202 protein-coding genes, 1 tRNA gene and 4 pseudogenes (2 of these 207 only partly in view) are annotated in these 230,686 nt (G+C 58.4%); 104 read left to right on the top strand and 103 right to left on the bottom strand.

Annotated features, from left to right (window positions below; all coding sequences use genetic code 11):
- The 3 genes from AD669_RS04800 to AD669_RS04790 all read left to right on the top strand — a co-directional run.
- On the top strand, positions 1 to 371 hold the final stretch of the coding sequence (locus tag AD669_RS04800) for an ornithine cyclodeaminase family protein (RefSeq protein ID WP_053117325.1). Its footprint begins 574 nt before the window's first position; only the last 371 of its 945 coding nucleotides appear in the window; its start codon lies off the left edge, out of view; it ends in the stop codon at positions 369 to 371.
- Between the two features lie 160 nt (positions 372 to 531).
- On the top strand, positions 532 to 1,659 hold the full coding sequence (locus AD669_RS04795) for an FAD-binding oxidoreductase (protein ID WP_053117322.1): 1,128 nt from the start codon (positions 532 to 534) through the stop codon (positions 1,657 to 1,659).
- A 93-nt stretch (positions 1,660 to 1,752) separates the two neighbouring features.
- A complete protein-coding gene (locus tag AD669_RS04790) occupies positions 1,753 to 2,379 on the top strand; it encodes a transcriptional regulator (protein ID WP_053117320.1) in 627 nt (208 codons plus the stop codon).
- An 84-nt stretch (positions 2,380 to 2,463) separates the two neighbouring features.
- Here AD669_RS04790 and AD669_RS04785 read toward each other — a convergent pair whose 3' ends face one another.
- The 6 genes from AD669_RS04785 to AD669_RS04760 form a co-directional block, all read right to left on the bottom strand.
- Positions 2,464 to 3,240 (bottom strand): ABC transporter substrate-binding protein, encoded by a 777-nt coding sequence (locus AD669_RS04785; RefSeq protein ID WP_053117317.1) that lies wholly within the window; start codon positions 3,238 to 3,240, stop codon positions 2,464 to 2,466.
- A gap of 240 nt (positions 3,241 to 3,480) precedes the next feature.
- The gene (gene moaE / locus AD669_RS04780) at positions 3,481 to 3,933 is read right to left on the bottom strand and encodes a molybdopterin synthase catalytic subunit MoaE (protein WP_016771590.1); all 453 of its coding nucleotides are present in this window, start codon (positions 3,931 to 3,933) and stop codon (positions 3,481 to 3,483) included.
- Between the two features lie 3 nt (positions 3,934 to 3,936).
- Positions 3,937 to 4,179, bottom strand: coding sequence for a molybdopterin converting factor subunit 1 (moaD, locus tag AD669_RS04775; protein ID WP_053117314.1), 243 nt, complete (start codon positions 4,177 to 4,179; stop codon positions 3,937 to 3,939).
- Positions 4,176 to 4,649 (bottom strand): cyclic pyranopterin monophosphate synthase MoaC, encoded by a 474-nt coding sequence (moaC, locus tag AD669_RS04770; RefSeq protein WP_016985015.1) that lies wholly within the window; start codon positions 4,647 to 4,649, stop codon positions 4,176 to 4,178. Before moaC ends, moaD begins: the two co-directional genes overlap by 4 nt.
- A 232-nt stretch (positions 4,650 to 4,881) precedes the next feature.
- Positions 4,882 to 6,276 carry a PhoH family protein gene (locus AD669_RS04765; RefSeq protein WP_053117311.1) on the bottom strand — a complete coding sequence of 465 codons (1,395 nt, stop codon included), beginning with the start codon at positions 6,274 to 6,276 and terminating at the stop codon, positions 4,882 to 4,884.
- 337 nt (positions 6,277 to 6,613) lie between these two features.
- Positions 6,614 to 7,738, bottom strand: coding sequence for a polysaccharide deacetylase family protein (locus tag AD669_RS04760; RefSeq protein WP_053117309.1), 1,125 nt, complete (start codon positions 7,736 to 7,738; stop codon positions 6,614 to 6,616).
- A 320-nt stretch (positions 7,739 to 8,058) separates the two neighbouring features.
- On the opposite strand from AD669_RS04760, the gene yaaA reads away from it, so the two are divergent.
- The 13 genes from yaaA (at position 8,059) to AD669_RS04695 (ending at position 26,476) form a co-directional block, all read left to right on the top strand.
- Complete coding sequence (gene yaaA, locus AD669_RS04755; protein WP_053117306.1) at positions 8,059 to 8,838, top strand: peroxide stress protein YaaA; 780 nt, start codon at positions 8,059 to 8,061, stop codon at positions 8,836 to 8,838.
- 810 nt (positions 8,839 to 9,648) lie between these two features.
- Positions 9,649 to 10,965, top strand: coding sequence for a nucleotide sugar dehydrogenase (locus tag AD669_RS04750; protein ID WP_053117304.1), 1,317 nt, complete (start codon positions 9,649 to 9,651; stop codon positions 10,963 to 10,965).
- 241 nt (positions 10,966 to 11,206) lie between these two features.
- Positions 11,207 to 12,688, top strand: a complete 1,482-nt coding sequence (alg8, locus tag AD669_RS04745) for a mannuronan synthase (protein WP_371262356.1) — start codon at positions 11,207 to 11,209, stop codon at positions 12,686 to 12,688.
- 35 nt (positions 12,689 to 12,723) lie between these two features.
- Positions 12,724 to 13,893: an alginate biosynthesis protein Alg44 gene (locus tag AD669_RS04740; RefSeq protein WP_053117301.1), complete on the top strand. Its 1,170-nt coding sequence runs from the start codon at positions 12,724 to 12,726 to the stop codon at positions 13,891 to 13,893.
- 9 nt (positions 13,894 to 13,902) lie between these two features.
- Entirely contained in the window at positions 13,903 to 15,414 is a 1,512-nt protein-coding gene (gene algK / locus AD669_RS04735; RefSeq protein ID WP_371262355.1) for an alginate biosynthesis TPR repeat lipoprotein AlgK, read from the top strand.
- Positions 15,411 to 16,892, top strand: coding sequence for an alginate export family protein (locus tag AD669_RS04730; protein WP_008077270.1), 1,482 nt, complete (start codon positions 15,411 to 15,413; stop codon positions 16,890 to 16,892). Before algK ends, AD669_RS04730 begins: the two co-directional genes overlap by 4 nt.
- 26 nt (positions 16,893 to 16,918) lie before the next feature.
- Entirely contained in the window at positions 16,919 to 18,505 is a 1,587-nt protein-coding gene (gene algG, locus AD669_RS04725; RefSeq protein WP_053117956.1) for a mannuronan 5-epimerase AlgG, read from the top strand.
- 10 nt (positions 18,506 to 18,515) lie between these two features.
- Entirely contained in the window at positions 18,516 to 19,976 is a 1,461-nt protein-coding gene (locus AD669_RS04720; protein ID WP_053117297.1) for an alginate O-acetyltransferase, read from the top strand.
- 8 nt (positions 19,977 to 19,984) lie between these two features.
- Positions 19,985 to 21,109: a mannuronate-specific alginate lyase gene (locus AD669_RS04715; protein WP_053117295.1), complete on the top strand. Its 1,125-nt coding sequence runs from the start codon at positions 19,985 to 19,987 to the stop codon at positions 21,107 to 21,109.
- Between the two features lie 285 nt (positions 21,110 to 21,394).
- Positions 21,395 to 22,960, top strand: coding sequence for an MBOAT family protein (locus tag AD669_RS04710; RefSeq protein ID WP_053117293.1), 1,566 nt, complete (start codon positions 21,395 to 21,397; stop codon positions 22,958 to 22,960).
- A 10-nt stretch (positions 22,961 to 22,970) separates the two neighbouring features.
- Entirely contained in the window at positions 22,971 to 24,146 is a 1,176-nt protein-coding gene (locus AD669_RS04705; RefSeq protein ID WP_053117291.1) for an alginate O-acetyltransferase, read from the top strand.
- A gap of 14 nt (positions 24,147 to 24,160) precedes the next feature.
- On the top strand, positions 24,161 to 24,817 hold the full coding sequence (locus AD669_RS04700) for an alginate O-acetyltransferase AlgF (RefSeq protein ID WP_003221835.1): 657 nt from the start codon (positions 24,161 to 24,163) through the stop codon (positions 24,815 to 24,817).
- Positions 24,818 to 25,024: 207 nt separating this feature from the next.
- Complete coding sequence (locus AD669_RS04695; protein ID WP_053117288.1) at positions 25,025 to 26,476, top strand: mannose-1-phosphate guanylyltransferase/mannose-6-phosphate isomerase; 1,452 nt, start codon at positions 25,025 to 25,027, stop codon at positions 26,474 to 26,476.
- A 93-nt stretch (positions 26,477 to 26,569) separates the two neighbouring features.
- On the opposite strand, the gene AD669_RS04690 is transcribed toward AD669_RS04695, so the two are convergent.
- Positions 26,570 to 29,044 carry an RHS repeat domain-containing protein gene (locus AD669_RS04690; protein ID WP_053117287.1) on the bottom strand — a complete coding sequence of 825 codons (2,475 nt, stop codon included), beginning with the start codon at positions 29,042 to 29,044 and terminating at the stop codon, positions 26,570 to 26,572.
- 170 nt (positions 29,045 to 29,214) lie between these two features.
- On the opposite strand from AD669_RS04690, the gene AD669_RS04685 reads away from it, so the two are divergent.
- Both AD669_RS04685 and AD669_RS04680 read left to right on the top strand, forming a co-directional pair.
- Positions 29,215 to 29,679: a hypothetical protein gene (locus AD669_RS04685; RefSeq protein ID WP_053117285.1), complete on the top strand. Its 465-nt coding sequence runs from the start codon at positions 29,215 to 29,217 to the stop codon at positions 29,677 to 29,679.
- A 36-nt stretch (positions 29,680 to 29,715) separates the two neighbouring features.
- Positions 29,716 to 30,540, top strand: a complete 825-nt coding sequence (locus AD669_RS04680; RefSeq protein WP_053117284.1) for an SDR family oxidoreductase — start codon at positions 29,716 to 29,718, stop codon at positions 30,538 to 30,540.
- A 95-nt stretch (positions 30,541 to 30,635) separates the two neighbouring features.
- On the opposite strand, the gene AD669_RS04675 is transcribed toward AD669_RS04680, so the two are convergent.
- Positions 30,636 to 31,517: a LysR family transcriptional regulator gene (locus AD669_RS04675; protein ID WP_053117282.1), complete on the bottom strand. Its 882-nt coding sequence runs from the start codon at positions 31,515 to 31,517 to the stop codon at positions 30,636 to 30,638.
- 109 nt (positions 31,518 to 31,626) lie between these two features.
- Here AD669_RS04675 and AD669_RS04670 point away from each other — a divergent pair, with 109 nt between their 5' ends.
- The 3 genes from AD669_RS04670 (at position 31,627) to AD669_RS04660 (ending at position 34,856) form a co-directional block, all read left to right on the top strand.
- On the top strand, positions 31,627 to 32,997 hold the full coding sequence (locus AD669_RS04670) for an MFS transporter (protein ID WP_053117280.1): 1,371 nt from the start codon (positions 31,627 to 31,629) through the stop codon (positions 32,995 to 32,997).
- Entirely contained in the window at positions 32,994 to 33,392 is a 399-nt protein-coding gene (locus AD669_RS04665; protein ID WP_053117278.1) for a DUF4440 domain-containing protein, read from the top strand. Before AD669_RS04670 ends, AD669_RS04665 begins: the two co-directional genes overlap by 4 nt.
- 171 nt (positions 33,393 to 33,563) lie before the next feature.
- The gene (locus tag AD669_RS04660) at positions 33,564 to 34,856 is read left to right on the top strand and encodes a delta-60 repeat domain-containing protein (RefSeq protein ID WP_053117276.1); all 1,293 of its coding nucleotides are present in this window, start codon (positions 33,564 to 33,566) and stop codon (positions 34,854 to 34,856) included.
- A gap of 52 nt (positions 34,857 to 34,908) precedes the next feature.
- Here the strand turns inward: AD669_RS04660 and AD669_RS04655 are convergent, their stop codons facing one another.
- From AD669_RS04655 to AD669_RS04640, 4 genes are all read right to left on the bottom strand, one after another.
- Entirely contained in the window at positions 34,909 to 35,769 is an 861-nt protein-coding gene (locus AD669_RS04655) for an HlyD family secretion protein (RefSeq protein ID WP_053117274.1), read from the bottom strand.
- Between the two features lie 10 nt (positions 35,770 to 35,779).
- Entirely contained in the window at positions 35,780 to 35,980 is a 201-nt protein-coding gene (locus AD669_RS04650; RefSeq protein WP_007914106.1) for a DUF1656 domain-containing protein, read from the bottom strand.
- Entirely contained in the window at positions 35,970 to 38,162 is a 2,193-nt protein-coding gene (locus AD669_RS04645; RefSeq protein WP_053117273.1) for an FUSC family protein, read from the bottom strand. The genes AD669_RS04650 and AD669_RS04645 overlap by 11 nt, the downstream gene beginning before the upstream one ends.
- Before the next feature lie 238 nt (positions 38,163 to 38,400).
- The gene (locus tag AD669_RS04640) at positions 38,401 to 39,900 is read right to left on the bottom strand and encodes an efflux transporter outer membrane subunit (protein WP_053117271.1); all 1,500 of its coding nucleotides are present in this window, start codon (positions 39,898 to 39,900) and stop codon (positions 38,401 to 38,403) included.
- Between the two features lie 275 nt (positions 39,901 to 40,175).
- On the opposite strand from AD669_RS04640, the gene AD669_RS04635 reads away from it, so the two are divergent.
- The 4 genes from AD669_RS04635 (at position 40,176) to AD669_RS04620 (ending at position 44,146) form a co-directional block, all read left to right on the top strand.
- Positions 40,176 to 41,144: a LysR family transcriptional regulator gene (locus AD669_RS04635; RefSeq protein ID WP_008088899.1), complete on the top strand. Its 969-nt coding sequence runs from the start codon at positions 40,176 to 40,178 to the stop codon at positions 41,142 to 41,144.
- Positions 41,145 to 41,524: 380 nt separating this feature from the next.
- Positions 41,525 to 41,899, top strand: coding sequence for a DUF6124 family protein (locus tag AD669_RS04630; protein WP_053117269.1), 375 nt, complete (start codon positions 41,525 to 41,527; stop codon positions 41,897 to 41,899).
- 619 nt (positions 41,900 to 42,518) lie between these two features.
- Entirely contained in the window at positions 42,519 to 43,493 is a 975-nt protein-coding gene (locus tag AD669_RS04625; RefSeq protein ID WP_053117267.1) for a D-glycerate dehydrogenase, read from the top strand.
- Positions 43,494 to 43,639: 146 nt separating this feature from the next.
- The gene (locus AD669_RS04620; protein WP_053117265.1) at positions 43,640 to 44,146 is read left to right on the top strand and encodes a DUF2165 domain-containing protein; all 507 of its coding nucleotides are present in this window, start codon (positions 43,640 to 43,642) and stop codon (positions 44,144 to 44,146) included.
- Between the two features lie 19 nt (positions 44,147 to 44,165).
- On the opposite strand, the gene AD669_RS04615 is transcribed toward AD669_RS04620, so the two are convergent.
- Complete coding sequence (locus AD669_RS04615; protein WP_053117263.1) at positions 44,166 to 45,068, bottom strand: DMT family transporter; 903 nt, start codon at positions 45,066 to 45,068, stop codon at positions 44,166 to 44,168.
- A 139-nt stretch (positions 45,069 to 45,207) separates the two neighbouring features.
- On the opposite strand from AD669_RS04615, the gene AD669_RS04610 reads away from it, so the two are divergent.
- Entirely contained in the window at positions 45,208 to 46,083 is an 876-nt protein-coding gene (locus tag AD669_RS04610; RefSeq protein ID WP_053117261.1) for an AraC family transcriptional regulator, read from the top strand.
- A 216-nt stretch (positions 46,084 to 46,299) separates the two neighbouring features.
- Here the strand turns inward: AD669_RS04610 and AD669_RS04605 are convergent, their stop codons facing one another.
- The 6 genes from AD669_RS04605 to AD669_RS04580 form a co-directional block, all read right to left on the bottom strand.
- Positions 46,300 to 48,729, bottom strand: coding sequence for a TonB-dependent receptor (locus tag AD669_RS04605; protein ID WP_053117259.1), 2,430 nt, complete (start codon positions 48,727 to 48,729; stop codon positions 46,300 to 46,302).
- A gap of 198 nt (positions 48,730 to 48,927) precedes the next feature.
- On the bottom strand, positions 48,928 to 49,917 hold the full coding sequence (locus AD669_RS04600) for a FecR family protein (RefSeq protein ID WP_053117257.1): 990 nt from the start codon (positions 49,915 to 49,917) through the stop codon (positions 48,928 to 48,930).
- A complete protein-coding gene (locus AD669_RS04595; protein WP_053117255.1) occupies positions 49,914 to 50,480 on the bottom strand; it encodes an RNA polymerase sigma factor in 567 nt (188 codons plus the stop codon). The genes AD669_RS04600 and AD669_RS04595 overlap by 4 nt, the downstream gene beginning before the upstream one ends.
- Position 50,481: 1 nt before the next feature.
- Positions 50,482 to 50,808, bottom strand: a complete 327-nt coding sequence (locus AD669_RS04590) for a DUF3325 domain-containing protein (RefSeq protein WP_053117253.1) — start codon at positions 50,806 to 50,808, stop codon at positions 50,482 to 50,484.
- On the bottom strand, positions 50,808 to 52,394 hold the full coding sequence (locus AD669_RS04585; protein WP_053117251.1) for a PepSY domain-containing protein: 1,587 nt from the start codon (positions 52,392 to 52,394) through the stop codon (positions 50,808 to 50,810). Before AD669_RS04585 ends, AD669_RS04590 begins: the two co-directional genes overlap by 1 nt.
- Complete coding sequence (locus AD669_RS04580; protein WP_053117249.1) at positions 52,391 to 52,696, bottom strand: DUF3649 domain-containing protein; 306 nt, start codon at positions 52,694 to 52,696, stop codon at positions 52,391 to 52,393. Before AD669_RS04580 ends, AD669_RS04585 begins: the two co-directional genes overlap by 4 nt.
- 186 nt (positions 52,697 to 52,882) lie before the next feature.
- On the opposite strand from AD669_RS04580, the gene AD669_RS04575 reads away from it, so the two are divergent.
- From AD669_RS04575 to AD669_RS04560, 4 genes are all read left to right on the top strand, one after another.
- Positions 52,883 to 53,371, top strand: a complete 489-nt coding sequence (locus tag AD669_RS04575) for a sigma-70 family RNA polymerase sigma factor (protein ID WP_053117247.1) — start codon at positions 52,883 to 52,885, stop codon at positions 53,369 to 53,371.
- Complete coding sequence (locus AD669_RS04570) at positions 53,368 to 54,300, top strand: DUF4880 domain-containing protein (protein WP_053117244.1); 933 nt, start codon at positions 53,368 to 53,370, stop codon at positions 54,298 to 54,300. The genes AD669_RS04575 and AD669_RS04570 overlap by 4 nt, the downstream gene beginning before the upstream one ends.
- 179 nt (positions 54,301 to 54,479) lie before the next feature.
- Positions 54,480 to 56,813: a TonB-dependent Fe(3+) dicitrate receptor FecA gene (gene fecA / locus AD669_RS04565; RefSeq protein WP_053117243.1), complete on the top strand. Its 2,334-nt coding sequence runs from the start codon at positions 54,480 to 54,482 to the stop codon at positions 56,811 to 56,813.
- Positions 56,814 to 57,021: 208 nt separating this feature from the next.
- On the top strand, positions 57,022 to 57,390 hold the full coding sequence (locus AD669_RS04560) for an endonuclease domain-containing protein (RefSeq protein ID WP_053117241.1): 369 nt from the start codon (positions 57,022 to 57,024) through the stop codon (positions 57,388 to 57,390).
- A 237-nt stretch (positions 57,391 to 57,627) separates the two neighbouring features.
- Here AD669_RS04560 and AD669_RS04555 read toward each other — a convergent pair whose 3' ends face one another.
- Complete coding sequence (locus AD669_RS04555; protein WP_053117239.1) at positions 57,628 to 58,035, bottom strand: HPF/RaiA family ribosome-associated protein; 408 nt, start codon at positions 58,033 to 58,035, stop codon at positions 57,628 to 57,630.
- Between the two features lie 199 nt (positions 58,036 to 58,234).
- Positions 58,235 to 59,182, bottom strand: coding sequence for a LysR substrate-binding domain-containing protein (locus tag AD669_RS04550; protein WP_053117237.1), 948 nt, complete (start codon positions 59,180 to 59,182; stop codon positions 58,235 to 58,237).
- A gap of 135 nt (positions 59,183 to 59,317) precedes the next feature.
- Between AD669_RS04550 and AD669_RS04545 the strand changes: the two genes are divergently transcribed.
- Together AD669_RS04545 and AD669_RS04540 are read left to right on the top strand one after the other, a co-directional pair.
- Positions 59,318 to 60,694 carry an L-serine ammonia-lyase gene (locus AD669_RS04545; RefSeq protein ID WP_053117236.1) on the top strand — a complete coding sequence of 459 codons (1,377 nt, stop codon included), beginning with the start codon at positions 59,318 to 59,320 and terminating at the stop codon, positions 60,692 to 60,694.
- Positions 60,695 to 61,025: 331 nt separating this feature from the next.
- Entirely contained in the window at positions 61,026 to 61,343 is a 318-nt protein-coding gene (locus tag AD669_RS04540) for a DUF3509 domain-containing protein (protein WP_053117234.1), read from the top strand.
- Here the strand turns inward: AD669_RS04540 and AD669_RS04535 are convergent.
- On the bottom strand, positions 61,340 to 61,840 hold the full coding sequence (locus tag AD669_RS04535; RefSeq protein WP_053117232.1) for a phosphate-starvation-inducible protein PsiE: 501 nt from the start codon (positions 61,838 to 61,840) through the stop codon (positions 61,340 to 61,342). The genes AD669_RS04540 and AD669_RS04535 overlap by 4 nt on opposite strands.
- A gap of 337 nt (positions 61,841 to 62,177) precedes the next feature.
- Here AD669_RS04535 and AD669_RS04530 point away from each other — a divergent pair.
- Positions 62,178 to 62,432, top strand: a pseudogene (locus tag AD669_RS04530) (YebG family protein); the annotation flags it as partial.
- A 144-nt stretch (positions 62,433 to 62,576) separates the two neighbouring features.
- On the opposite strand, the gene AD669_RS04525 reads toward AD669_RS04530, so the two are convergent.
- Entirely contained in the window at positions 62,577 to 63,596 is a 1,020-nt protein-coding gene (locus tag AD669_RS04525) for a Glu/Leu/Phe/Val dehydrogenase dimerization domain-containing protein (RefSeq protein ID WP_053117228.1), read from the bottom strand.
- A gap of 185 nt (positions 63,597 to 63,781) precedes the next feature.
- On the opposite strand from AD669_RS04525, the gene AD669_RS04520 reads away from it, so the two are divergent.
- Positions 63,782 to 64,585, top strand: coding sequence for a transglutaminase family protein (locus AD669_RS04520; RefSeq protein ID WP_053117226.1), 804 nt, complete (start codon positions 63,782 to 63,784; stop codon positions 64,583 to 64,585).
- Between the two features lie 79 nt (positions 64,586 to 64,664).
- On the opposite strand, the gene AD669_RS04515 is transcribed toward AD669_RS04520, so the two are convergent.
- From AD669_RS04515 to hmgA, 4 genes are all read right to left on the bottom strand, one after another.
- The gene (locus AD669_RS04515) at positions 64,665 to 66,020 is read right to left on the bottom strand and encodes an aromatic acid/H+ symport family MFS transporter (protein WP_053117224.1); all 1,356 of its coding nucleotides are present in this window, start codon (positions 66,018 to 66,020) and stop codon (positions 64,665 to 64,667) included.
- Positions 66,021 to 66,285: 265 nt separating this feature from the next.
- A complete protein-coding gene (gene maiA, locus AD669_RS04510; protein WP_053117222.1) occupies positions 66,286 to 66,921 on the bottom strand; it encodes a maleylacetoacetate isomerase in 636 nt (211 codons plus the stop codon).
- A 12-nt stretch (positions 66,922 to 66,933) separates the two neighbouring features.
- On the bottom strand, positions 66,934 to 68,238 hold the full coding sequence (gene fahA, locus AD669_RS04505) for a fumarylacetoacetase (protein ID WP_053117220.1): 1,305 nt from the start codon (positions 68,236 to 68,238) through the stop codon (positions 66,934 to 66,936).
- 3 nt (positions 68,239 to 68,241) lie between these two features.
- Positions 68,242 to 69,546: a homogentisate 1,2-dioxygenase gene (gene hmgA, locus AD669_RS04500; RefSeq protein WP_053117218.1), complete on the bottom strand. Its 1,305-nt coding sequence runs from the start codon at positions 69,544 to 69,546 to the stop codon at positions 68,242 to 68,244.
- A 164-nt stretch (positions 69,547 to 69,710) separates the two neighbouring features.
- Here hmgA and AD669_RS04495 point away from each other — a divergent pair, with 164 nt between their 5' ends.
- Entirely contained in the window at positions 69,711 to 70,505 is a 795-nt protein-coding gene (locus tag AD669_RS04495) for an IclR family transcriptional regulator (RefSeq protein WP_053117216.1), read from the top strand.
- A gap of 43 nt (positions 70,506 to 70,548) precedes the next feature.
- Here AD669_RS04495 and AD669_RS04490 read toward each other — a convergent pair whose 3' ends face one another.
- The 4 genes from AD669_RS04490 to AD669_RS04475 all read right to left on the bottom strand — a co-directional run bounded on the left by AD669_RS04490 (position 70,549) and on the right by AD669_RS04475 (position 79,011).
- Positions 70,549 to 72,960, bottom strand: coding sequence for a dermonecrotic toxin domain-containing protein (locus tag AD669_RS04490; RefSeq protein WP_053117214.1), 2,412 nt, complete (start codon positions 72,958 to 72,960; stop codon positions 70,549 to 70,551).
- A 165-nt stretch (positions 72,961 to 73,125) separates the two neighbouring features.
- Complete coding sequence (locus AD669_RS04485) at positions 73,126 to 75,687, bottom strand: LuxR C-terminal-related transcriptional regulator (RefSeq protein ID WP_053117212.1); 2,562 nt, start codon at positions 75,685 to 75,687, stop codon at positions 73,126 to 73,128.
- A gap of 139 nt (positions 75,688 to 75,826) precedes the next feature.
- Complete coding sequence (locus AD669_RS04480) at positions 75,827 to 77,194, bottom strand: DUF1329 domain-containing protein (protein WP_053117210.1); 1,368 nt, start codon at positions 77,192 to 77,194, stop codon at positions 75,827 to 75,829.
- A gap of 23 nt (positions 77,195 to 77,217) precedes the next feature.
- The gene (locus AD669_RS04475) at positions 77,218 to 79,011 is read right to left on the bottom strand and encodes a DUF1302 domain-containing protein (protein ID WP_053117208.1); all 1,794 of its coding nucleotides are present in this window, start codon (positions 79,009 to 79,011) and stop codon (positions 77,218 to 77,220) included.
- A gap of 721 nt (positions 79,012 to 79,732) precedes the next feature.
- Between AD669_RS04475 and AD669_RS04470 the strand changes: the two genes are divergently transcribed.
- The gene (locus tag AD669_RS04470; protein WP_053117206.1) at positions 79,733 to 79,993 is read left to right on the top strand and encodes a hypothetical protein; all 261 of its coding nucleotides are present in this window, start codon (positions 79,733 to 79,735) and stop codon (positions 79,991 to 79,993) included.
- Between the two features lie 403 nt (positions 79,994 to 80,396).
- Positions 80,397 to 81,020: a hypothetical protein gene (locus AD669_RS28710; protein WP_256218808.1), complete on the top strand. Its 624-nt coding sequence runs from the start codon at positions 80,397 to 80,399 to the stop codon at positions 81,018 to 81,020.
- Between the two features lie 48 nt (positions 81,021 to 81,068).
- Here AD669_RS28710 and AD669_RS04460 read toward each other — a convergent pair whose 3' ends face one another.
- From AD669_RS04460 to AD669_RS04440, 5 genes are all read right to left on the bottom strand, one after another.
- Positions 81,069 to 81,980, bottom strand: a complete 912-nt coding sequence (locus AD669_RS04460) for an SDR family oxidoreductase (RefSeq protein WP_053117204.1) — start codon at positions 81,978 to 81,980, stop codon at positions 81,069 to 81,071.
- Positions 81,981 to 82,182: 202 nt separating this feature from the next.
- Positions 82,183 to 83,085 (bottom strand): alpha/beta fold hydrolase, encoded by a 903-nt coding sequence (locus AD669_RS04455; RefSeq protein ID WP_053117202.1) that lies wholly within the window; start codon positions 83,083 to 83,085, stop codon positions 82,183 to 82,185.
- A complete protein-coding gene (locus tag AD669_RS04450) occupies positions 83,085 to 83,867 on the bottom strand; it encodes a class II aldolase/adducin family protein (protein ID WP_053117200.1) in 783 nt (260 codons plus the stop codon). Before AD669_RS04450 ends, AD669_RS04455 begins: the two co-directional genes overlap by 1 nt.
- Before the next feature lie 132 nt (positions 83,868 to 83,999).
- The gene (locus AD669_RS04445) at positions 84,000 to 84,686 is read right to left on the bottom strand and encodes an LrgB family protein (protein ID WP_053117198.1); all 687 of its coding nucleotides are present in this window, start codon (positions 84,684 to 84,686) and stop codon (positions 84,000 to 84,002) included.
- The gene (locus AD669_RS04440) at positions 84,676 to 85,062 is read right to left on the bottom strand and encodes a CidA/LrgA family protein (protein ID WP_053117196.1); all 387 of its coding nucleotides are present in this window, start codon (positions 85,060 to 85,062) and stop codon (positions 84,676 to 84,678) included. Before AD669_RS04440 ends, AD669_RS04445 begins: the two co-directional genes overlap by 11 nt.
- A gap of 97 nt (positions 85,063 to 85,159) precedes the next feature.
- Between AD669_RS04440 and AD669_RS04435 the strand changes: the two genes are divergently transcribed.
- Complete coding sequence (locus AD669_RS04435; RefSeq protein ID WP_053117194.1) at positions 85,160 to 86,047, top strand: LysR family transcriptional regulator; 888 nt, start codon at positions 85,160 to 85,162, stop codon at positions 86,045 to 86,047.
- Here the strand turns inward: AD669_RS04435 and AD669_RS04430 are convergent.
- Positions 86,037 to 86,492 carry a flavodoxin gene (locus AD669_RS04430; protein WP_053117192.1) on the bottom strand — a complete coding sequence of 152 codons (456 nt, stop codon included), beginning with the start codon at positions 86,490 to 86,492 and terminating at the stop codon, positions 86,037 to 86,039. The genes AD669_RS04435 and AD669_RS04430 overlap by 11 nt on opposite strands.
- A gap of 153 nt (positions 86,493 to 86,645) precedes the next feature.
- On the opposite strand from AD669_RS04430, the gene AD669_RS04425 reads away from it, so the two are divergent.
- Together AD669_RS04425 and AD669_RS04420 are read left to right on the top strand one after the other, a co-directional pair.
- Positions 86,646 to 87,122 carry a PAS domain-containing protein gene (locus AD669_RS04425; protein ID WP_053117190.1) on the top strand — a complete coding sequence of 159 codons (477 nt, stop codon included), beginning with the start codon at positions 86,646 to 86,648 and terminating at the stop codon, positions 87,120 to 87,122.
- A 54-nt stretch (positions 87,123 to 87,176) separates the two neighbouring features.
- Positions 87,177 to 87,782 carry a hypothetical protein gene (locus AD669_RS04420; protein ID WP_053117187.1) on the top strand — a complete coding sequence of 202 codons (606 nt, stop codon included), beginning with the start codon at positions 87,177 to 87,179 and terminating at the stop codon, positions 87,780 to 87,782.
- A 3-nt stretch (positions 87,783 to 87,785) separates the two neighbouring features.
- Here AD669_RS04420 and AD669_RS04415 read toward each other — a convergent pair whose 3' ends face one another.
- Positions 87,786 to 88,745: a MerR family transcriptional regulator gene (locus AD669_RS04415; RefSeq protein ID WP_053117185.1), complete on the bottom strand. Its 960-nt coding sequence runs from the start codon at positions 88,743 to 88,745 to the stop codon at positions 87,786 to 87,788.
- Positions 88,746 to 88,955: 210 nt separating this feature from the next.
- On the opposite strand from AD669_RS04415, the gene AD669_RS04410 reads away from it, so the two are divergent.
- From AD669_RS04410 to AD669_RS04385, 6 genes are all read left to right on the top strand, one after another.
- Positions 88,956 to 89,525: an antibiotic biosynthesis monooxygenase gene (locus tag AD669_RS04410; protein ID WP_053117183.1), complete on the top strand. Its 570-nt coding sequence runs from the start codon at positions 88,956 to 88,958 to the stop codon at positions 89,523 to 89,525.
- Between the two features lie 160 nt (positions 89,526 to 89,685).
- Complete coding sequence (gene folM, locus AD669_RS04405; RefSeq protein ID WP_053117181.1) at positions 89,686 to 90,396, top strand: dihydromonapterin reductase; 711 nt, start codon at positions 89,686 to 89,688, stop codon at positions 90,394 to 90,396.
- 21 nt (positions 90,397 to 90,417) lie between these two features.
- Positions 90,418 to 90,978 carry a GTP cyclohydrolase I FolE gene (gene folE / locus AD669_RS04400; protein WP_053117179.1) on the top strand — a complete coding sequence of 187 codons (561 nt, stop codon included), beginning with the start codon at positions 90,418 to 90,420 and terminating at the stop codon, positions 90,976 to 90,978.
- Positions 90,979 to 91,350 carry a dihydroneopterin triphosphate 2'-epimerase gene (gene folX, locus AD669_RS04395; RefSeq protein ID WP_053117178.1) on the top strand — a complete coding sequence of 124 codons (372 nt, stop codon included), beginning with the start codon at positions 90,979 to 90,981 and terminating at the stop codon, positions 91,348 to 91,350.
- A gap of 98 nt (positions 91,351 to 91,448) precedes the next feature.
- Positions 91,449 to 91,745, top strand: coding sequence for a DUF1244 domain-containing protein (locus tag AD669_RS04390; protein ID WP_053117177.1), 297 nt, complete (start codon positions 91,449 to 91,451; stop codon positions 91,743 to 91,745).
- Positions 91,738 to 92,076 (top strand): HopJ type III effector protein, encoded by a 339-nt coding sequence (locus tag AD669_RS04385; protein WP_053117175.1) that lies wholly within the window; start codon positions 91,738 to 91,740, stop codon positions 92,074 to 92,076. The genes AD669_RS04390 and AD669_RS04385 overlap by 8 nt, the downstream gene beginning before the upstream one ends.
- Before the next feature lie 188 nt (positions 92,077 to 92,264).
- On the opposite strand, the gene trxB is transcribed toward AD669_RS04385, so the two are convergent.
- Positions 92,265 to 93,227: a thioredoxin-disulfide reductase gene (gene trxB, locus AD669_RS04380; RefSeq protein WP_053117174.1), complete on the bottom strand. Its 963-nt coding sequence runs from the start codon at positions 93,225 to 93,227 to the stop codon at positions 92,265 to 92,267.
- A 312-nt stretch (positions 93,228 to 93,539) separates the two neighbouring features.
- On the opposite strand from trxB, the gene cysZ reads away from it, so the two are divergent.
- The 6 genes and pseudogenes from cysZ to AD669_RS04355 all read left to right on the top strand — a co-directional run bounded on the left by cysZ (position 93,540) and on the right by AD669_RS04355 (position 99,421).
- On the top strand, positions 93,540 to 94,292 hold the full coding sequence (gene cysZ, locus AD669_RS04375) for a sulfate transporter CysZ (protein ID WP_053117172.1): 753 nt from the start codon (positions 93,540 to 93,542) through the stop codon (positions 94,290 to 94,292).
- Positions 94,293 to 94,381: 89 nt separating this feature from the next.
- Positions 94,382 to 95,671 (top strand): DUF6538 domain-containing protein, encoded by a 1,290-nt coding sequence (locus AD669_RS04370; RefSeq protein ID WP_053117170.1) that lies wholly within the window; start codon positions 94,382 to 94,384, stop codon positions 95,669 to 95,671.
- Between the two features lie 63 nt (positions 95,672 to 95,734).
- Positions 95,735 to 96,046: pseudogene (locus AD669_RS28705) on the top strand (tyrosine-type recombinase/integrase); the annotation flags it as partial.
- A gap of 712 nt (positions 96,047 to 96,758) precedes the next feature.
- Positions 96,759 to 97,400 carry an ATP-dependent Clp protease proteolytic subunit gene (locus tag AD669_RS04365; RefSeq protein WP_053117168.1) on the top strand — a complete coding sequence of 214 codons (642 nt, stop codon included), beginning with the start codon at positions 96,759 to 96,761 and terminating at the stop codon, positions 97,398 to 97,400.
- A gap of 63 nt (positions 97,401 to 97,463) precedes the next feature.
- Positions 97,464 to 98,258: a phage antirepressor KilAC domain-containing protein gene (locus AD669_RS04360; RefSeq protein ID WP_053117166.1), complete on the top strand. Its 795-nt coding sequence runs from the start codon at positions 97,464 to 97,466 to the stop codon at positions 98,256 to 98,258.
- A gap of 326 nt (positions 98,259 to 98,584) precedes the next feature.
- Positions 98,585 to 99,421 carry a hypothetical protein gene (locus tag AD669_RS04355; protein WP_177329665.1) on the top strand — a complete coding sequence of 279 codons (837 nt, stop codon included), beginning with the start codon at positions 98,585 to 98,587 and terminating at the stop codon, positions 99,419 to 99,421.
- A 636-nt stretch (positions 99,422 to 100,057) separates the two neighbouring features.
- On the opposite strand, the gene AD669_RS04350 is transcribed toward AD669_RS04355, so the two are convergent.
- Together AD669_RS04350 and AD669_RS04345 are read right to left on the bottom strand one after the other, a co-directional pair.
- Positions 100,058 to 100,429 (bottom strand): hypothetical protein, encoded by a 372-nt coding sequence (locus AD669_RS04350; protein WP_053117164.1) that lies wholly within the window; start codon positions 100,427 to 100,429, stop codon positions 100,058 to 100,060.
- Positions 100,430 to 100,463: 34 nt separating this feature from the next.
- Complete coding sequence (locus AD669_RS04345) at positions 100,464 to 100,820, bottom strand: hypothetical protein (protein WP_053117162.1); 357 nt, start codon at positions 100,818 to 100,820, stop codon at positions 100,464 to 100,466.
- Positions 100,821 to 101,016: 196 nt separating this feature from the next.
- Between AD669_RS04345 and AD669_RS04340 the strand changes: the two genes are divergently transcribed.
- The 3 genes from AD669_RS04340 to AD669_RS04330 all read left to right on the top strand — a co-directional run bounded on the left by AD669_RS04340 (position 101,017) and on the right by AD669_RS04330 (position 103,628).
- Entirely contained in the window at positions 101,017 to 101,247 is a 231-nt protein-coding gene (locus AD669_RS04340; RefSeq protein ID WP_053117160.1) for a helix-turn-helix domain-containing protein, read from the top strand.
- 351 nt (positions 101,248 to 101,598) lie between these two features.
- The gene (locus tag AD669_RS04335; RefSeq protein ID WP_053117158.1) at positions 101,599 to 102,315 is read left to right on the top strand and encodes a recombinase family protein; all 717 of its coding nucleotides are present in this window, start codon (positions 101,599 to 101,601) and stop codon (positions 102,313 to 102,315) included.
- Between the two features lie 509 nt (positions 102,316 to 102,824).
- Positions 102,825 to 103,628 (top strand): hypothetical protein, encoded by an 804-nt coding sequence (locus AD669_RS04330; RefSeq protein ID WP_053117155.1) that lies wholly within the window; start codon positions 102,825 to 102,827, stop codon positions 103,626 to 103,628.
- A 228-nt stretch (positions 103,629 to 103,856) separates the two neighbouring features.
- On the opposite strand, the gene AD669_RS04325 is transcribed toward AD669_RS04330, so the two are convergent.
- The 3 genes from AD669_RS04325 to AD669_RS04315 are packed head-to-tail and all read right to left on the bottom strand — an operon-like array spanning position 103,857 to position 106,930.
- A complete protein-coding gene (locus AD669_RS04325) occupies positions 103,857 to 104,540 on the bottom strand; it encodes an MAE_28990/MAE_18760 family HEPN-like nuclease (protein WP_053117153.1) in 684 nt (227 codons plus the stop codon).
- Positions 104,537 to 105,664 (bottom strand): DUF262 domain-containing protein, encoded by a 1,128-nt coding sequence (locus tag AD669_RS04320; protein WP_053117151.1) that lies wholly within the window; start codon positions 105,662 to 105,664, stop codon positions 104,537 to 104,539. The genes AD669_RS04325 and AD669_RS04320 overlap by 4 nt, the downstream gene beginning before the upstream one ends.
- 9 nt (positions 105,665 to 105,673) lie before the next feature.
- Positions 105,674 to 106,930 carry a hypothetical protein gene (locus AD669_RS04315; protein WP_156316126.1) on the bottom strand — a complete coding sequence of 419 codons (1,257 nt, stop codon included), beginning with the start codon at positions 106,928 to 106,930 and terminating at the stop codon, positions 105,674 to 105,676.
- A 693-nt stretch (positions 106,931 to 107,623) separates the two neighbouring features.
- On the opposite strand from AD669_RS04315, the gene AD669_RS04310 reads away from it, so the two are divergent.
- Together AD669_RS04310 and AD669_RS04305 are read left to right on the top strand one after the other, a co-directional pair.
- Positions 107,624 to 107,884, top strand: coding sequence for an EI24 domain-containing protein (locus AD669_RS04310; protein WP_371262354.1), 261 nt, complete (start codon positions 107,624 to 107,626; stop codon positions 107,882 to 107,884).
- Between the two features lie 42 nt (positions 107,885 to 107,926).
- Positions 107,927 to 109,126, top strand: coding sequence for a glycosyltransferase family 1 protein (locus AD669_RS04305; protein ID WP_053117147.1), 1,200 nt, complete (start codon positions 107,927 to 107,929; stop codon positions 109,124 to 109,126).
- A 121-nt stretch (positions 109,127 to 109,247) separates the two neighbouring features.
- Here AD669_RS04305 and AD669_RS04300 read toward each other — a convergent pair whose 3' ends face one another.
- From AD669_RS04300 to AD669_RS04290, 3 genes are all read right to left on the bottom strand, one after another.
- Positions 109,248 to 110,351 (bottom strand): NADH:flavin oxidoreductase, encoded by a 1,104-nt coding sequence (locus tag AD669_RS04300; protein ID WP_053117145.1) that lies wholly within the window; start codon positions 110,349 to 110,351, stop codon positions 109,248 to 109,250.
- Positions 110,352 to 110,546: 195 nt separating this feature from the next.
- Positions 110,547 to 111,029 (bottom strand): glutathione peroxidase, encoded by a 483-nt coding sequence (locus AD669_RS04295; protein ID WP_053117143.1) that lies wholly within the window; start codon positions 111,027 to 111,029, stop codon positions 110,547 to 110,549.
- A gap of 122 nt (positions 111,030 to 111,151) precedes the next feature.
- Complete coding sequence (locus AD669_RS04290; RefSeq protein ID WP_053117141.1) at positions 111,152 to 111,637, bottom strand: peptidylprolyl isomerase; 486 nt, start codon at positions 111,635 to 111,637, stop codon at positions 111,152 to 111,154.
- Here AD669_RS04290 and AD669_RS27910 point away from each other — a divergent pair.
- Genes AD669_RS27910 through AD669_RS04280 form a run of 3 tightly spaced genes read left to right on the top strand, consistent with a single transcriptional unit; the run spans position 111,606 to position 114,995 of the window.
- Entirely contained in the window at positions 111,606 to 111,932 is a 327-nt protein-coding gene (locus tag AD669_RS27910) for a DUF3565 domain-containing protein (RefSeq protein WP_082341397.1), read from the top strand. The genes AD669_RS04290 and AD669_RS27910 overlap by 32 nt on opposite strands.
- A gap of 60 nt (positions 111,933 to 111,992) precedes the next feature.
- Positions 111,993 to 114,092 (top strand): phosphate acetyltransferase, encoded by a 2,100-nt coding sequence (pta, locus tag AD669_RS04285; protein WP_053117139.1) that lies wholly within the window; start codon positions 111,993 to 111,995, stop codon positions 114,090 to 114,092.
- Complete coding sequence (locus tag AD669_RS04280) at positions 114,093 to 114,995, top strand: acyltransferase (protein ID WP_053117136.1); 903 nt, start codon at positions 114,093 to 114,095, stop codon at positions 114,993 to 114,995. It begins immediately after the preceding gene.
- A 178-nt stretch (positions 114,996 to 115,173) separates the two neighbouring features.
- Here AD669_RS04280 and cysN read toward each other — a convergent pair whose 3' ends face one another.
- The 3 genes from cysN to AD669_RS04265 form a co-directional block, all read right to left on the bottom strand.
- Positions 115,174 to 117,072 (bottom strand): sulfate adenylyltransferase subunit CysN, encoded by a 1,899-nt coding sequence (gene cysN / locus AD669_RS04275; protein ID WP_053117134.1) that lies wholly within the window; start codon positions 117,070 to 117,072, stop codon positions 115,174 to 115,176.
- A 9-nt stretch (positions 117,073 to 117,081) separates the two neighbouring features.
- Entirely contained in the window at positions 117,082 to 117,999 is a 918-nt protein-coding gene (cysD, locus tag AD669_RS04270; protein ID WP_008085033.1) for a sulfate adenylyltransferase subunit CysD, read from the bottom strand.
- Between the two features lie 236 nt (positions 118,000 to 118,235).
- Positions 118,236 to 118,994 (bottom strand): Nif3-like dinuclear metal center hexameric protein, encoded by a 759-nt coding sequence (locus tag AD669_RS04265; protein ID WP_053117132.1) that lies wholly within the window; start codon positions 118,992 to 118,994, stop codon positions 118,236 to 118,238.
- Between the two features lie 103 nt (positions 118,995 to 119,097).
- Between AD669_RS04265 and algW the strand changes: the two genes are divergently transcribed.
- From algW to AD669_RS04245, 4 genes are all read left to right on the top strand, one after another.
- The gene (algW, locus tag AD669_RS04260) at positions 119,098 to 120,258 is read left to right on the top strand and encodes a Do family serine endopeptidase AlgW (protein WP_053117131.1); all 1,161 of its coding nucleotides are present in this window, start codon (positions 119,098 to 119,100) and stop codon (positions 120,256 to 120,258) included.
- A 250-nt stretch (positions 120,259 to 120,508) separates the two neighbouring features.
- A complete protein-coding gene (locus AD669_RS04255; RefSeq protein WP_053117128.1) occupies positions 120,509 to 120,910 on the top strand; it encodes a hypothetical protein in 402 nt (133 codons plus the stop codon).
- Between the two features lie 223 nt (positions 120,911 to 121,133).
- On the top strand, positions 121,134 to 123,239 hold the full coding sequence (locus AD669_RS04250; protein ID WP_053117126.1) for a TonB-dependent siderophore receptor: 2,106 nt from the start codon (positions 121,134 to 121,136) through the stop codon (positions 123,237 to 123,239).
- A 12-nt stretch (positions 123,240 to 123,251) separates the two neighbouring features.
- Entirely contained in the window at positions 123,252 to 123,971 is a 720-nt protein-coding gene (locus AD669_RS04245; RefSeq protein WP_053117124.1) for a DUF4198 domain-containing protein, read from the top strand.
- A gap of 454 nt (positions 123,972 to 124,425) precedes the next feature.
- Here AD669_RS04245 and hisC read toward each other — a convergent pair whose 3' ends face one another.
- The 10 genes from hisC to AD669_RS04195 form a co-directional block, all read right to left on the bottom strand.
- Positions 124,426 to 125,478 carry a histidinol-phosphate transaminase gene (hisC, locus tag AD669_RS04240; RefSeq protein ID WP_053117122.1) on the bottom strand — a complete coding sequence of 351 codons (1,053 nt, stop codon included), beginning with the start codon at positions 125,476 to 125,478 and terminating at the stop codon, positions 124,426 to 124,428.
- 3 nt (positions 125,479 to 125,481) lie between these two features.
- Complete coding sequence (gene hisD, locus AD669_RS04235; protein ID WP_053117120.1) at positions 125,482 to 126,807, bottom strand: histidinol dehydrogenase; 1,326 nt, start codon at positions 126,805 to 126,807, stop codon at positions 125,482 to 125,484.
- Positions 126,808 to 127,184: 377 nt separating this feature from the next.
- Positions 127,185 to 127,820, bottom strand: coding sequence for an ATP phosphoribosyltransferase (hisG, locus tag AD669_RS04230; protein ID WP_053117119.1), 636 nt, complete (start codon positions 127,818 to 127,820; stop codon positions 127,185 to 127,187).
- Positions 127,821 to 127,947: 127 nt separating this feature from the next.
- On the bottom strand, positions 127,948 to 129,213 hold the full coding sequence (gene murA, locus AD669_RS04225; protein ID WP_053117117.1) for a UDP-N-acetylglucosamine 1-carboxyvinyltransferase: 1,266 nt from the start codon (positions 129,211 to 129,213) through the stop codon (positions 127,948 to 127,950).
- Positions 129,214 to 129,235: 22 nt separating this feature from the next.
- Positions 129,236 to 129,475, bottom strand: coding sequence for a BolA family protein (locus tag AD669_RS04220; RefSeq protein WP_007912386.1), 240 nt, complete (start codon positions 129,473 to 129,475; stop codon positions 129,236 to 129,238).
- Positions 129,476 to 129,590: 115 nt separating this feature from the next.
- Complete coding sequence (locus tag AD669_RS04215; protein WP_053117115.1) at positions 129,591 to 129,896, bottom strand: lipid asymmetry maintenance protein MlaB; 306 nt, start codon at positions 129,894 to 129,896, stop codon at positions 129,591 to 129,593.
- On the bottom strand, positions 129,893 to 130,540 hold the full coding sequence (locus tag AD669_RS04210) for a phospholipid-binding protein MlaC (RefSeq protein ID WP_053117113.1): 648 nt from the start codon (positions 130,538 to 130,540) through the stop codon (positions 129,893 to 129,895). Before AD669_RS04210 ends, AD669_RS04215 begins: the two co-directional genes overlap by 4 nt.
- 10 nt (positions 130,541 to 130,550) lie before the next feature.
- Positions 130,551 to 131,018, bottom strand: a complete 468-nt coding sequence (gene mlaD, locus AD669_RS04205) for an outer membrane lipid asymmetry maintenance protein MlaD (protein WP_053117111.1) — start codon at positions 131,016 to 131,018, stop codon at positions 130,551 to 130,553.
- Positions 131,018 to 131,815, bottom strand: a complete 798-nt coding sequence (gene mlaE, locus AD669_RS04200) for a lipid asymmetry maintenance ABC transporter permease subunit MlaE (RefSeq protein ID WP_053117109.1) — start codon at positions 131,813 to 131,815, stop codon at positions 131,018 to 131,020. The genes mlaD and mlaE overlap by 1 nt, the downstream gene beginning before the upstream one ends.
- Positions 131,815 to 132,624: an ATP-binding cassette domain-containing protein gene (locus AD669_RS04195; protein WP_053117107.1), complete on the bottom strand. Its 810-nt coding sequence runs from the start codon at positions 132,622 to 132,624 to the stop codon at positions 131,815 to 131,817. Before AD669_RS04195 ends, mlaE begins: the two co-directional genes overlap by 1 nt.
- A gap of 275 nt (positions 132,625 to 132,899) precedes the next feature.
- On the opposite strand from AD669_RS04195, the gene AD669_RS04190 reads away from it, so the two are divergent.
- From AD669_RS04190 to AD669_RS04145, 10 genes are all read left to right on the top strand, one after another.
- Positions 132,900 to 133,874 carry a KpsF/GutQ family sugar-phosphate isomerase gene (locus AD669_RS04190; RefSeq protein WP_053117105.1) on the top strand — a complete coding sequence of 325 codons (975 nt, stop codon included), beginning with the start codon at positions 132,900 to 132,902 and terminating at the stop codon, positions 133,872 to 133,874.
- Positions 133,874 to 134,398, top strand: coding sequence for an HAD family hydrolase (locus AD669_RS04185; protein ID WP_053117103.1), 525 nt, complete (start codon positions 133,874 to 133,876; stop codon positions 134,396 to 134,398). The genes AD669_RS04190 and AD669_RS04185 overlap by 1 nt, the downstream gene beginning before the upstream one ends.
- A gap of 8 nt (positions 134,399 to 134,406) precedes the next feature.
- Positions 134,407 to 134,979 (top strand): LPS export ABC transporter periplasmic protein LptC, encoded by a 573-nt coding sequence (gene lptC / locus AD669_RS04180; RefSeq protein ID WP_053117101.1) that lies wholly within the window; start codon positions 134,407 to 134,409, stop codon positions 134,977 to 134,979.
- Entirely contained in the window at positions 134,966 to 135,511 is a 546-nt protein-coding gene (gene lptA / locus AD669_RS04175; protein ID WP_053117099.1) for a lipopolysaccharide transport periplasmic protein LptA, read from the top strand. The genes lptC and lptA overlap by 14 nt, the downstream gene beginning before the upstream one ends.
- Positions 135,511 to 136,236, top strand: a complete 726-nt coding sequence (gene lptB, locus AD669_RS04170; protein ID WP_053117097.1) for an LPS export ABC transporter ATP-binding protein — start codon at positions 135,511 to 135,513, stop codon at positions 136,234 to 136,236. Before lptA ends, lptB begins: the two co-directional genes overlap by 1 nt.
- A 186-nt stretch (positions 136,237 to 136,422) precedes the next feature.
- A complete protein-coding gene (locus tag AD669_RS04165; RefSeq protein ID WP_053117096.1) occupies positions 136,423 to 137,913 on the top strand; it encodes an RNA polymerase factor sigma-54 in 1,491 nt (496 codons plus the stop codon).
- Between the two features lie 73 nt (positions 137,914 to 137,986).
- Positions 137,987 to 138,295, top strand: a complete 309-nt coding sequence (hpf, locus tag AD669_RS04160) for a ribosome hibernation-promoting factor, HPF/YfiA family (RefSeq protein WP_007912419.1) — start codon at positions 137,987 to 137,989, stop codon at positions 138,293 to 138,295.
- An 11-nt stretch (positions 138,296 to 138,306) separates the two neighbouring features.
- A complete protein-coding gene (ptsN, locus tag AD669_RS04155; RefSeq protein WP_053117095.1) occupies positions 138,307 to 138,771 on the top strand; it encodes a PTS IIA-like nitrogen regulatory protein PtsN in 465 nt (154 codons plus the stop codon).
- A gap of 2 nt (positions 138,772 to 138,773) precedes the next feature.
- Positions 138,774 to 139,631, top strand: a complete 858-nt coding sequence (gene rapZ, locus AD669_RS04150; protein ID WP_053117094.1) for an RNase adapter RapZ — start codon at positions 138,774 to 138,776, stop codon at positions 139,629 to 139,631.
- Positions 139,632 to 139,646: 15 nt separating this feature from the next.
- Positions 139,647 to 139,922, top strand: coding sequence for an HPr family phosphocarrier protein (locus tag AD669_RS04145; protein WP_008085079.1), 276 nt, complete (start codon positions 139,647 to 139,649; stop codon positions 139,920 to 139,922).
- Between the two features lie 94 nt (positions 139,923 to 140,016).
- Here AD669_RS04145 and AD669_RS04140 read toward each other — a convergent pair whose 3' ends face one another.
- From AD669_RS04140 to pmbA, 6 genes and pseudogenes are all read right to left on the bottom strand, one after another.
- Positions 140,017 to 140,910 carry a ZIP family metal transporter gene (locus tag AD669_RS04140; protein ID WP_053117093.1) on the bottom strand — a complete coding sequence of 298 codons (894 nt, stop codon included), beginning with the start codon at positions 140,908 to 140,910 and terminating at the stop codon, positions 140,017 to 140,019.
- Between the two features lie 30 nt (positions 140,911 to 140,940).
- On the bottom strand, positions 140,941 to 141,552 hold the full coding sequence (locus tag AD669_RS04135) for a superoxide dismutase (protein ID WP_053117092.1): 612 nt from the start codon (positions 141,550 to 141,552) through the stop codon (positions 140,941 to 140,943).
- A gap of 1 nt (position 141,553) precedes the next feature.
- Positions 141,554 to 141,994 carry a hypothetical protein gene (locus AD669_RS04130; RefSeq protein WP_016984162.1) on the bottom strand — a complete coding sequence of 147 codons (441 nt, stop codon included), beginning with the start codon at positions 141,992 to 141,994 and terminating at the stop codon, positions 141,554 to 141,556.
- A 27-nt stretch (positions 141,995 to 142,021) separates the two neighbouring features.
- Positions 142,022 to 143,398, bottom strand: a complete 1,377-nt coding sequence (locus tag AD669_RS04125; protein ID WP_053117091.1) for an aspartate ammonia-lyase — start codon at positions 143,396 to 143,398, stop codon at positions 142,022 to 142,024.
- Positions 143,379 to 143,785: pseudogene (locus AD669_RS04120) on the bottom strand (FagA protein). Before AD669_RS04120 ends, AD669_RS04125 begins: the two are co-directional and overlap by 20 nt.
- Before the next feature lie 238 nt (positions 143,786 to 144,023).
- On the bottom strand, positions 144,024 to 145,370 hold the full coding sequence (gene pmbA, locus AD669_RS04115) for a metalloprotease PmbA (protein WP_053117090.1): 1,347 nt from the start codon (positions 145,368 to 145,370) through the stop codon (positions 144,024 to 144,026).
- A 108-nt stretch (positions 145,371 to 145,478) separates the two neighbouring features.
- Here pmbA and yjgA point away from each other — a divergent pair, with 108 nt between their 5' ends.
- On the top strand, positions 145,479 to 146,003 hold the full coding sequence (gene yjgA, locus AD669_RS04110; protein ID WP_007915377.1) for a ribosome biogenesis factor YjgA: 525 nt from the start codon (positions 145,479 to 145,481) through the stop codon (positions 146,001 to 146,003).
- A gap of 90 nt (positions 146,004 to 146,093) precedes the next feature.
- On the opposite strand, the gene tldD is transcribed toward yjgA, so the two are convergent.
- The 8 genes from tldD to mreB form a co-directional block, all read right to left on the bottom strand.
- Positions 146,094 to 147,536, bottom strand: coding sequence for a metalloprotease TldD (gene tldD / locus AD669_RS04105; protein WP_008085093.1), 1,443 nt, complete (start codon positions 147,534 to 147,536; stop codon positions 146,094 to 146,096).
- Between the two features lie 4 nt (positions 147,537 to 147,540).
- Positions 147,541 to 148,401: a carbon-nitrogen hydrolase family protein gene (locus AD669_RS04100; RefSeq protein WP_053117089.1), complete on the bottom strand. Its 861-nt coding sequence runs from the start codon at positions 148,399 to 148,401 to the stop codon at positions 147,541 to 147,543.
- A 134-nt stretch (positions 148,402 to 148,535) separates the two neighbouring features.
- Positions 148,536 to 152,339: a YhdP family protein gene (locus tag AD669_RS04095; protein ID WP_053117088.1), complete on the bottom strand. Its 3,804-nt coding sequence runs from the start codon at positions 152,337 to 152,339 to the stop codon at positions 148,536 to 148,538.
- Between the two features lie 75 nt (positions 152,340 to 152,414).
- Positions 152,415 to 153,872, bottom strand: coding sequence for a ribonuclease G (gene rng, locus AD669_RS04090; protein WP_053117087.1), 1,458 nt, complete (start codon positions 153,870 to 153,872; stop codon positions 152,415 to 152,417).
- A gap of 58 nt (positions 153,873 to 153,930) precedes the next feature.
- Complete coding sequence (locus AD669_RS04085) at positions 153,931 to 154,527, bottom strand: nucleoside triphosphate pyrophosphatase (protein ID WP_053117086.1); 597 nt, start codon at positions 154,525 to 154,527, stop codon at positions 153,931 to 153,933.
- 86 nt (positions 154,528 to 154,613) lie between these two features.
- Positions 154,614 to 155,105, bottom strand: coding sequence for a rod shape-determining protein MreD (gene mreD / locus AD669_RS04080; RefSeq protein WP_053117085.1), 492 nt, complete (start codon positions 155,103 to 155,105; stop codon positions 154,614 to 154,616).
- A complete protein-coding gene (mreC, locus tag AD669_RS04075; RefSeq protein ID WP_082341383.1) occupies positions 155,105 to 156,235 on the bottom strand; it encodes a rod shape-determining protein MreC in 1,131 nt (376 codons plus the stop codon). Before mreC ends, mreD begins: the two co-directional genes overlap by 1 nt.
- Positions 156,236 to 156,378: 143 nt before the next feature.
- The gene (gene mreB, locus AD669_RS04070) at positions 156,379 to 157,416 is read right to left on the bottom strand and encodes a rod shape-determining protein MreB (RefSeq protein ID WP_002555108.1); all 1,038 of its coding nucleotides are present in this window, start codon (positions 157,414 to 157,416) and stop codon (positions 156,379 to 156,381) included.
- A gap of 212 nt (positions 157,417 to 157,628) precedes the next feature.
- Between mreB and gatC the strand changes: the two genes are divergently transcribed.
- From gatC to AD669_RS04040, 6 genes are all read left to right on the top strand, one after another.
- Positions 157,629 to 157,916, top strand: coding sequence for an Asp-tRNA(Asn)/Glu-tRNA(Gln) amidotransferase subunit GatC (gene gatC, locus AD669_RS04065; RefSeq protein ID WP_007901429.1), 288 nt, complete (start codon positions 157,629 to 157,631; stop codon positions 157,914 to 157,916).
- 16 nt (positions 157,917 to 157,932) lie between these two features.
- Positions 157,933 to 159,384: an Asp-tRNA(Asn)/Glu-tRNA(Gln) amidotransferase subunit GatA gene (gatA, locus tag AD669_RS04060; RefSeq protein WP_053117083.1), complete on the top strand. Its 1,452-nt coding sequence runs from the start codon at positions 157,933 to 157,935 to the stop codon at positions 159,382 to 159,384.
- 10 nt (positions 159,385 to 159,394) lie between these two features.
- On the top strand, positions 159,395 to 160,840 hold the full coding sequence (gatB, locus tag AD669_RS04055; RefSeq protein ID WP_008085412.1) for an Asp-tRNA(Asn)/Glu-tRNA(Gln) amidotransferase subunit GatB: 1,446 nt from the start codon (positions 159,395 to 159,397) through the stop codon (positions 160,838 to 160,840).
- Between the two features lie 149 nt (positions 160,841 to 160,989).
- Positions 160,990 to 161,361: a septal ring lytic transglycosylase RlpA family protein gene (locus AD669_RS04050; RefSeq protein WP_053117082.1), complete on the top strand. Its 372-nt coding sequence runs from the start codon at positions 160,990 to 160,992 to the stop codon at positions 161,359 to 161,361.
- Between the two features lie 46 nt (positions 161,362 to 161,407).
- On the top strand, positions 161,408 to 162,469 hold the full coding sequence (locus AD669_RS04045) for a calcium/sodium antiporter (RefSeq protein ID WP_053117081.1): 1,062 nt from the start codon (positions 161,408 to 161,410) through the stop codon (positions 162,467 to 162,469).
- Positions 162,466 to 162,846, top strand: coding sequence for a carboxymuconolactone decarboxylase family protein (locus AD669_RS04040; protein ID WP_016984177.1), 381 nt, complete (start codon positions 162,466 to 162,468; stop codon positions 162,844 to 162,846). The genes AD669_RS04045 and AD669_RS04040 overlap by 4 nt, the downstream gene beginning before the upstream one ends.
- A gap of 116 nt (positions 162,847 to 162,962) precedes the next feature.
- On the opposite strand, the gene AD669_RS04035 is transcribed toward AD669_RS04040, so the two are convergent.
- From AD669_RS04035 to kdgD, 5 genes are all read right to left on the bottom strand, one after another.
- Entirely contained in the window at positions 162,963 to 163,904 is a 942-nt protein-coding gene (locus tag AD669_RS04035; protein WP_053117080.1) for an AEC family transporter, read from the bottom strand.
- A gap of 254 nt (positions 163,905 to 164,158) precedes the next feature.
- Positions 164,159 to 165,712 (bottom strand): galactarate dehydratase, encoded by a 1,554-nt coding sequence (gene garD / locus AD669_RS04030; protein ID WP_053117079.1) that lies wholly within the window; start codon positions 165,710 to 165,712, stop codon positions 164,159 to 164,161.
- A gap of 11 nt (positions 165,713 to 165,723) precedes the next feature.
- A complete protein-coding gene (locus AD669_RS04025; RefSeq protein ID WP_053117078.1) occupies positions 165,724 to 167,085 on the bottom strand; it encodes an MFS transporter in 1,362 nt (453 codons plus the stop codon).
- Positions 167,086 to 167,341: 256 nt separating this feature from the next.
- Positions 167,342 to 168,787: an aldehyde dehydrogenase family protein gene (locus AD669_RS04020; RefSeq protein WP_053117077.1), complete on the bottom strand. Its 1,446-nt coding sequence runs from the start codon at positions 168,785 to 168,787 to the stop codon at positions 167,342 to 167,344.
- Between the two features lie 62 nt (positions 168,788 to 168,849).
- Positions 168,850 to 169,761 carry a 5-dehydro-4-deoxyglucarate dehydratase gene (gene kdgD / locus AD669_RS04015; RefSeq protein ID WP_053117076.1) on the bottom strand — a complete coding sequence of 304 codons (912 nt, stop codon included), beginning with the start codon at positions 169,759 to 169,761 and terminating at the stop codon, positions 168,850 to 168,852.
- A gap of 359 nt (positions 169,762 to 170,120) precedes the next feature.
- On the opposite strand from kdgD, the gene AD669_RS04010 reads away from it, so the two are divergent.
- Positions 170,121 to 170,423 (top strand): hypothetical protein, encoded by a 303-nt coding sequence (locus AD669_RS04010; RefSeq protein WP_256218807.1) that lies wholly within the window; start codon positions 170,121 to 170,123, stop codon positions 170,421 to 170,423.
- Between the two features lie 9 nt (positions 170,424 to 170,432).
- Here the strand turns inward: AD669_RS04010 and AD669_RS04005 are convergent, their stop codons facing one another.
- The 4 genes from AD669_RS04005 to AD669_RS03990 form a co-directional block, all read right to left on the bottom strand.
- The gene (locus AD669_RS04005) at positions 170,433 to 171,182 is read right to left on the bottom strand and encodes a FadR/GntR family transcriptional regulator (protein ID WP_177329666.1); all 750 of its coding nucleotides are present in this window, start codon (positions 171,180 to 171,182) and stop codon (positions 170,433 to 170,435) included.
- Between the two features lie 175 nt (positions 171,183 to 171,357).
- Positions 171,358 to 173,085, bottom strand: a complete 1,728-nt coding sequence (locus AD669_RS04000; RefSeq protein ID WP_053117074.1) for an ABC transporter ATP-binding protein/permease — start codon at positions 173,083 to 173,085, stop codon at positions 171,358 to 171,360.
- A 96-nt stretch (positions 173,086 to 173,181) separates the two neighbouring features.
- Entirely contained in the window at positions 173,182 to 173,742 is a 561-nt protein-coding gene (locus tag AD669_RS03995) for a response regulator transcription factor (RefSeq protein WP_003221630.1), read from the bottom strand.
- Positions 173,735 to 174,997 (bottom strand): ATP-binding protein, encoded by a 1,263-nt coding sequence (locus AD669_RS03990; protein ID WP_053117073.1) that lies wholly within the window; start codon positions 174,995 to 174,997, stop codon positions 173,735 to 173,737. Before AD669_RS03990 ends, AD669_RS03995 begins: the two co-directional genes overlap by 8 nt.
- A 415-nt stretch (positions 174,998 to 175,412) precedes the next feature.
- Here AD669_RS03990 and AD669_RS03985 point away from each other — a divergent pair, with 415 nt between their 5' ends.
- The 9 genes from AD669_RS03985 to AD669_RS03945 all read left to right on the top strand — a co-directional run bounded on the left by AD669_RS03985 (position 175,413) and on the right by AD669_RS03945 (position 187,859).
- Positions 175,413 to 176,129 carry an SIMPL domain-containing protein gene (locus AD669_RS03985; RefSeq protein WP_053117072.1) on the top strand — a complete coding sequence of 239 codons (717 nt, stop codon included), beginning with the start codon at positions 175,413 to 175,415 and terminating at the stop codon, positions 176,127 to 176,129.
- Between the two features lie 960 nt (positions 176,130 to 177,089).
- Positions 177,090 to 178,715 carry an ABC transporter substrate-binding protein gene (locus tag AD669_RS03980; RefSeq protein ID WP_053117071.1) on the top strand — a complete coding sequence of 542 codons (1,626 nt, stop codon included), beginning with the start codon at positions 177,090 to 177,092 and terminating at the stop codon, positions 178,713 to 178,715.
- A gap of 299 nt (positions 178,716 to 179,014) precedes the next feature.
- Positions 179,015 to 180,613: an ABC transporter substrate-binding protein gene (locus AD669_RS03975; protein ID WP_053117070.1), complete on the top strand. Its 1,599-nt coding sequence runs from the start codon at positions 179,015 to 179,017 to the stop codon at positions 180,611 to 180,613.
- Between the two features lie 174 nt (positions 180,614 to 180,787).
- On the top strand, positions 180,788 to 182,206 hold the full coding sequence (locus AD669_RS03970) for an OprD family porin (RefSeq protein ID WP_053117069.1): 1,419 nt from the start codon (positions 180,788 to 180,790) through the stop codon (positions 182,204 to 182,206).
- Between the two features lie 76 nt (positions 182,207 to 182,282).
- Positions 182,283 to 183,878 carry an ABC transporter substrate-binding protein gene (locus AD669_RS03965; RefSeq protein ID WP_053117068.1) on the top strand — a complete coding sequence of 532 codons (1,596 nt, stop codon included), beginning with the start codon at positions 182,283 to 182,285 and terminating at the stop codon, positions 183,876 to 183,878.
- A 73-nt stretch (positions 183,879 to 183,951) separates the two neighbouring features.
- Positions 183,952 to 184,962: an ABC transporter permease subunit gene (locus tag AD669_RS03960; protein WP_053117067.1), complete on the top strand. Its 1,011-nt coding sequence runs from the start codon at positions 183,952 to 183,954 to the stop codon at positions 184,960 to 184,962.
- A gap of 11 nt (positions 184,963 to 184,973) precedes the next feature.
- Positions 184,974 to 185,900, top strand: coding sequence for an ABC transporter permease subunit (locus AD669_RS03955; RefSeq protein ID WP_053117066.1), 927 nt, complete (start codon positions 184,974 to 184,976; stop codon positions 185,898 to 185,900).
- A gap of 10 nt (positions 185,901 to 185,910) precedes the next feature.
- Positions 185,911 to 186,879, top strand: coding sequence for an ABC transporter ATP-binding protein (locus tag AD669_RS03950; protein WP_053117065.1), 969 nt, complete (start codon positions 185,911 to 185,913; stop codon positions 186,877 to 186,879).
- The gene (locus AD669_RS03945) at positions 186,879 to 187,859 is read left to right on the top strand and encodes a peptide ABC transporter ATP-binding protein (protein ID WP_053117064.1); all 981 of its coding nucleotides are present in this window, start codon (positions 186,879 to 186,881) and stop codon (positions 187,857 to 187,859) included. Before AD669_RS03950 ends, AD669_RS03945 begins: the two co-directional genes overlap by 1 nt.
- Before the next feature lie 234 nt (positions 187,860 to 188,093).
- On the opposite strand, the gene AD669_RS03940 is transcribed toward AD669_RS03945, so the two are convergent.
- From AD669_RS03940 to AD669_RS03930, 3 genes are all read right to left on the bottom strand, one after another.
- A complete protein-coding gene (locus AD669_RS03940; protein WP_053117063.1) occupies positions 188,094 to 188,513 on the bottom strand; it encodes a hypothetical protein in 420 nt (139 codons plus the stop codon).
- 300 nt (positions 188,514 to 188,813) lie between these two features.
- Positions 188,814 to 189,074 carry a hypothetical protein gene (locus AD669_RS03935; protein ID WP_053117062.1) on the bottom strand — a complete coding sequence of 87 codons (261 nt, stop codon included), beginning with the start codon at positions 189,072 to 189,074 and terminating at the stop codon, positions 188,814 to 188,816.
- A 901-nt stretch (positions 189,075 to 189,975) separates the two neighbouring features.
- A complete protein-coding gene (locus tag AD669_RS03930; RefSeq protein WP_053117061.1) occupies positions 189,976 to 191,559 on the bottom strand; it encodes a peptide chain release factor 3 in 1,584 nt (527 codons plus the stop codon).
- Between the two features lie 329 nt (positions 191,560 to 191,888).
- Between AD669_RS03930 and AD669_RS03925 the strand changes: the two genes are divergently transcribed.
- From AD669_RS03925 to AD669_RS03910, 4 genes are read left to right on the top strand one after another with little or no spacing between them, the layout of a single operon-like run.
- On the top strand, positions 191,889 to 192,605 hold the full coding sequence (locus tag AD669_RS03925; protein WP_053117060.1) for an ABC transporter permease: 717 nt from the start codon (positions 191,889 to 191,891) through the stop codon (positions 192,603 to 192,605).
- 21 nt (positions 192,606 to 192,626) lie between these two features.
- Positions 192,627 to 193,532, top strand: coding sequence for a glycine betaine ABC transporter substrate-binding protein (locus tag AD669_RS03920; protein ID WP_053117059.1), 906 nt, complete (start codon positions 192,627 to 192,629; stop codon positions 193,530 to 193,532).
- 13 nt (positions 193,533 to 193,545) lie between these two features.
- Positions 193,546 to 194,199 (top strand): ABC transporter permease, encoded by a 654-nt coding sequence (locus tag AD669_RS03915; protein ID WP_053117058.1) that lies wholly within the window; start codon positions 193,546 to 193,548, stop codon positions 194,197 to 194,199.
- Positions 194,196 to 195,353: a betaine/proline/choline family ABC transporter ATP-binding protein gene (locus AD669_RS03910; protein ID WP_053117057.1), complete on the top strand. Its 1,158-nt coding sequence runs from the start codon at positions 194,196 to 194,198 to the stop codon at positions 195,351 to 195,353. The genes AD669_RS03915 and AD669_RS03910 overlap by 4 nt, the downstream gene beginning before the upstream one ends.
- A 46-nt stretch (positions 195,354 to 195,399) precedes the next feature.
- On the opposite strand, the gene AD669_RS03905 is transcribed toward AD669_RS03910, so the two are convergent.
- The gene (locus AD669_RS03905; RefSeq protein ID WP_177329664.1) at positions 195,400 to 196,212 is read right to left on the bottom strand and encodes a hypothetical protein; all 813 of its coding nucleotides are present in this window, start codon (positions 196,210 to 196,212) and stop codon (positions 195,400 to 195,402) included.
- A gap of 867 nt (positions 196,213 to 197,079) precedes the next feature.
- On the opposite strand from AD669_RS03905, the gene AD669_RS03900 reads away from it, so the two are divergent.
- From AD669_RS03900 to AD669_RS03890, 3 genes are all read left to right on the top strand, one after another.
- Positions 197,080 to 198,243, top strand: a complete 1,164-nt coding sequence (locus tag AD669_RS03900) for a type III PLP-dependent enzyme (protein ID WP_053117055.1) — start codon at positions 197,080 to 197,082, stop codon at positions 198,241 to 198,243.
- Between the two features lie 169 nt (positions 198,244 to 198,412).
- Positions 198,413 to 199,468, top strand: coding sequence for an alpha-xenorhabdolysin family binary toxin subunit A (locus AD669_RS03895; RefSeq protein ID WP_053117054.1), 1,056 nt, complete (start codon positions 198,413 to 198,415; stop codon positions 199,466 to 199,468).
- A gap of 32 nt (positions 199,469 to 199,500) precedes the next feature.
- Positions 199,501 to 200,499: an alpha-xenorhabdolysin family binary toxin subunit B gene (locus AD669_RS03890; protein WP_053117053.1), complete on the top strand. Its 999-nt coding sequence runs from the start codon at positions 199,501 to 199,503 to the stop codon at positions 200,497 to 200,499.
- Between the two features lie 9 nt (positions 200,500 to 200,508).
- Here the strand turns inward: AD669_RS03890 and AD669_RS03885 are convergent, their stop codons facing one another.
- On the bottom strand, positions 200,509 to 201,279 hold the full coding sequence (locus AD669_RS03885) for a tetratricopeptide repeat protein (RefSeq protein ID WP_053117052.1): 771 nt from the start codon (positions 201,277 to 201,279) through the stop codon (positions 200,509 to 200,511).
- The gene (locus tag AD669_RS03880; protein WP_053117051.1) at positions 201,276 to 201,956 is read right to left on the bottom strand and encodes a Fe2+-dependent dioxygenase; all 681 of its coding nucleotides are present in this window, start codon (positions 201,954 to 201,956) and stop codon (positions 201,276 to 201,278) included. The genes AD669_RS03885 and AD669_RS03880 overlap by 4 nt, the downstream gene beginning before the upstream one ends.
- Positions 201,957 to 202,163: 207 nt before the next feature.
- Between AD669_RS03880 and AD669_RS03875 the strand changes: the two genes are divergently transcribed.
- Both AD669_RS03875 and AD669_RS03870 read left to right on the top strand, forming a co-directional pair.
- Complete coding sequence (locus tag AD669_RS03875) at positions 202,164 to 204,482, top strand: TonB-dependent siderophore receptor (RefSeq protein ID WP_053117050.1); 2,319 nt, start codon at positions 202,164 to 202,166, stop codon at positions 204,480 to 204,482.
- Positions 204,483 to 204,717: 235 nt separating this feature from the next.
- Positions 204,718 to 207,246 carry a sulfite reductase flavoprotein subunit alpha gene (locus tag AD669_RS03870; protein ID WP_053117949.1) on the top strand — a complete coding sequence of 843 codons (2,529 nt, stop codon included), beginning with the start codon at positions 204,718 to 204,720 and terminating at the stop codon, positions 207,244 to 207,246.
- Between the two features lie 118 nt (positions 207,247 to 207,364).
- On the opposite strand, the gene AD669_RS03865 is transcribed toward AD669_RS03870, so the two are convergent.
- The 4 genes from AD669_RS03865 to ptsP all read right to left on the bottom strand — a co-directional run bounded on the left by AD669_RS03865 (position 207,365) and on the right by ptsP (position 214,629).
- Positions 207,365 to 208,906, bottom strand: a complete 1,542-nt coding sequence (locus AD669_RS03865) for an alkaline phosphatase (protein ID WP_053117049.1) — start codon at positions 208,904 to 208,906, stop codon at positions 207,365 to 207,367.
- A gap of 175 nt (positions 208,907 to 209,081) precedes the next feature.
- A complete protein-coding gene (locus AD669_RS03860) occupies positions 209,082 to 210,815 on the bottom strand; it encodes a PTS fructose-like transporter subunit IIB (RefSeq protein ID WP_053117048.1) in 1,734 nt (577 codons plus the stop codon).
- 11 nt (positions 210,816 to 210,826) lie between these two features.
- Entirely contained in the window at positions 210,827 to 211,768 is a 942-nt protein-coding gene (gene pfkB / locus AD669_RS03855; RefSeq protein WP_053117047.1) for a 1-phosphofructokinase, read from the bottom strand.
- Positions 211,768 to 214,629 carry a phosphoenolpyruvate--protein phosphotransferase gene (ptsP, locus tag AD669_RS03850; RefSeq protein WP_053117046.1) on the bottom strand — a complete coding sequence of 954 codons (2,862 nt, stop codon included), beginning with the start codon at positions 214,627 to 214,629 and terminating at the stop codon, positions 211,768 to 211,770. The genes pfkB and ptsP overlap by 1 nt, the downstream gene beginning before the upstream one ends.
- A 305-nt stretch (positions 214,630 to 214,934) precedes the next feature.
- Here ptsP and cra point away from each other — a divergent pair, with 305 nt between their 5' ends.
- Complete coding sequence (cra, locus tag AD669_RS03845) at positions 214,935 to 215,930, top strand: catabolite repressor/activator (RefSeq protein ID WP_053117045.1); 996 nt, start codon at positions 214,935 to 214,937, stop codon at positions 215,928 to 215,930.
- A gap of 3 nt (positions 215,931 to 215,933) precedes the next feature.
- On the top strand, positions 215,934 to 216,710 hold the full coding sequence (locus AD669_RS03840; protein ID WP_053117044.1) for a TatD family hydrolase: 777 nt from the start codon (positions 215,934 to 215,936) through the stop codon (positions 216,708 to 216,710).
- 187 nt (positions 216,711 to 216,897) lie between these two features.
- Here AD669_RS03840 and AD669_RS28980 read toward each other — a convergent pair whose 3' ends face one another.
- From AD669_RS28980 to AD669_RS03820, 5 genes and pseudogenes are all read right to left on the bottom strand, one after another.
- The gene (locus AD669_RS28980) at positions 216,898 to 217,602 is read right to left on the bottom strand and encodes a methyl-accepting chemotaxis protein (RefSeq protein ID WP_371262360.1); all 705 of its coding nucleotides are present in this window, start codon (positions 217,600 to 217,602) and stop codon (positions 216,898 to 216,900) included.
- Between the two features lie 153 nt (positions 217,603 to 217,755).
- Positions 217,756 to 217,959, bottom strand: a pseudogene (locus AD669_RS28975) (HAMP domain-containing protein); the annotation flags it as partial.
- Between the two features lie 1,269 nt (positions 217,960 to 219,228).
- Positions 219,229 to 220,068 carry a regulatory signaling modulator protein AmpE gene (ampE, locus tag AD669_RS03830; RefSeq protein ID WP_053117042.1) on the bottom strand — a complete coding sequence of 280 codons (840 nt, stop codon included), beginning with the start codon at positions 220,066 to 220,068 and terminating at the stop codon, positions 219,229 to 219,231.
- Positions 220,065 to 220,625: a 1,6-anhydro-N-acetylmuramyl-L-alanine amidase AmpD gene (gene ampD / locus AD669_RS03825; RefSeq protein ID WP_053117041.1), complete on the bottom strand. Its 561-nt coding sequence runs from the start codon at positions 220,623 to 220,625 to the stop codon at positions 220,065 to 220,067. Before ampD ends, ampE begins: the two co-directional genes overlap by 4 nt.
- Positions 220,626 to 220,689: 64 nt before the next feature.
- Entirely contained in the window at positions 220,690 to 222,861 is a 2,172-nt protein-coding gene (locus tag AD669_RS03820) for a DUF1631 domain-containing protein (protein WP_053117040.1), read from the bottom strand.
- Positions 222,862 to 223,247: 386 nt separating this feature from the next.
- On the opposite strand from AD669_RS03820, the gene nadC reads away from it, so the two are divergent.
- Entirely contained in the window at positions 223,248 to 224,096 is an 849-nt protein-coding gene (gene nadC, locus AD669_RS03815; RefSeq protein ID WP_053117039.1) for a carboxylating nicotinate-nucleotide diphosphorylase, read from the top strand.
- An 88-nt stretch (positions 224,097 to 224,184) separates the two neighbouring features.
- Here nadC and AD669_RS03810 read toward each other — a convergent pair whose 3' ends face one another.
- Positions 224,185 to 224,484 carry a DUF6388 family protein gene (locus AD669_RS03810; protein ID WP_053117038.1) on the bottom strand — a complete coding sequence of 100 codons (300 nt, stop codon included), beginning with the start codon at positions 224,482 to 224,484 and terminating at the stop codon, positions 224,185 to 224,187.
- Positions 224,485 to 224,740: 256 nt separating this feature from the next.
- On the opposite strand from AD669_RS03810, the gene AD669_RS03805 reads away from it, so the two are divergent.
- On the top strand, positions 224,741 to 226,840 hold the full coding sequence (locus tag AD669_RS03805) for an acyltransferase family protein (RefSeq protein ID WP_082341382.1): 2,100 nt from the start codon (positions 224,741 to 224,743) through the stop codon (positions 226,838 to 226,840).
- A gap of 37 nt (positions 226,841 to 226,877) precedes the next feature.
- On the opposite strand, the gene AD669_RS03800 is transcribed toward AD669_RS03805, so the two are convergent.
- The 4 genes from AD669_RS03800 to truB all read right to left on the bottom strand — a co-directional run.
- Positions 226,878 to 226,953, bottom strand: a tRNA-Thr gene (locus AD669_RS03800).
- Positions 226,954 to 227,111: 158 nt separating this feature from the next.
- The gene (gene pnp, locus AD669_RS03795) at positions 227,112 to 229,217 is read right to left on the bottom strand and encodes a polyribonucleotide nucleotidyltransferase (RefSeq protein WP_053117036.1); all 2,106 of its coding nucleotides are present in this window, start codon (positions 229,215 to 229,217) and stop codon (positions 227,112 to 227,114) included.
- Positions 229,218 to 229,410: 193 nt separating this feature from the next.
- Positions 229,411 to 229,680, bottom strand: a complete 270-nt coding sequence (rpsO, locus tag AD669_RS03790; protein ID WP_003177875.1) for a 30S ribosomal protein S15 — start codon at positions 229,678 to 229,680, stop codon at positions 229,411 to 229,413.
- Between the two features lie 142 nt (positions 229,681 to 229,822).
- Positions 229,823 to 230,686, bottom strand: the 3' portion of a protein-coding gene (gene truB, locus AD669_RS03785) for a tRNA pseudouridine(55) synthase TruB (protein WP_053117035.1). 54 nt of this gene lie beyond the right edge of the window; only the last 864 of its 918 coding nucleotides appear in the window; its start codon lies off the right edge, out of view; its stop codon occupies positions 229,823 to 229,825.

The following is a 230,686-nucleotide window of genomic DNA, read 5'->3' as shown; positions in this document are numbered from 1 at the left end:
AGGCTGACGTGATCATGCTCTGCACCTCGTCAGCCGGGCCGGTGATTGATCCGGCTGAGCTGAGTAAACCGGCGCTGATTACCTCGATCAGCACCAACGCCCCGCGCGCCCACGAAGTACCACCGCAGCGCCTCAACGAGATGCAAGTGTTCTGCGACTATCGTCTGACCACGCCGGGTTCGGCGGGTGAAATGCTGATTGCTGCTGAACAACATGGCTGGAGCAAGGATTTGATCGTCGGCGACCTCGCCGACCTGCTCAGCGAGAAAGTGCAGCGCCCGGATTACGATCGTCACGTGTTTTTCCGCTCAATAGGCCTGGGCCTGGAAGACATCGCCCTCGCCAATGCGCTCTACCACCTCAACAACTGACCACTGTAGGAGCTGCCGAAGGCTGCGATCTTTTGATCTGTTTTTTTAAGATCAAGATCAAAAGATCGCAGCCTTCGGCAGCTCCTACAGGGATCGCATTCTGATTGGGGAGTTGCCAATGGCAGATCCCCAGAGAGCCACGATAGCTTTGGAGTTTTTCATGAGCCAGGCAGATTTCATCATCATCGGCGGCGGGATTGCCGGCGCTTCCACCGGGTTCTGGCTGTCGCCGCAGGCTAAGGTCATCGTGCTCGAACGTGAGTCGCACCCGGCCTATCACTCCACCGGACGCTCCGCCGCACTGTTCACCGCAGCCTACGGCACACCGCAAGTCCGCGCCCTGACCCAGGCCAGCCGTGAGTTTTTCGACCATCCGCCGGCCGGTTTCTGCGAACACCCACTGCTGACCCCACGTGGCGAAATGACCGTGGACTTCACCGGTGACAACGCCGAACTCAACAACCAATACCTCAGCGCCAAAGCCACGGTGCCGGAGATGCAACTGCTCACTGCCGACGAAGCCTGCGCGCGCCTGCCAATCCTGCGTCAGGAAAAAGTCCACGGCGCGATCTACGACCCGAGCGCCAGCGACATCGACACCGATGCCCTGCATCAGGGCTACCTGCGCGGCATCCGTCGCAACCACGGCGAAGTCCATACCGACTGCGAAGTGCTCGGCCTCAGTCGCGACGCCGACGGCCTCTGGCACGTACAAACCAACGGCCAGACCTTCAGCGCGCCAGTGATCATCAACGCCGCCGGCGCCTGGGCCGACAAGATCGGTGCACTGGCCGGCGCCAAACCGCTGGGTCTGCAACCGAAACGCCGCGCCGCCTTTATCTTTGCCGGCCCCGAAGGCGTCGACATTCATCACTGGCCGATGCTGGTCAGCCTCGACGAGTCCTTCTATATGAAGCCCGACGCCGGCATGTTCCTCGGTTCGCCGGCCAACGCCGATCCGGTCGAACCTCACGACGTGCAACCCGAAGAACTGGACATTGCCATGGGCATTTACCAGATCGAAGAAGCCACCACGCTGACCATCCGCCGCCCGACCCGCACCTGGGCCGGGCTGCGCAGTTTCGTCGCCGACGGTGATTTGCTCAGCGGTTTCGATCCGCAGGTGCCGGGGCTGTTCTGGGTCGCGGCGCAGGGTGGTTACGGCATTCAGACATCGCCGGCGATGGGCCAGGCCAGCGCGGCGCTGGTTCGCGGCGAACCTTTGCCTGAACACTTGCGCAACTTCGGCCTGAGCAGCGCCATGCTCTCCCCTGCCCGCCTCGCTTGAATGCCCGTCAGGATGACTCGCTCAACGGATTGCGGCACACTCGCAGCGCCTCCTGTTCACGGGGGCGCTGACGCTGCCTGGAGCTCCACTGTCATGACCGCCCCTGAATTCGATCCGGCGCTGGATAACTTCCGCGCCATCGCCGACGCCATCGCCACGCTGTTTTTTCCGCACGCCGAAGTGGTGCTGCACGACCTGCGCACGCAGAAGGTCGATTACATCGCCAACAACCTGTCGAAACGCGAAATCGGCGACGACTCGTCTCTAGAAGACATGCTCAGCGAGGATGTCAGCGACAGGAACATTGGCCCGTACGAAAAGCTCAATTGGGACGGTCAGAAGATTCGCAGCCTGAGCAGCGTCCTGCGCGACGGCGAAGGTCTGCCGTTGGCGGTGCTGTGCATCAATCTGAATATATCGCTGTTTGAGAATGCCAAGGCGGCGCTGGATCTGTTCCTGTCGCCGAGCAAACTGATCCCGCAGCCGGATTCACTGTTTCGCGATGACTGGCAGGAACGCATCAACACCTTCCTCCACGCCTGGCTGCGCGAGCGGCAGTTGAGCCTGAATGTGCTGACCCGCGATCACAAACGTGAACTGGTGCTGGCGCTGCACGCCGAGGGCGCGTTCAAGGGCAAGAGCGCTTCGAACTATGTGGCCAATGTGCTGAACATGGGGCGGGCGACGGTGTACAAGCATTTGAAAGAGCTGAAGGGCTGAAGATCAAGAGATCGCAGCCTGCGGCAGCTCCTACAGAAGAACGCATTCCCCTGTAGGAGCTGCCGAAGGCTGCGATCTTTTCAATCAGTCGCCGTAAATGTCGGACTTGAAATACTTCTCGGAAATCTTCTGATACTCGCCACTCGCGCGAATGCCATCAATCGCGCCATTCAACTGGCTGACCAGTTCCGCATTGCCCTTGCGCACCGCAATCCCCGCGCCCTCGCCGACGTACTTCGGATCCTTCAACTCAGGCCCGACAAACGCATAGCCCTTGCCGCGCGGCATCGTCAAAAAGTCATTCAGCGGAATGGTGTCAGCGAAAATCGCATCCAGCCGCCCCGCCGCCAGATCCATGTAGATCTCTTCGTTGTTGCTGTAGCGCTTGACGTTGATGCCATTGGGCTCGAACACCTCGGTGGCGTAACGATCGGTGGTGGTCGCACGCTGAACGCCGACGTTCTTGCCTTTGAGGCTGGCGTATTGATCGTCTACCGTGGCGCCTTCTTTCATCACCAGACGCGACGAGGTGAAGTAATACTTGTGGGTGAAATCCACTGACTTCTTGCGGTCTTCGTTGATGGTCATCGACGACAACGCCATGTCGATCTTCTTCACTTTCAGCGAAGGAATCAGACCGTCGAACTCACCTTCCACCCACACGCACTTGACCTTCATCTGCGCGCACAGGGCGTTGCCGATGTCGTAGTCGAAGCCGACGATTTCGCCCTTGTCGGTTTTCGAGGCGAATGGCGGGTAAGCGGCTTCGATGCCGATGCGCAGGGTTTGCTCGGCGGCGAACACGCTGGCGCAGGACAACAGGCTGAGGGCCAGACCGGTGATGAGGGGGAGTTTCTTCATGTTCGTTCTCTCGCGGGTTGTTGTTGGTTTGGCAAGAAAGAGCTAAATCGGAGGGAGATGTTTTTTGTACTTATAAATCCATATTGGACTTATATGTATAGCCAGTCAATCGGGCAGAGAGAGAGGTTTTTGGTGTTGCAGATGACGTCATCGCGAGCAGGCTCACTCCTACAGGGGGAACGCATTCCAACTGTAGGAGTGAGCCTGCTCGCGATAGCGGATTTAAAGGCGCTAGAGGACTTACTTCTTCCAGCGATCCGCCGCGGCATGATCACTGTCCCGCCCCTCAACCCAACGTGGCCCGTCGCTGGTGTTTTCTTTCTTCCAGAACGGTGCACGGGTTTTCAGGTAGTCCATGACGAAGGCGCAGGCATCGAAGGCGGCCTGGCGATGGGCACTGGCGGCGCCGACGAACACGATCGGCTCGCCCGGCTCGAGCGCGCCGATGCGATGCAGCACCTCCAGTTTCAGCAGCGGCCAGCGCTGCTCGGCTTCGACGGCGATTTTTCCGAGGGCTTTTTCGGTCATGCCCGGATAGTGTTCGAGGAACATCCCCGCCACATCCAGCCCGTCATTGAAGTCGCGCACGTAGCCGACAAAGCTCACCACCGCGCCGACGCCGACGTTGGCCGCGTGCATCGCGTTGACTTCAGCGCCCGGGTCGAACGGCGTGGCCTGCACACGAATCGCCATGGCTCAGCCTCCGGTCACGGTGGGGAAAAACGCCACTTCGTCGCCATCGACCACCGGCTCGTCGAGCTGACAGAGGTCTTCATTGCGCGCGCACATCAGGTTCTGTTCGCTCAATACTTCAGCGCCATCCCGTTGCGCCAGCAATGCACGCACGTCGTCGACAGTGGCGAAATCGCCTTCAACCTTCAGCGAATCCACGCCCAGCGCTTCACGGTAACGGGCAAAAAACCTCACGGTCAGGTTCATGGCTGCTCCGCTTGAAAGTGCCCGCTCTTGCCGCCGACCTTCTCCAGCAGACGCACGCTTTCAATGGTCATGCCGCGATCGACGGCTTTGCACATGTCGTAGATGGTCAGGGCGGCGACGCTGGCGGCGGTCAGTGCTTCCATCTCGACGCCGGTCTGCCCGGACAGTTTGCAGCGGGCGACGATGCGCACGGTGTCTTCGCCGTCAGCGCTGAGTTCGACTTTGACGCCGGTAAGCATCAGCGGGTGGCACAGGGGAATCAGATCGCTGGTTTTCTTCGCCGCCTGAATGCCGGCAATGCGCGCCACGGCGAACACATCACCCTTGGGATGGCCGCCGCTGACAATCATCTGCAGCGTTTCGGGGAGCATGCGCACCAGCGCTTGGGCCGTCGCTTCACGGAACGTCACGGCTTTTTCGGTGACGTCGACCATGTTGGCGCGACCTTGAGAATCGAGATGAGTCAGCACGGGATTACTCCTGATCAGGAGCGGGGATTGTAAACCTGCGGGTCAAATTTCTGCGAGTCGGATTATCACGCAACCTGTGTAGGAGCTGCCGAAGGCTGCGATCTTTTGACTTTGATCTTTAAAAACAAGATCAAAAGATCGCAGCCTTCGGCAGCTCCTACATTTGGTTTTGTGTTCAGGCATAAAAAAACCGGGCGGCTTTTGGGGCCGCCCGGTTTTGGTTGTGATGCAGTTACAGATGCGTTTCGGCGTATTCAGCCAGGATCGAGCGAGGCACCCCTTGCAGGGTGATGTGCACACCGTTCGGGAAATCCTTGAAGCGTTCGGTCAGGTAGGTCAGCCCGGAGCTGGTCGCGGACAGGTAAGGGGTGTCGATCTGTGCGAGGTTGCCCAGGCACACCACTTTCGAACCGGCGCCGGCACGGGTGATGATGGTTTTCATCTGGTGCGGTGTGAGGTTCTGACATTCGTCGATCAGGATCAGGCTCTGCTGGAAGCTGCGACCACGAATGTAGTTGAGCGATTTGAACTGCAGCGGCACTTTGCTGAGGATGTAGTCGACGCTGCCATGGGTGTTTTCGTCATCCATGTGCAAGGCTTCGAGGTTGTCGGTGATGGCGCCCAGCCACGGCTCCATTTTTTCCGCTTCGGTGCCGGGCAGGAAGCCGATTTCCTGATCCAGGCCCTGCACACTGCGAGTGGCGATGATGCGACGATAACGCTTGCTGACCATGGTCTGCTCGATCGCAGCGGCCAGCGCCAGAATGGTTTTACCAGAGCCTGCCGCACCCGACAGGTTGACCAGATGAATGTCCGGGTCGAGCAGCGCGTACAGCGCCAGACTTTGATAGATGTCGCGCGGTTTCAGCCCCCACGCTTCCTGGTGCAGCAACGGTTCCTGGTGCAGGTCGAGAATCAGCAGGCGGTCTTCTTCAATCTCCTTGATCCAGCCGACGAAGCCCTGTTCATCAATGATGAACTCGTTGATGTGCACGGCCGGCAGGTTGTCGATCAGTTGTACCTGGTGCCAGGTGCGGCCGTGATCCTGACGGGTTTCGACCTTGCTCACGCGGTCCCAGAAGGAGCCGGTCATGTTGTGATAGCCGTTCGGCAGCAAGGACACGTCGTCGACCAGTTGGTCGGTGCTGTAGTCCTCGGAGGCGATACCGCAGGCACGCGCCTTGAGGCGCATGTTGATGTCTTTGGTGACCAGCACCACCGGTTTTTTCGGGTCGCGAGTGTGCAGGTCGATCAGTTGGTTGATGATTTTGTTGTCGTTCAGATGCTCGGGCAGAATCAGGTTCGATTCGGCCTGCTTGCTCATCAGAATTGACAGCAAGCCCTTCGGCCCGCCCTTGCCGCGCTGGATCGGCACACCCAGTTCGACATCTTCCGGGGACGCATCGCCCAGGGTTTTGTCGATCAGCCGGATGGCCTGACGGCATTCAGCGGCCACGCTGTGATGCCCGCTCTTGAGCTTGTCCAGCTCCTCAAGCACGGTCATCGGGATCGCGACGTGGTGTTCTTCGAAATTCAGCAGGGCGTTTGGATCGTGAATCAATACGTTGGTATCGAGTACATACAGGATTGGCTGGTTGGAGGAAGGGCTACGTCCGTGATCATCCATACTCGGTCACCTATGTCAGAGCCAGTAGACGCAATACCTGAGCGGTGCTGCGCCTCGAAGTGACTGCCGAAATCTCACCTGCGGAGATTCAAGTGACTGCAAACAAACGGGTCTTGGAAGACGCCACCTGTGTTGCAGGTTTCGGCGGTCTGTCTTCGTAATACTCCAAAACCGATGACATAAAAAAGTACTTTGACGGTTTTTTTAAGTTTATTTTGCAAAGTGACGAAAAGCCCTTGGCGGACTCCGTCGACACCGTTAGAGTCGGAAGTCCACCTGCAGCAAATTCTCTGAAAAAATCACCCCAAGCCCAATGTTTCCGGGCTTTTAGCGTTTCTCAGCGAAACGCGTCCTGACAGTCTTCCCAACCAATGCCGCTCTGCGCGGTTTGCGTGATCAGCCACGGCAACGAGGTCTTCACCGCGTCCTGTTTCATATTGAAATTGATCACCCCGTGACGCCACAACAGCATCAGGGTCAGCACCCGTTGCGCGCTCGGCGCACCCTTGAGTTTGCCGGCACCGTCCTGGGCATCGATGTCCCACAGCGCCACTTGCAGGCCCTGAGTGTTGAAGAAACTCTGTGCATCGCTGCGGCGCTGGCCGTCCGGCGGACGGAACAGCGGCACGTAGTTTTCCGGCAGTTTGTTCTTCACCAGATCGGCGCTGCGCCGCACCGAATCCTGCCAGTCCTGCCAGTGGCTGTGGGAGCGGAACTCCCAGCCCTGCACGCCGACGCACTGTCTGGAGAACTCGGTTTGCAGGCTGCTCACCGAACGATCGCTCAGGCGTGCCTGAATATCCTTGCCCAACACAAAGAACGTGCCGCTCAGATTAGCCTTGCGCAGATAGCCGGTGAGCCAGTCGGTATTGTCCGGTTGCAGATTCGCGGCGCTGTCGAAAGTCAGCAGAAACAGCCGGTCGTGCATCTCGTCGCCGTTGCGCTCGTAGTCGCCGAAACGATCGACTTCGCTGCTGGTCTGCGGAAACAGCGCGGCCTTGCGCATCAGTTCATCGAGATACTGCACATGAAAGATCCGGCTCGGCTCGGCCCACTTGGTGTAATAGCTGTCATCGCTGACGACGAATTTGGCGGCTTGCTCGCGCAGGGTCGCTAGGTCTTCGACGAGGAAGCAGAACGAGGCGTCCTGATCGCAGCTTTGCTGGGCGTAGTTGTAGTTGGCCAACAGGCGCTGCCAGAGACGCTGACGCAGGCTGTTGACCGCGTCGATATTCACCGTGCGCAGGCCGAGGCGCTGGGCCAGCGCGGTTTCGTCCAGCGCTTCGGTGCCGAGCAGGCCCCGGGCGAACATGAGGATTTCGGCGCGCGAGGCGACGTCGAACAGCGTCGGGCTGCTGAGCTGCTCCGGCCAGGTGCTGCGATCCAGCGTCGCCACATCGCCCGGCGCCGCAGCGGCACCGAAGCTCAACAGCCACGCGGTGAATAAAAGAACAATGCGCAAAGGGGCGTCTCCATAACAAAACCCGCGCGGCACTATATCGCGGGTGGATCAAAAGAAAGATCAAAAGATCGCAGCCTTCGGCAGCTCCTACCTGTGCCTCCATTGAATCATTGCGATGATCGTTCCCACGCTCTGCGTGGTAACGCCTCCCCGGACGCTCCGCGTCCAGCTCGACGGTGACGCGGAGCGTCACAGGCGGCATTCCCACGCAGAGCGTGGGAACGATCATCGCCAAGCCGTCGATCACCTATGGGCTTGATAGCTGGAGTCAACACCGACAACCCCCTAGAATCGCCCCCACGATTAAAGGAGACGACTTCATGCTGATGGTGATTTCCCCCGCCAAGACCCTCGATTACGAAACACCGCCGGCGACCCAGCGCTTCACCCAGCCGCAGTACCTCGACCATTCTCAGGAACTGATCCAGCAATTGCGCGACCTGACCCCGGCGCAGATCAGTGAGCTGATGCACGTGTCCGACAAGATCGGCGGCCTCAACGCCGCGCGTTTCGGCAGCTGGACGCCCGCGTTCACCCCGGAGAACGCCAAGCAGGCGCTGCTCGCCTTCAAGGGCGACGTCTATACCGGCCTCGACGCACAATCTTTCAGCGAAGCCAACTTCGATTACGCGCAAAAGCACCTGCGCATGCTCTCCGGCCTCTATGGCCTGCTGCGCCCGCTCGACCTGATGCAACCGTATCGCCTGGAAATGGGCACCAAACTGGCCAACGCCCGGGGCAAAGACCTGTACGCCTTCTGGGGCACTCGCATCAGCGAATGGCTCAACGAAGCGCTGGCCGATCAGGGCGACGACGTGCTGCTCAACCTCGCATCCAACGAATACTTCTCGGCCGTTAAACGCACCGCCCTGAACGCGCGGATCATCAATACCGAGTTCAAGGATCAGAAGAACGGCCAGTACAAGATCATCAGTTTCTACGCGAAGAAAGCGCGTGGCCTGATGAGCCGTTTCGTGATTCAGGAAAAGATCAACGATCCGGCCCAGCTCAAGCAGTTCGATGTGCAGGGTTATCGCTACAGCGCCGAACAATCGAAACCTGACAACCTGGTATTTCTGCGCGACCACGCCCCCGAATAAAGCATGCCTAATGCACGACTCTTTTTATAAAGAGTCGTGCAGCTCGCACGACGTCAAAAATTCCTCGCTTGATTTCGCCATTTTTATGGCGCCAGAAAAAAATCCCTGTCCTTTCTAATTTTAGTTTCACTCGACACTGATCATTTTTTTCAGTAGTGGCACGTAACTTTTTTCACGGTAGTGGCACAAAACTATCTAGCGCAATGACGCCCCTATCAATAAAGGGCGAAACGGAAAGTGCTATCAAATTGAGACCAGTGCCATCTTTGTCAATATTTCAAAAAATTTCAGATGGCGCGATGAGCGGACTGGAACTATGTCCAAATGCGTAGTTCATACCACCGGTAACGATTCTCGCCGAGTTTGTACGAGATAACTTACGTAGGACAATTAGCCATGTAACCAAGTTGTCACAGCAACTTGCCTAGATGACTAACCGGTCGCAAAGCACACTGAAGGACAGGAGATACGCAGCATTAATATCCCCTACAAGGCCAAGGCCGCGCCCCCTATAAACGTGCTCGCCTGAGCACCAAACCGCTTGATCTACGGGCCTTCCCGCCCGCCATCAAGCGCGCAAGACGAATGCACCTGAGCCTTCCAAAGGAAGATCCGCTGCATAACAGGGCAAGTCATAACTATAAGGCCTGGTTGCGCACATCTTGAGTGCACTTATTTAGACACTCGGAACTTTGTATGCCTGCACACGGCATTGTGGCGCCTGTAAGCCGCACTTTCGAGTGCACTAGTGAACGCTGAACACCATTAACTCCGGCCTTCTAAGGCCTGATATATACAGAGGTAATTGCGATGCGCATCAGCATATTTGGTTTGGGTTACGTTGGCGCAGTATGTGCCGGTTGCCTGTCTGCACGGGGCCATGACGTGGTTGGCGTCGATGTTGCCAAAGGCAAGATCGACATGATCAACGCTGGCAAATCTCCCATTGTTGAACCGGGCCTGGGCGAACTTCTGCAACAGGGTATTCAAACCGGTCGTCTGCGTGGCACGACCAACTTCGCCGAAGCGATTCGTGACACTGACCTGTCGATGATCTGCGTCGGTACGCCGAGCAAAAAGAACGGCGACCTCGAACTGAACTACATCGAAGCCGTGTGCCGCGAGATCGGTTTTGTTCTGCGTGAAAAAACCACTCGCCACACCATCGTTGTACGCAGCACCGTATTGCCGGGCACAGTTGCCAACGTAGTAATCCCGATTCTTGAAGACTGCTCCGGCAAGAAAGCTGGCATCGACTTCGGTGTTGCGGTCAACCCGGAATTCCTGCGTGAATCCACCGCCATCGCCGACTACGACCTGCCACCGATGACCGTCATCGGCGAATTCGACAAGGCTTCGGGCGACGTTCTGCAATCGCTGTACGAAGAACTAGACGCGCCGATCATCCGCAAGGACATCGCCGTCGCCGAGATGATCAAGTACACCTGCAACGTCTGGCACGCGACCAAAGTGACCTTCGCCAACGAGATCGGCAACATCGCCAAAGCGGTCGGCGTCGATGGCCGTGAAGTGATGGAAGTGGTTTGCCAGGACAAGACCCTCAACCTGTCCCAGTACTACATGCGCCCAGGCTTCGCCTTCGGCGGCTCGTGCCTGCCAAAAGACGTGCGTGCCCTGACCTACCGCGCAGGTTCCCTGGACGTCGAAGCGCCGCTGCTCAACTCGCTGATGCGCAGTAACGAATCGCAAGTGCAGAACGCCTTCGACATCGTTGAAAGCCACGACAAACGCAAAGTCGCCCTCCTCGGCCTGAGCTTCAAGGCCGGCACCGACGACCTGCGCGAAAGCCCGCTGGTCGAGCTGGCCGAGATGCTGATCGGCAAGGGTTACGACCTGAGCATCTACGACAGCAACGTCGAGTACGCCCGTGTTCACGGCGCGAACAAAGACTACATCGAGTCGAAAATCCCGCACGTATCGTCCCTGCTCAACGCGGACTTCGATTCGGTGATCGACAACTCCGACGTGATCATCCTCGGCAACCGCGACGAGAAATTCCGCGCACTGGCCCAGCAAGCACCGCACGGCAAACAGGTCATCGACCTGGTCGGCTTCATGGCCAAAGCCACCGACGCCGGTACTCGCACCGAAGGTATCTGCTGGTAAGGCAGACGTTGCCCGGCGCCGCCCTCGCGACGCCGGGCAACAGAACCCAAATGTAGGAGCTGCCGAAGGCTGCGATCTTTACCGGCAACGCTTGAGTTCCGAGTGAACCGGCAAAGATCAAAAGATCGCAGCCTTCGGCAGCTCCTACAGGGATCACCCGAATTGCGCGTGACATCGCAGTTTTTTGTAAGCCTGCCTTAACCCCATCGGGCCCGGCCCGAGATAGAGACGGATGCAGATTATGCACAGGCTAAAACACGGCCTACTTCAGGCCGCCGGTTGGCTGTTTTACCTAAGTTTGCTGATGGGCCTGGCCTTGATGCTGCCCACGTCCACGTTCGACTCCGAGTCGAAGGACTTCATTTTCCTGATTGGCGCCGTGGGTATCTGGCGCTACTCGATGGGTGCAACGCACTTTGTGCGCGGCATGATTTTTCTCTACATCGTTTATCCGCACCTGCGCCGCAAAGTGCGCAAACTGGGTAAAGCGGCGGATCCGTCGCATGTGTTTCTGATGGTCACCAGTTTCCGTATCGACGCGCTGACCACAGCGCAGGTCTACAGCTCGGTGATCCGCGAAGCCATCGACTGCGAACTGCCGACCACCGTGGTTTGCTCGATCGTGGAAATGTCCGATGAGCTGCTGGTCAAGGCGCTGTGGGCGCGGATGAATCCGCCAGAGCGTGTGAAGCTCGACTTCGTGCGCATTCCCGGCACCGGTAAACGTGATGGCCTGGCCTACGGTTTCCGCGCGATCTCCCGCCACCTGCCGGACGACCGTGCCGTGGTTGCCGTGATCGATGGCGACACCGTGCTCGGCGAAGGCACCGTGCGCAAGACCGTGCCGTGGTTCCAGCTGTTCGGCAACGTCGGCGGCCTGACCACCAACGAATTCTGCGAAGTGCGCGGCGGCTACATCATGAGCGAATGGCACAAGCTGCGTTTCGCCCAGCGCCACATCAACATGTGCTCGATGGCTCTGTCCAAACGCGTACTGACCATGACCGGGCGTATGTCGGTATTCAAAGCGTCTGTGGTGACCAACCCGGAATTCATCGCCGACGTTGAGAGCGACTCGCTGCAACACTGGCGTCTGGGCCGTTTCAAGTTTTTGACCGGCGACGACAAGTCGAGCTGGTTCAGCCTGATGCGCCTTGGCTACGACACCTTCTACGTGCCTGACGCGGCGATCAACACCGTTGAACACCCGCCGGAAAAGAGCTTCATCAAGGCCAGCCGCAAACTGATGTTCCGCTGGTACGGCAACAACCTGCGCCAGAACTCGCGAGCACTGGGCCTGGGTGTGAAACGCCTCGGCGCCTTCACCTCGGTGGTGCTGTTCGACCAGCGCGTATCGATGTGGACGTCATTGCTCGGCCTGACCGTGGCGATCATTGCCAGCTTCAAATACGGCACGGCGTTCATCCTCGTTTATCTGCTGTGGATCGGCATCACCCGCCTGATTCTGACCCTGCTGCTGTCGTGCTCCGGTCACCGCATCGGCCCGGCTTATCCCGCGATTCTTTATTACAACCAGATCGTCGGCGCGCTGGTGAAGATCTACGTGTTCTTCCGCCTCGACCAACAATCCTGGACACGCCAACCCACATCCCTGACCCGTGATCTCGCCAGCTTTCAACGTTGGTTCAACACCTGGTCGTCTCGGACCATGACCTTCTCCGCCGGCAGCATTTTTGTCGCCGTGCTGCTGATGATGGTCTGACCCGCCCCTATTGAATTAACAAGGAAATCGCCCCTATGAATACCGCCGTCAACGCCAACGTAGTGCATGAATCCGAAGCCCAGCGCCAACACGCCCGCGTGAAAATCCCGGCCAAACTGCGCTTTTTCGGCCCCGACCGGACACCGGTTGAAGCGCGGGTCATCGACCTGTCGGCCGGTGGTCTGGCGTTCAACGCCGGGCAGTTGCCGCTCAAGGCTGGCGACGTGCACAAGGCGCGTCTGCAATTCGTCATCGACAACCTCGGGCTGGCGATGGACGTGGAACTGCAGATCCGTTCTTACGACCGCCAGACCGGCCGCGTCGGTTGCCAGTTTCAGAACCTCGAGCCGCAGGACATTTCCACCCTGCGCCACTTGATCACTTCGCACCTGGCCGGCGACATCGTCAGCATGGGTGAAGTGTTGGCAACGCTGCAGCGCGACAACTTCACCAAGGCGCGCAAAGTGAAGGACGGCGGCTCCGGCATGACCCCGTTCGGTCGACTGAAAGCAGTGACCTTCAGCGCCGGTGTGTTTGTCGTTGGCCTGGTCGCGGCGGGCTTCATTTTCAAATCGGTGTACGGCATGTACTTCGTCAGCCACGCGCAGGCTGGTCTGGTCAGCGTGCCGGGGATGAACATCACCATGCCCCGCGACGGCACCGTGCAGAGCCTGATCAAGTCCGACGGCGTTGCCGCCAAAGGCGCGCCACTGGCGACCTTCAGCACCAGCATGCTCGACGTGCTCAAGGGCCATCTGGAAGAAGATCAACTGTCCCCGGCCAAGGTTGAAGAACTGTTCGGCAAACAAATGACCGGCACCCTGACTTCGCCATGCGATTGCACCGTGGCCCAGCAACTGGTGGCTGACGGTCAGTACGCGAGCAAGGGCGACGTGATCTTCCAACTGGTGCCGCGCAACACCCAGGCCACCGTTGATGCGCGCTTCTCCTATCGCCAGTTCGGCGACGTGCGTCCGGGCACTCCGGTGAGCTTCCAGATCGCCGGCGAAGACAAGACCCGCACCGGCAAGATCGTCAGCAGCACCAGCCTGAAAAGCGCCGACCTGTCCTCTGACATCCGCGTACAGATCCAGCCAGACGAGCCGCTCGACAGCAACCTCGCCGGCCGCCCTGTGGAAGTCAACAGCGACCGTGGCCCGAACCTGAACTGGCTGATCGACAAAGCCATGGCTGCCGGTCTTTAAGTCGAGGACATGCCTGTGACTACTCCACCCATCTCAAGCACACCACAAACCCTGTGGGAGCGAGCTTGCTCGCGAATGCATTCTGACATTCAGCCTCAGTGCCGACTGACACACCGCTTTCGCGAGCAAGCTCGCTCCCACATGGGTTCAGTGTGCGCATTGGCTTTGGCAGTCAGTCTCGCCGGTTGCGCCGGCCTGCCCGATCAGCGTCTGGCCAACGAAGCGCTGAAGCGTGGCGACACTGCCACCGCTGCGCAGAATTATCAGCAACTGGCCGATCTGGGTTACAGCGAGGCGCAAGTCGGCCTCGCCGATATCCAGGTCGACAGCCGCGACCCTGAGCAAATGAAACAGGCCGAAGCGACTTACCGCGCCGCCGCCAGTGTTTCGCCGCGTGCTCAGGCGCGTCTGGGCCGCTTGCTGGTGGCCAAACCGGGTTACACCGAAGCCGAGCACCACGAAGCCGAAACCCTGCTGAAAAAAGCCGCCGCCAATGGCGAAGGCAACACGTTGATCCCGCTGGCGATGCTCTACCTGCAATACCCGCACAGCTTCCCCAACATCAACGCGCAGCAGCAGATCGATCAATGGCGCAAATCCGGTTATCCGGAAGCAGGTCTGGCGCAGGTGCTGCTGTATCGCACCCAAGGCACCTACGACCAGCACCTGGATGACGTGGAAAAAATCTGCAAAGCCGCGCTCAACACCACCGACATCTGCTACGTCGAACTGGCCACGGTCTATCAGAAACGTGCCCAGCCAGAACAGCAAGCCGAGCTGATCAAACAGATGCAGGCCGGTTATGCCCGAGGCACCGTCACCGCGCAGCGCGTCGATTCCGTGGCCCGTGTACTGGCCGATTCGACCCTCGGCAAGCCCGACGAAAAAACCGCGCAGTCGCTGCTCGAGCCGATCGCTCCAGGCTACCCGGCGTCGTGGGTGACCCTCGCGCAATTGCTGTACGACTACCCGGAACTGGGTGACGTCGACCAGATGATGAAGTACCTCGACAACGGCCGCGCCGCCGACCAGCCGCGCGCCGAGCTGTTGCTGGGCAAGCTCTACTACGAAGGCAAAATGGTCCCGGCTGACGCCAAAGTTGCTGAAGAACATTTCCAGAAAGCCGTTGGCCGTGAAGTCGCCGCCGACTACTACCTCGGCCAGATCTATCGCCGTGGCTACCTCGGCAAGGTCTATCCGCAGAAGGCGCTCGACCACTTGCTGACCGCTGCGCGCAACGGCCAAAACAGCGCCGACTTCGCCATCGCGCAACTGTTCTCCCAAGGCAAGGGCACCAAGCCCGATCCGCTCAACGCCTACGTCTTCAGCCAACTGGCCAAGGCGCAAAACACCCCGCAAGCCGATGAGCTGGCGACCACCCTCGCCGCGCAATTGCCGCCCGAGCGTCTGGCCGAAGCCCAACGTCTGCTGCAACAGGAGCAAGCCAGCCGTGGCGCTCTGAACCAGAACACGCTGCAACTGCACGCCCTGCAAGAAGAAGACGGCGAGGAAAAATTATGAAGTTGAATCCATTTGTGAAGGCCGGCATTGGCCTCACTTTCGCGCTGATCTGGTCTTGCCCGACACTGGCCGCGATGACTGAAACCAAGAACTTCGGCCTCGAAGTGAAAGTCACCGGCCAGTCCGAAGACGACCGCGACCTCGGCACCGCCAGCGGCGGCGACGTCAACGGCGTCGGCCTCGACCTGCGTCCGTGGATCTACGGCGAAAGCGGCGCGTGGAGCGCCTACGCCATGGGCCAGGCCGTGACCTCGACCGACATCATCGAAACCGACACCCTGCAACAATCCGACGGTGAACAAGCCACCGACAACGGCGATCGCAAAACCAAGAAAAACTACCTGGCGATGCGCGAGTTCTGGGTCGGCTACAGCGGCCTCACGCCATACCCGGGCGAGATGCTCAAGTTCGGTCGCCAGCGCCTGCGCAATGACGACGGCCAATGGCGCGACACCAACATCGAAGCGCTGAACTGGACCTTCGACACCACCCTGTTGCGCGCCAACGCCGGTGTCGCCGAACGCTTCAGCGAATACCGCACCGACTTGAAAGAGCTGGCGCCGAAAGACAAAGATCGCCTGCACGCCTACGCCGATGCCGCTTACCAGTGGACACCGGGCCAGTGGGTCGGCATTCGTGGTCACCATACCCACGACGACGGCAAACTCGATTACGCCGAGCCGGGTGTCCCGCGCGACTCGCTGGATAAAACCGAGAACGGCGACATCAGCTGGCTCGGCCTGACCGCCGACAGCGACGCCTACAACTGGCGCAACACCAACACCGTCAACTACTGGGGCAGCATCACCGGCATGAGCGGCGACCGCGACACGGTCAACGCGCTGAATGCCGACGGCTCGCGCCCGGCACAAGCCAAGCGCAGCGATGACGTCAACGGCTGGGCCACCGACATCGGTGTACGTCTGCGCCTCGATCCGCAATGGCAAGTCGGCGGTGCCTATGCCCGCGCCAGCGCCGATTACGAGCAGAACGGTCTGGAGAGCAACCGCTCCAACTACACCGGTACGCGTTCGCGGGTTCACCGTTTCGGCGAAGCCTTCCGTGGCGAAATGAACAACATGCAGACCGCCACACTGTTCGGTTCGTGGATGGTCAACGACGAGTACGACGCCAGCCTGATCTACCACAAATTCTGGCGTGTCGACGGCAACAAGCCGGTGGGCAGCAACGGCATCAACGCCGTGGAAAACAACACCGACGACGCCACCGGCGCCATTCTTTCCAGCACCTCGCTGCCGCTTGAAGACGGCAACAAGGATCTGGGTCAGGAGATGGATCTGGTCGTCACCAAGTACTTCAAGCAAGGCCTGTTGCCCGCGGCGTTGAGCCAGTCGATCGACGAGCCTTCGGCCCTCGTGCGTTTCCGTGGCGGTGTGTTCAAACCGGGCGATGCCTACGGCAAGCAGGTTGATTCGTACATGCACCGCGCGTTCATCGACGTGATCTGGCGCTTCTGATGCAAACCGCCAAGGGAGTGCCCGACATGATCAGCACCAGGATAGGCTCACTCAGCCTGCTGGCCGGCGCGATGCTGCTGGCCAGCGCCGGCGCCTTCGCCAATGTGGAGCCGACGGCGCCACAACCGGCCAAGCCGGCCACCGTGGCCAAAGAACTGCAACAGGCCAAGACCTACACCGTCAGCAGCGCGCCGACCGACGCGCTGAATCTGGCCGCGCCAAAACTGCCCGACCTCTCCGGCTTCACCGCCGAAGCCGCTGCGGCGAAAATCGTCCGCAGCAAACCGGGCAAGATCAGCGTGCGCCGGATGATGCAGGAAGACGCGCTGAAGGACTTCATCGGCGGCGACAACAAGATGGCCGAATGGGTGGTGCGTCAGCACGGCATCCCGCAGGCGATCTTCGTCGACGACGGCTATATGAACCTCAAGGATCTGGCGCAGAAACTGCCCAAGCAGTATTTCAGCGAAACCTCGCCGGGCGTGTATTTGTCGAAGCTGCCGATCGTGGTTGGCCGTAAAGGCATCCTCGAAATCGATGGCCAGACCCAGGAATTGCGCCTGTCGCAAGAGGCCGGTTCGTTCCTGGTCAACGACGGTCAGCTGTTCGTGCGTGACACCAAGATCACTGGCTGGCGCGAGAAGGAAAACGGCCCGGCGACCTTCCGTTCGCCGAAGGAATTCCGTCCGTTCCTGCTGGCCTGGGGCGGCACCGAGACCTACATCGTCAACAGCAAGATGGCTAGCTTCGGCTACGCCAACAGTAAGTCGTACGGCGTGAGTATTTCCCAGTACACGCCGAACATGGCCAAGGTGCTCAAGCGTCCCGAACCGACTGGCTGGATCGTCGGTTCCGAGTTCTCCGACATGTGGTACGGCTTCTACTGCTACGAGACCCGCGACTTCGTGGTCAAGGGCAACACCTACAAAGACAACATCGTTTACGGCATCGACCCGCACGACCGTTCCCACGGCCTGATCATTGCCGAGAACACTGTGCACGGCACGAAGAAGAAGCACGGGATCATTATTTCCCGTGAGGTCAACGACAGCTTCATCTTCAACAACAAGAGCTTCGACAACCACCTCTCGGGCTTGGTGATCGACCGTAACAGCGTCAACAACATCATTGCCTACAACGAGATCTACAAGAACCACACCGACGGCATCACGCTCTACGAGTCCGCCGACAACCTGCTGTGGGGCAACAAGGTCATCAGCAACAAACGCCACGGCATCCGTATTCGTAACAGCGTGAACATCCGCCTCTACGAAAACGTCGCCATGGCCAACGGCCTGACCGGCGTTTACGGCCACATCAAGGATCTGAGCGACACCGACCGTGACATCAAGCTCGACCCGTTCGATGCGCAGGTGTCGCTGATCGTCGTCGGCGGTGAGCTGGCGGCCAACGGCAGCGGCCCGCTGTCGATCGATTCGCCTTTGAGTGTCGAGCTGTATCGCGTGTCGATGCTGGCGCCGACCAAATCCAGCGGCATCAGCTTCAACGGCATCCTCGGCGAGCGCCAGGATGAAATTCTCGACCTGCTGGTGCGCCAGCAGAAAGCCGTGCTGATCGACCCTGTCGAACGCCAGACCGAAATGCAGGACTGAGGATAATTTTATGCACCCACACTTGATCAAATTACTCAGCCTGTCGGCCCTGACCGTGGGCATTCTCGCGGCCAGCAACGGCGCCCGCGCCGATGAAGGCGCCGCCGCTACGCCGCCGAAGTTCAGCGCCGAACCGTGCTGCAACCTGTGCCCGGCGGCGCATGACGCGAAGAACTACACCACGCGTTATCAGCAGAACTTCACCACGCTGGTGCAGGCGCAAGGCGACTGGCTGTTCCGGACTCAGGAAGATCTGCGCACCGAGTTCAACACCACCCCGGCCGGCTACAAACGCCTGCAACAGCTGCACGATGCGTTCAAGGCCAAAGGCGTCGAGCTGGTGATTGTTTATCAGCCAACCCGTGGCCTGGTGAACCGCAACAAGCTCAACCCGCAGGAAAAAGCCGCGTTCGATTACGAGAAAGCGCTGGGCAACTACAAGACCATGCTCGGCCGTTTCGCCAAGATGGGTTACGTCGTGCCAGACCTGTCGCCGCTGACCAACGAATCGCTGCCAGACACCCTGCCCGCCCACGACTTCTATTTCCGCGGCGACCAACACTGGACGCCATACGGTGCACAGCGCACGGCGAAAATCGTCGCCGAGAAGGTCAAGCAGATCCCGGCCTTCGCCGACGTACCCAAGCGTGAATTCGAAACCAAACGCTCCGGGCGCATGGGCAAGACCGGCACCCTGCACAACATGGCCGGGCAACTGTGCGGCACCAGTTACGCGATCCAGTACATGGATCAATTCACCACCGAGCCTAAGGGCGAGGCTGGCGACGGCGACCTGTTCGGTGATTCCGGCAACCCGCAAATCACCCTCGTCGGTACGTCGCACAGCGGCAAGAACTACAACTTCGCCGGCTTCCTCGAAGAAGCCATCGGCGCCGACATTCTCAACGTCGCGTTCCCCGGCGGTGGTCTGGAAGGTTCGATGCTGCAGTACCTCGGCAGCGACGAATTCCAGAAGACCCCGCCGAAAATTCTCATCTGGGAATTCTCGCCGCTGTATCGCCTCGACCAGGAGACCATCTATCGCCAAATGATGTCCCTGCTCGACAACGGCTGCGAAGGCAAAGACGCACAGATGTCCGCGAGCACCACGCTCAAGCCGGGCGGCAAACAAGAACTGCTGGTCAACAGCAAGAACCTGAACCTGCAAAACAGCAGCCATCAGGTCGACATCCGCTTCGCCGATCCTTCGGTGAAAACCCTGCAAGCCACCCTCTGGTACATGAACGGTCGCCACGAGGACATCAAGATCGAGAAACCGGAAACCTCCGACACCGACGGTCGTTTCGCCTTTGAGTTGCGCACGGACGAAGACTGGGCCACGCAGAACCTGCTGGCGGTCGAAGTTCAGGGCCCGGAAGCGGGCACCGCGCCGCAAAAAGTCGAAGCGAAAATCTGCAAACGCAACGTATTCCCGGGCGCTGGGCAACAAACCGCTCAGGTCGGGCAATGAGGTCTGCTATGCGAAATCCGAAACTCAAAAATCTGTTGGCACCGACGCTGCTGAGCCTGGCGATGTTCGCCGGGGCGACTCAGGCCGCCGCGCCACTGCGTCCACCGCAGGGCTACTTCGCGCCTGTGGATAAATTCAAGACCGGCGACAACAGCGAAGGCTGCGATGCCATGCCGACGCCGTACACCGGGCCGCTGCAATTTCGCAGCAAATACGAAGGCTCGGACAAGGCCCGTTCAACGCTGAACGTGCAGTCGGAAAAAGCTTTCCGCGACACCACCAAAGACATCACCACGCTGGAACGCGGCACCGCCAAACGGGTAATGCAGTTCATGCGCGACGGTCGTCCGGAACAGCTCGACTGCACGCTGAACTGGCTGACCGCGTGGGCCAAGGCCGACGCGTTGATGTCGAAAGACTTCAACCACACCGGCAAGTCGATGCGCAAATGGGCGTTGGGCAGCATGGCCTCTTCGTACATTCGCCTGAAGTTCTCCGACTCGCATCCGCTGGCGCAGCATCAGCAGGAAGCGCAGGTGATCGAGGCGTGGTTCAGCAAAATGGCCGACCAGGTGGTCAGCGACTGGGACAACCTGCCGCTGGAAAAAACCAACAATCACTCGTACTGGGCCGCATGGTCGGTGATGGCGACGTCGGTCGCGACCAACCGCCGCGACCTGTTTGACTGGGCGGTGAAGGAATACAAGGTCGGCGCCAATCAAGTCGATGCTGACGGTTACCTGCCGAACGAACTCAAGCGCCAGCAACGCGCCCTCGCCTATCACAACTACGCCCTGCCGCCGCTGGCGATGATCGCCAGTTTTGCTCAGGTCAACGGGGTCGATTTGCGTCAGGAGAACAACGGTGCGCTGAAGCGTCTGGGTGATCGGGTGTTGTCGGGGGTGAAAGACCCGGATGAATTCGAGAAGAAGAACGGCAAAGAGCAGGACATGACCGACTTGAAAGAGGACATGAAATTCGCCTGGCTCGAACCGTTCTGCACGCTCTACACCTGTGCGCCGGATGTCATCGAGAAGAAGCGCGGCATGCAGCCGTTCAAAACCTTCCGCCTCGGCGGCGACCTGACCAAGGTCTACGACCCGTCCCATGAAAAGGGCAACAAAGGTTCTTGAAAGGCGAAAAGCGAAAGCCCCTCACCCTAACCCTCTCCCGGAGGGAGAGGGGACTGACCGAGGTGGCTGTGCGAGTTACGCCGAAATGAAATACCGAGTCGATCTCCTTTTCTGAAAACCATGGAGATCAGGCTCCCTCTCCCTCCGGGAGAGGGCGGGGGGTGAGGGGCGCGGTCTGACGGCCAGCTCCGACCTCAAGCAAGCACTGTGTCACCCCTCCACTACCACGGGGGGTTTGGGGGGGCTTTGGCCCTTGACTGTTGGTTCAAACATGGAGAGATCGGGATGGTATTTTCATCCAACGTGTTCCTGTTTCTGTTCTTGCCGATCTTTCTCGGCTTGTACTACTTGAGCGGGCAACGCTATCGCAATTTGCTGCTGCTGATCGCCAGCTACGTGTTCTATGCCTGGTGGCGTGTGGACTTCCTCGCGCTGTTCGCTGCCGTCACATTGTGGAACTACTGGATCGGCCTCAAAGTCGGAGCCGCTGGCGTGCGGACCAAACCGGCGCAGCGCTGGCTGTTGCTCGGTGTCGCAGTCGATTTGTGCATCCTCGGCTACTTCAAGTACGCCAACTTCGGCGTCGATAGCATCAACGCGATGATGACGTCGGTCGGTCTGTCGCCGTTCATCCTCACCCACGTGCTGCTGCCGATCGGTATCTCGTTCTACATTTTCGAGTCGATCAGCTACATCATCGACGTGTATCGCGGCGACACCCCGGCCACGCGCAACCTGATCGACTTCGCCGCCTTCGTAGCGATCTTCCCGCACTTGATTGCCGGCCCGGTGCTGCGCTTCCGCGACCTCGCCGACCAGTTCAACAACCGCACGCACACCCTCGATAAATTCTCCGAGGGCTGCACGCGGTTCATGCAGGGTTTCATCAAGAAAGTCTTCATCGCCGACACCCTCGCGGTGGTCGCCGACCATTGTTTCGCCCTGCAAAACCCGACCACCGGCGATGCCTGGCTCGGCGCACTGGCCTACACCGCGCAGCTGTATTTCGACTTCTCCGGTTACAGCGACATGGCCATCGGTCTGGGCTTGATGATGGGTTTCCGCTTCATGGAAAACTTCAAACAGCCGTACATCAGCCAGTCGATCACCGAGTTCTGGCGCCGCTGGCACATCAGCCTGTCGACCTGGCTGCGTGACTATCTGTACATCACCCTCGGCGGTAACCGTAAAGGCACGCTGATGACCTATCGCAACCTGTTCCTGACCATGCTCCTCGGTGGTCTGTGGCACGGCGCGAACATCACCTACATCGTCTGGGGCGCCTGGCACGGCATGTGGCTGGCGATTGAAAAAGCGCTGGGCCTGAACACTTCGCCACGCAGCCTCAACCCGATCCGCTGGGCGCTGACCTTCCTGCTCGTGGTCATGGGCTGGGTGATCTTCCGCGCCGAGAACCTGCACGTTGCCGGTCGCATGTACGGCGCGATGTTCAGCTTCGGCGACTGGTCGTTGTCCGAACTCAATCAGGCCAGCCTCACCGGTCTGCAAGTGGCAACTCTGGTTGTGGCGTACGTGACGCTGGCGTTCTTCGGCCTGCGCGATCTGTACACCAACCAGCCACCGGCCAAGAGCAAACCTGAAGTCAACGTTGAGGCCAACGGCCCTGCCACGGCGACTCCGGGAATGATCAAAGCCGCACCCGGCGAAAACCCGGCGAGCATCCACGAGCCTGGCTACACCGTCGGCGTCGAAGCCCAGGTGCAACCGGCCTACTGGAGCGCGGACTGGTCGCGCTACGTGATGCGCGGCTTGATCCTGCTGCTGTTCATCGCCTCGATTCTCAAACTCTCGGCGCAAAGCTTCTCGCCGTTCCTTTACTTCCAGTTCTGAGGGATCTGACATGACCCGCTCATTACGCATCTTCTACATCGCCCTGTTCCTGGTGACCCTGTTGGTCTTGGGTCTGTGGTCGGTTCGCAGCTTCTTCGGCTTCAGCACCAATGCCGATGCGACGGTGCTCAACGGTCGCTGGACCAAGGCTGTGGAAACGCACTACGACGATGAATTCCCGATCAAGCGTCTGGGCACCAACCTCTGGGCCGCGCTGGATTTCAAACTGTTCAACGAAGGTCGTCCGGGCGTGGTGCTCGGTCGCGATCAGTGGTTGTACAGCGATGAAGAATTCAACCCGATCGTCAACGAAGAGCTGAACCTGCAAGGCAACTACGCGCTGGTCGAAGGCGTGCGCCAGACCCTCAAAGAGAAAGGCGTGAAACTGGTGATGGCGATCGTGCCGGCCAAGGTTCGTCTGTACCCGGAGCATCTGGGTGAAGTGAAACCGGCGAGCATCCACGAAAATCTCTATCAGGATTTCCATGCTCGTGTAGCCGCCGACAAGATCCTCGCCCCTGACCTGCTCAAGCCGTTCCAGCAGGCCAAGCAAAGTGGTCAGCAAGTGTTCCTGCGCACCGATACGCACTGGACGCCTGAGGGCGCCGAGGTTGCAGCAAACACTTTGGCGAAAACCATCGCCGACAAGTTCCCGCTCAGCGGCGAGCCGCAGCGCTTCGTTACCACGCCAGCGGAAAAGGTCACGCACAAGGGCGATCTGCGCTTGTTCCTGCCGCTCGATCCGCTGTTTGAAAACCTGATGCCGGCGCAAGAGCCGCTGCAAAAGCGCAACACCGTCGCGGCTGGTGATCAGCCTGCCGGTGACGACGCGCTGTTCGCCAGCAATGAAGTGCCGGTGGCACTGGTCGGCACCAGCTACAGCGCCAACCCCAACTGGAACTTCGTCGGTGCCCTGAAACAAGCGCTGCACAGCGACGTGGTGAGCTACGCCGAAGACGGCCACGGCCCGATCCTGCCGATGCTCAGCTACCTGAAAAGCGATGACTTCAAGAACAGCCCGCCACAGGTGCTGATCTGGGAGTTTCCTGAACGATATCTGCCTGTGAACAACGAAATCGGCGACGCCGACCCGCAGTGGGTCGCAGAGCTTAAACAAGCCGGCGCGCGCCAACAAAACGTAGCAATCAACACTAAATCCGAGACGCCCGATCGGGCGCAAAACTGAAAGAGAGGTACACCATGACTTTCACTACTACTCCTCGTCGTCTCGCAAAACGCATTGCACTGGTTGCAGGTCTGAGCGTGCTGTCGGTTCAGGCTTTCGCCGGTGGCGACGCTGCGCTCTACGGCCCGACCGCACCGAAAGGCTCGACCTTCGTGCGTGTCTACAACGCCAGCAACGCTGAAGTCAGCGCCACCGTCGGCAGCACCAACCTGAGCGACGTTGCGCCACTGGCCAGCAGCGACTTCAGCTTCATGCCTGGCGGTGATTACAGCGCCAAAGTCGGCAGCCAGACCCTGCCGGTGAAACTCGCCGGTGACCACTACTACACCCTGGTCAACAACGCTTCCGGCGCGCCGCAACTGATCGAAGAGCCGCCGTTCAAGAACAAGCAGAAATCCCTGGTGCGCGTGCAGAACCTCAGCGACAAACCGCTGACCCTGAAGACCGCCGACGGCAAGACCGACGTGGTGCCGAACGTGGCCGCCAAGGGCCGTGGCGAACGTGAAATCAACCCGGTGAAAGTCAGCTTGGCGCTGTACGAAGGTGACAAGAAAGTTGGCGACGTAAAACCGGTCGCCCTGGAGCGCGGTGAAGCGGCGGTGCTGTACGTCACCGGCAGCGGCAGCAGCCTGTCGCCAGTCTGGGTAAAACGCCCGGTATCGACTCGCTAACCCATTTCCCGAGGAGACGCTGATCCCTGTAGGAGCTGCGGCACGCTGCGATCTTTTGACTTTGTTTATGAAGATCAAGATCAACAGATCGCAGCCTTCGGCAGCTCCTACAAGGGAATGCGGCGGCCTCTCGGTACGAGACAAAAACAAGAGTGAAACGACACAGCGTTCGTGCCTCTAACCAATCGATTTTATGGAGTAAACAATATGATTCCGGTGATCTTGTCAGGTGGTAGCGGTTCACGTCTTTGGCCGCTTTCGCGTAAGCAGTTCCCTAAGCAATTCCTCGCCCTGACCGGCGAACACACGCTGTTCCAGCAGACCCTCGAACGCCTGGTGTTCGAAGGTATGGACACCCCGATCGTGGTCTGCAACAAGGATCACCGCTTCATCGTCAACGAGCAGTTGAGCAATCGTAATCTGGGATGCCAGCGCATCCTGATGGAACCGTTCGGCCGCAACACCGCGCCGGCCGTGGCGTTGACCGCGATGATGCTGGTCAATGAAGGTCGCGACGAACTGATGCTGGTGCTGCCGGCTGACCACGTCCTCGAAGACCAGAAAGCCCTGCAACGCGCCCTCGCCCTCGCCACCGTCGCCGCTGAAAACGGCGAAATGGTGCTGTTCGGCGTACCGGCGACCAAACCGGAAACCGGTTACGGCTACATCAAATCCACTGCGGATTCGCTGCTGCCCGAAGGCGTCAGCCGCGTCTCGCACTTCGTCGAAAAACCTGACGTCAAACGCGCTACCGAGTACGTGCAGTCCGGCGGTTACTACTGGAACAGCGGCATGTTCCTGTTCCGCGCCAGCCGCTTCCTCGAAGAGCTGAAAAAGCACGATCCGGACATCTACGACACCTGCCTGCTGACCCTTGAGCGCAGCGAGCAGGATGCCGACACCGTGACGCTGGACGAAGCCACCTTCGCCTGCTGCCCGGACAACTCCATCGACTACTCCGTGATGGAAAAAACCCAGCGCGCCTGCGTGGTGCCGCTGACCGCTGGCTGGAGCGATGTCGGTTGCTGGTCGTCGCTGTGGGAAGTCAACGAGAAAGACGCCAACGGCAACGTTACCAAAGGCGACGTGGTCATCCAGGACAGCAAGAACTGCATGATCCACGGCAACGGCAAACTGGTGTCGGTGATCGGTCTGGAAAACATCGTCGTGGTCGAAACCAAAGACGCCATGATGATTGCCCACAAAGACAAGGTTCAGGGCGTCAAGCAGATGGTCAACACGCTCAACGAGCAGGGCCGCAGCGAAACCCAGAATCACTGCGAAGTCTATCGTCCGTGGGGCTCGTACGACTCGGTGGACATGGGCGGGCGTTTCCAGGTCAAGCACATCTCGGTGAAACCGGGCGCATGCCTGTCGCTGCAGATGCACCACCACCGCGCCGAACACTGGATCGTGGTCAGCGGCACCGCCGAAGTGACCTGCGATGAAAACGTGTTCCTGCTCTGCGAAAACCAGTCGACCTACATCCCGATCGCCTCGGTGCATCGCCTGCGCAACCCGGGCAAGATCCCGCTGGAAATCATCGAAGTCCAGTCGGGCTCGTACCTGGGCGAAGACGACATCGAACGCTTCGAAGACATCTACGGCCGCTCCACCCCGATCGAGCGCGGCGTGTCGGTGAAGACCATCGCGCAGTAACTGATCGGCAAAACAAGAAGCCCTCGTCCAGCCCGTTGCGTTCCCTATCCGCAGCGGGTTGGGCGGGGGCTTTTTTATTTCCAGACAGCCACTCTATTCATGATGCGCCGCAGCAACCGTGGCGCGTTTGCCACGTTTGTTGCCCATCTTCAAAGGATCCTCGGCCATCAGCGCCATCGATATGTTCGGTGGCGTCGCCGAACCGAATCCGGCGGCGAACAACTGCATCGAGAGTGCACTCGGCGCTGCGCTGGACTGTGCGGCTGTTTCGCCAATCTGATGGTTAAAACCGGTGAAAGCGGCCATCTCCGGTAACTTGCTCAACAGTGATGAGGTGTTGCTGGCAACCGGCACACTCGTTGGCAACATGTGCTGGGTGCTGCGTTGGCGGCTCTGCATCTGTGCTTGCGCATCGTAGACTTCGAGCACGCGCCCGCCGGTTTCCAGCACACTGCCCACGGCGCCGATCAACGGATGCTTGGCGTAAGACAAGGTCTTGCCAATGACCTGTGCGCCCTGAGCAATCCTTTCTCGGGTTTCTGATGACACTTGTGGCAGACCTCGAGACGATTCCTGCATTCGCAATGCCGCACTGCCTGAGGCCTGAGTGGGCAATGAAACCAATCCATCCTGATCGCGATAGAACAGTGGATTGTTGCGCATGGCCCGGTAGCGATTGGGCCCATCGACCTCTTCGCCGGGATCGGGACTGACCCAGCGTTGCAGCCACGCGGCGTAGTAACGGAAGCCAAAATAATGCAGGCCGGTGGCATCCTCCTCCTTGCCTGAGTAGCCGAGGCTTTTGTCGCTGACATCGCCGTCCTGCCACGCCGTTGCACCGAAGGCATAAAACATTTCGCGGCTGATGATTTGCCCATCGCCATCCAGTTCAAGACCGATGGAACCGACGTGATCGGTGCAGCCATAGCGGTAGCGATCCGGTCCGCCGTCACGATGCAAAACGCGCACGCTGTTGAGTCCGATCGCCACGCTGATCACCTGCAAATGCTGGTTGTTACCGCTGTGGCTGCGCAGTTCCAGCCCGGGCAGATAGCGCGTCTCGGCAATCACTGTAAGTGCCTGGGTCTGCCATTCAGTGATTTTGCGCACGCGCAAACCGGCGCCGTCATACAGGTAAGATTCGCGATCATCGAGCCCACTCTCGCGGGTAATTGGCGTGACGCGACTGAGCTGATTGCGCAGGTTCCAGTGCAGATTTCGCCCGGGCTCCAGCGCCAGCAAGTTGCCGTTGCTATCAAACGCGGCAGCGATGTCGGCTTCCGTGGGGGCCGTACCGTTGCGCCAGGACAGGCAACGATTGCTGTAGCGAGCGGCGCTGAGTTGATGACCCTGAGCTTGTCCGCCGACATGGCTCAATTGCAGGAGATTACCGCTGGCGTCGTAACGGAAGGTCTGCCGATAGTTGCCGATCGCTGCCGGATCCGCCTGGCCGCTCGCGCCGGGGCCCCGCTGAGTAACGAGCGACTCCCAGCCAGTGGCTTCGATTAACTGGTAAAGACTGTCGTAGCGAAAGTGCCTGATCGGCTCGATGCGCTGGTTGGCGAAATAGCGCACGGGGAGTGCCTTGTCTTCAATGCTCAGTACATTGCCCATCGGGTCGTACTGATAAAGCCAATGCTGCAACACCACACCAACCGCGCTCTTGGTCAGACGTTCGAGCAGTCGACCGTCCTGTGGCCGATAAAGCAACGTCGTGCTGACACCGTTGCCCGCCATTTCATATACAACCTGGCCTTCAGCGTTGTAGCGGATATCGCTGACCAACAGCTGCGCGCTGGATTGATGCTTCAACTGCAAAGCAGCGCCACGCAAACGGCCATCCACGGCCATCTCGAACGTTTGTCGATGCCCCTTGGCATCAATGAGTTCGTGCAGCGTCTCCTGTGGGGTAAAGCGCCATTGCGTGGTCGCACCAGGCCCCGGTTCGAGCAATCGCAGACAATCATCCAGCAAGGGTGGCCAGTTCGGCGCAACCGAATCCTGGGTGAAGTGGCGAGTGTTTTCAGTGCTTTGACCGTTGATCGCGAACTGTGTGAACAGCACGCAACCAGCGGGATCGAAGTGCTGGATCAGCTCGCCGAACTGATTACATTGCGCATCGCCCTCCCCCGGCCGGCCGTACACCAAGCGCTCGACACAGCGTCGGGGCTCGGCCACCGCCTCTTCGAACGTCGCCGTCGGGCGCAGACGCTGATCGTACTCATCCTCGTGCCGCGTGCCACGACTGTCCCAAGTGGACAACACATGATTGCCCAGACCACGCAGCTTGATTTGCACACCGGCATCGGTGCTGTCCGAACGCAGCACTTCACCGTTCAATGCATACACCGAAGTCAGGTTGGCCGGCGTCAGCGGATCCGTTGCTTGCAGCGCCCACAGTCGCGGATCCCATTGTTTGACGGCATGCCCGGCGACGTCGAGGGCCGTACGGTGGATACGCGTTTCAGCAGGCCGGTTTTCATCGTCGCGCCAGTAATCCACGTTGCGAATCTGCAGTCCGCGTGGATCATTCACCTCAAGCATCGATGTATGACTGTGGATGCCCATGGGTTTCGACCACGTCCTTGGTGCGTGCGGTTATCACAGCAGGCATAGTGCCGCGTGCCTACTGTCAGAAATTACAGTCCCGACCAACGGCGCAATCGACTGTTCTACGAATATCCATTGCGCCGGCCCTTCGGTAGGATGGTGCTCACGAACTCAAGGAGCGCTCCCCCATGTTCATCGGCATTTTGCTGGTCATCACCTGGCTGATCCTGTTGCTGCGCTATCCGGCCAAAGCCTTGCCGGTGTCAGTGGCAGCCGCTATCGGCCTCGGTCTGGTAGCGATGTGGGTGGTGTGGCTGGACAACCGCGAGATCAAGCAACTGGCGCGCCTCGAGTTGCGCATCAGCTACGCGCCGGAGCAATGCCCGGCCGATCGCCCGCTGCAACTGAAGATGAACAACGGCAACAGCGTGCCGCTGACCGAACTGCGCTGGCGCATTGCAGCCTACGCGCCGGGTGACACGGTCAACCTGGCCGACAACCAATACACCGCGCCGCGCTACCGTGGCCCCGGCGAATTGCAGGCCGGTTCGACATGGGAAGACTGTTTGCCATTGCCGCCACTGCGTCCCGGTTATCGCCCGCAAACACTGGAGTTCCGCGCCGAGCATTTGCAGGGTAGTTTCTCCGACTGATCCCCCTTCCCAACTTTTTTGCACAAGGAATGCGCCATGCCCGTTGCGTTGATTACCGGTTGTTCCAGCGGCATCGGCCGCGCGCTTGCCGATGCGTTTAAAACGGCGGGCTACGAAGTCTGGGCCAGTGCGCGCAAGGCTGACGATGTCGCTGCATTGAATGCGGCCGGTTTTACCGCCGTGCAACTGGATGTCAACGACGGCGCGGCGCTGGCGCAACTCGGCGAGCGAATCAATCAGCAACATGGCGGCCTCGATGTGCTGATCAACAACGCCGGTTATGGCGCGATGGGGCCGTTGCTCGACGGCGGTGTGCCGGCGATGCAACGGCAGTTCGAAACCAATGTGTTTTCCATAGTCGGCGTTACCCGCGCGTTGTTTCCGGTGCTGCGGCGGGGCAAGGGACTGGTGGTGAATATGGGCAGCGTGTCAGGGGTTTTGGTCACGCCGTTTGCCGGTGCTTACTGCGCCTCGAAAGCGGCGGTGCACGCATTGACCGATGCATTGCGCATGGAGTTGGCACCGTTCGGCATTCGTGTGATGGAAGTGCAGCCGGGGGCGATTCAGTCGAGCTTCGCCAAGAATGCCGGGCATGAGGCCGAGCAATTGATCAATGAACAATCGCCGTGGTTTCCGTTGCGTGAAGGGATCCGGGCGCGGGCCAAGGCTTCGCAGGACAAGCCGACGCCGGCTGCTGAGTTTGCCGCTGATTTGCTCAAGGCCGTGCGGCAGAGCAACCCGCCGCGCTTGATCCGCATTGGTAATGGGAGCCGGGCGTTGCCGCTGTTGGCGGCGTTGTTGCCGAAGGCGTTGCTGGAGTCGGTGTTGATGAAGCGGTTCGGGTTGGGTGGGGATCTGTAGGAGCTGCGGCACGCTGCGATCTGTTGATTTTGATGTTGATTTGAAGATAAAAAGATCGCAGCCTCGTTTCACTCGACAGCTCCTACAGGGAGTCGTTAGTTCCAGGTTTTCATGAAATCAATAAACGCCCGCACCTTCAGCGGCAAATGCCGTGTGTCCGGATACAACGCATACACCCCTTGCTGAGCAAACTGGTAATCCGCCAACAAGCGCTGCAAGCGTCCGGCGTCCAGGTCTTTCTGAATCAACCATTGCGGCAAAATCGCCACACCCTGCCCGGTCAACGCAAAGGCCCTGAGCGTCGCCGAGTTGTCCGCAACAATCGCAGTGGTTCCCGGTTTCGGCTGGTAGAAATGTTCAGCACCGTGCGGATCAGTCACCCTCATCTCCGGCACCCGCCCGTGCCCCAATGTCGGCATCGACTCCAGCACCGCCAGCATATCAACCGGCGCAAAACGCTCGACCAACCCCGGCGCCGCCACCGCAAACACTTCGAATGTCGACAACTGCACCGCTCGCAGATTGGAGTCGTGCATGCGCCCCAAACGGATCGCCATATCAAACCGTTCAGAGATCAGATCGGCATGCGTCGAAGACGTCGACAGGTGAATATTCAACTGCGGTTGCTGCTGCCGAAACACCTCCAGCGCCGGCACCACTTGCGCCAGCGCGAACTCCACCGTCGTGGTAATCCGCAACGTGCCCTTGAGCTGTGAATGTTCCGAACGCGCTTCCTCAATGGCCAGTCGCGCTTCATCCAGCGTGCGCAAACAGCGTCGATAGAAGCGTTCGCCGGCGTCGGTGAGCGCCAGTTGCCGGGTGTTGCGCGTGAGCAAGGTCACGCCCAATTCCTCTTCCAGCCGCTTGAGATTGAAGCTCACCACCGCGCGAGTCTGGCCCAATGTGTCAGCGGCAGCGGTCAACGAACCGGCCTCGACCACGGCTTTGAAGGTGTCGAATCGATCCAGACTGACCATGGCCACTGCGCTCCTTGTCAAAATAATTTTGACAAACTAGCAGCCAAACCAGCGTTTTCCTATCACCAGAAGCGCCCTACCCTGCACGTATCATCACAGGGAAGCTGCCATGGCTTATCGCTCGAAAGTCGCGCTGGTGTATCTGTTGGGGTTCGCCCTCGACTTGCTGAACATGTTCGTCGCCAGCATTGCCTACCCCGACATCGCCCAACAATTGCACGCCTCGGTGACGCAACTGGCGTGGATCACCAACGCCTACATGCTCGGGCTGACGCTGATCATTCCGCTAAGCGTGTGGCTGGCGGCACGGGTCGGCGAGCGACGGCTGATTCTCGCCTCGCTGCTGCTGTTCGGGATTGGCTCGGCGCTGGTGGCGCAAGCGGCATCGATCGAAAGCTTGATTGGCTGGCGCCTGCTGCAAGGGCTCGGTGGCGGGTTGTTGCTGCCGGTCGGTCAGGCGTTGGCGTATCGACAGTTTCCGCCGTCGCAGCGTGCGCACTTTACCGGGGTGGTTTTGTTGGTGGCGTTGATGGTGCCGGCACTGTCGCCGGCGGCGGGCGGATTGATTGTTCAGGCGTTGTCGTGGCGGTGGATTTTCTACCTCAATTTGCCGGTGGCGCTGCTCGCTATTGGCCTTGGACTGTTCTGGCTGAAAGCCGATCAGCCTTCGAGTGAACGGCCGACGCTGGATGCGCGCGGCTTGCTATTGGCGGCGACTGCGCTGAGTTTGTTGTTGATCGCCGTCAGCATGCTGAGCGAAGCCGACACCCGCATCCTCGGTCTCCTTGTCCTCGTGCTCAGCGTCCTGACCCTGTGCATTTATCTGCGTGACGGTTGGCGTAAACCCAACGCCATTCTCGACCTGCAACTGATCAAGAATCCGTCGCTGCGCCTGGCGATGCTGATCTACCTGTGCGTGCCCGGCGTGTTCACCGGCACCCACATGATCGCCGTGTTGTACCTGCACAACCTCGGCTTGGGCGCAGCGCAAATCGGGGCGTTGATGCTGCCATGGGCAGTGGGTTCGGGCGTGTCGATCATGCTCGGCAAACGCAGTTTCAATCGCCTGGGGCCGAAGCCGCTGTTGAGCGCTGGCATGCTCCTGCAATGCCTCGGTATCGTCTTGCTGATGCGCATCGAACAACCCGCCAGCACGCCGCTGATCATCGCCTACGGCCTGATGGGCCTCGGCGGCAGCCTGTGCAGCGTCACTGCGCAGACCTTGGCATTTGTCGGCATCACGCCAGAAAAAATGGGCCATTCCAGTGCGCTATGGAATATCAATCGTCAACTTGGTTTTTGCCTCGGCGCGGCGTTGCTCAGCTCCTTGTTGGGGGCTTTGGGTGGTGAGGGTTTTCGTTACTGCTTCCTCGCTGCCGCGTTGCTGACGATGCTGCCGATGGTCAGTGTTTTGCGGTTCGATTCGACGGCAGTGCTCGCGCTGCTGACTCAAACTCCCCTCAAGGAAAAATCCATATGACCGACTACAGCGAATACTTTGATGAAGTGATTCAGGCACACGAAGCCATCGAGCGATGGTTTGCCTTGGAGGAAGAAGACGCAGCGCTGGAGAGATTACTGAACAGGTTTTCAGCCGAATTCTCCATGGTTTCGCCGTTGGGCCGGGTGTTGAATTTCGAGGCCTTGAGCGCGTTGTTTCGGATGGCTGGAGGGAAGAAACCCGGGTTCAGGATTGAGCTCAGTGAACTGCGCACGATTGCGCTGCACGAACGCGGGGCGACGGTGAGTTACCGAGAGCAGCAAACCGATGCAAGCGGGTCGTATACAGATCGGCGCTCGACGGTGGTTTTTGAAAAACACCCATCCGGGCGAGTGATCTGGCGACACTTGCAGGAGACGCTCTGCCAGGGCTGAAGCCGTCGGTCGCTACCTGTTACTTCTGACAGTAGACGTATCGAGAACATCAGCCGTAGTCTTTCAGAACAAGCACCCACAGTTTCCTGCGCAGTATCGAATGAATGGTGTCGTGAATGCCTTGTACCCCACTTTGAAAACACCACATCAATCGACAACGGCGGACAACTGATGACGCTTTCACATCCCAAGGCGAACCGGTCACCCGGCACGCCAGATCCAGCATTCGGCGACGAAGACAGCATTGCCTACCTGAGTAAATTACTGGATGACGATCCAGCATTCCAAGTGCTAGCCCTGTTCATGGGACTCAGTAGTGATCTAAAAGGCAAGACGATCTTCAGTGCCTACGTGCATCACGAAGAACAGTACAAATATGTCATTGGACGCACCGACAGCGACGGCACTCTCGATCGGACGTTCGCCAACAATGGCATTTTATTGGGAAGCTTCAATTCCGGGGCGGCGTGTTCCGGCGGCAAGTTGGTGGTGCAGCAAAGCGAACCTGGACTTATCTACATGCAAGGCTGGACGGAAGGCCCTTCAGGTTGGGCTGATCTGGCGATTACGTGCGTCGATAAGCACGGTCAACCCAACCCCTCCTTTGGCAACAACGGCAGCGTTGTCATTGCAACGCCCGTGTACGAGGAACTGCTGACAAACTCCTGTACCTTGCAGATTCAGCCAGATGGCAAGCTGTTGGTCACCGCCAACTACTTACTGCGCCACAATGAGTTGCAGCTGACAACGGGCGTGGTTTTTCGTCTTCTATCAAATGGAGAACCTGACACGGGGTTCAATGGCAATGGTCGCTGGGAACTGAAAATACCTGATCCCCATGCCGCGACGGCCATCAATGGCTGCCTTTCTCAGGGTGGCAATGTGGTCATTGCAGGCCATGTCCGAACCCAGCCTGCGCACAACGTCGCGACGCTGGTACGGCTGGACAACAAAGGCGAGGTTGACAAGAGTTTTGGCGATTCGTCAGGCTTTTATTTCGTATATCTGTCCGATCACGGCTCAGTGTTCAATACCGTAATCGAAAGAGCCGACCATAGCTTGATCGCTGCGGGCGAAGCCTTTACCCGAGGTGCTCCTCACCAGTTGGGCCTGCTGGTTGCGCTGACGCCCAATGGCAGCCCCCATCTCATGTTCAACCAGGGCAAACCGCTGCTGACCCAGTTCGATGCCGAGCGTGAAAATCATTGGAGCTGTGCACTGGTACAACCCGATAACAAAATTGTGGTTGCTGCTGCTTTTTGGTGGCCATTACTTGCCCGCTTCAATGTGGACGGGAGCCTGGACACCACCTTCAACAGCACCGGCTACACCCCTGCGGACTTCACAATAAAAAGCGCGCCGGTTCAACTGGTCTCCCGTCAGGACGGGCGAATCATTGTCAGCGCCAACATCACCGGGGTTAATCCTGAGGGCATCGGCGTCATGAAATGTTTCCTCAGCTGAACCCGTCGCACCGTTGCCCCCCCGCCTACTAAAGGTGGGGGAACTCAGAGGATTACTCCACTCCCTGACTTACCACCACCGTACAGGTAATCCCCGCCGCCAACAGAACCCCCTCCGGCACCTCATCAATGTGAATCCGCACCGGCACTCGCTGGGCCAACCGCACCCAGTTAAACGTCGGATTCACATCGGCGATCAGCTCGCGGCTTTCCGGGTTGTCGCGGTCGTAGATGCCGCGCGAAATACTTTCCACGTGGCCCTTGAGCACTTCGCCGCTCATCAATTGCATATCGGCTTTATCTCCAACGCGAACGTGGGGCAGTTTGGTCTCTTCGAAGAAGCCGTAAACCCAGAACGAGTTCATGTCGACCACGGCCATTTTCGCTTCGCCGATGCGCGCGTAGTCACCGCGATGCACGTTGAGGTTGGTCACGTAACCGTCGACCGCCGCGCGCACTTCGGTGCGTTTGAGGTTGAGTTCGGCAGCTTCCAGTTGCGCCTGCGCGTGTTGGTAATCGGCGAGTGCAGCGTCAGCGATGTTGCTGGCGTCGTCGCGGTTTTCCTTGGAGATCACCAGGTTGTCGAGGTCGGCGCGGCGGTGGGCGTTGACCTTGCGCATCTCCCACGTCGACTTGCGCGAAGCGACCAGCGATTGTGCTTGTTTGACCGCGATGCGGTAATGCTCGGGGTCGATCTGCATGAGCAAATCGCCCTTCTTCACCAGTTGGTTGTCACGCACCGGCACGTCGATCACTTCGCCGGTGACGTCGGCGGCGACGTTGATGATGTCGGCACGCACGCGGCCGTCGCGGGTCCACGGCGTGTTCATGTAGTGCTCCCACAACGTGCGGCCGATCCACAGCGCCAGGGCCAGCACCAGCAGGGTCGCGAGCAGGCTGAAAAACTTTTTCATGGGGACGTTCTCAACGGTAGACAGTCAGCGCCATGGCGCCGAACAGACAGGTAAACAGACTCAGACGCAGCAGCGCCGGGTGCCAGAAAAAACGGTACAGGTCGAACCCCGACAGGAACCGATCCACCGCCCAGGCCAGTGCCGCAGCGATGAAAAACATCAGGGTCATGGTCGGCATGTACACGCCGTGGAAGGCGATTTCACGAGGCATGGGCAAGTCCTTCGGGCTTGGCGACGGCGTAGGCAGCGAGCGGTGATTGCGGGTCGAGCAAGGAGGTGCGGATGAAGTGCAGATAGCTCTTCACCCGGCGCAATGCGGAGGTATCGAAATGCGGCGCAAACGGCTCATCGGTCGCGGCGACTCGGCTGATTGCGTGATCGACAGCGATCAGTGCGCGTTCAAGATTGCTGGAGTTGGGTTGCAGAAACAGCCGCACCAACGCGCGACCCATCACGCGAATTGCTTGCCGCCACGGCTGCGATTCGGCATAGGCCGGGTGCACCGGCAAAATCGCCTGTTCCTTGCGTAACTCGATGATCGCGTGGCCGACTTCGAGCACCACGAACATCCATCGCAGCAGGTTCTTTTGCACCTTCGGCTCACCAGCGGCGAGACCGTAGGCCTGATGCAGCAAATCGCGGGTACGGCTCTCGAAACTCGAGGCCAGGCCTTTTAGTTTGCCGCTGATTGCGTAAACCACTTGGCCGCGCAGATCCTGCTCCAGACGCTTCCACAGCCAGCGACTGTTCGGCGGCAGAATAATCGCCCCCGCAGCGGCACAGACCAGCATGCCCATGACCATGGCGATGTAGTCGTTGATGAAGGTGTAGGGGTTGTAAATCGTCAGGTTGTCCGGCACCGAACCGGTGCTGAAGAAGATCAGCAAACCAAGGCCGACACCGGCGTATTGCGGCCGAGATGTGAGGAACGAACCGAGCACGATCACTGGCGCGAGCATCACGCAGAGTAATGGGAAACCGTCGATCCACGGGAAGATGAAAAACATCTCGACGAAGCCGATCAGGGCACCGAGGAAGGTGCCGCAAGCCATCTGGAAAGCCATGCGTTTCGGGTTGGGTGTGGCAGCCGAAAGGCCCACGGTGGCGGCGGCGATCAGGGTCATCGTCGCGCCACTTGGCCATGCGGTGGCGACCCAATAACTGCCGAGCACCACCAGAATGAACGAGGCGCGTATGCCTGATGCCGCAGCGGCCCACCAGTTGGTTTGCGGGGTGAACGGTTCATCCCAGCGCTCGCGTTCGTGACGGTGATCGGCGAGTGACGCGTGGGTCTGTGCATAACTGTGCAGGTCGTCGACGAAGCGATAAAGCAGTTCGTACGCGGTGTGGAAATCCAGTTGTTCGGCTTCGCTCGGATCGGTGTCTTGAAAGATCGCGCGCAAGGTTCGCACGCGTGTCGGCAAACCTTCTTTGTAGGTCGCCAGCGCTGTCGCCAAACGGCCGGCATCGGGACTGGTCAGGGCGCGGCCGCTGAAGCCGTCGAGCACTTCGGCGAGATCCTGCAGGCCCGGTCTGATCGCCGCGACCACGTGTTCTTCGCCGTTGACGCGCAGGCGTTCGAGCAATTGATGGAGGGCGTTGAAGCGTGTGGTGATGCCCATGAATTCGCTGTTCAAACGGCTCAGGCGACCGTTGCGTCGGCGCATGTGCGGGTCTTCGAATACGGTCACACTGCGCAAGCCTTCAAGGCCAACGGCTTCGGCGATGAAGCGCACGTTGCTCGCCTCGAAAGACTCGGCTTTGCTGCGTCCGCGCAGGCCATCGGTCACGAACAATGCGAACACGCCGAAGCGCTGATACAAGGCGTTGCGCATGGCGGCGCTGGCGGTTTGCGGCAGGATCGCGGCGCTGATCACGGTCGCGCAAAGGATGCCCAGCGAGATCTCCAGCACTCGCCATACGGCGGCCATGAACGCGCCGTCCGGGTGAGCCAGCGCGGGCAAACCGACCATCGCGGCGGTGTAACCGGCAAGGACAAAACCGTAGGCGCGGAAGTTGCGGCAACGCGCGGCGCCGGCCGAGCAGATGCCGACCCAGATCGCCAATGAGCCGAGAAACAATTCAGTGTTTTGCGCGAACAAGGCGATCAGCGTGACCATCATTGCCGACCCCGCGAGGGTGCCGAGGAAGCGATAGAAACTCTTGGCAAACACCTGGCCGCTCTGCGGCTGCATGACGATGAACACGGTGATCATCGCCGTGCGTGGTTGCGGCAGTTCCAGGCGCATGGCCAGCCACAGCGTGAGGAACGCGGCGAGCAACACCTTGAAAATGTAGACCCAGGTCACGCCATCGCTGCGCGCCCAGTCGAAAAATCCACGGCGCCATTCCAGGGAGTAGAGCCAGCGCAACGGTGCGGGCAAGGGAGTCATTAAATTCTGCTCAATGTTCGAGAACTGAAGAGTTTGCTACGGCGTACACAGCCCCTGTGGCGAGGGGATTTATCCCCGTTGGGCTGCGAAGCGGCCCCAAAACCTGCGACCCGATTCCCACAGTCACACCGCGTGCACTGGCTTTGCGACGGCTGCGCCGCCGAACGGGGATAAATCCCCTCGCCACAGGGTTTGGGGTCAACTCCAAAGGAGGATATTCCCAGCAGAGATTTTGGGTTCACCGCAGCAGTGCCGGGGTTTTCGGGGCCGCTGTCTGTTCAGCACTCGGTACGTCGTTGCCGGCGCCAAGACCACCACCCAACGCAGTCACCAATTCGGCATGCGCACTCAGACGCGCCGCCTGCACCTGCTGCTGCACTTGCTGTTGCTTGAACAGCAACGTCTGCGCATTGAGCACGTTGAGGTAATCGGTGAGCCCACGCTGATAAGCGATCATCGCGATGTCGTACGTTTTCTGCGCGGTCGCCACCGACTCGGCGGCAAAACCTTGCTGCTTGTCCATCGATTCGCGGCGGATCAACTGGTCGGAAATGTTCTTCAGCGCATTCACCAGCGTCTGGTTGTAATGCGCCACGGCGATGTCGTAACCGGCAGAGGCTTCACCGAGTTCGGCACGCAAACGCCCACCGTCAAAGATCGGCAGCGAGATCGCCGGGCCGACGTTGTAGTTGAGTTTCTTGCCGGTCAAAAACTCCAGCGCGCCGCCACCCGTGGCCATGTAACCGAGGCTGCCGACCAGATCGACATTGGGATAAAACCCGGCATGCGCCACATCGATTCCACGCGCCTGCGCCGCCACTTGCCAGCGACTGGCGACTACGTCCGGCCGCTGACCGAGCAATTCGGCCGGCAACGCCGACGGCAGTTTCAACTCAGCGCCAAGGGACAAAGTCGGGCGCTGCAACTGCGCGCCCTCCCCCGGCCCTTTCCCCGCCAGCGCGGCAAGTTGATTGCGACTGAGGGCGATCTCTTCATCCAGTGCATCAATTTGCCGATGGGTTTCCGGCAACGGCGTTTCGGCCTGACTGACTTCGAAATGCGTGCCGATCCCGCCGTTCAAACGCTTCTGCGCCAGATCGAGAATCTGTTGTTGCTGCGCAAGCGTCGCCGCGACGATGTCGCGCTGGGCGTAATGCAGCGACAGTTCGATGTAGGCGCGGACGATGTTGTTCTGCAATTCCAGCTGCGCCAGTCGCGCTTCGGCCGCGCTCATGTGCGCCAGATCCACCGCGCGCTCGCTGCTATTGCTTTCGCGGCCCCAGAGGTCGAGGGCGTAGCTGAAACCCAGCGCAGCGTTGTTATCCCAGGTCGTGGTGTTGGCCAGATCGCCGGGGCCGTAGAACTGATCGGTCGGCCAATTGTGGCGTTTGAGCGTCGACTCGCCATTGACCTGCAACGACTCGGCCGCTTCGGCGACACCGGCCATGGCTTTCGCCTGACGCACTCGCGCAGCGGCCATGGCCATGCTCGGGCTGCCTTGCACGGCGAGGTTGATCCAGCGATTCAGTTGCGGGTCGCCGTAGGCTTGCCACCATTGCGCGGTGGGCCAGTTGGCGTCACGGGCAGCGTGGGCGATGGCGTCGTCGGTGACCAGTGAATTGGCCTCCAACACCTTGCCCTGCGGGGCAATTCCGTCAGTTGAGATGCAGCCGCTGAGACCCAGGGTAAAAGCCAGAACACTGAGCGGCAAAAGCGCTCTGTTGATGCGACGCGGCACAGCTGCGAATTCCTGAGAGAGGGGATCGATACTTCTTCTGTAGGAGCTGCCGCAGGCTGCGATCTTTTGACCTTGATTCCCTTAAATCAAAATCAAAAGATCGCAGCCTTCGGCAGCTCCTACAGGGATCGGCGCAATTCTATGGAAGGCCCTGTGCGGCGATAAGCTGGGATTTCTGTGAATCTTTGTTACGGTTAACGAGATAATCCCTTGGTCGGGGGTCTCAGCCCCCGAAACTTCGTGTCACAATTTGCCATCTCCCTTGAGAGCACCCCATGGACACTTTGCAAAACATGCGCGCCTTCAGTTGCGTCGCCGAAGCCGGCAGCTTCACCGCCGCCGCCGTGCAACTCGACACCACCACCGCCAACGTCTCGCGCGCGGTCTCCAACCTGGAAGCCCATCTGCAAACCCGCTTGCTCAACCGCACCACCCGCCGCATCGCCTTGACCGAAGCGGGCAAGCGCTACCTGCTGCGCTGCGAACAGATCCTCGCCTACGTCGAAGAGGCCGAAGCCGAAGCCAGCGACGCCCACGCGCGCCCGGCGGGGCAGTTGAAAGTGCACACCATGACCGGCATCGGCCAGCACTTCGTCATCGACGCGATCGCCCGCTACCGCAAAACCCACCCCGACGTGACCTTCGACCTGACCCTGGCCAACCGCGTGCCGGACTTGCTCGATGAGGGCTACGACGTGTCCATCGTGCTCGCCAGCGAACTGCCAGATTCCGGTTTTGTTTCGCAGCGACTGGGCATCACCTACAGCATCGTCTGCGCCTCGCCGGCCTACGTGAAAGCCAACGGCGCCGCGCAAAAACCCAGCGACCTGCTCAACCACGCCTGCCTGCGCCTGGTCAGCCCGGTGATCCCCTTGGAAAAATGGGCGTTCGACGGCCCGGAAGGCCAGGAAGTGGTCACCATCAACAGCTCACCGTTTCTGGTGAACTCCGCCGACGCGATGAAAACCGCGATCATCAGCGGCATGGGCTTGGGTGTGCTGCCGGTGTATGCGGCAATTGAAGGCTTGCGCAACGGCACGCTGGTGCGGGTGATGCCGAACTACCGCTCGCAGGAATTGAACCTGTATGCGATCTACCCGTCGCGGCAATATCTGGATGCGAAGATCAAAACGTGGGTCGAATACCTGCGCGGGTCGTTGCCAGAAATCCTCGCCGCGCACCAAGCCGAACTGGCCGCCTACGAACTCAGCGGCACCCTCGCCGGCGCCCGAGTCGCCAACTGACCTTTAAACACACCACGCCCCTGTAGGAGCTGCCGCAGGCTGCGATCTTTTGATCTTGCCGTTTAAAAATCAAAAGATCGCAGCCTACGGCAGCTCCTACAGAACGGGAATTTCGCGGATGTTTCCGACAGGTCGCGTCGGTTGTCTGTCGGAAGTGAGGTGGATAGGCTTTGGGTGTCGCTGACGAATCAGCGACCGGGCTTGGTCGCTCGGGTTTAGAATGGCGCACTTTTCAAGCTTGCTTAATGGCGAGCCGTGCGTGGGAGAGCTTCGGCTCTGCCGGGTTTCCATTCCCTGGTCGACCAACCCGCGTACGGTTCGCCACCCTATTGCTTGGTCGCAGTGCTTGGCGAACTCCACTTCCCGAATGGAGCTTCACCATGATCAAACCAACACCGAATCCCCCCGAACTCGACGACACCACCCCCTACGAATTCCCCGGTTCAAAAAGATTCCACGAAGCCGCCGAACGCGCCCTCGACCACTACCTCAAACCCAACGCACTCACCCTGCGCTTCCACAAACCCAGCACCATGTTCCAGGTCGCCCCGGATCAAGACAACGAAAGCCTGCTGGTACACGCCTGCGAATCCCTGGCCCAAGCCAGCCTCATGACCAGCGACATCGCCGCCTACATCGAACTCCCGCAGCGAAGAACGATTCTGGCGATCCAGCAAATCATCATGCTCGCCGAACTGGCCGTGAATCGGGCGCTGGATAACCACGAAATATCCCAACCCCCAACCCACAACTGAAAAGCCCCTCACCCTAACCCTCTCCCGGAGGGAGAGGGGACTGACCGAGGTGTTTGGGATAGACACGCCGACGTGCAATACCGAGCCGAACTCACATTCTGAAAAGCCCAAAACCGGCCCCCTCTCCCTCGGGAGAGGGCTGGGGTGAGGGGCAGCCCCAACACAACAACAGCCGAACAACGCACCGCCCTTAACCACTCAAAACAATGAGCGCAAGCTCGAGTACCGCTTTTGATCTTGATCCACGAGCGACGTCGGAAGGCTGAGTGGAGGGATTGATCCGGGGGTGGGAGCGCAGCGACCGTTTGGCGCAGCCAAACACAGCGAGAGGAGGTGCAGCGAAGCAAACCGGAGGCGCTGCGCCCGGATCAATCCCGCAGCGAAGGAACCCCGAGCCCCAGCGAGCGGGCCGAACGCAGGAGCAAAGCCTTTTCGGTTACCTTTTCGGCGTTTGGAAAAGGTGACTCGCCGTAAGGGCGAAACCTCAATCCGCCATCACCAAAAAAACGGATATACACCCAAAACCCCAAGAACATGGTCGGCCCAAAGGCCGCCAAGACAACCCCAAGCCAGAAATGTTAGCGTGCTTGGTATCAAGCCCGAACAAGAGCCAACAACGATGAAAAAGACTGTCCTGGCCTTCAGCCGCATCACCCCGCCAATGATCGAACGCCTGCAACAAGAGTTCGACGTCATCGTCCCCAACCCAAAAACCGGCGACATCAACGCCCAATTCAACGAAGCCCTGCCCCACGCCCACGGTCTCATCGGCGTCGGCCGCAAACTCGGCCAGGCCCAACTCGAAACCGCGACCAAACTCGAAGTCGTCTCCAGCGTCTCCGTCGGCTACGACAACTACGACCTCGACTACTTCAACCAACGCGGCATCATGCTCACCAACACCCCCGACGTCCTCACCGAAAGCACCGCCGACCTCGCCTTCGCACTGATCATGAGCAGCGCCCGCCGCGTCGCCGAACTCGACGCCTGGACCAAGGCCGGCCAATGGCAAGCCAGCGTCGGCGCCCCGCTGTTCGGCAGCGACGTACACGGCAAAACCCTCGGCATCGTCGGCATGGGCAACATCGGCGCCGCCATCGCCCGCCGTGGCCACCTCGGCTTCAACATGCCGATCATCTACAGCGGCAACAGCCGCAAGACCGAACTCGAACAACAACTCGGCGCCCAATTTCGCAGCCTCGACCAACTGCTGGCCGAAGCCGACTTCGTCTGCCTGGTCGTGCCACTCAGCGACAAAACCCGCCACCTCATCAGCCACCGCGAACTGGCTCTGATGAAACCAAGCGCCATCCTCGTCAACATCTCCCGTGGCCCGGTGGTCGACGAACCCGCGCTGATCGAAGCTCTGCAAAACAACCGCATTCGCGGCGCCGGTCTAGACGTCTACGAAAAAGAACCGCTGGCCGAATCGCCACTGTTCCAGCTGAAAAACGCCGTGACCCTGCCGCACATTGGCTCCGCAACCAACGAAACCCGCGAAGCCATGGCCAACCGTGCCCTCGCCAACCTGCGCAGCGCCCTGCTCGGCGAACGCCCGCAGGATCTGGTCAACCCACAAGTCTGGCGCGGATAAAAAAACGGGCAAGTGCAAAACTTGCACTTGCCCGCCACAACTTGACTACACAACTTGAAATTCAACAACAGCCCTATTCACACTTCAGCGTTATAAGCTCTCGGCATTATCGAATGAACGATAAGACGCTATGGAGAGCGAAGACCTTGAACAACTTGAGCACCGAAAAACTTATCCGCTACAGCAAAGTTATCTTGATGGCCTACATCAGTTTTTTTGGCGTACTGGTGATTATTCATAACTTTTTCGACTACAACTCAAACTACGAATACGTTGCTCACATCCTGAGCATGGACACTACCGCCAACGAAAACATCAAGTATCGGTCGATCGATTCGCCTTACCTGCACCACCGGATCTTCTGGCTCATCATTACGCTGGAAGTCACCTATACCGTGCTATGCCTGATGGGTACCTATCACTTGTATCGAAAAGTGAATGACTCGGCGGAAGAGTTCCATGAGGCCAAGAAGTTTTCGATCATGGGCATTCTGGTTGCCATCTTTATTTATTACGTGTGCCTGCAAACCGTCGGCGTGGAATGGTTCGACATGGACACTTCAACAGAATGGAACGCCAAAGACTGGGCTCGGCACATTGTTGACTTCATCTTCCCGGTAATGATTTACATCACCTTGAAAGTCGAGCGCTAATCAACAGCGCTCTTTCATATCAAGCTAACTTACCGTGCGGCGGAACCAAGACTGTTTTCGGTTTACGAAACACCAACACGTTACCCAACATCACCAACACCAGCCCGACCAGCGCCGGCGCCGTCCACTGATAACCTTCGGCAAACGCCGAAACGTTAAGCGCGACCACCGGGAACAGCACCGTGCAATACGCCGCGCGCTCCGGGCCCATGCGGCCGACCAGCGTCAGGTAAGCGGTAAAGCCGATCACCGAGCCTGGGATGACCAAGTAGAGCAGCGCGCCGACATAACGCGGCGACCAGTCCATGTCGAACGGAATGCCTTTGACCAGGCACCACACCGACAGCATCGCCGCGCCATACGCCATGCCCCAGGCATTGGTGGTCAGCGGCTTGAGGCCCGCCTTCTGCTGCAGGCTCGACAGCATGTTGCCCGCCGAAAAACACAAGGTGCCGCACAACGCCAAACCGAGTCCAAACAAGGTTTGCGGACTGGCCTGATGCCCGGCCAGTTCGGGCCAGAACAACATGCCCAGACCGAACAGCCCCAGCGCCCCGCCCATCAATACATTGCGCGCGATGCGCTGCCCAAAGAACACCCGCGCATTCAACGCATTCCACAAAGTTGCGGTGGAAAACACCACCGCCACCAGACCGCTGGGGATCCACTGGCTCGCCGTCAGAAAACACATGAAGTTCACACAGAACAGGCACAAGCCCTGCGCCACGCAAATCAAATGACCGCGACGGTTCATCGGTTGCAACCGACGGCTGAGCAGCAACAACACAAACAGCACCAGCGCCGCGAGGCCAAATCGATAAACAATCGACACCGGAATCGCCACCACCCCCAACTGCCATTTCAAGGCAATCCAGGTGGTGCCCCAGATCAGCACGGTCAGCAAATACAACGACAGGTTCATGGCGCTTACTCCTCAATAGGCCTTGAGTGTCTGCCGAGGCTTGCCTTCGGCGCTTGCAGATTCTTGCGCTTTTGTCCGGCAGTGGGCTGGCAGCGCGAAGCCTACGGAGTAGGATGCAAGGCGTTGGAGAGAACCGATCATGGCCGCAATCGATAACCTGCAAGTCTTTCAAGCCCTCAACCGCTCGCCGAACGCACGCCTTGTGCACAGCGCCGAGCTCGGTGACGGCTTGTCTGCAGCTTTGTGGACCAACCACCACGACGCGCAGGAATACGAAGCGCCGAGCCATCACACGCTGTCCTGCTACATCGCTGGCGGCACCGGCACTTTCCGTCGCGGCCAGCCGGGGCAAAAAGGCGGGCCGGACAAGCTGTGCATCCTGCCCGCCGATCACGAATCGGGCTGGGTGATCAACGGTGATATTCGTTTGGCGCACCTGTATTTCAGCGCTGAACAATTTGCCCTTGGTTGCGTTACTTTGCTTGATCGTGAGCCGCGTGAGATGCAATTGCGCGAGCAGACTTTTCTTGAAGATCCGCAACAGGCACAGCGCTTTCGGCGACTGCTGACGTTGAACTGGGACGAGCCTGCCGAGCGCTTGCTGACCAGTAGCATTGCTCACGAATTGATCAGCCACACTTTGCTCAGCCAGGTTGGCGCGCGTCAGGGTTTGCGTTTGAAGGGTGGGCTGGCACCGCATCAGCGTCGGCAATTGGTGGAGTTCATCGACAGCCAGTTGGCCGAGCCGATCAGCCTTGGGCAGTTGGCCGGATTATGTGCATTGTCGGAATATCACTTTGCGCGGATGTTCCGGGTGAGCTTTGGCTTGCCGCCGCATCAATACGTGCTGGCGCGACGTCTGGATCGGGCGCGGGCGTTATTGCGCGGTACGGCGTTGCCATTGGGGGAGATTGCCCTGGCTTGCGGGTTTGCCAGTGCGAGCCACTTTACCAATCGATTCAAGCAGGTGTTGGGCGGAACGCCGGGGGAGTATCGGCAGGCGTTTTTGCGTTGAGGCCTGGTTCCCCTCACCTCAGCCCTCCCGAAACGTCGGACCGCCCAGAGGGAGAGGGAGCCGACCGAGGTGTCCGGCGTTGTACATCGACCTGTATAACCGAGTCGATTGTGGATTCGGTAAAGATCGATCACGTCGGCGAAGTTCTCCAATATTCCCCAATCAGTCCCCTCTCCCTCCGGGAGAGGGTTAGGGTGAGGGGCTCTAGATCTTGACTTAAAACTCCAACGTGCTGGACAACGAAACCTGCCGCGAATCCCCCATCGACACAAAGAACCGGCTCGCCGCCGACGTGTAGTAAGTGCGATCAAACAGGTTCTTCACATTCAGCTGAAACTTGACCATCTGCCCTTCAACCTGGGTGTCGTAAGTCGCAAACGCATCCGCCACGGTATAGCTCGGCAGATCAAAATCATTCACCGCGTTACCCGCCCGCTCACCGACATACCGCGCCCCGGCACCGACGCGCAATTGATCGCCACCGATCACGCTGCCGAAGTCATACACCGCCGACAATGAGCCGCTATTCTTCGCCACGTTTTGCAGGCGCTTGCCTTTGTAGTCCGGGTCTTCCGTGACTTCGGCATCGGTGTAGGCGTAGCTGCCGATCATGCTCCAGCGCTCGCTCAACTGACCGCTCAAATCCAGTTCCAGACCGCGCGAACGCACTTCGCCAGCGGCGCTGTAAATCGTCGTTGGGCCTTCAGCATTGGCGACCAAAACGTTGCGCTTTTTGATGTCGAACAACGCAATGTTGCCGGTGACTTGTCCTGGCAGATCGAGGCGCGCGCCCAGCTCCCACGACTTGGCTTCTTCCGGCGCGATGCTGCCGTCGAGCACGGTGCTGCTGCCGCTCAGCGGGGCGATGGTCGAGTTGGGTTTGAACGATTCGGTGTAGCTGCCGTAGAACGACAAAGCGTCGGTGTAGCGATACACCAGCCCCGCGCGCGGCACCCATTTCTGCCCGTTACTGTCGGTGTTGGCCTTGAACGGCACGCCTTTGCCGGCGTACTGGTCGTACTCCTGGAAGCGCCCGCCGGCGACCAGAATCCATTGATCGGTGAGGTGAATAGAGTCCTGCATAAAGATCGAATCGCTGCGCAGTTCATCGGTCTGCGCACTGTCGGCGGCACTGACCGTGGTGCCTTCGACTTCACGGCCATACACCGGATTGACGTAGCTGAAGGTGCTCAGGCTTTTCTGACGGATCAGGTCGGCGCGGTAGATCTTGCGGTACTCGTCATCGACGCCGAACACCAGGTCATGCTGCATGCCCAGCACATTGACTTTGCCTTCGAGGCTGGCGGTGGTGAAACGGTCGGTGCTGATCGCGTTTTGTGTGCCGTCCATGCTGCGGGTCAGCGTGCCCTTTTTGCTGTCGATGGCGGTGACGCGTACTTGGCTGGCGTCGTAGGTTTCGCGGTTCCAGCTGTAGCCGAAATGGGCTTTCCAGTCGTCGTTGAGTTCGTGGTCGGCTTCGAAGTGATAGAGATCCGAACGCCCTTCCATGTTGTTGAACGGCTCGTCGAGGCGCTCGTTGCGCGAGATATCCAGTGGATGATTGGTGCGTGGATCGATCAGCGTGCCACGGTCGAACGGCGTGAGAAATTCGCGATGCTCGTAGGCGAACAACAGCTTGGTGCTTTCGCCGAACCAGGCCAGCGACGGTGCGATCAGGGTTTGGCGGAGCGTGCCGAAATTGCGCCAGTAATCTTCGTCTTCGTGATCGAGCACCATGCGATAGGCCAGCCCGGAATCGCCCAGCGCACCGGTGCTGTCGAAAGTGCCGCCGCTCCCATTCTTGCCGTCGCCGTAGGTCGAGCCGCTCAGGGTCAGCGCGTTGTACGGCGTCAGTTCCGGCTTCTTGCTGACCATGTTGACCACGCCGCCGGGGTCTTGAATCCCGTAGAGCAACGACGCCGGGCCTTTGAGCACTTCGACGCGATCGACCGTGGCGTTCATGCCTCGGCCCTGCACGATTGGCATGCCGTCGCGCATGATCGAGCCGTTGCGGTTGTCGCCGAAGCCGCGGGTCATCACCGAGTCCTGCGTGCTGCCCAAGGTGTTGCCTTGGGTGATGCCGCTGACGTTGGCCAGTGCGTCGTCGAGATTGCGCGGCGCCTGATCGCGGATAACCTGCGCCGGGATGACGTTGACGGTCTGCGGGACTTCTTGCAGCGAGGCCGACGAGCGCATCACCGAACTGGTTTCCAGCGGCTGATAACTCAACGAATCGTCGCGCATCGAAGTGATGGTGGTGGCGCCGAGGTTCAACGCGCCTGCGGTGGGTTGCGGCTCCAGTGCCAGGGTGTGGCTGTCGGTGCGGCGGAAGCTCAGACCGGAACCCGCGAGCAACTTTTGCAGGGCCTGTTCCGCGCTCATCTGGCCGTTGACCGCCGGGGCGGTGAGGCCGTACGGCGCTTCGTCGGTGTAGACCACGCTCTGCCCGGTGACGCGGCTGAAATCGCTCAAGGCTTGCGGCAGCGGTTTGGCGGCCAGGCTGAAAGTGAATAGCTTTTGCGGCTGGCTGCTGACGGTTTCAGCGGCGCGCGCCACGCTCATCGGCAACAGCGCCAATGCCGAAAAGCTCAACGCCGACGCGCCTAACCACTGTTTGACCGAACCCGATTTTGCCCTGGACTTCATGACTCATGACCTGTGTAGAACCGCAACGGATGCGAATGACTCGCAGTTTCAGTCACTACACGGATGGGGCCTGGGTTTACCTCATCACAATTTGAAAATATTTTTTCAGATCAAAAGATCGCAGCCTTCGGCAGCTCCTACAGGGGGATCGCATTTCAATGTAGGAGCTGCCGAAGGCTGCGATCTTTTGACTTTGCCTCAACGCAAAATAATCAAATGCCCCAACACCTGATGCTGCTCAAACCCCAACACCCCCTGCAAAGAATTCAACACCGCCTGCGGATCCTTGCTCGGAAAACTGCCACTGACCTTGCGCGCCGCCAGCTCATCATTGAGCAGCACAATCCGCCCCGGATAATACCGGCGCAAATCCTCCACCACGTCCCCCAGCGTCGACTTGTAATACGTCAGCCAACCCTGCCGCCAGGCCAGTTGCGCCTCGCTGTCCACAGAATGCAGTTTTTCCGCCGTACCCTCACCATAAGTAACCTGCTGCCCAGCCGTGAGAATCTGCTGTTCGCCATCACGATCCGCCGTCACCCCGACACGCCCGGACAACACCGTCACCTGCGCGCCATGCGCTTGCAGTCGCACCTCGAATTGCGTCCCAAGCACCCGCGCCGAGCCTTTCTCGGCCTCGACCACAAACGGCTCACCAGTGTGCGTAACCGTGAAAAACCCGGCGCCACGGCGCAACTGCACATGCCGCTCACCCCGGCTGAAATCCACCGCAATCGCACTGTCAGCATCGAGGGTAACTTGCGATTGATCAGCCAACGTCACCGTGCGAATTTCCCCCGGTGCGGAAACGTAATCCGCCCCCAGATCATCAATCCAGCGCTGCGGCTGCCACCCGGTGCCGAGGCTGATCATCAACAACAGACACGCGGCCATCGCCAGCGCACCCGACCACCGCAACAGCTGCGGACGACGCGGTCGATCCATCGCATCGAGATAATCCTGCAGCGCCAAAGCGTCTTCATCGGCCAACGTTCGCGCCGGGCCTTCGCTCAACTCCCAGACCACTTGCGCCTGCGCATAAGCCTCGGCGTGGGCCGGATCGGCGCGTAGCCATTGGCTGAAGGTGAGTTGATCGCCCGCGCTTGGCCGGTCATGCAACAGGCTCAGCCAGGCGAATGCGGCCTGCTCCTGAGCCAGTGTCGGGGTGACGTAATCGGTTGGCTTCACGGTGCTTTCCCTGGCAGGCGTGGCGCGGGTTCGCGCAGGCTGGCCTTGCAGGCCTCGAGGGCGCGCATCATATGTTTTTCCACGGCACTTTGGGACAGGCCCATGGCTTTGGCGATGTCGGCGTACTTGCGACCGTGGATGCGATTGAGCAAAAAGATCTGTCGGGTGCGCTCGGGCAATGCACGCAACGCGGCTTCGACATGACGCAGATCATTGCCCGCTTCGAGCGCGGCTTGCGGCTCGCTGCCGTGGCTGTGCGGCTCATCCGGTTGCCAGCCTTCGTTGACTCGCGAGCGCGTACCTTCGCTGCGCAAATGGTCGATGGCGATGTTGCCGGCGCAACGTAAAAGATAAGTGCTGAGTTCCTCGACCTGCACCAGCGGCCGCCGCCAGAAACGCAGAAACAGATCCTGCACCAGATCCGCCGCCGTCGCCCGGCAGCCGACGCGCCGATTCACCAGCGCTTCCATCTGCGAACGCTGGGACAGAAACACCTGGAGAAAATGCGCACGCGCCCCGCGCGGTTCGTCGTCGCGGGATTCCGGAGGGAGACCGATCAACACCTCAGCACTGCGCCCATGCCGCCACCGGGCTGGCCAACAGACTCAGCCCGGCGAGCGCCAACGCCAGACGCGGGCGATACGGCATCAGCAACACCAGCGTCAATGCGCTGAGCATCAGCACGGCGAACCAGTCGACCAGGCCAAAGCTCCAGCCATTGACCGTCACCGCCGCCCATAGCGACAAACACAGCAACAACCATCCGCCGATTTTCAGCGCCTGACGACGCGAGGCCGAAGGTTTGTGGCCGAGCAATTCATCGTGATGTCGCGGCATCGACAGACACAACGCGGTGAACCCGGCATAGCACAGCAGCAGCGCCAGCAACATTAGTTCGCTCCCTGCTCAAGGGTGATCGCCCGGGTCTTTTCGCGACGAGGATTTTTCACGCTGACGGTGCCGGCGGCGCGTTGCATTTTCCATGCGGCCCACGCCAGAAACACGCCGGTGGCGAGGCAGGTCAGATCGAAACCGGCGAGCGTCCAATCGCCTTGCGTAAGGGTCGCTGCGAGATTCCACGGCGTGGTCAGCGCATTGATCACCGGCACGGCAGTAAACAGCAACGCGCCGCACGCAAGCTGCTCGACCCAGGCCTTGCGCCCCGGCCGCAACAGCGCGTGAACCACGCTCAAGCCCCAGGCGATAAAGAACGCATTCACTTCCCAATCCGCACGTCCGGCCAGACCTGTCGGCAGCAGACGATTGGCCAGGAAAAACACCGCGATCGCCGTCACCAGCCCGGCCATGCTGGCGATGTTCAGCACTTCAACCAGCCGCAGTTCGAACGGCATCACGCCGCTCTTCGCGTGTTTCAGCTGACGCTTGCCGAGCCAGATCACCAGCCCGGTGCCGATCATCGCGGTGCCGGCCAGCCCGCAAATAAAGTACAGCCAACGCAACACCGGCCCGGCGAAGTGGCCCATGTGCAAACCATAGAAAGCGCCGCCGACCGCCATGGCCATCGGCTGATTCGGTGTGCTGCCGAGCATCTGCCCGCTGACCCCGTTGAACGTCACCGCACGGCCGAAATCGTGCACCACGCCGTCGCCGGCACGCGACAGCACCACCGTCGCATTGGCGTCGCCCGGATTGTTCACCGACAGTCGCGCCGTATGGCCGCCCGACCATTGTTCGCTGGCCTTGGCCAACAGCGGTGCCATGGGCGCCAGCGCCTGCGCAATGTTGGCGCGCTCCGGGGTATTGGAGGCTGGGAATACTTCATCATAAAACTTGTTCACGTCGCTGCCGTACGACGCCAAAATGCTCGCCGGCATGACCATCGACATGAAAATCACCAGGCTGCTGTAGGTGATCATCAGGTGAAACGGCAGCACCAGCACGCCGACCGCGTTATGCCCGTCGAGCCAGGAGCGCTGGCCTTTGCGGGGGCGGAAGGTGAAGAAGTCTTTGAAGATTTTTTTGTGGGTGATGATCCCGGTGATCAGCGCGACGAACATCACCATCGCGGCGATTGTCGCCAGCCAGCGTCCCCACGGATAGGGCATTTGCAGCTGAAAGTGGAAGCGGTAGAAGAACTCGCCGCCCATGCTTTCGCGGCCCTGCACTTCGCTGCCGGTTTGCGCGTCGAGGGTTTTCGATTCGAAGCGGCCGCGTTCGCCGGGTTTGCCCGGTGACTGCTGCCAGCGCACGGTCAGGCCGGGATCACGGGCGTCGGGCAAGTCGATCAGCCAGCGCGAGGCGCCGGCGGCATGTTGTTGCAGATAATTTTGCGCCAGCGCCAGGCTCGCCTCGGCATTCAACGGTCGCGAGGGAATTTCCGGCTGCATCCAGTGAGTGGTTTCGTCATTGAAATAGGCCAGCGTGCCGGTCAGAAAAATCGCGAAGAGCAACCAGCCGAACACCAGCCCGACCCACGTGTGCAACCAAGCCATGGCCTGGCGAAAACCCTCTTTCATGCAAAGCCCAACCCGCGAGCAGCGCCGGAGATGGTCGCCAGAATCACGCTCGGCACTAGCAAACCGACCCACGCCGACCACGCCGTGCGGCAGGCAAAGCACCACAACACCGCCACCAGATAGACCAGAAACGAGACGGTCATGCCGGTCACCACGGCTTCGGCGCGGTTGAGCGGCAACCACATTGTCAGGGTGACACTGGCCAGCGCCGCGACCAGATAGCCGCCAAACACCGCCGCCAGCACCCGCGAGGTAACGGCCAGACGATAGGACATGGGAAGTGTGGCGAGTTTGGCTTTCATGTTTCGACCCTGAAACGAAAACGTCCGGCCGACAAGCCGAACAACAGTCGAGCAATATTAATGATAAATATTCTCATACGCAAAAGCATCTGATTGCCGGACACCGTCTGCGCACCCTACAATGCGAACAGTTCTTGTTCTCTAACGCACCTCTCTACCGCGTCAACAAAACGCCCGGAGCCACCGTTGTCGTCCGCCCATCCCGTCGAATCGCTCTATCAGGCCCACCACAACTGGCTGACCGGCTGGCTGCGGCGCAAACTCGGCTGCCCGGACAGCGCGGCGGATCTGGCGCAGGACACCTTCATCAAAGTGCTGACCGCTCGCGAACCGCCGGTGATCATCGAGCCGCGCGCGTTCCTCACCACCCTCGCCAAGCGCGTGTTGTTCAATCACTACCGCCGTCAGGATCTGGAGCACGCCTATCTCGACACCCTCGCGCAGATGCCGGAAATGCTCGCGCCGTCGGAAGAACATAAAGCGATCATCCTGCAAACCCTGATGGAGCTGGATGAGTTGCTCGACGGTTTGCCGCGCCAGGTCAAACGCGCGTTTTTGCTGGCGCAGGTCGATGGCCTGACTTATCCACAGATCGCCGCCGAACTCGGCATTTCTGTGGCCACGGTCAAACGTCATCTGAACAAAGCGGCGATGCGCTGCTACTTCGCCCTATGAATCGCGCGCCGGATTTTTCTTCGCAGGTCGCCGAACAGGCTGTGCACTGGCTGATGGAAATGCAGCAAGGCGTCCTGAGCCCGCGCCAGCAGATGGCGATGCAGCAATGGCTGGAGGCGCACAGCGAACATCGGCGGGCGTGGGAACACATTCAGCGGGTCAATCAGCGGTTGCGCGGTGTGTCTTCACCGCTGGCGCATGCGGCGTTGAACGGGCCGAAGTCGGGCAGTCGACGTCAGGCGCTGAAATTGTTGCTGATTCTTGGCGCCGGTTCGGCTGCGACCTGGGGAATGCGTGAGCACAATCCGCTGCCGTCGCTGCTTGCTGATTACCGCAGCCCGGTTGGTCAGCGGCGCAAGGTGGAGTTGGGTGCGGGCGATCAGTTGCACCTCAATACGGCGAGTGCGGCTGACGTGCGTGTTGATCAGCGTTTGATTCGTTTGCTTGAAGGCGAAATGCTCCTGACCGCGTCGCACGCGTTTGAAGTGCGCACGGCGCAGGGCATTCTGAAAACCCAGGGCGCGCGTCTTAATGTGCGGCAATTGGCTGATCGCACGCAGGTGGCGTTGTTTGAAGGGCGGGTCGAACTAAGCGCCGATGGGCGTGCGCCGATGCTGCTGCCGGTGGCGCGGCAACTGAGTTTTACCTCGACGTCTGTTGGTGAAGCGAAAGCGCTGGATGCCAACAGTGGAGCGTGGGTGGACGGCATGTTGGTGGCGGCACATATGCGCTTGGGGGATTTTCTCGATGAGCTCGGTCGCTATCGTCGCGGGCAGCTTAATTGCGACAGGAAGGTTGCTGATTTGTTGATCTCCGGGACGTATCCGCTCGACGACAGTGAGCGGATTCTTGATCTGCTGGAAATCAGTTTGCCGGTGAAGGTAAAGCGCTTTACCCGGTATTGGGTGACCGTTGCGGCGCGGGTGTAAGGAACAAGATCAAAAGATCGCAGCCTTCGGCAGCTCCTACAGGAGATATGCATTGCAAATGTAGGAGCTGCCGCAGGCTGCGATCTTTTGATCCTTGAAAAATAAATGAGCCGTTTTTCAGATCTGGCGTGACAGAGAAGGAAAGCCCCCTTGATTCAACCTTCTCAGGATCATCCACCATGCACCCCACCCGCCTCACGCCACTGGCCCGCAGCCTGCGCAATCTCGTCCTCGGCGCCAGCCTGAGCTTCAGCGCCCTGCCCGCCGCGATGGCGGCCGACGCCAAGGCTTACCACATCGCACCGTCGTCGCTGGAAAACGCCCTCAACCAGTTTGGCCGTGAAGCGGGTGCGCTGATTTCTTTCGGTTCACAAATCACCAGCGGCGTACAAAGCCGTGGGCTGGAAGGCAGCTATACGCCTGAGCAAGGTTTGAATGCGCTGCTCGAAGGCACCGGTCTGCAAGCACGCGCCGAAGGTAACAACGCGTTCAGCCTGCAACCGATCACCGATGCCGCGCTGGAGCTGGACACCTCGAATGTCGTCGGCGACTGGCTCGGCGATGCCGCGCAGATCAACGTCTTCGAACACCCCGGCGCGCGCGATGTGATCCGCCGCGAAGAGTTCGAACGACAAGGCGCGACTCAGGCGCGTGATGTGCTCAACCGCATCCCCGGCGTCAACGCCCCGGAAAACAACGGCACCGGCAGCCACGACATGGCGCTGAACTTCGGCATTCGCGGTTTGAATCCGCGTCTGGCCGCACGCTCGACCGTGTTGATGGACGGCATCCCGGTGCCGTTCGCCCCTTACGGCCAACCGCAGCTTTCGTTCGCGCCGATCAGCATGGGCAACATGGATGCGGTGGACGTGGTGCGCGGCGGCGGCGCGGTGCGTTACGGCCCGCAGAACGTCGGCGGCGTGGTCAACTTCGTCACCCGCGCGATTCCTGACGAGCCAACGGTCAAGGGCGGTTTCCAGACTGAGACCAGCCCTTCGTCGAGCCACGACGGCTTCAAGACCAGCGCCAACCTGCTGGCTGGCGGCACCAACGCCAACGGTCTCGGCGGCGCATTGCTCTACTCCGGCACGCGCGGCGGTGATTGGCGCGAACACAGCGACAGCGAAATCGACGACCTGATCCTCAAGGGCAAATACCAGCTCGACGAGGCCAACAGCTTCAACGCCATGGCGCAGTATTACGAAGGCAAGGCCGACATGCCCGGCGGTCTGAACGTCGCCGATTACGATGCCGATCCGTATCAGTCGACGCGCCCGAAAGACCAGTTCTGGGGCCGTCGCACCATGTTCAACTTCGGCTATCGCTATCAGGAAGATCGCCGCGAATTCACCGCCAATACTTTCTTCACCAAAACCCTGCGCAGCGGTTATCTGGATCAGGGCAGCTTCCTTTCGCTGTCGCCACGCGAGTATTGGGTACGCGGCCTGGAAACCCGTTTCGCCCAAGGCTTCGACCTCGGCCCGACCAGCCATGAAGTCGGCATCGGCTACCGCTACATCAACGAGGCCGGCCACGAACTGCGCTATCGCACGCCGATCGCCAGCAACGAATACCCGACCACCAACAGCCGCAATGACCGCGACACCCGCGGCGGCACCGAGGCCAATGCGTTCTTCGTCGATGACCGAATCGACATCGGCAAATGGACAATCACCCCGGGCGTGCGCTACGAGATGATCGACTCGCAGCAAACCAACAACCTGACTAACGTCAAATACGAGGGCGACTACAACACCGCGCTGCCGGCGCTGAACGTGCTGTATCACCTGACCGACAGTTGGAATCTGTATGCCAACACCGAAGGCTCATTCGGCAGCGTGCAATACAGCCAGATGCCCAACCGCGTGAGCAGCGGTGAAGTGAAACCGGAAAAGGCCCGCACCTGGGAGCTTGGTACTCGCTATGACAATGGCGCGTTGCGCGCGGAGATTGGTGCGTTCTTGATCAACTTCGACAATCAGTATGAAAGTAATCAGACCAACGATTCGGTGATCGCCCGGGGTGAGACCCGTCATCAGGGTATCGAGACCAGCGTCAACTACGCGCTGGATGACTTGAGCCCGGCGCTGGCGGGTTTCGATGTTTACGCGACTTACGCCTTCGTTGACGCGACCATTCGTGAAGATGGGCCGAATAAAGGTAATCGGGTGCCGTTCTCGTCAAAGCACAAGGGCACGATTGGTATGGGTTACACCGAAGGGGCGTGGAAGTTGAATCTGGACAGCAGTTTCCAGAGTGACCAGTTCGCCGATAATGCCAACACTTCGAAGGAAAGTGCGGATGGCAGTAACGGCAAGATCCCGGGTTACATGCTGTTCAGCAGCCGCGCGGGGTATGACTTTGGGCCGCAGTTGTCGAATCTGAATGTGGCGGTGGGAGTGAAGAACATTTTTAACACGCAGTACTTCACGCGCTCGTTTGATGACAACAACAAAGGCAAGTATGTGGGGGAACCGCGGACGGTTTATGTGCAGACTTCGGTAGCGTTCTGAGGATTGAAGAGCCCCTCACCCTAACCCTCTCCCGGAGGGAGAGGGGACTGACCGCGTTGTTTTGGCGTATTGCGCCGACATGCAATATCGAGCCGAACTCAAGTCTTGATACAACTAAGATCGGCCCCCTCTCCCTCTGGGAGAGGGCTGGGGTGAGGGTTCTCGGCTACAGTGAAATATCAAATCAACTTCACAAGGATCGTGAAGCATGCAAACTCGCCCCACCCTCGTCCAGTTCTCCCGCCAGTTACGCGCCCAGCAAACCGACTGCGAACTCCTGCTCTGGCAGAGATTACGCTCCCGCCAGATCGCCAATCTTAAATTCCGCCGACAGTTTCCCTGCCCGCCTTACGTGCTGGATTTTTACTGTGCTGAGCTGAAATTGGCGATTGAGCTGGACGGTGGGCAGCACTTTGAATCGTCGGGATTGATCCATGACCAGCGCCGAACTCTCTACCTGTATCAACAGGGCATTGAGGTCGTACGGTTCAGCAATCTGGAGGTACTTCAGCAGATGGATGCCGTACTGGAGCAGCTCATACGAATAGCGGCAGCTCGAAAATTGCCCTCACCCTAACCCTCTCCCGGAGGGAAGGGGACTGATTGGGGGATGCTTGCGAGTCACGCCGACCTGATTCTGCTTTACCGAATCCATAATCGACTCGGTCTTTCAGGTCGATGTACCCCGCAAGACACCTCGGTAGGCCCCCTCTCCCTCTGGGAGAGGGCTGGGGTGAGGGGCTGTCCTGCTACAAAAAAACGGGCCCGCTTCCGCAGACCCGTTCCCATCAGATTGGCTTATAGAATCAGCGCATCAACTGTTGATCGCTGCCTGTTCATTCTCGTCAAATTCTTCCGCCAACAGCTTGTCGTTGGCCTTGCCGGTGAAGGGCACTACAGCGGCGCGTGGTTTACCTCGCAGTTTGCCGAAGAGGTGCTCCAGGGCGTGCTCGAGTTTTTCGGCAGCGCCGTCGATCGCCTGTTCCAGCGAATCGGCTTTGTGGGTCACGGAAATCGGTTGATGGCCTTTTGGCCGCGCTTCCAGTTGGCAGCGCATGTCATGCGGTCCTGGTTTGTCACCGTTCTCGTCGCTCAGATGGACTTCGACACGGGTCAGGTCTTCCTCATAACGGTCGAGCGTGCTCTCAATGGTTGTACGTACCCACTCCTCCAGTCGTTTACTGCCTTGAACATGGTTATCGCTGTTGACTTGGATTTGCATAGTTCATCCCTTATTTCAGCTAGCTCGCGAGGGGCCTGAATTGAATTTCCTGACCCCTTGGTTACAACAATCGGCCCGACTGCCGAACATTTCAACCCCTGAGAAAAGATAAATATTCATTCGCAAAAAAAGCCGGACAACCGAGTAAAGCGCTGGTAAGGTCGGGAGTTGGGTCGCCTCGCAACCCGGCAAAATCTGCTCACAATTGCCCGTCGTTCAACGGGTGCAAGCTGCGAAAAATCCCCGCCTCTTCGACCAGCCAATCATGCACCGCACGCACGCCCGGATGGCTCAGCACCCCTGGCGCATAGAGCAACACGTAACGTTTGTGATTGGGCACCGACAAGCCGAACGGCACGATCAACGCGCCCCGCTCCAGTTCATCGTTAAGCAATGTGCGCCGGGCAATCGCCACGCCCATGCCGGCAATCGCCGCTTCGATGGTCAGGTGATTGCGGTTGAAGGTGTGCCCGCGCCGTACGTCGGCGCCTTCGAAGCCGATCGCGTTGAGATAAAACTCCCACTCCGCGTATTCATAACTGCCGCGCCAGGCGGTGATGTCGTGCAGCAGCGGGAAATGCCCCAGATCCGCCGGCCCGTGCAGCGGTGGGCGCCCGCGTAGCAGGCTCGGCGCGCACACCGGGAAAATCTGCTCATCGAGCAAGGCTGTGGATAACAATCCCGGATAGCTGCCGTCGTTGAGATCGATCGCCAGATCGAAGTCGCCTTCGTGCAACGGCACGCTGCTGTCCTCCGCCACCAGTCGCAACTGAATATCCGGAAAACGCTGTTGCAGGCGCGGCAAGCGTGGCGTCAGCCATTTACTCAGAAACGATGGAATCGAGCGCACCCGCAGCGTGCCGCTGATCATCCCGGCATCGAGTCGACGCAATTCCGCATCGATGCTGCCGTACGCCTCGTTGACCGTGATCGCCAGCCGCTGCCCTTCCGCGCTCAACTCCACGCCCCGCGCACGCCGATGGAACAGGCGAAAGCCAAGGCGCTCTTCCAGTTGGCGGATTTGCTGGCTGACCGCGCCCGGGGTGATGTGCAGTTCTTCTGCACACCGGGTGAATGACAGGTGCCGCGCGGCACATGAAAACACCTGTAGCCAGACATAGGTCTGTGCGTGCAATTGACGACTCATCGTTTAGTCCTGCTAAAGGCTGTCTTAGGAAGTTTCGTTGGTCACGTCAGACCGAGAGAGGCAGTATCGCCGACATTGCGCTTGGCCTACAAAAAATGGCGGCGATTCCTACTCCATGACTTGCAAGGCTTTAGTATGGCTATCAGTGTTTTCGATCTTTTCAAAGTCGGCATCGGCCCGTCCAGTTCCCACACCGTCGGCCCGATGCGCGCCGCTGCGACCTTCGCTCAGGCGCTGATCGACCAGCGGTTACTCAATGATGTGCGGCGCGTGGAAATCCGCCTGTACGGCTCGCTTTCGGCCACTGGCGTCGGCCACGCCACCGACCGCGCCACGGTCATGGGCCTGATGGGCGAATGGCCAGACAGCATTGATCCGTCGACCATCGACCCGCGCATCCAGCAATTGCGTGAGTCAGGCCAACTCTCCCTCGCCGGTCAACGCGCGATTGCCTTCAACTGGCAGGAAGATCTCCTACTGCTCGACGAGAGCCTGCCCTACCACCCCAACGCCATGTCGCTGACAGCCTTCGGCGAAACCGACGTGCTGCTTGAGCAAACGTACTACTCGGTCGGCGGTGGTTTCATCGTCGAAGCGGCGGAAGCCGAGTCGGGTGTAGCCCCGGCCGGCGACGTGGTGCTGCCGTACGATTTTTCCAGCGCCGCCGAACTGCTGTCGTTGTGCAAAAAGCATGGCTTGCGGGTGTCCGAGCTGATGATGGCCAACGAGCGCGCCTGGCGCAGCGACGCCGAAATCCGTCAGGGCCTGTTGCACATCTGGTCGGTGATGCGGGAGTGCGTCGAACAAGGTTTGCGCCATGAAGGCATTCTGCCCGGCGGTCTCAATGTGCCGCGTCGTGCGGCGAAATTGCACCGCAGCCTGTTGGAAATCGGCAAACCGAATGTGATCAGCTCGACCTTGTCGGCAATGGAATGGGTGAATCTGTTCGCCCTCGCGGTGAACGAAGAAAACGCGGCGGGTGGACGCATGGTCACTGCACCGACCAACGGCGCTGCGGGGATCATTCCGGCGGTTCTGCACTACTACATGAAATTCAATCCGGACGCGTCTGACGACGATGTTGTCGCGTTCTTTCTCGGCGCGGCTGCCGTCGGTATTTTGTGTAAGAAAAATGCCTCGATCTCCGGTGCCGAAGTCGGTTGTCAGGGCGAAGTCGGCTCGGCCTGCGCAATGGCCGCTGCGGGTCTGGCTGACGTGCTCGGCGCCACTCCGGAGCAATTGGAAAACGCCGCCGAAATCGGTCTGGAACACAACCTCGGCCTGACCTGCGACCCGGTCGGCGGGCTGGTGCAAGTGCCGTGCATCGAGCGCAACGCGATCGCGGCGGTGAAAGCGATCAATGCCACGCAAATGGCCCTGCGCGGCGACGGCAATCACTTCATCTCCCTCGATCGGGTCATCCGCACCATGCGCGATACCGGCGCCGACATGCACGACAAGTACAAAGAAACTTCGCGCGGCGGCCTGGCGGTGAACTGGGTGGAGTGCTGATCGCGATTGCACTGTCAGCGGTCATCTGCGCAGTTCTGCCCTGAAACCGCGCGATAAAAAAAGGCGAGCCCCGTGGCTCGCCTTTTTTATCGCCGTGTTCATTGTTCGACAATTTTTCCGGCATGTCCCTTGCAAACTCCCCGTAGGAGCTGCCGAAGGCTGCGATCTTTTGATGTCGATCTTAAAAAACAACGTCAAAAGATCGCAGCCTGCGGCAGCTCCTACACGAGCAATTCGCGAATGGCCACGGAATGGCCGGTGATCAGGTCTGGCGAACCAACCCGATCACGGCCGGTCAACAACTGCACGTTCAATCAGGCGGTGACGCATCATGGACAATCCATTTCAGATCATTACCGATGCCTTTGCGCCGGACTATCAGATCAACCTGAGCATTCAAGGGCTGGACGGCAGCATTATGCTGACCCTGTCCAACAACGGCCGGATCGTGGCCAAACGCATGATCAGCGCCGAACAACGCAACGATCCCGCGCGCCTTAAACGGCTGGTGCAGAGCATTCAATTCGGCATCGCCATCGAACAGGGCCACAGCGCCATGGCGATCCTCGAATCGATGACCAGCGGCGACGGACTGACCCCGCCACCGCAAAAAATCATTGATCAGCCCCGACCAGCGGCCGGACTTTAAAGCTCGCCCTTCTCGACCTCGGGATGCTCGCTGGAACCTGTACCGAGGGTGCGCTGTGGTTTCTCGATTTTCACCGAGGGAAATTGTGACGAGGCGTAACGCACCACCAGAATCGCCAACGCCAGCAGCAGTATCCCGCCGCACAGGTAGATGATGCCCATGTCCGGCGGGTTGTGGTGCGAGACGTTGGAGATCAACAGGCGCGTCAGCGCAGTGATCGCCACGTAGATCAGGAAGCGCACCGGCATGTGGTTGGTCTTGAAATAAATCCCGACCATCGCGCCCAATTCGAGATAGATGAACAGCAACAGAATGTCATCGATCTTGATGTGGCCTTCCTCGAGCATCCCGAGAAACTCCATCACCGCCGCGTATGCCGTCACCGCACCGATGGCAAACAGCGCCAGATAGTGAAAGGTTTCGACGAACAGGTTGCCCAGGGACTCGGCCAGTTGATGCACGTTTTGCCGCAGTTTCTCGGCCCAGTTTATTTTCACGATGATGTTCCTTAGCTCGATGCGAGCGGATGATGCGCGTTGGACGTGACGGTTTTCTGCACGTAACGGTTTTCATGCAGAAAAGAGGCCACGCCATCATGGCGAGCCATCACCAAACCCGCGCCGTGGCGTTTGGTCGCAGGCCTCGGGTTTGCACGATCCCTGTGGGAGCGAACCTCCTCGCGAATGGCCCCAACACGATCTCACTGACAAACCCTAAATCCGGTCTACATTAAAATCCCACTACCCATGGCGCAGGGATTCGCTTATCCTTTTCGCTGTATATGGATACAGTAGTCGTCAAGACAACTTAATGTGAAGGCATGTGAGGTGGTGAATGGCCGTCGAAGTGGTATACCGCAGCAGCCGAGATCTGGAGCGCTTGTTCATGGATAAAGCCGAAGCTGACCGTCATGACAAAATGCTCGAACTGGCCGAATATCTGGCCGATGTCCTGCAAAAAGCCGTTCCGTCCCTGACTGAACAGCAAGTGGAAGAAGCCGGGATCTATATGGCGAAGAATCGCGATGTGTTCGCCCGAGCGTTCAAGAGCCAGCCTGACGCGCTGTCGGAGCTGATCAACGCACCGGCCGAGCCTGTCGAGAACGCTGAAGTGGCAGAAGTTGCTGAAGCGCCGGCCAAGCCAGCGAAAGCGGCAAAAGCCCCGAAGTAATCAACAAAGGATCGCAGCCCCTGTAGGAGCTGCCGAAGGCTGCGATCTTTTGATCTTCCCCCATCACCGATACAAAACCCGCTCCGCCAACTCATCCGCCACCCGCGCCGGCGAACGCTTCTCCGCCTGCGCATGAGCAAACACTTCCGTCAGCCGCGAACTGATTTTAGACAGATGCGCGGTAATCGTCGGCAATTCCTCGCCGCGATGCTTCAGCGAGACATAAATCAGCCCACCGGCATTAATCACATAATCCGGCGCATAAAGAATTCCGCGCCGTTCCAATTGATCAGCCACGTCCAGATGTGTCAGTTGATTGTTCGCCGAGCCCGCCACCGCCGAGCAACGCAATTGTGTGACGGTGTGACTGTTGAGCACCCCGCCCAGCCCACACGGCGCAAGAATGTCGCACGGCGTACTGAGCAAGGCATCGTTGGCAATCGGGTGCGCGTTGAGTTGCTCCATCGCCAGTTGCACCTTGCCGTGGTCGATATCGCTGACCAGCAATTCGGCACCCGCCGCGTGTAGTTGCTCCGCCAGCGCATACCCGACATTGCCCAGCCCCTGAATCGCCACGCGCAAACCTTCAAGATTATCGCTGCCCAGCCGCGCCATGGCGGTCGCGCGAATACCGGCGAACACGCCCATTGCCGCATGCGGGGCCGGATCGCCCGCCGAGGTGGTGCTGGTGACGTGTTGGGTTTGTTGAGCGATGCAATCCATGTCCGCCACTGAGGTGCCGCTGTCGATGGCGGTGATGTAACGGCCATCAAGCTGATCGATGCAGCGGCCGAACGCCTCGAACAGCGCCGCACGATTTTCCACATGCGCCGGCCGCACGATCACCGCAACGCCACCGCCCTGCGGCAATCCCGCCAGCGCGGCTTTGTAGCTCATACCCTGAGCCAGACGGATGGCGTCCTCGATGGCTGATTCATCATTCGGATAGGCAAGGTAACGACACCCGCCCAAGGCTGGCCCGAGGCGACTGTTATGGATGGCAATGACCGCCTTCAACCCTGAAACCGGGTCGACGCTAAGGTGCAGCGAATCCAGGCGAGTGCTTTGCATGAGCGCAAACATTGTTGGGCTCCCGAATCACTTCTTGTAGAACGCCAGTATAGGCTTGCGCCTGAAAATTGCTGGAGCGCACCGGAATAAGCGGCCTCGGAGACAGATGTTTTGCGGCATAACTCAATCGCTGCAGAATCCGCCACTGGACGAATAGCACTGACGGGGCTAAAACGAGGCATTCGAGGGAGATTGCGATGAGTCCGCGTCAACGATTTTTCGAGTGCCTGCACCGTTCACCGCCCGCGCTGTTTGAAGCCGCGTTGTGGATTGCTGCCGAGCACGAAAAAGACGTCGACCCGGCGGCGCTGCTGCACGACTTCAAAGAGTTGCAACAGCGCGTGAGTTATGGGCTGCCGATGCTGCCGGTCAGTGAACTGGCGCAACCGTTATTGCGGCGGATGACTGATCTGGGTTTCGCTCAGGATGATTTTTTGCCGTTACGACCGCAGGCGGCGATGCTGCCCAAAGTCATGCAGACCCGTCGCGGTCAGCCTTTGGCGCTGGCGTTGATTGCGCTGGAGTTGGCACAGGGCCTGGAGATTCCGCTGGTCGGGGTCAACTTCCCCGGGCACTTTCTGCTGCGAGTACCGGGGGCCGATCACCTGCTTGATCCCTGCGGCGGTCGACGCCTGTATCCGAATGATTGTCGCGAGTTGTTGCAGCGCCAATACGGGCCGAACATGAAGCTCAACGCCGAGCATTTACTGACCGCCTCGCCGGTGCAGATGCTGCAACGTTTGTCGCGCAACTTGCGGCAGTTGCACCTGACCCATGAGGACTACATTGCCTCGCTGATCGACGCTGAACGGGTACTCGAACTGGGCGACGCCGCTGCCGCTGATTATCTGGCGCGGGCGAGTTTGTATCAGCGGCTGGATTGCCCGAATGCCGAGCGCTTCGATCTGGAGCGTGCGTTGTTGCTGAGCGATGATCCGATCCAGCGTCTGCGCCTGACCGACCGGCTCAGCCACCTGCCGCCTAATTCCGTCGTCCATTAAAAGCAAAAGATCGCAGCCTGCGGCAGCTCCTACAGATGATCCCATGTAGGAGCTGCCGCAGGCTGCGATCTTTTGATCTTCAGGATTTAACCGCCCCCTCAATACCAACAATCGAACCACCCTCGGAAGGCGAGCGCACCTGGATGATCAGCAGCGCAGCGATGACCGCCGGAATCGCGCAGAAGAAGAAAATCTGCGCCACCGGTATGTGCATTGCCAGCAGCAGACTGCCGAACAATGGCCCGAGAATCGAACCAAAACGCCCTACACCCAATGCCCAACCAGTACCCGTGGCGCGAACGTGCGCCGGATAAAAATTACTCGCGAACGCATTCAACGTCAGTTGCCCGCCGATGATGCAGAACCCCGCCGCAAACACGCAGGCCACCAGATAACGCGGGTTGTCGTGATTAAGGCCGAGCAAAATCGTACACAGCGCCGCGCCGGCCAACACGCCAGACAACAGCCGCACCTTGCGCTTTAAACGGTCGGCAAACCACGCCATGCAAATCGCGCCGAGGGTGCCGGCGAACAGGAACATCGACGTCACCAGATTGGCTTCGTTGAGTGTCAGGCCACTTTCCAGCAGCAACGTCGGCAGCCAACTGATCATGAAATACAGAAGAATCAGGCTGACAAAAAACGTCGCCCAAATCAGCAGTGTCGGTCGCGCGTAGCCGTTGCGGAACAATTCAACCACGGTCAGTTTGCTGCCCTGCTCGCGTTCGTTTTGCTCGACGCTCGCCACTGGCGGTTGCCAGTCCGGCAGCATTCGCGCGGTGACTTTGCGCAGGCGCGCATACGGCGGCGCGTCACGCAGCAAACGCGGCAGCGACTCCGGCAACATCCACCAGAGGAACGGGAAAAGCAGCAACGGCGTCACGCCGCCAGCGAGGAACACCGCTTGCCAGCCGAATTGATCGATAAATCCGGCCGCGACAAAACCACCCGCCGCCCCACCGAACGAAAAGCCGCACGCCGCCAGCGTGACCATCAAAGTACGCAAGCGTGGGGGCGAATATTCCGACATCAACGCCATCGCGCTGGGCATCGCGCCGCCCATGCCGATGCCGCAGATAAAGCGCGCGATCATCAGCGTATTCAGGGAATCGGCGAACAGCATCAACACGGTGAGCGTGGCGTAGATCAGCACGCAAGCGAGCAGAATTCGTCGCACGCCGAAACGGTCAGCCAATGGCGTGACCACCAGCGACCCAATGGTCAAACCGAGCAGGTTGGCGCTGAAAACAGGTCCGAATGCGGCTTTTTCCAGACCCCAATCCTGAGCCAGTGCCGGGACAACGTAACCGAGCACCTGCGCGTCGTAGCCGTCGGTGACGAGCAGCAAGGCGAGCAGGATCAGGAGCAACCACTGATAGCGGGACACCGGACGGGCGTCGAGTGCCGCACGGAAGCTGGCAATCTGGTTGTGCATCGCAAGGTACCTGTTTTGTTTTTATGATTTTTTGCTGTGGCAACCGGATCGTTCCCACGCTCCGCGTGGGAATGCCGCCGGGGACGCTCTGCGTCCACTGTGACGCAGAGCGTCACGGGATGCGTTCCCACGCAGAGCGTGGGAACGATCATGTGTTGCAAAACACCTGTAGGAGCAAGGCTTGCCCGCGAAGGCGGTGGGTCAGCAACACAATAGATAACTGAACCACCGCTTTCGCGGGCAAGCCTTGCTCCTACAATTTTGGTTACGGGGTGTCAGGTTGATTCGCGGGATGGGCTTTGATGAATGCCGGATGGTCTGCCGCCAGCGCCGCCACTCGGCAGATTCGCGGATAAGCCTCCAACGACACATTGAACCGCTCAGCCGCATACAACTGCGGAATCAGGTAAACATCCGCCACACACGGCCACTCGCCGAAACAGAAACCGCTATCACCAATCAACTGCTCCACCGTCGCCAAGCCTTGGCCGATCCAGTGACTGATCCACTCGACCACCTGCGGCTCTTCCTGCCCCGACTGGCGCAGGCGATTGAGCACGCTAACGTTGTGCAGCGGATGCACATCGCAACCGATCACCGCCGCGACAGCACGCACATGGGCGCGGGCCGCGAGGTCTTCCGGCAACAACGGCACCTGTGGATAACGTTCCTCCAGGTACTCGATGATCGCCGGCGACTGGATCAATAACTCGCCTTCATCAGTGCGCAAGGCCGGCACCCGGCCCTGTGGATTGATCGCCAGATACGCCGCCTGCCGATGCTCGCCACCGGACGGCGCGATCAGATTGACCGACAACGCCTGATAGTCGAGGCCCTTCAATGCCAGCGCGATCCGCACGCGATACGACGAGGTCGAACGGTAGTAGGTATAGAGATCCATAAACCGCTCCTGTCAGCGCGCCGCCAACACTTTGCCACGGCATTCGCCGAAGCCGATCGAGGCGAAACCATCACGGGCGCAACGTGCGCGCAGGATGATTTCGTCACCGTCTTCAAGGAATTTGCGCACTTCGCCGGAGGCCAGTTCGATCGGTTTTTTACCGCCCTCGGTGATTTCCAGCAGGCTGCCGAACTGACCGTTTTCCGGGCCGGACAAGGTGCCCGAACCGAACAGATCACCGGCCTGCAACTGGCAACCGTTGACGCTGTGGTGCGCGACCATTTGCGCGACAGTCCAGTACATGTAGCGGGTGTTGCTCAGGGTCAGGCGATGGGCTGGCAGATTCTGTTCGCGCATGGCTTCGGTGAGCAGCAGCACTTCCAGTTCGATGTCGAAAGCACCGCCGTCCTGATCGCGTTGATCGAACAGGTACGGCAGCGGCTGCGGATCACCCTCAGGTCGTTTCGGTTGTGCGGTGCGGAATGGCGCCAGCGCTTCTGCTGTTACGACCCACGGAGAAACGCTGGTGATGAAACTCTTCGACAGGAACGGGCCCAGCGGTTGGTATTCCCAGGCCTGGATATCGCGCGCCGACCAATCGTTGAGCAGGCAGAAACCGGCGATGTGATCAGCGGCATCGCCGATGGCGATCGAATCGCCCATCTCGTTGCCCTGACCGATCCAGATGCCCAGTTCCAGTTCGTAATCCAGTCGCGCACACGGACCGAAGGTCGGCTCAGTCTGACCGGCCGGCAAGGTCTGACCTTTAGGACGACGCACGTCGGTGCCGGAGGCGCGCACGGTGGAGGCGCGACCGTGATAGCCGATTGGCACATGTTTGTAGTTCGGCAGCAGCGGGTTATCCGGACGGAACAGTTTGCCGACGTTTTGCGCGTGTTCGATGCCGACGTAGAAGTCGGTGTAATCGCTGATGCGTGCCGGCAGGTGCAGTTGGCAATCGGCGGCCAGAGGCAGCAGTTTTGCACCTTGCGCTTCGATGCTGCCACGGTGCGTGCTGCCTTCGCTGAACAGTTCCAGCAAGCGTTCGCGCAGAGCCACACGAGCGTCGCGACCGAGTTCAAAAAACGCGTTCAACTGGCCCCCGTGCATGGCTTCGACGGCACTGCGCGCGGCACCGTCGAACAGCCCGGCTTCCAGCGCGACTTGCAGATCAAAAATCTGTTCGCCAATCGCCACACCTGCGCGCGGCGCCGAACCGTCGATACTGAACACACCGAGCGGCAAGTTCTGCAACGGGAAATCTGCGTGACCGTTGGCTGAAGCGACCCAGCTGCGGGTGATGGAATTCTGCGTCATGGGTTATCTCCGGGTCGGGTCGAACGTGGCGGGCAGCGTGGCCCAGCAAGCGTCGTAAGTAGATTGCAGTTGCGGGCAGTCGAGGGCGAAACGGCTTGGGCGCAGCACCTGACTGGTCTCGAACATGAAGGCCATGGTGTTGTCGATTTTCGCCGGTTTGAGCTCGGCGTTGACGGCTTTGGTGCAGGTCTCGCCGTCCGGGCCGTGGGCGCTCATGCAGCTGTGCAGCGACGCGCCGCCGGGCACGAAGCCTTCAGCCTTGGCGTCGTATTCACCCTGAATCAGGCCCATGAATTCGTTCATCAGGTTGCGGTGGAACCACGGTGGCCGGAAGGTGTTTTCGGCGACCATCCAGCGCGGCGGGAAGATCACGAAGTCGAGGTTGGCCAGACCGTGCACGCTGGTCGGCGACGTCAGCACGGTGAAGATCGACGGATCGGGATGATCGAAACTCACCGTGCCGATGGTGTTGAAACGGCGCAGGTCGTATATGTACGGCACGTTATTGCCGTGCCAGGCGACCACGTTCAGCGGCGAGTGATTGAGTTCGGTGGCCCACAACTGACCGAGGAATTTCTGCACCAGCGTGGTTGGCTGCTGCAGATTTTCGTAAGCAGCGACCGGGGTCAGGAAGTCGCGCGGATTGGCCAGACCGTTGCTGCCAATCGGCCCCAGATCCGGCAGACGCAGCGGCGCGCCATGGTTTTCGGCGACGTAACCGCGTGCTTGCGGGTCGAGCAGTTCAACGCGGAATTTTAAGCCGCGCGGCAGCACGACGATTTCCAGCGGCGCCACTTCCAGCACACCCAATTCAGTGGCGATGCGCAGACGGCCGAGTTGCGGCACTAGCAGCAGTTCGCCGTCGGCATTGAAGAACACGCGTTCCATCGAACGATTGGCGGCATAGTTGTAAATGCTGATGCCGGACGGTTTTTCGGCGGCGGAGTTGGCCACCATGCTCACCAGGCCATCGATGAAATCAGTCGGCTCAGCGGGAATCTCCAGCGGATTCCAGCGCAGACGATTCGGTGTCACATCGCCCAACGGCCCACCGGCCAATTGCCGTTCCAGTTTGACGAACGCCGGGTGATTGGCCGACGGCTGAATCCGGTACATCCAGGTGCGCCGCGCTTCACTGCGAACCATGGTGAACGCGGTGCCGGAAAACAATTCGGTGTAGAGGCCGTACGGGGCTTTTTGCGGGGAGTTCTGGCCGATGGGCAGCGCGCCGGGCAACGCTTCAGTGCTGAATTCGTTGCCGAAACCGGACTGATACGCCAGCCCCTGAGCGGTTGAATCGAGGTTCATGGAGCCTCCTGAACAGGGAGTCGGCAGTGGCCCATCGCTCTGGCTCAGAGGTTTCGGCACGCCGGGGTTGTTATTATCGTAATTCGATTACGCATAACGTAATTTGCTCGCTATCCAGCGTCAAGCTATAAAGACGCCCATTCGTATCGGAACCCGGCCGCACCATGGAAAAAACCAGCGACAGTAACGGCAAACAGAAAGTCCGCTCCGCCGAAGTCGGCACCGACATCCTCAAGGCTTTGGCCGAGTTGTCACCGTCGACCTCGCTGTCGCGTCTGGCCGAACACGTGCAGATGCCGGCGAGCAAGGTGCATCGCTATTTACAGGCGTTGATCGCCTCGGGTTTTGCCGAGCAGAACGCCGCCACCAACCATTACGGTCTCGGTCGCGAAGCACTGCGCGTGGGTTTGGCTGCACTCAACAGTATGGACGTGCTGAAAGTCGCCGCCCTGCCGTTGGCCGAACTGCGCGACGAACTCAACGAGACCTGTTTTTTGGCGGTGTGGGGCAATCAGGGTGCAACCGTGGTGCACATCGAACCGGCGGTGCGTGCGGTGACGGTGGTGACGCAGTTGGGCTCGGTGCTGCCGCTGCTCAGTTCTTCGACGGGACTGGTGTTCAGCGCGTTTCTGCCGCATCGGGAAACCGATGATCTGCGCGAGCAGGAAATCGCCGTTGCCGATCACCCGCTCAAAGACGAAAAGACTTACACAACCCTGTGCGAACAGATCCGCGAACGCGGTCTGCACCATGTTCACGGCTTGCTGATGCCCGGCGTGGACGCGTTGTCCGCGCCGGTGTTCAATGCCGTCGGCCAGGTCGCGGCGGTGCTCACGATTGTCGGCCCGACCTCGTTGTTTCACGCTGACGAAAACGGCCCGGCGGCGCAGCGCTTGTTGGCGGCGACGCGGGCCGTGAGCTGGCGAATGGGCTACCAAAGCGATGAAGTCAGTCGCTGAGCAGCGCCATTAGTGCGACGCTGTGGCATGGCACGGTACTGGGTCAGATAACCGTGGTTTTACTGGTCAGGGCTTGAGGGCCATCCAGGATCTCCTGAATGGCCTCCTTTGCCAGACCGGGCAGACCAGCGTGTCCTGTTGCCTGCCTGTAAAAACTCTCGACTTTATAAACGTCACCGATGAGTGAAACGAAGTTACGTTGCAATGTGGACGCGGCGCGCTTACCCGCGGCAGCCTTGCCCAACGAGGCCAGTTCCGCAATTGCTTCCACAAAATGCTTCAGCGCTTTCGCCCGATCACCCTGAACAAGTGCATCAAGGCCGGATAACGTTTCTTTGGTGAACAACACAACACTCAGAGCAATGCCCGCCGGCGGAAAGACGAAACTCAGTGCAGTGACCGCCGTGACAACGCCATCAAAAACCAGCCCGAAAATAATTTCGCTCAGGCTTTGAGTCTTTTCATCGACATCGGAAATGACCTTGTTAATCAATTCGTCATAGCAGGTTTGGAAGTTAGCTATTCGGCTGTTGGACTCCAGAACAGGAGCCTCTACGAAGTTGCTTTGTTCCTCAAGCTGATCCAGATAGCTTTTGACCTTGCGCTGAGACTTCTCCTCGACTCTCTCATAAAAGTAACGCCCGTAACCGCGTGTTTTCACAGCGTTGACGAACTCGTGAAATGGCCAGATTTCGCAGCCGTCCGGGGCATCCGGGGCGAACACGTATTCTTCAACATGACCCGCGACGTGCAAACGGAACACGTACACACCGACCACCAATTCACCCTTGATATGCAAACTGCACATCGCGCTGTATTTGACTGTACCAATCTTCTCCAGAATCGATTTAGGCGGGTGTTCACCATCAATCCCGCCAATGAGATTAAGTAATTCAGGAAGCGTTTGAGCGCTCAGACGCCCGCTGAAAAAAGCCTGCATGGCGGCCACATACATTTTGCGTATCAAAGCCGACAGATATATCTGCCGCTTGAATGCACCCTCCCTATTGTTTCGATTCAGATGAACGGCACGCAACATATCGATGTACTGCTCACCCGGGCGCAGTGTTCGTGACCAACCGGCGATGTCGCGAATATCCAGAGTCCTTAACGGTGGATGATTTTCAGCTACAACAAATCGCGGGTATTTGGGTTGACCGGCACCGTCGGCATAAAAGTGCACTTCAGCAACAATCAACTGCCTCAGCGTCAATTGCTGATCTTCGCTGATTTCAACCCGGATCTGATCCGGATTGACTGAAACAGACTCGCCCCGTTCCGATATCACTTGTTCAACACGCTGTTTGATCAGGTCAAAGCAGAACTGTTCATAAGCAATAAATCCGCCCTGATGTACATTTACGGTTTGCAGCGCCTGAAGTTCGGTACTGACCCTGGCGAACGTCTGACGCTGTCCATCGGTGGCCGTACGATAGGCATAGGGTGTGACACTTTCTTCCTGCGCCACAATCCAGGCACGCTGGTTGTACACCAGATTCAACATCGCTTCGGAGCCACGGTAAGGCGTAGGCCCCACCTCTACGCCTCGCCACAGAGAGGGTAATTGCAAGACTTTCTTTAGATGGCTGGAAATGACCTGCCGATCCATCGCATGAGACTGCCAGACAAGATAATCGCAACCCTTTTCAGTCGCCGTCCAGGCGCCGATCTCAAAGCTCAAACTCCGAATATCGGGAAACTCTCGCCATTCGCGATTGCCCGGAGAGCCCGGCGCATACAGAAGCCAGTCACCCCGCCCAGGCTGATCAGGACCGATCACCACGAGATCCTTGAACGGCCGATTATTGACCCCGGGAAGCTCCAGTATCAGGTATCCGACAATTAGCCCCGCCTCGCCCTCGACCGCGCGCCGGACACGCTCGAGATTGGTTTGATCAAGTTGCCCCTGCAGCCGCGCGGAAAAGGCGCTCAGCAACAACTGCTGTTTTATAAAGGCACTCATCGCCTCGACGACACTGCTTTCCTCATAGGTTTTGCGCAAGTTGACAGCATAAGCGGAGCGCAAATCAGCAGTATCCAAGACGTTTTCGACCCATTGCTGGTTCATCTGTATCGGCACGCCTTCGCCCACGCATTCCAGTCGGGCGCGTGACGATTTGTCGTGCAGCCCATACAGCGCAAATTCGGTCAGACTCCGTGAGTTGTCCTGCTGAATAGTGTGCGGGCCTACTTTGAAAACATATTGTGAACGAACGGTGATTTGATCAGGATTCAATACCGTACCAAAATCGAGCCTGATCGAACCAGCAATGACAAAGCGCGCATACGACTGGAGATCGGTCAGGTGCTCCAGTTGTCGTTCGAGATGCAGTCGACTGGCAACAAGCTGTTGTTCTAACTGCGCAAACTCGAGCTGCTTATCACCCTCGGCATTTCCCAGCCACTTTGCAGGTTCTTGCACGTTCGCCAAAATTCGCTTATCAAACAAGTTCATTCAATGCCCCTGAGTTATTTCAGAACACAACCAGCCGAATGGCAGGTCAACGGGCAAAAATTACTTCAGTTGGCGAAAACAAAAAAACCGACAAGCAATTCAAAATATGGGCAAAGCATGCAAAACGTCTCAATGACTTCAACGTGCTGTTAGCACGCTTTATTTTTAACTCAGCACGCCTAACAACTTTGCCTTCGCGACCGCCTGAGTCCGGCGCTCTACGCAGAGCTTTACGTTAATACGTCGAGCGTGAGTCTTTACCGTGTGTAACGAGATAAACATTTCATCGGCAATCTGTTGATTCGAATAACCGAGGGCAATCAGCTTTAAAACTTTCAGTTCGCGCTGACTCAACAAAGGCAAACTGGCGGAGTTTTCAAAATCCGCATGATGAGCCGATGGCAGCGCCACCGTTTGCAGCATCTCGGCCCTGCGCAGACTCAACTCTTGCAACGCCTGACGGCACTGAAAATCCGCCGCCAGCCGCAGCCCCTGTCGCAAGGCTTTATCGGCTTCATCCTTGCGGCCGGCGAGCCACAAAAGCTCGGCGATGACCAGCTGCAATTCCGTGTGCAAGGCGTTCATCGCGCTGGATTGGGCTTGGCTCATCCTGCGCTGCAACTGCGCCAGGTGCTCAGCGTCCATCGGCGAACCGGCAGCGCGAGCAAGGATCAGCAGGTATTCAATTCTCGGGATGAGCAGCACGGTTGCTGGCGGAGCCTGCACAGCTTGAGCTCCCTGGTAATGACGCAACACGCGGCTCAGCGCTTCACAAGCGAGATCCTGACGTTGCTGTTGCAACCAGAAATGGCTGCTGACCTGCAGCAGCACACCGCGATAGACCGTGTCGGGAATCTGCCGCTGCTGCATCAAGCGTTCAGCCGCCCGGAGCCGATTGAAGGCCAGCTCAAAATCACGCTGATTGGCCGCCAATTGCGCCTGTCCCAAATAGCCGTACAGCACTCGTTTGTCGTGGCTGCGCAGGCAATCATTCAAGCCACTTTGAAACAGTGCCGCCGCGCGTTCGTCCAGCCCCTGATTAAGTGCGAGGCGCCCGCGCAGCAGCGCGATCCTGCCGTGCAAAGGCGTCAGCCGCACAGTGTGTTCGCGAAGCAATTCATCCATGTTGCTCAATAACGCCTCGGCCCGTGCGCTCGCACCGCGCTGTTCGAGCAGGTGCGCATGATCAAGTTCGAGCAGGCCTTCGAAGACCAATGAATCATGTGCCCGCGCCAGGCACAGCGCTTGCCGGTTGAACGCATGCGCCACGTCGAGTTCACCGCGCAGAAATGCCTGCTGAGTCAGCCCCGACAGGCACAGCAGCCGGGTCGGCCACGTCTCGGGGGCCAGTTCGGCCAGCGCATGCTGAAAGTGTTCCTGCGCGGGCTGCATCTGCCCTTGCAAATGCAGGAGCCAACCCTGTTGCGCCTGCCAACGGGCAATTAACTGCCGCTCGGATTGCACTGACGGTTGCGGCAGGAATCGCGTCATATGCGCGATGCATTGTTCTGCTTGTTCGAAGCGGCCGGCAAATAACAGCGCCCCGGTAAACAGACCGACCAATTGCGGCGAACTCAAAATCAATTCTTCGCCCTGTTGCTCGTGCAATTGCAGCAACAACACCACGGTCTGCTCTTCAAAAAGATGCTCAAAACTGAAGTGCTGCAACAGGCTGACCGCCACTTCGAATTCTTCGGCGAGCAGCGCCTGCTCGAAGGCCGAACGCCAATCCTTGCCGACGGTAAAAAACTGACAGGCACGCCGATGCCAGGAACGGCTCGCCGGCCATTGCTCTTCGCGCATGACTTGCGCGAGCGGCGGGAACACTTGCAGCCATTCAGCCGATTCGTGCCACGGCTCGATAAAGCAGCCCAGCGTTTGCAGCGTGCGCAAGAGTTGCGCACCCTCGCCGGCACCGAACAGGTGCTCGCACAGTTCGGCATTGAATCGCGGCAGATGCGCCAACACCCGCCAGGCTTCAGCCAGCTCCGGCGTAAGGCTGCTGAACAGTTCGTGTTGCAGATAATCGAGCAGCGTGTCGACACGTTGTTGCGGTTGCAGACTTTGCGTCCAGTCGCACTTTTGCAGCAGCGCCATGCGCACCCCGGCGCACCAGCCGCCAGTGCGCTGGACAATTCGCCCGGCCACACTGTTGGCCTGCTCTGCCGTCAAATGCGTCAGCGCGCTAGCGATTTCGTTTTGGGTCAGGGCGAGGGTCACGCTTTCAGATTCATATAACTCATCGTCGAGCAGCAAACGCGGCCAGTTGCATTGCGGACGTCGGCGCGTGCCGATCCACCACGTGAGTGCCGGGCTGCTGACCGCCAGCAAGCGATCAAGCAACGCATCCAGCGCCGGATCGGGCAGACGACAGTAATCGTCGATAAACAACCAGGTCGGCTCAGCCCAACGTGCCAGCGTCGCGATCAACCGCGCCTCATCCACCCGCTCGGCCAGTCCCAACGTCTGCGCCAGACGCTGGCAGAAGTCGGCGGGACTGAGCGTTACGCCAGCCAACGGCAACCACCGCACATCGCACGCGAGCGGCGCCTGAAACAGACATTCAGCAAGCAATGCACTTTTGCCGCTGCCGGCCGGCGCGCACACCAGCCGCACCCGCGCCACGGATTCGAGCAACGGCGCGCTCAAACGCGTACGCGACTGATGATGGGAAGAAAGCCTGGGCAGAAATCCGCGGCGATCCAGGCAGGGCGTCATGGCGGTCATCGAGTGAGCCTTCTTATCGTTGTGCACTCACCCTAGCCCGCTCCGGGCACCTTGTTGACGAGTATTCAGCGCGCTGATTGCGGCCCATAAAAAAGGCGACCGAGTGGTCGCCTTTTGCCTTGCCGATGTATCCAGACCGTTACCGAACGCCCTCGGCGCGCAAGGCCGATGGTGTGTAATCCGCCGCCTTGGCTTCGAAGCCGAATTCGTAACTGTGTTTCTCTTCGTTCTTCATGCCCAGGGCAATGTAGCGACCGGCAATGATGTCGTAGAGCGCTTCGAGGGTGTAAGCCTGTGCCTGATGCTCGTAGTGATATTCAGAGTGACCTTCGGCCACGCGCCACAGTTGACCGCGACCGTCATAGTGATCGACCAGTGCGACTTGCCAGCTGTCCTCATCGATGTACATGTGGCGCTTGGCGTAGATGTGCCGCTCGTTCGGTTTCACCGTACCGATCACCTCCCAGACACGGTGCAGTTCGTAACGGGTCAGATCCTGATTGATGTGCCCGGCCTTGACGATGTCGTCGTATTTCAGGCTCGGCGAATCGAGTTTGTAGCTGTTGTACGGGATGTACATTTCCTTCTTGCCGACCAGTTTCCAGTCGTAGCGATCCGGTGCGCCGGAAAACATGTCGAAGTTGTCCGAAGTACGCAGGCCATCCGCCGCCGTGCCCGGGCCGTCATACGCCACTTGCGGCGCCCGACGAACCCGACGCTGGCCGGCGTTGTAAATCCACGCCAGACGCGGCTCCTTCACCTGATCGAGGGTTTCGTGCACCAGCAGTACGTTGCCGGCCAAACGCGCCGGCGCGGTCACTGATTGTTTGAAAAAGGTCAGCACGTTGGCGGCTTTTTCCGGGTCGATATCCTTGATCAATTGCGGCACGGCGATCTCTTCTTCGAAGCGGATCGGCGTGAAGCTGCCGTTAGTCTGCGGGGTCACCTGAGTGATGATGCGTTTGACGTTGCCACCGTGATAACGGGTGATGTGGTTCCACAACACCTCGACGCCGTTCTTCGGAATCGGAAAGGCGTAGTAGCGGTTGCCGGTGAAATTGGCCAAGCCGTTACCGTCGTTGATGGTGGTGACGTTGAGCGCGCTGCGCTTGGCCGATTCGTAGATTTCCGGCGGCACGGCGACGGTGCGGTGAGTGGTGTAGACCGGAATTTTGTAGGTTTCAGGGTAGCGCTTGAACATCGCCACCTGGCCTTCGGACAGCTTGTCCTTGTACTTGTCGACGTTGGCCGGGGTGATGGTGAACAACGGTTTCTCGTTGGCGAACGGGTCGGCGAGGAAACCTTTGCTGTCCACTGCGGCGGCGTTTTTCGGGATACCGCCGGTCCACGCCGGAATCGAGCCATCGGCGTTGCCGGCCTTTTCAGCACCGAGCGGGGTCAGGCTGGTGCCGAGTTTGTTCGCTTCATCCGGCGACACCGCCGCCATCACGTTGGCCGCCAGCACACTCAGGGCCAGCACACCACATTGCAGAATCATTTTGCGCATTGCAGTCATCCTTCTCGGGCAGATCAGAAGTTCACGCCGAAGCTCAGGGCCACGAAGTCACGGTCTTCGAGGACGTTGTAGTCACCGCCAAAGAAGTCGGTGTAACTGAGGCTCGCGGTGTAGGTGTTGCGGTAGTCGGCATCGACGCCGACGCTGATCGCTTTCGCGCCTTCGTTGAACAGGCCGTTGGGCCCGTAACCGGCGACGTCATGCGACCACGACAGGTTGGGTTTGAAGTTGATCCCGCCGACCACGTTGGCGTAATCGAGAATCGCCCGGGCGCGGTAGCCCCACGAGGTCGAGGTGACAAAGCCGTCGGTGTCGCCACCGAAACCGTACTGGCCGTACACCGAATCGCGGCCATAACGCAGCTGACTGCGCGACTCCAGACCACCGACGTGCACCACCGCCGCTTCGCCGACCACGGTCAGACGTTCAGCGCCCAACACCTGATCGAAGAAGTGCGTGAGGGTGCTCTGCACTTGCGTCACTTCTTTTCGGCGATAACCCTTGTTGTCCGCGCCCGGCGAGGTCGTCAGTGGCGAGGCCGTGCCACCGGCAATCGGGTTAAGCAGCGCCAGCGTCAAGTCGTTGGTGTTGACCTGCACCGGCGCGTTGGGCCGGTAGCTGATCTCGCCAGTCCACGCGGTACCGGTGGGCAAAGTGGTGGAGAAACTCGCGCCGTACAAGCGAATGTCTTCCGGGTATTCGAGGTAGTACTGACCGCGTCCAAGCATCACGCTCTGCGCCAGCCCCGCACCGCTGCCAGGCGCCAGACCGTTGGCAATGCCGACCATGCCCGGCAACGCCGCCAGCGTCGAAAGCCCCGCCGTAGTGGTGCCCACCGTTGGCGTGCGGCTGTGATAGTTCATGAAATAGAGGCCGTACTCGGTATCGTCGCCGAGCCAGCGCAGCGCCGTGCCCCACTGCCCGGAATCCCGCGCATCGCGGTCGCCGCCACGGGGAATCACCACCCCTTCGCGAGTGACCTGAATGCCCTGACCGAATGCCTGGGTCAACGGCACAAACGGTGCAATGGCTGGACTGCCGACGGTGTAGCCGTTGTTGCAACCATCCGCCGCCACGTCGACACCGAAGAACGTGCCGCAGTTGTCGAGAACGGTCTGATCCCACTCCAGTTGGTAAAAGCCTTCAACCGTCAGTTGATCGGTCAGACCTTGCGAACCGAACAACATGTTCACCGGAATCAGGCCTTCCTTGATCTCGGCACCGGGACGGCGAAACGCGGAAACGTCGACCGGGTTGATGCTGTTGATCGAGTTGCCGATGAAGGTACTTTCGCCCCAACTCACCACCTGCTTACCCGCGCGCACAGTGCCCGGCAAATCAGCGATGGAATAGTTGTGATAGACGAAGGCATCGAGAATCTGCGCGCCGGAAGACTTGGCGCCTTCCTTGCGACCGCTGTCGCTGATCTGTTTGAACTCGCGGTCTTCGTCCTTCAGCTCGAAGTCGTACCAATACTTGCCGCGCACAAACACACCGGTGTCGCCGTACTTCAGTTCTAGGTCGTGAATGCCTTTGAAGATTTTCGAAAAGGTCTCGCCTTTCTTGAAGTTCAGGCGCCCGTCATCACCCGTGGAAGATTGCCCGGTACCGCCGTTGACCGTGCCGACCAGCGACTTGTCGGCATCGCGCATGCCCCAGCTCGCCCCGATCGACAAGGACGAGTCGAACGTCCCTTCGATTTCGCCGATGTTGAACGAAACCGCCTGCGCCTGGGCACAGCAACCCAGAGCCACCGCAGCGGCCAGCGCTTGCGGTGTGAAGATGGCGCGCATTGTTGTTTTTGTCATGCGTCTTCCCCGGTGAGTGACAGAAGGCCCCACCCTACTGCCGCCACCACCGGACGATAAGCGCACCAAGGAGGTATTCACGCTGTCGCTCGAAAGGATGAATGCCCGCACAGCACGGGGCTTTGCGCGATCCATGAGTGAGCTGGATGGACGATCATCAGCGCAGCGCATGGTGCATGCCGGGGCACAGCGACTGTTGCATGCTCCGCAACAGTGCATGTCCGGAATCGCTATTTTTCCTACAGGCCGAACTGCTTATTCTGAGCGGGCTTTCACGGGATACGCCGAAAAGCGCCGAAGCACTGGCCATGAGCAACTCTGGCCATTGCTGACAAATTTCAGATGAATCGATAGGTCGGTTTATCGCCCCGGTGTTCACTGACGTTGATTTGTAGCTCCTTGATCCAACGTCTTACCTTGGCCGCTGCGATTGCAGCGGCCTTTTTTATGCCTCGGGAAAAGTCACTGCTTCGTCCTACGCGAATTTTCCGAAAGGGACATCGGAAATTTCTTTCTGCGTGTAACGAATTAACCGGCGAAATTTCCTAAGTAGTGAAATCTCACTCAACTCCGCACAACTTGACTTACGACCTTATCGGAAACATCCGATAAAATTCCGTTGTAACTTGAAACGTATCAAGCAATGGCGAGTGACAGGGATATCATCTTTCGACCTACAGCAAGAGCGCGAATATCAGAAGTTACTCAAGGAGATGTGGTAATGAGCACTATTGAGCAAATCGTAAAAAATGAATCTTTGGATGACATCGTCACCGTATTCTCGCTGTTCAACGCGAATCCGCATCTGGACATGATGATCAGACGTTATAACCGAGAGCTGATCTCCGAATACGGAGCTTTGGAAATGGCATACGCGCGTCTTCTTGCTGCTGGTGTATTGGCACACGGCGACAAAGGCTTGGCAGCCAAAGGCCCAAACTGGAAAGCCCCAAAATTCATGATAGAAAACAGATACTCCTAACCGGACCATCAAGCCTGAGTTTGATGGTTCTTTTCTCAGAACGAAGACTTCTGTAAATGCGCCATCAATTGTCCAAGCGCCTCCATATTTATCTCAAAGATGCGCTCACTGACTTTTGATTTTTAGCTCCTTGATCCAACGTCTTACCTTGGCCGCTGCGTTTGCAGCGGCCTTTTTTATGGGCGCCGTTTTGCCCACCTCTCCTGCATTCATCAGGAAGTTTTCCCATCAGTTGTAGGAAATCTCTTTTTGACCCGCTGATGCCAAGCTTTAATTCAGGGCTAAAGATTATTCATACAAATACGCGCGTCATTACTGACGAACGATGCAGATATGTCTGTTCAAAAGCTGATGTAGGTTAATCGCTCCGAAAAATCCGAAAAACTTGCAGCGAGTAAAACAAATGTTGGAACAAGATTTTGTTAAAGCCGCAGAGACTAAAATCGAAAGAAAAGGATCTGCTGCCGACCTCATCATGCTTGCGCGTCTTGATGCCATCCTGGAGTGCAAGCTTGAGATGACCGACACCGATCGCCGGTACTACGCGCACGCCATTCGAATGATGGAGCGATTCAGAGCGATGGGGCTTGCTGACGACTACATTCCCAAAAGTAATCCGTCGCTTTGGAATAACGTCCATTCGGCCACACTTGAAGATTTCAAACTGGGTGATGATGAGGCATTGCGCTACACCGTCGAGGCGATTGACGCTGCGAAAAAGCAGGAGCTGGAAGCATTTGAATGCATCAGCAGAATCAAGAGTTCGCCTGCAAAACTCGAGCAGGCTGTCAGGCAAGAAAATCTCAGGGATTTGTTATCAGTGTTGGCAATCGGTTTGGCATTTCCCGCCCTCGATACACTGTTCGGGCGTTATCGATTTGAAGTCATTGCGCGCGGTGAACTGTGTAAAACATACGAGGAATTATTTCATGAAGGCGTATTGGCTGAGGGCAAAGAGGCTATCGCCATTTCGGGCCCAAATTGGAAACTCCCGGAATTCATAATTGATAAACGGTACGAGGAATAAAAGAAAGAGCCTCGCCACGTCGAGAACGCAGCGAGGCTAAAACGTCCCTTAAAGCGAATACTTCTGCAAATTCGCCATCATTTCCTTCAGCGCTTCAATATTGTCCTTCGGATGCGCCGCGCCTTCGAAATCACAAATCTGCTGCCAGTGCGCCGCGACATCTTCCGGCGAGAAACCCACTCGCGGATCAAACCCGGCGCCCAAACTGCGCTCCCAACGCACTTTGCCCATCCAGCCGCCGCCGACTTCGAACAGTCCAGAAGTCTCCTGGCATTGCTCGCTCGCCAGGTACACCACCAGCGGGCTGACCAGTTCCGGTTTGAGTTGTTCGAACACTTGCGGCGGGATCAGGCCTTCGGTCATGCGCGTGCCGCCGGTTGGGGCGATGGCGTTGACGAGGATGTTGTTTTTGCGGCCTTCGATGGCCAGGGTGCGGGTCAGGCCGTAGAGGCCGAGTTTGGCCATGCCGTAGTTGGACTGGCCGAAGTTGCCGTAGATGCCGGAGGTTGAGGCGGTGAAGATCACGCGACCGTAGTTTTGCTCGCGCAGGTGCGGCCATGCGGCGCGGGTGACTTTGTAGGCGCCTTCGACGTGGACGCGGTAAACCAGATCCCAGTCGGCGTCGTCCATTTTGTGGAAGGTCTTGTCGCGCAGGATGCCGGCGTTGTTGACCACCACGTCGACGCGGCCGAAGACATCGAGGGCGTTTTGTACCAGTTTGCCGCCGTCGGTGACCGAGTCGTGGTTGGCTTCGGCGGTGCCGCCGGCTTCGCGAATTTCGGCGACGACGCGGTCGGCAGCGGAGGCATTGGCGCCTTCGCCCTGAGCCGAGCCGCCGAGGTCGTTGACCAGCACTTTCGCACCTTGTTTGGCGAATAGCAGTGCGTGGGCGCGGCCAAGGCCACCACCGGCTCCGGTGACGATCACGACTTTATCTTCGAAACGCACAGACTCATTCATCGAGGCAACTCCAGCAGGCCAATGGGACATTGATCCCGAGTGTCAGGCACGGGGCGTGGTGTCACAACGAACAGGGCTGGGGCTGAATGGTGTGCGATAAGGTTGGGGGATAGTCAGGTTTGAAAAGCAAAAGATCGCAGCCTTCGGCAGCTCCTACAGGGGATCGGTGTAGGAGCTGCCGAAGGCTGCGATCTTTTGATCTTCAGGAGCAGGCAACTTTGCGCGGTGGCAGCACCTGACGCTCGCGAAATTCCAGATAGTGCTTAAGCACTTGCACCGGCGCTTCGGTTTGCGGGTAGTGACCAATGCCCGGCAGGAGCACAGCGTCGGCATCAGCAATCAACTCGCAATAGCGCTGCACCATGTGTGCACCAGAGATCGGGTCGACTTCGCCATCGATCACCCGCAGAGGAATTTCACCGCGCTGCATCGCCGCGACCCAACGATCACGCTGCACCCGACGCTCCGGAATATAGCTGATCAGTTTGTGCATGATCCGTGGCCCACGATTGGTCTCGACCAGGCTCCAGAAATCATCCAGTTCGCTCTCTGACGGGCGGGTGTTCGGCCCAAAGATCTGCCGAAAACTTTTCACCAGCGCATCGCGGGTAAACGCGCGGCCGATCATCCAGCCCAGTGGACTCAGCAACAGTTTCTGCATCAACACCGGCCGATGGGTTTCCGGAAACAGGCCACCGTTGAGGAACACGCAACTGGCGATTTCGAGGCGATCTTCGTAATGCCGGGCCAGCAGTTCTTGCGCAACGCTGTCGCCGTAATCGTGCGCCAGCACATGCACCGCTTGCTCGACCTGTAGATGCGCGAGCAATGCCTGCTGCAAATCCGCCTGTTCCAGCAAGCTGTAGGTGTGGTTGATCGGCTTGGCCGAATCGCCGAAACCGAGCATGTCGCAGGCAATCACCCGATAACGCTGGGCCAGTGGCTGCCACAGGTAATGCCAGTCCCAACTGGCGGTCGGGAAGCCGTGGATCAGCAGCAGCGGCTCGCCCTGCCCCGCCGTCCAGTAACGGATCGGCTGACCACGAAAGACAAACGTCCGGCTGCGTTTACGCCAGACACACAGAGGAATCTCGGCAAGTGGCATTAGAGTTTATATCCGGGGTCTTGTTTATCGAGTTTGCGCAGCAGCGCTGGCCAGGCCAGCGCGCCACCCATGCCTTGAGCACTTTTGGTGACGCCGGCGATCATCGCTTTGGCGCCTGCCAGAATTTGCGGTTCGATGGCGATGAGTTCAGCGCCACCGGTTTGCGCCATCACCTGAATGTCGCAGGCGCGCTGGAAGGTGAACATCATCAAAAAGGTGTCGGCGATGGTGCTGCCACAGGTCAGCAGACCGTGGTTGTGCAACATCAGGAAATTGTTTTCGCCGAGGTCGGCCTGCAAACGCGCCTTCTCTTCGTGGTTCAGCGCCACGCCTTCATAGCCGTGATAGGCGAGGCTTGACAGCACGAACAACGATTGTTGGCTGATCGGCAACACGCCCTGCTTTTGCGCCGACACCGCGACACCCGAGGCGGTGTGCGTGTGCAGCACACAAACCACATCGTGCCGTACTTCATGCACGGCGCTGTGGATGGTATAGCCGGCAGGATTGATTTCGTACGGGCTGTCCATGAGTTTGTTGCCGGCCTGATCGACCTTCACCAGGCTCGACGCGGTGATCTCATGGAACATCAGACCAAACGGATTGATCAGAAAGTCTTCGGTGCCCGGCACCTTGGCGGAAATATGCGTGAAGATCAGGTCGTCCCAGCCATGGGCGGCGACCAGACGATAACAAGCGGCGAGATCGACACGGGTCTGCCATTCCGCAGCACTGACCTGGTCTTTGACGTTAAGGGACGATTGGACGGGGGCTACGCTCACTGTATGCACCTCTGCGTTCTTATTGTTCTGCAACGTGTGAGCAGTCTAGTCAGGTGCAGGCAATCACGTAGTTGCATTGGCAGCCAGCTTGATGACTGACCGGGTCAGTCGTGCAAACAGCTTGGATCCATGTCAAAGCAACGACGCCAACAAAGGTGCAGCAAACAGATTGAGCAACCCGGTGAGCACCATCACCAGCCCGGCGACAGAGCCTTCTTCACCGCCCACTTCATGCGCGCGACTGACCCCGGCACCGTGCGCGCCGACGCCGAACAACGCGCCACGTGCCAAGGCACTGCGCAGCGGCAACCACTTCAACAGCACGCCGCCGAGCATCGCGCCGAACACGCCGGTGAACATCACGAACACCGCGGTCAACTCCGGCACACCGCCGAGATTTTGCGCGAGCGGCATGGCGAACGGCGTGGTGATCGAACGCGGTACCAGCGACATCGTCACCGAACTGTCGAGCGCCAATGCCTTGGCCAAGCCGAACGAGGTACCGATCGACGCTGCACTGCCGGCCACCATGCCGAGCATCAGCGCCGACCAGTGCCGCATCAGCAATCGGCGTTGCTGCCAGATCGGCACAGCGAACGCGACGGTCACCGGGCCGAGCACCAACATCAGCCAATGGGTGTTGCTGGAATATTCGGCATAGGCGGTGTGCAGCGGCACGGCGAGCGCCAGCAACAGCGCCGGCACCAAAATCAGCGGCGACAACACATAGCGCCCGGTGCGCCGATAAATCCAGCGGCTGAACAAGTACGCCAGCAAGGTGAAGGCGAGCCAGAACATCGGCATCCATTCAAGCTTCATGGGAACGCCTCGCGCGCACGGCCAATTCCACGGTGAATGCGGTCACCAGCATCACCATCAAAGTGCTGGCGGCGATCACCAGCAAAATCCGCCAGCCGTCGTTGCGCAGCAACGTGCCGTAATCGAGCAGGCTCATCAGCGCCGGGATAAAGAACAACAGCATTTCGGCCATCAACAAGCCCGCGCCCAATTGCAGCGCCGCCGGTTTGACCCAACCGAATGCGAAGGCCAGCAGCAACAGCGCCATGCCGATCACGCCGCCAGGAATCGGCCAAGCCAGCCACGCGGCGAGTTGGCAGCCGAGCAGGTAGAGACCGAGTAACACGGCGAGTTCGACAAAGAGACGTGAAAGGTGTTTGAAGCGGGCGGCGTTCATGAGATTGGCTCCTTACAGAAGCCTATTTTACGAAGTGGCCTGCCATCCCCGAAGCGAATTGTTAGACTCAAAGCCATTCCAAAACGGAATCAGGCATATGGAATTCAAACAGCTGCGCAGTTTTGTCGAAGTCATGCATCAGGGCGGTTTCACCCAAGCGGCGAAAACCCTGCACATCAGCCAATCGGCGGTGAGCAAACAAGTCGCGCAACTGGAACAGAGCCTCGGCACGCCGCTGCTGGAACGCCTCGGTTCACAGTTGCGCCTCACCGCCGCCGGCAGCGTGGTCTTGCAACGGGCCGAAGGCATGCTGCGTTTACGCAACGAATTGCTGGTCGAACTGGACGATCTCAGTCATCTGGCCCGTGGCGAGTTGCGCCTCGGTCTGCCACTGTTGGGCAGCGATGCTTTGTTCGCCGGATTATTTGCCGAATACCGTCGGCGCTACCCAAACATCAGCGTGCAATTGCTCGAGGGCGGCAGCCGCAACATCGAGCAAGCCGTGCTCAACGGTGAACTGGAGCTGGGTGGCAGTTTGTTGCCGAAGGATCCGCAGTTCGACTGTCAGCCGTTTTGCGATGAGAAGCTCGATGCGCTGCTACCGGTCGATCACCCGTTGGCGGATCGCGGCGAAATCGGCCTGGAAGAGCTCGCCGACACGCCGTTCCTGCTTTATCAGCGCAGCTTCGTGCTCAACGATCGTTTGCTGCAGGCGTGCCAGCAAATGGGCTTTACGCCGAAGGAAGGCGGGCGCAGCGGTCAGGCGGATTTTCTTGCGGCACTGGTGGCCGCCGGGCAAGGCGTGGTGTTGTTGCCCAGCGTGGTGGCGCGCGGGCTGGTGCGGCCAGGCGTGGTGCGCCTGACCTTGCGTGCGCCGGACTATCTGCGCTGGGACATCGCGTTTATCTGGCGTCAGGGCGCCTATTTGTCGAATGCCGCGCAGGCGTGGCTGGCACTCCTGCGCGAGCGGCCGATCAGCCCTTGAGCGCGTCGATCAACTGCGCCAGCCAAGGTTCGGCGTCGGTTTCCGGGGTCACGCTTTCGCTGGCGTCGATGCGCAGCATCTCCAGCACTTCACGCACACCCAGTTCGCCGAACAGTTCGCGCATTTGCTCGCCGCCGCCGCAGAAGGTGTCGCCATAACTGGCGTCGCCCAAGGCGATGACCGCGCCCGGCAAACCGCGCCACGCGGCTGGCAGTTGATCGCGAATGGTCGAATACAACGGTTGCAGGTTGTCCGGCAACTCGCCCATGCCAGTGGTCGAGGTTACCGCGAGGAACGCTTCCGGGCCGAACGCTTGAATGTCCGCCAGGCTGGCGCGCGAGTTGTAGAAGGTTTCAAAGCCAGCGGCTTTCAACAGGTTCTGGGCATGGCGGGCGACTTCTTCGGCGGTGCCGTAAACCGAACCGGAGAGGATGGCGACTTTCATCAATCTGATCCTGAAACTGAAAAAATGAGCGGCGATAGTAGCAGCCCAAGCCGCAAAGCTGCGATTGGATCTCAACTGGCGATAATGGCCAGTAGACAGCGCTGACGGTTTATCTAGAATGCGAACCCTCGGCCATTCTGAACGGACTCACAGATGATCAACGCCAGCCTGCTGCAAATGGTGATCAACGCCTCCAACGATGGAATCGTGGTAGCGGAAAAGGAAGGCGATCAGGACACCATCCTGATTTACGTCAACCCCGCGTTCGAACAGCTGACCGGCTACAGCAGCGAAGAGATTCTCTATCAGGACTGCCGCTTTCTGCAGGCCGGAGACCGTGATCAGGCCAGTCTGGAGCGGGTTCGCGAGGTGCTGCGCAACAATGGATCGTGCCGGGAAATCCTGCGTAACTATCGCAAGGACGGCACGCCGTTCTGGAACGAACTGTCGCTTTCAACGGTAAAAAGCGCTGACGACGGGCTGACTTATTTCGTCGGCGTGCAGAAAGATGTAACGATTCAGGTCAAGGCTCAGCAACGTGTTGCGCAACTCGAACAGGAGGTCGCGACACTGAAAGCACAGCTGGCAGAACTGAAAGCGACGAACGGCGCAAACAAATCAGCGAACTAATTGTCATTAACTACAATCACCAATGACTTTGTAACTATATCTTTCGAGCTAGCCATGCAACGCGACGCCCTCCTCACTCAGGATGAGCTGGATTTCATCCAGACCATGCAGCACAACCCGCAACTGAATGTGCGGGATGCGACGTCGAGTCTGCTGGTTAATGGCGGTTCGCAGATCCGTGACTTGCTCACGCGCCTGGCCGCTCACGAACAAGTGACCATTCAGGCCAACTTCGAAAACCAACAGATGACTTTCCCGCTGCACCTGGTGGAAGACGAGTTCCACGCGCTGCATTTGCGCCTCGGCGTGCCGAGCATTTACGAAGACGGCCCGATGGTGCGGCCATGGCGCCTGGCGCTGGACGAGCCGGTGGCGCTGGAAAACGCCAATGGCCAACCGGGGACGTTGTGGGTTCATGAGGTGTCGCACAAAGGCGTGTTGCTGGAAGTGCGCAACAAGACCAAACCACCGAAGCATTTCGCCCTGTGGTTCAGCCCTTCAGGCTATGAGCGAATTTCCCTGCGCGGCAATTTCGAGCGTGAGACCGACAAAGGTTTCTTCGCCTACGAACTGAGCCAGACCGATGCCGATGAAACCGAGCGCCTGCGCCAGTTCATTCTGCAACAACATCGCCTGACCCACCCTGCCCTGCACACCTGAGTCTCAGGTATCGAGTTTGCCCGCGAGATATTGCGTCAGCCGCTGACGCATGGTCGCGCCTTCATTGCCCAGACAACCGATTGACGATCCGGCCAGAGTTTCCTCTGCCAGGTCCGCCGCATCCCCCGCCAGCAACACCTGACAATCCAGACTCAGTGCCAAACGGTTCAAACGCCGTGGCAGCTCGGGGGCCGGTGCATGATTGGAAAACAGCACCAGCGCCTGCGGTTTGATCTTTTCGCAGACCAGCGTCAATTCATCGAATGGCTGACCGGTCGTCAATACCCGAACACCCGCATCGCTGCTGCTCAAAAACAGCGCGGCCACCAGCAATTCCAGTTCACGGCACTGACCGGCCAATGCACTGACGAGAATCTTGCGGGGCTGCGTGGTGCGTAACGCGATGATTCGTTGCAGTACGCGGGTTCTGAGGTAGCCGTCGTAGAACAGCCATTCGCTGGTGTGTCCGAAGGCGTCCTGCCCCAGCAGCAATTGCCGCCACAGCGGCAGCAGGATGTCCTGAAAAACCACGGGCAGCGAATAAGAAGAAAAAATCTGGCCGTAGACACGATCCAGTTCAAGATCGTCGAAGGCGCTGACCGCACGCTTTACCTGATGCTGCCACTGCTGGTAATCGGCTTGCACCTGATCATCGGAAATGATGTGCGACAGTGCTTTTAGCGGTTCGGTCTTCGCGAGGATTTTGCCGACCTTGCTCACGGAGACGCCACGATCAATCCACTCGACAATGCTGCGAACGCGCTCGATTTCGGTCATTGAATACAGCCGATGCCCACTTTCGGTGCGCGTCGGTTCGATCAAACCGTAACGTCGCTCCCAGGCACGCAAGGTGACTGGATTAACGCCAGTCAACCGAGATACTTCACGAATGGGGAAAAGGTCTTCGCGCTCGAGCGCGTCAGACGCCCGTGAAACAGGGCTCAGCTCCGTGATGACAGGCATAGTGCGCTCAACGTCCTTGTAAAGTGATTGGATCCATTCTAGCTGCAATGCCCGCTAAAGGTAAAAGCGATGAACTGCGACGAAAGTCTCTGGTTAAATCGCGAAATTCAGGAATAATCCTTGCTTGGCAATAAACGCGGGCCTCTACCCCGGCGCGCGTCTGGCGAAACTCCCACCCGGAGTGCCGCGAATGAAATACGGAGATACACAATGTCTACTTCACCCGTCACGCTGATGGTCGCGCGTCGCGTCGCCGATGGTCGCTATCAGGATCTGATTGCCTGGTTGCGCGAAGGCGAACAACTGGCCACCGACTTTCCCGGTTATCTCGGCTCTGGCGTGCTCGCTCCGCCGCCCGGTGATAACGAATTTCAAATCATTTTCCGCTTCGTCGATGAACAGACGTTGCATGCGTGGGAGCATTCGGCTTCGCGTACGGCATGGCTGGATCGGGGCAGCGATCTGTTTGCGCATCCGAAGGAACATCGCGTCAGCGGCATCGAAGGCTGGTTCGGTGCGGCGGGTCAGCGTCCGCCACGCTGGAAACAGGCGGTGGCGATCTGGCTGGCGTTCTTTCCGGTGTCGATGCTGTTCAACTTTGTGCTTGGGCCGTTGCTCGGCGAAATGAGTCTGTTGCCGCGGGTGTTTATCAGCACGCTGTGCCTGACGCCATTGATGGTTTACTTCTTTATTCCGTTGTCGACGCGGTTACTGGCGAATTGGTTGAACAGCGCGCCAGTTCGACGTGTACCAGCCGAGCCAGTATCCCAAAATCGCTGATATCTTTGTAGGAGCAAGGCTTGCCCGCGAAAGCAGCGTGTCATTCAGCATTGAAGGTGCCTGACACAACGCTTTCGCGGGCAAGCCTTGCTCCTACAAAAGCGCAAAGCAAGCCGTGTCGCTGTTATAGTTTTTGCTCCCACCGCGATGCGAGCCGTTCATGTCCACTTCCGCAGCCCCGATCCTCATCACCGGCGCCGGCCAGCGTGTCGGTCTGCACTGCGCGCAGCGTTTGCTTGAAGACGGTCATCGCGTCATCTTCACCTACCGCACCGAACGTCCCGGCGTACAAACACTGCGCGATTTGGGCGCCATCGGCCTGTTCGCCGACTTCTCCAGCGAAGCCGGGATTCTCGCCTTCATCAGCGAACTGAAAAACCACACCGACAGCCTGCGCGCCATCGTGCACAACGCCTCCGAATGGCTCGCCGAAACCCCGGGCAGCGAGGCGGAAGCCTTCACGCGCATGATCAATCTGCACATGCTCGCGCCCTACCTGATCAACCTGCACTGCGCCGATTTGTTGCACCGCTCGACACCCGCCGACATCATCCATATCAGCGACGATGTCACGCGCAAGGGCAGCAGCAAACACATCGGCTATTGCGCCAGCAAAGCCGGGCTCGACAGCCTGACGCTGTCCTTCGCCGCGCGCTTTGCGCCAGCAATCAAGGTCAACGGCATCGCGCCGGCCCTGCTATTGTTCAATCCCGACGACGACGCGGCGTACCGCACCAAAGCGCTGGCCAAATCGGCGCTGGGCATCGAGCCCGGCAGCGAAGTGATCTATCAGAGCCTGCGCTATCTGCTCGACAACCCTTATGTCACCGGTACGACCCTGACCGTCAACGGCGGGCGGCACGTCAAATAACGCCTAGCTGCGAGGATGTCCATGAGCCTTTCCCTGCCCGAAAACTACCGTGAAATCCTCATCGGTCTCGGCGAAAATCCCGACCGCGAAGGGTTGCTCGACACCCCGGTGCGCGCGGCCAAAGCGATGCAATACCTGTGTCACGGTTACGATCAGAGCGTCGAGCAAATCGTCAACGGCGCGCTGTTTGCTTCGGACAGTGACGAGATGGTGATCGTCGCCGACATCGAGTTGTACTCGTTGTGCGAACATCACCTGCTGCCCTTCATCGGCAAGGCCCATGTGGCTTATATTCCGACAGGCAAGGTGCTGGGATTATCGAAAATCGCGCGGCTGGTCGACATGTTCGCCCGACGCCTGCAGATTCAGGAAAACCTCACCCGGCAAATCGCCGACGCGGTGCAACAGGTCACCGATGCCGCTGGGGTCGCCGTGGTCATCGAAGCCAAACACATGTGCATGATGATGCGCGGCGTGGAAAAACAGAATTCGACGATGAACACCTCGGTCATGCTCGGCGCCTTCCGCGAGTCGAGCAACACCCGTCAGGAGTTCTTGCAATTGATTGGACGGAGCAAGTAAATGCCACAACTTCAACCGGGAATGGCGCGCATCCGGGTCAAGGATCTGCGCTTGCGCACCTTTATCGGGATCAACGAGGACGAGATCCTCAACAAGCAGGATGTGCTGATCAACGTCACCATTCTGTATGCCGCGCAGGAAGCGGTGCGTGACAACGACATCGATCACGCGCTGAACTACCGCACGATCACCAAAGCGATCATCGCTCACGTCGAGGGCAACCGTTTTGCGTTGCTTGAACGCCTGACGCAGGAGTTGCTCGATCTGGTGATGAGCAACGGTTCGGTGCTGTACGCCGAAGTCGAAGTCGACAAGCCGCATGCGCTGCGATTTGCCGAATCGGTATCGATCACCCTCGCGGCAAGCCGCTGAGCTTCAAGCTTCGGGCTGCAAGCGTTAAGCTACCGCCACCCACAATCCAAACTTGCAGCTTGAAGCTCGCCGCTTGAAGCTGTCTCGAAGAGACCTCCATGAACGAGCAACAACGCCTCGAACTCGAAGCCGCCGCCTTCCGCCGGCTGGTCGCCCATCTGGACAGCCGCAAGGACGTGCAGAACATCGACCTGATGAACCTCGCCGGGTTCTGCCGCAATTGCCTGTCGAAGTGGTACAAGGCCGAAGCCGACGAGCGCCAGATCGACGTCAGCCTCGATGACGCCCGCGAAGTGGTTTATGGCATGCCGTACGCCGAGTGGAAAGCCCAATATCAGCAAGAAGCCAGCGCCGACCAGCAAGCGGCGTTCGCCAAAGGAAAAACCCATGAGTGACCTCAACACCCTGCGCGCCAGCCTGAAAAGCGGCGACCACGCTTTCGCCGACACCCTGGCTTTCATTGCTGCCGGTTACGACTACCAGCCGCAAGCTTTCAACAACGGTGGCGTGGAAAACGCCGCCGGGCAGAACGAAGGTTCGTGCAAGACCTTGGGCCTGGCGCTGCTGGAAGGCCTGAGCGATGAAGAAGCGCTGCTGGCGTTTGGCGAGCATTATCGCTCGGTAGTGGCGACGCCTGAGGGCAGCGATCACGGCAACATCCGTGCGTTGATCAAACACGGTCTGGCCGGCGTGAAGTTCAGCGCACAGCCCCTGACCCGCCGCTGATCCCAGACCCAACCACAATCCCCTGTGGGAGCGAGCCTGCTCGCGAATACGGACTGACATTCAACACTGATGTCGATTGATATACCGCTTTCGCGAGCAGGCTCGCTCCCACATGGGATGTGTGGTGACTTTGATTCTCGGGCACAAAAAAACCGGCCAATCTGGTCGGTTTTTTTATGCCTGCGATCTTAGAACGATGCGTTCTGCAGACCGTCCAGGTAACGCTCGGTGTCCAGTGCCGCCATGCAGCCGGCGCCGGCCGAGGTGATGGCCTGACGGTAAACGTGGTCAGCCACGTCACCGGCAGCGAAGATGCCTTCGACGCTGGTCGCAGTCGCATTGCCTTCACGGCCGCCGTGCACCACCAGGTAACCGTCTTTCAGGGTCAACTGGCCTTCGAACAGCGAGGTGTTCGGGGTATGGCCGATGGCGATGAACACGCCGTCGACGGTGATTTCGTCGAAGCTGCCATCGTTGTTCTTCAGACGCGCACCGGTCACGCCCATGTTGTCGCCCAGGACTTCGTCGAGAGTGGCGTTCAACTTGAGGATGATCTTGCCCTCGGCGACGCGAGCGTTGAGTTTGTCGATCAGGATCTTCTCGGCGCGGAAGGTTTCGCGACGGTGAATCAGGGTCACGGTGCTGGCGATGTTGGCCAGGTACAGCGCTTCTTCAACTGCGGTGTTACCGCCGCCGACCACAGCGACTGGCTTGTTGCGGTAGAAGAAACCGTCGCAGGTTGCGCAGGCCGAAACGCCTTTGCCCATGAACGCTTCTTCCGACGGCAGGCCCAGGTAACGAGCGCTGGCGCCAGTGGCGATGATCAGGGCGTCGCAGGTGTAAACCGCGCTGTCGCCGGTCAAGGTGTAAGGCTTGGCAGCGAAATCCACAGCGTTGATGTGATCGAAAACGATCTCGGTTTCAAAACGCTCGGCGTGCTCGCGCATGCGCTCCATCAGGGCTGGACCGGTCAGGCCGTGAACGTCGCCCGGCCAGTTGTCGACTTCGGTGGTGGTGGTCAGTTGACCGCCGGCCTGCATGCCGGTGATCAGCAGTGGCTTGAGGTTGGCACGGGCCGCGTATACCGCAGCGCTGTAACCGGCAGGGCCGGAACCGAGAATAATCACTCGCGAATGACGGACTTCAGACATGACCTGCTCCTGTTGACCGGGCCGAAAAAACTGGCACGGATCGCCGGACTGCCGGCGGAAATAAAAAAGGACCGTGGAAAACCTTGGGGAAGGCTTGAGCTCGACAGTCCTGTAAAAAGTTGGGTGCAGCGTATCGAGGGGGGCAAGATTAAGGAAATACGGATTAACAATCCAGCTCATAGGTGGTCTCTATGCCGACACACTGACGAGATGGACGTCTTTGTTACAGTGAATGTCGATCGCTCTACCGTGCTTTCGCCGCCGTTGCAAAGTCGGTAAGGTCGGCGCGTTTTCCCTTGCTCGGAGCACCTTATGCCCGCCCCTGTTCTGTCCGGCCCGCAATACCTGCGCGAAGGCCTCAAACTGGTTCTCAGCCCTGGCCTGCGCCTGTTCGTGTTGCTGCCGCTGGCGATCAACCTCGTGCTGTTCGTCGGATTGATCTATCTGGCCGGCCACCAGTTCAGCCTCTGGGTCGACACGCTGATGCCGTCGCTGCCGGAATGGCTGAGCTTCCTCAGCTACATCCTCTGGCCACTGTTCGTCGTGCTGGTGGCGCTGATGGTGTTTTTCACCTTCACCATGCTCGCCAACGTGATCGCCGCACCTTTCAACGGTTTCCTCGCGGAAAAAGTCGAAGTGGTCGTGCGCGGCACCGATGACTTCCCGGCCTTCAGTTGGGGCGAACTGATCGAGATGGTGCCGCGCACCCTCGCCCGGGAAATGCGCAAACTCAGCTATTTCCTGCCCCGCGCAATCGGCCTGTTCATCCTCTCGTTTATCCCGGTGGTGAACATCATCGCCGCGCCGCTGTGGCTGTTGTTCGGCGTGTGGATGATGGCGATCCAGTACATCGACTACCCGGCGGACAACCACAAACTCGGCTGGAACGAGATGCTCGCCTGGCTGCGGCAGAAGCGCTGGCAGAGCATGAGTTTTGGCGGGATCGTCTATCTGGTGCTGCTGATTCCAGTGGTGAACATTTTGATGATGCCGGCCGCCGTCGCCGGTGCGACGCTGTTCTGGGTGCGTGAGCGTGGCGCCGAGAACCTGGTGACTCAACGCTAACGCGGCGTCATGACTGACTGAAAGAACACGTTTGCTGATCACGCTTGAACTGCCCTTTCCCAGCCAACTGATACACAAGGCTGGTACACATGGCACTGATAGCACAACCATTCCGGCACCCCGATTCGGGCATCTACTACCTCCGACGCAGGGTGCCGGATGATTTAAGACATATCATCGGCAAGACCGAGATTCGCCGTTCGCTGAACACTCGAATCCACCACCAAGCGAAGGCTGCATTTGCCATTGCGTATGCGGACTCCGAGCGACTGTTCAACGATGCCCGCCAAGGGATCTGCATCGAACACCATAAGCCGGAAGGAGTCGCGAAGGCCCTACCTACTCCTTTACTGCCGGCACAGACAGAATCCCATGTAATGCTGTCAGCAGCGCTAGCACATTACGTTCAATCCATCTCCATGTCGGGCAGGTCGGAGTACGTATCGCGGCGTCATGCTGTCGACTACAGCCGTGCCGCCAATCGGTTCATTACGGACATGGGCGACATGCCCATTGCTGCGATCCAGCCTTCGCACATCCATGCTTTCGCAGCCAACCTGATCCAACCCGTAAACGCCGACGTGAAGCCACTGGCGACCTCATCCACGCGCCTGCTATTGGCAAGGCTGTCATCAGTGATGGCGTTCTCAGTGGACTCCGGACTGATTGAAGCGAATCCCGTGACCGCATCACGGATTCACAAGCGTCTAGGATCAGGCAAACCGAAACGCCGACTAGACGATAATAGGGGATACACCTGGAGCGAACTGGTCACGCTATTCAGTCATGCCGAGTTTCAGCGGCTACGAACTGCCAAGGGCCGTCCAGGCAACGCAGTGTTCTGGATACCGTTGATAGCCGCTTACACTGGTGGCCGTCGCGAAGAACTGGCTCAGTTGTACGTTGAAGACATTCACCAGCACGAAAGGAACTCATGGTTCATTCGCGTCATCGACGACCGCCCCGACAAGTCCGTAAAAACAGACAGCAGTCGCAGAGAAATTCCTGTCCATCCTGATTTACTTGCCCTTGGCTTGTTGACGCTTGTACAAGGGCGCGAGCCCGGAACGAGGGTGTTCCCCCAACTGGTCAAAGTCTCCGACGGTTTTGCAGGAATCGTCTCCAAATCATGGCGTCCGATCACTCAACTCTGTGGCGTGTATCAACCAGGCCGCAATCCGCTGCACGCATTTCGACACACCTTCAAAACGCTGGCCAGGGAGCACGGCATCCCCAAAGAGGTAAGCGACTGGATCACCGGGCATGCGTCAGGGCACATAGGCGACAGCTATGGCATCAACCCGCTTTCAAGAATGGCGTCGGAGATACAGAAGCTGCCAAGTCTTGCGAAAGCGGCAGGTCTGCTGCCTTGCGAATGAAGAGGATCTCTCAAGCCAGTGTAGGTATTGGCGGGCATAGTACTGATCGTCGACCGGGGTAATCAGACCGTGCGAGGAAAGCTGGGCCACGCACCGTCGAAGTGATTCGTTCGGTACAAGACGAAGCTGGGCATCACTGACCCGAAGAAGACGTTCCACAGCTTCCGTCACGCGCTCATTGATGACCTGCGAGATGCCGGGGTTCAAGACTCATTGATCAAACGGATTGCCGGGCACGAAGATGGCGCGGTCACCGTTAGCATCTACGACAGCCGCACCCCGCTTAAGGCGATGCCGGATGCTCTGGACAAAGTCATCCTTTATATAGAGGAGTTCGCTGCGACGCCAGCGTCATTTACTTTCTGTGGAAGTTGATGGCGCACTGACACCAAGTTGCCAGAAGTGGCAAATACCACAAACTTGCGTAAAAGTTTTCTTTGAAAATGCGCACCACCCTGATAGTATCCACGCCAACAAAAGCAAAACAAAAAACAGACCTACTAAAGACGCCTCCATTCACTTACGAAAAACGTCAATACCTGTTGACAGCAACTACTAACTTGTTAATATCTGCACCGCACCTCACCTAGACACCCAGGTCCATTGGACAAGTAAGAACACAACTCTCTGCCGAGCTCGGAAACCACCGGGAACTGCACAGGGTTTTTGTCGTTCTCGAGATTTAACAAATGTAGACTTTGTAGCCCTAGTTTCAATTATATGAGTAATAACCATGCCATGACCGCAAGATAAGTCGGCGCCCCCCCCCAAAAAAAGCTTCAAACCACAACTAAAGATGAACTATATAGCGCAAGAGAATAAAGCTTCATACTTTGCTTAGCATAGAGCCCGTACGCAAACTCGTCCGAATTACACTATAAGTTCGACGAAACTCACAGCTTACGTTACGAGAGCCTATTGCCCGAAAAAAGCACCCCAACCCACCACAGGATCGATGAATTAACTTAGTCCCAACACAAGAATAGCACCACCAAACTATAGCTCAAAAGGTGAATACACCCGCACCAGCTCTTAACTGTGAGCGACGGCCACCTTTTGCCTGAAATCCGTATGAGAAGACAACTAAATGAAATATCAAGCCAACAACGAATTCGTAGAACTCGAAAAAATTTACCGCCCGAAGAACATCCTTGCCAAGCAGCGAGTTTCGAAACAGTACGTCGTGCCAATCACCGGCCCTATCGGCGAAATCCATGAGTATGGCGAATTCGTAAACATCCTTGCCAATGCAGGAGAGGGAGACCACGTATATATCCAACTTTCATCACCTGGTGGAAGCATCGAAACTTGTGATTACTTATGCCGCCGAATGGACGAATGCGAGGCAAAGATCACAGTCGAGATCGGCTTTACATGTGCGTCCGCCGCTTCAGCCATCGCGCTAGAAGCCGATGCATGGGTGATCTACGATAGCAGCACAATGATGATTCACTCTTGCTCATACACGCCGGGCTATGGCAAAGAATCGGATGTTCGTGCAAGTTCCGCACATATGAACCGGGTAAACCGTGAGTGGATTGAGAATATCTATCGGGGATTTCTCATTGAAGAAGAGTTGTTCGACGTCGTAAATAATGGAAAGGATCTGTATTTCTATGCAGAGGATTTGCGTGACCGTATTCCGCGACATGAAGATTACCGCAAAGAATGCCAAGCTAGACAAATCAAAGAAATCATGCAGCGTCGGGAAAACCGCATAGCAGATTAACACAAACTAAAATACTATCATCAGCAGCAACTGACTCTTAAATTGCAAGGAAAGCATTATAAAATGAGAAACATTGTAAACTTGACCAATCACCAATATAAAAAAGTCGTAATCGGTGATATCACTATTGAGCAGGACGATGAAGGGCGCTATTGCTTGAATGACGTACACAAAGCGGGAGGAGGAGCGATTACGAAGTCCCCCGCCCAATGGATGCGACACGGCGCTTTCAAGGAGTTACAGGAAGAAATTATGCTTAAAAGCACAATTAATCCTGTGGAGACGAAGCCTGGTCGCACTGGTGGCACCTATGTTGTTAAGGCACTTGTATATGCTTATGCGATGTGGATTAGCCCTGGATTCCATCTGAAGGTGATTGAGGCTTACGACCGGTTTGTAAAGGATGGCGTGGCTGTCCATGAGAGCGCGGCACAGGATCTGCTAATCAATCCGCTGAAGTACCTCCAGCCATTGCTGGCTCGGGCTCAGGAACTGATGGAAGAGAATACTCGACTGGAGCAGGCGGCTGAAGAAAATGTCCCGAAGGTTGAATACTATGAGGCAGTGAAGAATGCAGTGAACTGCCAAACGATGGAACAAGTAGCGAAAAAATACGAAATTGGCACTAATAGACTGTTCAAGTTCCTCCGCGATAGAAAGGTTTTACGGAACACCGCGGACAATCCACCCTACCAGAATCAAATCGAGTCCGGCCGTTTTAAGGTCGAGGGAAAGGAGTATAAATACGACGGTAAAGTTTATCTCTACAGCCAAACGATGGTAACTGGGAAGGGTGAAATCTATATCGGCAAGTTGCTCCGTGAGGCCGGTTTACTGCCAGAAAATGAAGCCGCGTAACTGATGGTCTACGCTCCCAACCTATGAACGGATAGTTAAAGACCTACGTGTAATCAAGGGCAAATTCTAGACAGCCCTTAAAATGCTCCCTGAAGATGGCTGGTGTCGCGAAACTAGCCATTGACGAAAACCGTAGAAGTTGTAGACAGCCACACCCCGTAGTGCACTAGCACATATACAACCTCAAGTGTTCACCTCTCTAAGCCTTTGAGCAGAGCTAACCATTGTCGCCTGCAATATGGATCTGCGCGTCTCTGGAACTGATCAACCGGAAACCACACGAGGACTTTTCTATGAAACCGAATTAACAGATAAGGCGCAACACCATGCACAGCCCACAACTACCAATTACTGAAACCATTCTCATCTGCGTCGATGGTCTGATCATCGATCAACGCACTGGTGAATTTCATGGATACCACAGCAATTCATCGGTGTTTGAAGGTTCTATTAAGTACCAAAGTGAACTAGGGAAGTGTCGAAGCGTTGATGACTTTCGCGATTACCTAAGTTTCGTTGATCGACGGAAACTGCCGCCTCACGAGCTGCATTCGCTTCAAGACACAGTTAACTATGCTCATGGAAGGTGGCGCCGTTCCGGAGTTGACTGCCGGATCACTCTCCCGCAGCAACGTTTGCTTGAGAAACTCCACAGTCTTGTGCTCTACCAGAATGTGATCTTCATGACTCGGGCTGACTTGGCAAAGGATCTGGGAATAGCGGAGTCTAATCTGATGAAGAAGCTACGAGTCTTAATAGATGCGAACATGCTTAAAATCCGCACCTCTCGGGACGGCGTCCGCGCGGGCGAGATTATGTTGCTCATCAATCCACGGCTGGTGTTCCGAGACTTCGCCACAACTAAGGTGCGTTACACTCACGAATGGTATCGCCCTATTAGCAGCCTGAACGCTGGCGAAGCAGGCTCGAATAATGCCACAGGCGGTATTGCCATTGCCGCATACGGCTCCGTAGGAAATCTTAAAAAGTTACGCAAGAATTGCCCTGAAGCCCCCGTAATTCAAGGGGCCTGCAAACTTCCTATTATAAATAAGAAGTTTCCACTTCTACCGCAAGGTAGGAGAGGGAACGCTTCGCCAAAGCGTAGCTTTGAGATTAACCACCTCTATATAGTTACGTGTGGCGTTTACGCCACGGCATAATAACCTGTGCCGCAGGCACGGATCACAACTCTATACAGTTAAGGGGAGTGAGGGGGCAAGAAGCCCCTCCCCGCTTTGCTTTTGCTCTGAAACTTGCAGATATACCTTATTGCGTGAGCCACTATTAATCAATGCAGGAAGTTAGCTGTGACTATGATCACAGGGAATAAGCCTGTGCCTATGGCACCATTGTCCCTTGCACAATACAAAGCAAGAGCAGGGGATGGGTTTATCCCCATCTTCCCCCTGCTATGTACAGTTGTTACTCGTGCCCTGAGGCACAGGTAGTAATCTTGGAGAGTACAAAGCTAGAGGTCAGAGAATCCGTGACTTTCAGTCACTTTATACCTGCACAGTTAAAGTCAAAAGCTTGTGGGGCTTCTTGCCCCTGCCCCACCGATTACATGTTATGCCAGCAGGGTGGAAGGAAGATGCAGCCGCCACCCTTGACCTTGATGTTAACCATGCCGAGCGGCATAAGAAGCCTGAATGAACTGGTCGCTAACGTGAAGGGTTGCCCCATGGGTAAGCCGTATAAGTAGCTCACCAGATGAGCTAGGGGTAGCTCATCCCACGCACGTTAACATCCAGATGTGATCATTAGCGTGCAGTGATGGGTTTGGGACATATCTCCGCCTAATGAACATCCACTGCCGTTAAGCGGGCGCCTAGCACCATCATTAGCGTATCGAAGTCCGAGTGGATGAAGGCTGGGTGGACTACGCAATCAAGGATACTGTGCCGCATCGCATACTCATCAACTGAATCTACCCAGCCTTTCTTAATGAGGCTTGAGACCGCGCGATCCACCCGTTCACTATGAAGGGTAAGAAAATTAGGCAACACAGACGTGTCGATCCTCACAGCCCGGTTACAGTCCATTCGCATCAGCAGAAGCAGCATCACCGCCACCTTGTCACCATCCAGCGGCACATAAGCCGACATAGCTTCAAACGCGTACCGCGGGACAGGTACAGCTTGATCTTTGGGTGATTTTTGTTCAGTCATCAGTCACCTCTCAACCGTGAATCCGAAGGATGGTTTACGCCATTTCTTCGGGCTTATCTGATCTGGCAACTTTAGGATTCACGGTGCACACGAGGCTTCCACCTGGTTCAGGGCTGGCATCTACGGACAGAATCCACTTTCCTTCCGCAAGGTCGGCTACAGCCTTCTCAAGCTGTTGAAGGGTATAGTTGCAATGCTTGGCAACTGTCGCTTGGGTAGTCCGCACAAGTCCGTTGCCACCCATGATCGACATCAGCGTAAGCATGACTGAAGTAGCGTGCGGGTTTGTTCGATTCAACCCACTCAGTCCCATAAAGGCTGAAGGATTTGCGTATAAGGTTTCACCATCACAATCAGCGGCATATGGCGTAGCACCTTTCTGTTCGTTCATCACGCTGCTCCCAGGGGGGTGTTGTTGTCTTAACTAGCTCATGCCATGGCTGGGGCCTGAATGCAGATGCTGACCACCAAATGCCGATAGCATTAAAGCGAATGGTGCCATGAAGCGCCCAATATTCACAGTATACTGTGAAGACGTGCATTGCTATGCGACCGACAGTGCACCCCTCTGACGAGGGGGATACGGTTTGGACGCAGGGCTGGCATTCGGTAAAGTTCTCCGCGAGCGGCGGAAACTCAAAGGTCTAACGCAGGAGAAGCTGGCGCTGGAGGCCGACATACAAAGAAATTACGTCAGCCTGATTGAACGTGGCGTTCATCAGCCCACCATCAACATCATCTTCAAGCTGGCCACTGCATTGAAGTGCCAGCCCTCAGCGCTCATTGCCGATGTGGAGACCCTTATTTTCAGCAAGTAAGGGGTTGTGACCGCCCTGCTGTCACCATGCAGCGAGCTGATCAAACTAATAAGTATCTATTTCCTCGCAGGCCTCGGGCACACCCCACCACACAACCAAGACTCGTCAATAGCCCTGTTTCCGGTGCATACAGTACAACCAGGCCAAGCGAAGCCCCCTCCATACAAAGTTCTCCCCCCTATTCGTTGAAGCTACAGCACCAACCCCATGAAAGCACCAGTAGTCGCAAATCTGTACCAGCAAACGGGCACGCCCTACTCGAAAGGGCAAACCGAAAGCATTACAACTGTTGAATGGTCGTTCTAACAGTTGTAATATTTGTTTATCAGCCCAGTTTACGGAATTACCAGCATGGAAGTTGTCGGCTACTACCGCGTATCCACTAAAGGCCAGGGTGAATCCGGCCTTGGCCTCGATGCACAGCGGGAGTACGTGAAGTTCGCAGCCGAGCAGCAAGGCTGGGTAGTGGTGGCAGAGTTTGAGGACGTGGGTATATCTGGCTCGATTCACCCACTGGAGCGACCAGCGGGCGCCAGAGCCTTTGCTGATGGTCGACCAATAGTCGTTGCCAAGCTGGATCGGATGAGTCGGGACGTTGAACACATCGCTGGCCTAATGAAGCGTCACAAGTTTCGGGTAGCAACTATGCCCACCGCTGATACATTCCAACTCCATATCTACGCGGTACTGGCTGAACAGGAACGCACGTTCATCAGCGAACGCACTAAAGCCGCATTGAAGTCCTTGGGGACGCGCGCATCTAATGGCGACGAAGAGGCGGTGCAGAAGATCAGAAACCGTTCCCAGGCTCTCGCTAAGGGCCGTAGCCAGCTGAACCGTACCAAAGGCCATGATACTCAGCGTAAGCAGGCGGACGACCGTGCAGCCTTGGTTAAGGACGCCATCAGGTTGTGCATCATCGACGGAGCAACCAGCCTCCAGGCAGTAGCCGACTGCCTTATCACCCGCAAAATTCCTACCGCCCGTGGTGGTCAGTGGTCACCTACCGCCGCGATGCGTGTGATGCAACGCCTTGGATTGGAATTGAACAAGGTCAGCACCAATTGAATAAGCTCCTAGGAAGCAATTGCGGCGGGATTATCACCCGGCTTTCGATGGCCGTGATATTTTGAATTCGTAGCCGCTTAAAGCCAAATGGTACGGGAATGGCTCTTAACCTCGACCCAGCCTGTGCGGGAATTTGCCGTTTTACAGGGTTATCCGACCGATATTTTACCTCCGGCAAAAGGACTGATACTCCACAGAGACAACTGTCGATTCTGAAAAATTGGCTATCGACAGATTTCAAAAATGCAAAGTTGAAAGAGAAAGGCCAGTAGATTCGATGCAGGCAAATGGGACTAGCCTGACGCTACGAATAAGCCTAGAAAGTAGTAAGACTTGCCAACACACTTTACGCGTCGCTCCTCTGGTTTTCTGCCGCTTTTGCAACACTCTCGTCTACGCTAAACAAGTACCCACAGGAAGATAAACAACACTGCCGACCATTGCGAAATGGCGTGCCGCCTGGAGTGAAGCCAAACAATTAACGACATCTGCCCTGCCTACTGGAACATATGAATAAATTTACCGAGCGAATTGCAAGCAGCATCGGCCGTCACTTCGTGTCACTGACTTGTATCCAGCATTCCCTCGCACCTAAAGCCGTTCGGCCTCTCGTGTTCTCCGGCTTCGTGGTGGAGATCATGGGTGAATGGTTCTACGTGACAGCTGGGCACATCTTGAGAGAACTAAGCAGCGCGATCAACGGCGGCTCCACCTTCGACTCATGGCGACTTGACGATCAGACAGCTGGAAATCGTTTTAACAACGTTGCCATTCCCTACGACTTCCAGCTTGAGCAGTGGTGCGTGCTTGAAGAGGCATCCGTCGGACTCGACTATGCGGCCCTGCACCTAGGCGGGCTCTATCGTCAGCAGCTCGAAGCTGGCGGCATTATTCCGATCACTAAGCAAGCTTGGGGGGACTATATTACCGAGCACGATCACTGGGTTCTATACGGGATTCCGAGTGAGTCAATCTCCGTCGATGACACCACCCAGATTACTGCGAAAGTCGTGATGGTTCCTATCGTGTCAGTGGAACCGCCGTTTCTCGCAGAGCAGAAGGTCGAAAACCAATTCTATGCGAGGCTCGCGAGCGGATCAGAAGAGGTCGTCGAAGATATCGCTGGCATGAGCGGTGGGCCAATCGTCATGTTGTGGAAGGCTGACGACACTTGGAAATACAGTGTCATCGGAGTGCAGAGTGGTTGGTATTCCAGCACGCGCATCATCGCTGCCTGCCCCTTTGCCTCATTTGCAGAGGCACTCGAGTCAGTGGTCGAGGAGGCCCTCTCCGAACTGAGGCGAACGAGGTAACGGAAATATAGTGCGACCTAACTTCTTCGTTTAACGGATCTACTACGACATATAAACAAGCGGTCAGTAGTTTAATCGGTCGATTGATTCATGCGCACTATCTGTCATGGGTCACCTTACAGATGAATTTTTACGAATGAAAAGCTGCCTCCCGTATCGAGCTCCGACCTCCCAGCAGCGGTCGCCACAGAAAGTGGCGAAGAAACCTCTAACAAATCAACAATAAAACTAGTTAACTTTCAAGTATTTTTCTTGACCAAATGCATTAGTCAACCGGCGAGAGACAGTATCCATTATAGTTCGACAACAGTTTATAAATACACTGTAATCCGCATCCTCCACTCCTTGCTTTCGTTTTCCATGTGCAATGTCGTTTCGAACATTCAAGAGCCTATTTAGTGGCGCGTAAACGTCCTTCAAATCCGTATATTCCAAACCAACTTGGAACAACATCTTCTCCAGAACCTCTCGACCAACATTGTTCTCTGTATTTATATAATCTTCACCTATAAGCACAGGATGATCATAAAAATCTCCAATACTGGAAACAAAATCAACCTCCCTAGCAAATCCATGCAAGTGCTTATCCTCAGGTAAAGAGTTAATAAAAAAACTACTTTTTCGCCTAATATCTTTTAGCGCACTAAACTCCTTAGAGAAAGCAGCAGCGGCGATGGCAGGATTAACATCCTTACAGAACAAACCCTTCTTGTTGATCTGATCCACGTACAAAGAAAAGGAAAATTTAACAAACCCCTCAACATGGGCATAGAGCAAACAAACAATGGAGCGTCGAACTTTGTACTTCTCTACATCAGCCAGCCCGGCTTGTAGATTATTCAAAAACCGAACTTCGGCCTCTCGCCACTCTCGTTCGAGCTCCAACTGCTCTTGAAATGCAGCCAAACTCATAATCTTAGCTCTGCAAGTTTTTCACTAACCACACCTATTCGATTCGTAAGTTGCCCTGGGGAGTTCTTTCCACCCCCAGTCGTGTGGTTAATAAAATCAGCATCCGCCTTAATTTCAAGCAATTTGTCTCGCAGCGCATCTATATGCGCAGCATTATCAGGATCGATATTATCTAAATAGGGTTGCAACCCGATGCAAATTGCCTCGAAGTGATAGACAGCAAAGTTTGCCTGCACACCACCCTTCGCCCCTCTACCAAAACTTCTTTCCCCTAGAGTTTTGTTTAGTATATCGAACGTCTTATCAAAGCTACGCTCTTGATCCACATAATCAAATACCACACCCGGTTCTTCAGGATCAGTTACCTTTTCCATATACTCTGTTAAAAAATCAGATACGTCATGTACGAATTTAGCCTTATAATTCTTTAAAGCAAAGAAGCGAAGTACTAACTCTTGGTCAAAAGAACCTAGCTTTTGCTGATCTGAAATCTTACTGATACAGGTTACAAAATCCGGCTTTTTACTTAGGGCAATTACAAAATCAATGAACTTTGAGTCCAGCATGCGAATCGTGCAATTACGAAGCTGTTGGCTGGTCAGCGCCTCACCTCCAGTGTTTAAACGCTTAAACATATGATAACGAAACTTATTATCGCTACCCTTCCTTACGACCTCAACCCTCACAAATGCTCGTTTCAATCTAATCTTGAGAGCCGTTGGCAAGTCATCATAAGTTAAGCCATTTAGATCCTCAACGATGTCACACTCCTGCAACTGAAGATGATCTCCTTTTTTTACTGGATCCGACAAGTGCGGGGCTTCCAACTCTCCGCGCAGATGAAGGTAAGACGAAAATCTTTGGAGTCCGTCGATGAGTTGATACTTCCCGTTATCATCTTCCACAACATAAAGTGGAGGTACAGGCATCTCTAAAAGCAATGACTCAATGAACCTAGACTGCGCACCTTGACTCCAGCGGAACAGCCGCTGATAGTCCGGATTTATATCTAACTCTCCATCTTTCGACATATCCAGCAGTTCGTTAAATGAAAGGTCTAGGCTTTGCGTATGCACTTTTTCGACCTTTGATTCCAACGCAAGTATCAAGTCATCCTGAGTCATATACCCTCCTTACTTTACAAATATCAAGACACACTCGTAGGCAGTAGTTTCTTTTCTATAACTTTTGCTTCGAGCATTTAGATTCACCATATTTTGCTTGCTTACAAAATCATGTCTTTGATCGAGCTTTAGCCCCGCCATACCGCCAAGCTCAACTATCATTGACGGGAGATCGCAATGTAAATCTTTATAAAACGAATCTTGTACCACACACACGAACGAAGCGTTCGGCCTCATAACTCTACTAACTTCTAAGATCGAACGACTCAAGCCGGTAAAATACTGCAATAAATTCTTATAATAATACGTACCTGATGCTTTGGAGGAGTGAGCCTTAACATCCTCTAGAAATTTAAAACATAACTCACCCACTTCACCCGCGGTCGGAGCATCAACTTTTTTGGGAACGGTAGTAGTACCCATCAACGATCTTCTTACATCATCGATATCACTCGTCCCGATTATTGATATGACAGCAAGCTCAGGTAACGTCGCAACACCATAATCAATGCGTGTGCAGTAGGGCGGCGAAGTTAGAACCAAGTCGACATGATCATTTGGCAATGGTAGTCTAGTAGACGATGCGACATTTACTAGAGCACGATCAGCAGGCCAAATGTGTTCCTCGACCCTCAACCCATTAAGCATATCTAAAACAAGAGATGTATAACGAGCCTTAAACTCCTTCCACCCAACATCAACTTTATCATCATCGTTCTTTGGCTTCTTTATCCAAGTAGGATTAGATGGAATAAAGTCCTTCAGATATGTTCTCACACAGTTAAATAGCGCTGTATACAGAACACATTCACTTGCCTCTAACGATTCGACCTTGGCAGACACAGAAACAAACTTACTGGACTTAACAATAGCACGCTCCACCCTCCTAATAGCTGTAACACCTGAGTCTCGAAACCATAGAAAAAGCGGATCATCAGCACGCTCTTTTTTTGCGCGAACCGCTGGCAACCCCAACAACTTTGATTCAATAATCCCAATATCACTTCGATTAGCCTGCTTTGCCGTGGCGATGATCTTCATCACTGGATTCAAATCAACACCGACCGACTTATGACCAATCACCGAAGACATGAGAGTGGTAGTTCCAGCACCATTCCAAGGGTCTAGAATAATCGAAGATTCGTTTAGACCGGCTGTTTCAATAATACTTTTGGCAAACGAATGCGAATACCCAGCATAGTAATTATACCAGTACGGCTTCTCTTCAATCTCTTCATTGACTCTTTTCGGGTTAATTACTAACAAGTTACTCTCGATATACTTAAGCTTTTGGAGCTACGGTAAGTCTCACCTGAGCACTAACGTGGACTGTAGCTACTCTGCATTTTTTCGTCACCTCAATGAGGGGCGATTTTTCTATAGCCACTATACCTTGGCATGCTCGAAAACCAACGCATCTGAGAGAAGATTCTGCACGCAGATCAGCCTGACAAGGAAAACCATGCTAAAACGCATCGGAGACGCAAGGGGAGAGCTAGGGGAAAAGCGGAGATCAACTAGAATGCACCGGATGGGGCACCACTTTGGAGTACTTAAACGCTGTTACACTTCGTGACTTTTTAATGATAAACCTTATAAATCAATGAGTTATGTATTTGGCACCCCACCAGCCACCTCCAGGACTGCTACCTGAGTCAACTCAAATGGCTGTGGTGACACAACGTTACTCCCCCTCGTAAGACAGCCACCCCGCTCATTTGCAAACTACCGCGCAAAGCTCTTTGCGCAGCTCTGCGACGGTTTCAACCGCTACCCCTGAACCAGAGGCTTCAAACGTGCCTGATGCATGATGGCTTGAGCGTTGGTCGTCACCCCCAGTTGGCCGGCATCAGCGGCGCTAGTGAGTGATGCCGTAAGTGGAACACTAATCAACGTTCGATCTTTTCAGGACATCCACCTAGCTGATACATTTCCCATTCTCTCCCTTGGGAAAGGGCTGTGATTTACGTGGCTTTCAGACTTTGCATCACGCTTTTTCAGTACATCGACTACCCGGCGGACAACCACAAACTCGGCTGGAACGAGATGCTCGCCTGGCTGCGGCAGAAGCGCTGGCAGAGCATGAGTTTTGGCGGGATCGTCTATCTGGTGCTGCTGATTCCAGTGGTGAACATTTTGATGATGCCGGCTGCTGTCGCTGGTGCGACGCTGTTCTGGGTGCGTGAGCGTGGCGCCGAGAACCTGGTGACTCAACGCTAACGCGGCGTCACAAATCCATCATCCGAACGTCACAACGACGACATGGCCTCAGCCGACACTGAGGTCATGACGACAGCTCTGCATATCACCCTCATCAGCGAAACCTTCCCACCGGAAATCAACGGCGTGGCCAATACCCTTGGCCGCTTGTGCGATGGACTGCGCGCGCGCGGGCATCAAGTGGATCTGGTGCGCCCGCGTCAGGCTGGCGATCCGCAGCGCAGCGATGACGACGCGCTGCTGTTGTGCCGAGGCTGGCCGCTGCCGGGCTATCCGGGCCTGCAATGGGGCCAGTCGTCGATGCACAAATTGCTGCGCCGCTGGAAACGCCAGCGCCCGGATGTGCTGTACATCGCCACGGAAGGCCCGCTGGGTTTATCGGCTTTGCGCGCGGCGCGACGCCTGGGGATTTCGGTGGTCAGCGGCTTTCACACAAATTTTCAGCAATACACCAGTCAGTACGGCCTCGGCCTGCTGACGCGGATGCTCACGCATTATTTGCGCTGGTTTCACAATCGCTCGGCGATGACGCTGGTGCCCAGTCCCAGTCAACGTCTGGAACTGGAGCGTCGGCATTTCGAGCGTTTGGCGTTGTTGTCGCGCGGTGTGGACAGCCAGTTGTTTCACCCGAGCAAACGCCTGAACGCCTTGCGTGAGCAATGGGGACTCGGCGAGCGCGACGTTGCCGTGATTCACGTAGGACGCCTCGCGCCGGAGAAAAACCTGGGCCTGCTCAAGCGCAGCTTCGAAGCACTGCGCAGCGCTTATCCACAGCGCAATCTGAAACTCATTGTGGTCGGCGACGGGCCGCAACGGCTGGCGCTGGAAAAGGAACTGCCTGAGGCGATTTTTTGCGGTGCCCAGCGTGGCGAAGCGCTGGCGGCGCACTATGCGTCGGGGGATGTGTTTTTGTTTCCGAGCCTGACCGAAACCTTCGGCAATGTGGTGCTGGAGGCGTTGGCGTCAGGGTTGGGGGTGGTGGCTTACGATCAGGCTGCGGCGGCGCAGCATATTCGCCATGGCTACAGCGGCGTGCTGGCGATGCCCGGGGACGAAGAGGCGTTTTGCGAGGCGGCGGTGTGGTTATTGGAAGAGGATGAGCGCTTGCGTTGCGTGCGCCTGAATGCGCGGCAGCATGCGAGTCGCCAGGGATGGGCGGCGATTATCGAGCAGTTTGAGAGCCATTTGCGTGGGGCATGTTTGGGGGAGTTGGTGGTGCCTCAAGTTCAGACACTGCCCTGATTTTTTGCTGAATCTGAAGCCGCCTTCGCGAGCAAGCTTTGCTCCTACAAGACACGTGGCGAAATGCCGTTGATCTTGTAGGAGCAAGGCTTGCCCGCGAAGAGGTCAGTGATAGCGCCGCTTAAACCAGCGACATCAACGCCTCACGGCTGAACGGCAAAATATCCTGCTCACGCCCTTCGCGGACTTTCAGCGCCCAGTCCGGATCAACCAGCAGCGCACGCCCCACCGCCACCAGATCGAATTCCTCTTTGTTCAGACGCTCCAGCAGGTTTTCCAGACTGGCCGGTTGCGCGACTTTGTCGGTGTTGACCATGAACTGCAGGAACTCGCCATCCAGACCAACGCTGCCAACGGTGATAGTCGGTTTGCCGGTCAGCTTTCGCGTCCAGCCAGCTAGGTTCAGGTCAGAGCCATCGAACTCAGGCTCCCAGAAACGGCGCGTCGAGCAGTGGAAAATATCCACGCCAGCGTCGGACAACGGCTTGAGGAATTCGCCCAGCGCTTCCGGGGTCTGCACCAGACGCGCGGTGTAATCCTGCTGCTTCCACTGCGAGAAGCGGAAGATGATCGGGAAGCCTTCGCCGACCGCAGCACGCACGGCTTGAATCAACTCGATGGCAAAACGCGAACGGTTGGCCAGGCTGCCGCCGTATTCGTCGGTGCGCTGGTTGCTGCCTTCCCAGAAGAACTGGTCGACCAGGTAACCGTGGGCGCCGTGGACTTCCACGCCGTCCATGCCGATGCTTTGTGCATCTTTGGCCGCTTGGGCGAACGCAGCGATCACGTCCTGAATGTCTTGTTTGGTCATGCCGTGCACCACGACTTGGCCGTCCTTGAGTTTTTCCGACGGGCCGTAACCCGGCACGCTGGCGTCCGGTTCGGTGCCGATGCGGCGCACGCTGCCCACGTGCCACAGTTGCGGAACGATCTTGCCGCCTTCAGCGTGAACGGCGTCGACGACTTTTTTCCAGCCAGCCAACGGCGCTTCACCGAAGAACTGCGGCACGTTCGGGTAACCGTTCGAGGCAACGTGGCCAACGGTGGTGCCTTCGGTGATGATCAAGCCAACACCGGCAGCCGCACGACGGCGGTAGTACTCGATGACTTTCGAATTCGGCACGCCACCCGGGGAGAACGAACGGGTCATCGGCGCCATGACCACGCGGGTCGGCAGTTCGAGGGCACCGAGGTGGAACGGTTTGAACAAGGCTTGAACGGACATCGAGAGGCTCCACAGAGATGACTTTATGACGGCGATAATATGGAGAGCCGAGGCCTTTGAACAGCATTATTGATTTCGGTGATTAAGGATCAAAAGACGCAGAGCAAAAGATCGCAGCCTTCGGCAGCTCCTACATGGGATTTTGAGGTCACCTGTAGGAGCTGCCGAAGGCTGCGATCTTTTGATCTTGCTTGATCAGCTCAGCGCTTTTTCGATCGCATGAACAATGGTCGGATCATCCGGCGCCGTACGCGGCGAAAACCGCGCCAACACCCGGCCGTCCTTGCCGAGCAGAAACTTCTCGAAATTCCAGGTGATGTCACCGGGAAACTCCGCGCCCTCGCCCGCCAGCAGACGGTAGAGCTGATGCCGTTCGTGACCGTTGACTTCGAGCTTGCTCGACAACGGAAACGTCACGCCATAGTTGAGGCTGCAGAAATCCTGAATGTCCTTTTCAGAACCGGGTTCCTGACCGGCAAACTGGTTGCACGGCAGGCCCAGCACGCTGAAGCCTTTGCCTTTGAACTGCTGATAGAGGTTTTCCAGCGCCGCATACTGGGGGGTCAAGCCGCATTTGGAGGCGACGTTGACCACCAGCACGACTTGGCCCTTGAAAGGCGCCAGCGGTAGCTCCTGACCATCCAGGGCTGTCAACTTAAGGTCGTGAAAAGCACTCATGACGAACTCCAAGATTCCCGTGTTCTACTCGAAACAGCCACTTGGCGAGACCACCAAGGACAGCCGCGGACTAAAAAGGCGCCCGCAGGCGCCTCTCCAGTACTCGAAGCTTAGCGCAGAAATCAGTGGTGATGGCCACCTTCGCCATGGACGTGACCATGAGCGATTTCTTCCTGGCTGGCATCACGGATGTCAACGATCTTCACTTTGAAGTTCAGACGCTGGCCGGCCAACGGGTGGTTGCCGTCAACGGTCACGTCGTCGCCGTCGAGGTCACGGATGGTGACGATTTGCATCTGGCCGTCCGGCGCCGAAGCGTGGAACTGCATGCCGACTTCCAGCTCGTCAACGCCTTCGAACATGCTGCGGCTCAGGGTGCTGACCAGCTCAGCGGCGTATTCGCCGTAAGCGTCTTCCGGTTCAACGGAAACGTCCAGCTCGTCACCAACGGTTTTGCCTTCCAGAGCTTTTTCCAGGCCCGGGATGATGTTGCCTGCGCCTTGCAGGTAGACCAGCGGAGCGCCGCCGGCGGAGCTGTCGATGACCTCACCAGCGTCGTTGGTCAGGGTATAGTCGATGGAGACAGCCTTATTGGCGGCGATCAGCATGGGGCGAGACCTTTTGCATAAGAATATAGAAAGGCCAAGTTTAGCGAAGCAATCGCGCGAAAGCGAACACAACCCGGACAAACGGGTTTCAACGATCACAGGCTTCCATCAAGACGAAGAGGGCCATTGGGTGGCCGAGCTTTCCTGTGGCCACACCCAGCACCTGCGCCATCAGCCGCCATGGCAAACCCGGGCGTGGGTACTCGATCCGGCGCAACGTATTGAAAAAATAGGCCAACCCTTTGCCTGCGGTTGGTGCGCACAAGGCTCGGTTAGCGATAACCTTGGCGACTGAATTTCGGTAGTCAGCCAGACATAAGCTGACACCATTGCCATGCAACTTTAGAGAATTCGCATGCAAACTTTTTTTATCGCACCCACCGATTTTGGCGTGGGTCTGACCTCCATCAGCCTCGGGCTGGTGCGCACGCTGGAGCGAGCGGGCCTGAAAGTCGGGTTCTTCAAACCGATTGCGCAGCCGCACCCGGGCGACACCGGCCCTGAGCGTTCCACCGAACTGGTGGCGCGCACCCACGGCCTGAAACCGCCGCAACCGCTGGGCCTCGCTCACGTTGAGCGGATGCTCGGCGACGGTCAGCTCGATGAGTTGCTCGAAGAAATCATCACCCTTTACCAGCAAGCCGCGATCGGCAAAGACGTGCTGGTGGTCGAAGGCATGGTGCCGACCCGCAGCGCCAGTTATGCCGCACGGGTCAATCTGCATTTGGCCAAGAGCCTCGACGCCGAAGTGATTCTGGTCTCCGCGCCGGAAAACGAAGTGCTCGCCGAACTTTCCGGGCGCGTCGAACTGCAGGCGCAATTGTTCGGTGGCCCAAAAGATCCGAAAGTCCTCGGCGTGATCCTCAACAAGGTCAAAACCGACGAAAGCATGGACGCCTTCGCCGCGCGTCTGAAGGAGCATTCGCCGTTGCTGCGCAGCGGTGATTTCCGCTTGCTCGGCTGCATTCCGTATCAACCAGAACTCAACGCACCACGCACCCGCGACGTTGCCGATCTGATGGGCGCGCAGGTGCTCAACGCCGGTGATTACGAAACCCGGCGGATGACCAAAATCATCATTTGCGCGCGTACCATGCGCAACACCGTCGAGCTGCTCAAGCCCGGTGTGCTGGTGGTGACGCCAGGCGATCGCGACGACATCATCCTCGCCGTCAGCCTCGCCGCAATCAACGGTGTGCCGCTGGCCGGCCTGTTGCTGACCAGCGACACCCTGCCCGATCCGCGCATCATGGATCTCTGCCGAGGCGCGTTGCAGGCCGGTCTGCCGGTGTTGTCGGTGAGCACTGGATCCTACGACACCGCCAATCTGCTCAACGGTCTGAACAAGGAAATCCCCATTGATGACCGCGAGCGTGCGGAGATCATCACTGACTTCGTCGCCAGCCACCTCGACGCGAAATGGCTGCACCAGCGCTGCGGCACGCCACGGGAAATGCGTCTGTCGCCGGCGGTATTCCGTTATCAATTGATTCAGCGCGCGCAAGCGGCGAACAAGCGCATCGTCCTGCCCGAAGGCAGCGAGCCATTCACCGTGCAAGCCGCAGCGATCTGTCAGGAACGCGGGATCGCCCGTTGCGTGTTGCTGGCGAAACCGGAAGACGTCGAAGCCGTCGCCCGCGCCCAAGGCATCACATTGCCGCCGGGGCTGGAGATTCTTGATCCGGATCTGATCCGCGAACGCTACGTCGAGCCGATGGTGGCCCTGCGCAAAACCAAAAGCCTTAATGCGCCGATGGCCGAGCAGCAACTGGAAGACACCGTGGTGATTGGCACAATGATGTTGGCGCTGGATGAAGTCGACGGCTTGGTCTCGGGCGTGATCAACACCACCGCCAACACCATCCGCCCTGCCTTGCAGCTGATCAAAACGGCACCGGGCTGCACGCTGGTGTCGTCGGTGTTCTTCATGCTCTTCCCGGAGGAAGTGCTGGTCTACGGTGACTGCGTGATGAACCCGCACCCAAGTGCCACCGAGCTGGCCGAGATTGCCTTGCAAAGCGCCGATTCGGCTGCGGCGTTCGGCATCACCCCGCGTGTGGCGATGATCAGTTACTCCAGCGGCGAATCGGCCACTGGCGAGGAAGTCGAAAAAGTCCGCGAGGCCACCCTGCTCGCCCACGAACAACAGCACTCGCTGCTGATCGACGGCCCGCTGCAATACGACGCCGCGGCCAACGCAGAAGTCGCCCGGCAACTGGCGCCGAACAGTCAGGTGGCTGGTCGCGCCACGGTGTTTGTGTTCCCCGATCTGAACACCGGCAACACCACGCATAAAGCCGTGCAACGCAGCGCCGATTGCGTCAGCCTCGGGCCGATGCTGCAAGGCCTGCGCAAACCGGTGAACGATTTGCCGCGCGGCGCGCAAGTCGATGACATCGTCTACACCATCGCCCTCACCGCGATTCAAGCCGCCAACCGACCTATGGATGTGTAAATGCTGGATTTTCTACCTGCACCCGTGCGCGGCGTGATCGCCTCGCTGCTGTTGGCGCTCAACACGATTCTGCTCTGCTCGTTTCTGTTCTGCGTGGCGCTGGTCAAGGCGTTGCCGTTTGCCTTCACCCAGCGCATCGCCGGTTGGCTGATGAGCCACACCCATGAAGCGTGGATCAGCAACAACAAAGGCTGGATGAACCTGGTGCGCCGCACGCGCTGGCACCTCAGCGGCTTGCAAGGCCTCGACTATCAGCACTCGTATCTGATCACCAGCAACCACCAGAGCTGGGTCGATATTCTGGTGCTGCAATACGTGCTCAACCGCCGGATTCAACCGCTGAAGTTCTTCCTCAAGCAGGAGCTGATCTGGGTGCCGGTGATTGGTCTGGCGTGGTGGGCGCTGGGCTTTCCATTCATGAAGCGCTACTCCAAGGCGTACCTGGCCAAGCATCCGGAGAAAAAAGGCAAAGACCTCGAAACCACGCGCAAGACCTGCGCGAAGTTTCGGAATAATCCGGTAGGGATTTTCAACTTCGTCGAGGGCACGCGGTTTACCGAGGGCAAGCATGCGCAGCAGCAATCGCCGTTCAAATATCTGCTCAAGCCGAAGGCTGGCGGCATTGCGTTTGTACTGGATGCGATGGGCGAACAACTGGAGTCGATCGTTAACGTGACGATTCACTACCCGGCCGGGCGTCCGGGGTTCTGGGATTTGCTCTGCGGCAATGTGCGCGACGTGGTGGTGCACTTTGAAGAGCTGAAAATTCCGCAGCAATTCATTGGCAAGAATTACGATCAGGACGGTGAATATCGTTTGCAGTTTCAGGGCTGGATCAATCAGCTGTGGCTGGACAAGGATGCGCTGCTGGAACAGATGCACCGCGAATATCCGAAGCATTAAGATCAAAAGATCGCAGCCTCCGGCAGCTCCTACATTGGATTGACGTACATCCTGTAGGAGCTGCCGAAGGCTGCGATCTTTTGACTTTTTAAAGATCACAAAAAAGCCCGCCGATGATCACTCATCGGCGGGCTTTTTCTTGCAGCTTGAAGCTAGAAGCTTGTCGCTGCTTTATTGCTTAGATCGCGCCACGCTGACGCAGCAGATCCAGCACTTGCTTGACGCTTTCTTCCAGACTCAGCGTCTGCGTGTCGATCACCAGATCGGCATTCAGCGGCACGTCGTACGGGAAGGATTCGCCCGGGATGTTGTCGCCACCGGCGGCATACAGACCTTGCGGATCACGCTCGGCGCACACGGCCGGCGAGGCCTGTACGTAGACCGTCAGCAGACGATCCTTGCCGATCAGGTCCTTGGCCTGCTCGCGACCTTCAGCGCTTGGCGCAACAAACGCAGCCAACGTCACCAGACCCGCTTCGTTGAACTGACGCGCCACGTGTGCGGCACGACGCCAGTTCTCGGTGCGGCCGATACGATCCTGTGGCAGACCTTTGTTGAGGTCGTGACGTAGGTTCTGACCATCCAGCACAAACACCGCACGGCCCATGTCGAACAGCTTGCGCTCGACCGCATAAGCCAGCGTGCTTTTGCCCGCGCCCGACAGACCGCTGAACAGCACGGTCGCGGGTTGCTGGCCGAAACGCTGAGCACGTTCCTCAGTCGCAACATGCGCCAGTTTGCCGTGGTGCGTGGCAGTGCCATGGGTCACTGGCTGCGCGACGATCATGCCGGCGCCGACGGTGCCGTTGGTCAGGCGATCGATGATGATGAACGCGCCGGTGGTGCGGTTGCTTTCGTAACCGTCGAGGGCGATCGGCGCATCGAGCGCGATCTTCACCTTGCCGATTTCGTTGAGCTGCAACGCGCTCGCCGGGCCTTCTTCCAGGGTGTTCACGTCAACCTTGTTAACGATGCTGGCAATCGAGCCCGGCACGTAACTGGTGGCGCGTTTGATGTCGTATTTCTTGCCCGGCAGCATCGGCTCTTCAGCCATCCACACCAGCATCGCTTCGAAGCTGTCGGTGACTGGCGGCACGTTGTCGGCATGCACCAACAGGTCGCCACGGGAGATGTCGATTTCGTCTTCCATGGTCAGCGTTACTGCCTGACCTGGACCGGCGTGTTCCAGCTCACCTTCGAAGGTGACGATGGATTTCACGCGGCTGCTCTTGCCCGACGGCAGCACCACGACTTCGTCACCCTTGTGCACGATGCCGCTGGCCAGCGTGCCGGCGAAACCACGGAAGTTCAGGTTCGGACGGTTGACGTACTGCACCGGGAAACGCAGATCGGTGAAGTTGCGGTCGCCCGCGACTTCCACGGTCTCGAGAATTTCCATCAGCGACTGGCCTTTGTACCAAGGCGAGCGCTCGGACTTGTTGACCACGTTGTCGCCCTTGAGGGCAGACATCGGCACGAAATGCATGCTGGTCGGCTTCATCTTCAAGCCTTCGGCGAACTTCAGGTAGTCGGCCTTGATCGACTCGAACACGCCTTCATCGAAGCCTTTCAAATCCATCTTGTTGATGGCGACGACGATGTGTTTGATCCCCAACAGGGAAGCAATGAAGCTGTGGCGACGGGTCTGGGTCTGCACGCCGTAACGCGCGTCGACGAGAATGATCGCCAGGTCACAGGTAGAGGCACCGGTGGCCATGTTGCGGGTGTACTGCTCATGGCCGGGGGTGTCGGCGATGATGAATTTGCGTTTGGCGGTGGAGAAATAGCGGTAAGCAACATCAATGGTGATGCCCTGCTCACGCTCGGCCTGCAGACCGTCAACCAGCAATGCCAGGTCGATGTCATCACCGGTGGTGCCGACTTTCTTCGAATCGCGGGTAATCGCTTCGAGGTGATCTTCGTAGATCATTTTCGAGTCGTGCAGCAGGCGCCCGATCAGGGTGCTCTTGCCGTCATCGACGTTACCGCAAGTCAAAAAGCGCAGCAGCTCTTTACGTTCGTGCTGGCCCAGGTAGGCGAGGATGTCCTCGCTGATCAAATCAGATACGTGCGACATGACAACCCCTTAGAAATAACCCTGACGTTTTTTGTCTTCCATCGAGCCGGCGCCATCGTGGTCGATGACACGGCCCTGGCGCTCGGAAGTTCGCGTCAGGAGCATTTCTTGAATGATGTCCGTCAGCGTTTCGGCTTCGGACTCCACGGCGCCCGTCAACGGGTAGCAGCCAAGGGTGCGGAAACGCACTTTCTTTTTGACGATGCGCGCTTTGTCTTCGTCGGACAGGTGCTCGAGGATGCGCTCGTCGTCGATCATGATCAGCGTGCCGTTCTTCTCGATCACTTCGCGTTCGGCGGCGAAGTACAGCGGCACAATCGGGATGCCTTCGAGGTAGATGTACTGCCAGATGTCCAGTTCGGTCCAGTTCGACAGAGGGAATACACGGATGGATTCGCCCTTGTTGACCTTGCCGTTGTAGACGTTCCACAGCTCCGGACGCTGGTTTTTCGGATCCCAGCGATGCTTGCTGTCGCGGAACGAGTACACGCGCTCTTTGGCGCGGGATTTCTCTTCATCGCGACGGGCGCCGCCGAAGGCTGCGTCGAAACCATGTTTGTCGAGTGCCTGTTTCAGGCCTTCGGTTTTCATGATGTCGGTGTGCTTGGCGCTGCCGTGGGTGAACGGGTTGATGTTCTGCGCCACGCCATCGGGGTTGATGTGGGTGATCAAGTCCAGGCCCAGTTCTTCGACCATCTTGTCGCGGAACTTGTACATCTCCTGGAATTTCCAGCGGGTGTCGACGTGCATCACCGGAAACGGCAGCTTGCCCGGGAAGAACGCCTTGCGTGCCAGATGCAGCATCACGGCGGAGTCTTTACCGATGGAGTACAGCATCACCGGGTTATCGAACTCGGCGGCCACCTCGCGGATGATGTGGATGCTTTCCGCCTCCAGCTGTTTCAGATGCGTCAGTTTGTCGACCATGGCTACTCACGAAAACTTTCTTATGAACGGCCAGCGGGCCGTGTTCGAGCGGGGAATCCTAGCACAGCGACCTTCTTCTAATCAGGACGCGGGCTAGAACGAAAGGGCATATGAATATGCCTCACAGTTCGGCCAACCCGCCCCTGTAGGAGCTGCCGAAGGCTGCGATCTTTTGATCTTGTTTTTAAAGATCAAAAGATCGCAGCCTTCGGCAGCTCCTACAGTGGTCGTGTCAGTCAGATGGGGTTGGGGATGTCGATGAAGATGTGTTCGAGGGCGAAGCGTTTTGCCAGGTAGTCGCCCAGTGCCTGCACGCCGTAGCGTTCGGTGGCGTGGTGGCCGGCGGCGATGAAGCTGATGTCGTTTTCGCGAGCGCTGTGGAAAGTCTGCTCGGACGCTTCGCCACTGAGGAACAAATCGACGCCCGCCGCCACGCCGTGATCGATGTAGCCTTGGCCACCGCCAGTGCACCAGCCGACCCGGCGAATCATCGGGTTGCCTTCAATCAGCAGCGGCTCACGGCCCATGACTTCCTGCACTTTGCGGGCAAAGTCGCGTGCGGTCATCGGGTCTTTCAACGAGCCGACCAGGCCAACGATTTTCAGGTTATCCGGATCCAGCGGCCCTTCCACCGTGATGTCCAACTGACGCGCCAGTTGCACGTTATTGCCCACGTCCGGGTGCAGATCCAGCGGCAAGTGATAGGCGAGCAAGCTGATGTCGTGCTTGAGCAGCGTCTTCAACCGGCGCTGTTTCATACCGGTGATGCACGGGTTTTCGCCCTTCCAGAAGTAACCGTGATGCACCAGCACCAGATCCGCCCCGGCCTCAACGGCAGCGTCGAGCAAGGCCTGACTGGCGGTGACGCCGCTGACGATGCGCATCACCTGCGGCCGGCCTTCGACCTGCAAGCCATTGGGGCAATAATCGGCGATTTTCGCACTGCCAAGGTAACGGTCGGCTTCTTCGACGAGGGTGCTGAGGGCAACGGCCATGAAAGACTCCTAAATATCCCGTTCAGAGGCGCGCGCGGCCTCGTATAATGCGCGACATTATGGGCGGTCTGACCCCGCCTGCAACTTTTCCAGGACGTGCTTAATGTTCAAGGCGCTGCGTTTTATGGGCTGGCCGTTGTTGGCCGGTGTGCTTATCGCTCTGTTGATTATTCAGCGTTACCCGCAATGGGTCGGGCTGCCGAGCCTCGACGTCAACCTGCAACAGGCCCCGCAAACCACCAGCGTGCAGCAGGGCCCGGTGTCCTATGCCGACGCGGTGACCATCGCGGCGCCGTCGGTGGTCAACCTCTACACCACCAAAGTCATCAACAAGCCGAACCATCCGCTGTTTGAGGATCCGCAGTTCCGCCGCTTCTTCGGTGATAACTCGCCGAAGCAAAAGCGTATGGAATCGAGTCTCGGTTCCGGCGTGATCATGAGCCCGGAAGGCTACATCCTCACCAACAACCACGTTACCAGCGGCGCCGATCAGATCGTCGTGGCGTTGAAGGACGGTCGTGAAACCCTCGCCCGCGTCATCGGCAGCGACCCGGAAACCGACCTCGCTGTCCTCAAGATCGATTTGAAAAACCTGCCGGCGATCACTGTCGGCCGCTCTGACAACATCCGCATCGGCGATGTCGCGCTGGCCATCGGCAACCCGTTCGGCGTCGGCCAGACCGTGACCATGGGCATCATCAGCGCCACCGGCCGCAACCAGTTGGGCCTGAACAACTACGAAGATTTCATCCAGACCGACGCGGCGATCAACCCGGGCAACTCCGGCGGCGCACTGGTCGACGCCAACGGCAACCTCACCGGCATCAACACGGCGATCTTCTCCAAGTCCGGCGGCTCGCAGGGCATCGGTTTTGCCATTCCGGTGAAACTGGCGATGGAAGTGATGAAGTCGATCATCGAACACGGCCAGGTGATCCGTGGCTGGCTGGGGATTGAAGTGCAGCCGCTGACCCAGGAACTGGCCGAGTCGTTTGGCTTGTCCGGGCGTCCGGGGATTGTCGTGGCGGGGATCTTCCGCGATGGCCCGGCACAGAAGGCTGGTCTGCAATTGGGTGACGTGATCCTGAGCATTGATGGCGAGCCGGCCGGGGATGGTCGTCGCTCGATGAACCAGGTTGCGCGGATTAAACCGACTGACAAAGTGACGATTCAGGTGATGCGTAACGGTAAAGAGTTGAAGCTCACCGCTGAAATTGGTCTGCGTCCACCACCAGCGCCGGTGAAAGCGGAGGAAGAGAACTAACCCTGCACGCAAAAAGTATTCTCGGAGGACGTTTATAAAACGCGGTGTGTTAATACACCGCGTTTTTTGTTGACGATACTCCCTACTGACCCAAATACCCTTTCCTGCTTAGAGCCATTTCTAACAGCTTAGCGATAACTCTAATAACAAATTGGTATCCACAGACTGTCAGATCTGACAGTTACAAAAAAATCCACTCGCCATTAATCTTTCTGCGTTGCAACTATTCTTTATTAACAAGGAAGATGAGATGGATAGCGAAGCAAAACTCCCATTGAAAGGTCGTTTCACCGTCACTCCAACGGGCGGGACAGCCTTCTCTCCCAACGATATCGATGTAGCACACAATCCCAACTCGGGCAGAATCAGCGATCTCATTGCTGTCTGTCTAACTGAAAGTCCTCGATCCAGTTTTCGAGTAACTTTTGGTAAGGGTCTCCAAGAAGGCCTCAACATTTTAAGTTACCCAGAAGACTTCCCTGATGTGTTTATGCAATGGGTCTATAGCCAGAACGGTGAAATCTTTAATGCAACAGAAGGGAAGCTCTACATTACCGTCTCGAGCCCTGACAAAAAACTCGTTGGCAGAGTCGAATTTATCGATAAGGGATTAATTTCACTCAAGGCGGTTTTCGATTTGAACTGGCTGTAATTGAAGTATTTTTTCTGAAATCAATCTATGTGAAGAGCCGAGAGATTCGGCTTTGTTAGCTTCCCGCTTTTTTCTCGGTGCTACGAAGGGCAGCGTGTGTGCTGCGGTAACCAAATGTTCGGCCCGCCCCAGACAAGCGGGTTTTCACCGTTTGAGGCGAATAGCAACTAATCTCAAAAGGCATGTTATATTGTTTCAATTCTAGGAATTGGAACAACATAACATGTCGTCTCGAACAAAGGCCTCCCTGCTCGGCCTGAGCCTCGGTTTGCTGGTTGATCCGGCCTTCGCCGAAGAACCGCAACCCCTCGAACTCGACGCCATCAGCGTCATCTCCGATTACGAATCGCCGACCGGCCCGGTCAAGGGTTATCGCGCCACGCGTTCGTCCAGCGCGACCAAAACCGACACCGCGATTCGTGATATCCCGCAGGCAATCAGCGTGGTACCCGCCAGCGTGCTCAAGGATCTGGGCAGCAGCAGTGTTGAGCGCGCATTGGATTTTGCTGGCGGCGTGTCGAAGCAGAACAACTTCGGTGGGCTGACGCTTTACGAGTACAGCGTGCGCGGCTTCACCACCTCGGAGTTCTACAAGGACGGTTTCAGCGCCAATCGCGGTTACCCGAGCACGCCGGATGCGGCCAACATCGAGCGCATTGAGGTGCTCAAAGGCCCGGCGGCCAGCCTGTACGGTCGAGGCGATCCGGGCGGCACGGTGAACATCGTCACCAAAAAACCGCAGCCCGAAGCCTTTACCACGCTGCAAACCAGCGCCGGCAGTTGGGATCGCTATCGCACTGCGCTGGACGTCAACACGCCGCTGGATGATCAGGGCGATGTGCTCTCGCGGATCAATCTCGCGGTCGAAGACAACAACAGTTTTCGCGATCACGTCGACAGCAAGCGCGTGTTCGTCGCGCCTTCGATCAGTTGGCAATTGAACCCGGACACGTCGCTGTTGGTGGAAAGCGAAATCGTCCGCCACAGCTCCACGTTCGATCGCGGCATCGTTGCGCCGAACAACAGATGGAGCGGCGTGTCGCGCTCGACCTTCCTCGGTGAGCCCAACGACGGCAACATCGACAACCACAACAACCTGCTGCAAGCGACCCTCGAACATCACCTCAACGACAGCTGGAAGTTGCGCCTGGCCAGTCATTACAAGGACGGCAAACTCTGGGGCTTCGCTTCCGAAGCGCGCCCGCTGAACGCCGACGGCCACACCGTCAACCGCCGCTATCGCGAGCGCGACACCAACTGGCACGACAGCATCACCCAACTTGAGCTGCGCGGCCTGTTCGACCTCGGCCCTTGGCAGCACGAACTGCTGATCGGCAGCGAGTACGAGAACTTCCGCAAGAACGAGCGCGTCACCACGATTGCTGGCGGCCCCTACGCGATCGACATCTACAACCCGATCTACGGCCAGCCGAAACCCAACGGTGCACGTTCGGGCACGGATACGTTCGAACACGTCGAAAGCCATGCGCTGAACCTGCAGGATCAAATCATCTTCACCGACAAACTGCGCGGGATGATCGGTGCGCGTTTCGAACATTTCGATCAACACATCGACGATCACAGCCGCAACTCCACGAGCAACCAACGGCATGACGCCCTCACCCAACGCGCTGGTCTGCTCTATCAACTGACGCCGCAAACCGGTCTGTTCGCCAACGCCTCGACCTCGTTCAAACCGAACAATGGCCTCGACGCGTCCGGCAAATCCTTCGACCCGGAAGAAGGCGTCGGCTACGAAGTCGGCATCAAGAACGAGCTGTTCGACGAGCGCCTGAGCAGCACCCTCGCCTTCTTCCACATCGACAAGGAAAACGTCCTCGCCCTCGACCCGGGCACCGACACCAGCCGCGCGATGGGCAAGGCGCGCAGTCGCGGCTTCGATTGGCAAGTCACCGGGCAAGTCACCGATGCTGTGCGGGTGATCGGTGCCTTCGCTTATATCGACGCCGAAGTCACCCAGGGTGACGCGGTGATTCCCACCGGCAGCCGCATCCTCGGCGTGGCCAAACGCAGCGGCAGTCTGCTCGGGGTGTATGAGTTTCAGGATGGCCGTTTGCGCGGCTCGGACGTCGGCGCGGCGTTCACTTATGTCGGCGACCGCTCCGGTGAATCCGGCAGCGATTTTGAATTGCCGGCCTATCACACCTTCGACCTGCTGGCCCACTACAAGGCCAGCGACAACGTCACCGTCGGCCTGAACCTGAACAACCTCTTCGACGAAAAATACTACGAGCGCTCGTACAGCAATTACTGGGTCAACCCCGGCGAGCCGCGCAATTTCACCGTCAGCCTGACACTCAATCTGTAAAAGGACGTCACCATGCAATACGGCAAAACCCTCGTGCTCATCGCCGCCCTGTTCGCCGGCCAAGTCTCGGCTCATGGCCTGTGGACCGAACAACGGCGCGGCAATATCGAAGTGATCTACGGCCATGGCGCCGAAGACAACGCGTTCAAGGCGCAGAAAATCAGCGGCGCCTGGGCTTATGACGCGGGCGGCAAGATGATTCCGGTCAGCGTTGAGCGACTCGCCGATCACGCACGTTTGAAACCGCTGAAGTCGCCTGCGGTGATGGCCGTGGCGCTGAATAACGGCATGTGGTCGCAGACGGCTGACAAGAAGTGGGTCAATGAAGGGCGCAGCAAAGTACCGGGCGCTGTCGAGGCGACGGAGACGTTTAAATACAGTCTGGCGATTTATCAGCCGGGGGCGAAGTTGCCGAAGCTGGATCAGATCAAGCTGCTGATTGTGCCGGAGGTTGATCCACTGACGGTGGGGCCGGGGAAATCATTGCCGGTGCGGGTATTGCTCGATGGCAAACCGGCGGCGGGGGTGAAGTTGATTGGCGACTATCGCAATGCGCCGAACACGTTGAGCGCCGAGACGGATAAGGATGGCCGTGCGCAGGTATTGGTGAGAAATGAAGGGCTGAATGTGATTGCGGCGCAGGTTGAGGTGCCGGTGAAGGACAGTGCTGATGTGAATAGTCGTGGGTTGTTTAGTTCGCTGACATTCCTTGGCGAGCCGCATCACGAATAAGAGCAGACCCTCACCCCAGCCCTCTCCCGGAGGGAGAGGGAGCCGACCGAGGTGTCGTGTGAGGTACATCGACCTGAAAGACCGAGTCGATTATGGATTCTTTAAAGCAAGATCAGGTCGGTGCAATTTAACAGCAACCCCCAATCAGTCCCTCTCCCGGAGGGAGAGGGAGCCGACCGAGGTGTCTTGCGGTGTACATCGACCTGAAAGACCGAGTCGATTATGGATTCGGTAAAGCAGCATCAGGTCGGTGCAATTCAACAGCATCCCCCAATCAGTCCCCTCTCCCGGAGGGAGAGGGAGCCGACCGAGGTGTCGTGTGAGGTACATCGACCTGAAAGACCGAGTCGATTATGGATTCGGTAAAGCAGCATCAGGTCGGTGCAATTCAACAGCATCCCCCAATCAGTCCCCTCTCCCTTTGGGAGAGGGTTAGGGTGAGGGGCTCTTGCCTTTAAAGCTCGCCCAGGCCGTCGATCAGCGCCTGATTCTGCTCCGGCGTGCCAATCGAAATCCGCAGGAACTGCGCAATCCGCTCCTGCTTGAAGTGCCGCACAATCACGCCTTGCTCGCGCAATTTAGCCGCCAGCCCCGCCGCATCATGCTGCGGATGCCGCGCAAAGATGAAGTTCGCCGCCGACGGCAACACCTCAAAACCCTTGGCCTGCAACTGAGCGATCACCCACTCGCGGCTCTCGATCACCAACCGGCAGGTCTTGTCGAAATACTCGCGATCTTCGAACGCGGCAGCAGCACCGACAATCGCCAGACGATCCAGCGGATAGGAGTTGAAGCTGTTCTTGATCCGCTCCAGCGCCTCGATCAAGTCCGGATGCCCCACCGCCAGACCCACGCGCAAACCGGCCAGCGAGCGCGATTTGGACAGGGTCTGCGTCACCAGCAGATTCGGATAACGATCGACCAGACTGATCGCCGTCTCGCCGCCGAAGTCGATATACGCCTCATCAACAACCACCACAGAATCCGGGCTGGCCTTGAGGATTTGCTCGACCGCTTCCAGCGCCAGCAGGCAACCGGTCGGGGCGTTCGGGTTAGGGAAAATGATCCCGCCGTTCGGCTTGGCATAGTCAGCCGGGTCGATCTGGAACTGCGCGTCCAGCGGCACCGCATCAAACTTGATGCCGTACAAACCGCAGTAAACCGGATAGAAGCTGTAGCTGATGTCCGGGAACAGCAGCGGCTGATCGTGTTGCAGCAGACCGTGGAAAATGTGCGCGAGCACTTCATCCGAACCGTTGCCGAGGAACACCTGATTGCTCTGAACGCCGTAGTAGTTGGCGACAGCGGTTTTCAGCAGATCGCTGTTCGGATCCGGGTACAGACGCAGGTTGTCATTCAGCTCGACCTGCATCGCCGCCAAGGCTTTTGGCGATGGGCCGTACGGGTTTTCGTTGGTGTTGAGCTTGACCAGTTTGGTCAGCTTCGGTTGTTCGCCCGGCACGTACGGCACCAGACTTTTAACGAACGGGCTCCAGAATTTGCTCATTTTTCAGTTTCCCTTCTGTTCGTCTTTGATACGGTATTCGGCGCTGCGCGCGTGCGCACTCAGCGATTCGCCACGGGCCAGCACGGAGGCAGTTTTACCCAGCTCGGAAGCACCGGCCTCGGAGCAGAAGATGATCGACGAACGCTTCTGGAAGTCATACACACCCAGCGGCGACGAAAACCGCGCGGTGCCGGAGGTCGGCAATACGTGGTTCGGGCCCGCGCAGTAATCGCCCAGCGCTTCGGAGGTGTGACGGCCCATAAAGATCGCGCCGGCGTGGCGGATCTGCGGCAGCCAGGCTTGCGGATCAGCGACCGACAACTCCAAGTGTTCCGGGGCGATGCGGTTGGCGACTTCGATGGCTTGGGCCATGTCCTTCACGTGAATCAACGCACCACGGCCATTGATCGAGGTTTCGATGATGGTCGCGCGATCCATGGTCGGCAGCAGTTTGTCGATGCTGGCGGCGACCTTGTCGAGGAACTCGGCGTCGGGGCTGACCAGAATCGCCTGCGCGTCTTCGTCGTGCTCGGCTTGCGAGAACAGGTCCATGGCGATCCAGTCCGGATCGGTCTGGCCGTCGCACACCACGAGGATTTCCGAAGGGCCGGCAATCATGTCGATACCAACCTGACCGAACACGTGGCGCTTGGCCGTGGCGACATAGATATTGCCCGGGCCAACCACCTTGTCGACTTTCGGCACGCTTTCGGTGCCGTACGCCAACGCGGCAACGGCTTGTGCGCCACCGATGGTGAACACGCGGTCGACGCCGGCGATGCAGGCGGCGGCCAACACCAACTCGTTGATTTCACCACGCGGGGTCGGCACGACCATGACCACTTCGGTTACACCGGCAACCTTGGCTGGAATCGCGTTCATCAATACAGAGGATGGGTACGACGCTTTGCCACCGGGAACGTACAGACCGGCGCGATCCAGCGGCGTGACCTTCTGGCCCAGCACCGTGCCGTCAGCCTCGGTATAGCTCCAGGAATCCTGCTTCTGTTTTTCGTGGTAGCTGCGCACGCGGGCCGCGGCTTTTTCCAGTGCTTCACGTTGCGGCACGGTGATGCGCGTCAGCGCCAGTTCCAGACGCTCGCGCGGCAGGATCAGGTCGGCCATCGACGCGACTTCGAGGCCGTCGAACTTCTGGGTGAACTCGACCAGCGCCGCGTCACCGCGCTCGCGCACAGCCTTGATGATGTCCAGCACGCGCTGATTGACCGAGTCGTCAGACACACTTTCCCAGCTCAGCAGATGATCCAGATGATGCGCGAAATCCGGGTCAGCAGCGTTGAGTCGGCGAATTGCAGTCGTTGCGGTCATAGCGAGAGCCTCATAGGAATGGCAAAAACTCAGGCGCCCGAAGGTGCGCTGACGTTTAATAACGATCGCGTTGGTACTGTGCCCGTACCAGGCAAGGCGCGGGACGAAGGTAAGGGGTTTTTCCTTACCGAGTCCCGCAACGCTGCATGGTGCGGGCACAGTGCCAACCCGTAGGGCCTTGCTTCAAAAGGCTAGCCACTACGCGTTTTTTATACTTCTGAGAAATTGTTCTGCTGCAGTTAGATTGCCTTTTGGAGTAAGGCGCGGTCGTTATTAAACGTCAGCGCACCTTCCCTAGCCAGTCGTTTCCGCTTGGGCACCTGAGATTCTGGCTATGAGGCGGATAGACGGGCGCGACTTAACGTCGCGCAGGTGAATCAGCCGCGGTGTCGAGACTCCACTGCATTGCGCAGGGTGTCGATCAACGCCTGGATTCGGGCGTGTTGCATTTTCATCGAAGCCTTGTTGACCACCAGGCGCGAGCTGATCGTGGCGATCAGTTCCTGAGGTTCCAGACCGTTGGCGCGCAGGGTGTTGCCGGTGTCGACGACGTCGATGATCTTGTCGGCGAGACCGATCAGCGGTGCCAGCTCCATCGAGCCGTAAAGCTTGATGATGTCGACCTGACGGCCCTGCTCGGCGTAGTAACGCTTGGCGACGTTGACGAACTTGGTCGCCACGCGCAGACGGCCCTTGGGCTCTGGCGCACCGATCTTGCCGGCGGTCATCAGTTTGCACTGCGCGATTTGCAGATCCAGTGGCTCGTACAGGCCCTGGCCGGTGTATTCCATCAACACGTCTTTACCGGCGACGCCGAGGTCGGCCGCGCCATGCTCGACATAGGTCGGCACGTCAGTGGCGCGCACGATCAGCAGACGAACGTCTGGCTGAGTCGTAGGAATAATCAGCTTGCGGCTCTTGTCCGGATTCTCGGTCGGCACGATGCCCGCTTCGGCGAGAAGCGGCAGGGTGTCGTCAAGGATGCGGCCCTTGGACAGTGCGATGGTCAACATGGGAAACGTCAGTCCTTATCAAGGTACTCATGCCCGGTCGCAATCGGCGCCGGACACACATCGAGCCGGAAACCGGCTCGACTCAAAACGAATTCAACGGACACGTCCCTGTGTCCACGTGCAGCAATCAGCCCGGAACGCGACGGATCTTGGCGCCCAGCATCTGCAGTTTTTCTTCGATGCACTCGTAACCACGGTCTATGTGGTAGATGCGGTCGATCAGGGTGTCGCCTTCAGCAACCAGAGCCGAGATCACCAGACTGGCCGAAGCACGCAGGTCAGTGGCCATGACTGGCGCGCCCTTGAGGACTTCAGTACCGGTAACGATGGCAGTGTTGCCTTCGACCTGGATCTTGGCGCCCATGCGGTGCAGTTCGTATACGTGCATGAAACGGTTTTCGAAGATCGTCTCGATCACCGCACCAGTGCCTTCGGCAATGGCGTTGAGCGAGATGAACTGTGCCTGCATGTCAGTCGGGAAAGCCGGGTACGGCGCGGTGCGCACGTTCACGGCTTTCGGACGCTTGCCGTGCATGTTCAGCTCGATCCAGTCTTCACCGCAGGTGATTTCTGCGCCGGCTTCACGGAGTTTATCCAGAACGGCTTCGAGGATGGTCGGATCGGTGTCCTTGACCTTGACGCGGCCACCGGTCACGGCAGCAGCGACCAGGTAGGTGCCGGTTTCGATACGGTCAGGCATGACTTTGTAGAAGCACGAACCCAGACGCTCGACGCCATCAATGGTGATGGTGTCGGTGCCGGCGCCGGAAACCTTGGCGCCCATGGCGTTGAGGAAGTTCGCCAGGTCAACCACTTCAGGTTCGCGAGCGGCGTTCTGCAACACGCTGCGGCCCTTGGCCAGAGCAGCGGCCATCATGATGTTCTCGGTACCGGTCACACTGACGGTATCGAAAAAGAAGCTTGCACCGCGCAGGCCACCTTCAGGCGCCTTGGCCTTGATGTAGCCGCCTTCGACGTCGATGACCGCGCCCATGGCTTCAAGACCACGGATGTGCAGGTCGACCGGACGCGAACCGATGGCGCAACCGCCAGGCAATGCGACTTCGGCTTCACCGAAACGGGCAACCATTGGGCCCAGTACCAGGATCGACGCACGCATGGTTTTCACCAGTTCGTACGGGGCGATCAGGGTCTTGATGGTGCGCGGGTCGATTTCGACGCTGAGTTTCTCGTCGATCACCGGCTCAATGCCCATGCGACCGAACAGCTCGATCATGGTGGTGATGTCGTGCAGGTGCGGCAGGTTGCCAACGGTCACCGGGCCATCGCACAGCAGCGTGGCAGCCAGGATCGGCAGGGCAGAGTTCTTTGCCCCGGAAATGCGGATCTCGCCATCAAGACGAGCGCCACCGGTAATAATCAATTTATCCATAAGAATCTCGACGCCCTTAGGCTCAGGTGCGCTCGGCCCAGGCCGCGCTGCTGAAAAATTTCATAGTGACCGCATGGATGCTGCCATCGGTGATCCATGGGTTCAAATGGGCATAGATCTGCTGCTGACGCTTCACCGGGCTCAACGCCGCCAGTTCATCGCTAATCACGTTCAGCTGGAAATTGCAGCCTTCGCCCTCAACTTCTACCAACGTTCCGGGCAGCTTTCCTTCAAGGAAGCTCTTCACTTCTACGGCCTGCATGCTCAACCTCAATCGGCGCCCTGTGCGCACGGGTCGGACATCATACAAAAAAGCCCCGCGCCTGCGAACCCCGCATGGCAGGACTCTGACGGGGGGCTTCTTTATAGATGCGGGTTCAGGGATGCGCCAACAGCTCGGTCAGTTCGCTGACCTGAGCGATTTCGCGCATGTCTTCGGGCATTGCGCGGATGCTCACAGCCTTGCCGGCCGCTTGCGCATCGCGCATGAAGCACAGCAGCAACGACAGGCCGACGCTGCTGGACTTCTTCACTGCCGAACAATCGATGACCAGCGATGACGCCTTGCTGGACTTGATCAACGCCTGCCCTTCCTTTCGCAAGTCAGGGCCGGTGCGGTAATCCAGCACTCCGCTGAGCAATAGCTCGTCGACATCACTCATACGAACTGCTGCCTCATTCATTGCGCTGGGTTCTTTTCGGTGGATTCCTTGGCCTTGGCCACTTCACCCGCCCAACCGTTGATGGTCTTGTCGAGGTCGTTGCCATTGCGCTGCATCGCGTCAGCGAACTGGTCACGGAACAGTTTGCCAATGTTGATGCCGTTGATGATCACGTTGCGCAGTTTCCACTCGCCGTTGATCTTCTCCAATGTGTACTGCACTGGATAGATCGCGCCGCTGCTGCCTTTTACAACCATGCCAACACTGGTGCGATCGCCCGACTCATCCTTGGCAGGATCGACGGTAATGCCCTGGTTGTTGTATTCGAGCAAGGCGTTGCCGTAGAACTGGAACAGACCTTTCTTGAAGTTTTCTTCGAAGGTCTTCATCTGCGCAGGGGTGGCCTTGCGCGAATACTTGACCGTCATGATGCTTTTGGAGATGCCCTCGGCGTCCACTACCGGCCCGACGATGGTGTTGAGCGCGGTGTAGAAATCGCTCGGATCCTGCTTGTACTTTTCTTTGTTGGCAGCCAGGTCGGCCAGCAACCGGGTGGTTGTGTCCTGAACCAGATCATGTGCCGAAGTCGCAGCAGCAACGGCATTACCCATCAACGGCAGGGCCGCGAGTAATACCAACAGACTGCGTCGCAAGATAGAGATCATTCAAAGCTCCTCATTTGGCATCTTTGCTAACGGTATTGAGCAGGAATTTACCGATCAGGTCTTCCAGTACCAGAGACGACTGCGTGTCGTGGATGGTTCCACCATCCGTCAGCGGCTTGTCTTCGCCACCGACGCTGATACCGATGTACTTCTCGCCCAGCAGACCCGCGGTCAGGATAGACGCTGTGGAGTCAGTCGGCAGGTTGTCGACCTTTTTATCCACTTGCAGGGTCACCCGACCGGTGAAGCTGTCGCGATCCAGATCGATCGCCGTGACCTTGCCGATGGTTACACCGGCCATGGTCACTTTGGCTCTGACCGTCAAACCGGCGATATTGTCAAAGTAGGCATAAAGTTTATACGTGTCGGTGGTCGATGTCGGAGACAGACCACTGACGCGCAGTGCAAGCAGCAGCAAAGCCAGGATCCCTGCCAGCAGGAACAGGCCGACACCGATTTCCAGGGTGCGGTTTTGCATCAGAAATCTCCAAACATCAAAGCGGTCAGAATAAAGTCCAGGCCGAGCACTGCCAGCGAGGCAAATACCACGGTCTTGGTGGTGGCACGACTGATCCCCTCGGAAGTGGGCTCGCAGTCATAGCCTTGGAATACGGCGATCCAGGTGACGACAAAGGCAAAAACTACACTCTTGATGACGCCATTGAGCACATCGCTGGTGAAGTTGACGCTGTTTTGCATGTTCGCCCAGTAGGAACCTTCATACACGCCCAACCAGTCGACAGCCACCCACGAACCGCCCCAGATACCCACCACGCTGAAAATCATCGCCAGCACCGGCAGGGAAATGAAGCCGGCCCACAGGCGCGGGGCAATGATGTACTTGAGTGGGTCGACGCCGATCATTTCCAGGCTGGACAGCTGTTCGGTGGACTTCATGTTGCCGATTTCTGCAGTCAGCGCAGAACCGGCACGCCCGGCGAACAGTAGAGCAGTGACGACCGGGCCGAGTTCACGCAGCAACGTCAGCGCAACCATCTGCCCGACCGCCTGCTCCGAACCGTAGCTCGACAGAATGCTGAAGCCCTGCAGCGCCAGCACCATGCCGATGAAAATCCCGGAAACAACAATGATCACCAGCGACATCACGCCGACTGAATGCAGCTGCTTGACCAGCAGGCCGAAGCCACCGCTGATACCGCCACGCCCCAGCAAGGCATGAAACAGGAACAACGTTGCCCGACCGAACACCGCGATGGCGTCGATCGCAGCTGCGCCGAAACGGCGTACGCGTTCTATTAATGAAAGTCTGCGCATCAACGCTTCCCCAGAAGATCTGCGCGGTAATCCGTCGCTGGAAAGTGGTACGCCACCGGGCCATCCGGGTTGCCGGTCATGAATTGACGGATACGCGGCTCGTCCGAGTTCATCAACTCGTCCGGCGTGCCCTGCCCCAACACCTGACCATCACCGACGACATAAATGTAGTCGGCGATGCTCGCGGTCTCGGCCAGATCGTGGGAAACCACGATACTGGTGATCCCCAGCGCATCGTTAAGCAGACGGATCAGGCGCACCAACACGCCCATGGCGATCGGATCCTGACCGACGAACGGTTCGTCATACATGAGAATCTGTGGGTCGAGGGCAATGGCGCGGGCCAATGCAACACGACGCTTCATGCCACCGGACAGCTCATCGGGCATCAGCTCGATGGCGCCGCGTAAACCCACCGCCTGCAATTTGAGCAGGACGATGTCGCGGATCATTTCTTCCGGCAACTCGGTATGAACGCGCAGGGGGAAAGCGACGTTCTCGAAAACATCGAGATCGGTGAACAGGGCGCCGCTCTGAAACAGCACACCCATGTGCTTGCGCGCGTCGAACAGATCGCTGCGCGAAAGCTTCGGCAGGTTCTGACCGTTGACCCAGACCTCACCGCTGGAGGGACGCAATTGTGCGCCCATCAACCGCAGCAGCGTGGTCTTGCCACACCCGGAAGGCCCCATGATGCCGGTGACCTTGCCGCGCGGGATACGGATATCGACGTTATTGAAAATGCTGCGCGCACCGCGCTTGAAGGAGACTCCCTTCAGCTCGACCGCGTAGGCGTTATCGGCACTCATCTAAACTCCTTGCGATGCAGCCTCTCACTCGGACGCCAGGCTTTCCTGGAAAAGCACATACATCCCGGGCAGGCCGAACTGGCGGCGAACTATATCACTGCAAAGGGCGCGCGCCCAAGGCTTGTGCCGGGCCGTGTTCAACGATATGACAGGGTTACAGACGCTTTTTCGGGCTTTTAGTTACGGCGAATGACAAAGCACGACGAACTTGCGTGAGGCTTTGCCACATAACCGCTATAATCGCCGCCTTTTCATCGGGCTATACGATTTCTGACATGAGCCAAACCAGCGACCTGATTCAATCGGCACAACGCACCATCCGCCTCGAAGTGGAAGCCGTTCAAGGCTTGCTGCCCCATATCGACGCCGATTTCGTACGCGCTTGCGAGATGATTCTGGCCAGTAAGGGCCGTGTAGTCGTGGTCGGCATGGGCAAATCCGGGCACATCGGCAACAAGATTGCCGCCACCCTGGCCAGCACCGGCACCCCTGCATTCTTCGTACACCCGGCCGAAGCCAGCCACGGCGACATGGGCATGATCACTCGTGATGACGTGATTCTGGCCCTGTCCAATTCGGGCTCGACCAACGAGATCGTCACCCTGCTGCCGTTGATCAAACGTCTGGGCATCCAGTTGATCAGCGTCACCGGCAATCCACAATCGCCGCTGGCCAAGGCTGCCGAGGTCAATCTCAACGTTCACGTCGAGCACGAAGCCTGCCCGCTCAACCTGGCACCGACCTCGTCGACGACGGCTGCACTGGTCATGGGCGATGCCCTGGCGGTGGCGCTGCTCGAAGCTCGCGGTTTTACCGCTGAAGATTTCGCATTTTCCCATCCCGGTGGCGCATTGGGCCGTCGTCTGCTGCTGAAAGTCGAAAACGTCATGCACGCCGGTCAGGAGCTGCCGCAAGTACAACGCGGCACCCTGCTCAAAGATGCCTTGATGGAAATGACCCGCAAGGGTCTCGGAATGACCGCCATTGTTGAAGCCGACGGTAAACTGGCCGGGATCTTCACCGACGGTGATTTGCGCCGCACGCTGGATCGCAGCATCGATATCCGCAGCGCGACCATCGACCAGGTGATGACCGCTCACGGCAAAACCGCCCGGCCCGACATGCTCGCCGCCGAAGCGCTGAAAATCATGGAAGACCACCGAATCAACGCATTGGTAGTCGTCGATGAGGATGATCGCCCGATCGGCGCCTTCAACCTCTCCGATCTGCTGCGCGCAGGAGTCATGTAATGAGCAACGATCTGCTGCTACGCGGCAAAGCGATCAAACTGGCGGTGTTCGACGTCGATGGCGTCCTCACCGATGGCCGCCTGTACTTCCTTGAAGACGGCAGCGAATTCAAGACTTTCAATACACTCGACGGCCAAGGCATCAAAATGTTGATGAACGCTGGCGTGCAAACCGCCATCATCAGCGGTCGAAAGACACCAGTGGTTGAACGTCGGGCGAAAAATCTGGGCATCCCGCACCTTTTTCAGGGGCGTGAAGACAAATTGGTGGTTCTCGACGGTTTACTTGAACAACTGGGCCTAAGCTATGAACAGGTCGCCTACCTCGGTGACGACCTTCCTGACCTGCCGGTGATCCGCCGCGTAGGCCTGGGCATGGCGGTTGCCAACGCTGCTGATTTCGTCCGCGAACACGCCCATGGCGTGACCCGGGCCCGAGGCGGCGAAGGTGCTGCCCGCGAATTCTGCGAATTGATCCTGCGCGCCCAGGGCCGCCTCGATGCGGCCAACGCCGCGTACCTGTGAGCCAAACCATGTTCAGCAAAAAATTTCGCACCTTCCTGCTGTTTGGCTGCATCGCTGCGCTGTTTGCTGCGGTCGGCTACTGGAACATCAGCCCGGAACGCTTTCTCGACAAGCCGCCAGTGACGACCGAGGAAAACCCGATCGACTGGTACGCGACCAACACGCACACTCTGCAATATCTGCCGGATGGCGGCGTGCAGTATGAAATGACGTCGGACAAAGCCGAGCACGTCAAGGCAACCGACATTGTTCTGGTCACCAAACCCGACCTGAACATGTACCGCGGTACTGACTTTCCGTGGCACGTGACCAGCGAGCGCGGCGAAGTGAATCCGGGCGGTACACAAGTAGAATTGATTGACTCGGTGCGTATCAAACGCACTGACGAACAAAACCGCGACCTGCTGGTCACTTCCACGCGCATGACCGTGTTCCCTCAGGAGCAATATGCGCAGACCGAGCAACCCGTTAGAATCGACGGCGCTGGCGGTGTATCAACCGGCGTTGGCATGAAAGCGTACCTGAAGGAAAGCAGGATACACCTGCTATCGAACGTAAGAGGACAGTATGAGGCTCGTTAAAACCCTCCCTATTTTGCTCAGTCTGGGCGCAGCACTGGGAAGCGTGAGCGCCTGGGCTCTGCCGAACGATCAGCAGCAACCTATCCGTATTCAGGCCGACGACGCCCAACTGGACGACAAGAACGGCATCGCCACCTATAAAGGTGATGTGATCATCACCCAGGGTTCGATGATCGTTAAAGGCAATACGGTGACTATCACCCGCACGCCAGCCGGCGATATCGACGTTGTAACGTCGGTGGGTAACCTTGCCTACTTCGAGCAACTGCAAACCCAGGGTGACGCCAAGCCTGTACAGGGCTGGGGCGTGACGATTCAGTACCACGCCGCGCAAAACCGCGTCGTGCTGATCGACAAGGCCAAGGTCGTCGACAAGGACAACAACACGACTCAGGGCGAGAAAATCGTCTATGACACCGTGAAGAAACTGGCCAGCGCCGGTCGCGCTACCGGCAGCAAAGTCACCGAATCGCGCCCGCGCATCGACATGGTGATCCAGCCGAAGAAGAAAACCGACGAGAAGACCCAGTAATGGCAACTCTGAAAGCTCAGCACCTGGCCAAGGCCTATAAAAGCCGCCAGGTCGTGCGTGACGTCAGCCTGTCGATCGACAGCGGCCAGATTGTTGGTTTGCTCGGCCCGAACGGTGCCGGTAAAACCACCTGCTTCTACATGATCGTAGGTTTGGTACAGGCCGATCAGGGCCGCGTGCTGATCGACGATCTGGACGTCAGCCACCAGCCAATGCACGGTCGTGCCAAGGCCGGTATCGGCTATTTGCCGCAAGAAGCGTCGATCTTCCGCAAACTGTCGGTGGCCGACAACATCATGGCCATCCTCGAGACCCGTCAGGAACTCGACAAGGCCGGTCGCCGCAAAGAGCTGGAAAGCCTGTTGCAGGAATTCCACATCACCCACATCCGCGACAATCTCGGCATGAGCCTGTCCGGTGGTGAACGCCGCCGGGTGGAAATCGCTCGCGCACTGGCCACCGCGCCAAAATTCATCCTGCTCGACGAACCGTTCGCCGGTGTCGACCCGATCTCGGTCGGCGACATCAAGCAGATCATCCACCACCTCAAGGCCAAGGGCATCGGTGTTCTGATCACCGACCACAACGTCCGCGAGACGCTGGATATCTGCGAAACCGCTTACATCGTCAACGACGGTCAACTGATCGCCGAAGGTGACGCCGAGACCATCCTGGCCAACGAACTGGTCAAGGAAGTGTATCTGGGTCACGAGTTCCGCCTGTAAGCGTCACAGTGCCCGGTGCGCAGCCGGAGTGCTGTATCGATTCAAGCTGGATTTAATACGCTTAATTGTTACAGCGCTCTAGGCAAACACTTCAGTTTCAGGCATATAATTTGCTTAAGTTTGGCGCTTCGGCGCCCTGTAGTGGATGGCGCATAGCGCCGGCGAATAAGGTGTTAAGCCCCTGCCATGAAACCATCGCTAGTCTTGAGAATGGGCCAGCAGCTGACGATGACACCGCAGCTGCAACAGGCCATCCGCCTGCTCCAATTGTCGACCCTGGATCTGCAACAGGAAATCCAGGAGGCTCTGGAATCCAATCCGATGCTCGAACGCCAGGAAGAAGGCGACGACTTCGACAACTCGGATCCCATGGCCGACAACGCCGAACAGAAGCCCACCGAGATCCAGGAACCTTCCTATCAGGAAGCCGCACCGACCGTCGATAACCTCGAAGACGGCGAATGGAACGAACGCATCCCCAACGAACTTCCGGTCGACACTGCCTGGGAAGACGTTTACCAGACCAGCGCCAGCAGCCTGCCCAGCAGCGATGATGACGAGTGGGATTTCACCACCCGCACCTCCGCCGGCGAAAGCCTGCAAAGCCACTTGCTGTGGCAACTCAACCTCGCACCGATGTCCGACACTGATCGCCTGATCGCCGTGACCCTGATCGATTGCATCAACAATCAGGGCTACCTGGACGAAACCCTCGAAGAAATTCTCGAGGCGTTCGATCCGGAACTGGACATCGAACTGGACGAGATCGAAGCCGTCCTGCACCGCATTCAACAATTTGAACCGGCCGGTATCGGCGCGCGCAACCTCAGCGAATGCCTGCTGCTGCAATTGCGTCAGCTGTCGGCCAAGACGCCTTGGCTGGCGGAAGCCAAACGTCTGGTCAGCGATTACATCGATCTGCTCGGCAGCCGTGATTACAGCCAGTTGATGCGCCGCATGAAGCTCAAGGAAGACGAGCTGCGCCAGGTCATCGAACTGGTACAAAGCCTCAATCCGCGTCCGGGCTCGCAGATCGAATCCACCGAAGCCGAATACGTCGTCCCTGACGTCATCGTGCGCAAGGACAATGAGCGCTGGCTGGTCGAGCTGAATCAGGAATCCATGCCACGCCTGCGCGTCAACGCGCAGTACGCCGGTTTCGTCCGTCGCGCCGACACCAGCGCCGACAACACCTTCATGCGCAATCAGTTGCAGGAAGCCCGCTGGTTCATCAAGAGCCTGCAGAGCCGCAACGAAACCCTGATGAAAGTTGCCACCCAGATCGTCGAGCATCAGCGCGGTTTTCTGGAGTACGGCGACGAAGCCATGAAGCCGTTGGTGCTGCACGACATCGCCGAAGCGGTGGGCATGCACGAATCAACGATTTCCCGGGTGACCACGCAGAAATTCATGCATACCCCGCGCGGTATTTATGAACTGAAATACTTTTTCTCCAGCCACGTCAGCACCTCTGAAGGCGGTGAATGCTCGTCCACGGCGATCCGCGCGATCATCAAAAAACTGGTTGCCGCGGAAAATCAGAAAAAGCCGTTGAGTGACAGCAAGATCGCTGGTTTACTGGAGGCACAAGGCATTCAGGTGGCTCGCCGCACCGTCGCCAAGTACCGCGAATCCCTCGGGATCGCGCCTTCGAGCGAACGCAAGCGGTTGATGTAAGCCACGTTACAGCGTTCCAGTGGCAGGCTATCCAGCCTGCCGCTTTATGCACTGGCAACGAAGGAGAAGCTGTATGCAAGTCAACATCAGTGGACACCAACTGGAAGTGACCCAACCTCTGCGTTCCTACATCGAGGAAAAACTCCAACGACTGGAGCGACATTTCGACAAGATCACCAACGTGCAAGTCACGATGTGTGTCGAAAAGCTGAAGCAGAAAATCGAAGCCACCTTGCATATTCCCGGCAGCGAAGTGGTCGCCAACGCAGAAGATACTGATATGTATGCTGCGATCGACTCACTCACCGACAAGCTGGATCGCCAACTCAAAAAGCATAAGGAAAAGACCCAGAGCCTCCTCCAGGGCGCGACCGGTCGATAACCCCCCATTCCATGATCCGACTTGAAAGTATCCTGACCCCCGGCCGTTCCCTCGTGAACGTGCCGGGCGGCAGTAAAAAGAAAGCCCTCGAACAAATTGCCAACCTGATCGCCCGCGAAGTGCCGGATCTGGAGATGCAAGATGTCTTCGAGGCTCTGATTGCCCGTGAAAAACTCGGCTCGACCGGTTTTGGCAACGGCATCGCCATTCCCCATTGCCGCCTGAAAGGTTGTGTAACGCCAATCAGCGCGTTGATGCACCTTCAAGCCCCTATCGATTTCGACGCCATCGACGGCGCGCCGGTTGACCTGCTGTTTGTTCTGCTGGTCCCGGAAGCCGCCACCGATGCGCACCTGGAATTACTGCGCCAGATCGCCAGCATGCTGGATCGCAAGGATGTGCGCGATAAACTGCGCAGCGCTCCGAGCAACGAAGCCTTGTACCAGGTCGTACTGGACGAGCAAAACGGGCAGTAATCATGCGTTTGATCATCGTCAGTGGCCGTTCCGGCTCGGGTAAAAGCACCGCACTGGATGTCCTTGAGGACAACGGTTATTACTGCATCGACAACCTGCCGGCGGGTTTACTGCCGGAACTGGCCGAACGAGCGCTGATTCACACCGAATTGGCGCAACCGCTGGTCGCCGTATCGATTGACGCGCGCAACCTGCCAAGCCATTTGTCACGCTTTCCCGAATTGCTCGAAGTCGTCCGTAGCCGGCACATTCAATGCGATGTGTTGTACCTGGATGCCGACGAGGAAACCCTGCTCAAGCGTTTCTCGGAAACCCGCCGCCGCCACCCGCTGAGCAATGCCAACCGCTCGCTGGCCGAGGCGATTCAGGATGAAACCGCCCTGCTCGGCCCGATCGCCGACCTGGCTGATCTGAAGATCAACACCACCAGTCTGAACCTGTACCAGTTGCGCGACACCATCAAGCTGCGCCTGCTGAATCAGCCGGAGCCGGGCACGGCGTATCTGGTTGAGTCATTCGGCTTCAAGCGCGGCATGCCGGTGGATGCCGATCTGGTGTTTGATGTGCGCTGCCTGCCCAACCCGTACTGGAAGCCGGAACTGCGTGCGCAATCAGGGCTCGATGCGCCGGTGGCTGAATATCTGGCAGCGCAACCTGACGTCGAAGAAATGTTTCAGGACATCTTCACTTACCTGCACAAATGGCTGCCGCGTTTCGCAGCGAGCAACCGCGCCTACGTCACGATTGCCATTGGCTGCACCGGCGGGCATCACCGCTCCGTCTACCTGACCGAACGCCTGGGTCAGGCCCTGCAGAAAACCCTGAAGAACGTCCAGGTTCGCCACCGCGACCTCACTTAAAGGATTCACACCGCGATGCCTGCTCTGGAAATCGAAATCATCAACAAACTGGGCCTGCATGCCCGCGCATCGGCCAAGTTCGTTGGCGTGGCCGGGCAGTATCCGGATTGCACGATCAGAGTGGGTCGCACACCGGAGACCACGGTTGATGGCAAAAGCATCATGGCGATGATGATGCTGGCGGCTGGCAAGGGCACCAAGATCTATTTGAGTACTGAAGGGCATCAGGAACAGGAAGCGCTGGATGCGCTGGTGGCGTTGATCAACAACTACTTCGATGAAGGTGGCTGACCGCCAAAGTCAAAAGATCGCAGCCTTCGGCAGCTCCTACAGTGAACGCATTCCAATGTAGGAGCTGCCGCAGGCTGCGATCTTTTGATCTGCTTCAACCTAATGCGGTATCCATCACCATCATCAAACAAAACCCGCTCAACAAGCCAAGACTGGCCAGTTTGTCATGACCATTGCGTCGCGACTCGGGGATCACTTCGTGGGTCACCACCAGCAACATCGCCCCGGCCGCCAGCGCCAAGCCTAACGGCAACAACACCTGCGCAAGACTGACCAACCACGCGCACAACAGCGCAAACACCGGTTCAACCAGTCCAGACGCCGCGCCGATCAAAAACGCTTTGACCCGCGACATCCCCGCCCCGGCCAATACCAACGCAATCACCAGACCTTCCGGCACATCCTGCAAAGCGATGCCCATGGCCAGGCTGTCCGCGTCCGGCATGCCGCCACCGGCAGACACACCGACGGCCATGCCTTCAGGGATGTTATGGGCAATGATGGCGAACACGAACAACCAGATCCGTGGCGGAATCACCGGGCGATCGACAGTGCCGACGAGCATTTCCGGGGACGCGCCCGAGACCTTTAGATCAACCAGATACAACCCGAACGCACCGAGCATGATGCCAAAGCAGATCAGGCCACTGGCGCCCCACGGCGTCAGGCCAAGACTCTCAGCAGCGGCGATGCCCGGCACGATCAGCGAAAACGCCGTCGCCGCCAGCATCACCCCGGCACCAAACCCCAGCAACGTATCGCTGAGTGCCTGCGGCATGCGCCGAATCACCAGCACCGGCACCGCACCAAGCGCCGTGCCGAGCGCGCAGATCGCACCACCCTGCAACGCCCGCAACAGCCTCGGTTCGAGGTTCAGCCACGCCAGTCCGTGGGCAACCAGCAAGGTCATGCCCGCCAACAGCAATAGCGATCCCACTGCGTAACGAAACATACGCCCACTTCCGATCGCCAGTGTTTCAGTGCCCATAGTCAGCCTTGGATTGTTTTTATAGATGACTTAAACCAGTGCGGCCTGATAGCGCGCAGCAACTTCCGGCCAATTGATCACGTTGTAGAACGCATTGATGTATTCCGGGCGACGGTTCTGGTAGCGCAGGTAGTAGGCGTGCTCCCAGACGTCGAGACCGAGAATCGGCGTGTTGCCGTTCATCAGCGGGCTGTCCTGGTTGCCGCTGCTTTCCACGATCAGTTTTTTCTCCGGGGTCACGCTCAGCCAGGCCCAGCCGCTGCCGAAACGGGTCAGTGCGGCTTTGGTGAAGGCTTCCTTGAAGCTGTCGAGACCGCCCAATTGCTCATCGATGGCTTTGGCCAGCGCGCCGTCCGGTTTGCCGCCACCGCTTGGCACCATCACTTCCCAGAACAGCGAGTGGTTGGCGTGACCGCCGCCCTGATTGATCACCGCCGCACGGAGTTTTTCCGGCAGATCCTTAACGCTGGCGACCAGTTTTTCCACCGGCCACTCGGCGTATTCAGTGCCTTCTACCGCCGCGTTGAGGTTGTTGATGTAGGTCTGGTGATGTTTGGTGTAGTGAATCTCCATGGTCTGCGCATCGATATGCGGTTCCAAGGCATCGTAGGCGTAAGGCAAAGCGGGCAAGGTAAAAGCCATTTCAATGGACTCCATGGTGATGTGGGGCAGGCGCGCGGCGCGCATTGCCGGTATCCGGGTGCAGCAGGCGTTGAGTGCGCGGGTATTCGCCGTGTTCGCTGATGAAATTCAGCAGCTCGACATAAGTTTTGCTGCTCTGGCGCAACGCTGCTTCGCGCAATGCCAGGCGCTGGCGTTCGTCCTGCATGGTTTGCAACAGCCGTTGATGGATGGCGCAGAGGTATTCGGCGCTCTCCTCCGGCTGATTCAGGCGCAGGTGTAAATCCGCGAGGTTGTGGTGCGAGATGACGCAGGCCGCCACCGCTTCGTCGGCGTCCGCCCAGCGTTCGAACAACACTTGCGCCAGGGCCAGGGCTTGCAGGTAAGCCTCACGGGCGTCGATCAGTTCGCCCAACATGAAGCAGCGATTGGCCCGTTCGATCGTGCGTTTCCAGTGCTCCATGGTGAGCCTCCAAAGCGGTTGCGGGATTTACACGCCGCCGGCGGTGAGTTTCTCGGGATTGAGTAACTCTTCCAGTTGGCTGCGTGACAGATCGGTGTGTTCCAGGGCGACGTCGATCACCGGACGGCCTTCTTTGTAAGCCTGCTTGGCGATTTCGGCGGCTTTCTGGTAACCGATGATCGGGTTGAGTGCAGTGACCAGAATCGGGTTGCGCGACAACGCTTCTTTCAAGCGCGATTCGTTGACCTTGAAGCTGGCGATGGCTTTGTCGCCGAGCAGGCGGCTGGCATTGGCCAGCAATTCGATGCTGCTCAACAGGTTCTGCGCGATGATCGGCAGCATCACGTTCAATTCGAAGTTGCCCGACTGGCCGGCGATGGTGATCACCGAATCGTTGCCGATCACCTGCGCGGCGACCATGGCGGTGGCTTCCGGAATCACCGGATTGACCTTGCCCGGCATGATCGACGAGCCCGGTTGCAGGGCTTCCAGCTCGATTTCACCAAGGCCGGCGAGCGGGCCGGAGTTCATCCAGCGCAGGTCGTTGGCGACTTTCATCAAAGTGACGGCGATGGCTTTGAGCTGGCCGGAGACGGCGACAGCGGTGTCTTGCGAGCCGATCAGCGCGAACAAGTCTTTGCCCGGGGTGAATTGCACGTCGGTCAATTGGCTCAACTGACGGCTGAAACGCGCGGCGAACTCAGGATGTGCGTTGATCCCGGTGCCGACCGCTGTGCCTCCCTGCGCGAGGGATTGCAGGCTCGGCAACAAATCCTGCAGATGAGCGATGTTGGCCTTGAGCTGCTGCGCCCAGCCGTTGAGCACCTGGCTCATGCGTACCGGCATCGCGTCCATCAAATGCGTGCGACCGGTTTTAACGTGGTGATGCACTTGCCCGGCTTTGTGTTCGATCACTTGCACCAGGTGCAGCAGCGCCGGCAGCAGTTGTTCGTGCAGGGCCAGCGCGGCGCTGACGTGAATGGTGGTCGGAATGATGTCGTTGCTGCTCTGGCCGCAGTTGACGTGATCGTTGGCGTTGACCGGCTCGCCGAGCAGGCGACTGGCCAGGGTGGCAATCACTTCATTGGCGTTCATGTTGGAGCTGGTGCCGGAACCGGTCTGGAAAATATCCACCGGAAAATGCTGCATGAAATCGCCTTCAAGCAAACCTTGGGCGGCGTCGCTGATGGCTTTGCCTTGAGCGGCGCTGATCTGGTTCAGCTCAACGTTGGCGCGGGCGGCGGCGGCTTTGGCGAGGATCAGCGCGCGGATGAATTGCGTCGGCATCGGTTTGCCGCTGATCGGGAAGTTATCCACTGCGCGCTGGGTCTGCGCGCCGTAGAGAGCGTCCACCGGCACCTGCAGTTCGCCCATGCTGTCGCGCTCAATACGTGTCTTGGTCATCGGTAAATCCTTGGACTAATTCAATGAGAGGAATCGAGGGAAGCAACTCGCAAGTGGCGAGCTGCCAGGTGTAGCGCTGCCAGCGTTTGAGCCGGCATTTGCACAGGGACAGGCGCTCCATTTCACGCAGCGGGCGCCAGGCTTGGTCGAGACAGAGGCTGCGCCAGTGCCACGGCAGCGCGATGTCGGTGGCCGTGTCGAGCAGCAAACGGAAGGAGGTTTCGGCGACCGTCCAGGGTGAGTCGCGGTGCAACAAGACAGGTACCGGCCCTCGGCCAGGTAATGTTCGATCAGGCGCGGTTCGTCAGGATCCATCGCGCAACGGATCTGGCGACTCATCCAGCGCCAGCTTTCGAGGTACGGCTGCTCGTGCAAGGCAGAACTCATGATCCTGGGCTCATCCGATAATGAGATTTATTATTAGATGATAATGAGAACCAAAACAAGAGCATGCTTTTCTGTAGGAGCAGAGCTTGCTCGCGAAAGCGTCGGCTCAGCCAATATTGATGTCGACTGACATGCCGCCTTCGCGAGCAAGCTCGGCTCCTACAGGGGATTTGTGTAAGGCATGAAAAAGGCGCGCCATCCGGGTGGGTGGCGCGCCTTTTTTTGTGACGGTTGCGGTTTAGCTGCCCGCGACGGTCATCCGCTCGATCAACACCGAACCCGTGCGAATGTTGCTGCGCAGTTCCAGGTCGTTACCCACCGCGACGATCTGCTTGAACATGTCGCGCATGTTGCCGGCGATGGTCACTTCCTGCACCGCGAACTGGATTTCGCCGTTCTCGACCCAGAAACCCGCCGCGCCGCGTGAATAGTCGCCGGTGACCATGTTCAAGCCATGGCCCATCAATTCGGTGACGAGCAAACCACGGCCCATGCGCTTCAACAGCGCCGCCTGGTCTTCGTCGCCATGGGTGACGAACAGGTTGTGCACGCCGCCCGCGTTAGCGGTGCTCGGCATGCCGAGTTTGCGCCCGGAATACGTGCCGAGGATGTACGAGACCAATTCGCCCTTTTCGACGAACGGTTTGGCGTACGTCGCCAGACCATCGCCGTCATAGGCCGAACTGCCCATGGCGCGCATCAGGTGTGGACGCTCATCGATGGTCAGCCATTCCGGGAACAGCTTCTGCCCCAGCGTGCCTTCGAGGAACGATGATTTGCGATACAGGCTGCCGCCGGAGATCGCCGAGAGGAAACTGCCGAACAAGCCACCTGCCAGTTCTGCGGAAAACAGCACCGGAACTTCACAGGTTGGCACCGGACGCGCGCCCAAACGGCTCGCGGCCCGTTGCGCAGCTCGCTGACCAATGCTCACCGGATCCGCCAGCAGACTGCCCTGACGGCTGACGTCATACCAATAATCGCGCTGCATCTGGCCGTCGGCCTCAGCAATCATTACGCAGCTCAGGCTGTGTCGGGTCGACGCGTAACCACCAATAAAACCGTGGCTGTTGCCATAAACGCGGCAGCCTTGGTGAGTGCTGAGGGTGGTGCCATCGGCATTCTTGATCCGCGCATCGGCATCGAACGCCGCCGCTTCGCAGATCAACGCCTTCTCGATCGCCTGTTCCGGGGTGATGTCCCATTCGTGGAACAGATCAAAATCCTTCAGATCCTTGGCCATCAGCGCGGCATCGGCCAGGCCAGAGGCTTCGTCTTCAGAGGTGTGCTTGGCAATCGCCAATGCGGCCGCGACGGTTTCGCGAATCGCTTCAGGCCCGGTGGCGGACGTGCTGGCCGAGCCTTTGCGCTGACCGACGTACAGGGTGATGCCAAACCCCTGATCGCGGTTGAATTCGACTGTTTCGACTTCGCGCTGACGCACGGACGTGGACAAGCCTTGCTCCAGCGACACCGCGACTTCACAGGCGCTGGCGCCCTGACGTTTGGCTTCGGCGATGATCTGCTCGACCTGTTCCTGCAGTGCCGGCAATGCCTGCGGGCCGACGCTTTCAACTGCACTCATGCTCATCTCCACTCAAATTCTGCTTTCGGCTGGGGCCATCGAGCGACCGGGCCGGACAAGCGGCCCCCGACTGGTTATCATGGCGGCGTTTCTTTGCGGACTGCCACCATGGTTGATTCTTACGACGACTCCCTCGATACGGGAGAAAAAAGCAAATCTCAGGTCAAACGCGAGCTGCATGCTCTGGTTGACCTTGGCGAGCGCCTTACAACACTCAAGCCTGACTTGATCGCAAAACTGCCACTGACCGACGCCATGCGCCGGGCCTTGGCCGATGCGCCCAAGCACACCGCGAATATCGCGCGGAAACGGCATTTGCAGTTCATCGGCAAACTGATGCGCGACCAGGACACTGACGCGATTCTGACCTTGCTCGATCAACTCGATGCCTCCACTCGCCAATACAACGAGCGTTTCCATAACCTGGAACGCTGGCGCGATCGCCTGATCGCGGGCGACGATGCCGTGCTGGAAAAATTCGTCGTCGAGTACCCGGACGCCGATCGCCAGCAATTGCGTTCCTTGATCCGTCAGGCTCAGCACGAGGTTGCGCAAAACAAACCTCCTGCTTCCAGCCGCAAGATCTTCAAGTACATCCGTGAGCTGGACGAGACTCAACGCGGTCTGCGTTGATCTCATCCTTGTAGGAGCTGCCGAAGGCTGCGATCTTTGCTTTTTAAAGATCAAAAGATCGCAGCCTGCGGCAGCTCCTACACACGTTTCTTATGCGCCCGTGCCACCGACGGTGATCGCATCGATTTTCAGCGTCGGCTGACCCACGCCCACCGGCACCGACTGCCCATCCTTGCCGCACGTCCCCACACCGCTGTCCAGCGCCAGATCGTTACCGACCATCGACACCCGGCTCATCGCCTCAGGGCCGTTGCCGATCAACGTCGCGCCTTTGACCGGCGCGGTGATCTTGCCGTCTTCGATCAGGTACGCCTCGCTGGTGGAGAACACAAACTTGCCGCTGGTGATGTCGACCTGACCGCCGCCGAGGTTGGCGCAGTAGATGCCCTTCTTCACCGACGCGATGATTTCCGCCGGATCGCTTTCGCCACCGAGCATGTAGGTGTTGGTCATGCGCGGCATCGGCAGGTGTGCGTAGGATTCACGACGACCATTACCGGTGCGGGCCACGCCCATCAGACGCGCATTGAGCTTGTCCTGCATGTAACCCTTGAGCACGCCGTTTTCGATCAGCGTGGTGCACTCCGTCGGCGTACCTTCGTCGTCGACACTCAGCGAACCACGACGGCCGCTCAAGGTGCCGTCATCGACGATGGTGCAAAGCTTCGAGGCAACCATTTCGCCCATGCGCCCGCTGTAGGCCGAACTGCCCTTGCGGTTGAAATCGCCTTCCAGACCGTGGCCGACGGCTTCGTGCAACAGCACGCCAGACCAACCCGAACCCAACACCACCGGAAAAGTACCGGCCGGGGCAGGGATCGCTTCCAGATTCACCAGCGCCTGACGCAACGCTTCACGGGCGTAGCCCATGGCGCGGTCTTCGGCGAGGAAATAACGGTAGTCGGTACGCCCGCCGCCGCCATGCCCGCCGCGCTCGCGACGACCATTCTGCTCAACGATCACGCTGACGTTGAAACGCACCAAAGGGCGCACATCCGCCGCCAGACCGCCGTCGGTGGACGCGACCAGGATCCGCTCCCAGACACCGGCCATGCTTACGCTGACTTGCTGGATACGCGGATCTAGCGCGCGGGTCGCGACATCGATGCTCTTGAGCAACTCGACTTTCTCGGCGCGGCTCAGTACTTCCAGCGGGTTATCCGGCGCGTACAACTGGGCGACGTCTTGGCTGGTGAACGCCTGCACCGTGCCGTTTTGCCCGGCACGGGAGATCGAACGTGCCGCGCGAGCCGCTGCGCCGAGGGCTTCGAGGGTGATCGCGTTGCTGTAGGCGAAACCGGTTTTCTCACCGGATTGCGCGCGCACGCCAACGCCCTGATCGAGGTTGAAGCTGCCTTCCTTGACGATGCCATCTTCCAGCGCCCAGGACTCGGAGATCTGTCCCTGGAAATACAGGTCGGCGGCATCGATGCCCGGGCCGGCCAGATCGCCGAGTACGCCTTGCAGGCTCTCGATGGTCACGCCGCCCGGTGCCAACAGGTGATCACTGACTGAGGACAACAACTCGCTCATAGGTTTACGCCTTAAATTCATGTTCTGAAGCAGGTCGCTGTGCGCCCTGCGAGAAAAACCGCCGATGACTCGTCACCGGCATCCGCGCCCTGATGGACGCTTGTTCACTGCTATCGCGTTCGGCCAACAACACCGCTTCGCCTTGATCCTGTTGCGCCAGCACGCGGCCCCACGGGTCGACAATCGCCGCATGGCCAAACGTTTCGCGCGGCCCCGGATGGGTTCCGCCCTGCGCTGCCGCCAACACATAACACTGGGTTTCGATGGCCCGCGCGCGAATCAGTACGTCCCAATGCGCTGCGCCGGTCACCGCGGTAAACGCCGACGGTGCTGTAATCAATTCAGCACCGGCCGCGCGTAATTCGCTGTACAGCTCCGGGAAGCGCAGGTCGTAACACACGGTCAGGCCCAATTTGCCCACCGGCGTGTCCGCCACCACCACACCACTGCCATAAGCATAGTCATCGGATTCGCGGTAACGGCCGCGATTGTCGGCGACATCGACATCGAACAGGTGCAGCTTGTCATAGCGTGCAACGATTTCGCCGTGTTCGTTGACCAGCAGCGAGCAGGCATTGGCCTTCGCCGTCGGTTGATCCACCGGCGGCAACGGCAATGTGCCGGCCACTATCCATAACTTGAGGTCGCGGGCGGTCTGTTTCAACCATGGCAGGATCGGGCCGTCGCCCAATGCCTCGGCGCGGCCGATATCAGCGACGTCGCGACGGCCCATGGCGGCGAAGTTTTCCGGCAGCACCGCAAGCTTCGCGCCCCCGGCGGCAGCCTGTTCGAGCAGGCGCCGGGCCTGAGCCAGATTGGCCAGCACGTCACTCTGACTGACCATTTGAATCACCGCAAAAGACATGGCCGCTCCTCGGAATCTGCATGTGACGGTGTAGGAGCTGCCACAGGCTGCGATCTTTTGATCTGGCTTTTAAAAAACAACATCAAAAGATCGCAGCCTGCGGCAGCTCCTACACGGGGATAGCGTCATGCTACTCAAAAAGGCTTGTCGAAAGTGATTTTCGGCTCTTTCCATGGGCCTTTGACGGTGTATTTGACGCTGGCGAAGCGCGCCACCTGGTCGCCGATCAGCTTGTCGATCAGGAACAAAGCACCGCCAATCGCCGGGGCACCGACGATCAGCGCGGCAATCGGCAGGTTGTTGGTCACCGGCAAGGTCACCATCAACTTGGCGTCGACTTGCTCCGCAACCATGTCCAGTTTGCCGTTGAGTTCGATGTTGCTCGACGGCCCGGTCAGGCGAATCGGCTCTTTGGTGTCGTAAATACCGTTGGTCGCCACCAGCAGGCCTTTGACCCGGTCGTAGCTCAGGCCTTTGCCAAACAGGTCGGAGAAGTCCAGGCGCAAGCGACGACCAATCGAGTTGAAGTTGAGCAGACCGAACACGCGCAACGCCTGCGCGCCGCCCTCCACTTCAACGAACTGACCTTTGTTCAGCGAGGCATCGAGGGTGCCTGAGAAGCGCTTGGTCGCCAGCCACGCCGGCGAGCCCGGCCAGCGGCCATCGACGTCCATGTGGAAATCTTCGCTGGTCACGCTCGGCGCATAACCCCAGCCCTTGAGCACATCGGCGAGGTTCTTGCCGCTGATCCGCCCTTTGAACCAGCTGTTGCTCGAGCCCGCCGCGCCTTCCCAGCCGCCGTTGCCCTGCAACAGGATGCCTTTGAGGCCCATGTCGAGGCTGTTCAGGGCGATGCCTTTGGCAGTCGGGCGGATTTTCAGCGACCAGCCACCGACCAGATCCTGGCCCTGGAACAATTGATTGATGGTGATATCCAGCGCGGGAATCTTCGTCGGATCGACCGAGGACAAAGGATCGGGGGCGTTCTCGTCGGTCTGCACATTCGGATCCGCCGCCGGCAGCTTCACGTATTGCATGTTCACCGCAATCGGCACGCCCTTGGCGTCCGGCAGGCTGGCGGTGCCTTTAGCCTGCTGACTGTCGAGGGCCAACGCCCACGCGCCAGGTTTGCGATTGAGCTGCACCGACGCCTGATCCAGCGTGGTGCCGAACGCTGTCAGCTTGCCGACTTTGATATCCGCGCTGCTGAGCAATTTGTTGGCGCTGCCGCCCGGATCCTGCCCGGCGTACTTGTTGACCAGATCCTGCCACGGCGCGACGTCCAGCTCCGACAGCACACCGCGGATGCGCAAGCCCTTGGCGCCCGGCAACACCGCCTCGCCCGCCCCGAGGAACAACTCACCGCGACCGTCAGCAAAACCGCTCGATGGCGCGGCATAGGTGAAATTGGCCAGTTGATCGTAATTGACCCAATAACGCCGCTCCGGCCCTTGCAAGGTCATGCGGAACACCGTGTCGCGCCCGACATCCGCCGCCATGCCGAACGGTGCCGGCAGATCCACCGCCACGCCCTTGAGGTTGGAGCTGACCATTAATTGGCTGTCGGCGCCGTCCAGATTCAATTGCAGTTGATACGGAATCGTCCCGGATACCGGCAACGGTTGCGTCACCGCCAGCCAGTCGGTGAGCTTCTTGACTTCGACCTGCCCGGTCGCCGCAACACGCGTTTTGAGTTTGCCCGGACTGCCGTCGGCAAAGATTTGCGCGGTCACCGGTTTGTCGAAGGCCCGTGCGCTGATGTTCTGCCCGCTAAGGCCTTTGGCGCTGTCGAAGCGGAAATCACCCTTGAGTTGGCTCAGCTCCAGCTTCGGCTCGGCCAGTTTCAACTTCGCGTTGGCGGTTTTGAAATCGACGAGAATTTTCGGCTCCTCGCCTTTGCCCAGCGGCACGTCGAGTTTGAGCTTGCCACGAAGATCCCCTGAGCCTTCCCAACCGGCGAAGGTTTCGCCGGTGCCAATCGGTGCATCCTGCAGAATCTTCAAACCATCGCCCAGACCACCGGCGAACGCGCCATCCAGCAGCAAGTGCGAGTTCTGCCCGGACGGCACATGCGGAATATTGACCGAGACATCGCTGACCTGGGTGTCGAGCAACTGACCCTTTTTCGCCAGAATGCGGACGCCGCTGTCCTCGATAAACACATCACCGCTAACCTTGCTGACATGCGGCCAGCCCGGCTGGAATGCGAGTTCGGCGTCATGCACCTTGAAGAACAGACTGATGCTGCGATCGGCTTCTTTGGCGTCCTTGCTCAGCGAGCCCTGATATTGGAAGAGACCTTCATCCACCGCGCCTTTCAGGATCGCCGTGCGCAGCCATTCGTCGAGCGCCGGGCTCAAGACTTCTGGCAGGTATTTGGCGGTGTAGCGACCGTCGCCGTCGACCAGACCGACGCGCAAGTCCATGTAGTCTTCCTGGCTGTGATCGAAATGCAGACGGATCAGGAAGTCGCCGGCAATCTTGCCCTCTTCGCCGAGCACTTTGAGGTACGGCGCGATCAGGGTGAAACCGTCTTTATCGAGTTTCCAGGTCAGGCGCGCGTTGGCCTGAATGTATTGCCATGGCTTGGCGAAAATCGGATCGAGGTGCAGGACGAAATCCTTGCTGTCCATGCGCAGTTCGCCGCCGTCGAGGTTACCGCTGAGGCTGCCGCTGACATTCCGCGCGGCGGGCGCGCCGTGATAGGCATCGAAGCCGACCTTGTCGAGGTTGGCAGCGAAGCTGAATTTTGTGCCGTCAGTGGCCGCCGGACGGAAATCCAGCAGCACGTTACGCAGGCCACCGGTCACTTTCAGGTGATCGACCACTTCGGCGAAACCTTTGGGTAACGGCCCGAGCGCGTTGAGCAATGGCGTGATCGGCGTCAGATCCAGACGATCAGCCTGCAGATGCCAGAGCTCTTCCACTTTGTCGGTGGCGCGGGTCTGTTGCAGTTGAACGCGGGATTCCCAGCGGGTTTCGCCGAAATTCATCGCCAGCGAATCGAACGTCACTGCCGCGCCGTCGCCACCGTCGCGGTAGTACGCGTTGATGGCGAGGTTGTTGATCTGGATAGGCTTGCGCTCGCCATAGGCGCCGGTGACTTGCGGCGCGTTCAAGCGAACAGAGGCGCTTTGCAGCGTGCCCTTGGCCCAATCGATCCAGATCTCACCGCCGGCCTTGATCTCGGAGAAATTCCACTGCTGGGTCAGGCGCTCGGGCAACCATTTCGCCCAATCGCTTTGCGGCAGACTGGCGTAGCCCTCGACCGTGCTGTCCTGCCATTGCTCCGGACGCAGGCGCGTGCGCAGGTTGATCGCCACGGGCTGGCCGTCCGGCAGAGTCAAACGGGCATCGAGACGTTGGCGACTGGCGCCGGTTTTCAGGTTGAGGCCGACATAGGTGAGGGTCATCGGCGCGTGATCCTGCGGCTGCAGGGTCACCTGACTGTCGAGCACCGAGAGTTGCTGAATCATTTGCGAACGATTGAACAACTGCTGCGCATCCAGCGGTTGATCGTTCTGCACTGGCAGACCTTCCAGCGCCCAACTGCCGTCCTCGGCTTCCTTGAGGCTGATCTTCAGGCCATTGAGTTCCAGATGGGCAATGCGCACTTCGCGGGCCAACAGGCTGGCCCAGAGATCAGGCACGGCGCGCACTTGATCCAGACGCAACGCATTGGCGCCGCTGCCGACCATCACATCGCGTGCCAGCAGGATCGGGGCGAAGCCGCTCCAGTTACCTTCCAGCTCGCCGATCTGCAACGGCATGCCAAGGGCGGCGCTGGCCTTGTCTTCGATGTCGGTGCGGTATTCGGCGACCAGCGGGGTCAGCTCGCGGCCGAGGCTGACGTACAACGCCATCAACACCAGAACCAACGCGCACAGGCCCAGCCCCCAACGGGTGAGTGCGGCCAGAATGCGTGTCAGACGCTCCATGTCAGATGGCTCCCATGGCAATAAAACTGCGAAAAGCTGAGGCCAGCCGCGGTAGAAAAAATGTGACGCAGGGGATCAGAGCAGCACCACGTCGTATTGTTCCTGGGAATACATGGTTTCCACCTGGAAGCGAATGGTGCGACCGATAAACCCTTCAAGTTCGGCGACGTTACCCGATTCTTCATCGAGCAGTCGATCAACCACTTTCTGGTTCGCCAGTACGCGATAACCCTCGGCCTGATAGGCACGGGCCTCACGCAGAATCTCGCGGAAAATCTCGTAACAGATGGTTTCCGGAGTCTTCAATTTGCCACGGCCCTGACAACTGCTGCACGGCTCGCACAGCACTTGCTCAAGACTTTCGCGGGTGCGCTTGCGGGTCATCTGCACCAGGCCCAACTCGGTGATGCCGATAATGTTGGTCTTGGCGTGATCGCGCTCCAGCTGTTTCTCCAGCGTGCGCAGCACCTGACGCTGGTGCTCTTCATCTTCCATGTCGATGAAGTCGATGATGATGATCCCGCCCAGATTGCGCAGGCGCATCTGCCGGGCAATCGCGGTGGCGGCTTCGAGATTGGTCTTGAAAATGGTTTCTTCAAGGTTGCGATGACCGACGAACGCGCCAGTGTTGACGTCAATGGTGGTCATGGCTTCCGCCGGATCGATCACCAGATAGCCGCCGGATTTCAACGGGACTTTGCGCTCAAGGGCGCGCTGGATTTCGTCTTCAACGCCATACAGATCGAAAATCGGCCGCTCGCCCGGGTAATGTTCCAGACGATCGGCGATCTCCGGCATCAGCTCGGCGACGAACTGCGTGGTTTTCTGGAAGGTTTCCCGCGAGTCGATGCGGATCTTCTCGATCTTCGGGCTGACCAGATCGCGCAGCGTGCGCAAGGCCAGACCGAGGTCTTCGTAGATCACGCTCGGCGCGCCGATGGTTTTGATTTGTTCGTTGATCTGATCCCACAAACGGCGCAGATAACGAATGTCCATGAGGATTTCTTCGGCGCCGGCGCCTTCAGCCGCGGTGCGCAGGATAAAGCCGCCCGCCTCCTGAATGCCTTCTTTGGCCACACAATCGCTGACCACTTTTTTCAGGCGTTCACGCTCGGCTTCGTCTTCGATTTTCAGGGAAATGCCGACGTGGGCGGTGCGCGGCATGTACACCAGATAGCGCGACGGGATCGACAGTTGTGTGGTCAGGCGTGCGCCTTTCGAACCGATCGGGTCTTTGGTGACTTGCACCACCAGGCTCTGGCCTTCGTGCACCAGCGCGCTGATGCTTTCAACGGAGGAGCCTTCGCGCAGGGAAATTTCCGAGGCATGAATGAACGCGGCGCGATCCAGACCGATGTCGACGAATGCCGCCTGCATGCCCGGCAGTACCCGGACGATCTTGCCTTTATAGATGTTGCCGACGATCCCGCGTTTTTGCGTGCGCTCGACATGGACTTCTTGCAGCACACCGTTTTCGACCACCGCCACGCGCGACTCCATCGGCGTGATGTTGATCAGAATCTCTTCACTCATGGCAGGATCTCGTTCAGACATTTTCACGATAATGGCCGCATCTGGTTTCGTACGACGCTCATTGCGCGCTTAGGTTTTGCCAACAGGGTATGCCGAAATGGCCCAGCAGTTCTGCGGTTTCGCAAACAGGCAACCCGACCACCGCCGAGTAACTGCCATTGAGCCCGGCGACAAACACTGCGCCGAGGCCCTGAATGCCATAGCCACCGGCCTTGTCGCGGGGTTCACCGCTGGCCCAGTAGGCCGCGGCTTCTTCACGACTGATCGGGCGGAACCGCACCAGACTGCGCACCACGCGCGACTCGCAACGCTCGTCGTCGAGTACGGCGATTGCCGTCAGCACTTCATGCTCCTTGCCGGACAACATCATCAGCATGGCGCATGCGTCGGCTTCGTCCACCGGTTTGCCGAGAATTTTACCGTCGAGCACCACAGCGGTATCCGCGCCCAGCACACAATGCTGTTCGGCAGACACGAGCGTGCGTCGCCCGGCCTCGGCTTTGCCGCGCGCCAGACGCTCGACGTAGGCCGAAGGGGATTCGTTGGTTAAAGGGGTTTCATCGATGTCCGCGCTGATGGCGGTGAACGGCACGCCGATCTGCGTGAGCAATTCACGCCGACGCGGCGAACCTGAGGCAAGGTAAAGCGACTTCATCACGACATCTCCCTGTTTAGTGCCCTGCCTCACAAATACTCTTCCCTGTTGGCGGCGTCACCGGTGCGGGCACATGCCTGATCGATTCAATTGATCTTGTAGCGGCGGCGCAATCCACGCAGAGCGAAGCTGATCCACGGCCAGAGCAAGGCGCTGACCAGTGCCGGCAATACCAGCGCCAGCGTCGGTTGACGGTTACCGGTCAACGCGCTGAGCCACAGCTGCACGAGCTGGGCGAGGCCGAAGATCACCAGAATCACCAGGCACTGCTGCCACATCGGGAACATGCGCAAGCGCTGTTGCAACGAGAGGACGAGGAAAGTAATCAGCGTGAGGATCAAGGCGTTCTGCCCCAGCAGCGTGCCATAGAGCACGTCTTCGGCCAGCCCCAGACAAAACGCGGTGACCATCCCGACCGTCTGCGGCATGTACAGCGCCCAGAACGTCAGGAGCAGCGCCAGCCACAGCGGGCGGAGGATTTCCATGAATTGCGGCAACGGCGAAACACTGAGCAGCAGGCCGATGGCAAAGGTCAGCCAGACGATCCAGCCGTTACGCGAGGCAGTCGCTCCGACCATTATTCTTGTCTCCCGGTGGTGGCGGGCGCAGTCACCGGCGGTTTCGCCGCTGGCCGTGCAGCCGGCTGAGCGGCCGGAGGTTTACTGGCGGCGGGCGGTTTAGACGCCGCTGGCGGTTTGCTCGCAGCAGGCTTGGCCGGTGTCGCAGCGGCAGCGGCCGGTGCGGCGGGCGTTGCTGCTGGAGTCGCCGCAGCGGCGGCAGGTGGCGTGACGGTTTTCGGCACAGTGGCCGGAATCACCGGGCCACCGCCCTGCGCGTCGAGATTTTCCTGGGCTTGAGCGGCGTCATTGGCGCGCTCTTCCGGCGTGCGGGTGTCGCTGAACACCAGCAGCATGTAGCGGCTGCGGTTCAGTGCTGCCGTCGGTACGGCGCGGACGATGGCGAAGGGCTGACCGGAATCGTGGATCACTTCCTTGACCGTCGCCACCGGGTAACCGGCCGGGAAACGCTGGCCGAGACCGGAGCTGACCAGCAGATCGCCTTCTTTGATGTCGGCGGTGTCGGCAACGTGGCGCAATTCCAGACGTTCCGGGTTACCGGTGCCGCTGGCAATCGCGCGCAAACCGTTACGGTTCACCTGCACAGGAATGCTGTGAGTGGTGTCGGTCAACAGCAATACACGTGAGGTGTACGGCATCAACTCGACCACCTGGCCCATCAAGCCGCGCGCATCGAGCACCGGTTGACCGAGCACCACGCCATCGCGCTCACCTTTATTGATGATGATGCGATGGGTGAAGGGATTGGGATCCATGCCGATCAACTCGGCCACTTCGACCTTTTCATTGACCAGTGCGGAAGAATTCAGCAACTCGCGCAGCCGAACGTTCTGCTCGGTGAGGGCGGCAAGCTTTTGCATGCGCCCCTGCAGCAGCAGGTTTTCGGTTTTGAGTTTTTCATTTTCGGCGACAAGCTCGGTACGGCTGCCGAATTGACTGGCCACGCCTTCCCATAAACGTCCGGGCAGGTCAGTGATCCAGTAGGCATCCATCAGCACCAGCGACATCTGGCTGCGTGCAGGCTTGAGCAGACTGAAGCGGGCATCGACGACCATCAGCGCGACCGACAGCACGGCCAGCACCAACAGGCGCACACCCAACGAAGGGCCTTTGGCGAAAAGCGGTTTAATAAGCCGCTCCTCCCAGGCAAATGTTCTGTTTATTCATACGGCATCAAACCGGCCTGGATGAAGACTGACAGAAGATAAACGCCAACAGGCAGCACTGCAAAGTGCTGCCTGCGCGCGCTCACCCACGTATTGCAACCCAGCACTTATTCGCTGGAGAGCAGATCCATGGTGTGCTTATCCATCATTTCCAATGCACGGCCACCGCCGCGAGCAACACAGGTCAGCGGATCTTCGGCAACGATCACCGGCAGACCGGTTTCCTGCGCCAGCAACTTGTCGAGGTCACGCAGCAACGCGCCACCACCGGTCAGCACCAGGCCACGCTCGGCGATGTCGGAAGCCAGTTCCGGCGGCGATTGCTCCAGCGCGCTTTTCACAGCCTGAACGATAGTGGCCAGGGACTCTTGCAGAGCTTCCAGCACTTCGTTGGAGTTCAGGGTGAATGCGCGTGGAACGCCTTCGGCCAGGTTGCGACCGCGAACATCGACTTCGCGAACTTCGCCGCCCGGGTAGGCAGTACCGATTTCCTGTTTGATGCGCTCAGCGGTGGATTCACCGATCAGGCTGCCGTAGTTACGGCGCACGTAGGTGATGATCGCTTCGTCGAAGCGGTCGCCGCCAACGCGTACGGATTCGGCATAGACCACACCGTTCAGGGAGATCAGTGCGATTTCAGTGGTACCACCACCGATATCCACGACCATCGAACCGCGCGCTTCTTCGACCGGCAGGCCGGCACCGATCGCAGCAGCCATTGGCTCTTCGATCAGGAACACTTCACGGGCACCGGCACCGAGGGCCGATTCACGGATGGCGCGACGCTCAACCTGGGTGGATTTGCATGGAACGCAGATCAGCACACGAGGGCTAGGCTGCAGAAAGCTGTTTTCGTGAACTTTGTTAATAAAGTATTGCAGCATCTTTTCGCAGACGCTGAAATCGGCGATCACGCCGTCTTTCATCGGACGAATGGCAGCAATGTTGCCCGGCGTACGACCGAGCATGCGCTTGGCTTCGGTGCCGACAGCGACGACACTTTTCTGATTACCGTGTGTCCGAATAGCCACAACCGATGGCTCATTCAGGACGATACCGCGCTCGCGCACGTAAATAAGGGTGTTGGCAGTGCCCAGGTCAATGGAAAGATCGCTGGAAAACATGCCACGCAGTTTCTTGAACATGGGAAAGGGACCCTAGGCAACGCGTGGGTAAAAAAGTGCGGCAAACTCTAACAACGACAGGGATTTTGGGCAAGGCGCCAATATGTTAAATTGGCCGCTTTTCTGTGCACCAAGCCCCACAATCGCGGCCTTATGACCGTAGAAGTGCGGTAGTGTTCCGAACAATCTAACACACGGACGCCGTGTGTTCTGTTTTCCACTGGAGAATCCCGATGGCGCTAGAACGCTCCGACGTGGAAAAGATTGCTCATCTGGCCTGCCTTGGCCTCAATGATGCTGATCTTCCACACATTACTTCCGCCCTCAACAGCATTCTCGGGCTGGTCGACGAAATGCAGGCTGTTAATACCGACGGTATCGAGCCTCTGGCCCACCCGCTGGAAGCCAGTCAGCGCCTGCGTGCCGACGTCGTGACCGAGACTAATCACCGCGAGGCCTACCAGTCCATCGCACCAGCGGTCGAAAACGGCCTGTATCTGGTTCCGAAAGTCATCGACTAAAGGGAAAGAGCCTGCAATGCATCAAATGACTCTGGCCGAGATCGCCCGCGGTCTCGCCGATAAAAAGTTTTCCTCCGAAGAGCTGACCAAAGTCCTGCTGGCGCGTATCACCCAGCTCGATCCGCAGCTCAACAGTTTCATCAGCCTCACCGAAGAGCTGGCCCTCGAGCAGGCGAAAGCCGCCGATGCACGCCGCGCCAACGGAGAGAGCGGCGCCCTGCTCGGTGCGCCGATCGCCCACAAAGACCTGTTCTGCACCCAGGGCATTCGCACCAGCTGCGGCTCGAAGATGCTCGACAACTTCAAGGCCCCGTACGACGCCACCGTGGTCGCGAAACTGGCCGCTGCCGGCGCCGTGACCCTGGGCAAGACCAACATGGACGAATTCGCCATGGGTTCGGCCAACGAGTCGAGTTGGTACGGCGCGGTGAAAAACCCGTGGAATCTGGAACACGTACCGGGCGGTTCGTCCGGCGGTTCGGCGGCGGCAGTTGCCGCTCGTCTGTTGCCTGCGGCGACGGCCACCGATACCGGCGGTTCGATTCGTCAGCCAGCAGCGTTCACCAACCTCACCGGCCTGAAACCGACGTACGGTCGCGTTTCGCGCTGGGGCATGATCGCTTACGCCTCCAGTCTCGATCAGGGCGGCCCGTTGGCGCGCACGGCCGAAGACTGCGCAATTTTGTTGCAAGGTATGGCTGGCTTCGATCAGAACGACTCCACCAGCATCGATGAGCCGGTTCCGGATTACTCCGCAAGCCTGGGCGATTCGCTGCAAGGCCTGCGCATCGGCGTGCCGAAGGAATACTTCAGCGCCGGTCTCGACCCGCGCATCGCCGAGCTGATCCAGAACAGCATTAAAGAGCTGCAGAAGCTCGGTGCCGTGATCAAGGAAATCAGCCTGCCGAACATGCAGCACGCGATTCCTGCGTACTACGTGATCGCGCCAGCAGAGGCTTCTTCGAACCTGTCGCGTTTCGACGGCGTGCGTTTCGGCCATCGCTGCGAGCAACCGAAAGACCTGATCGACCTGTACAAGCGCTCCCGTGGCGAAGGCTTCGGCCCGGAAGTCCAGCGCCGGATCATGGTCGGCGCGTACGCACTGTCCGCCGGTTACTACGACGCCTACTACCTGAAAGCGCAGAAGATCCGTCGCCTGGTGAAGAACGACTTCATGGCTGCCTTTAATGAAGTCGACGTCATCCTCGGCCCAACCACGCCGAACCCGGCCTGGAAGCTTGGCGCGAAGAACAGTGACCCGGTCGCTGCTTATCTGGAAGACGTCTACACCATCACCGCCAACCTCGCGGGCCTGCCGGGCCTGTCGATGCCGGCCGGTTTTGTCGACGGTCTGCCGGTGGGCGTGCAGTTGCTTGCGCCGTATTTCCAGGAAGGCCGTTTGCTCAATGTTGCGCACCAGTATCAGCTCAACACTGACTGGCACACACGCACCCCAACCGGCTTCTGAGGAGACACACATGCAATGGGAAGTCGTGATCGGGCTGGAGATTCACACTCAGCTCACCACCCGGTCGAAAATCTTTTCCGGTAGTTCCACCACATTCGGTTCCGAGCCGAACACCCAGGCCAGCCTGATCGATCTGGGCATGCCCGGCGTTCTTCCGGTGCTGAACCAGGAAGCGGTGCGTATGGCGGTGATGTTCGGTCTGGCGATTGACGCCGAGATCGGTCAGCACAACGTGTTCGCCCGTAAAAACTACTTCTATCCGGACTTGCCGAAGGGCTACCAGATCAGCCAGATGGAATTGCCGATCGTTGGCAAGGGCCACCTGGACATCGCGCTGGAAGACGGCACCGTCAAACGCGTCGGCATCACCCGCGCGCACCTGGAAGAAGACGCCGGCAAGAGCCTGCACGAAGAATTCAACGGCGCCACCGGCATCGACCTGAACCGTGCCGGCACGCCGCTGCTGGAAATCGTTTCCGAGCCGGACATGCGCAGCGCCAAGGAAGCCGTGGCTTACGTCAAGGCGATCCACGCGCTGGTGCGTTATCTGGGCATCTGCGACGGCAACATGGCCGAAGGTTCGCTGCGTTGCGACTGCAACGTGTCGATCCGCCCGAAAGGCCAAGTCGAGTTCGGCACGCGTTGCGAGATCAAAAACGTCAACTCGTTCCGCTTCATCGAGAAGGCGATCAACTCCGAGATCCAGCGTCAGATCGAGCTGATCGAAGACGGCGGCAAAGTGATCCAGCAGACCCGTCTGTACGATCCGAACAAGGACGAGACCCGTCCGATGCGTTCGAAAGAGGAAGCCAACGACTACCGTTACTTCCCCGATCCGGATCTGCTGCCGGTGGTCATCGAAGAGTCGTTCCTCGGCGAGGTGCGCGCCACCCTGCCGGAACTGCCTCCGCAGAAACGCGAGCGCTTCCAGGAGCAATTCGGTCTGTCGGTCTACGACGCCAGCGTGCTGGCCACCAGCCGCGAGCAAGCCGATTACTTCGAGAAAGTCGCGAGCATCGGCGGCGACGCCAAACTGGCGGCGAACTGGGTGATGGTCGAGTTGGGCAGCCTGCTCAACAAGCAAGGCCTGGACATCGACGAGTCGCCGGTGTCGGCGGAACTGTTGGGCGGCATGCTGCTGCGCATCAAGGACAACACCATCTCCGGCAAGATCGCCAAGGTGGTGTTCGAAGCGATGGCCAACGGTGAAGGCAGCGCAGACGAGATCATCGAAAAACGCGGCCTGAAACAAGTGACCGACAGCGGCGCAATCTCGGCGGTGCTCGACGAAATGCTTGCGGCCAACGCCGAGCAAGTTGAACAGTATCGCGCGGCGGATGAAGCCAAACGCGGCAAGATGTTCGGCTTCTTTGTCGGCCAGGCGATGAAAGCGTCGAAAGGCAAAGCCAACCCGCAGCAAGTGAACGAACTGCTGAAAAGCAAGCTCGAAGGCTGACCGCAATTGAGCCAGATCCAAAGCCTGGCTCTATTCCCTGTGGGAGCGAGCTTGCTCGCGAAGGCGTCATGACATTCAACATCAATGCTGAATGTGACGGCCTCTTCGCGAGCAAGCTCGCTCCCACATTGTTATCTGGGAGCTTTCGAATGAAACGTCTGCTCGGCGCCTGCGCCCTGCTCTCTTTGCTGGCCGGTTGTGCCAGTACCGACACCATCGACCCGCACGGTTACGACCAGACCGGTGTCGCTTCTTATTACGGTGCCAAGCACCACGGTAAACGCACCGCCAGTGGCGAAGCATTCAACCAGAATTCCCTGACCGCCGCCCACCGCCAGTTGCCCTTTGGCACGCGGGTGAAGGTCACCAACCTGAAAAACGATGAGTCCGTTGTGGTGCGCATCAACGATCGTGGCCCGCATACGCGTGGACGCCTGATTGATGTTTCACGCGAAGCCGCCAAACAACTCGGTATGCTCAGCAGCGGTACCGCGCGGGTTCGCGTGCAGGCCCTCGACTGATGGAGCGCTGACCATTTTCGGACTGACCGATTTACCGCTGATCAGCGTGATCGAATTGCTCGCCGGCCTGTGCCTGCTGATCTTCGGCGCAGAACTGATGGTGCGCGCGGCGGTGCGTCTGGCCGAGCGTCTGCATGTGCGTCCACTGATCATCGGCCTGACCATTGTCGCCCTCGGCAGCAGTGCGCCGCAGATGGCCGTCAGCGTGCAAGCCGCGCTGGGGCACAACCCCGATATCGCCGTCAGCAGCGTGGTCGGCAGCAGCATCTTCAACATCCTTGTAACTCTCGGCCTGTCGGCGCTGATCATTCCGCTGCGCGTGTCACGGCAACTGGTGCGTCTCGACATTCCGCTGATGATCGGCGCCAGTCTGCTGGTGTTCGTGTTGGCGTGGAACGAGGAAATCAGCCGCTTCGACGGCATTCTCTTGCTCGGCGCTTTGGCGTTGTATCTCGGCTTGCTGTTGCGCCAGTCACGGCACTCGGCGCGACCGCATTCCGCGCAACCCGACGCGGTAAAAACCTCATGGCTTGCCAGCGTTTTGATGATCATCTTCGGGCTGGCGATGTTGGTTTTTGCCGGTCATTTGCTGCTCGGCGCTGCCGTGGTGGTGGCGACGGATCTGGGCTTCTCGGAACGGGTGATCGGTTTGACCGTGGTCGCCGTCGGCACGTCGCTGCCGGAACTGGCGACCTCGCTGATCGCCGCCCTGCGCGGCCAACGCGACATCGCCGTGGGCAACGTGATCGGCGCCAATCTGTTCAACCTGCTCGGCGTGCTCGGCCTCACCGCTTTGATCGCGCCGACACCATTGTCGGTATCGCCGAACGCACTGGATTTCGATCTGCCGGTGATGCTCGGTGTCGCCGCGCTGTGCCTGCCGGTGTTCTATTCCGGCTACCGCGTGACCCGCGCCGAAGGTTTGTTGCTGCTCGGTTTGTATCTGGTCTACGGGCTGCACGTGGTGTCGTTCACCACCGGCATGCCGCTGGCCGGCAAGCTCGAGCGCTTGATGCTGTTTTACGTTCTGCCGCCGCTGCTGGGGTATTTGTTGTTTACGTCCATCCGCGCCTGGCGCCGCCAACACCACAAGAGTGATATGCCATGACCGAATCGAAGAAGTCCGGGGTAGAAGTTCGCCGCCAGGTAATGGGCGATGCGTTTGTCGATCGCGCGCTGGGCAACGCCACCGAGTTCACCCAGCCGCTGCAGGATTTCGTTAATGAACATGCCTGGGGCGGCGTGTGGAATCGCGAAGGTTTGCCGCTGAAGACGCGCAGCTTGATTACGCTTGCCGCGCTGACTGCACTGAAGTGCCCGCAGGAGTTGAAGGGGCATGTACGTGGGGCGTTGAATAACGGCTGCACAGTGGACGAGATTCGTGAGGCGCTGCTGCATTGCGCCGTGTATGCCGGCGTGCCGGCGGCGATAGATGCGTTTCGCGCGGCGCAGGAAGTGATCGATACCTATCAGAAACCTGAGTGATTCAGCGCCTGTGAAATAGCTTTCGCGAGCAGGCTCGCTCCCACATTGGAATGCATTTCAAATGTGGGAGCGAGCCTGCTCGCGAAGAGGCCCGGAAGAGCAACCGAAGATTCAGGCTAGATCCACCCACCCCACTGCAAAACAAAGATCCCGACATTGGTGGTAATCGCTGCCATCAACGTGGTCAGCACAATAATCGCCGCCGCTAACTCATGATTACCCTGCGCCGCCCGCGCCATGACAAAACTCGCCGCCGCCGTCGGGCTGCCGAAGTACAGAAACAGAATCCCCAACTCCGCCCCACGAAAGCCGCACAACCACGCCCCGAGCGTCGCCAGCACCGGCAAACCGATCATCTTCACCAGACTCGAACTGAGCGCCATGTTGCCGCTCTTGCGCAACGCTGCCAGCGACAGGGTTCCGCCGATGCAGATCAGCGCCAGCGGCAACGTGGTCTGCGCCAGATACTGACCTGAGGTCTCCAGCCACCCCGGCAAACCGATCTTGAAATAAGCAAACGGCCCCGCCGCTATCACGCTGATGATCAGCGGATTGCTGAACACGCTTTTGCAGATGCTCCACGGATCGGACTTGATCACCGGGCTGTACACCGCCAGCACAATCGTCGACAGCGTGTTGTAAAACAGGATCACCAACGCCGCGAGAATCGCGCCGAGGGAGATCCCGTAATCGCCGTACATGCTCGCCGCCAGCGCCAGACCGATCACGCCGTTGTTGCCGCGAAACGCACCCTGCGTGTAGATACCGCGATCTTCACGCGGGCACTTGAAAATTGCCCAGCCCCAGGCGATGGCGAAACAGACGAGTGTGGCGACGGAGAAGTAGATCAGCAGCGCTGGTTGCAACGCGGCGTGCAGGTCGGCGTGCAGAATGCCGAGGAACAACAGCGCCGGCATGGTGACGTTGAACACCAGCGCCGAGGCGGTGTGGATGAAGTTGTCGTTGATCCAGTCGATGCGCTTGAGCAACACACCGAGAAACAGCATGGCAAACACCGGCGCGGTGATGTTCAGGGCTTCGAGGAAAATTGCCAGCATGCCGAGGGAGCCTTGGGTGAGCGTCGTTAGGTGGCTAATGATAAGCCAAAAGCCTTAAAAGCCCCTCACCCTAACCCTCTCCCGGAGGGAGAGGGGACTGACCGATGTGTCTTGCGTAAGACATCGACCTGCAAGACCGATTCGATTATGGATTCGGCAAAGCACTTTCAGGTCGATGTACTTCTCAAATATCCCCGGATCGGCCCCCTCTCCCTCTGGGAGAGGGCTGGGGTGAGGGGCAAGCCGATGACACATCAGGTAATCGGCGCCGGGTTAAACAACGTAATGTCGTTATGCAGCTTGTGCTTCTCCGCCCACGTCTGCTGCTTGCCGCTCGCAACATCCAGATAGTAGTGAAACAACTCCCAACCCAATTCCTCAATCGTCGCCCGCCCGGTGGCAATCCGCCCGGCGTCGATATCAATCAGATCCGGCCAGCGCTGCGCCAACTCCGTGCGCGTCGACACCTTCACCACAGGCGCCATCGCCAAACCGTACGGCGTACCCCGCCCAGTAGTGAACACATGCAAATTCATCCCGGCCGCCAACTGCAACGTCCCGCAGACAAAATCACTCGCCGGCGTCGCGCAGAAAATCAGCCCCTTCTGCTTGAACCGCTCACCCGGGCCGAGCACGCCATTGATCGCGCTGCTGCCGGATTTGACGATCGACCCCAGCGACTTCTCGACGATGTTCGACAACCCGCCCTTCTTGTTCCCCGGCGTGGTGTTGGCGCTGCGATCCGCCTCGCCCTTGGCCAGGTAACGGTCGTACCAGTCCATCTCGCGCACCAGTTCCTCGGCGACGGTCTTGGTCTCGGCGCGTGACGTCAGCAGGTAAATCGCATCACGCACTTCGGTGACTTCGGAAAACATCACCGTCGCCCCGGCGCGCAACAACAAGTCCGAAGCATAACCCAACGCCGGGTTGGCGGTGATCCCGGAGAACGCATCGCTGCCGCCGCATTGCATGCCGAGGATCAGCTCGGACGCCGGCACGGTTTCGCGGCGGCGCTGGTCGAGTTTCTTCAGGCGCACTTCGGCCAGTTGCATGATCTGCTCGATCATCTCGGTGAAACCGTGACTGGAATCCTGCAAGCGATACAGCCACGGATCGCTGAGATCGACCGACGCATCGTCCTCGTGCATCACCTGCCCGGCCTGCAATTTCTCGCAGCCCAGACTGATCACCAACGCCTCGCCGCCGAGGTTCGGGTTGCGCGCCAGATTGCGCACGGTGCGAATCGGGATGTAGGCGTCGGTGGCGGTGATCGCCACGCCGCAGCCGTAACTGTGCGTCAGCGCCACCACGTCATCGACGTGCGGGTACTTCGGCAGCAGCTCATCCTTGATGCGTTTCACCGCGTGATCGAGCACGCCGGTGACGCACTGCACGGTCGTAGTAATGCCGAGAATATTGCGCGTGCCGACGGTGCCGTCAGCATTGCGATAACCCTCGAAGGTGAAGCCTTCCAGCGGTGCCTGCGCGTCCGGCACGTCGGTGGACAGCGGCAAGCTGTCCAGTGGCGGCGCGGTCGGCATACGCAGTTGATCTTCCTTGACCCAACTGCCCCGGCGGATCGGCTGCAACGCGTAGCCAATGACCTGACCGTAGCGAATCACCTGACCGCCCTCGGCAATGTCTTCGAGGGTGATCTTGTGGCTCTGCGGCACGAATTCCACAGTCACCAGACCATCGGCAAATTCAGTGCCGGCCGGTGCGCCCTGGTCATTGACCACGACCACCACATTGTCCCGCTCGTGCAGGCGGATGTGGCGCGGCGAGTCGGAATGTTCAATCAACTGCATGACGCCGCTCCTCAGGAATGCGCTTGAGACAATTTACCGCTGGCTTCAACACCGCCGTTGGTTGGCGGCTCTTTGAGTACCACACGTTTGATCGGGCCAACGATGACCAGATAGCTGAACACCGCCACCAGTGCGTTGGCACCGACGAACACCAGCGCCCATTTGAACGAACCGGTGGAGCTGATGATGTAGCCAATCACGATCGGTGTGGTAATCGAAGCGATGTTGCCGAAGGTGTTGAACAGGCCGCCGCTCAGACCGGCGATCTGTTTTGGTGAGGTGTCGGAGACCACCGCCCAGCCCAGTGCGCCAACGCCTTTGCCGAAGAAGGCCAGGGCCATGAAGCCAACGACCATCCATTCCACATCAACATAATTGCAGGCAACGATGCTGCTGGACACCAGCAGACCAGCGATGATCGGCGCTTTGCGGGCGAAGGTCAGCGAGTGGCCCTTACGCAGCAGGTAATCGGAAATCACCCCACCAAGCACGCCGCCAATGAAGCCGCAGATCGCCGGCAACGAGGCGATGAAACCGGCCTTGAGAATGGTCATGCCACGCTCTTGCACCAGGTACACCGGGAACCAGGTCAGGAAGAAGTAGGTGATGCCGTTGATGCAGTATTGACCCAGATACACGCCGAGCATCATGCGATTGGTCAGCAACTGACGGATGTAATCCCATTTCGGGCCGTCGGACTTTTTGCCCGTCTGATCCATGTCGACCATGCCGCCGTTTTCAGCGATGTGCTTGAACTCGGCTTCGTTGATGCGCGGGTGCTCACGCGGGCTGTAGATCACTTTCAGCCAGACCAGCGAGAACACAATCCCGAGAATACCCATGACGATAAACACGTGCTCCCAACCGAAGGAGTACACGATCCAGCCCATCAACGGGGCGAACAACACGGTGGCAAAATACTGCGCCGAGTTGAAGATCGCCGACGCGGTACCGCGCTCAGCGGTCGGGAACCACGCCGCTACGATGCGTGCGTTGCCCGGGAACGATGGCGCCTCAGCCAGACCAACGAGGAAGCGCAGCATAAACAGCGCAACGATCGCCGTGGACATGCCGAACTCACCGACAAAGCCTTGCAGCACGGTGAACAGCGACCAGGTGAAAATGCTCAGGGCGTAAACTTTTTTCGAGCCGAAACGATCGAGCAGCCAGCCACCGGGAATTTGCCCGGCCACGTAGGCCCAACCGAATGCAGAGAAGATGTAGCCGAGGGTGACCGCGTCGATGCCGAGGTCTTTTTGCAGGCTGGAGCCGGCGATGGCGATCGTGGCGCGGTCGGCGTAGTTGATCGTGGTCACCAGAAACAGCATGAGCAAGATCAAATAGCGGACGTGAGTCGGCTTGGACGATTGCATGTAGATGTACTCCCACTGATTATTTTTATGCGCGGGTGAATCTTCTTTGGTGCCCGGTTTTCCGGGTGTCCCTGTATTACGGGATGTCCGTATTTCGGGTTCCTGTATTACGGGATGTTCGTATTTCGGGTTCCCTGTAGGAGCTGCCGAAGGCTGCGATCTTTTGATCTTGACCTTAAAAACAACATCAAAAGATCGCAGCCTGCGGCAGCTCCTACAGGGATTGCGGTGTCAGGGTCGACACCGCGTGCTGCATTCAGGAGCCGATGTAGCTGGTTTTCACCACGGTGTAGAACTCCTGGGCATAGCGGCCTTGCTCACGTGAGCCATAGGATGAACCTTTACGGCCACCGAACGGAACGTGGTAATCGACGCCGGCGGTCGGCAAGTTGACCATCACCATCCCGGCCTGCGAGTGGCGTTTGAAGTGGTTGGCGTACTTCAGCGACGTCGTCGCGATACCCGCCGACAGACCGAACTCGGTGTCGTTGGCCATCGCCAGCGCTGCGTCGTAATCGGCCACCCGAACGATGTTGGCCACCGGGCCGAAGATCTCTTCACGGCTGATGCGCATCGACGCTTCGCTGTCGGCAAACAGCGTTGGCGCGAGGAAGTAGCCTTCGGTATCGCAAGTCACCAGACCTCCGCCGCTGACCAGACGCGCACCTTCGGACTGACCGATGTCGATGTACTTCATGTCCTGTTCAAGCTGTGCTTGCGAAACCACTGGACCGATGTCGGTGCCGGATTTCAGCGCGTGGCCGACCTTGATCGACTTCATGCGCTCGGCCATCGCTTCGACAAATTTGTCGTGAATCCCGGCGGTGACGATCAAGCGGCTCGACGCGGTGCAACGCTGACCGGTGGAGTAAAACGCGCTCTGTACCGACAACTCGACCGCTTGTTTGAGGTCAGCGTCATCGAGAATGATCTGCGGGTTTTTGCCGCCCATTTCCAGCTGCACTTTCGCCTGACGCGACACGCAGTTAACGGCGATCTGACGACCCACGCCCACCGAACCGGTGAAGCTGATGCCGTCGACTTTCGGGCTCTGCACCAGCGCATCGCCCACCACACGACCGCTGCCCATCACCAAATTGAACACGCCGGCCGGGAAGCCCGCGCGGGAGATGATTTCGGCCAGTGCCCAAGCGCAACCCGGCACCAGATCGGCCGGTTTCAGCACGACACAGTTGCCGTAGGCCAGCGCCGGAGCGATCTTCCACGCCGGAATCGCGATCGGGAAGTTCCACGGGCTGATCAGACCGACCACGCCCAGTGCTTCGCGGGTGACTTCGACGTTGACGCCCGGGCGCACCGACGGCACGTAGTCGCCAGAAAGACGCAGGCATTCACCGGCGAAGAATTTGAAAATGTTGCCGGCGCGGGTCACTTCGCCGATGGCTTCGGGCAGGGTCTTGCCCTCTTCCCGCGCCAGCAAGGTGCCGAGTTCTTCGCGACGAGCGAGGATTTCCGTGCCGACTTTATCCAGCGAATCGTGACGGGCCTGAATGCCCGAAGTCGACCAGTTCGGGAACGCAGCGCGCGCCGCGTCGATGGCCGCGTGAACCTGAGTCAGATCAGCCTTGGCGTAGTCGCCGATGGTGTCGCTCAACTCGGACGGGTTGATGTTGGCCGAGTAATCGGCACCGGCAACCCATTCACCGTTGATGTAATTGTCGTAACGCTTGGAATCAGTCACAGCCTTTTCTCCTCTCGACGCAAAAGCCGCTGATTGCGCAGCGGCCTCGGTTTGTTCGGGGGTTATTGCGCACCTTGCTTGTCGATCAGCGCGGCGAGCATTTCGTACTCTTCGCCGGTCAGGTCGGTCAGTGGCGCGCGCACCGGGCCGGCGTCATAGCCAGCGATTTTGGCGCCAGCCTTGACGATGCTCACGGCGTAACCGGCCTTGCGGTTGCGGATGTCGAGGTACGGCAGGAAGAAGTCGTCGATGATCTTGCCGACGGTGGCGTGATCTTCGCGAGCGATCGCGTGGTAGAAATCCATCGCGGTTTTCGGAATGAAGTTGAACACCGCCGAGGAGTAAACCGGCACGCCCAGCGCCTTGTAGGCAGCGGCGTAGACTTCGGCGGTCGGCAAGCCACCGAGGTAGCTGAAGCGATCACCGAGGCGGCGACGGATCGACACCATCAACTCGATATCGCCCAGACCGTCCTTGTAACCGATCAGGTTCGGGCAGCGCTCGGCCAGACGTTCCAGCAGCGGCGCGTTGAGGCGGCAAACGTTGCGGTTGTAGACAACCACGCCGATCTTGACCGATTTGCACACCGCTTCAACGTGTGCGGCAACGCCGTCCTGACTGGCTTCGGTCAGGTAGTGCGGCAGCAACAGCAAGCCTTTGGCGCCCAGACGCTCGGCTTCCTGTGCGTATTCGATGGCCTGACGGGTCGAACCGCCGACACCGGCGAGAATCGGCACGCTGGTTTCGCAAGTGTCGACGGCAGTCTTGATGATTTCCGAATATTCGCTGGCGGCCAGGGAGAAGAACTCACCGGTGCCGCCCGCTGCGAACAGAGCCGAAGCGCCGTACGGGGCCAGCCATTCCAGCCGCTTGATGTAGCCCGCACGGTTGAAATCACCCTGCGCGTTGAAATCGGTAACCGGGAAGGACAGCAGGCCGGCAGAGAGGATGGACTTCAGTTCTTGTGGATTCATTATTCGAACACCCTGGGTAGCAATATTGTTGTGATTGTCACGTTCAGCCTTCGCCGAAGTTGTAGGTCATCGTACAACTTAAAAGATAACCGTCAACTGCATTTCATCGTTGTGGGTGGTTTTTTGTCGGACAGGATTGTTTCTATCGCTATTGAAGGCTGTGGCAGAGCCCTCGAGCAACCATGGAGAAAGGTTAATAGAGCGGGGGTCAGGAGAGATGTTGTCCTAAGACTGAAAAATCTATGACGGCGGCTGGCCCCATCGCGAGCAGGCTCACCCCCACATTGGAACGCATTTCAAGGTAGGAGTGAGCCTGCTCGCGATGGCGATTTCAGGACGATGCAAAGGCGTCAGAAAGCATGACCATTCGTCGAAACTGGTTTTCTTACAGGTGCCGGCTTCTGAAAAAGCATGCCGAATCGGAGAAATTTCCAGCCCAGAAATCCCCCGACATGAAGACCATGCATCGCTTCAACTTCTCTCCCGATTCACGAGTTGCTCCGCTGGAGATCCCCCGAGAATTCGACCTGCACGTTCAGATCAACGACTTTGTCGAATTCGAAGCTCTGCCCGATCAACGCTTTGTCATTGTCGAAAAAACCTTCAAATTGCTGTTCGACGGAGAAATCGAGTACATCGACTATGAAGTCGATGAGCTTTGAGCTTTCCCTTTATCCCCGCTGCGCCTGCGCCTCTTCATGGGCCTGGCGCAGCCTTTCGCGGCTGTTGGTCAAATGCAGCCGCATCGCCGCTCTTGCCGCGTCGGAATCCTGCCGGGCAATCGCCTGATAAATCTCTTCATGCTCGCGGCTGACGCGATTCATGTAGTGCTGCTGATCGTCATGGGCCAGACGCGCTGAGTTCAGCCGCGTGCGCGGAATGATGCTGGTGCCGAGGTGGGTCATGATGTCGGTGAAGTAGCGGTTGCCGGTCGACAGCGCGATTTCCAGGTGGAAGGCGAAGTCAGACGCGACGGCATCACTGGCGTGGGCGACGCTGTCGTTCAGTGCATCGAGGGCGGCGCGCATGGTTGCCAGTTGCTCCGGACTGCGGCGTTGCGCGGCGAGGCCGGCGGACTCGACTTCGAGGCTGATGCGCAATTCGAGAATCGCCAATACGTCACGTAAGGTGACGACGGTGGCCGGATCGATGCGAAAGCCGCTCGGGCTCGGTGTGTCGAGCACAAACGTGCCGATGCCGTGGCGGGTTTCCACTTGCCCGGCGGCTTGCAGACGGGAGATCGCCTCGCGCACCACGGTGCGGCTGACGCCGTGCTCCTGCATGATCGCCGACTCGGTGGGCAGCTTATCGCCCCGTTTGAGCAGGCCGTCACGGATCTGCTCGGTCAGCACCGTCACCAGTTCCTGTGCCAGGCTGCGGCGCTTTCGCGGGAAGCGTGGGGTGTCGATCAGGTTTTCCATGGTCTGCATTTTGTCTCGAAAATTCGGCTTGAGGCCATCATAGCTCAAGCGGGTTGTACGATCACTGTCAACGCGACCTCCTTGTAGGAGCTGCCGAAGGCTGCGATCTTTTGATTTTATGGATCAAGATCAAAAGATCGCAGCCTCCGGCAGCTCCTACAAGGGCTCCGGGGGGTCAGGCGGTGACGGGTTGCTCCACCAGATGGCCGCTGTCGATGCGTACATGTCTAGGGTGGAAGCGTTTCAAGCTGCTGCGGTGTCCGACGCTGACGATGCTCAACCCCGGCAATTGATCGATCAACGCCTGATACAACGTCGCCTCATCCTCTTCATCCATCGCCGATGTGGCTTCGTCCATGTACAGCCAATGCGGTGCGTAAAGCAGCGCGCGGGCGAAGGCCAGTCGTTGCTGCTCACCCGGCGACAGCATGCGCTGCCAGTGATTGGCTTCGTCCAGTCGCGCCACCAGATGTGGCAAGCGGCAGGTTTCCAGCACCTCGGCATAACGTTCAGGCGCGTAGGTCTCGCTCGGTTGTGGATAACTCAATGCTTCGCGCAACGTGCCGATTGGCAGATACGGTTTTTGCGGCAGGAACAGGTAACGCGCCGCCGGCAGACGAATGTTGCCGTGCCCCGCTGGCCACAAATGTCCCATCGCGCGCAGCAGTGTCGATTTACCACTGCCGGAACGCCCGCTCAGCATCACTCGATCACCCGGCTCAACGGTCATGTCGGCGCTGGTCAGCAGATGACGACCGTCGGCCAGATCCAGACCGAGGTTGTGCACCTTCAATTCGCTGCCCTGATTCTGCACATCGATCGCAGGCTTGCGCTCTTCGTTATCGGTCATCGCCTGACGGAAACTCAGCAGACGATCACACGTGGCGCGCCACGAAGCGAGGCTCTGATAGGCACTGATGAACCAGCTGAAACTCTCTTGCACGTTGCCGAACGCCGAGCTGATCTGCATCAGTTCACCGAGCTCGATCTTGCCGGCAAGGTAACGCGGCGACGCCACAATAAACGGGAAAATGATCGCCGCCTGGCTGTAACCGGCGGTGAAAAAGGTCAGGCGCTTGGACACTTTCATGATGTCCCAGAAGTTGTGCCAGACATTGCCGAAGCGGCCGCTCAAGCGACGATTTTCGTTCGGTTCGCCGTTGTACAACGCGATGCTTTCGGCGTTCTCACGAATCCGCACCATGGAAAAACGCAGGTCGGCTTCGAAGCGTTGTTGTTGGTTGTTCAGGCCGATCAAGCGACGACCGATCAAATGCGTCAGCCAACTGCCGACGATCGCGTAAACCAGCACGCACCAGAACATGTAGCCGGGAATGGTCACGCCATAGACTTCGATACTGCCCGAAACGCCCCACAAAATGATCGAGAACGACACCAGACTGACAATATTGCGCAGCAGGCCAATGCCCAGCTCGAGGGTGTTGGAGGTGAAATTATTAAGGTCTTCGGAAATCCGCTGATCCGGGTTGTCGGTATAACCGCCCTGCTCCAGCTGGTAGTAATTCTTGTCGGAAAGCCAACGCGAGAAATGCTTTTCGGTGAGCCAGGCCCGCCAGCGAATTGTCAGCATCTGCGTCAGATACAGCCGATACACCGCGCCGATAATCGCCACGGCGGCAATCCCGCAGAAATACAGAATCAACTGCCAAAACGCCGCCTCGTCTTTCTTTTGCAGCGCGTTGTAAAAGTCTTTGTACCAGGTGTTGAACCACACCGAGATGCCCACGCTAAGCAGCGAGAGCGCAATCACGGCAATCAACAGCGTCCAGGCCTTGCCCTTCTCTTCACTGCGCCAATACGGGGTGATGATCGCCCACACCTTGCGAAAAAACTGCCCGCGCACAGCATCGTTGACCGCGGAATATTCAGCGTTCTGATTCATGGAAAAGGCTCGATATAGAAAAGAACAGACACGCACCGATCATAGTTGATCGGTGCGTTTTATCGCGAGGGCTGGCGATAGTCGTTCAGCGCAGGTTCAGCGACGAACCGGGCGCTTCTGCAGTTTGCGCTGCAGGGTGCGGCGGTGCATGCCCAGGGCGCGGGCAGTGGCGGAGATGTTGCCTTCGTGTTCGGTGAGCACGCGCTGGATGTGTTCCCACTGCAGCCGGTCGACCGACATCGGGTTTTCCGGCACCAGACTGTCGAGGTCGGCGTGCTCGGAGAGCAGCGCGGCCAGCACGTCGTCGGCGTCGGCCGGTTTGCACAGGTAGTTGCAGGCGCCGCGTTTGATCGCTTCGACCGCGGTGGCAATGCTCGAATAACCGGTGAGGATCACCACGCGCATTTCCGGATCCAGCTCCAGCAGCTTGGGCAGCAGCACCAGACCGGAGTCGCCGTCCATTTTCAGGTCGAGCGCGGCGTAGTCCGGCAGATCGGCCTGGGCGATGGTCAGGCCTTCTTCGGCGGAACCGGCGGTGCTGACGCGAAAGCCACGGCGAGCCATGGCGCGGGCCATGACGCGGGTGAATGTTGCGTCGTCATCGACCAGCAGCAAATGCGGCAGTTCTTCGCCTTCGACTTGGATTTCGTCACTCATGTTGGTCTCCTCGGGCGCCGTGGGGCAGGCGCAGCTCGGTGAGCGTGCCGCCTTCCTCATGACTATAGAGTTTCACTGAGCCGCCGGCGCGTGTCACGCTGGCCTTGCTCAAAAACAGGCCCAGGCCGAAACCTTTGCCCTTGGTGGTAAAAAACGGTTTGCCAATCTGCTCGGCGATGGCCAGCGGCACACCGGCGCCGTGGTCACGAATGCTGATGGTGACGTCTTCGGCATCCCAATCCAGGGTTACCTGAAGGTTTTCCGGGCAGGCGTCGGCGGCGTTGTTCAGCAGATTGAGCAGCGCCTGGGTCAGATCCGGCGGCGGCGCCATGCGCGGCACCGTGCCTTGGCCGAGACGATGGAAACGATAGCTCGCCTCGGGACGCATCAAGTGCCAGCGATTAAGCGCCTCATCGAGCCAGTCGGTGACGTCCTGCATATCGATCGCCAGACGACGATTGGCTTCGGCGGCGCGCACCAGTTGCTGCAGGGTTTCCTTGCAGAGTTTGACCTGATCTTGCAGCACTTTCAGATCGTCCTGCAGCAGCGGATCGGGGTGATCCTGCTGCATCTCTTTGAGCAAAACACTCATGGTCGCCAGCGGCGTGCCGAGCTCATGGGCAGCGCCGGCGGCTTGCGTCGCAACGGCGAGCAACTGCTGATCGCGCAGGCCTTCTTCACGGCGAATCGCCCGCAACTCTTCCTGACGACGCAGCTCTTCGGCCATGCGCGCAGCGAAGAAGGTGATGACCGCAGCGGCGAGTGCGAAGCTCAGCCACATGCCGTAGACCTGCAGGTTTTCACGGGCGATCGGCAAGGTTTCCAGCGGATAGAACCGCGTCAGCATCACCGTGTACAAGGCCAGCGCGATACCCGACAGCACCACCGAATAACGCCATGGCAGCGTCACCGCAGCGATGGTCAGCGGCACCAGATAATAGGAAACGAACGGGTTGGTCGAACCGCCGGAGAAATACAGCAGCGCACTGTGGATCACCAGATCACAGGCCAGTTGCAGCGCGTATTCGAGCTCGGTCACCGGCCACGAGGTGCGCAGGCGCACGGCGGTGAACACGCAAAGTAGCGTCGAGCAGCCGAGGGTCATCGCCAGTTGCACCCACGGCAACGGCAACAGCTGCAGCCAATAAGCCAGGCCTACGGAGCCCGCCTGCGCGGCAAGCACCAAGGTGCGGATGAACGTCAACCGCCAGAGGTTCTGGCGAGTGGCGGAAGTCAGTTGTACGGGGGCGAGCATGAGCTCTCCTGATGAGCGCTCCAGGCGGATCGCACGGAGTATAACCAAGCCACGGGCTTGAGAGGCGAAAGTGCGGCAAACGACCACATGGCGATGATGGAGAATTCATCTGAGTTGAAGAAAATTCCAAGGGCTATCGGAGATCAATTGTGGCGAGGGGATTTATCCCCGCTGGGTGGCGAAGCCGCCCCAAATCATGCGACCTCATTCAACCAGACATATCGCATCAGCCGGATTTGCGACTGCTGCGCAGCCGAACGGGGATAAATCCCCTCGCCACAAAAGCTCTCTGAACTTGGGATCCGCGGTATCTGTATAGAAGTTGTAACTGGGCGAACCGGATCATAAAAGCTAGAGTCTGATGGTTTCACGCAGGCCCCCGAACCATCACCTGCGCCCTCATCAAGGAGCTTTCATGCACACATTTCGCCGCAGCGCCGCCCTTCTCGCCCTGACCGTCGGCAGCGTCGCCAGCCTCCCGGCCCTGGCCGCCGATGAGCTGCACTACAACCAGATCTCCCTGCGCGCCGAAGTCAGCACGGAAGTCGCCCGCGACCTGATGATCGTCACCCTCTACACCGAAGAACAAAACACCGACCCGGCCAAACTCGCCGCCGACATCAGCACCGCCATGAACAAGGCCCTCGGCCAGGCCAAACAAGTCAAAGACATCACCCTGCGCCAAGGCAGCCGCAACAGCTACCCGATCTACGACACCAAAGGCCAAAAGATCACCGGCTGGCGTGAACGCGCCGAACTGCGCCTGGAAAGCTCCGACTTCGCCGCCCTCTCCAAACTCACCGGCGAACTGCTGGGCGACCTGAAAATGGGCGGCATGGACTTCGCTATCGCCGACCCGACCCGCAAGGCCAGCGAAGACAAACTCCTAAAAGAAGCTGTCACCGCCTTCAAAAACCGCGCCCAACTGGCCACCGATGCACTCGGCGGCAAGGGCTACAAAATCGTCAACCTGAACCTCAACAGCAACGGTTATCCACAACCGTACCTGCGCGCACCGATGATGATGAAAGCGGCGGCAATGGATGCGGCGCCGGTGACGCCGGAAGTTGAAGCGGGCACAAGCCAGGTCAGCATGACGGCGGATGGCTCGATTGAAGTGTTGATGCAGTGATTTGATTTTGGGCTGAATGAAAAACCGGCGATCAGCAGTGATTGCCGGTTTTTTTATGAATCAAAAACAAACCCTCACCCTAACCCTCTCCCAGAGGGAAGGGGACTGATCGGGGAGTATGGGCGAGGTACACCGACGTGAGATATCGAGCCGAACAAAGATTTTGAGAAGCCCACCATCGGCCCCCTCTCCCTCGGGAGAGGGCTGGGGTGAGGGGCGAATCCAACGAAGATCAAAAGATCGCAGCCTTCGGCAGCTCCTACATGAAATCGCGGCGATCCACGCCAACCACTAGGCCGAGTGTCAGCTCGCCTGCTTTTGATTTTGATCTTAGAGCCCGTCGGGAGGCTGAGCGGGAGGGATTCATACGGGGAAAGCATCGAGAGGAGGTGCAGCGAAGCAAACCGTAGGCGATGCCCCCGGATGAACCCGGAGCGAAGGAACCCGAGCCTTAGCGAGGGCCGGACGTCAGGGCACAGACCTTTGGTTCCTTTGGGGCGTTTGCCAAAGGGACTCGCCGTAAGGGCGAAACCGCCAGCCGCAACACCCAAAAAAACGGATATTCACCCAAGGCGCTACCAAAAGAAGCACCCCAGTTGCACCCAGTACAACCTCCAAAAAAATCCACAACCCAACCCCCACCAAGCCCACACCCAAACCTCAGAAAAATCCTACAAAAACCAACAGTATAAATAAGTAACACCCAGCCCCACCCCGGCGCACACAACGTGACCAACGCACCGTTTTGGGGCTCCATTTGCACCGTAAAAAACCCGCGCAAACGGTCAAATGCGTCAAAACTTACACAGATGCGACATTAAGGTACGTACGTGCCACCGTTTAACGCTCGCACACACTCTGGATCTTGCAATGGGTATGGCCCCTGCATAAGTATCCGCAGGCACGACTCACGAGGTCGTACCTCACTACTAAAAAATGACAACAAATCATGAGGCCAACATGCTTAAACACGCGGTCATTCCGTTTCTAGTCGGCGCAGGCTTGTTAGCCTCCGCACCTTTCGCATCCGCTGCGACTAACCTGGTGTTCTGCTCCGAAGGCAGCCCGGCCGGTTTCGACCCGGGCCAGTACACCACCGGAACCGACTTCGACGCCTCAGCTGAAACCATGTTCAACCGTCTGACCCAGTTCGAACGCGGCGGCACCGCTGTGATTCCTGGTCTGGCGACCAAGTGGGACATCTCCGACGATGGCCTGACTTACACCTTCCACCTGCGTGAAGGCGTCAAGTTCCACACGACCCCGTATTTCACGCCGACTCGTGAGTTCAACGCCGACGACGTGCTGTTCACCTTTAATCGCATGATTAACAAGGATGACCCGTTCCGTAAGGCGTACCCGACCGAATTCCCGTACTTCACCGACATGGGGATGGACACCAACATCACCAAGATCGATAAAGTCGACGACCACACCGTCAAGTTCACCCTGAAAGAAGTCGACGCCGCGTTCATCCAGAACATGGCCATGAGCTTCGCGTCGGTGCAGTCCGCCGAGTACGCTGCCCAGCTGCTCAAGGAAGGCAAAGCCGCCGACATCAACCAGAAGCCGATCGGCACTGGCCCGTTCGTGTTCAAGAGCTACCAGAAAGACTCCAACATCCGCTACACCGGGAACAAGGACTACTGGAAGCCTGAAGACGTGAAGATCGACAACCTGATCTTCGCCATCACCACCGACCCGTCGGTACGTATTCAGAAGCTGAAAAAGAACGAGTGCCAGGTCACCCTGTTCCCGCGTCCGGCCGACCTGAAAGCGCTGAAAGAAGATCCAGCACTGAAGATGCCTGACCAGGCGGGTTTCAACCTGGGTTACATCGCCTACAACGTGATGGACAAGGTCAAAGGCAGCAACGAAGCAAACCCGCTGGCTGACCTGCGCGTGCGTCAGGCGCTGGACATGGCTGTGAACAAGCCACAGATCATCGATTCGGTTTATCAGGGCGCAGGCCAACTGGCCGTTAACGCCATGCCGCCGACCCAGTGGTCTTACGACACCACCATCAAAGATGCCAAGTACGATCCTGAGAAAGCCAAACAGCTGCTCAAGGAAGCCGGCGTCAAGGAAGGTACCGAGATCGTTCTGTGGGCGATGCCGGTTCAGCGTCCATACAACCCGAACGCTAAACTGATGGCCGAAATGCTCCAGTCCGACTGGGCCAAGATCGGCTTGAAAGTGAAGATCACCAGCTACGAGTGGGGCGAGTACATCAAGCGCTCCAAAGGTGGCGAGAACCAGGCCATGATCATTGGCTGGAGCGGTGACAATGGTGATCCGGACAACTGGCTGAACGTGCTGTTCGGCTGCGACTCGCTCAGCGGCAACAACTTCTCCAAGTGGTGCGACAAGAAGTTCGACGGCCTCGTCAAAGAAGCCAAGCGCACAACCGACCAAGGTAAGCGCACCGAACTGTACAAAGAGGCACAACACGTCCTCAAAGATGCAGTCCCAATGACACCTATCGCTCACTCGACGGTGTACCAACCCATGCGCGCCAACGTGCAGGACTTCAAGATCAGCCCATTCGGCTTGAATTCCTTCTACGGCGTCAGCGTCAGCAAATAAGGCACTGCAGCGGCGACGTTTATGACGTCGCCGCTGTTTTACCTGCCGGGAAGTTAGGAATTTGCCTACAGCCGATTCCGCTGCAGACACCTGCAGTGGCGAGGCCGCGTTGCCTTTTCCTACGAGGTTTTCAGGCTTTTACGCATTTACTGCCAGGCCCACGGCTAATACCGTCGGGTTCTGACCAGTTTCTGTGTGGGCCACCGGTTTGCCGTACGTATTGGATTGAGCTCAATGCGACCACAACGTTTCAGGACGAGACGCGGCGCATTGCACAACACTAAAAAAGAGGGAGCGTCATGCGCCATACCTTGGTTTTTTCCGCATTGCTGGGCGCCGGCCTGATGGCCGCCACGTCCGCGAGTTTCGCCGCCAGCAAAAGTCTGGTGTTCTGCTCTGAAGGCAGCCCTGCGGGTTTCGATACCGCGCAATACACCACGGCCACCGATAACGATGCCGCCGAACCGATCTACAACCGTCTGGTCGAGTTCGAAAAAGGCGCGACCAATGTCGTACCGGGTCTGGCCACCAAGTGGGACATTTCCGAGGATGGTCTCAAGTACACGTTTCACTTACGTGAAGGTGTGAAATTTCATACAACGCCGTACTTCAAGCCGACCCGCGACTTCAATGCCGACGACGTGCTGTTCACGTTTAATCGCATGCTTGATCCACAGCAGCCATTCCGTAAGGCTTATCCGACCGAGTTCCCGTATTTCAACGGGATGAGCCTGAACAAGAACATCGCCAAGGTCGAGAAGACCGGGCCGCTGACCGTGGAGTTCACGCTCAACAGCGTCGACGCCGCGTTCATCCAGAACCTCGCCATGAGCTTCGCCGCCGTTCTGTCCGCCGAATACGCCGACAAACTGCTGGCCGACGGCAAACCGAGCGACATCAACCAGAAGCCGATCGGCACCGGGCCGTTCGTGTTCAAGAGCTATCAGAAAGACTCGAACATCCGCTTCACCGGCAACAAGCAGTACTGGGATCCGAGCCGGGTCAGACTCGACAACCTGATTTTCGCGATCAACACCGACGCCTCCGTGCGCGTGCAGAAGCTCAAGGCTGACGAGTGCCAGATCACCCTGCATCCGCGTCCGGCCGATGTCGATGCGCTGAAGAACGATCCGAAACTGCAACTGATCTCCAAACCGGGTTTCAACCTCGGTTACATCGCCTACAACGTCCGCCACAAGCCGTTCGATCAGCTCGAAGTGCGTCAGGCATTGGACATGGCGGTGAATAAACAAGGGATTCTCAACGCTGTTTATCAAGGCGCCGGCCAATTGGCCGTCAACGCCATGCCACCCACCCAGTGGTCTTACGACGACAGCATCAAAGACGCCGCCTACAACCCGGAAAAAGCCAAAGAGCTGCTCAAGGCTGCGGGCGTCAAGGAAGGCACCGAAATTACCCTGTGGGCGATGCCGGTGCAGCGTCCGTACAACCCGAACGCCAAACTGATGGCCGAAATGCTCCAGGCTGACTGGGCCAAGATCGGTCTGAAAGTGAAGATCGTCAGTTACGAATGGGGCGAGTACATCAAGCGCACCAAGAATGGCGAGCACGATATCAGCCTGATCGGCTGGACCGGCGACAACGGTGATCCCGACAACTGGCTCGGCACGCTGTACAGCTGCGACGCCATTGGCGGCAACAACTACTCCATGTGGTGCGATCCGGCGTACGACAAGCTGATCAAACAGGCCAAGGTCGTCACCGACCGCGACCAGCGCACCGTTCTCTATAAACAGGCTCAGCAGTTGCTGAAACAGCAAGTGCCGATCACGCCTGTCGCCCACTCGACGGTCAACCAGCCGCTGAGCACGAAAATCGAAGGGTTCAAGGTGAGCCCCTTCGGACGCAACGTTTTCTCGGGTGTGAGCATCGATTAACCCAACCGATTAGCCGCAACGCTGAGGGGCCCGTCTAGCCCCTCACGCAAGCGCTTTGCCGAAATTCGCCAATCAGGCATTTGGCAAACGTTTGCGATGTGTGAATGAGTTCTAAACCAATAACCGGCCAACCCAAAAAAGCCGGCATAAAAAGAAAGTAAAGGAGCTTCACCCATGAAACTGAGCAGCACCGCGATACTGGCCTTGGCCATAAGCAGCATCACCGCAACCGCTTATGCGGAAACCCAGAGCCAGGCGTTCACGCCGGTGACGATCAACGACAAGAGCGCCCAGGCGGAAGCCACCGGTTTCGTCGAAGGTCAATCGATCAGCGGTTCGACCCGTAACTGGTACGCCAACGAGCAACTGAAGCGTGGCGCCAAGTTCGCCTATAAAAAGGACGGTCAACTGGCTGAGACCGACCGCCGGATCAACTGGGTTCAGGGCACCATCGTCAAGTACAACTCGGGCTTCACTGAGGGTACTGTCGGTTTCAGCACTGAAATCGCGGCCTACAACGCCCTCGCGCTGGAGCGTGATCGCGAGAACCTGGCCTCCGGTAATGGCGGCGCGCCGAAAACCGGCCCGGCCTCCGGTAACAACCGTACCCTGACCCACAAAGACAACGGCGACGCCGTTGATCAGTGGAGCAAACTGGGCCTGGCCAACATCAAGGCGCGTGTTTCCAACACCACCCTGACCGCCGGCCGCATGAACTTCAGCAGCCCGCAAGTCGACGTGATCGGTAACCGTGCCCTGCCTTCGAGCTTCGAAGGTGTCGCGATCCACAGCGAAGAATTCAACAACCTGGCGTTCGACGTGGCGACCTTCGACCGCGTCTCGCCACGTTCGGAGCAGAGCCTGCAAAAATTCCGCACCGAGTACGGTAACGGCCGGATGGAATCCGATCACGTCAACACCGCCGGTATTTCCTACCAGCCATTCGCCAGCCTGACCACCAGCCTCTGGGGCACGCAGGCCGAAGACATCTGGAACCAGTACTACTTCGGCGCCACGCACGTATTGGGCGACAGCTCGGTACTGAGTCTGACCACCGGCCTGAACTACTACAAAACCGTCGACGAAGGCAAAAAGCTGCTGGGCGAAATCGACAACGACACCTACTCGCTGTCGTTCGGCCTGACTCACCTGGCCCACACCCTGACCTTCTCGTATCAGGAAGTGAACGGTAACGAGTACTTCGACTACCTGCACGAAACCAACGGCATCTACCTGGCCAACTCCCTGCTGTCCGACTTCAACGGCCCGAACGAGAAATCCTTCCAGATTTCCTACGGCATCAACATGGCCGAATACGGCGTGCCAGGCCTGAAGTTCAACATCTACCAGGCGCGCGGCTGGGGCATCGACGGCACTCACTATAAGGGTGGCGGCTACGACGGCGTGCAGGCGATGGACGGCGAAACCCACTATGAATACGGCATCGGTGCAACCTATGCGGTACAGAGCGGCCCGCTCAAAGCCACCACGGTTCGCGGCACTTACACCGCTCACCGTGCCAGCGAAAACCAGGCTGACGGCAGCATCAACGAGTTCCGTCTGGTGACCACCATTCCGTTCAACATTCTGTAAAACGCCTGCCGACGGCTGACTCATGATGAGTCGGCCGTTCGGCTTTTTGTCTTCAACCGATTGCAGAGGGTTATCGATGAAAATGCTTCCCCTACGTGCGGCCATCGCGGCTGCGTTGCTGAGTGTCGCTGTTGGCGTCTCGGCCAAGCCCTTGGTCGTCTGCACCGAAGCCAGCCCGGAAGGCTTCGATATGGTTCAGTACACAACTGCAGTCACGGCAGACGCTGTGGCCGAAACCATCTTCAACCGCCTGGCCGATTTCAAACCCGGCAGCACTGAAGTGATCCCGGCACTCGCCGAATCCTGGGACATCAGCGAAGACGGTCTGACGTACACCTTCCATCTGCGCAAAGGCGTCAAATTTCACACCACCGAATACTTCAAGCCGACCCGCGACATGAACGCCGACGATGTGGTCTGGAGCTTCCAGCGTCAGCTGGATCCGAATCACCCGTGGCACAAACTGTCGAGCGTGGGCTTCCCGTACTTTGAAAGCATGGGCTTCAAAGAACTGCTCAAAAGCGTAGAAAAAGTCGACGACAACACGGTCAAGTTCACCCTGACCCGCCGCGAAGCGCCATTCCTGGCCGACATCGCGATGGCGTTCTCCTCGATCTACCCGGCCGAATACGCCGACCAGTTGCTCAAGGCCAACAAGACCGGCGACCTGAACAGCAAGCCGATCGGCACCGGCCCGTTCATCTTCCAGCGTTACGCCAAAGATGCGCAGGTTCGTTTCAAGGCCAACCCGGACTACTTCCGTGGCAAGCCACCAGCCGAAGCGCTGATTCTGGCGATCGCCACTGACAACAACGTGCGCCTGCAGAAGCTCAAGGCCAATGAGTGCCAAGTCGCGCTGTATCCGAAGCCGGATGACATCCCGAGCATCAAGAAAGACAGCAACCTGAAAGTCGAAGAACTCGACGCGATGACCGTCTCGTACATCGCCATGAACACCACGCACAAATACATGAGCGACGTGCGCGTGCGTAAGGCCATCGACATCGCCTTCGACAAGGAAGCCTACGTCAACGCGCTGTTCGGCAAGGGCAACGCCTCGGTCGCGGTCAACCCGTACCCGCCGACCTTGCTCGGCTACAACCACGACCTGAAAAACCCGCCTCGCGACCTCGACAAGGCCCGCGCCCTGCTCAAGGAAGCCGGAGTACCGGAAGGCACCGTGTTTACCCTGTTTACCCGTAACGGCGGCGGCCCGACCAACCCGAACCCGATGCTCGGCGCGCAAATGATGCAGGCTGACCTGGCGAAAGTCGGGATCAAAATCGACATCCGTGTGATGGAATGGGGCGAAATGCTTAAACGCGCCAAGAACGGCGAGCACGACATGGTGTCTGCCGGATGGGCGGGTGACAACGGCGACCCGGATAACTTCCTGACGCCTATGCTCAGTTGTGAAGCGGCCAAGAACGGCGAAAACTATGCACGTTGGTGCAACGAGAAATTCCAGGCACTGCTGGATGAAGCACGGGCTAAAGTAGATCCGGCCGAACGCGCCGCGCTCTACGAACAGGCGCAAGTGCTGTTTAATCAGGATCAGCCATGGATCAGCATGGCCCACACCAGGATGTTCACGGCAATGCGCAACAACGTAGAGGGTTATCAAATCAGCCCTCTCACAACCAATAACTTCGCCACCACCCAGGTGAAGTAGATAAGAAACTCCCCGCGTCCCTGACCCCAGGGACGCCGGGCACGCCTAACCGGCTGATGAGGTACTACACAAGATGTTTAGTTTTATTGCCCGCCGACTGGGGTTATTGATCCCCACGTTTTTCGGCATCACCTTGCTGACCTTCGCGTTGATTCGCATGATCCCTGGCGACCCCGTGGAAGTGATGATGGGCGAACGTCGGGTCGACCCCGAAATGCACGCTCAGGCAATGGAACGCCTAGGTCTGAACAAACCGTTGTATGCCCAGTATCTGGACTACATCGGCAAACTGGCTCAAGGCGATCTCGGTGAATCCCTGCGCACGCGAACCAGCGTATGGACCGAGTTCTCCTCTCTATTCCCGGCGACCCTGGAACTGTCCATGGCCGCCCTGCTGTTCGCCGGCATTCTGGGCCTTCTGGCCGGGGTGATTGCGGCACTCAAGCGAGGATCCCTGTTCGACCATGGGGTGATGGGCATCTCCCTCGCGGGGTATTCGATGCCGATCTTCTGGTGGGGCCTGATCCTCATCATGTTCTTCTCGGTGAGCCTGGGCTGGACGCCGGTTTCCGGGCGGATCGACCTGCTCTACGACATCGAGCCGCGCACCGGTTTCATGCTGATCGACACGCTGCTGGCCGATGACGTCGGGGCGTTCTTCGACGCGTTGCATCACCTGATCCTGCCGGCCATCGTGCTCGGCACCATTCCGCTGGCGGTAATCGCGCGGATGACCCGTTCGTCGATGCTCGAAGTACTGCGCGAAGACTACATCCGCACCGCCAAGGCCAAAGGCCTGTCGCCGTCGCGCGTGGTATTCGTCCACGGTCTGCGTAACGCGCTGATTCCGGTACTCACCGTGGTCGGCCTGCAAGTCGGCACGCTGCTGGCCGGTGCGGTACTGACCGAAACCATTTTCTCCTGGCCCGGCATCGGTAAATGGCTGATCGAAGCCATCGGCGCCCGGGACTACCCGGTTGTGCAAAACGGCATCCTGTTAATCGCCTGCCTGGTGATTCTGGTCAACTTCGTAGTGGACATCCTCTACGGCTTTGCCAACCCACGCATCCGTCATCAGCGCTGAGGTCCAATCCAATGAGCACTCCAACTTCCTCAGTAGCGACGTCCGCCACCACCGCGGATCAAAGCCTGCTGTACCCGTCTCCGTACAAAGAATTCTGGCAAGCCTTCTCCAAGAACAAGGGCGCGGTCGCCGGCCTGCTGTTCATGTTGCTGGTGATTTTCTGCGCGCTGTTCGCGCCGTGGGTCGCCCCGCACAACCCGAGCGAGCAATACCGCGACTTCCTGCTGACGCCGCCGGCGTGGCTTGAAGGCGGGCAGATGCAGTTCCTGCTCGGCACCGATGAACTCGGCCGTGATTTGCTGTCACGTCTGATTCAGGGCTCGCGCCTGTCGCTGCTGATCGGCTTGTCTTCGGTGGTGATGTCGCTGATTCCGGGGATTCTGCTCGGTCTGTTCGCCGGTTTCTTCCCGAAGATGATTGGCCCGACCATCATGCGTCTGATGGACATCATGCTGGCCCTGCCGTCGCTGCTGCTGGCTGTGGCGATTGTCGCCATCCTCGGCCCTGGCCTGATCAACACCGTGATTGCGATTGCTGTGGTTTCCCTGCCGTCCTACGTGCGTCTGACTCGTGCCGCCGTGATGGGCGAACTGAACCGCGACTACGTGACCGCCGCGCGCCTCGCCGGTGCCGGTCTGCCGCGTCTGATGTTCATCACCGTGCTGCCGAACTGCATGGCGCCGCTGATCGTTCAGGCAACCCTGAGCTTCTCCTCGGCGATTCTTGATGCCGCTGCGTTGGGCTTCCTCGGCCTTGGCGTACAACCGCCAACCCCTGAGTGGGGCACCATGCTGGCTTCGGCCCGCGACTACATCGAACGCGCCTGGTGGGTGGTGAGCCTGCCTGGTTTGACCATTTTGCTCAGCGTGCTGGCAATCAACTTGATGGGCGACGGTCTGCGCGATGCGCTCGACCCGAAACTCAAGAACGCCGCCTGAGGAGATTCCCATGTCACTGCTAGAAATCAAGAATCTCAACGTTCGCTTCGGCGACAAGGCCGCGACCCCGGTGGTCGACGGCCTCGACCTGAAAGTCGACAAAGGCGAAGTACTGGCCATCGTCGGTGAATCGGGCTCGGGTAAATCCGTGACCATGATGGCGCTGATGGGCCTGATCGAGCATCCCGGCATCGTCACCGCTGACTCGCTCAACTTCGACGGCAAAGACATGCTCAAGCTGAGCAACCGTCAGCGTCGGCAGATCGTCGGCAAAGACCTGTCGATGGTCTTCCAGGATCCGATGACCGCGCTGAACCCGAGCTACACCGTCGGTTTCCAGATCGAAGAAGTGCTGCGTCTGCACCTGAAAATGTCCGGCAAGCAAGCGCGCAAACGTGCGATCGAATTGCTGGAAAAAGTCGAAATCCCGGGCGCCGCCAGTCGTATGGACGCCTACCCGCATCAACTGTCCGGCGGTATGAGCCAGCGCGTCGCGATCGCCATGGCGATTGCCGGCGAGCCGAAACTGCTGATCGCCGACGAACCGACCACGGCACTCGACGTGACGATTCAGGCGCAGATCATGGATCTGCTGCTGGCGTTGCAGAAAGAACAGAACATGGGCCTGGTGCTGATCACTCACGACCTCGCGGTCGTGGCAGAAACCGCCCAGCGCGTCTGCGTGATGTACGCCGGGCAAGCCGTGGAAGTCGGCCAAGTGCCGCAACTGTTCGACATCCCGGCGCACCCGTACAGCGAAGCGCTGCTCAAGGCGATTCCCGAGCACAGCCTTGGCGCCTCACGCCTGTCGACCTTGCCGGGCATCGTTCCGGGCCGTTACGACCGTCCGCAGGGTTGCCTGCTGTCGCCGCGTTGCCCGTACGTGCAGGACAGCTGCCGCGCGCAGCGTCCAGGCCTTGATCCGAAAGCCCACAGCCTCGCCCGCTGCTTCTACCCGCTGAACCAGGAGGTGGCGTAATGGCCGTCGTACTTACCGCCCGCGACCTCACCCGTCACTACGAAGTCTCCCGTGGCCTGTTCAAGGGTCACGCGACCGTGCGCGCCCTGAACGGCGTGTCGTTCGAACTGGAAGCCGGCAAGACCCTCGCTGTTGTAGGCGAGTCGGGTTGCGGCAAATCCACCCTCGCCCGTGCGTTGACGCTGATTGAAGAGCCTTCGTCCGGCTCGTTGAAAATCGCCGGACAGGAAGTCGCCGGCGCCGACAAGGCTCAGCGCAAGCAACTGCGCAAAGACGTGCAGATGGTGTTCCAGAGCCCGTACGCCTCGTTGAATCCTCGGCAGAAAGTCGGTGACCAGCTCGGCGAGCCGCTGCTGATCAACACAAACCTCTCCGCCGCCGAACGTCGCGAGAAAGTCCAGGCGATGATGAAGCAGGTCGGCTTGCGTCCTGAGCACTATCAGCGTTATCCGCACATGTTCTCCGGCGGCCAGCGTCAGCGTATCGCCCTGGCGCGCGCGATGATGCTGCAACCGAAAGTGCTGGTGGCGGACGAACCGACCTCGGCACTCGACGTATCGATTCAGGCGCAGGTGCTCAACCTGTTCATGGATCTGCAGCAGGAGTTCAACACCGCGTATGTGTTCATCTCGCACAACCTCGCGGTGGTGCAACACGTCGCCGATGACGTGATGGTGATGTACCTCGGCCGTCCAGTGGAAATGGGCCCGAAGAACGACATCTACGAACGCCCGCTGCACCCGTACACCCAGGCGCTGCTCTCGGCGACCCCGACCATTCACCCGGATCCGAACAAGCCGAAAATCAAAATCGTCGGCGAACTGCCTAACCCGCTGAACCCGCCACCGGGCTGCGCTTTCCACAAGCGCTGCCCGTACGCGACCGAGCGTTGCAGCACTGAAGAACCGGCACTGCGTCCGCTGGATAACCGGCAGGTGGCTTGCCACTACGCCGAGCAATTCCTCGACGGCGCGGCGTAAGCAAATCTGAAGGATGAGGCAAAAACTGTGGGAGTGGGCTTGCTCACGAAAGCGTCGTTTCGGTCACTTTATTCGTTGACTGACACGCCGCCTTCGCGAGCAAGCCCGCTCCCACAGGGATTGCGTTTCAAACAGAGTCAAGTATTGATAGAACCCCTTTTGTCTCGACTGTGCATAATTCCAGACAGCAGGAGGTTTATTTAGTGATGGTTCAGAGCTGATGATTAGCCATTGTTAGTTACTGCCCTCAAAACCAGAAAACTCCCCCTTGACCACGATCTTCTTCTCCTCGCCTTTTACTCTGGCGATCGTTGCTTCAGCTTCGATGACCGCTTGCTGGGTCAACTTATCGAACTTCACAAACTTGATAGAGCCGGAAACACCATTATATTTAACGTCGGCAGAAGCCTCATAATGCGCTGTCGCCGTCCCCGCAGAACCAAACTGCTCAATCTGGTAACTTTCTCCGGCTCTTATATCCAGCGTACGCACAAAGAAGATTAGCCATTCGCCTTTGTCATTACGTCCTTCAAAACTAAAACCCAGATCGGACAGATTTTGATATGCCAGAACATCGGTGGTTGAAAAACCCTCCACGGTAGTACCCTTCGCCTGTAACTTCCCGGTCGTCTTTTTTCTTTCGTTAGCGCTCATCATGCAATTCCTTTTGGTCATTTATAAAAACACCCGTTTGCGGATGTATTTGTAATGACCGCATAACAAGCCGTCTACTGTCATATCTGACAGGTATCTCTACATAATCCTGATAATCTGACAGACGGTTCCAGACGAAAAGTCGATCTTGCTCGACCCGCACAACACGTTGTTAAAACTGTAGGAGCTGCGGCACGCTGCGATCTTTAGATTCTGATTGATAAAATCCAGATCAAAAGATCGCAGCGTGCCGCAGCTCCTACAGGGATATCGCAACCAGAGGTTCATTTGATCTTAGATCTACGTCTGGCTATCGCCCTCATCCGGATCATCAGTGTCCGGCTCGTCGGTGGTCGAGTCGTCATCGTCGGCGGCACCACCCTGCCCCTGATCGCCCGGCTCGGACTCGGACTTGGCGAGCATCAAGCCGCCGTGCCCCACCTGCCCGTTGAAGGCCTGAGAATCATGATCCTCGCACTCGGCCCAAGCCGTCGCGGTGCCGAGGGACAGCATCACCATCACTTTCAATAGCAATAAAACGCGTAGCAATCTGCTCTTCATAGCCGACTCCATCCTTTTCCAGGTGAGACATACGTGCCTGACTGGCGCTGTGTGAAATCTAGTTCCGATCAGCCGGGTTCACCAGATAGGACGCTAAAGGCCGAGTGGAAATGCCCTCGAAGGACAGATTGCTTTTGAATAACACTGATAGCTGAATCACCTAAGTGAAGGTTTGTGCGGGGCGCACTTACGATTCGCTTGCCGGTTCAACGGAATGGACAACAGCACAAGAACCGTACTGGCCAGCCAAACGTTGTGGCCAAGTACCTCGAGATTACAAAAAACCGATTTGTGATCAAAAGCCCCTCACCCTAACCCTCTCCCGGTGGGAGAGGGGACTGACCGCGTGGACTGGAAGAGATACGCCGACGTGGGATACCGAGTTGCACGCACATTTTGAAAAGCCTAAAAATCGGCCCCCTCTTCCTCGGGAGAGGGCTCGGCGGGCGGCGTTCCGATGAGGGGCAAAAACACCACAAATCCAAAGCCGAAACCCGTGCTCCTCACCACTCAATAGGCCGAGTGTCAGCTCGCCTGCTCTTGATCTTGATCCACAGGCGACATCGGAAGGCTGAGTGGAGGGATTGATCCGGGCGTGGGAGCGCAGCGACCGTTTGGCGAAGCCAAACACAGCGAGAGGAGGTGCAGCGAAGCAAACCGTAGGCGCTGCGCCCGGATCGATCCCGCAGCGAAGGAACCCCGAGCCCCAGCGAGCGGGCCGCACGTAGGAGCAAGCGTTTTTTTGCTTACTTTTTTTAGGCGTTTGTAAAAAAAGTGAGTCGCCGTAAGGGCGAAACCGTAATCAGAAACTCCCGCAGAAACGGATATGCCCCCAAACCCAAGGCAATAAAAAACCCCCAAGGCATACACCTTGGGGGCTTCGGACAAAACAGTTCAGAACTTAGTGATGCTCACGCGTCGCACGGAATTTCACATCCGGCCAACGCTCCTCCATCAACGCCAGATTAACCCGCGTCGGCGCCAGGTAAGTCAGGTGCCCACCGCCATCAACCGCCAGGTTCTCCACAGCCTTGTTGGAAAACTCCTCAAGCTTCTTCTTGTCGCTGCACTCAATCCAGCGCGCGGAATACACAGTGATCGGCTCATACGAGCACTCAACCTTGTATTCCTCCTTCAAACGGCTGGCGACCACATCAAACTGCAGCACACCCACGGCGCCAAGAATGATGTCGTTGCTGCGCTCCGGGAAGAACACCTGCGTTGCACCCTCTTCGGCCAACTGCTGCAGACCCTGACGCAACTGCTTGGACTTCAGCGGATCACGCAGACGCACACGACGGAACAGCTCCGGCGCAAAGTGCGGAATGCCGGTGAACCCGAGAACTTCACCTTCGCTGAAGGTGTCGCCGATCTGGATGGTGCCGTGGTTGTGCAGGCCGATGATGTCGCCCGCAAAAGCCTCTTCCAGTTGCTCACGCTCGGAGGAGAAGAACGTCAGGGCATCGCCGATGCGCACGTCCTTGCCGGTGCGCACGTGGCGCATCTTCATGCCTTTCTCGTACTTGCCGGAGCAGATACGCATGAACGCGATACGGTCGCGGTGCTTCGGATCCATGTTCGCCTGGATCTTGAAGATGAAGCCGGAGAACTTCTCTTCGACCGGCTCAACGGTACGTTCGTTGGCGACACGGGCCAATGGACGCGGGGCCCAATCGACAACGGCGTCGAGGACGTGGTCAACACCGAAGTTGCCCAAAGCCGTACCGAAGAACACCGGGGTCAGTTGACCGTCGAGGAATTCCTGCTGGTTGAATTCATGGCAGGCGCCCTGAACCAGCTCAAGTTGATCGATGAAACGGTCGTACTCGTCGCCCAGGTGTGCGCGGGCTTCGTCGGAATCGAGTTTCTCGATGATCTTGGTTTCGGTGCGCTCGTGACCATGACCGGCGGTGTAGACAATGATGTAGTCATCGGCCAGGTGGTACACGCCTTTGAAGTCGCGGTAGCAACCGATCGGCCAGGTGATCGGCGCGGCTTTGATCTTCAGAACGGCTTCGATTTCGTCGAGCAGTTCGATCGGGTCGCGGATGTCACGGTCGAGTTTGTTGATGAAGCTGACGATCGGCGTGTCACGCAGACGGCAGACGTCCATCAGCGCAATCGTACGCGGCTCAACACCTTTACCGCCGTCGAGGACCATCAATGCCGAGTCCACCGCGGTCAGGGTGCGGTAGGTATCTTCGGAGAAGTCTTCGTGGCCCGGGGTGTCGAGCAGGTTGATCATGTGTTCGCGATACGGGAACTGCATGACCGACGTGGTAATGGAAATACCCCGCTGCTTTTCCATCTCCATCCAGTCGGATGTCGCATGGCGATCGGATTTACGGGATTTCACCGTACCGGCCACTGCAATCGCCTTGCCCATCAACAGGAGCTTTTCGGTGATCGTGGTTTTACCGGCATCGGGGTGGGAAATAATGGCGAAAGTGCGGCGTTTCGCGACTTCGGCGGCCTGGTTGGTCATGGGAAATCGCCTGGCGGTGATTCAAAAAAGGGCCGCGATTATAGCCCAACTCGATGCAATAACCGAACCGTTGAGCACATTAGGGGTGGCCAAATGCTGCCTCAGATGGGAACCTTTCAGCGCTCGGAGACGTCCATCCCCTGTTACGAATTTTCGTCAGGGGCTGAAAAATCAGCAAGTTAGCCTGACGAGGCTGCGCTCATGGCTCGCTTTCAGACCGCTTTTCCGGTGCTGAAGGAGCTGCTTCTCGCGAACGTTTATTCCCGGCAGCCATGTATGGCATGCCACACGGGAGAGCGTTTGCCGACTACAAAAAAAGGAGTCCGCCTGTGGCTATCCGCTATGGCAAAGGGCTGATTGGAGGTGCGGTGGTGATCGCGCTCCTGGCCCTGCTGGTCCACTGGATCGGCATCAACACGATCGAACACTACCGCGACGATTTGTTGTTTTACCTGCAAGCTCATCTGATTCTCGTCCTCGCTTCAATGCTGGCCGCCCTTGTCGTGGGCATCCCCGCCGGCATCTTCCTCAGTCGCCCGACCATGGTCGGACGCGCCGAACGCTTCATGCAAATCTTCAACATCGGTAATACCGTGCCGCCGCTGGCCGTGCTCGCGATTGCCTTGGGCGTCCTCGGCATCGGCAGTGGCCCGGCGATCTTCGCTTTATTCCTCGCCTCCTTGTTGCCGATTGTGCGCAACACCTACGAAGGCCTGAAAAACGTTCAGGGATCGCTTAAAGAAGCGGCCGTCGGCATCGGCATGACGCCGCGCCAGGTGCTGTGGAAAGTCGAATTGCCCAACGCCGTGCCGATCATTGTCGGCGGTGTGCGTGTGGCCCTGGCGATCAACGTCGGCACCGCGCCGCTGGCATTCCTGATCGGCGCCAACAGCCTCGGCAGTCTGATCTTCCCCGGCATCGCCCTGAACAATCAGCCGCAACTGGTACTCGGCGCTGCGTGCACCGCACTGCTCGCGTTGCTGCTCGATGGCGTCGTCACACTCGCCAGCCGTCTCTGGCTGGAACGCGGTTTGCGCACGTCTTAAGGCTTTTGCGAAGGAATACCTATGAAACGATTTAGCTTGATTCTAAGCCTGATGCTGAGCAGCGCTCTGCTGTTCGCCGGCATCGCGCAAGCCGCTGACAAACCGGTAATCCGCCTCGGCGCCCGGGTCTTCACCGAGCAGACCCTGCTCGCGGAAATCACCGCGCAATATCTGCGCAGCAAAGGCTACGACGCGCAGATCACTGGCGGTCTGGGCAGCAACCTCGCCCGCAGCGCTCACGAAAGCGGGCAACTGGACTTGCTCTGGGAGTACACCGGCGTGTCGCTGGTGGCTTACAACCACGTCACCGAGAAACTCGACAGCGCTCAGTCCTACGCCCGGGTGAAAGAACTCGACGCCAAAAAAGGCCTGATCTGGCTGACGCCGTCGAAATTCAGCAACACCTACGCCCTCGCGCTGCCGAAAAAAGTGGCTGAGGAATATCCGCAGATCACCAACATCAGTCAGTTAAACGAGGTGCTGCGTGCTGAAGCCAAGACCAATCACCTGGTGGCGCTGGACACCGAGTTCGCCAACCGCTCCGACGGCCTGATCGGCATGGTCGACCTCTACGGCATGAACCTGACCCGCAAGAACATCCGCCAGATGGATGCCGGGCTGGTTTACACGGCGTTGCGCAACGGTCAGGTGTTCGCCGGTCTGGTCTACACCACCGACGGTCGCCTCAGCGCCTTTGGCCTGAAACTGCTCGAAGACGACAAACACTACTTCCCCGATTACACCGCAGCCCCGGTAGTGCGTCAGGCAACACTGGACGCCAACCCGAAACTGGCCGAGCAACTCAAGCCGCTGGCCGAACTGTTCGACGACGAAACCATGCGCCAGCTCAACGCGCGGGTCGATGTCGATCATGAAAGCCCATCGTCCGTTGCCGCCGATTTCCTGCGCCAACATCCGCTGAATTAAAGGAGGAAAAGTCATGGAATTCTTCAACGCCTTTTCCCATCTCGACTGGCAACAGGTGATGCACCTGACCTGGCAGCACATCACCCTGGTCGGCATCGCTGTAACGTTGGCGATTGTCGTCGGCGTGCCGCTGGGCATTTTGATGACGCGCTTCCCGAGCCTCGCCGGCCCGCTGCAGGCCAGCGCCACGGTGCTGCTGACCGTGCCGTCGATTGCGCTGTTCGGTTTGCTGCTGCCGTTCTACTCGAAGTTCGGTCAGGGCCTCGGCCCGATGCCGGCGATCACCGCCGTGTTCCTCTATTCACTGCTGCCGATCATGCGCAACACCTACCTCGCCCTCACCGGCGTCGAACCCGGCATTCGTGAAGCCGCACGCGGCATCGGCATGACCTTCGGCCAGCGCCTGCGCATGGTCGAACTGCCAATCGCGGTGCCGGTCATCCTCGCCGGCGTGCGCACCGCCGTGGTGATGAACATCGGCGTAATGACCATTGCCGCGACCATCGGCGCCGGCGGCCTCGGTGTGTTGATCCTCGCGTCCATCAGCCGCAGTGACATGTCGATGCTGATCGTCGGCGCGCTGCTGGTCAGTCTTCTGGCCATTTTCGCTGACCTGTTTCTCCAATGGCTGCAACGCTCGTTGACTCCAAAAGGACTCCTCAAATGATCGAACTTCAAAACCTCAGCAAAACTTTCCAAAGCAACGGCAAAGACGTCAAAGCCGTGGATTCGGTGAGCCTGACCGTCAATGAAGGCGAGATCTGTGTGTTCCTCGGGCCATCGGGTTGCGGCAAAAGCACCACGCTGAAAATGATCAACCGCCTGATCAAACCGACCTCGGGCAAGATCCTCATTAATGGTGAAGACACCACCGATCTCGACGAAGTGACCCTGCGTCGCAACATCGGTTACGTGATCCAGCAGATCGGTCTGTTCCCGAACATGACCATCGAAGAGAACATCGTCGTCGTGCCGAAACTGCTCGGCTGGGACAAACAGAAATGCCACGACCGCGCCCGCGAGTTGATGAGCATGATCAAGCTTGAGCCCAAGCAGTATCTGCATCGTTATCCGCGTGAATTGTCCGGTGGCCAGCAACAGCGCATCGGCGTGATCCGCGCACTGGCGGCGGATGCGCCGCTGCTGCTGATGGACGAGCCGTTCGGTGCGGTTGACCCGATCAACCGCGAGATGATCCAGAACGAATTCTTCGAGATGCAGCGGGCGCTGAACAAGACCGTGATCATGGTCAGCCACGACATCGACGAAGCGATCAAACTCGGCGACAAGATCGCGATTTTCCGCGCCGGCAAACTGCTGCAGATCGATCATCCGGACACGCTGCTCGCGCACCCGGCGGACGATTTTGTCAGCAACTTCGTCGGCCAGGACAGCACGCTCAAGCGTCTGCTGTTGGTCAAAGCGGAAGATGCGGCGGACAACGCGCCATCGGTGAGCCCGGAAACGCCAGTGGCCGATGCGCTGGAATTGATGGACGAACATGACCGTCGCTACGTGGTCGTCACTTGTGCCGACAACAAGGCACTGGGCTATGTGCGTCGTCGCGATCTGCACCGTCAGACCGGCACTTGCGCGCAGTTCTTGCGTGAATTCAACGCCACCGCCGCGTACGACGAGCATCTGCGCATTCTGTTGTCGCGCATGTACGAGTTCAACCGTTCGTGGCTGCCGGTGATGGACGCCGAGCGGGTGTTCCTCGGTGAGGTGACGCAGGAGTCGATTGCCGAGTATCTGAGCTCCGGCAAATCCCGCGGCGGCAAGACCAGCATCGTCTCGCCAGCTGAGGCCGTAGTCGCCTGATGGAAATGCGCGGGCAGCTCTTCAGCTGTCCGCGCATCTGTTGCCACTACGACGGGTCGAGGGGAATCGCCTGGTCTTCGGCAATGAATCGAAACGTTGCTGGCTCCTGCGGCGTCGGCGATAACCGAATGAAAATAATCGGCAGCGATATGCCCGTCTCATTCAAAAAGTCTTTTTGATCATATTGCGCGCCAGCCTTGCCTATATCGTCCAGATAAAAGAACGCCTGGATCGGCAGGACGTGACCAATGTCCTGTTCCCACTTGGCCATTCTGATTTCGTTGTAGTTATCAAGTGCAGCATCGAACACAAGCCGCTGAGCTTTCAGGCCCTCATTGAAAGCAATCACCGCGTTCTCGCCTAAAACATCCCGCACATTCAAACCGCACATCTGCGTGTAGCTGCCGTATCTCTTATAGTGCTCGACCCATTGCTCCGCAGAATTGATCCCCTGGGACTGGCACTCACGACTGGAAGGGCCGGCAGGACTTTGTCCGCACCCCTGATCTTCTCTGACGTTAGAGGCACCATCCCGAGGAAAGAAGCAAAGCATGGCAATCTTCCGTTTGCCCGCAGGAGCTGCCTGTGCCGGATAAAAGATGAAACCGTTTTTATAGAGATAAAAATTGGTGAAATTTGCGTCGCGTCGCAGATACGAGGCCGACACACCGGTAGTGGTTGGGCTGGGATTCGGATTCCACGAATGAAACTGTGTCGAGTGCGCGGTTCCTCTGATGATCACGCCAGAACACTCGAACGCAGTAGCCGGATTGAACGGGCGACAGGCACTGGCTTGATCGTTGTAACGACGCGTCAGGTCTACAGCAGTCTGCTCGCCCGATACTCGTAAACTCTTCACCTGTGCGGGATCACCTCCACCGCTACCCGCACACGCTGATAGCAACGTAAAAAGCACTAGCCCTAATAGCCTTGTCATTCCTTGGCACCTCCAACGGAAGGAATGACTGTATTGATATGCGACGCAGCCGACACCTGTCACAACTGACAGGTTATGAGAACAATTCAGAATTAAAAACGAAGTGGACTACTAACACGCGAATCCATCGCGGAAAACATCAATCACCCGACAAAAATACAAAACCTGTGGGAGTGAGTTTGCTCGCGAAAGCGCAAGATCCGTCAACTACGATGTCGACTGTGAAAAAGCCTTCGCGAGCAAGCTCGCTCCCACAGGTTCCGGGTGATTTTTTCTTCATTCGTCATGCGGAAATTAATCTCAACACTGCATAACCGCGCAGCCTGTCTAAAACGACCTGCGAAACAGCCAAATTCTCCCTCATACCCGCCCCTCGCCGCCAACGTCGCCGATGTTGCCGTCATCACACTTATCCACGACTTCGCCGACATAATCCGCGAACGTGCAGGTATTTTTAACACTTCAAAATTCTCGGGGAACATCTGTCCGTCATCTCGGTCGGCTACAAAGAGTGATCAGAGCGACGCACGTCAGAAGCGTGCAAAAACGCGACATTTTTAGTTGATCTCAGGCCCCTCACGCCCTAAAGTTCGCGCCGAACGTCCATGCTGGAAACGATCCATCCGGCTCAAGTACTGACGACGAGACAGCAAGGCCAAGGGCAAATCCGCCCGTGGCCTTTTTGCTTTCGGCGACATGCCTTGGGAAGTAGGCGAACCAAAGTGGGGATACGGAGGACGTTCATTTGCACCCATTGTTAATTTCAGTTTGCCAGTAGGAGTTCCCAGCATGTCGATCAATGTCGAAGACTATTTCGCGCGCGCCACTTTTGACAAAATGAAGGCGTTTGCCGACAAACAGGAAACCCCGTTCGTGGTGATCGACACCGCGATGATCAGCCAGGCCTACGATGACCTGCGCGCCGGTTTCGAATTCGCCAAGGTCTACTACGCGGTCAAGGCCAACCCGGCCGTCGAGATCATCGACCTGCTCAAAGAGAAGGGTTCGAGCTTCGACATCGCCTCGATCTACGAGCTGGACAAAGTGATGGATCGCGGCGTCAGCGCCGACCGTATCAGCTACGGCAACACCATCAAGAAATCCAAGGACATCCGCTACTTCTACGAGAAGGGCGTGCGTCTGTTCTCCACCGACTCCGAAGCTGACCTGCGCAACATCGCCAAGGCTGCACCGGGCTCGAAAGTCTATGTGCGCATCCTCACCGAAGGCTCGACCACGGCTGACTGGCCACTGTCGCGCAAATTCGGCTGCCAGACCGACATGGCCATGGATCTGCTGATCCTCGCTCGCGACCTCGGCCTGGTGCCTTACGGCATCTCCTTCCACGTTGGTTCGCAGCAGCGCGACATCAGCGTCTGGGACGCAGCGATCGCCAAGGTCAAAGTGATCTTCGAGCGTCTGAAAGAAGAAGACGGCATCCACCTCAAGCTGATCAACATGGGCGGTGGCTTCCCGGCCAACTACATCACCCGCACCAACAGCCTGGAAACCTACGCCGAAGAAATCATCCGCTTCCTCAAGGAAGACTTCGGTGATGACCTGCCGGAAATCATTCTCGAGCCAGGCCGTTCGTTGATCGCCAACGCCGGTATTTTGGTCAGCGAAGTGGTACTGGTCGCACGCAAGTCGCGCACGGCTGTTGAACGCTGGGTGTACACCGATGTGGGCAAGTTCTCCGGCCTGATCGAAACCATGGACGAAGCGATCAAGTTCCCGATCTGGACCGAGAAGAAGGGCGAGATGGAAGAAGTGGTCATCGCCGGCCCGACTTGCGACAGCGCCGACATCATGTATGAAAACTACAAGTACGGTTTGCCGCTGAACCTGGCGATTGGTGACCGGTTGTACTGGTTGTCGACCGGTGCTTACACCACCAGTTACAGCGCGGTTGAGTTCAATGGCTTTCCACCGCTGAAGTCGTATTACGTATAACGTAAAACGCAGCATAAAAAACCCGTGCCCACGCACGGGTTTTTTTATTCAAAAAAACCAAACCATCACAAATAGTAAACAACAACGCGACACACACAACTTATATACCAACCTGTAAAACCGGACTTAAGCTAGCGACTTGAACATGCCCCCCATAAGGAATTGAAAAGTGCAGACAAGTCCAGTAAAGCTAATCACCAAAAACGACATTAAAAAAATCAGCAACTACATTTCAACGGCCAAGCTTCTGCCGCGCACCCTTGAAGCGGTAGAGCATCAACTACAAACCAAACACACAGGCATTGTTGGTCTTGAACCGTTCGATATTGTTGAGCTGAACCACACGATCATCAACAATGCCAATTCGTGGAACGACATTGAATCCTCGATGAAAAGAGTCGGCGGCAGTTTGGCAACCTTTTCCGAGGATCTCGAAAACTTTGGCGAAGAAATCATCAATGCAATTATATCGATGCCGGGCTATATCGATTATATCGGCACCCTAGAAACCCTGACCGAGGAGGAGATAAACAGTCTGCCACCTCTGCAAATCGGCACAAAAGAAAAAAACCGCTTCGGTTCCATCCAGGAATCGCTGGTGTTTATTGCCAGCTCCATCGATGAGAAAAAACTCAATAGCGACGAGCTGATCTTGCGTTTGAAAAACTTCAAGACCGAGCTCAACAACGATGTGGCGGTGGGCCTCGGCAGCAAACTGAAACTGGCTAACAACAGCGAAATCAATCGACAAATTACCGAGTTGAACGCAGCCATCGACGAAGCCCAGGCAAGGCTTGATGAGAAAATCCGAGAAACCGAGCCGGGATTTTTCACCTACGTCTTTGCGTTCATCAGCCCCTTGCCTGCGACTGTTTTTTTCATGGCGCAGAAGTACCAGGAGGTAAAAATTGCACCATTGCAACGGCAAAAAAACCTGCTGATTGAGCAAACCAAACAGAAAGACATTCTCGCGGGCACTCTTCTACAACTTCACACGGATCTGGAAAGTCTTTTGATCTACGTCGATGGAGCGATTCAAGGTACTTCGCAGATTGAAACGTTATGGGTATCCATCTCTGAATACATCAGCGCCTCCAAAAACAAAGTGATGGGCATGCACGAATACCTGACCCTCAGGAGTTTCGTTTCTAGTTTGCGGGTAGTTTTAAAGAACTGGAAAACCATTCAGACGAATGCCAACGCACTGATTTCGGCGTTCGACTGAATTCTCACAAACTTTAAAAAAAGGATTTTTTCATGACACTTCCTGTTTACCTGTCTCCTGATTTGGCCAATGTCCGGGAAAGCCGCGAGGCCATCCGCTATCAAGCCATTGTCGGCTCCGCCGATCTGTACATAAAAGCGTTAAGCGATGAACTGATTGAACTCAATAGTGCCGTCGGGCGCACTGACCAACAAATCGCCAACAGCATAGCTGGGGCATTAACGGCACTTCAAACGGACGAATTGCGCGAGAATCTGCAAGCGCTAAACGCTTTGAAGGAGCGCGAAACAAGTCCTCAAATCGAGCAGGCAATCAAGTCTTACTCGACAATCGCCGAACAATTGTTAGAACTGTGTGTCGGTCGCATTGCTCAGTTGTACTCAGAAGTAGACGCCAGCATATTCGAGGTGCAGAGCGTAACCATCAGCAACAACCGTTTCCGCCTCTCCGAACTGAAGGATGCCTCGGCCAAGGTGCAAGAGCAATTGACCGCAGAGCAGGTTCCACTCGATGAATTGAATAAAGATCTGGCTTTACTCAATGACGCCATCAAGGAATTCGAGAAGCTGACTGTCATTGACCGATTCAAACCATTGCTGGAGCAATTGAAATCACTGATCGGCAATAAGCCAAAAACACCTGAAATCGCTGCCATGGAAGCCGGTTTTCTCGTGGCAACCAAGTTTCTGGAAGAAGCTAACGAATTGATCAAATACGATGGTCTGACCAAGGCCCGGGATACCATCAACATCCGCCGGGGCCAACGCGAAGAACGCGTGTCGTCTTTGGCAAAACAGCTGCGCGACAACGCTGACAAAACCCGTCAGTTGAATGACACACAAAAAGTGCTGCCCCACCGGCAGACGTATGTCAGTGAAACCACCAGGCTGACCGATTCGTTGAATGCCTTCCTTGATGCCGTCCCTGCACCCGAAGCGGATCTTCAAATCCGCGGCGAATTCGTTGTGCTGAACAGCCAGGCATTGCGCAGCTACTTGGGCAAACTCCAGGAAGGCTGGCTGCGCGGCTGACCTGCGGATTCAGATGCCAGGCGAATTCTGGGCGTCGAGCTGACTGACGCGGCGGCAATAGGCTTGCGCCATGCTGCGGATGTCCGGATGTCGGGAAACCAGCAGCGACTGACTGCTGACACGAAGAAATGCCAGGTTTCCGTTGGCTAACGCTTCAGCCAGCCATTTGAGCGCCTCATCAATGCGGCCCTCATCAGCCAGGACGGCGGCATAACTGAATTGCCCACGAAAATCGCCACCCTCAGCGGCGCGTCGATACCAGTCACGCGCCGCTACCGGATCCGCCGCACACACCTGCCCTTCCTCCAGATACCGTCCGAGCAAATTCATCGACTTCGCATGGCCGACTTCCGCAGCACGCCGATACAACGCCAACGCCTGCAGATGATCCACCGCGACACCGCGCCCGGTCGCCAGCAGATTGGCGAGGTTGTACATCGCCCAATCCAGCCCGGCCTCCGCGGCGATCCGATAATGCTGCGCGGCAACCCCGGCATCGGCGACACAACCCCAGCCATGCTCATGACAACGCCCGAGCATGTTGCGCGCCATCAGATGCCCGCGCCCGGCGGCGATGCCGAACCAGCGCAACGCCAGTGGCTGATCCTTAGCGATGCCCTGGCCGTCCAGAAGAATCTGCCCGAGCAACGCCTGCGCCTCCACTTCGCCCTCACCCGCCGCCAGCAGAATCGCCTGCGCGGCACGGGCCGGGCTTTCTTCGAGCATGGCGCTGAGTTGTTCGCCGTTGAGGATTTCCTCGCGGCGCAGTTGGAAACTCATACCTCGACCCAGCGACGCAGCAGGTTGTGATACGTGCCGGTAAGGCGGATCAGCGAAGGATGATCCGGCATGTCCTGTGTCAGCTGCTGGATCGCGCCGTCCATCTCGAACAGCAGCGCGCGCTGGCTGTCTTCGCGCACCAGGCTTTGCGTCCAGAAGAACGACGCATAGCGCGCGCCGCGAGTGACCGCGTTGACCTTGTGCAGGCTGGTGCCGGGGTACAACACCATGTCGCCGGCGGGCAGTTTCACCTGCTGTGTGCCGTAGGTGTCCTGGATTTCCAGTTCGCCGCCGTCGTAATCCTCGGGCTCGCTGAAGAACAGCGTTGCCGACAAATCGGTGCGCACGCGCTCGATGCTGCCCTTGGGTTGGCGCACGGCGTTGTCGATGTGGAAATCGAAGCTGCCACCGGCCGTGTAACAGTTCACCAACGGTGGGAAGACTTTGTGCGGCAATGCGGCCGACATGAACAGCGGATTTTTCCACAGCCGCTCGAGCATCGCCGCGCCGATTTCCTTGGCCAGCGGATGGCCTTCGGGCAGTTGCAGATTGTGCTTGGCCTTGGCCGACTGGAAGCCGGCGGTGATCTTGCCATCAGCCCAGTCAGCCTGCTGCAAAGCCTCGCGAATGCGCTGCACCTCGTCTTTCGCGAACAGTGCGGGGATGTGCAGCAGCATGGCGATGTCACCTGATGGCAAAGAGGCGGCAATGGTATTGATTCTTATTGTCTGTGTAAAACCCGGGAGACGAATGAACTGGCAGAAACCGTAAGGTTAAATTGTAAAGAATGTAAATTCAGTGCGAATAACAATGTTTCGCAATTGATACGAATACCTGTTTACCCTATATTCCGCCGCCTCAAATCCTTGGGGAGGGGAATAAAAATGGCACGTCAACACGCACAATTACCGGTCAGTTCACCACGTCTGCTCGCCTCTGCAATCGGCGTCGCAATTACCGCCGGCTCCGCTGGCCAGATGGTGTTCGCTGCCGAGAAAACCGACAGCAAAGCGTCCGGCAATGCCATCGCTCTGGACGCCACCGCCATCACCGGCGAAGCGCAGGACTCGACGTCCTACCAAGTCGAAAAAGCCTCCTCGCCCAAGTACACCGCGCCGCTGGTCGACACGCCGCGCTCGGTCACCGTGATCCCGCAACAAGTACTTAAAGACACCGGCGCCCTGAACATGCAGGACGCGCTGCGTACCGTGCCGGGCATCACTTTCGGTGCCGGTGAAGGCGGCAACCCGCAGGGCGACCGTCCGTTCATTCGTGGTTTCGACGCCCAGGGCGACACCTACCTCGACGGCGTGCGCGACACCGGTTCGCAGAGCCGCGAAATCTTCGCCGTGGAAAACATTGAAGTCAGCAAGGGCCCGAACTCCGCCATCGGTGGTCGTGGCGCAGCGGGCGGCAGCATCAACCTGGTGAGCAAGAAAGCCCACTTGGGCAACTCGTTCGACGGCGGTTTCACCTGGGGTTCCGACCAGACCCAGCGTTACACCCTCGACGGCAACTACCAGTTCAGCGACACCGCCGCTGGCCGTCTGAATCTGATGAGCCACGAAAGCAACGTCGCCGGCCGTGACAAGGTCGATTACGACCGTTGGGGCATCGCCCCGTCTCTGGCGTTTGGTCTGGGCACCGACACCCGCGTCAACCTCGATTACTACCATCTGGAAAGCAACGACACTCCGGACTCCGGCGTGCCGTACACCATTCCGCTCGGCGGCTCGGCGGCACGCAGCAAATCCAATCCGGACAAGCCGTACTCGGGTGGCGACCACAGCAACTTCTACGGTCTGGATCGCGATTTCCGCAAGGGCCGCACCGACACCGCGACCTTCGCCATCGAACACGATTTGAGCGACTCGCTGACCATCAAGAACACCCTGCGTCACGGCACCAGCATGCAGGATTACATCCTGACCCAACCGGACGACAGCAAGGGCAACGTCAACAACGGTACGGTCTGGCGTCGTGCGAACACTCGGGTGAGCAACACCGAAACCACCACCAACCAGACTGATCTGTTCGGTAACTTCTACGTTGCTGGCTTCAAGAACAGTTTCTCCACCGGTGTGGAATACACCCGTGAGGAAAGCCAGAAGTCCTCGTACAGCGTCAACACCGACACCACCCCGGGCTCGCCGGGCAACTCCAGCACCAACTGCACCCCGTCGATGATCGGCGCGTCGAGCGGCTACAACTGCACCTCGCTGTCCAACCCGAACCCGAACGATCCGTGGAACGGCGCGATCTCGCGCAACTACGCCGGCACCGACACCCAGTCCGATACGTACGCGCTGTATGCGTTCGACACCCTGGAGTTGTCCGAGCAGTGGCTGGTGAACATGGGCCTGCGTTACGACCACTTCGAAACCGGCTACAAGACTTACACCAACGCCGGCACCACCACTTCGAAGGGTGCTGACACCAGCGAGTTCGTCACCGGTCAGTTCGGCGTGGTTTATAAGCCAGCGGAAAACGGCAGCATCTATGCGTCTTACGCGACCTCGGCCACGCCACCGGGCAACACCCTGGGCGAAGGTCAGGAAGGCAACCCGTTGGGCGGCAGCACTGACCGTGCCGGCAACCTGCTGAGCAGCGACATGGAGCCGGAAACCACCAAGAACTACGAAATCGGTACCAAGTGGGATCTGCTCAACGATCGTTTGTCGCTGACCGCTGACATCTTCCGCACCGAGAAAGAAAACGCTCGGGTACAAGTCGACACCACTTCGTACGAAAACGCCGGCAAGACCCGCGTGCAAGGTTTCGAACTGTCGGCCAGCGGCAAGATCACCGAGAAATGGCAAGTGTTCGCCGGTTATGCGTTCATGGACAGCGAGCAAGTTGACGGCGGCCCGCTGAACCGCGCCACCGACGGCAACGAACTGCCTAACACGCCGAAAAACAGCGCCAGCCTGTGGACCACTTATCAGGTCACTCCGAAGCTGACCCTCGGTGGCGGCGCGTTCTACGTCGACGACGTCTACGGCAGCGTGGCCAATACGACCATGGTCGATTCGTATGTGCGTTACGACGCGATGGCGGCGTACAAGCTGACCAAGAACGTCGACCTGCAACTCAACGTGCAGAACCTGACCAACGAAACCTACTACGACAAAGCCTTCTCGACCCATTTCGCCAACCAGGCGGCGGGCCGTACGGCACTGTTGAGCACCAACTTCCACTTCTAAACACCGTGGAACCTGTGGGAGCGAGCTTGCTCGCGAAAACGGTGGGTCAGTCAGCCTTCACGTCACTGACAGATTGCATTCGCGAGCAAGCTCGCTCCCACAGGTGATGTGATCAACAGGCTCGGCCCCGTTCATTCAATTGAACGGGGCTTTTCTGCGTAATAAAGAACGCTTCTCGATAACCCACGGCATAATGCGCGCCGTGATGACAATTTCCGAACGGACGGCGAGTGACGTGTTGAAGAAAACCCTGTTCCAGTTGCACTGGTTTTTTGGCATCACCGCAGGCCTGGTGCTGGCGTTGATGGGCATCACCGGCGCGACCTATTCGTTTCAGGACGAAATCCTGCGGGCGCTGAATCCCTCCGTCCTGCAAGTGGAAAAACAAGTCGCCGGCGTCTTGCCACCGGTCGAACTGGTCGAGCGCATCGAAGCCGCGTCCGGCAAAAAAGTCTCGATGCTCTCGGTCGAGACCGACAGCGGCAACGCAGCGAAAGTGTTTTTCACACCGCCCAAGGGCGAACGTCGCGGCGAGATGCGCTACTTCGATCCGTACACCGGCGAGTTCATGGGCGATGCCGTCGGCCAGGATTTCTTCGGCCTGATGCTGCAGTTGCACCGCTTCCTCGCGATGGGCGATACCGGCCGCAACATCACCGGCGCCTGCACGCTGATCCTGCTGATTTTCTGCCTCTCCGGGTTGTACCTGCGCTGGCCGCGTCAGTGGAGCAACTGGCGTGTGTGGCTGACCCTCGATTGGAAGAAAAAGGGCCGCGCCTTCAACTGGGATCTGCACTCAGTGGCGGGCACATGGTGCCTGTTGGTCTATCTGCTGTTGGCGCTGACCGGGTTGTCTTGGTCGTACGAGTGGTACAACAAAGGCCTGACCAAACTGCTTTCCGATGCGCCGCAAAACGAACGCGTGCGCGGTGGTCGTGGCCCGGCACCGCAAGGCCCGGCGCCGACTGCCGATTACGCGGCGATGTGGAGCAGCATCTACAGCGCCGCCGGCCCTGGCTTGTCTGCCTACAACATTCGTATGCCGCCCGTGGCTGGCCAACCGGCGACCGTGTTCTATCTGCTGGAAAACTCGCCGCATGAGCGCGCGCTCAACCAGATCACCCTCGACCCGGCCACCGGCATCGTCAAACGCGTTGATCGTTACGCCGACAAGAGTTTCAAGGCGCAACTGCTGACCAGCATCTATGCGCTGCACGTCGGTAGCTATTTCGGCCTGATCGGGCGAATCATCGTCACCCTCGCGGCGGTGTGCATGCCGCTGTTTTTCATCACTGGGTGGCTGCTGTACCTCGATCGTCGGCGCAAGAAAAAGCAGATCAAAGACGCACGTAAAGGCCTCGAACAACCCGCGGGCGATGCACCGGCGTGGCTGATCGGTTTCGCCAGCCAGAGCGGTTTCGCCGAGCAACTGGCGTGGCAAACCGCCGGGCAATTGCAAGCCGCCGGATTGCCGGTGAGAGTGCAGCCGCTGGCGAATGTCAGCGAGCAGGATCTGCGCGAATCGAACAACGCGCTGTTCGTCGTCAGCACCTTCGGCGACGGCGAAGCACCGGACAGCGCCCGTGGTTTCGAGCGCAAAGTGCTGGGCAAAGCTTCGACACTGGACAGCTTGAACTACGCGGTGCTTGGGCTCGGCGATCGTCAGTACCAACACTTCTGCGGCTTTGCCAAACGTCTGCATCAGTGGCTCGGCGAGCACGGCGGCAAGACACTGTTTGCGCCGGTGGAAGTCGACAGTGGCGATCCTTATGCGCTGCGTCACTGGCAGACGCAACTTGGTCTGCTCACCGGACAAGCGCCGGTCGACACCTGGCAAGCACCGAGCTACGACAACTGGACGCTGACCCGCCGCGAATTGATGAACCCGGACAGCAGCGGTTCGCCGGTTTACCTGTTGGGCCTGAGCGCACCGAACACCAGCAGTTGGCTGGCTGGTGATCTGGTCGAAGTGCTACCGCGCAACTGCCCGTGGGTCATCGAACATTTTCTCGACGGCCTCGGTATTCGTGGCGAGACCATGGTGAAAATCAATGGCCTCGACGAGCCGTTGGAAGTCGCACTGGCTTCGCGCCAGTTGCCTGAGCATCGCGCGCATCTGGTCGGTTTGCATGCGCAGTCGCTGGTCGATGCGATGGTGCCGCTGGCCATGCGCGAATACTCGATCGCCTCGATTGCCGCCGACGGTGTGCTGGAGCTGATCGTGCGTCAGGAACAACACGCCGATGGCACGCTGGGCATTGGTTCCGGCTGGTTGACCGAGCATGCGCCGGTCGGTGGCAGCATCAGCCTGCGCGTGCGTCGCAACAGCGGGTTCCACCTGCCGAACGAGCCGGTGCCGATGATTCTACTGGGCAACGGCACCGGTCTGGCCGGGCTGCGCAGTTTGCTCAAGGCACGGGTTGCCGACGGTCAGCAGCGCCAGTGGTTGCTGTTTGGCGAGCGTAACCGTGAACACGATTTCCTCTGCCGTGCGGAGCTGGAAGAGTGGTTGATCAATGGCGATCTGGAACGGCTGGATCTGGCGTTTTCGCGGGATCAGGCGGAGAAGGTTTATGTGCAGGATCGCTTGCGTGAATCGGCGGGTGAGTTGAAGAAGTGGCTGGCGGATGGGGCTGTCATCTACATCTGCGGCAGCCTTCAGGGCATGGCCACAGGCGTGGATCAGGTACTCAAGGACATTCTCGGCAGCGCTGAAGTCGAGCGCCTGATCGAACAGGGCCGCTACCGGCGCGACGTTTACTGAAAACCCGTTGCCTTTGTAGGAGCCGAGCTTGCTCGCGAAGACGGTCTGACATTCAACGATGATGTCAAATGATCTACCGCTTTCGCGAGCAAGCTCGGCTCCTACAAGGTTGCGGTGGTCAAACAGGTTGTAGTTTTTGCTCGAAAACCGCCACCCCATCCAGATCCCGCAACACCACACTCATCTCCCCGCTCTGCCCTTCAATATTCACCTCACCAAAAAACTGAAAGCCGGCAAACGGCGAGGTGTTCTGCACCGCCGGGGCCTTCTCGAACACCACCTGCGGCCCAAAGGTTTTATCCAGCGGATTCGGCCCGAAACTCCCGGCATTCAACGGCCCAGCAACAAACTCCCAGAACGGCTCGAAATCCTGAAACACCGCCCGATCCGGGTGATAGTGATGCGCCGCGCAGTAATGCACGTCCGCCGTCAAAAAGACGAAGTTGCGCACCTGCTGCGCGCGCAAAAAGCCGAGCAATTCGGCGATTTCCAGCTCGCGCCCCTGCGCCGGGCCCGGGTCGCCATTGGCCACCGCTTCCCAGCGCCCAACACCCGGACTGACTTCACCGTCCGGCACGCCAAGACCGATCGGCATGTCCGCAGCAATGACTTTCCACTGTGCGTTCGACGCCTTCAATTCACGCTTGAGCCAGTCCAGTTGTTCTCGCCCGAGAAACGGTTTTTCCGCGCCAAGATTGTCGTCATTCGCCCCGCGATAACTGCGCATATCCAGCACAAACACATCGAGCATCGGCCCGTAACTGAGCTTGCGATAGATCCGCCCGCCACCGTCGGCAGTCTGCAAACGCATCGGCGCATTTTCCAGCCACGCCTGCCGCGCGCGCCCCACCAAGGTGTGGATATCTTTTTCCTGATAACGCTCATCCAGTTGCTTGCCCGGCGACCAGTTGTTGACCACTTCATGGTCGTCCCACTGCCAGATCTGCGGCACTTCGGCGTTGAAGCGGCGGATGTTTTCGTCCATCAGGTTGTAGCGATAGTTGCCGCGATAATCGTCGAGGGTTTGCGCGACTTTGCTCTTGGCTTCTGTGGTGAGATTGCGCCAGATACGCCCGCCTTCGGTGGTGAGCTGCACGGGCACCGGGCCGTCGGCGTAGATGGTGTCGCCGCTGTGGATAAAGAAGTCCGGCAGGCGCAGGCGCATGGCTTCGTAGATGCGCATGCCGCCGATGTCCGGGTTGATGCCGAAGCCTTGGCCGACAGTGTCGCCGCTCCAGACAAAACGGATATCGCGTCTGGCCGTCGGCACACTGCGCAAATGGCCGAACCACGGCTCGCTGGCGACGCCGGTCTGGGCGTCTTCGAAATACACGCGATAGAAAATCGCCTGATTGGCAGGCAGCCCGGTGAGCTCGACGCGGGCGGTGAAATCAGTGCGCGCGTCGGCCAGTGGCGAGATGAATTTACGCGGGTTACCGAACAGGCTGCGGGTGTCCCACTCGACCACCATGCGCGCGGGGCGATCGCTGCGACTCCAGATCATCGCGCGATCGCCGAGCAGGTCACCGGACTGCACGCCATCGGTCAACTGCGGACGATCCTTGACCGAAGCAATCACCGCCGGCGCCAGCCCCGGCAGCAACAGCCCGGCGCCGATCCCTTGCATGACACGCCGGCGACCGAGATTGAAATCGCTCATGGGGTTCTCCCTGGAAAAAGGAAAACTTAAGCACGCCCACATGAAACAGACATGACACCCGCCCTTGTAGGAGCCGAGCTTGCTCGCGAAGAGGCCATGTCAGTCGACATCTTCGGTGAATGCCAGACCGCTTTCGCGAGCAAGCTCAGCTCCTACAAAGGTTTTGTGGTGTCGGTTAAGCCTTGGCGGGTTCGAGGGCCAGTTCGACGGCTTCGGGGCGTTTGACTGTGGCGTAGACGACGGCGGTCAACAGGCTCCCCGCGACAATCGCCAGCAGATACAACAACGCATGGTTGATCGCATTCGGAATCGCCAACACAAACAAGCCACCGTGCGGCGCCATCAACTTGCAGCCGAAATACATCGACAACGCACCGGTCAACGCACCACCGGCAATACTCGCCGGAATCACTCGCAACGGGTCTTTCGCGGCAAACGGAATCGCCCCTTCAGAGATAAAGCACAACCCCAATACCAGCGCCGCTTTACCCGCCTCGCGTTCGGTCTGAGCAAACTTGCGCCGCGCAATAAACGTGGCGATTCCGAGCCCGATCGGTGGCACCATCCCCGCTGCCATCGTTGCCGCCATCGGTGCATAACTCTGCGACGCCAGCAGCCCCACCGAGAACGCGTACGCGGCTTTGTTGATCGGCCCGCCGAGGTCGACGCACATCATGCCGCCAAGCACCACGCCGAGCAGGATCGCGTTGGTGGTGCCCATGCTGTCGAGAAAACTCGTCAGCGCCAACAGCATCCCGGCGACCGGTTTGCCGACCACGTAAATCATCACCAGCCCGGTAAACAAACTAGCGAACAACGGAATGATCAGAATCGGTTTCAGCGCTTCAAGACTCTGCGGCAACGCGACATAACGGCTGATCGCCTTCGCCGCATAACCGGCGATAAAACCGGCGACGATGCCACCGATAAACCCGGCGCCCAACGTACTCGCGAGCAAGCCGCCAATCATCCCCGGCGCCAGGCCCGGACGGTCAGCAATCGAATAAGCGATGTAACCCGCCAGCAGCGGCACCATCAGTTTGAACGCGGTCTCGCCGCCGATCTGCATCAGCGCCGCTGCCAGCGTGCCTTCTTCCTTGAACGCGGTGATGCCGAACACGAACGACAGCGCAATCATCAAACCGCCGGCCACGACCATCGGCAGCATGAACGACACGCCGGTCAGCAGGTGTTTATAGACGCCGGTTTTCTCTTGCCTGGCCGGTGCTTTGCCGTCACTCGCCGCGCTTTCCACAGCACCTTCGGCCAAGGCTTTTTTCAGCGTGGCTTCGGACTGCTTCAACGCGATGCCGGTGCCGCAACGATAGATTTTCTTACCAGCGAAACGCTCGGTGGCGACTTCGATGTCCGCCGCCAGCAACACCACGTCTGCCTCAGCAATCGCCGCTGCGCTCAACGGGGTTTTTGCGCCCACTGAGCCTTGGGTTTCGACTTGCAGCTCATAGCCCAAACGCTTGGCAGTTTGCTGCAACGCTTCGGCGGCCATGAAGGTATGGGCGACACCAGTCGGGCACGCGGTGATGGCGACGATGCGTGGCACACGCGACGCATCAGCAACCGGTTCAGCCTCGCTGGCAACGTAAACCTCAGCCTCTTCAGCACCACGACGCAGCACCGCTTCAACGTCCTGCAACGCCTGCGCCGGAGCAATCTGGAAAACCCGCTTGCCGACAAAACGCGTCATGTCGACCGCACCCGTGGCGACCAACAAAACCCACTCCGCCGCAGCAATCGTCGCCGCCGACAATTCGCGTTCCGGGTGCGCCGCATCGACCACTTCAACGCTGGTGCTCCAGCCCTGACGCTGCGCCGCCGCATCAAGCAAACGCGCACACAGCACACTGGTGACCATGCCGTTCGGGCAAGCCGTAACAATGGCTAATTTCATGACAAACCCTCTTATTGTTCTGTCAGGGGGCGCACGCGCACGCCCTGTTCGAGCTGCGCCAGTTGCGCACGGTCGTGGATGCCGAAACCGATCTGGGTCACCGCCATCGCCGCAATCGCAGTGGCCGTGCGCAGGGTTTGTTCAGGCGTGTCGGCGCTGAGCAAACCGTGGAGCATGCCGGCCAGCAATGAATCACCGGCACCGACCGTGCTGGCGACGCTGACTTTCGGCGGCGTGGCGTGCAGTGCCGAACCGACGCTGAACCAGTTCACGCCGTCAGCACCGTGGGAGATCACCACGTGCTCGATGCCTTGCGCATGCAAACGCGCCGCTGCCTGCGCTTCCGCCGTGTGCGAAACCACCTCGCAACCGAGCGCATCGGCGAGTTCTTCAGTGTTCGGCTTGATCAGCCATGGACTGGCTTTCAACGCTGCGCGCAACGCTTCGCCGCTGGAGTCGAGGGCGACTTTCAAGCCGAGCTGATTGAGCCGTTCGATCAGCTCACGCAACCACTGCGCCGTGACGCCACGCGGCAAACTGCCGGCGACCACCACCGCGTCATGACCCGGTGCAATCTGCCCCAAACGATCAAGCAACGCCTGCTGCGCGGCAGCATCGACCACCGGCCCCGGGCCGTTGATGTCGGTGATGCGGCCGTCCTGTTCAGCGACTTTGATGTTGCTGCGCGTCTCACCCGGCACGCGGATAAATGCGTCGACAAAACCACGCTTGGCGAACAGGGTTTCGAACGCTTGCAGATTGTCTTCGCCGAGAAAGCCACTGACCGTCAGTTGATGACCGAGGTCGGCGAGCACCTGCGCGACGTTCACGCCTTTGCCGGCGGCATGGGTGTGCATCTCGTCGCTGCGGTTGACCTGACCGGCGTCCAGCCGTGGCAGTTCGACGGTAAGGTCGAGCGCCGGGTTGAGGGTCAGGGTAAGAATCTTGGCCATTACAGGGCCTCCACTAATGCGCGCACTTCGTTGGCGCTGCCCACGGCCAGGGCCTGTTGAGCAAGGGTTTGCGCCTGCGTCAGGCTGAGTTCACGGATGCGCGCCTTGACTTCGGCGATGCTGCGCCCGGACACGCTGAGTTCATCGACACCGAGGCCAACCAGCACCGGCACCGCCAGCGGATCCGCCGCCAGTTCGCCGCAGACGCCAACCCACTTGCCATGGGCATGGGCCGCGCGCACGGTGATGTCGATCAATTGCAGCACTGCCGGGTGCAGGCCGTCCGCCTGCGCCGACAGCGTCGGGTGACCACGGTCGATGGCCAGGGTGTATTGCGTGAGGTCGTTGGTGCCGACGCTGAAGAAGTCGACTTCCTTGGCCAGCACCGGCGCGAGCAAGGCAGCGGACGGTACTTCGATCATGATCCCCAGTTGCAGATCGGCGACCGGGATTTCCAGGCGCAGACGTTCGGTCATGTCGCGGGCCTGACGCCATTCTTCAACGCTGCCGACCATCGGGAACATGATCCGCAGCGGACGGTTGTCCGCCGAACGCAGCAAGGCGCGCAATTGCGCTTCCATGATCTGCGGACGTTGCAAGGTCAGGCGAATGCCGCGCACGCCGAGGAACGGGTTTTCTTCCTTGGCGATCGGCCAATACGGCAGCGGTTTGTCGCCGCCGACATCCAGCGTGCGCACCACCAACGGGCGACCGGCGAGACCATCAAGCACGCGGCGGTATTCGGCTTCTTGCGTCGCCTCGTCCGGCGCTTGCGGATGGGCCATGAAAATCAATTCGGTACGCAGCAGACCGATGCCTTCGGCGCCCTGCGCCACCGCGCTGATCACGCCGGCGCTTTCGCCGATGTTGGCGAACACTTCGACCGCATGACCGTCGGTAGTATGTGCCGGTTGATGGCGTTGTTCGGCGGCAATCTTCAGGCGTTGTTCGCGGGTGTCGCGTTCTTCGGCAGCGCGTTGCAGGGTCGCGGCATCGGCGTCGACGTGCAGGCGACCGCGTTGGCCATCGAGCAGCAACGGTGTGCCCGGCGCCAGCAACAACACTGCTGCGCCAGCGCCGACCAGCGCCGGAATCCCGAGGGCCCGCGCGACGATCGCACTGTGCGCCGTGGCGCCGCCGCGTGCGGTGAGAATCCCCGCCACACGCGCCGGATCCAGCCGCGCGACGTCGGACGGGCCGACCTCGTCCATCACCAGAATGTACGGTTGCTCAGGCTCGCTCGGGGTTTGCACGCCACACAGTTGCGCCAGCACGCGGCGGCCGATGTCACGCAGATCCGCCGCACGCTCGGCGAGCAACGCGTCTTGCAGCGATTCCTGTTGTTTGGCCGCCGCTTCGATCACCGCCATCCACGCCGCTTCGGCGCTTTCGCCTTGCTTGAGGCGGGTGTCGACTTCGTCGGTGAGTTCCGGGTCGTCGAGCATCTCCTGATGGGTGATGAAGATCTCGCGGATGGCTTTGGCCTTGCTGCGTTCGATCAGGCCTTGAATGTCGTTGCGCACATCGCTGAGCGCTTGTTTGAGGCGCTCGCGTTCGATCGCGGCGGACTCGCCACGCATCGGGTAATCGATGGTTTGCTGCACTTGAATATGCGCCGGGCCGATGGCAATGCCGGGCGCGGCGGGTATGGCTTGCAACTGAGTGCCGGACGCCGGGGCAATCACCACTTCGGCGATGTCGGCAAAGACTTCGCGCTGCTCACTGATGGCGGGCAGCGGCTCGACTTCTTCGCCGAGGCCTTCCTCGATAGCGGCGAGCAATGCCGGCAAGGCGTCGGCAGCGATGCTCGGTTCGGCGATCAGCTCCAACACCTGACCACGGCGGGCGCCGAGGCTGAGCAGTTTGCTCAAACTCTTCACCGACACGGCGCTGTCCTGACCGTCGACGATGCGCACACGAATTTCGCCATCAAAACGCTTCGCCAGTTGCGCGAGGATCTTCGCCGGGCGCGCGTGCAAGCCGTGGGCGTTGGCCAGCGCAATGCGTGCGCTCGGCCAGTCGGCGGGCAGTTCACCGCCGAGCACTTCGAGGACTTTACGGCTGCTGGTGGCGCGGCCCAATTCATGGCCGCGACCTTCGATCAGCAACGCACACAGACGTTCGAGCAGCGCCTGGTGCGCTTCGCCAAGGCTGGCCAGACAGAACAAACCACTGAGCGGCTGGCCGAGGTAGCGCATTGGTTTGTCCGGCGTGACGAACGCCAGGCCCGGACGCTTCACCGTTTGCTCGCTGTGCAACCACCACAGACCGTCGCCCAGCGGCAGCGCTTCGACTTGTTGCAGCACCGCCGAAAAACCGTTGCTCACACAATCGGCCTGACGCAGCAAACGCGCGCCGCGCCAGACCAGTTCTTCGAAATCGTCAGCCGACACGCCGAGGCCGATCATCTGTGCATCCAGCGCCAGTTCCTGCGGCGCGCCTTGCAGCAGTTTCAGCAGCGCTCCAGGCGAACTGGCGCGACGAAGGGCCTGGCCCAGATCGGTCTCGCCGAGGGCGCGGGTCAGCAATTGCAGCAGACGTAAATGTTCGTCGGATTTGGCCGCGATGCCGATCGCCAGATAAACGATCTGGCCATCGCCCCAATCCACACCATCAGGGAATTGCATCAGGCGCACGCCAGTGGCGAACACCTGATCGCGGGTTTCCGGGGTGCCGTGGGGGATGGCAATACCTTGACCGAGAAAGGTCGAGCCCTGCGCTTCCCGGGCCTGCAAACCGGCGAGGTAACCGTCGGCGACCAGACCATCCGCCACCAGATGATCGGCCAGCAGTTGCAAGGCAGCGGGTTTATCCACAGCCGATTGGCCCATGGATATCTGCTCTATAGTGAGCTCGAGCATGCAATCTCCTTTTTGACGCTGGATGCGCCAGGTATTGTTTTGAATGGTCACAGCTTAGGCGCTGGATTGCTTCGCTTTTCAGCGGCAGTTTTGGCGGTTTCACGGCAGAACCGGCCAAAAGCGTCTAAAACGTAGAAAATACGCTTGCTGAAACGTTTAATCTAGATTGATCGGCACGTTACTCGATAATGTCCCATCCTTGAAGTCCAACTTGTCGGATGCGTTGCGACAATAGTCGTCTGCCCTAATCGGGTAGGATTGGCGAAAATGTTGCGGCAAGCTCGAAAAAACAAGGAAATCCCGGGTTGAAACTCAGTGATATCGCGCGGTTGGCCGGAGTGTCCGTGACCACCGCCAGCTACGTCATCAACGGCAAGGCCGAACAGCAGCGCATCAGTACCGCTACCGTCGAACGTGTGCGCGCGGTGGTCGATCTGCATGGCTTTACACCCAATCCTCAAGCGGCCGGGCTGCGCAGTCGGCATACGCGCACGCTGGGTTTTATCCTGCCGGATCTGGAAAACCCCAGTTACGCGCGGATCGCCAAGCTGCTGGAGCAAGGCGCGCGGGCGCGCGGTTATCAGTTGCTGATCGCCAGCTCGGACGATGCGCCGGACAGCGAGCGCCAGTTGCTGCAACTGTTCCGCGCGCGTCGTTGCGATGCGCTGATCGTCGCCAGTTGCCTGCCGGCCGGTGATGACAGTTATCGGCAGTTGCAGGCCAAGGGCACGCCGATCATCGCCATCGACCGGGTCATGGAGCCGGAGCATTTCTGCTCGGTGATCAGTGACGACCGCGAGGCCAGTCAGCACCTGACGCAAAGCCTGCTCGAGCCGCAGCTCAAACAAATCGTGCTGCTCGGCGCGCGGCCTGAGCTGAGCATCAGCCAAGAACGTGCCGCCGGTTTCAAACTAGCCTTGGCCGATTTCAAAGGCGAAGTGCTGGTGGAGCACGCCGAAGCCTTCAGCCGCGAATGTGGCAAGCAATTGATGGAAGAGCTCCTGCAACGTCTGGGGCATTTGCCCGATGCGTTGGTGACAACTTCCTACGTGCTGTTGCAGGGCGTGTTCGATGCGCTGCATGACTTCCCGTTGAAATCGCGGCCGCTGCGCCTCGGCACCTTTGGCGACACGCAGTTGCTGGATTTCCTGCCGTTGCCGGTCAACGCCATGGCCCAGCAGCACCAGTTGATCGCCGACAAGGCGCTGGAACTGGCGCTTGCAGCCGTCGAGCAGTCGGAATACAAGCCTGGCGTGCAGGCCATTGCGCGTACCTTCAAGCAGCGTATTCACCGGGACTGAGCCGTGGAGCTGATCGACAGCCACACCCACCTCGACTTCCCCGACTTCGACGCCGATCGCCCGGCCTTGCTCGCCGAAAGCCGCGCCCTCGGGGTGCGGCGGATGGTGGTGTTAGGCGTGTACGAGGGCAACTGGCAACGGGTGTGGGATCTGGTGCAGAGCGATGCTGATTTGCACGCGGCGTTCGGCTTGCACCCGGTGTATCTCGATCAACATCGTCCTGAAGATTTGACGGCACTCGGTGATTGGCTGACTCGATTAAAGGGTCATCGACAGTTGTGCGCGGTCGGCGAGATTGGTCTGGATTACTTCATCGAAACACTGGATCGCGAGCGGCAACAGTCGCTGTTTGAAGCACAGTTGCAACTCGCGGCGGATTTTCAATTGCCGGCGCTGATCCATGTGCGCCGCAGCCACGCGGCGGTGATCGCTACGCTCAAGCGCTTCAAGCTCAAACGCGCGGGGATCATCCACGCCTTTGCCGGTAGCCGTGAAGAGGCGCGGGAGTACATCAAACTCGGTTTCAAACTGGGTCTGGGCGGCGCGCCGACGTGGCCGCAGGCGTTGCGCATGCATCGGGTATTGGCGGACTTGCCGCTGGAATCGATCGTACTGGAAACCGATTCACCGGACATGGCGCCGGCAATGTTCCCAGGTGTCCGCAATACACCGGCGCACTTGCCGGCGATTTGCGCAGCGTTGGCCGAACTGATGAAGATCACCCCACAACAACTCGCCGCCGCCAGCACCGCCAACAGCTGCGAAGTGTTTGGCTGGTAACGCGGTTACTGTGGGAACGGGCTTTTGTGGTGAGGGGATTTATCCCCGATGGGCTGCGAAGCGGCCCCAAAACCGTAGTTCACGTTTTATCAGATAAAACCCTTTTTCAGGTTTTGGGGGCGCTTCGCGCCCCAGCGGGGATAAATCCCCTCGCCACAAAGGTTCGCACAAGGTTTTAAGATACGGCTCAGACGCGGAAGGCGCTGATCAGTTGTTTTAGCTCGACGACCTGGGCAGACAGCGCGCGGCTGGCGTCTTCGGTCTGGTGCGCGCCTTGCGCCGTGCGTTCGCCGGCGCGGTTGATCTCGACGATGTTCTGGTCAATGTCATGGGCCACCGCCGTTTGCTGCTCCACCGCCGCCGCAATCTGCTGGTTCTGATCGACGATCATGCCCACAGCGCCGAGTATGTTTTCCAAGGCCTGCTGTACTTTTTCCGACTGCCCGACCGTGCCATTGGCCATCTGATGGCTGACGCCCATGGCCTTCACCGCCGCGCCGACACCGCCATGCAACTTGGCGATCATCTGCTCGATTTCTTCGGTCGATTGCTGTGTGCGTTTAGCCAAGGTGCGTACTTCGTCCGCCACTACCGCAAAACCACGACCCTGCTCGCCAGCCCGCGCCGCTTCGATCGCGGCGTTGAGCGCCAGCAAATTGGTCTGCTCGGCGATGCTTTTGATCACTTCCAACACGCGACTGATCGACTGGCTATCGCTCGCCAACTGATTGATCACCAGCACCGACTGATCAATCTCGCTTGCAAGCGCAGCAATGCTGCCCTGTTGCGACTCGACCAGACCGCGACCGCTGAGGGTCTCGTTGTTGACGCTGTGGGCGCTGTTCACGGCCGCTGCGGCACTGCGCGCGACTTCCAGCGAGGTAGCCGACATCTGGTTCATCGCCGTCGCCACTTGCTCGATCTGCGTGCGTTGCCCCGCCACTGCCTGATTGCTCTGCGCGGAAACGTTCTCAACCTGCCCCGCTTGGCGCTCGACCTCACCGACGGTCTGGCCGACTCGTTCGATCAAGTCGTGAATCTTCTTCACCGTACCGTTAAACACTTCGCCCAACTCACCCAACTCATCGCGGCTATTGGCTTTGAAGTTGACCGTCATGTCACCCGCCGCAACCTTGTCCATCATCGCGCCGAGGCGTTTGAGCGTGGTGCGGGTCGAAGCGTAGAAACCGCCATAGAGATAGAAAATCAGCACAAACACCACCGACAGCGCCACCGCCTGCAAGATCATGTGCGTGCGGTTATGCGCCAGACGTTGCTGCAGTTGGCTGTCGAGAAATTTCAGCGAAGCTTCGTTGAGCGCGTAGGTTTTATCCATCAACGCGGTAACCTGGTCGTAAAACGCCTGCCACGGTGCATCGAGGGTGTCGGCCATCACCACCTGTTCTTCGAACAATTCGCTGGCTTGCTTCAGCGATGCCTTGCTGTTGTCGGCCTCGGCGCTGAGGTCGTCCCGCGCGGCTTTGCTGGAAGCGAGGGCGTCCTGCAGTTTCAAACCGTACTCGCCCTGGAGTTTTTCGATCTTCACCAGCAGTTCGTCGAACCGCGTACTGGAGGCACTGTTGAGAAAGCCCTGCGCCAGCGAGTACGAACCGATCGCCCGGCCTTCGCCGAGGGTCTGGGTGACGCCGGGGGTGATCAGGGTGACCAGCTCGCTGAGCTGACGAATATCGCCCTGATTGTCGCGGCTCAAACCGGCCTGGCTGGTGATGATCTGGCTGAAAATCTGCGCACTGGCGAGTAGTTTGCCGATCAGCGCACTTTTGCTTTGCAGGGAGCTTTCCACTTGCTGGGCTTTGAACGCGGCAATCATTTCATCGCGCTTGCCATCGAAAGCCTTGATCTGCTCGGGATCGTCGGTCATCGCCGTCAGACCTTGCAAGCGCGTCAGTACGGCTTGTTCAAGGGCGGTGATTTTCGATTCGATGTTGCCCGCCTTGCCGGACTGGCCAAGGGTGACGTTGATCTGCACCAGATTGTTGAGGGTTTCCAGATCCCGGCGCAGGGTCAGGCTGCTGCCCAGCAGATCGAGGCTTTGCAGCTCGACGCGGGTGCCCTGGAATTCGCGATAGGAATCGCGCACCAGATAGAAATTGGTCACCAGCATCGGCACCAGGAACAGCACGCTGATCAAGCTGAACTTCATGCCGAAGCTCAGACGGTTCATCAGCGAGACGGCGGGATAGAGCAAGCTCTTCACTGGAAGTCTCCCTTGGTTTTTCTTGTTTTTATTGGCAGGCGCGGGACGACAGCAGATAGCCACTATCCGGCGCCATCACTGTATAGCTCAAATCGGCGGGAGGTTTTGTAACTTAAGGTTAACGAAGCAAGGACAACACAAATCCATTGTGGTGAGGGGATTTATCCCCGATGGGGCGCGAAGCGGCCCCAATAGCTGAATAGGCGTTGTATCTGAAAAATCGTGGTGGATGGTTTTGGGGCTGCTGCGCAGCCCATCGGGGATAAATCCCCTCGCCACAATGAATTTCACTTTGATTTTTTAGTGGATCAGAACAGTCCACAGCGCAAACCCGGCATACCACAACACCGCCGCACGCAGCAGCAGTTCCCACAGGCTGTCGAGGGTAGTAATGCCTTCCGGTCCGACCGCAGCAGGCGGGATCTCCCCCGCTGCCAAGCCAACCTTGTTGATCAGTTGCGCAGCGCTGATGTTCCAGTTCAGCAACTCATGCAACATCACCCGGCCAACCGCAACGAAATTGCCGACCAAGGCAAAACTCGCCGCCAGCAGTCGCACCGGCACCCAATCAAAAGCATGGCGCAATTGCGCGGCGCGTTCGACCAGCGCCGGGTTCGTGCCGTGTTCTTCAGCCAGCGCCAACAAGCGATACGCCAACGCCGCCACCGGGCCGAGCACGAAGTACCAGAAGATCACCGCGAAAAAGCTCTGATAGGCCTCCCACAGCAAGTGCCCCTGCACCCGATCGAGCAGCTCTTCGCCACTGTCGGCGCAGATATTCAGATCGCGTTTGGCGACATGCGCCGCCGCTTGCAGATCTTCACGGCGCCAGGCATCGCGGAACGGCCCGAGACCGCCGAGCAAATCGCCGCGTCCCAGACTGTAAATCACCACCAGCAGATGCACCGGCAACGCCAACAGACCGTAAGCCACCGGTTCCAGCACCACCAGCAACAGCGCCAGCAGCGCGACCGGAAACAGCACCAGAATGGTCAGCACCAGCCACGGTTTACCCGCCAATCGCTCGCTGCTTTCGAGTTTGTTCAGTTCGCGGATCCATCCGCCATCGCGTTGAACCCGATGGCGCAGGGCCGAAAACTTCTCGATCCAGACGGCCAGCAGTAACACCAGAAAACTCATTGTCCTTCCTCTTGTGCCAGGGCTGCGCGGTAACGCGCCCAGTCGAATGCCGGGCCAGGATCGGTCTTACGCCCGGGTGCGATGTCGCTGTGCCCGCAAATACGGGCGCCGGTGATGGCCGGAAATGCTCTTTGCAACTGACGGGTGAGCACGGTCAGCGCTTGATACTGCGCATCGGTGAAGGGCAGATCATCGGTGCCTTCGAGCTCGATGCCCACGGAAAAATCGTTACAGGTTTCGCGACCGTCAAAAATCGACACGCCCGCATGCCACGCCCGTTCCAGACAGGAGACAAACTGGGTGACCTTGCCGTCACGTTCAATCAGAAAATGCGCCGAGACGCGTAGGTCGGCGATCCCTGCAAAGTAGGGATGTTCGGTGACATCCAGACGGTTCTGGAAAAATTCCTGCACCTTGCCGGTGGCGAATTGCGCCGGTGGCAGGCTGATGTTGTGGATGACCAACAGGGAAACTTCGCCCGCCGGGCGTTCATTGAAATTGGGCGATGGGCACACCTGCACCCCGTGACACCACCCGCTAGCGGGATCCAGCTGCATAACGATTCCTTCAGCGCCGACTGTGTTGGCGTCCAGTATGCCGTGATCGGCACCCGGCGCGCGATCACTTGGAACGATTGAGTCGCCGCAGGTTGCCCAGCACCGACTCCAGTGCCCGGTCGAACAGCAAGGTGTCGTCCAGTGTTCGCGCGGCGCCACGCTGGAATTCCACCGCCAGCGCGGCACGACTGCGCTCGAGGACTTTCATGCCGGTGCGGTCGACGAAAACGTATTTGTCGGTGGCGTCGATGATTGCCGCGAGTTTGCAGCGCAAGCTGTGTTCTTCGTCTTCCTGAAACGCCACCCAACTGCCCAGACGCAATTGATCGACCTGACGCAGACCAGCGGCATCGTCCGGCAGATGCGTAGAGTTTTTCACCATTGCGCCCTCATCGGCGGAAGGCAAAACAATCTGCTGCGAAACTTCGATCATCGGATCGGCCTCGCTGGCGGGTTCGAGCACCCTCACGTGCAGGGTTTCGAGTTCGCTGAAAAATTCGCTGGTGGCAAATGGATCGAATGCCGCACGAGTCAGGCCATCTCGCAGCGATTTGAGCAGGCCGGGCACCAAAGCCAACAGGCGCAAACCGGATTCCGCGTCGTTGTGACGCTGCACGCTCCAGACCAGTTGCTCCATGGTCTGCACGTCGTCACGCCATTGGGCGGAAGCTTCGCCATGTTTGAGACAGGTCAGCAGCAGCACTTTGCTCCAGGCATCCTCAACAAACGTCACCACTGCCGGCGGCAACACTTTGCCCAACAGCGCCTGATTCAACGCCCGTTCGACCCGGCGCCTAGCCAGCTCGGTTTTCGCCCGGCCCTCTTCGGCATCGCGCAAACGCTGTTCAAGCAATTCGCTGCGGCGGCGCTCGTCACTGGTGAACGCGAGGAAGTCCGCCAACAGCTCGGAAAAAATTGCCGGATCATCGACAAAATCCGTGAGCAGGCGCTGCACCACTTGTTCGATACGCAGGTACAGGTTGTCGCGAGTTTCGCTGTCGCTATCGCCCCAACCCATTGCGGCAGCGGCGATTTCATTGAGCAGGCGCCGCGCCGGGTGGCTGCTGCGGCTGAAGAAACTCTTATCGAGCACCGCCACTTTGAGCATCGGAATCTGCAAACGCGCGATCAGCGCTTTGAGCGAATCCGGCACATTACGGTCATCCAGAATGCATTCGAACACCATGGCGATCAGGTTGATCACGTCTTCGTCCGCGCCCTCGACAATCCGCGATTTGCCACTTCTGAGGCTGACCCGCGTCAACAACTGTTCAAGCTGATTGCGCAGATCGAAATCGTCCTGCGCCGCGAGTGCCGGCACGTATTGTTGCAAGTGCGAGAGCAGACGCAGCAGGTCGCGGGTGCTGATCGGCTGCGTAGCGGCGCTGGGCTCGAGTGTCGGCGCGACGCTGCCGCGCACTTGCAGTAACAGTTCCTGCAACGCGGCGAAGACTTCTTGCACACCCTCGTCGGCCGGCAGCGGTTCGTCGCTGTCTTCGCTGTGCACGTTGGCCATCGCGCGATCAAGCGCACGTCGCGCCGGCGCCGGTTTCAGCTCGGGCAGTACGCCGGTGACGCTGAGCAGTTGGTTGGCTTCGGCATACAACTGCTCGGTGTCGGCGAGGACATAGCGCTCGAACAGTTTGAGCAGGATCAGCTTGACCTTGATCTCCACGCCGAGGTTGCGCCCGGCCTGCAAGAAGTACTCACAGAGCATCGCCGGGGCGAGCGGGTTGTGCTGTGCGTCGAGAGGTTTGCCGAGCAAAACGCTGAGCCGCGCACTCAATTGATCCAGCGCAAAGCCATCGCGCTTGAGCACCCGGCCAACCATGGTCTCAATCGCCACGCTGCGCTCCATGTCGTCGGTGCGTGGCGCCGACTCGTCGAACATCAGTGCGGGCGGCAAGGCGTTGGGTGAGGCGTCGTATTGAGTGAGGCCGACGAAAGCCTCGAAAAACAGTTCGAGGAAACCACGCTCGATGTTTTTGCGCTTCAGGCGCAGGTCGCGCATGGCTTCGAAAAAGATGTTCTGTTCGACGTCATTGCGTGCGCGATCCGCCATTTCGAAGAGAGTGTCGTCGGCGTTATCGAACAGCTCCTGCAAGCCGTGGCGCAGTTGCTGCGCAGCCTTGTCGCGAACCTGAAGCAGAATCACAGGCAGGCGGGCGAGCGGCGAATGGTTCGCCTGATCCGTAGTGGCCTTGTGCAAAGGCACTACTTTCCCGTCGTTGTGCATCCAAGCCTCCTGAAACGGTGATTCGTCGGTCACTTTCTGCGCAAGCCCCTTGTGGGAGCGAGCCTGCTCGCGAAAGCGGTGGGTCAGAAAAAGAAATGTCGCTGACACGCCCTCTTCGCGAGCAAGCCCGCTCCCACAGTTTTGATGCGGCGCGCTCAAAATCGTCAAAGCCATGACGTCAAATGCAAGGCGGATTATCTTGCAAAAGGTGTCACCGCCGTTATAGCCGTCAGGGTTTCCCCTATACCTCGCCCCTTGCATTGACCACGTCGGCCGGCCTTTGCTCAAAGAAATTCGACCGGATGCAGTCAACCACGCACGTTCACGCCTTGGGTTGGCTCGCGCCATGCCCCTATAATCGAATCACTTTGTTTGTGGAGCCCGTTATGCCGAATCTACGTCTCGCCGATTTGACCGCCGAAATCGAAGCCAACGTGCGCCGTGCGTTGCTCGAAGACGTCGGCAGCGGCGACATCACCGCGCAACTGATCCCGGCCGAACGTCTGGCCAAAGCCACCATCATCACCCGTGACGAAGCCGTCATCTGCGGCACCGCGTGGGTTGATACGGTTTTTCGTCAGCTCGATCCACGCGTCGCGGTGCATTGGCAAGTAGTCGATGGTCAGCGGGTAAAACCCAATCAGCCGCTTTTTCATCTGGAAGGCCCGGCCCGTTCGCTGCTGACCGGCGAGCGCAGTGCGCTGAACTTCCTGCAACTGCTGTCCGGCGTGGCGACGCGGGCGCAGTACCTGGCGGATTTCGTCGGCGAGACTCAGGTCAAGCTGCTCGACACCCGCAAGACCCTGCCGGGCCTGCGTCTGGCGCAGAAATACGCAGTCACCTGCGGCGGCTGCCACAACCATCGCATCGGCCTCTACGACGCGTTCCTGATCAAGGAAAACCACATCGCTGCCAGCGGCGGAATCCCGCAGGCCATCGCGGCCGCGCACAAGATCGCACCGGGCAAACCGGTGGAAATCGAAGTGGAGAGTCTGGAGGAGTTGAAAGAAGCGCTGGAAGCCGGCGCCGACATCATCATGCTCGATGAGCTGAGCCTGGACGACATGCGCGAAGCCGTGCGCCTGAACGGCGGCAAGGCGAAACTGGAAGCCAGCGGTGGCATCAACGAAAGCACGCTGCTGCCAATCGCCGAAACCGGGGTGGATTACATCTCGATCGGCGCGATGACCAAGGATGTCAAAGCGGTCGACCTGTCGATGCGCTTGAGTCTTTAACAGCAGCGGCAAGCTGCGAGCTACAAGCTACAAGCCACAGCGCTTTTGCTCCGACTTGTAGCTTGCCGCTTGAGACTCGCTGCTGCTCTTATACGACGAGATTATTCATCTCGCAGTACTCTTCCCAATCGACACCCAGCACTTCAGCCGCCTCTTTGTGCAGCACGAGGCGCTGCGCCTCGAACTCCTCCGGCGTGCTCGTGTACTTGAGCGTCAGCTCCCACGGCTGCAGGCCCTGGGCCTCGGCTTCGTCTTCGAATGCCCACTGAATCTGGTCTTTCTGATCATCAGGACTCAAGTCCTTGATCTCTTCCAACAGCTGGGGCGCGTCGAGTTTGTATTTCTCCAGCGCTTGTTCTTGACGTTGCTCTTGAGTTAATTCGGTCATGGCGTTCTCGCTGATCGTAAGAATGGAGGATGGATCTGGATCATCAAGGATCTCTCTGACGCGGTTTTTTCCGGCCTTCGGAACCATTCGGGATCATCTGAAAACTGCTAAGCGATGCTCATGCAGGCACCGAATATAGGACGTTTGCATGACGAATTACACGGGTCTTTACATCTCTCTCACAAAAAGTTGACCTGCGGAACATAAAGGCGGATTTCGAGCCGTAAAATTCAATAGCGTCTGAGGCAGGGGAGCAATGTCCACAACCTCAAGCCACGCTTGGCCAGCCCTCCATCCGATACCATTTTGCCTTCACGTCTGTATAGTGTGCCGTTTTTCAAAAGGGGCTCGCCAAAGCCCTCTCGACAATCTTGCCGGAATGGAAACTTCTTCAGGAAGGAAAGCTGCATGGCCATTCACGTCAAAATTCAAACTTTTACACTTCAGCGAAACAGCAATGACATTGATGAGGCAGGACATTCAAGCGCTTAGAGGATTAGCCGTTGCTTTGGTTGTCCTCGACCATATCGGCATTCAATTCCTGAAAAATGGTTACCTTGGCGTCGACATCTTTTTCGTGATTTCCGGATTTCTGATCACCGGGATTATCGCCAGGAAAATAAAAAACAATGACTTTTCATTCTCTGATTTCTACCTGAGGAGGGCTCGTCGATTACTCCCCTCTGCCTTGGCAACCATCGTACTGACCTCGATTGGCTCAGTTTTCTTTCTAAACTCAATTGAGCTCGCGGATCTTCAATCTCAAGTCATCGGCGCGCTGACCTTCAGCATAAACTTCGTGCTTTGGGGGCAGACCGGTTACTTCGATGTCGCGGCGAGCTTCAAGCCGCTACTGCATCTTTGGTCGCTTGCCGTAGAAGAACAGTTCTACTTGATTCTGCCCTTCTTCCTGATTTTTACTCCGCGCCGTTACTGGCCGGCGATGTTGGGTACGCTTATCGTTATCAGCCTGGCAGTCTGTATTTACCTTCTGGGGAACGATCGCAGCGCGGCTTTCTACTTACTGCCTTCACGTGCCTGGGAACTTCTTTTGGGTTCGGCAGGTGCATTGATCATCCACAGCGAGAGAGTCAGGTCGCTCTCAAAGACGGCGCTCATTCCATCAATAGTGGCGTTGATCGCAATTCAATTCGTCAGCACGGGCTTCCCACATCCAGGGCTTGATGCGCTAATCGTCTGCACCGCAACACTTATCATCATCCTGTCCTCAAGTACGAAGCTTAACGAGTTCGTAGCACTCAAGCCGCTTGCCCGGTTAGGTGATATTTCTTATCCGCTCTATCTGGTTCACTGGCCCATCATTGTGTTCCTCAACAGCTCTTACATAGGCCCAATACCGATCGTTATCAAAGTCGGAGTTGTTGCGTTATCCGTCGTACTGGCCATCGTCATCCATCATTGGGTGGAAACACCTCTACGCTCTGCTGGAAGGCGGCCCCTTCCAACATTTGCAGCTTACGCTTGTACAGCGACGGCCGTTCTTGGGCTTCACTTCGCGATCATTTTCATTTCGAAACCAGAAATTGATTTTGTAGAAAATCGTATTCCTAACACCGGCCTCGACAGGTCTTGCGACAGTCCTGTCCTGAATGACAACGCCAAGTGCAAAACCAGCGCCTCACCAAAAACACTTGTTTGGGGTGATTCTTATGCTATGCATTTGGTTCCGGGCCTGGCGACAGCTCAACACATCGACTTGCGTCAGGCTACGTTCAGCGCGTGCCCGCCATTCCTGGGGGTGTCGCCCTACAACGCGAAAAACCCAAACCCCAAGAAAACCGAGAACTGCATCAATTTCAATGATTCGGTTCTGCAATTCGTGAAAGATCACAAGGAAATAGACACGGTCATAATTGCCGCGTCATTTGCACAACACGCAAACCCTGGTTCTAAAAATTCGATCAGACAGGCCGATGGAAAAATCGAACTTGTCGACACCGGACTCGACTCTTTGAAAAGCAATATGCGAATCACTGTAGAGGCCGTTAGATCCACAGGGAAAAACGTCGTGGTCATTTCCTCGACTCCGGGAATCACCACGCAAAATCTACTCTGCATGGAAAGAACCCTGAGCAAGAAAATTGTCTTTGGTGAAAACACTGACTGCAACAAATCTCGCGAGACTTACGACAAACAAACTAAAAACATTAGAGCGTTCTACGAGTTCGTCGAGAAAGATCTGAACACTAAAGTCGTCAAACTCTCCGACACCCTCTGCGACGAAAAATCCTGCGTCAGTATCATAGATCGCGTTCCTATCTATCGTGACGAAGGACATCTGAGCAAGGTAGGTTCGATCAAGATTTTCGAGATGGCTGACGCCGTAATCAATTGAAGTCAGACGCGAAAACCGTTGAGGCCTCGAAGGAAAGTGGTGCCCGAGACAGGAATCGAACCTGCGACCTTCGCGTTACGAGTGCGCTGCTCTACCGGCTGAGCTACACGGGCGGTGGGCTAAACCTAGCACCGGTTTTCACAAAAGCAAAGATCGCAGCCTGTGTAGGAGCTGCCGCAGGCTGCGATCTTTTGATCTTTATGCCAGACAAAAAAAATGCCCCGCCGTTTTCACGGTGGGGCATTTTTATTGCGCTAAGGCCTGGGGGTGATTAAACGCCCGAAGCCTTGGCTGCTGCCACATCTTTGATGGACAGCTTGATACGGCCGCGGTTGTCCACGTCCAGTACCAGCACTTCCACTTCCTGGCCTTCTTTCAGGATGTCGGTCACTTTCTCTACGCGAGCGTCGCTCAGCATCGAGATGTGCACCAGACCGTCCTTGCCCGGCAGGATGTTGACGAATGCGCCGAAGTCGACGATGCGCTCAACCTTGCCCACGTAGATCTTGCCGATCTCGGCTTCAGCGGTGATGCCCAGAACGCGCTGACGTGCAGCTTCAGCAGCTTCCTTGGTTTCGCCGAAGATCTTGATCGAACCGTCGTCTTCGATATCGATCGAAGCCTTGGTTTCTTCGCAGATCGCACGGATGGTCGCGCCACCTTTACCGATAACGTCACGGATTTTGTCGGTGTCGATTTTCATCGCGATCATGGTCGGAGCGTTGGCCGACAGTTCGGTACGCGACTGGCCAATGATCTGGTTCATCTGACCGAGGATATTCAGGCGCGCTTCCAGGGCTTGGCCCAGAGCGATTTCCATGATTTCTTCGGTGATGCCTTTGATCTTGATGTCCATCTGCAGCGCGGTAACACCTTTGGCGGTACCCGCTACTTTGAAGTCCATGTCGCCCAGGTGGTCTTCGTCACCGAGGATGTCGGTCAGAACGGCGAATTTCTCGCCTTCTTTAACCAGACCCATGGCGATACCGGCAACCGGCGCCTTCATCGGAACACCAGCGTCCATCAGAGCCAGGGAAGCGCCGCAAACGGAAGCCATCGAGCTCGAACCGTTGGATTCGGTGATTTCCGAAACCACGCGGATGGTGTACGGGAACACGTCAGCGGCTGGCAGCATGGCCGAAACCGAACGACGGGCCAGACGGCCGTGACCGATTTCACGACGACCAGCACCACCCATGCGACCACACTCGCCTACCGAGAACGGAGGGAAGTTGTAGTGCAGCATGAACGGGTCTTTTTTCTCGCCTTCCAGGGTGTCCAGCAGCTGTGCGTCACGGGCAGTACCCAGAGTCGCGACTACCAGAGCCTGAGTTTCACCACGGGTGAACAGCGCCGAACCGTGAGTCTTCGGCAGAACGCCGACTTCGATGTTCAGCGGACGTACGGTTTTGGTGTCGCGACCGTCGATACGTGGCTTGCCGTTTACGATGTTTTCGCGAACGGTGCGGTATTCGATTTCGCCGAAAGCAGCTTTGACTTCGCTGGACGAAGGCTGGCCTTCTTCACCGGACAGCTTGGCAACCACCTGATCCTTCAGCTCACCCAGGCGAGCGTAACGGTCGGCCTTGATGGTGATGGTGTAAGCCTGGGAGATCGCTTCGCCGAACTCGGCACGGATAGCGCCCAGCAGTTCGGTGGCTTCTGGAGCCGGAGCCCAGTTCCAGGTTGGCTTGGCAGCTTCAGCGGCCAGTTCTTTAACAGCGTTGATCACCACTTGGAATTCGTCGTGAGCAAACAGTACGGCGCCCAGCATCTGGTCTTCGGTCAGCTCTTTGGCTTCCGATTCAACCATCAGCACGGCGTCCGAAGTACCGGCAACGACCATGTCCAGGCTCGAAGCAGCTTGCTGCTCGTAAGTCGGGTTCAGCAGGTAGCCGGTGCTTTCGTGGAAAGCAACGCGAGCGGCGCCGATCGGGCCGTCGAACGGAATACCCGAAATGGCCAGGGCAGCCGAGGTACCGATCATCGCAGCGATGTCCGGATCGGTCTTCTTGCTGGTGGAAACGACGGTGCAGACAACCTGCACTTCGTTCATGAAGCCTTCTGGGAACAGCGGACGGATCGGACGGTCGATCAGTCGGGAAGTCAGGGTTTCTTTTTCGGAAGGACGGCCTTCACGCTTGAAGAAACCGCCAGGGATCTTACCGGCAGCGTAAGTCTTTTCCTGGTAGTGAACCGACAGAGGGAAGAAGCCCTTGCCTGGATCGGCTTGTTTTGCACCGACTACAGTCACCAATACGCTGACGTCGTCGTCAACGGTGACCAATACTGCGCCGGAGGCCTGACGGGCGATACGGCCAGTCTCGAGGGTAACGGTCGATTGACCGAACTGGAATTTTTTGATTACCGGGTTCACGGTGTCCTACCTTCTTTGTGGCTCTTGGGGGAACTGGTTTCTTGCGAATTCTTGGGCAATGTCGGGAATCGGCCCAACGCCTGTCCAGGGTAAAACGTGTATCCAGATAAAACTTGAGGCTGGGAGCCTGCAAGCCGCCGGCGGTAAACCGCAGACGTCCGACAGACAACCAACCTCATAGCGCAATCGCTGATTAGCGACGCAGACCCAGGCGACCGATCAGAGTCTGATAACGACCCAGATCCTTGCCTTTCAGGTAGTCCAGCAGCTTGCGACGCTGGTTTACCATGCGGATCAGACCACGACGGGAGTGGTGATCTTTACCGTTGGCCTTGAAGTGACCTTGCAGCTTGTTGATGTTGTGGGTCAGGAGTGCAACTTGCACTTCTGGCGAACCAGTGTCACCAACAGCTTGCTGGTAGTCAGCAACGATTTGAGCTTTTTCTTGAACGTCGAGAGCCATGAGGCAATCCTTTTATCAGGAAACTGTTTCAAAGAAACAGCTTCAACAGGCCAGGGACAAATCCCTGTATCTATAAATGAGTAGTGACCGTGCCTGTTAACAGCCACCCTCGCCAGCCTGCTTTGACACAGACCGGTTTCGGTCATTCCGACCGAATCAGTCGACGTGGCGCAATGCGCCCGTCTTCGCTCACTTCACCGATACCGATGAAGCGACCATTGTGATCCTGTACCCGCACCATGCCGAACTTCGGAGCATCCGGGGCACGTACCGGCTGGCCGTTGAGCCAGTAGAACGCGCTCGCTTCCGAGAAGTGCAGCAGCGGCCAATCCTGCAAGCCGCTGTCCGATGGCATCAGGAAGCGATCAACCGCTTCGTTGCCGCCTTCGGCATGTACCGCTTCCAGCTCTTCGAGGGTCACGGTCTGCGCCAGGGTGAAAGGCCCGGCCTGGGTACGGCGCAATTCAGCGACGTACGCACCACAACCGAGTTGCTCACCGATATCCTCCACCAGGGTGCGGATATAGGTGCCCTTGCTGCAATCCACCGCAAGACGCGCAGTATCGCCTTCGAAGGCCAGTAATTCCAAGCGCGCAATAGTAACAGAACGCGGTTCGCGCTCCACTACTTCGCCTGCACGCGCCAGCTTGTACAGCGGCTGGCCATCGCGCTTGAGCGCCGAGTACATCGGCGGTATCTGACTGATTTGCCCACGAAATTTCGGCAATGCCGCTTCGACATCGGTGCGACCAACGGTCACCGGACGCTCCTGCAAAACCTCACCCTCGGCATCGGCCGTGGTGGTGGTCTTGCCCAGCTGCGCCAGGGTTTCATAGGCCTTGTCGGAATCGAGCAGGTATTGCGAGAACTTGGTCGCCTCGCCAAAGCACAACGGCAAGACGCCGGTGGCCAGCGGATCGAGGCTGCCGGTGTGACCGGCCTTCTCGGCGTTGAGCAACCAGCGAACCTTCTGCAACGCGGCGTTGGAGGTGAACCCCAACGGCTT

This window comes from Pseudomonas sp. P1.31 (assembly GCF_001269815.1).
In the GTDB taxonomy this organism is placed as follows: Bacteria; Pseudomonadota; Gammaproteobacteria; order Pseudomonadales; family Pseudomonadaceae; genus Aquipseudomonas; species Aquipseudomonas rustica.
The sequence above is the reverse complement of the archived record's forward strand: the minus strand, read 5'-3'. Positions and strand labels throughout refer to the sequence as shown.

Coding starts and splice junctions, on each gene's coding strand:
- AD669_RS04795 (WP_053117322.1), top strand. CDS start 532: ATGAGCCAGGCAGATTTCATCATCATCGGCGGCGGGATTGCCGGCGCT.
- AD669_RS04790 (WP_053117320.1), top strand. CDS start 1,753: ATGACCGCCCCTGAATTCGATCCGGCGCTGGATAACTTCCGCGCCATC.
- AD669_RS04785 (WP_053117317.1), bottom strand. CDS start 3,240: ATGAAGAAACTCCCCCTCATCACCGGTCTGGCCCTCAGCCTGTTGTCC.
- moaE (WP_016771590.1), bottom strand. CDS start 3,933: ATGGCGATTCGTGTGCAGGCCACGCCGTTCGACCCGGGCGCTGAAGTC.
- moaD (WP_053117314.1), bottom strand. CDS start 4,179: ATGAACCTGACCGTGAGGTTTTTTGCCCGTTACCGTGAAGCGCTGGGC.
- AD669_RS04765 (WP_053117311.1), bottom strand. CDS start 6,276: ATGGATGATCACGGACGTAGCCCTTCCTCCAACCAGCCAATCCTGTAT.
- yaaA (WP_053117306.1), top strand. CDS start 8,059: ATGCTGATGGTGATTTCCCCCGCCAAGACCCTCGATTACGAAACACCG.
- AD669_RS04750 (WP_053117304.1), top strand. CDS start 9,649: ATGCGCATCAGCATATTTGGTTTGGGTTACGTTGGCGCAGTATGTGCC.
- alg8 (WP_371262356.1), top strand. CDS start 11,207: ATGCACAGGCTAAAACACGGCCTACTTCAGGCCGCCGGTTGGCTGTTT.
- AD669_RS04740 (WP_053117301.1), top strand. CDS start 12,724: ATGAATACCGCCGTCAACGCCAACGTAGTGCATGAATCCGAAGCCCAG.
- algK (WP_371262355.1), top strand. CDS start 13,903: ATGCCTGTGACTACTCCACCCATCTCAAGCACACCACAAACCCTGTGG.
- AD669_RS04730 (WP_008077270.1), top strand. CDS start 15,411: ATGAAGTTGAATCCATTTGTGAAGGCCGGCATTGGCCTCACTTTCGCG.
- algG (WP_053117956.1), top strand. CDS start 16,919: ATGATCAGCACCAGGATAGGCTCACTCAGCCTGCTGGCCGGCGCGATG.
- AD669_RS04720 (WP_053117297.1), top strand. CDS start 18,516: ATGCACCCACACTTGATCAAATTACTCAGCCTGTCGGCCCTGACCGTG.
- AD669_RS04715 (WP_053117295.1), top strand. CDS start 19,985: ATGCGAAATCCGAAACTCAAAAATCTGTTGGCACCGACGCTGCTGAGC.
- AD669_RS04710 (WP_053117293.1), top strand. CDS start 21,395: ATGGTATTTTCATCCAACGTGTTCCTGTTTCTGTTCTTGCCGATCTTT.
- AD669_RS04705 (WP_053117291.1), top strand. CDS start 22,971: ATGACCCGCTCATTACGCATCTTCTACATCGCCCTGTTCCTGGTGACC.
- AD669_RS04700 (WP_003221835.1), top strand. CDS start 24,161: ATGACTTTCACTACTACTCCTCGTCGTCTCGCAAAACGCATTGCACTG.
- AD669_RS04695 (WP_053117288.1), top strand. CDS start 25,025: ATGATTCCGGTGATCTTGTCAGGTGGTAGCGGTTCACGTCTTTGGCCG.
- AD669_RS04690 (WP_053117287.1), bottom strand. CDS start 29,044: ATGGGCATCCACAGTCATACATCGATGCTTGAGGTGAATGATCCACGC.
- AD669_RS04685 (WP_053117285.1), top strand. CDS start 29,215: ATGTTCATCGGCATTTTGCTGGTCATCACCTGGCTGATCCTGTTGCTG.
- AD669_RS04680 (WP_053117284.1), top strand. CDS start 29,716: ATGCCCGTTGCGTTGATTACCGGTTGTTCCAGCGGCATCGGCCGCGCG.
- AD669_RS04675 (WP_053117282.1), bottom strand. CDS start 31,517: ATGGTCAGTCTGGATCGATTCGACACCTTCAAAGCCGTGGTCGAGGCC.
- AD669_RS04670 (WP_053117280.1), top strand. CDS start 31,627: ATGGCTTATCGCTCGAAAGTCGCGCTGGTGTATCTGTTGGGGTTCGCC.
- AD669_RS04665 (WP_053117278.1), top strand. CDS start 32,994: ATGACCGACTACAGCGAATACTTTGATGAAGTGATTCAGGCACACGAA.
- AD669_RS04660 (WP_053117276.1), top strand. CDS start 33,564: ATGACGCTTTCACATCCCAAGGCGAACCGGTCACCCGGCACGCCAGAT.
- AD669_RS04655 (WP_053117274.1), bottom strand. CDS start 35,769: ATGAAAAAGTTTTTCAGCCTGCTCGCGACCCTGCTGGTGCTGGCCCTG.
- AD669_RS04650 (WP_007914106.1), bottom strand. CDS start 35,980: ATGCCTCGTGAAATCGCCTTCCACGGCGTGTACATGCCGACCATGACC.
- AD669_RS04645 (WP_053117273.1), bottom strand. CDS start 38,162: ATGACTCCCTTGCCCGCACCGTTGCGCTGGCTCTACTCCCTGGAATGG.
- AD669_RS04635 (WP_008088899.1), top strand. CDS start 40,176: ATGGACACTTTGCAAAACATGCGCGCCTTCAGTTGCGTCGCCGAAGCC.
- AD669_RS04630 (WP_053117269.1), top strand. CDS start 41,525: ATGATCAAACCAACACCGAATCCCCCCGAACTCGACGACACCACCCCC.
- AD669_RS04625 (WP_053117267.1), top strand. CDS start 42,519: ATGAAAAAGACTGTCCTGGCCTTCAGCCGCATCACCCCGCCAATGATC.
- AD669_RS04615 (WP_053117263.1), bottom strand. CDS start 45,068: ATGAACCTGTCGTTGTATTTGCTGACCGTGCTGATCTGGGGCACCACC.
- AD669_RS04610 (WP_053117261.1), top strand. CDS start 45,208: ATGGCCGCAATCGATAACCTGCAAGTCTTTCAAGCCCTCAACCGCTCG.
- AD669_RS04605 (WP_053117259.1), bottom strand. CDS start 48,729: ATGAAGTCCAGGGCAAAATCGGGTTCGGTCAAACAGTGGTTAGGCGCG.
- AD669_RS04590 (WP_053117253.1), bottom strand. CDS start 50,808: ATGTTGCTGGCGCTGCTGCTGTGCTATGCCGGGTTCACCGCGTTGTGT.
- AD669_RS04585 (WP_053117251.1), bottom strand. CDS start 52,394: ATGAAAGAGGGTTTTCGCCAGGCCATGGCTTGGTTGCACACGTGGGTC.
- AD669_RS04580 (WP_053117249.1), bottom strand. CDS start 52,696: ATGAAAGCCAAACTCGCCACACTTCCCATGTCCTATCGTCTGGCCGTT.
- AD669_RS04570 (WP_053117244.1), top strand. CDS start 53,368: ATGAATCGCGCGCCGGATTTTTCTTCGCAGGTCGCCGAACAGGCTGTG.
- fecA (WP_053117243.1), top strand. CDS start 54,480: ATGCACCCCACCCGCCTCACGCCACTGGCCCGCAGCCTGCGCAATCTC.
- AD669_RS04560 (WP_053117241.1), top strand. CDS start 57,022: ATGCAAACTCGCCCCACCCTCGTCCAGTTCTCCCGCCAGTTACGCGCC.
- AD669_RS04555 (WP_053117239.1), bottom strand. CDS start 58,035: ATGCAAATCCAAGTCAACAGCGATAACCATGTTCAAGGCAGTAAACGA.
- AD669_RS04550 (WP_053117237.1), bottom strand. CDS start 59,182: ATGAGTCGTCAATTGCACGCACAGACCTATGTCTGGCTACAGGTGTTT.
- AD669_RS04545 (WP_053117236.1), top strand. CDS start 59,318: ATGGCTATCAGTGTTTTCGATCTTTTCAAAGTCGGCATCGGCCCGTCC.
- AD669_RS04540 (WP_053117234.1), top strand. CDS start 61,026: ATGGACAATCCATTTCAGATCATTACCGATGCCTTTGCGCCGGACTAT.
- AD669_RS04525 (WP_053117228.1), bottom strand. CDS start 63,596: ATGTTTGCGCTCATGCAAAGCACTCGCCTGGATTCGCTGCACCTTAGC.
- AD669_RS04520 (WP_053117226.1), top strand. CDS start 63,782: ATGAGTCCGCGTCAACGATTTTTCGAGTGCCTGCACCGTTCACCGCCC.
- AD669_RS04515 (WP_053117224.1), bottom strand. CDS start 66,020: ATGCACAACCAGATTGCCAGCTTCCGTGCGGCACTCGACGCCCGTCCG.
- maiA (WP_053117222.1), bottom strand. CDS start 66,921: ATGGATCTCTATACCTACTACCGTTCGACCTCGTCGTATCGCGTGCGG.
- fahA (WP_053117220.1), bottom strand. CDS start 68,238: ATGACGCAGAATTCCATCACCCGCAGCTGGGTCGCTTCAGCCAACGGT.
- hmgA (WP_053117218.1), bottom strand. CDS start 69,546: ATGAACCTCGATTCAACCGCTCAGGGGCTGGCGTATCAGTCCGGTTTC.
- AD669_RS04495 (WP_053117216.1), top strand. CDS start 69,711: ATGGAAAAAACCAGCGACAGTAACGGCAAACAGAAAGTCCGCTCCGCC.
- AD669_RS04490 (WP_053117214.1), bottom strand. CDS start 72,960: ATGAACTTGTTTGATAAGCGAATTTTGGCGAACGTGCAAGAACCTGCA.
- AD669_RS04485 (WP_053117212.1), bottom strand. CDS start 75,687: ATGACCGCCATGACGCCCTGCCTGGATCGCCGCGGATTTCTGCCCAGG.
- AD669_RS04480 (WP_053117210.1), bottom strand. CDS start 77,194: ATGCGCAAAATGATTCTGCAATGTGGTGTGCTGGCCCTGAGTGTGCTG.
- AD669_RS04475 (WP_053117208.1), bottom strand. CDS start 79,011: ATGACAAAAACAACAATGCGCGCCATCTTCACACCGCAAGCGCTGGCC.
- AD669_RS04470 (WP_053117206.1), top strand. CDS start 79,733: ATGAGCACTATTGAGCAAATCGTAAAAAATGAATCTTTGGATGACATC.
- AD669_RS28710 (WP_256218808.1), top strand. CDS start 80,397: ATGTTGGAACAAGATTTTGTTAAAGCCGCAGAGACTAAAATCGAAAGA.
- AD669_RS04460 (WP_053117204.1), bottom strand. CDS start 81,980: ATGAATGAGTCTGTGCGTTTCGAAGATAAAGTCGTGATCGTCACCGGA.
- AD669_RS04455 (WP_053117202.1), bottom strand. CDS start 83,085: ATGCCACTTGCCGAGATTCCTCTGTGTGTCTGGCGTAAACGCAGCCGG.
- AD669_RS04445 (WP_053117198.1), bottom strand. CDS start 84,686: ATGAAGCTTGAATGGATGCCGATGTTCTGGCTCGCCTTCACCTTGCTG.
- AD669_RS04440 (WP_053117196.1), bottom strand. CDS start 85,062: ATGAACGCCGCCCGCTTCAAACACCTTTCACGTCTCTTTGTCGAACTC.
- AD669_RS04435 (WP_053117194.1), top strand. CDS start 85,160: ATGGAATTCAAACAGCTGCGCAGTTTTGTCGAAGTCATGCATCAGGGC.
- AD669_RS04430 (WP_053117192.1), bottom strand. CDS start 86,492: ATGAAAGTCGCCATCCTCTCCGGTTCGGTTTACGGCACCGCCGAAGAA.
- AD669_RS04425 (WP_053117190.1), top strand. CDS start 86,646: ATGATCAACGCCAGCCTGCTGCAAATGGTGATCAACGCCTCCAACGAT.
- AD669_RS04420 (WP_053117187.1), top strand. CDS start 87,177: ATGCAACGCGACGCCCTCCTCACTCAGGATGAGCTGGATTTCATCCAG.
- AD669_RS04415 (WP_053117185.1), bottom strand. CDS start 88,745: ATGCCTGTCATCACGGAGCTGAGCCCTGTTTCACGGGCGTCTGACGCG.
- AD669_RS04410 (WP_053117183.1), top strand. CDS start 88,956: ATGTCTACTTCACCCGTCACGCTGATGGTCGCGCGTCGCGTCGCCGAT.
- folM (WP_053117181.1), top strand. CDS start 89,686: ATGTCCACTTCCGCAGCCCCGATCCTCATCACCGGCGCCGGCCAGCGT.
- folE (WP_053117179.1), top strand. CDS start 90,418: ATGAGCCTTTCCCTGCCCGAAAACTACCGTGAAATCCTCATCGGTCTC.
- folX (WP_053117178.1), top strand. CDS start 90,979: ATGCCACAACTTCAACCGGGAATGGCGCGCATCCGGGTCAAGGATCTG.
- AD669_RS04390 (WP_053117177.1), top strand. CDS start 91,449: ATGAACGAGCAACAACGCCTCGAACTCGAAGCCGCCGCCTTCCGCCGG.
- AD669_RS04385 (WP_053117175.1), top strand. CDS start 91,738: ATGAGTGACCTCAACACCCTGCGCGCCAGCCTGAAAAGCGGCGACCAC.
- trxB (WP_053117174.1), bottom strand. CDS start 93,227: ATGTCTGAAGTCCGTCATTCGCGAGTGATTATTCTCGGTTCCGGCCCT.
- cysZ (WP_053117172.1), top strand. CDS start 93,540: ATGCCCGCCCCTGTTCTGTCCGGCCCGCAATACCTGCGCGAAGGCCTC.
- AD669_RS04370 (WP_053117170.1), top strand. CDS start 94,382: ATGGCACTGATAGCACAACCATTCCGGCACCCCGATTCGGGCATCTAC.
- AD669_RS04365 (WP_053117168.1), top strand. CDS start 96,759: ATGAAATATCAAGCCAACAACGAATTCGTAGAACTCGAAAAAATTTAC.
- AD669_RS04360 (WP_053117166.1), top strand. CDS start 97,464: ATGAGAAACATTGTAAACTTGACCAATCACCAATATAAAAAAGTCGTA.
- AD669_RS04355 (WP_177329665.1), top strand. CDS start 98,585: ATGCACAGCCCACAACTACCAATTACTGAAACCATTCTCATCTGCGTC.
- AD669_RS04350 (WP_053117164.1), bottom strand. CDS start 100,429: ATGACTGAACAAAAATCACCCAAAGATCAAGCTGTACCTGTCCCGCGG.
- AD669_RS04345 (WP_053117162.1), bottom strand. CDS start 100,820: ATGAACGAACAGAAAGGTGCTACGCCATATGCCGCTGATTGTGATGGT.
- AD669_RS04335 (WP_053117158.1), top strand. CDS start 101,599: ATGGAAGTTGTCGGCTACTACCGCGTATCCACTAAAGGCCAGGGTGAA.
- AD669_RS04330 (WP_053117155.1), top strand. CDS start 102,825: ATGAATAAATTTACCGAGCGAATTGCAAGCAGCATCGGCCGTCACTTC.
- AD669_RS04325 (WP_053117153.1), bottom strand. CDS start 104,540: ATGAGTTTGGCTGCATTTCAAGAGCAGTTGGAGCTCGAACGAGAGTGG.
- AD669_RS04320 (WP_053117151.1), bottom strand. CDS start 105,664: ATGACTCAGGATGACTTGATACTTGCGTTGGAATCAAAGGTCGAAAAA.
- AD669_RS04305 (WP_053117147.1), top strand. CDS start 107,927: ATGGCCTCAGCCGACACTGAGGTCATGACGACAGCTCTGCATATCACC.
- AD669_RS04300 (WP_053117145.1), bottom strand. CDS start 110,351: ATGTCCGTTCAAGCCTTGTTCAAACCGTTCCACCTCGGTGCCCTCGAA.
- AD669_RS04295 (WP_053117143.1), bottom strand. CDS start 111,029: ATGAGTGCTTTTCACGACCTTAAGTTGACAGCCCTGGATGGTCAGGAG.
- AD669_RS27910 (WP_082341397.1), top strand. CDS start 111,606: ATGGAGACAGCCTTATTGGCGGCGATCAGCATGGGGCGAGACCTTTTG.
- AD669_RS04290 (WP_053117141.1), bottom strand. CDS start 111,637: ATGCTGATCGCCGCCAATAAGGCTGTCTCCATCGACTATACCCTGACC.
- pta (WP_053117139.1), top strand. CDS start 111,993: ATGCAAACTTTTTTTATCGCACCCACCGATTTTGGCGTGGGTCTGACC.
- AD669_RS04280 (WP_053117136.1), top strand. CDS start 114,093: ATGCTGGATTTTCTACCTGCACCCGTGCGCGGCGTGATCGCCTCGCTG.
- cysN (WP_053117134.1), bottom strand. CDS start 117,072: ATGTCGCACGTATCTGATTTGATCAGCGAGGACATCCTCGCCTACCTG.
- cysD (WP_008085033.1), bottom strand. CDS start 117,999: ATGGTCGACAAACTGACGCATCTGAAACAGCTGGAGGCGGAAAGCATC.
- AD669_RS04265 (WP_053117132.1), bottom strand. CDS start 118,994: ATGGCCGTTGCCCTCAGCACCCTCGTCGAAGAAGCCGACCGTTACCTT.
- algW (WP_053117131.1), top strand. CDS start 119,098: ATGTTCAAGGCGCTGCGTTTTATGGGCTGGCCGTTGTTGGCCGGTGTG.
- AD669_RS04255 (WP_053117128.1), top strand. CDS start 120,509: ATGGATAGCGAAGCAAAACTCCCATTGAAAGGTCGTTTCACCGTCACT.
- AD669_RS04250 (WP_053117126.1), top strand. CDS start 121,134: ATGTCGTCTCGAACAAAGGCCTCCCTGCTCGGCCTGAGCCTCGGTTTG.
- AD669_RS04245 (WP_053117124.1), top strand. CDS start 123,252: ATGCAATACGGCAAAACCCTCGTGCTCATCGCCGCCCTGTTCGCCGGC.
- hisC (WP_053117122.1), bottom strand. CDS start 125,478: ATGAGCAAATTCTGGAGCCCGTTCGTTAAAAGTCTGGTGCCGTACGTG.
- hisD (WP_053117120.1), bottom strand. CDS start 126,807: ATGACCGCAACGACTGCAATTCGCCGACTCAACGCTGCTGACCCGGAT.
- hisG (WP_053117119.1), bottom strand. CDS start 127,820: ATGTTGACCATCGCACTGTCCAAGGGCCGCATCCTTGACGACACCCTG.
- murA (WP_053117117.1), bottom strand. CDS start 129,213: ATGGATAAATTGATTATTACCGGTGGCGCTCGTCTTGATGGCGAGATC.
- AD669_RS04220 (WP_007912386.1), bottom strand. CDS start 129,475: ATGCAGGCCGTAGAAGTGAAGAGCTTCCTTGAAGGAAAGCTGCCCGGA.
- AD669_RS04215 (WP_053117115.1), bottom strand. CDS start 129,896: ATGAATGAGGCAGCAGTTCGTATGAGTGATGTCGACGAGCTATTGCTC.
- AD669_RS04210 (WP_053117113.1), bottom strand. CDS start 130,540: ATGATCTCTATCTTGCGACGCAGTCTGTTGGTATTACTCGCGGCCCTG.
- mlaD (WP_053117111.1), bottom strand. CDS start 131,018: ATGCAAAACCGCACCCTGGAAATCGGTGTCGGCCTGTTCCTGCTGGCA.
- mlaE (WP_053117109.1), bottom strand. CDS start 131,815: ATGCGCAGACTTTCATTAATAGAACGCGTACGCCGTTTCGGCGCAGCT.
- AD669_RS04195 (WP_053117107.1), bottom strand. CDS start 132,624: ATGAGTGCCGATAACGCCTACGCGGTCGAGCTGAAGGGAGTCTCCTTC.
- AD669_RS04190 (WP_053117105.1), top strand. CDS start 132,900: ATGAGCCAAACCAGCGACCTGATTCAATCGGCACAACGCACCATCCGC.
- AD669_RS04185 (WP_053117103.1), top strand. CDS start 133,874: ATGAGCAACGATCTGCTGCTACGCGGCAAAGCGATCAAACTGGCGGTG.
- lptC (WP_053117101.1), top strand. CDS start 134,407: ATGTTCAGCAAAAAATTTCGCACCTTCCTGCTGTTTGGCTGCATCGCT.
- lptA (WP_053117099.1), top strand. CDS start 134,966: ATGAGGCTCGTTAAAACCCTCCCTATTTTGCTCAGTCTGGGCGCAGCA.
- lptB (WP_053117097.1), top strand. CDS start 135,511: ATGGCAACTCTGAAAGCTCAGCACCTGGCCAAGGCCTATAAAAGCCGC.
- AD669_RS04165 (WP_053117096.1), top strand. CDS start 136,423: ATGAAACCATCGCTAGTCTTGAGAATGGGCCAGCAGCTGACGATGACA.
- hpf (WP_007912419.1), top strand. CDS start 137,987: ATGCAAGTCAACATCAGTGGACACCAACTGGAAGTGACCCAACCTCTG.
- ptsN (WP_053117095.1), top strand. CDS start 138,307: ATGATCCGACTTGAAAGTATCCTGACCCCCGGCCGTTCCCTCGTGAAC.
- rapZ (WP_053117094.1), top strand. CDS start 138,774: ATGCGTTTGATCATCGTCAGTGGCCGTTCCGGCTCGGGTAAAAGCACC.
- AD669_RS04145 (WP_008085079.1), top strand. CDS start 139,647: ATGCCTGCTCTGGAAATCGAAATCATCAACAAACTGGGCCTGCATGCC.
- AD669_RS04140 (WP_053117093.1), bottom strand. CDS start 140,910: ATGGGCACTGAAACACTGGCGATCGGAAGTGGGCGTATGTTTCGTTAC.
- AD669_RS04135 (WP_053117092.1), bottom strand. CDS start 141,552: ATGGCTTTTACCTTGCCCGCTTTGCCTTACGCCTACGATGCCTTGGAA.
- AD669_RS04130 (WP_016984162.1), bottom strand. CDS start 141,994: ATGGAGCACTGGAAACGCACGATCGAACGGGCCAATCGCTGCTTCATG.
- AD669_RS04125 (WP_053117091.1), bottom strand. CDS start 143,398: ATGACCAAGACACGTATTGAGCGCGACAGCATGGGCGAACTGCAGGTG.
- pmbA (WP_053117090.1), bottom strand. CDS start 145,370: ATGAGTGCAGTTGAAAGCGTCGGCCCGCAGGCATTGCCGGCACTGCAG.
- yjgA (WP_007915377.1), top strand. CDS start 145,479: ATGGTTGATTCTTACGACGACTCCCTCGATACGGGAGAAAAAAGCAAA.
- tldD (WP_008085093.1), bottom strand. CDS start 147,536: ATGAGCGAGTTGTTGTCCTCAGTCAGTGATCACCTGTTGGCACCGGGC.
- AD669_RS04100 (WP_053117089.1), bottom strand. CDS start 148,401: ATGTCTTTTGCGGTGATTCAAATGGTCAGTCAGAGTGACGTGCTGGCC.
- AD669_RS04095 (WP_053117088.1), bottom strand. CDS start 152,339: ATGGAGCGTCTGACACGCATTCTGGCCGCACTCACCCGTTGGGGGCTG.
- rng (WP_053117087.1), bottom strand. CDS start 153,872: ATGAGTGAAGAGATTCTGATCAACATCACGCCGATGGAGTCGCGCGTG.
- AD669_RS04085 (WP_053117086.1), bottom strand. CDS start 154,527: ATGAAGTCGCTTTACCTTGCCTCAGGTTCGCCGCGTCGGCGTGAATTG.
- mreD (WP_053117085.1), bottom strand. CDS start 155,105: ATGGTCGGAGCGACTGCCTCGCGTAACGGCTGGATCGTCTGGCTGACC.
- mreB (WP_002555108.1), bottom strand. CDS start 157,416: ATGTTCAAGAAACTGCGTGGCATGTTTTCCAGCGATCTTTCCATTGAC.
- gatC (WP_007901429.1), top strand. CDS start 157,629: ATGGCGCTAGAACGCTCCGACGTGGAAAAGATTGCTCATCTGGCCTGC.
- gatA (WP_053117083.1), top strand. CDS start 157,933: ATGCATCAAATGACTCTGGCCGAGATCGCCCGCGGTCTCGCCGATAAA.
- gatB (WP_008085412.1), top strand. CDS start 159,395: ATGCAATGGGAAGTCGTGATCGGGCTGGAGATTCACACTCAGCTCACC.
- AD669_RS04050 (WP_053117082.1), top strand. CDS start 160,990: ATGAAACGTCTGCTCGGCGCCTGCGCCCTGCTCTCTTTGCTGGCCGGT.
- AD669_RS04040 (WP_016984177.1), top strand. CDS start 162,466: ATGACCGAATCGAAGAAGTCCGGGGTAGAAGTTCGCCGCCAGGTAATG.
- AD669_RS04035 (WP_053117080.1), bottom strand. CDS start 163,904: ATGCTGGCAATTTTCCTCGAAGCCCTGAACATCACCGCGCCGGTGTTT.
- garD (WP_053117079.1), bottom strand. CDS start 165,712: ATGCAGTTGATTGAACATTCCGACTCGCCGCGCCACATCCGCCTGCAC.
- AD669_RS04025 (WP_053117078.1), bottom strand. CDS start 167,085: ATGCAATCGTCCAAGCCGACTCACGTCCGCTATTTGATCTTGCTCATG.
- kdgD (WP_053117076.1), bottom strand. CDS start 169,761: ATGAATCCACAAGAACTGAAGTCCATCCTCTCTGCCGGCCTGCTGTCC.
- AD669_RS04010 (WP_256218807.1), top strand. CDS start 170,121: ATGACCATTCGTCGAAACTGGTTTTCTTACAGGTGCCGGCTTCTGAAA.
- AD669_RS04005 (WP_177329666.1), bottom strand. CDS start 171,182: ATGGAAAACCTGATCGACACCCCACGCTTCCCGCGAAAGCGCCGCAGC.
- AD669_RS04000 (WP_053117074.1), bottom strand. CDS start 173,085: ATGAATCAGAACGCTGAATATTCCGCGGTCAACGATGCTGTGCGCGGG.
- AD669_RS03995 (WP_003221630.1), bottom strand. CDS start 173,742: ATGAGTGACGAAATCCAAGTCGAAGGCGAAGAACTGCCGCATTTGCTG.
- AD669_RS03990 (WP_053117073.1), bottom strand. CDS start 174,997: ATGCTCGCCCCCGTACAACTGACTTCCGCCACTCGCCAGAACCTCTGG.
- AD669_RS03985 (WP_053117072.1), top strand. CDS start 175,413: ATGCACACATTTCGCCGCAGCGCCGCCCTTCTCGCCCTGACCGTCGGC.
- AD669_RS03980 (WP_053117071.1), top strand. CDS start 177,090: ATGCTTAAACACGCGGTCATTCCGTTTCTAGTCGGCGCAGGCTTGTTA.
- AD669_RS03975 (WP_053117070.1), top strand. CDS start 179,015: ATGCGCCATACCTTGGTTTTTTCCGCATTGCTGGGCGCCGGCCTGATG.
- AD669_RS03970 (WP_053117069.1), top strand. CDS start 180,788: ATGAAACTGAGCAGCACCGCGATACTGGCCTTGGCCATAAGCAGCATC.
- AD669_RS03965 (WP_053117068.1), top strand. CDS start 182,283: ATGAAAATGCTTCCCCTACGTGCGGCCATCGCGGCTGCGTTGCTGAGT.
- AD669_RS03960 (WP_053117067.1), top strand. CDS start 183,952: ATGTTTAGTTTTATTGCCCGCCGACTGGGGTTATTGATCCCCACGTTT.
- AD669_RS03955 (WP_053117066.1), top strand. CDS start 184,974: ATGAGCACTCCAACTTCCTCAGTAGCGACGTCCGCCACCACCGCGGAT.
- AD669_RS03950 (WP_053117065.1), top strand. CDS start 185,911: ATGTCACTGCTAGAAATCAAGAATCTCAACGTTCGCTTCGGCGACAAG.
- AD669_RS03945 (WP_053117064.1), top strand. CDS start 186,879: ATGGCCGTCGTACTTACCGCCCGCGACCTCACCCGTCACTACGAAGTC.
- AD669_RS03940 (WP_053117063.1), bottom strand. CDS start 188,513: ATGAGCGCTAACGAAAGAAAAAAGACGACCGGGAAGTTACAGGCGAAG.
- AD669_RS03935 (WP_053117062.1), bottom strand. CDS start 189,074: ATGAAGAGCAGATTGCTACGCGTTTTATTGCTATTGAAAGTGATGGTG.
- AD669_RS03930 (WP_053117061.1), bottom strand. CDS start 191,559: ATGACCAACCAGGCCGCCGAAGTCGCGAAACGCCGCACTTTCGCCATT.
- AD669_RS03920 (WP_053117059.1), top strand. CDS start 192,627: ATGAAACGATTTAGCTTGATTCTAAGCCTGATGCTGAGCAGCGCTCTG.
- AD669_RS03915 (WP_053117058.1), top strand. CDS start 193,546: ATGGAATTCTTCAACGCCTTTTCCCATCTCGACTGGCAACAGGTGATG.
- AD669_RS03910 (WP_053117057.1), top strand. CDS start 194,196: ATGATCGAACTTCAAAACCTCAGCAAAACTTTCCAAAGCAACGGCAAA.
- AD669_RS03900 (WP_053117055.1), top strand. CDS start 197,080: ATGTCGATCAATGTCGAAGACTATTTCGCGCGCGCCACTTTTGACAAA.
- AD669_RS03890 (WP_053117053.1), top strand. CDS start 199,501: ATGACACTTCCTGTTTACCTGTCTCCTGATTTGGCCAATGTCCGGGAA.
- AD669_RS03885 (WP_053117052.1), bottom strand. CDS start 201,279: ATGAGTTTCCAACTGCGCCGCGAGGAAATCCTCAACGGCGAACAACTC.
- AD669_RS03880 (WP_053117051.1), bottom strand. CDS start 201,956: ATGCTGCTGCACATCCCCGCACTGTTCGCGAAAGACGAGGTGCAGCGC.
- AD669_RS03875 (WP_053117050.1), top strand. CDS start 202,164: ATGGCACGTCAACACGCACAATTACCGGTCAGTTCACCACGTCTGCTC.
- AD669_RS03865 (WP_053117049.1), bottom strand. CDS start 208,906: ATGAGCGATTTCAATCTCGGTCGCCGGCGTGTCATGCAAGGGATCGGC.
- AD669_RS03860 (WP_053117048.1), bottom strand. CDS start 210,815: ATGAAATTAGCCATTGTTACGGCTTGCCCGAACGGCATGGTCACCAGT.
- pfkB (WP_053117047.1), bottom strand. CDS start 211,768: ATGGCCAAGATTCTTACCCTGACCCTCAACCCGGCGCTCGACCTTACC.
- ptsP (WP_053117046.1), bottom strand. CDS start 214,629: ATGCTCGAGCTCACTATAGAGCAGATATCCATGGGCCAATCGGCTGTG.
- AD669_RS28980 (WP_371262360.1), bottom strand. CDS start 217,602: ATGTCGGCTACCTCGCTGGAAGTCGCGCGCAGTGCCGCAGCGGCCGTG.
- ampE (WP_053117042.1), bottom strand. CDS start 220,068: ATGAGTTTTCTGGTGTTACTGCTGGCCGTCTGGATCGAGAAGTTTTCG.
- ampD (WP_053117041.1), bottom strand. CDS start 220,625: ATGCAGCTGGATCCCGCTAGCGGGTGGTGTCACGGGGTGCAGGTGTGC.
- AD669_RS03820 (WP_053117040.1), bottom strand. CDS start 222,861: ATGCACAACGACGGGAAAGTAGTGCCTTTGCACAAGGCCACTACGGAT.
- nadC (WP_053117039.1), top strand. CDS start 223,248: ATGCCGAATCTACGTCTCGCCGATTTGACCGCCGAAATCGAAGCCAAC.
- AD669_RS03810 (WP_053117038.1), bottom strand. CDS start 224,484: ATGACCGAATTAACTCAAGAGCAACGTCAAGAACAAGCGCTGGAGAAA.
- AD669_RS03805 (WP_082341382.1), top strand. CDS start 224,741: ATGTCCACAACCTCAAGCCACGCTTGGCCAGCCCTCCATCCGATACCA.
- rpsO (WP_003177875.1), bottom strand. CDS start 229,680: ATGGCTCTCGACGTTCAAGAAAAAGCTCAAATCGTTGCTGACTACCAG.